We start from the raw sequence: 230,686 nt of genomic DNA, 5'->3' as shown, positions 1-230,686 counted from the left end.
CTTTATATTTGATATAAGTTCATTTTATAAATTAGCCAATATATTAGGAGATAATATGTATGGAGAAAACAGAGAAGATATAGCTTATATGTGGCAAAATTACTTTGATGATGAAGAAAATTTGATTGAAATGGAACTGACATTTTTTATTAAAGATGAATATGGAAAGTTTGAAAGATTTGAAGAAGTACATCAACAAAGGGCATATACTGAGGATGAAATAGTTGATATGCTTAAAAAATCTGGATTTAGGGATATAAAATATTATGGAGATTTTACATTTGAAAAACCTAATGAAGAAAGTCAAAGGATATTCTTTGTATGTAAAAAATAAAGCTTTTCTTGTTGTGTACAAAAAGAAGTGTTATTAATATAAAATGTTATTGATGAAGATATAAAATATTATTGGTAAAAATAAAAAAGGTAAAGTTTTCTGTATTAAAAATTAAAGTAATTTAAAGTAGTAATATAGAAAAAAATAATAATATAGAAAAATAGTATGATTAACAAAATGTGGAGGAATACAGATGAAAGATTATGTACTAAGAGCGACATCAGGAAATGGTCAAGTTAGAGCATTTGTTGCAACTACTAGAAATACAGTAGAAGAAGCTAGAAGATTACATGAAACTACAAAAGTAGCAACAGCAGCACTTGGTAGAACATTAACAGCAACATCTATAATGGGATTGATGATGAAAAATGACAGTGATAAATTGACTGTAATAATAAAAGGTGGTGGACCAATTGGAACTATCATCGCAACAGCAAATTCTAAGGGGATAGTAAAAGGCTATGTAGGAAATCCTCATGTAGAAGTTGAAGATTATCCAAATGGAAAGTTGAATGTTGCAGCAGCAGTGGGAACAGAAGGTGTTGTAAAAGTTATTAAAGACTTAGGTCTTAGAGAGCCATATAATGGAACTTATCCATTAGTAAGTGGAGAAATTGCAGAAGACTTTACTTATTACTTTGCAGTGTCAGAACAAACTCCATCAGTGGTAGCTTTAGGTGTTCTTACAAAAGAGGATGAAGTTGAGTTTGCTGGAGGCTTTATAGTTCAATTAATGCCAGATGCAGAAGAAGAAACTATCGCAAAATTAGAAGAAAATGTAGCTAAATTACCTTCAATAACTAATATGTTAAAGGAAGGAAACTTACCAGAAGATATATTAAATAGAGTTTTAGATGGTTTAGAGCCTAAAGTACTTGATACTTGTGAAGTTGGATTTGAGTGTGAGTGCTCAAAGGAAAGAGTGAAAACTGCTTTAGTGGCAATAGGGAAAAAATCTTTGGCTCAAATAATAGAAGAAGATAAACAGGCAGAAGTTGGATGTCAGTTCTGTAACGAGAAATATATGTATAGTGAAGAAGAGTTGATTGAAATTTTAAAGGAAATGTAGAATAAAATGAATGTGGAATATTAAAATAGTAGCATTAATAGTGAAATATTAAAATATCAGTATTAATATAGAAATTTAAATATAATTCATTAAAAATAAGAATTATATGTTAAAGATGTTAAGAAAGAAATCTAAGATATGTTGAGAAAGATAAACTTAATAAATTTTAAGAATTAAAGGGCTTTCTAATTGCAGTATTTGTAATATTGCGATTGGAGAGCTTTTTTAGTTTATTGTGCCTTGTGTCAAAGATTGTATAAAGCTACAAATTATTGTAAAATAATTTGTGTATTTTAACCTATTTACAACAAAAATTTACAAGATATTTGAATTGATAAAAAGGAGAAAATTTTAAGAATGGAAAACAAAAAAAAGCACATAGTCATAAGTATATTAATACTGTTTATGATATTTATAATGGCTATTAACCTTAATGGTAAACTTGAGACACCTATTCCACAGAGCAATAGCAGAAAATTTAAATCTAATGCTGTATTTTACCCACAGCATCAAGATGATGAAGTCTTATGGGGAGGAAGTGCTATTGTTAATGCAATAAAACAATGTGGAACTGATAATGTATATGTTGTGTTGGTATCAGATGGCTCTGGAGTGAACGTTTTTAGAGCTAATACTAAATTTAGAAATTTAACTAGGAAGCAAAAGGAAGAGCTTAGGAACAATGAATTTAAGTCAGCACTAAAAGAGCTTGGAGTAAAACAACAAAATATAATTATACTTGCTGATATAGATAAAAAAGAGGGGACACATTATAAGTTAATGGAAAAGACAATATTAGATTTTGAACATAAATTTAAGGGTGATGTCACTCATATAGCTCATCATTATAAGTACGATGACCATATAATGCATAGAAAAAATGGTGCAGTTTTAAAGAAGCTTAAACGTGAACGTAAGATAAAAGATGACTTGTATTTTATAAAACCAAAATATGTAAAGTACATACCAAGAAATGAAAGAGCTATTTATAAAGCAACTAATTTTAATGATTATAGTAAGGTCAAAAGTGCGTGTTATGAATATAAGGTTGTAAATTCAAAACGAAAAATGTATGGTATAGGGTATATCTCAGCACATAGCTATTTTGAAAACCTTTTAAATGACCCTGAACTTACGTCTGTGTTAAGTGAAGATTAAAGTAATTTAGATAAAGGTATCTTAAAAATATTATTTACTAATGATAAAAAAGTATTTGAGGATAATAAGAATATATTATGATTAGACAAGGTTTAGTATCTCAGTTATGATTTTAAAAATCATTTTGAGGTACTTTTTTTATGCTCTTAATAAGTTTATATAGACTTTTTATATGAAATTTTAAACCCTACAGTATACAACCAAGGGATAGGTCACGTGCTATAATTTGCTATAAAAACAATTTAGGAGGTTAAAGTATGGGTAATGAATTTATAGTTTTAAAAGGATGTAAGGAAAATAATCTAGATAATATTTCATTAAAAATAGCAAAAAGAAAAATAACTATATTTACAGGTGTATCTGGTTCTGGAAAATCATCTATTGTTTTTGAGACAATTGCAAAAGAATCACAACGTCAATTAAATGAGAGATTTAGTACTTTTGTAAGAAGTTTTTTACCTAAGTATGGAGAAGTTAAAGCTGATTGTATAGAAAATTTATCAACACCGATTATTATAGACCAAAGTAGACTTGGAGGTAATTCAAGGTCAACCTTAGGTACTATCACAGATGTAAATTCCTTTTTAAGGGCTTTATATTCTAGATTTGGAAGCAAGCATATAGGTAATGCTAACATGTTTTCCTTTAATGATGTTAATGGTATGTGTCCAGATTGTCATGGGCTTGGGAAAAAACTAATACCTAACATGAAGCATATTCTTGATATGAATAAATCGCTAAATGAGGGTGCTATTTTGCTTTCAGGTTTCGGAGTGGGTTCTTGGCACTGGAATATATTTGCCGAATCAGGATACTTTAATATTGATAAGAAAATATGTGATTATTCAGAGAAAGAGCTGAAAAAATTTTTATATGGTGAGCCAGAAAAGATTACAGTAGAAGAAACTGGAAAAATAAATATGACATATGAAGGCTTAATGGTTAAGTTTAATCGTCTATATCTAAGTAAAGAAGGAGAAATTTCTGAGACTACTAAGAAAAAATTGAGTAAACTCCTTATAGAAGACAAGTGTCCTGTTTGCAATGGAAGAAGACTTCATGAAAGCGTATATAAATCTTTAATTAATGGCTACAATATTGCAGACTTGACAAGTATGCAACTTGATGAATTAGTTAAGGTTATTAAAGATATAAATGAGCCAGAAGCACAACCTCTACTTAAAGGAATACTAGAAAAACTAAATAACATCATAGATATAGGTCTAGGGTACTTAACTTTAGATAGGGAAACATCATCACTATCAGGTGGAGAATCTCAGCGTGTAAAGATGGTAAAATATTTAAATAGTAACCTTGTAGATTTGATGTATATTTTTGATGAGCCAAGTATAGGTCTTCATCCAAGAGATGTTTATAAATTAAATAATCTTCTAAGAAAATTACGTGATAAAGGAAATACAATTATAGTTGTTGAGCATGACCCAGATGTTATTAAAATTGCAGACCACATTGTAGATGTAGGTCCAAAAGCTGGTAGGTATGGGGGTAAAGTTGTATATGAAGGAAGTTATGAAAAGTTGCTTTCAAGTGGGACATTGACAGGAAATGCCTTAAATAAAGCTCTTTCTATTAAGGAAAATGTAAGAGAACATAGAGGATATTTAGAGATTAAAGATTGTAATAAAAACAATTTAAAAAATATATCTATAAAGATACCTAAAGGTGTATTAACTTTAGTGACAGGAGTAGCAGGAGCTGGTAAGAGTACATTAATTAAACATGAATTTTTAAAGCAAAATACAGATGCTGTATTAATAGACCAAAGCCCTGTATCAGCTAATTCTAGGTCAAGCTTAGCAACATATAGTGGAATTATGAACGATATAAGAAACAGTTTTGCAAAAGTAAATGGTGTTAAAGCGTCTTTGTTTAGCTCAAACTCAGAAGGAGCTTGTGATAATTGTAAAGGCTCTGGAACAGTACAAACAAACCTTGCATTTATGGAAAGTATAAAAAGTACTTGCAATATTTGTGAAGGAAAAAAATTTAAAAAAGAAGTTTTAGAATATAGATTTCAAGGGCAAAATATAATAGAAATTCTTGAAATGTCAGTTTCAGATGCGATTGAATTTTTTAGTCTAAAACAGATTAAAAAGAAATTACAGTGCATTGAAAAAATGGGAATCGGATACCTTACTTTAGGGCAAACTCTGGATACATTATCTGGAGGAGAGTGTCAAAGATTAAAGCTTGCTAATGAATTAAATAAGGAAAGTTCAGTGTATATATTAGATGAGCCGACAACAGGTCTTCATATGGCTGACATTGAAAATTTTATAAGTATAATTGAAGAGATTGTAGATAATGGAAATACAGTTATCATAATTGAACATAATATAGATATAATTAAAAGAGCAGATTGGATTATTGATATGGGTCCTGAGGGAGGGACAAAAGGTGGGAAAGTAATCTTTGAAGGAACTCCAAAACAATTGTCTAACAATAAAATATCGCTAACAGCAAAATATATAGTATAATAAATAAAATACAATAAATATAGATGATATATGAGTAAATATAATGGGTATATAATATGATAGTTAAGTTTAACAATAATAAATAATATGATAAATATTCAAATTTAATTAAATATAGTGTCAGAAATCCGTTTAAATAGCAAGTTTTTAACGGTTCTGACATTTTTTATTATTTTCATGAAGATTGACAAGGTAGGATTTTCTATTAGTTACTTTTTAGTGTCTACTTGAAAGTTTTATATTATGACCTTAACATGTAATTTATGGAATAATTTACTTAGTGTAGTAAGATGCAATCTATAACTAAACTATAATTTTATAATTTGAATCTTATTAAGTAAAACTCATAAAAGGAGTGTAAGTAATGCTAAACGATATGCTAACGCTATTATCTGAAAGAAGTGATTTTTTTATAAAACTATCCATCGAACATTTGACAATTTCTATTATTTCTATAATAATTGCAATTGTTTTAGGTGGTATAATTGGTATCATTGTAAGTGAATTTCACAAGTCTTCTAAGCCCATCTTGGGGACTATCAATTTTCTATACACTATACCATCTATTTCTATGTTAGGTTTTTTGATACCATTATCTGGAATTGGAAATACTACAGCTGTTATTGCTCTTACTATATATGCATTATTACCTATGGTTAGAAATACATATACTGGAATTACTAACGTAGATAAAAATATACTTGAAGCAGCGAAAGGTATGGGAAGTACAGACTTTCAGATACTATATAAAATAAAACTTCCACTAGCCTTACCTGTTATTATGTCTGGGATTAGAAACATGGTTATTATGACAATTGCATTGACTGGTATCGCTTCATTTATAGGTGCTGGTGGTCTGGGGGTAGCTATATATAGAGGAATCACAACAAACAACACAGTAATGACAGTCACTGGAAGCATTCTTATTGCTCTATTGGCTTTGTTATTTGATTTTATTCTAGGATTAGTAGAAAGATTTTTACAAAGAAAAAGAAAAAAGAAAAATAGGAAAAAAGTATTTGCCATTCTAGGAAGTCTTATCCTCATAACAACTATCTTTACATCTTATTTTTTTAACTCTGCAAAGACTCAAACTATTCATATTGCTACAAAACCAATGACTGAACAATATATTCTTGGTGAAATGTTGGATATTTTAATTGAAAAAAATACAGATTTAAAAGTAGAAATTACACAAGGTGTAGGCGGAGGAACATCCAATATTCAGCCAGCTATGGAGAATGGAGAATTTGATATTTATCCAGAGTATACAGGGACAGGATGGAATATGGTACTGAAGAAAAATGAATTATACACTGAAAATATGTTTGAGAAATTACAATCTGAATATAAAACTAAACTTAAAATGCAGTGGACTGGGATGTATGGTTTTTCTAATAGTTATGCGTTGGCAGTCAGAAAAGAAATTGCAGATAAATATAAATTAAAGAATATCTCAGATTTGAGAGATATATCTTCTAAATTGACATTTGGTGCAGAGTATGATTTTTATGAAAGAGAAGATGGCTATACTCCACTATGCAATACCTATGACTTACACTTTAAAAACACAGTTGATTTAGATATTGGACTTAAATATCAGGCAATCAATGAGGGAAAAATTGATGTAATGCCTATATTTACAACTGATGGTCAGTATAGTGTTTCAGATGTTGTAGTTTTAAATGATGATAAAAGCTTTTATCCATCTTATCAATGTGGAAATGTTATTCGTTCAGAGGTGTTAGAGGAACATCCAGAGCTTTCAAAAGTATTCCAGATGGTTAAAAATATTTTAACTGATAAAGAGATGGCTAAATTGAATTACGATGTAGAAAATAATAATTTAGAGCCTAGAGAAGTTGCACATGAGTTTTTGAACAAAAAGGGACTTTTATAATTGGAGGAAATATAATGACACCTATTATACAATTTAAAAATATTGAAAAACAATATAATGATAAAACAATCATAAATAATCTAAATTTAGATATAGAAAAAGGAGAATTTTTAACTGTTATTGGGTCATCTGGAAGTGGAAAAACAACACTTCTAAAAATGATTAATGGTCTTATTTTGCCAGATGGAGGAGATATTTTAATTAATAAAACAGACATTAAAAATGAGGACTTAATTAAATTAAGAAGAAAAATAGGCTATTGTGTGCAGGGAAGTGTTCTTTTTCCTCATATGACTGTTGAAGAAAATATTTCATATGTGCCAAATCTCCTTAATCGAAAAAATAAGTTAGAGATAAAAAATGCTGTAGACAAATGGATGCAAATCGTGGGATTACCAAATGATATGAAAACAAGATACCCATCTGAATTATCAGGTGGTCAGCAACAGCGTGTAGGGATTGCACGTGCTTTAGCTTCTTCGCCAGAAATCTTATTGATGGATGAACCTTTTGGAGCTGTTGATGAAATTACACGAAAACAGTTACAAAAAGAGATAAAAGAAATTCATAAAAAAACAGGAATTACGATTATCTTTATTACACATGATATTTATGAGGCCTTGATTTTGGGTACAAAAACTTTAGTATTGAATCATGGAGTCATTCAACAATATGATACTCCTGAAAATATTTTAAATGCTCCTGCGAATCAATTTGTAGACCAATTACTGAATGTAAAAAAATCTATAACAAGTTATGATGACTTAAAAGAATAAAGTTAATCCAAAAATTAAATTATGATAATACTGAAAAGCTATTGACCTTGAGTTAACTTTAAGTCGTATACTAAAAATGTAAGAATAGTTAAGCAAGGCATAGGAGGTATTAAATATGGATAGAGAAAGAGATTTAGGTACAGGAGCAGTTTTCCCTATTGGGGAAGAGAACAAAGCATTTGCACAGTATTTTACAGGAGAATGTTATTTAAATATGCTTACTACTAAGGGTGTGGGAATTGGTAATGTGACTTTTGCTCCTTCTACAATCAATTCATGGCACATACATCATAAGGGTGGACAGATTTTACTTGTAACTGGAGGTAGAGGATATTATCAAGAGTTTGGAAAATCAGCTCAGGAATTGCATGCAGGTGATGTAGTTAATATACCACCAGATGTAAAACACTGGCATGGAGCTGCACCAGATAGTTGGTTTCAGCATCTAGCTGTAGAAGTACCAGCAGAGGGAGCCTTCAATGAATGGTTGGAGCCTGTATCTGATGAAGACTATGGTAAACTAAAATAGAATATTTATAAACTTATAAAAAATGAAGAGTGTATATTAGTTAAAATTACTAAATATACACTCTTTTTATTTTGAATTAATGAAAATTTAAGATAATAATAGTTTTTTAGAAAATAAAATTAGTATAATAAAATAGGAAACTCAATGATTTAATGTGTATAAAAAATATGGAGGAAATAAAATGGAAACTATAATGGTTGTAGAAGATGATATTATGCTTAATAATGGTATATGTTTTAACTTACAAAGTGATGGATTTCGAGTTGTACCAACATATAGTCTAAAAGAAGCTAAAGAGAAATTTGAGAAAGAAAAAATAGATTTAATGATATTAGATGTAAATCTTCCTGATGGAAATGGATTTGACTTGTGCAAAGAAATAAGAGCTAGTTCAAAAGTAGGTATTCTGTTTTTGACAGCATGTGATATGGAATCTGATATTGTAAATGGATTTAAGATAGGAGCAGATGATTACATAACAAAGCCATTTAGTATAAACATATTGATACAAAGAATAAAAGCACTGCTTAGAAGATGTAATGTTGAAATACAAGAAGAGGTCTTATTTGAGGGAGAATTTGAATTTAATTTTGATAATATGACTGTAACTAGAAATAGCGAAAATATAATCCTTTCACCTATAGAATATAGAATTCTAAAGAAATTGGTGCAACATAAAAATGAAATAGTTACAAGACAAGCATTGATAGATGCAATATGGGACAATGATAGTGAGTATATGGAAGAACATGCATTGACTGTAAATATAAATAGATTGAGAAAGAGAATAGACCAGAAAACATCAAAGCATAAGTACATAAGAACTATTTATGGAATAGGTTATATGTGGGTTGGTGAACAAGATGAAAAATAATAAAAGTTTAAATAAGAACTATTACAAGAACATTTCTATTATATATTTCATAGTGTCATGTTTATCCTTAATAATAATAAGAATGCAAACTAACAAAATTTTATATGTGCATCCTGACTTAGCTGAATTTATTGTAAATATTAATTGTATAATTTTAATTTTTATATTTACTATGTTTTTTATATCGTTATTTTTTGTATATAAAATAAGAAAAGACATAGTTGAATTTAGTAGTAATATCATATATAACATAGATGAATTTATATCGGGTAATAAAAATATGCACTTTGATTTAAATAAAGATACTTTAACTGCAAAAGTTCAAAATAAAATTAAATATATGATAGAGGTTATGGAAGTTAAAAACAGCAAGTATTCAGAGGAAAAAGAAAATATAAAAACTTTAATATCAGATATATCGCATCAAATAAAAATACCAATAGCTAATATATCTATGTATAATGAGACTCTAATACAAAAAGAGTTAGATAGAAAGAATCAAGTATTGTTTTTAGAAAACATGCAAAGTCAGGTAAATAAATTGGACTGGTTGGGAAAAGCACTTATAAAAATTTCTAGGTTAGAAACTGGTATTATATCTTTGAATACGACTAAAAGCAGAATAAGTGATACTATTGCAAGTGCATTAAGTGGAGTGTTTTTAAAATTAGAAGAAAAAAATATATTACTAGAAATTGATTTAGATGATAAAATTGAAGTTTGTCACGATAAAAAGTGGACTAGTGAAGCTTTATTTAATATTATAGAAAATGCAGTAAAGTATACCAATGAGGAAGGAAAGATAAGTATAAAGACTGATAAAATGGATATATTCACTAAAATTATCATAAGTGACAATGGAATGGGTATAGATGAGAGTGAAATAAACAATATATTTAAAAGGTTCTATAGAAGTAGAGAAGTTGGGAATATAGAAGGTATTGGAGTTGGATTGTACTTAGCAAGAGAAATTATAAATAAACAGAATGGATATATAAAAGTAGATTCTCAAAAAAATATTGGAACTACATTTAATATTTATATGAAAAATTAGACTTAGCATTTATTTAAAATTGATGTTTATAATATATAACTTGAAAATAAAATCAAAAATTCTTAGAAGTAGTGTATATAGTGTTTATTAGATAACATTATATGCACTATTTTTAGTTTCACTTCAATAAATATCACAAAATATCTCGAAATTGTTATAATTCATATCTAAAATATAACAGCACTGTGAGGATTGGATAGGGGCTTACATGATAATATCTAAGTAAGGAATCAATAAGCGTGAAAGTTTAATATACAATTAAAAAATATATAAAATAAAGTAAGAGGGAGATTTGATTATGAAAATACTGGAGACTAATAATTTAAAAAAATATTATGGAAAAGGTGAAAATATAGTAAAAGCTTTAGATGGAATAAATATAAGTATAAATAGAGGGGAGTTTGTAGCTATAGTTGGGACTTCAGGTAGTGGAAAAAGTACCTTGTTACATATGATAGGGGGACTTGATAGAGCAAGTGATGGAAAAGTAATTGTTGATAATAATGATATATTTGCTATGGATGATGAAGAACTTACAATATTTAGAAGACGTAATGTAGGCTTTATATTTCAAAATTATAATTTAGTTCCAATACTAAATGTTTATGAAAATATAGTATTACCTATAGAACTTGATGGATGTAAAATAGACACTAAATATATAGATGAGATAATAGAAGTTTTAGGATTAAGTCAAAAAGTGGATGACCTACCAAATAATCTATCAGGAGGACAGCAACAGAGAGTAGCTATTGCAAGAGCTTTAGCAACAAAACCATCAATAATACTAGCTGATGAACCAACAGGTAATTTAGATAGCAAAACAGAACAAGATGTGCTAGGACTTTTAAAAGTTACTAGTAATAAGTTTAGCCAAACTATAATTATGATAACTCATAATGAACAAATTGCTCAAATGGCTGATAGAATTATAAGGATTGAGGATGGAAAAGTTGTAAATAGAGGTGAGAACAATGTTACAGAATAACAATAAGGAAATTATAAAAAAGTTAAGTAATAGAAGTTTCAAAACAAATAAAATGAGAAATATAGTTTCAGTGCTTGCAATAGTATTGACAACAGTTTTGTTTACATCATTGTTTACAGTGGGATATAGTATGTTGGACGCTTTTAATAGTTACAAAGCTATGGAATATGGGACAAAGAACCATGTTCAATTTCAAGCTTTAAGTAATAGGCAAATTGAAATTATAAAAAAAGATAGTTCAGTAGACAAAAACAGTATTGGAATAGTAAAAAACATAGCAAGTTTAAAAAATCCAGAGTTTTCAACTCAGACAGTGAATTTAACCGTTTATGATAAAAAAAGTCTTGAAAATGCTGCAAATGTAGAGATGATTGAAGGGAGTTTACCAAAAAATAATGATGAAATAGTCATGCCTACAAAGATATTAGATATGTTAGATATACCTCATAAAATAGGTGCTGAAGTAAAATTAATAATTCCAAAAACTAAAGATGGGGTACTAACTAATGAAAAAGAAACGTTCAAATTTAAACTAGTTGGATATTTTGAATACAAAACAGCTACAGCAATACCTCTTCATGATGTATTTACGAGTGAAGCTTTCTATGATAATTACAAAAAAACAAATGAAGTAGCTCCTACAAGTGTATCCTTTAATTTTTTTAATGATAAAGATTTGCAGTCTAAATTTGATAAACTAACTGAGAAAATCCAACCTTATTCAGGAAAATCAACTATAAATCCTATATATTTAAGTAAACAAGCAACTACTTTCAAAGAAGTTGTTAAAAATGTATTACCAATAATATTAATTGTAATGCTTATACTTTTAAGTGGATATTTATTAATTTATAATATTTTTTATATTTCAGTTGTTAAAGATATAAAATATTATGGATTATTAAAAACAATAGGAACATCTCCATATCAATTAAAAAAATTGATTATTAAACAAGCTAATAGATTATGTATAATAGCTATACCAATAGGTTTATTATTGGGATTTTTAATAGGAATAGTGTTTGTTCCTCTAGTTGGTAAGTTTATGGATGGATTAAATAAAACTGCATTTGAATATTTTAATCCGTTAATATTTGTATTTGCCGTTGTATTTTCATATGTAACTGTTAGATTGTCATGCAAAAAACCTGCTAAGATTGTAAGTTCTGTATCTCCTATAGATGCTGTAAGATATAGTGATAAAAGTAATAAGATTAAACGTAAGTCTAAAAGAGGGAAAAGTGGTTCTAAAATTCATAAGATGGCATTTGCAAATGTGTTTAGAAATAGACGCAAAGCTATTTTAGTTTTAGTTTCTATGTCACTAAGTTGTATAATATTTTTGACTGTATCTGCAATTATAAGTAGCTCTAATCCAGAAAGAGCTGCTGAAGGTATGATGTTAGGGGATATAGAAATACGTCATGGACTTGCAGACACTGCTAAATCTGAAGATAACGAAGTTGCTCCAATTGACGAAAATCTTATAAAAGATATTAAGAATCTTGATGGAGTGAGTAATGTAAGTAAGGTGTACAAGGATTTAAGTTATATAGTTTATGAAGGAGATTTAAAAGATGAGATATTGACTCAAAAAGTAGATGAAGAATATAAAAAGCAATTTCTTCAGGGCAGAGACCCAAAAGAAATTGCAGAAAATAATGGTTTTTTAGCCTCAGATACAGTTGGATTATCTTCAGGTAGATTATTAAGTAAACTATCAAAAAACAATATTATATATTCTCAAAAGAATTCTAAAATACTGTCAGGTTCTATAGATGAGAAAAAATTTGATGAAGGTGGATATGTAGTAATTACTGGACATGAAGGAAGTAAAATAAAAGCAGGAGATAAAATTAAGTTTAGATATTTAAAAGGAGATACTATAGGGAAAGGATATATAGATAAAGAGTTTAAAGTCATGGCAGTTTTTGATGGTGCACAAAATTTTAATATGGGGATGTACATTAATGAAAATGACTTTAAAAATATGGTTATAAAGCCATATATAGAAAATCTGGTAATTGATATAAATGGTGATGTGAAGTCTGTTGAAAATAAAATAAATAATTTGAATAAGAAATACAATAATCCATATACAAAAGTTTATTCAAAAAATATCTATATAGAAGAGGCAAGAGAGAGTCAAAAGGTTATAAAGATTGTAGGTATGAGTGCGGTATTTATAATAGGATTGATTGGAGTGCTAAACTTTATAAATACTATGATAACAAATATAATGTCTCGTAAACAAGAGTTTGCAATGATTGAGGCAGTAGGAATGACAAGAAAACAGCTTCAAAGAATGATAATGCTTGAAGGTTTTTATTATGGGGTGATAATAACTATTGTAAATCTTACTTTTGGAAGTATCGCAACATTTTTAGGGTTTAATATTATGAAATTAAGATATTCTGTGTATGCTTATCCATTAGGGGCGCTTATAATAAGTATATTAATAGTATTTTTGATAACGTCTATAGTGCCTTTAATAGTTTATCATAATGTTTCTAAGGATAGTATTGTTGAAAGAATTAGGAAAGCTGAATAATAATTAAATATAATAGAAACTGAATAATGGTTAAATATAATTCAAGCTAAATAATAATTAAATGTAGCATAAAAAGATATTTTTTTATATGCACAATAGAAAGAGGATGTCTCAAAATGAGCTTTTTGGTTCATGAGGCACTCTTTTTTTGTATGAAATCAAATATATTTTCATTATTTAAACAATGAAAAAGAGACTTATCCCTATTTTGAGACAGCCCCTTTTTAGAAGTTGTTTTTAATATAGTATTTTAAGCTTTACATGATTTGTATAGATTTGTATGCATAATTTTAAAGACAAATAAAATACTTATATCTTATGTAAAATTTATTTTAATATTAATTTTTTATTTTCTTAATATATCACTTTTAGTCAGTCCATTTGATTTACCTTGAGGAGTCCAATGATAATTAGACATAGATTTAAATAGAAATCTAGGAAAGTTAGGTGATATAAAAATATTATCTTTACTAGAAGTGTTACTATCTATGTTGTTACTAAGTATATTCTTTGATAGTTCTCCTAATGAAGTTCCTAAGCTTTTTTTGGGACCTTTACCTAAAGGAGTAGATTGTAATGAACCTAGCATTTCTCCTCCACCAATTCCTATCCCTTGAACCCATGTAAAGTTAACCCTTTTACACCAATTTTCTATCATTTGAATTGCTAAATGAGTTTGTTTCCCTTCATAGAATCCACAGTTAACTATTGCATATACTGGAATAGATTTTTTATTTAGTTTCTTCGCACATTCTTCACATTCCTCTAAAAAACGAATTAAATGAGAAGGAATGCCATCTACATAAAGAGGAAATGCAATTATTAACCTATCACAAGTAAGTATGGCTTCAATAGCTTTAGGATATTTAGATACATTGTCTATTTTAAATGTGAGAATGTCATTATCCTTTTGTATAAGTTTTTCTACTTCAGATAAAAAGTATTGTGAATTATTTTCTTTTACTTTTGGGCTTCCATTTATCATTACTATATTCATAAAGATTCACCTCTTACATCTTGTGGATTTTTAAAAAATGAAACAGAATGTTCCTTCATATTGAGATTTACAGCATTTGCACGTACTAGATTAGTAGCAGTGTCTTTTTCAGTATCTGTAATACAATCCCCATAGAATAAAGCCTTTAAATTTATCTGTTTTTCATATCTATTTTTATGATGCATTTCATTATTCTTTATTACAAAGTATGGAAGGAGATAGCTTATACTTCTATCAAGTATATTCTTAATAAATGGGCTAAAGCCACCATAACAACATCTACTAATTATAATAAATTCATCAGAATCAGCTATCAATTTACCCATATTTCTGTAATAGTCTTTTATGACACATGTAGTAGGTGTTTTAATCCAACAACCAAAACAACCAATACACTTGTGGATTTCTTCAGTGTTTGAAAGTATTTTTATATTGTCATCAAGTTTAGGTAATAAATTATCTAAATCTTTTTCAGTTAAATCATGTATTAAAAGTCTCATAAGTTTTACCCCTTTATATTATGTAGGTTGACTTTTGTAATTCTATCCTACAATTTTTTTAATAAATCATTACACCAATTAATTACAAAACTATAATAGTCAACGCCATAAATCATTGTGAAATACATACATGTGTATTGGTCAATACAACAATTTTGTTCTACCTCAGTTTTTTGTGCATCTAATTTATTTAAAAGTAATTCAATTTCAGCTATCAACATTTTTAAGTTTGTTTCAATTATTTCTTTAGGTAAGTACTCATAAAAAAATATGTTAACAAGGTGGTTATGCTTTGTCTTAGAAAATTTAATTGGTTTTTCTAACCACTCGAGAAAGTATGATTTCCCTATATCAGTTATGGAATATAGTTTTTTTAATTTGCCCCCATCTATAACTTCGCGATAGTAGATATAATCTTTTTCTTCTAATCTTTTAAGCGCAGGATAAATACTACCAAAACTAGCATCAAAAAAGTATGAAGTACTTTGTGACATCTTTTGTTTTAAATCATATCCACTTAATTCTTTTTCCATCAGAAATCCTAAAATAATGTATTCTAACATAGTGCCTCCTAATATCGTTTATGTATATATTGTTTAGTTATATATCGTTTTGATATATTGATTATTACAAATAATGGGTAGACTGTCAATATGTTTTTCAATTAAGTTTTAAACAGAAATACAGATTATCGCTTAAACACTAGGTTTATTATCAATATCTTAAGTTTTAAGAGTTGAATTTACCACTTACATAAGAACTTTGATATGATAATATGATTAAAAGCATATAAATTATTTGAATAGTGCACAAAACCGCAGATTGTATATAATTCACTAATTAGTGAATTATATACAATCTGCGGTTTTTATTCGCTGAATTTATAGCCAACACCCCAAACAGCCAATATATTGTGGATTGTCTGAGTCAGCCTCTATTTTTTTCTTAGTTTTGTACAAATGACGACGTTAGATTATTAACCTTTTATGGTATTGTCATAGCTCCAGATGCTTTCGTATAGCTGTTTTTTTGCAAATTTAACTACTTCCATCCAGTTATAACCTTCTAGTCAATTTCAAATTTTCTAGTCAGTCAATGATAAAGATAAACTGAAATTTGGGAACTCCATGTTATGCCCATAATAGATTTACTTGCTAGATAACAAAAATAATTTTTTTGTAGTGCTGGCATTCACTTTTATCGTTGCTTTCACTGGAAAAAGAACATTTCCGCTATTGATATAGGTGCTAACATTCAAAAATCCCATACCTTCAAATGCCGCCTTTAATAATGGCATTGACACTTTGTTTTTACAACTAATGTTTATGCCACGAAAAAGAGCAATATATTTTTCTAACTTAAAGAACCTCCATCTATTATAAATAATCTTTGATTCAACTTTCAATTTGCATTTACATCCAACGCTTAAATACTACAATTTCAGCATCAGAATCATAAACGCTATACTCAGATACCATGAGATATTTTTCATCAGCAATAATTCCATAATATCTGTCACTGTCTTTTTTGCTAAGCTGATTTCCAAAGTAAATTTTATTATCGTCCCAAAACTTTACAAGCTGCCCTTTTGGCAAGGTATATTCAATGTTAATGAAAGAGCCTTTCAGTGCATTAAGTTCTGTGACTTCTTCCATATCTTGTATATTAAGTGCATTAAATGCTGCAATCAAATTCTTTTTGAATTTGTATAGAGCATCTTTACCTTCTTTCAAACATAATGCAACCAAGCACTCTGAACCAAAAGGATGACCTTTCGTTTCAGCACATCCATTACAAGTGTTACTCAATTCGCATTTCCTACAATCAACTCCGCAAATAGACTTAGTCATTTTTAATTTTCCTCCTTAAATTTTATTTTATCGAGTACGTCTTATCTACTTAGTTTGGATTTTACAGTGGATAGGCGTACATCTTTTTCACAGGTCTAATGTACTTAAAATACTGGTCTGGGTTATAATAAAAGTACATGATTCTTCCAGGGGTAATATCAGGACAGTAACCCTTACCAATGTAATCAAAAGTTGCCATAGCCATTTCAATCTTTTCTTCAACACTACAATTTTCCTGTTCATAATTAAATGGACCATGTTCAAAGATGATATACTCGGCTTCAGGAATATCAATCATAAGCATTTGTGGCGGAAGTTCCCCTTTATAATCAAAAGGAAGTCGTACGCCCCAACACTCTGTACGGAGAATACCCCAATCGCAGAGCCTGCCATCTGGACTGTTTATATAAGCCATAATCTGACCACTTCCACAGTTAGCTTCGCTTCCACCATCATCATCCAATTTACCCTTGATGCTGTCGAGCAAACCACAAATTGTTTCGTGGTCCTGTCCTGGAATAAGGTTTTGTTTTCTCCAAAAATCCCAATACCCGTTACTCTCATTGTTTTTAATGTACAAAAATTTATGTGCAGGTATGGTTGCAAAATAAATCTTGACACCATCTGTTGATTTAATCATTCCTATTTCTCCTAATCCTAAAAAGTAGCGGTCAAAAGGGGTTATTTTTGTACGAAGAACGACTGGCTTAGGATTTTTTCGATATTCACTTGGTGTTACACCATAAGTTCTTTTGAAAGCTCTGGTAAAAGCTTCATGTGATGAAAATCCATAATCAAAAGCAATGTCCAATAGACTCTTATCACTGTCCCTAACCTCTTTTAATGCAAAGGCTAATTTTCTATTCCGCAAGTAATCTCTAAACTGCATACCCGATATTTCTTTGAATTTTTTCGTTGTATAAAATTCAGAATATCCCAATTTGCGAGAAAGAAAGCGTAACGTTAAGACTTCGCCGTTGTAATTTTTAATACATTTGTCAATCTCGTCAATGATTATCTGAATTTGTTGTTGCCACTCATACATTTAACTATTCACCTCGTTTCAATTACCCTACATTCATTATAACGAAATAGAGAAGTTATGGCTTGATTTTACTTGTTGTCATTTAATTTTAATTCTGTGGATTTGCATCTTGTCTAATTTACTATATTATGTCACATTGACATGACAGCTTAAAAGGAATTAAGAATTAGGAACTATTGACAAAGTGTAAATTTAGCAGTAAAATAATTGCATGAGCAAATAGATTGTTGCGCTCGCAACAAAAATATAAATAACAATATTAAGGAGAGAACATGAGAGAGCTATTAAAATGGGTTTCCATTATAAATAGATATAACGCAAACTATATTGATAGGAAATTGGCTGATATTGGAATTAATAATAGCCAATATTTTTATGTATTACACATATGTAGTAATCCAGGTATTACACAGGATACTATATTTAAAAGAATTCTTGTAAATCCTAGTAATATAACAAGAGCTTTGGCAAACCTAGAAAAAGAAGGGTTTATCACTAGAGAACCAAGTGTTAAAGATAAAAGAACATGGCATCTGTATCCTACAGAAAAATCTTTGGCATGTTATGATGAAATAATAAAAATAACGAATGGATATGTAGAGGAATTGTTAAGTTCATTTAAAAAAGAAGAGCAAGAGTTGTTCATGTCAATGTTAAAAAAGACTGCTTTTATAGCTATTGATATGAATGAAGAAGCAAAATTGGAGGCGAAGGAAGATGGAAGAAAAATATAAAGAACCATTGGAGTATGAGAAAGTTTCAAAATTATTGACTAAGTATGCAATACCTAGCATTATAGCAATGTTAGTAAGTGCGTTATATAACATAGTTGACCAAATTTTTATCGGGCAAGGTGTTGGAGTGTTAGGTAATGCTGCTACAAATGTTAGCTTTCCACTAACAACAATATGTACTGCAATTGCTTTATTATTAGGTATTGGTGGAGCATCTAAGTGCTCATTAGAATTAGGTGCTAAAAATTCAGAAAAAGCTACAAAATCAGCGGGAAATTCTATTTGTCTAATGGCTATCTTTGGAATAAGTTTGTTTATAATAGTATCAATATTTTTAACACCACTATTGAAATTCTTTGGTTCCACATCAGAAATATTACCTTATGCACACACATACACAAAGATTACATCAATTGGATTGCCATTTCTTATAATGTCTACTGGAATGAGTAAGTTGATACTTGCTGATGGAAAACCAAAAGCTTCTATGTTTTGTATGTTGGTAGGAGCAGTTATTAACACAATTTTAAATCCACTATTCATATTTGTGCTTGATATGGGAATTGCTGGGTCTGCTTTAGCTACTGTTATTGGTCAACTTATATCTTTTGGCTTTAGTGTTTATTATGTAATGAATTTTCAACATATTAAACTACATAAGAAAAGTTTTAAATTAGAGAGTATAATTTATAAACATATATTTGCGCTAGGTTCAAGTTCATGTTTTAACCAATTAGCAATGACTGTAACACAAATAGTTATGAATAATACGTTGGCATATTACGGAGCTAGGTCAGTTTATGGAAGTGAAATTCCACTTGCTTGTGTTGGTATCATTATTAAAGTAAATATGATTTTTATATCTATAATTATTGGTATATCACAAGGTATGCAACCAATTATAGGATACAATTATGGAGCTGAAAAATATAATCGTGTAAAAGAAGCATATAAGTTAGCAGTAGGAAGTGCAACTGTTATATCTGTTATTGCATTCTTATGCTTCCAATTCTTCCCACGACAAATTACATCTATATTTGGTAATGGGAATGAAACTTACTTTATATTTGCAGAACATTATTTTAGAACCTTCTTGTTCTTAACATTTATAAATGGTGTTCAAATAGTATCATCAACTTTTTTTACATCAATTGGGAAATCAGTACTGGGACTTTTTACTTCTTTGACTCGTCAGATTCTGTTCTTAATTCCATTAATAGTGATTTTACCAATGTTTATGGGTATTGATGGAGTAATGTATGCGGGGCCAATAGCGGATGCCGCTGCTGCAATGGTATGTATATATTTTGCAGTTCATGAAATGAAATCATTGACTATAAAGCAAAATAAAGTAGTGAGTAATCATAAGGAGATTGTAGAGGTATAAGATAATCTTCAATAGTTCTAACAGCATAGTAATCAAATTATTTTTTATGGTAAGTAAATTGTTTTTATTGAATTTACTTACCATATTTTAATTATAAATAGTTATTTATCTCCATTCAGTTACATCATTTAACTTTAATCGAGGTCTTTTTGCTGGTTTTTCATCAGGATAACCTAACGATATTGCTGCAACCAATTGACTATCTGTATCTAACCACTCACATAATTCACGATATGCAAAGTACACATCACAAATCCAAAGACTACCTAAACCTAATTCTACAGCTGTAAGAGACATATTTTGAATTGCAGCTCCAATTGATTGTATGTTTGCCATCTCATAAAAACGTTCTTCAGCAGATAAGTTTTCTAAAGGTGACTTTCCCAACTTGTTTAAAATAAAAATTGTTATGGGAGCTTGTTTCATAATTTCAACAGTATAATTTGCTCCTGCAATATGTTGACGACTTTCTGGAAGAAGTCCATTGTTATCAATTTCATTTTGAATACCTTTGCTCATAGCTCTAAGCATAGATTCTTTTTCTTTTTCAGTGACAACAATAAATTTCCATGGTTGTCTATTTTTAGATGAAGGTGCATCTATTCCAGCTTCAATTATTTTTTTTATAGTTTCATGTGAAATACTTTGATTTTTATATTTTCTAATGCTACGTCTTTTCGATATAGAATTGCTTATCATTGTAGTAACCTCCATTTATTTTTGTTGATATTTCCAATTAAGGTTTTTATTTTAAAGATTATATTAGTTTTAAAAATATATTTAGATAAAATCTGTTTATATAAAATATATTTACGTTATGTTTACAAAAAACATATTCACATATAGAAGAATTGTTTTAATTATTTTATCATTAATTTAGAAAAAAGTCATTGTCTTTAGAAGTAGAGCATGAGAATTCTGGTAAAAATAATACTGAAAATTTAATGTAGTTTTATCAAGGTATTAGTACTTGTATATTTACAACCTAGTGCAGAAAGCCCGCTCTTTTAGGTGTGGATGGATAGCATAGATAGTGTATAAAAATATTGACATTAAGAGATTAACATACTATAATTATTTAAACATAAACATAAACATAAACATAAACATAAACACAAAAATAAATACTTATGAGGTGATGTAATGAGATTTGATATGGATAATCTGTTATATATACTAATTTATATGACATTATTAGTATCTATCCTTGGATGCATAATTTACTTTTGTAAAGACCTCTTATATCATAAAATTAAATATGTTTTAAGGAAAAACATATTTATAAATAGATTTACATATTCTGAAAAAAGATTGCCTAAGCATTATATTGTTTTTCAAAAATATGATATTTGGAGGTATTATAGTATATTTTAATTTGAAATGATTCTATTACAGTTCAAGAATTTAAGATAAAAGGAGAGAATAGAATGGATTTCATTTCAAATATACTACAAGAGGTATTAAATATATTATTTAGTTTTACAGGAGATTTTGGGATTGCAATAGTACTTATAACTTTAATAGTAAAGTTGATGCTAATGCCATTGTCATTAAAACAAAGATTTTCTATGAAAAAACAACAAGAATTGGCAGAAAAGATGGAACATATAAAAGAAAAATATAAGGATAATGCTAAAGAACTTGAAAAGCAACTACAGATGCACTCTGTGGAAAGTATGAAGAGTATGATTGGGTGTTCCACAATTTTACTACAAATGCCAGTAATATATGCACTGTATCATGTATGCTTAAATATGCCAAAGGGATTTACGACAGTTATAATTCCTTGGATTGCTAATTTAAATACAGCTGATAATTTATTTATACTACCTTGTATATACACATTAACTATGCTAGCTCCAAATTTAATAAATTATATACCATATTTTAAGGTGAGTTCTCAAAGAACATTTAACAAACAAACGATTATAATGACTACTATAACGAGTCTTATAATAACTGTTAGAACTCCAGTAGCCCTAGGTCTATATTTTATAACAAGTGCAATTTATGCATTAATTGAAGAGATTTGCTTTAGAATATATTTTAATCGAAAAAATAAACTAGTATTAAAATAATATAATAAGTATTTTAGAAATTCTTAGCCTGCCAACATGAATCAAAGTTGGCAGGCTATTTTTATAAATTGGTAGGTTATTTTTATAAACATATTATTTTCTAAAAAAATAGTTACAAAATAAATAAATTAATATAAACTAAAATAAAGTTAAAAAACTGAGGTGATAAAATAATAATGGCTAAAATATTAGTAGTAGAAGATGAAAAAAGAATGAAAGATATTATTGTAGAATATATGCAAAAAGGAGGATATACTTGCATAACTGCTGATGATGGAGTAGAAGCACTTACAATACTAAAGAATAATGATATAGATTTAATGATATTGGATATTATGATGCCATATTTAGATGGATTCTCAGTATGTAGAGTTTCACGTGAAATGACTAATATACCTATTATTATGTTGACAGCTAAAGGTGAAGAAGAAGATAAATTAAAAGGCTATGAGTATGGAGCTGATGATTATGTAACAAAGCCGTTTAGCCCAAAGTTGTTATTAGCAAAAGTGACAGCCTTACTTCGTAGATATACTGTTGACATTCCAAAAAGTTCATTAAGTGTAGGGAAGATATTTATTATATTGAAGTCAAGGCAAGTATATGTAGAAGATAAACTTATTGATTTAACATATAAGGAATTTGAATTATTACGTTTATTTGTGGAAAATCCCAATCAAGTTTTTTCCAGAGATAAACTATTGAATTGTATATGGGGATATGATTTTGAAGGAAATACACGAACTGTAGATACACACATAAAAACTCTGCGTAAAAAACTTGGTAATGAAGGTCATCATATAGTTACATTAATTCGTTCAGGATATAAGTTCGAGGTTAAATAATGGATAATCTAAGAATGTTTATAAATAAATTAAAGAATGTAAATATGTCAAGTTGGATTAAGAAAAATTTTGGATTATACTCGGTGAGAAAGAAAGTATTTTTTCTCTCTAAATTAGCAGGAGCGATTATTATATTGTTTTATCTTATTGTTGAAGAGCTTCCAATAAATAGTAAGATTGGATTTTGTATTTGGTTTATAATAATGATTATATTTATTTTAGGTATTGATTTTCTATTGGGAAGGTTTATTTCAGAACCGATTACCTCTATAAATAAATCTGCAAAGAGTATGTCACAACTAGATTTTTCTAATCCATGTACTGTTAATACGAATGATGAATTTGGAGAGCTTTCTAGGAGTCTAAATACAATGTCCACAAATTTACAACAGGCTTTAGTAGAACTAGAAGATGCAAATATCCAACTTGAAAAAGATGTAAATAAGGAAAGAATGTTATTAGAGCAAAGAAAGGAATTAGTGGACACAATTTCACATGAAATGAAAACACCACTTGGTATTATTCGTGCCTATACAGAGGCTCTTATGGATGAAGCTGATGAAGAAAAGAAGAAGCTTTATATGAATATCATTATAGAAGAAACTGGCAGAATGAACAATATGATTGTATCTTTATTGGATTTATCTGCTTTAGAAGCAGGAGTATCTAAACTTAATCCAGAGCGTTTTGATTTTATAGAATTTGTTGAAACTGTAGCAGGGCGTATATTAATTGATGTTCCAGATATTGATTTTTATTTTACTTATGAGTTGCCAGAAAATAAAGTTTTTGTTGTTGTAGATAAAATGAGAATGGAGCAAGTAGTAGAAAATTTAATTATCAATGCAAAGAAGCATGTCAAGTATAATGGCAATTTAGACTTATCTGTTACATGCTGTAATGGTTTACTTGTTTTTAAGATTTATAATGATGGGAAAACTATAGCGTTGGATGAGATTCCAAAGATTTGGTCTAAATTTTATAGTAGTACTGAATCTCAAAGAAAAGGGGGTTCTGGTTTAGGGCTTGCTATTGTTTCACAAATACTTACAATGCAAGGTTTAAAATATGGAGTTAAAAATTGTGATAAGGGGGTAGAGTTTTACTTTATGATTCCAATTGATGATAAGTGAGGAGTGGATTATAAATCATAAAAGATGAAAGATGAAAGATGAAAATGGTTTATAAAAATGACAACTAAAAAAGTTAATAAAAATGCTGATAAAAAGTACTTAATAAAAAGGGGCTGTCTCAAAATAAAGATAAGCCTCTTTTTTATTATTTCACTTCGATTTCACAAGATAGACACTTTGATTTCACTGGATAACAATAAAATAAGTTAAAGAAATAAATAAAACATAACAACTAGGTAAAACCACTAAGTAAAACAGGAGGGAGGGGTATTTGTGAAATGGTATACATGGTTAATCATTGTATTAATAGTTTTAGTTTCTATTCCATTTAAAGTTAAATTCATAAAATGGTGGGATAGACGACAAAAAGAAAAAAATGACAAGGAGGATTATGATGTATGATAAAAGTCAAAGAATTGACATTCTCTTATGGAAAAGATAAGCAGATATTACATGGGCTTAATTTTGCTGTAAAAGAAGGGGAGATATTTGGATTTCTTGGACCTAATGGTTCAGGAAAATCCACAACACAAAAAATTTTGAATGGAGTTTTAAAAGGGTATGGTGGTCAAGTATCGCTTTTTGGAAAAGAAGTTGAAGCATATACAGAATCTTTATATCAAAAAATTGGTGTCCTATTTGAGTTCCCCTATTTATATACAAATTTAAGTGCAATTGACAATCTTGAATATTTTTCATCATTTTATCCTAAGAGACAAAGAAGAGATATAGGTGAACTTTTAGATTTGTTAGAGTTTAAGAAAGAGTTTATAAACAAGCCTGTATCATCTTATTCAAAAGGAATGAAACAACGTATCAGTATGGCAAGGGCATTGATAAGTAATCCAAGATTGTTATTTTTAGACGAACCTACTAGTGGGCTTGACCCATCTGGAGCTGTATTGTTTCGTAAAATTATTGAAGAGGAACGAAAAAAAGGAACGACTATATTTTTAACTACTCATAATATGTTGGATGCTGATTTAATGTGTAATAGAGTTGCTTTCATTGCAGATGGTAAAATTATGGCAATAGATAGCCCTAAAAATTTAAAGGTGAAAAACAGTAATAATAAGGTTGAAGTTGAGTTTATATATCATGGGAAACGAGAGATTAAGAGTTTAAATATAGATGAATTAGAATCTGGTATAACTTTTGAATATGATGAAATAGTGAGTATGCATTCAAAAGAACCTACTTTAGAAGAAATTTTTATTAAATATACAGGAAGGATGTTATATTGATGTATTCTAAATTTTTTACCTTAATTAAAAAAGATTTTTGGATGATTATTTATGGCAAATTCTTTATATTGGCATTTTCATCTCTTATACTTTATTCATGCTATATTAATTTTGGTTATATAAAATTTATGGAGGAAGATTCATATCACAATAGTGTTTATATGTACAAAGCAAAAAGTGTAAGTGTGAATGAATCTTCACTAATTTATCCTGTTTCTTCTATTGATGATTTAAAATCAAAGTTATCTAAAGATACAAATGCAGTTGGGATTGATGCTAGTGAGAATAGACCAAAGGTAATTTTGCATGAAAGTCTTGAAAAAGTTGATAATTATAGGGCTGATTATGCATTGTACTTGTTACTATCAGAAAAAGATAATGATACAAAAATATTAGGAAAAGATGAAGTAATTCAAATAAATGATAAAGATACATCTGAGATGAAACTTCGAAAAGAAATGACTTGTGAGATTTTGTTCTTTGAAATTGTAGCAATTGGATTTTTAGGTATTGCTTCATTACTGTTTAAAGAAAAGCAAATGGGTGTAATGTATATCACAGGTATTTTGCCTGTAAAAAGAAGTCTTTTTATATTATCAAAAGTATCTATATTTTTGATATGTGACCTATGTTTTACAGTGCTTTTGTTAATAATTAATATTGGATTTTTTGAAGGAATAAAAATACTTCCTCAGATACTAGTTCAAACTGGAATTTTATCTATTATTATGTCTTTAATTGGATTTGGATGTTCAATGTTACTAAAGGATTTTAAACAATTTTCTCTTGCATATCTTTTAGTTGCTGTATTTATAACTACACCTGTGTTTTTATCTTCAAATACATCTTTTGAAATAAGTTGGATTAAATATCACCCTTTTTATCATGTTTACAATGAGTTAAAAAATGCTTTTTTTATAAGTTTCTCAAGTGAAATTAGTTATTTTATTGCATGTTCTTTGACAATAATAGTTCTTTTTTTACTTGTTAAATATGGTTTTGATAAAGAATTGATTAGGGAGGGATAGTGTTGATAGGATTACGTTATCAGTTGAAAAGTATAAGAAAAGATAAAATGTGCATAATTTCCTTCTTTTTACCAATTGTTATGGCTGTTTTAATAAATCTTGTTGGAACTATTGATATATCTTCAATAGGAGAGTTGCAATTTGGTACAATAAAAGACAACCTTTCTACACAAACAGAGCAATGGCTAAGTAGATATGGGTCAGTGAAACAATATCAAACTGAGAGCCATTTAATAAGTGAAGTTAAAAATATTAAAACAAATACAATAGGAGTTGTTAGTAATGGTAAGGGAATTCAAACCATAGTTTATGGAAATGAGATTAATGCTATAAAAAATGTAGCAAAGAGGTTACCTAGAATTTTTAGATTAAAAGGAAATTTAAAAAATACTGAGGTTACAATATTACCTAAAGACAATGTGCTAGAAGAATTTCAAAATATTTTTATTGCTATGATTCTAATTACAGCTATGTTTATGGGATGTACTTTTAATGCAATGAATATCATATCTGAAAAAGAAGATGGAATTTCATTTATCAATGAAATCTTACCACAAACTAGGAGTCAATATATTATTCAGAAAATATTTATAGGGTTTCTATGTGGATGTCTATCTTCAATTGTAACTGTATTTATATGTCTAAGGATTTCAATATTAGATATGGTAATGATGTTGTTACTTATCATATTTTCTACATTTATATCCTCACTAATAGGTTTATTTATTGGTAAATTATCAGAAGGTCTTATGATAGGGATTATTTATATTAAGTTAATAATGATTTTATTTATAGGAGCTCCATTACTAGTGTACCTTTTAGGGTTTGATATTAGAGGAATAGGAAATTTATGTTATATAATGCCATCAATAGCAACATTTAAAGGAATTATGGAAATTATTGATGGAAATATTAATGTTATAAAAGAGGCTGTAGTTTTAGCTGTACATTGTATTGCATGGTTTTTGCTGTATATGACTTTGGATAAAAGAAGAAGTCTATTTTTCAGTAGATAATTAAATACAATTGATTGATATACTTATATTATGTGTTTATTATATGATTAAGGTAAGTAAAGTAGATGATTTGATTATAAAGAGTTATGATAGATGAAAGTATCTTATTAAAATGATTTTTCATAATGATACTATTCAAAAATTTCACGATTTCAATAATTAAGGTTATTCAATAATTAAGAATATTATATAAAGGAGTAATGTATTATGAAAATGCCCAATAAGATTGAAAATATTATGTTTGCTCCCTGTGGGATGAACTGTAAAGTCTGTTATAAACATTGTTATTCAAAGAAACCTTGTCAGGGATGTTATGCAGGTGACTTGGGGAAACCAGAACATTGCAGAAAGTGTACTATAAAAGAGTGTACAAAGATAGAAAAAATTAAATACTGTTTTGAGTGTGAAAAATTTCCATGCAAATTGGTCAAAAATTTGGAAAAAAGTTACAATAAAAGATACGAAGAGAGCCTTATAAAAAATAGTATTTTAGCTAAAGAGTCTGGAATAACTACTTTGATGGAAGAGGAATCAAAAAAATGGACTTGTATTTATTGTGGTGGCATTATTTCTTTACATGACTCTGAATGTTCTGAGTGTCATGCTAAAAATGAATCAAAATAATAATAACCTTATTGGCATATAGCTTTTCTCCGTTTCATTTAATTCTTGATGAAAATGAAGATGTAAATGAAACGGAGGTCTATAAAATTTGAACTAGGTTAATTAAAACTATCGTAGTGATTAAAACTATCTTAGTGTATTATGTATAAAAATCAAAATAGAACAATTAAAATTTCTCTAGTATATTACTTAGCTTATTTAGTGTATTACTTAATTTTTTTTAGTATATTATTTAGTTTCTTTAGCATATTATTTAATTTCTTTTGATTTAAAGATGCCTTGCTTATAAAATTGTCCTGAATAAGGAATAGATAAAGCAAAAAATGCAATTATTACACCTGAAACAATAATCAAGAAATTAATAGATACTATATCAGCGAGTGGTCCAAAGAGTATCATCCCAAGAGGTATAAGACCAGTATATATAATAGTAGGTAAGCCCAATACACGACCTTGCATTTCTGGTACTACATGTTCTTGCAACATGGTCATAGCTGTTGCTTGAATAATTGGGATTGAAAAACTGGTAAAAAACATTAATATGAAAAATTGCCAAGCTTGTGTAACAGACCCCAAAATAATAGAAAAGATAGCATAAGATAACATTGCCAAGAAAAATGTCTTATTTCGATTTTTAAAGCCACCAAATATTCCTATAACTAATCCACCTAGAACCATACCTGAAAAGCCAATCATTTCAATAATAGATAGATAAATATACCCCTTATCAAATGTACGCTCAATCAATAATCCTATAAGAAAGCCTGATGGTACACAAAGAAAAATGAAAGCGCCATAAGTAAAAACTACTTTTCTAATAAATTTATCCGAAAAAGAGTATTTTATTCCAGATATCATGTCTGTTAAAAATGATACTTTTTCAGTTTGTTTTATTATATTATGTTTAGGTATTTTAATGAAGCAGAGTAATACAATAGCAATAATTGCAGTAATAATATCAATTAAAAGTACTTGAGATATTTTATTTCCTAGACCAAGAATTGCTGCGGATACAATAGGAACTATAAATTGTACTATAGATTGAATACTGCCATTTATACCATTAAAACGCATTAAGTGTTCCTCTGGCACAAGTTGAGGAATCAGTGCATTTACAGCAGGTGTCTGTACACCACTTCCTAAAGAACGAATAATAGATACAACAGCAATTGCGATTAATTCATTTTCTCCTTTAATTCCTGACATCATAAGCATAAGTAGTATTAGTGTAGAAGCAGCGATTATAGCATCAGATACAATGATGAGTATTTTTCGATTATAGTAATCTGCCCATACACCTGCAAAAAAAGATATTAGCATTTGTGGTATGAAGGAGCATACAGTTAAGATTGTTACCCATATGCCTGATGACGTTTGAAGTGTGATATACCATATCATTGCCATCTGTACAAGTGATGAACCAAATAGGGAAATATATTGGCTCACTAAAAAGGTAAGGATTTTTTGCTTCCATGTAAAATGAGTATTTTTGTTTTCCATTCTATTCCTCCTTTGATTTGTGTGTTTAATTTTTCTTGCTCTTAAGAATAACACACAAATCAAAGTATGGAGTTAGAGTGGAGGGTTAAGAAAATTGTTCTTTCATGCTTTGAAGATGAGATTTCATTGTTTTTGCGTTGTATTCCGCCTCTTTCAATGAGGTTATCAATTTGTCACATACTGAGATAATTTCATCATCGTCTTTTGGAGTGTCAATAACAGTTTTAATATTAGCATTGGGATTACAAGACAAAGCATTTAACATTCTTAAAATAGCTGAAAGAGAATAGTTTGCAGAGCGTAACGAATTAATAATTTTAAGGCGCTTTATATCTTCATCAGTATATACACGATAACCATTTTGCTTTCTTTTTACTTTTAACAACCCGTTCATTTCCCAATTTCTTAAAGTATCTATTGTAACCTTTAAGTATTCTGAGGTTTCTTTTCTAGTTAAAAATAACTTGTCTGTCTCTTGTGTGTTTCCATTTAAAATTTCTTTAACAATATTGATTGCTTCCTCAGCATTTGATTTTTCTATTTCTAATTGTTGTAAGTAGTGACTAACAAGAGAAATAGCTTTGTCAAAATCTTTATTTGCTGATGTTCTGACAATCTCAATTGCATTTTTTCTCAATCCTCTTTGTGTAACTTCAATTTTTAAGGCTGTACGAGCAAATTTAAATTGCTCTATATGAAAATCGTTAAAAATACGATAGCCATTAGGATTACGCTTAGGTTTAGGTATTAGTTCAAGTTCTTCATATAAACGTACTGTATTAGGATGTATACCAATTAAATCTGCTATTTCTGATGTTGTGTAGGTATTCATTTATATTCAACTCCTCTTGTGTGTATATAGCATCAACAATAATATCACTAAACGAAAGTCTGGTGTTATAGTGGAGGGTTGTTATAATCATTCCATATATAACTATTCTATTATAGAAGTAAGTATATGTTTTTTAATAAGCTGCCATCTATCACGAGGTTTAAAAACTATCTTAGATGGTATTGCTATAACCAAATCGTACTTTGGTATACAACAGATGGCATTTCCTCCAGCTCCCATTGCTGAATACCAAAGAACTCCATCTTCTTCACATAGCCACCATAGATAACCATACTCATTGGAATTCATTTTGGTTGATTCTTCAATCCATGATTTAGATATAATACGTTTATTATTCCAAATACCATCATTTAAATACAGAGAACCAAATCGTAACATATCTCTGGCACTCAATGTAAGTCCCCAGCCACCAGCAGTATTACCTTGTCTGTCTTTTGCCCAACCTTTAAGATTTTTTCCAAATAAATCTTCAAAATCAAAATTTTCTATATCATAATCGGGTATTTCTCTCATACCAATAGGTTTGAATAGATGTTCATTAGCAAACTCACGAGCACACTTTCCTGTAGTATTTGTAATAATAGCTGAAAGTAGGTGAACTCCAGCTGAAGAATATTTGAAAGTTCCAATGTTTTTGTTTTGACCAAGTTGATTTAGGGCATATTTTACCCAATCTCGTTGTTTAGAAAGTCTCTCTAATGATTCAGTTGTATTTTTAAAAGGGTATGGTGCAGTCATCGTAAGCAAGTGGCGTATAGTTACTGCTTTTTTGTATATATCAGCAGGGCTACAATTATATTCAGGAAAAAAATCAACAACTTTTTGCTCAACATCCTTTATATAACCCTTGTCTATTGCGATACCAATTAGGGCTGATATGATACTTTTTGTGACAGATGCAACATGAAAAGTATCGTCAGCATTATAACCATTATAATATTTTTCAAAGACGATACTTCCTCTTCTTGCTATGATTATTGCGTTTATATTGCTATATTGTGAGATTATTAAAGGCTCAAGCTGTGAAAGTTTTTTTGAATCCATTCCAACACTTGAAGGGTCTATATTTTCAAATTTCAAATCTAAGCAGTAGCCTTTATCCATTATAAATACCTCCCTGTTATAGACTTTGAGTTTTCTTTTAGTTGTTGAGGAGAACCCTCTGCAATGAGATATCCGCCTTTGTCTCCTCCTTCTGGACCAAGTTCAATAATCCAGTCACAAGTATTTAGAACTTCTATATCATGTTCAACAACAATTACAGAATTTCCATTTTCGATTAATTCATCCAACAATTGAATTAGTTTAGCAGTATCATACAGACTTAGACCAGTAGTGGGTTCATCCAACACATAGAGTATATTGCCTTTTCGTTTTTTACCAATCTCTTTTGTAAGCTTGATTCTTTGAGATTCTCCACCACTTAAAGTAGGGGTAGGTTGACCTAGCTTTATATAACCCATACCAATTTGTTCTAGTACTTTTAAGTGTGAAACAATATTTGGAGTATCTTCAAAAAAAACAACAGCTTCAGATACACTCATATTTAAGACATCATAGATATTTTTATTCTTATATTTAATGGATAGGGATTCATCATTAAATCTTTTTCCATGACATTCATTACATATACTGTCCATACTTAAATTATTTCCCAACCAGATTTTTTCATATCCACTACCACTACACTTAGGACAAGCACCTTTTGAATTGAATGAAAAATGCCCAGCAGTGAAATTTTGTTTTATTGATTCTGGTTGACCTGCAAATAAAACACGTATCTTATCCCATATCCCAATATAAGAGGCAGGAGTTGAGTTCATATTTCTACCAATAGGAGTTTGAGATATTTCTGAATATCCAGAGATATATTGTGTACCACTTAATTTATCAGCAATAGTTTCTACAATTGTATAATCATCCTCATTACTTACTTCATTTTCTTTAAGAGTGGTTTTATTATTACTTGCTTGATTGTTGAAGTAACTTCTAAGAAGAGGGAGTAATGTATCTGATATAAGGGAACTTTTTCCACTACCAGATTTTCCAGCTACTCCAACCATAGCACCTAAAGGTAATGATGCAGTAATGTTTTTAAGATTATTTGTACTTGCATTTTGAACAACTATACAATGCATTTTTTCAATGTCCGTAATATTTTTAGATGATGTTCTAGTAGGCATGGAGTATTTTCCTGAGATATATTGTCCAATAATTGATTCATTTGACTTAAGTAGACCTTCTAAATCTCCTTGATATATTAATTGTCCACCTTCAATACCAGCTTTTGGCCCTATATCAATAATATGTTCTGCCATATTAATTGTATTTTTGTCGTGTTCAACTACAATGACAGTGTTACCTAAATCTTTTAAATCTTTAATGGATTTTAGAATGTCGATTTTTTCGGATTCATGCAATCCCGCAGTTGGTTCGTCAAGTACGTAAATTAATGAATCCATCTCTGAATCAAGGTGAGAATTTAAAAATAGCCTTTGTATTTCTCCGCCACTTAAAGTTGACATCTCTCTGTACAAGGACAGATGACCTAGTCGTGCCCTTATTAGATTATTTGTCTTAATTAAAATATCAGCTATTAAATTTTTACCTAGAATAGTTAGTTTGTCTTGATTCAATAATGACTTTAGGAATTCATGAACTTCTAAAATGCTCATCTTTCCAAGTTCACCAATATGCTTTCCATTTAATAAAACTTGGCGTGCTTCTTCACCAATTTTAAAACCATGGCACTCAGAACAAGTAGTCATTCTATAAATACCATTTAAGTCTTCACCTCTTTGGTGACGACCATGAAGTACTTTTGCTAAAGAAGAACTTTGTTTTCCATTTTCATAGTGACCATATAGTACCTCGTTTTGTACTTCCTCAGGCAATTGTAAGAATGGTATATCTAAGTAATCTTTGAACTTCTTAGATAACACTCTCAAATATCCTGGTGTGATTTGGGCTCTATCCAAAACTTTTTTTAGGGTAGTGCGCTTATCCAAGATAAGTTTTTCAATATTAATCTCAAAGTATGCTCCACGTCCAGAACATTTCATACACATTCCATCTGAAGAGGTATATGAGAAATAACTTGGTCTTAAGCGTTCTTCTTTATTACCACAATTATTACAAATAAGATTGTTGTCTACAGGAGTGTTACACGCAGAACATATTACTTGTCCTTCTCCTGAATATAATAGTGTAAGCATACTAATAATATTGGTTCTAGTACCTACTGTTGAACGAGGATTACTCTGACGGATGATATTTTGTTTAACAGCTATAGTAGGAGCTAATCCTTGAATATTGTCAAATTTATTCTCATTATCAATGCCTGAAAGTATGCCTAAGGACTGTAAGTACTGTTTACGCCCCTCCTCAAATACAATATCGAACATAAGACTGGATTTACCTGAACCACTAACACCTGTTGCAACTACAAGCTTATTTTTGGGGATAGAGATATTTATATTTTTTAGGTTATGTATTTTTGCACCTTTGATTTTTATTTCTTTCATTAATTCACCTCATTTTATTAATTTTATCAAACTATAAAATTGGTATGTTTTAATCATTAATATAAGAAGAGGTTAAGCGAAATCATAGTATTAAAAAGGCTCTATAGGTAAATATATATCAACTATATGTTTATTTTGTGGGTGACTATTTGGGTCATTAAGATATACTTCAAAAGGAAAAGAATTACGTAGTTTATGTTCATCATTTGATAGCCATTCATTATACATAAAATCCCAAGCATCACTATATTCATCTTGAAAAATACTAAAATGTCCCACCAGATATTTCCCAGAAGGTATTGTAATATTGCCAAGGTCGCTATTTTCTTTGACAACAATATTATCTGGAATTGTCATACAAATACTAGTCCTCAAATGATGTTCTTGTGTAAATTGAGGATTATCATGATAAATAGCTAATATCTTTGTCTTTTCAAGTTCAATTAGATTCTGCTCATTTGCATAATCAAAGAGTTTTTCTACAATCTTTGGAAAGTGACTGGCCAAATTTCCATATGACCCAGTGTATCTAATATAAGCTGTATTTACATTATCAAGTTCTAAGATTTCAATTTCTCCCTTAACCTCTCTCTTATTTTTAGATTTAAGTTTTGATATGTGTCTATTATACTGAGAAATTTTATATGGTTCTTTGCAATTCTTGCTATAATTGTTTCTATATTTTATAGGGCTTATCTTATAATAATTTTTGAAGGCTCGCGAAAAAACTGCGGAATCAGTAAAACCGAAATAATGTGCAATATCAGTAACTGTCATATCAGTACGATGAATAAGAAAAGAAGTGGCTCCTTCTAGTTTTAACCTATTTACATACTGTGACAATGTTTCTTTTTCTATCGCTTTGAAAATTCTATGAAAATGAAACTTTGAAAAACCTGCTATATTAGAAAGCTCTTCAAGAGAAAGAGAATCATACAAATGCTCTTCTATGTAGTCTTGTACTTTGCAAATACGACGTAAGTATTCTTTTTTAATTTGGGAATCGGTCATAAGTATACCTCCTTATTGTAAAAATATATATTTTAAATACCCTTATTTATAGTAAATAAAGCGTTGAGTATGTGAAATTTAAAGTAAAAAAATGTTAAATAGATTTTTTATTAGGAGTTTTTCTTATATATAACAACAATTTATATTATAAGAGAATTTCTATCTTACTTTGTAACACTTAGTATAACATAGTGATATATTTTTAGATTGTATATTTGATTATACATTTATATAAAGTTAGAGACTATAACATGGACAAAAACTTAATATCTAGTAGGGTTGTAAACTTTGATACTAAGAACAATATATCAATTTTAAGAAAATGTTTACTAAATAATAAAATATTTATATTAAAAAAATTATTAAATTTATTGTTTAAATAAAAAAGTTAAATCTCATCTATTAACATAGAGCCTTTAAAACTTTAAAATGAAAAATATAGAAGAATGATTTTTAATAAAATATAATCATCTAATAAATTATTAAGAAATACAAAAATACTTACAAACAACTATTTATTTGAATTGGGGGAATAAGAATATGAACAATGGTTTTTATCAATTAAATTCAGCAGTATTATATTTTAACGAGCGAAGTGATGTAAACAAAATAAGGTTTAATCACTATATAATGAGAAAAGAAAACATACAAAGATTAAGGGGAACTTTACCAAGGGGACAGTTTATGATGACTGTAAGAAAGGCTGCATCTGACCTTGATTTATCAATATCTACAATAAGTAGGCTTGTAAATGAATTTATAGATTTAGGAATATTGAGACTAATAAGTCGAGGAGTGAAGGGAAATTGTTGCTCTGTATATAGTTATATATGCTCTGAAAGTAATGATACAGGTGTAATAAAGAAACGTAGAAGTTTTTTTGAAGATATATTAGAAAATATTAATGAAACAAATAATAGTATCCAAAAGGTATCAAAACATGAATATAAGTATGACAAAGATAAGACCAGTGATACCAATATGTATAGCTATGTAGATAAAGAGTATAGACAATGGGGTTATGACCCAGAACTTCATACTGTAGATGAAACAGAAGATGTAACAAAGAAAAAAGAATTATTAAAAAAAAATTTAAAAAAAGAGTTATTAAAAAAGAACTCCAAGAAAAATACTGATGTGGAAGAGGAATACTGTTATATAGAAAGTATTTATGAAAATATTATAAAAAAGTTAAATAAAGAGTCAGGGGAAAGTTTTAGGTTTGATTCAGAAACAGATAATAAACTTATAGCTGAAAGAAGAAAAGAAGGCCATAGCTTAGAAGATTTTTATAAAGTTATAGAATCAAGAGTGAAGAGCTGGAAGGAGACTCCTACACTAGTGGATATAAAACCAGAGACTCTGTTTGGTCATGAATTCAAGACTTACTTAAATGAAAAGTGATTATAGTGGATAAGAAATATAAGTTTAGAAGAGATATACTAGAATAGATATTATGAAAAATCTAAAATTCATATATAGTTTATGTTCAGATATATTATATGTATAGAAAATAGGGTTATTAGTGTTATTAATAATAAAAAATATTACTGGAATTTTTAAAATTCCAGTAATATCAAATTTAAATTACAGCAATATCAAATAAGAAAATTTTTATAAACTGTATCATTAGAGTCATACACTATATTGTATCAACTTCATATTCTAATATTTTTCCAGTGATTGCACTGATTGTTATATCATATTCATTATTTCCCTTTATTATTTCGCCTTCATATTCTTTATCATCTTTATCATATTCAAATTTTACTATTTTACCACCAGGTACTTTGTTTAGCATTATTGACTTAGCTTTTTCAATGCTAATTATAGAGTTATTGTTATTAGAATTAGAATCACTATTATTGTGATTATTATCAGAGTCATCATAATCATTATCATCATAATCATCGTCCATATCAATATCTATAATTCTTCCATCAAATGCATTTATCTCTATTTCATATGTTTTATTATCTTTTACAACTTTAGCTTCATATTCATTATCGCCAGCATCATATTTACAGTATATTAAATTACCATTAGGAATGGCATCTAGTATTATAGATTTAGCTTTATCTAAAGATATATTTTTGACACCTAAATTATTATTTATATCATCATCTTTTTCAATTTCTATTATTTTACCAGAGTAGGCGTCTATTTCTACTTCATATACAATATTATCCTTTATAACCTTACTGTCGTATTTATTATCATCTTGGTCGTAGTAACAAACTAAAACATTACTTTCTGGAACAGCTTGTTTTAATATTTCCTTAGCTTCAATTAAAGATATTTTTTTAGTTTTATTTCTTATATCGACATTTTTTAGCTTTAAGATATCCTCAAATGCTTTTTGGTTATCACCTCCGCCAACTTGTGTTACTTCTTTTATGTCTTTATTGTTAATAAAATCTTTTTGGCTGTTTACAAGAGTGCCATTAGATATTATTACAGGAGAATTTTCTTTGGCTGCCAATACTCCTATTGATAATGCGTCTACTAGTGCATTTTCCTTGTTCATACCATCTTTAGTAACAAACACATTTTTTATATTTTTGGTTTTGTAAAATTGTTCAATAATTTTGGCATTGGTATTGTTTCTATCTGAACCACTGATTCTTTCTTTATTCGGATATTTTTTTACTGTATTGTCTGATAAAATCTTATTTCCACCAACTATATAAGATTTTTTTATAGACCTATTGTTTAAGAAATTTATACTGCTATTATTGCTGTTTTCCTCTGATACTAGTATTATAGGCATATTATGTATTGCTGATGGAGAAGCTATGCTAACAGCATCAGATAACCCCTTTAATCCATTTACAACTGCTACATTTTCCACTTTTTTTATTTTATCTATTTCTTTAAGTAAATTTGTAGACATTTCATAGATATTATTTCCTACTATTTTATTTACCTTTATGTTGAGTGATTTTATTTCATTTTCTACTTTATTAGATATACTATTTCCACTGTCCACTATATATACATTATCTACGCCAAGTCTTTTAAGTTCAGTTTTAGTTGAACTTTCTATACTATTATCATTTACTAATAGTATAGGAGCATTTTTTAATTTAGCAAAAGGATTTGCACAAAGTGCACTTTGAATAGAGTTGCCATTGACTATAATTGCTACTTTTGATTGAACCCATCCTAATTTACTCACTTCTACAGCCGTTTCATATCTTGTTTTACCTATTAATCTTTCTTGCTTTGTTATGTTGTTTGCAAAGATTACTGAAGAGCTAGAAAAAAACATCATACCTGCCACTAATATAGCTAAGTTTTTCTTATTCATATTTTTTACCTCACAATCCTTATATTTTATTATTTAGTATGAACTAGTAAAATATAATCTTAAAATCAACAGATAAGATTATTCAATATAAAGCTTTTATTTTATTATTTAACATTGTATCATAAATCTTTGGGAAAATGTTTTCGACATTGAATATATGTAAATCAGGATGGATTATTTTTATCATTTGATAAATAGGTTTTTCCCCATTATTTCATGTGTTCTAAAACAGGGACAAAGCTTATTCCTAAATCTGTTAGGAAATATTCTACTTTAGGTGGAATTTCTTGATAAATTTTTATAGTATTTAATTAAAAAATAAAAAAACTATTGACTTGAAGTTAACTCTAAGTAGTAAAGTATAATTATAGAAAATTTATAAATATTTAAAAACATAAATTAAAGTAGAGAATACATAAAGGGGGAAGCAAGACAATGGAACAAAAAAAATTAGGGTTTGGGTTAATGCGTTTACCAATAAAAGACGAAAATGATGCTACAAGTATTGATATGGACTACTTAAATAATATGGTTGATACTTTTTTAGAGAGAGGATTCACATATTTTGATACAGCATATGTATACCATATGGGTAAAAGTGAAATAGCACTTAGAGAATCTCTAGTAAAGAGACATAAAAGAGAAAGTTTTACCGTAGCTACAAAACTACCACTAATGGCTTTAAAAACAAAAGAAGAGCAGGAGCCTATTTTTAATGAACAGTTAGAAAAATGTGGTGTAGATTATTTTGATTATTATCTTTTACATAACATTGGTGTATCACATTATGAAATAGCTAAAAAATTTGACAGTTTCAAGTTTATTGAAGAAAAGAAAAAAGAAGGAAAAATAAAAAATATTGGTTTTTCTTTTCATGATAGTGCAGAACTATTAGACAAAGTATTGAATGAGCATCCAGAAGTAGATTTTGTGCAGTTACAAATTAATTATTTAGATTGGGATAATGAAAGCATACAATCTAGAAAGTGTTATGAAGTAGCAAAGAAACACAATAAACCTGTTATAGTTATGGAACCAGTAAAAGGTGGTACACTAGCAAAAATACCAGAAAGAGCCGAAAAATTATTTAACGATTATAATCCAGATATGTCAGTGCCATCATGGGCAATTCGTTTTGCAGCAAGTAAAGATAATGTCATGATGGTTTTAAGTGGAATGTCAAATATGGAACAACTATTAGACAACACAGGGTATATGCAAAATTTTGAACCATTTGTACAGGAAGAATATGATGTTATAAATGAAGCAGTGGAAATTATAAATGAAGCAATCGCAGTTCCATGTACTGCTTGCCAGTATTGTGTAGAAGGATGTCCAAAAAATATCGCTATTCCAAACTATTTTGCTTTATACAATGCAGAAAAGCAAGCTCTTAATACTGGATTTTCAACACAAATGGTTTATTATAATAACTACACTAAAACTTATGGAAAAGCATCAGATTGTATTGGATGTAAACAGTGTGAAAAAAATTGTCCACAACATATTAAAATTGTAGAATCTCTAAAGAATGTAGCAGAAATATTTGAAAAATAATTGCTACTATAAAATAATTAATGATATATAAAGAACTTGAAGTTAATTAAGTATAAGTGAAATAATTAATGTTATATAGAAAAGTTGAAGTTTATGAAATATCAGTTAAACTGTTTAATCGGATTTTAAATTATACAGTATCAAGAAAGGATGAGGATTTGTATGACAATTTCAGAAGTAAGTAGAAAATACGAACTTTCAGCAGATACTTTACGATATTATGAACGAATTGGTTTAATACCACCTGTAAATAGAAATAAAAGTGGAATTAGGTCTTTTACAGAAAAAGATTGTGAGTGGGTTAATTTCATCAAATGTATGAGAAGTGCAGGACTTTCCATTGAGACATTGATTGAATATGTAACTATGTTTCAACAAGGGAACAAAACTATCAAAGCGAGAAAAGAACTTTTAATAGAACAACGAAATCAGCTTTCTAGAAGAATTGAAGATATGCAGAAAACTTTAGAACGATTAAATAGTAAAATTGATGGATACGAGGATAAAGTTATTGAAAAAGAAAAAACATTAAAAAATAATAGTGAGAGTCAAAGAACGGAGGTATTGTCTTATGAATAAAAGTGTACTTGTATTGTCTGCAAGCCCTAGAAAAGGTGGTAATTCTGATTTATTATGTGACCAATTTATGCAAGGGGCATTAGAATCTAAAAACCAAGTAGAGAAAATATTTTTAAAAGATAAGGATGTTAAATATTGTATAGGATGTGGAGTCTGTTACGAGAAAGGTGGAAACTGTTCACAAAAAGATGACATGGAAGAAATTCTTGAAAAAATGATTAAAGCAGATGTGATTGTTTTGGCAACTCCAGTTTATTTTTATACTATGAATGCACAGATGAAAACTATGATTGATAGAACTTGTTCGAGATACACTGAAATTTCTGGAAAAGAGTTTTATTTCATCGTTGCTGCAGCTGACAATAGTGAGCAGGCTATGGAAAGAACATTAGAAGGATTCAGAGGATTTACGTCATGTCTAAATGGTGCTAAGGAAAAAGGTATAGTGTATGGCATAGGAGCTTGGCATGTAGGTGACATCAAAGAAAGTGTAGCAATGAATCATGCCTATGAAATGGGCAAGTCAGTGTAGTGAAGAGAGATTTTTAAGAGTATCAGATTTACTAAATTTTATTGATAGAGTGAGTTCAGAATAATCTAGACAAAATAATCTTGATAAAATAAATAGTAGACTAAAATGTATTCTACCATTTAGAGGCTGTAAGTAGATTTGTGTAAAACAAATTTACCTACAGCTTTTTGTTGTATATAATTGGTAAACTAGATAATTAGTTTTTTCATCCATAGCATCAGTCTTCATATTTTATTATCATATCATAAATATAAATACTAATTTTATAAAGTGAATAAATTATAAAATAAATATAAAAAAATTATATATAAAATATAAACGTTTTATAAACAAATCAACTACTGATAAGGTGAATTTTAATGATAGTATAGGAGTTACAGGAAGTATATGATTATAGTTAAAATGCACTTATTCCTGTAAATACAAACAATTTAAATTTTAAAAGGAGGAATTAATCATGGCAATTGAAACTAAAACTCCAGACTGGGTTAATGTGCTGGAACTAAACAGTGAAATAGACATTACTGGAAAAAAAGATGTAAGTGATATGATACAAGAAATTGTTTCTGATGAATCATTAAAGGATTCCGTTATATATTTTCCAAATGGTGACTATTTATTTGAAAAAGGTATCAAAATTAGCCAACAAATAACACTTCAAGGAAATTCTTATTATGGGGGAGATGTTCCAGAATTAAGTGAAAGTGAAGAAGATAAAAAACCATTCATAGGAGCAACAAATTTTATAACTAGAGGCGTTTCTAATATGAGTATCATTACATTAGCAGAGAAAAATCAAACTGTAAAGAATATTAACTTTTACTATGATAATCGCGAAAAAAATAAATTACCTGAAGATGTATCTGCTATAACAGAAGGTGAAGGAGTACAAGCTCTATCACATTTTGAACATCTATATATATCTGGATTTTCAGGAACAGGAATTGAAGTTCCACTTTATGCAAATGGTAATGATATTACTGTTACTTCATGTGGTCTTGGTATAAAACTTGGAGAAAAATCAATGCTTTCTAGTAGTAAGATTTATGGATGTAAAAAGGGAATGGAAATTACAACTGGTGTCAGCTTAAACAATATAAGAATAGAAGACATTCAAGAAGTAGGTATTGATAATAAAGGGCTTGGTTTCAATCTTATTATGAATCTTGCAGTTGATAAATGTGGATACTGCGGATTTATGTTTGAAAAAATGTCTCATAGCCAGATAACTGCAAGATTTACTAACTGTAGCCAATATTATAAAAATGTTGACTATGATACTTATAAGAATCTTCCAGACAAAAAAGAAGAGGCTTATTCTATATTCTATGGAGACACTTTAGATAACTGCAATATTGTATTGGTAAATAATAATGTTGATACTCTAGAAAACGGTTTAGAGCGTAAAATACATGTAATTAAAGCAAATGATACTAAAAATGTAACTCTAGAATGTGATGCTGAGGCTGATAATTTTATACAATGTGCAAAAGGAAACTTATTATTAGAGAATGGTAGGAATACTTACAAGTTCTATGATGGTGAGATTTGTTCTGTAGGTGGAGTTCAAGTTTCTGATGTAAATCAGGGTGATTTACTTAAGATAGTTGACAATACACTTTATGTAGATGATGGTGGGAAAGATTTAGTAGTTCCTAAACTACAAAAAAACTCTGTTATATCTTCAATATTAAACTCTGAGGAAGAGATAAGCAAGTTGCATAGTGGGACATGGGAACAAATTGGTATAAAAACAGTTAATGAAGAACCTATGTATTATTATAAAAAAATAGAAGATTAGTTTTAAAATTAGGAGGTAGTGAATTATGGGAGAACCGATAATAATTAAAGAAACAGATGGCTGGATTAATGTTTTAGATTATGGAGTCTTTAATGATGAAACAAAAGATGTAAGTTCTAGGGTGCAAGAAATTATAAATGCTGCACCAGAAGACTCTATTATATATTTTCCAAGAGGGCAGTACTTATTTACAAATGGTATAGAGATTAACAAACGATTAACACTATGTGGAGATGCCTATTTTAGGTCAAATAATCCAACTAATGAGTATTTTTATTCAGGAACAACACAATTTTCTGGTAAATTTGATAAAGAAGATGAGGCAAATGGTACAATGGAAAGTTTTGCAATGATAACAGTAAAGGGAGTAAAACATTGTATTAAAAGTATTTCTTTTCAATCAGATAACTGTGATAATGCGAAGTCGCCTGATGCACCTCCTGCAAATGGTGAATCAGGATTTCATCATGAGATAGTATTTGCACACAAAGGCAAATATATATCAGCAATTGTATGTGAAAATGTATCAGAAGGGCCTGGTCATTATGAAAATGTGGACTTTGGTGGTTTTGGTGAAATTGCACTTAAGATGCCTAATAATTCCACAGTAAATGATATAACTGTTTTTTCATGTAATCGTGGAATTAGTACAGGAGAAAATTCAATAATTACTAATGGAAAGACTTGGGGATGTGATTATGGAATGGAAATTTCTACTGGAACATTTATAAATGGTATGAGAGTAGAAGAAGTTGGTAGGATTGCTATTAACAATATTGGTAAGGGCTTAAACTTTGTTACAAATGTTACAATTGACCAATGTGGATATTGCGGATTCAAGTTTGACTCAATGTCTAATACATACATATCAGGAAATATCTCAAGATGTGGGCAATTTTATTTTAATTTTAACTATGATGACTATTTGAAGTTAGACGAGAGAGTTAAGGAAGCTTATTCCTTGTTTTATGGGAATTCAATAGAGTCAAGTAATATAACAATCGCAAATGACAATGGAGACTATTGGGATGATAAAGGTAAGGATAGATTTGATGAAGGAAAAGGGGATTTAAGATTTAGGGAACATAAGATATACCTTATAGAAGCTTTTGAAACCAAGAATGTATTATTAAGATGCAATATAGATGCTACTGATATGGTTGTTAATTCAGAAAAAGGAAACCTAATATACAATAATAAAGAACAAACAGTTATATTTTATGATGGCGAACTTAGTAGTATTAATGGAGTTGGTATATCTGAAGAAGGTCATAATGACAAAATAAATATAAAAAATTATGAGATGTATATAAATGGTGATATTAAGATGCATAGCCCACAGGTAAATGATATTATATCCACAACAATTAGTAATATCGATTCAGTTTTCGGTCAATATAAAGTAAAATTGGAGAAAATTGGTCAAAAATTAGGTTTTGGAAAAACTATACACTATTACAAAGTGATAGATAAGTAAGCAAATATATTAGAGTTAAGCAAGTATTTTGATAATGGTCTAGTTATTAGTTTTAATAAATTTTATATAGTTAAATTGGTAACTATAAAAATTTATTTAATCCCAAAAGTACATAATCTTTTGGTATTGAGTAAATAAGAAAGGAATAAATAATATTATGGAAGAAATTAAAAATGAAATAACAATTAACATATTAGAAAAATATCCTAAGATTAAAAATGATGGTTCAGAAGATGTGGGGCCTTTCATACAAGAAGTTATTGATAAGCTACCACTTAAGTCTTGTATTTTATATTTTCCCAAAGGTAAATACTTATTTGAAACTGGTGTTACGATTGATAAAGAAATAACCTTACTGGGAGATTCTAATTCATCAACATCTGCTACAGAATTTATAACTCATGGAGTTCCTAATATGAGTATTATTACATTGACAAAAATGAAACAATGTATTAAAAATATAAGTTTTTACTCTGATAGCTGTGAGGTACTTGTTAATGATGAACCACCAACAAAAGGAAATCCACATTATCATTATGAAATCCACATTAAGGAAAATGAGAATAATGAAAAAATGGAGGATGTATCAGCTATTACATGTACTACTGAAACTACAGGCCTAGGTCATTATGAAAACCTTTATATAAATGGCTTCTCAGGTACAGGAATTCAAATTCCTTACTATTCAATTGTAAATGATATTACAGTTTCCTCTTGCGGGCTAGGTATTGATACAGGAAATGACATAATTATTTCAAATAGTAGAATATATGAATGCCAAAAGGGTATGGAAATTAAGGTAGGAGCTAGTTTGAATAATATTAAAATCGAGAAAATACAAGAAGTAGGCCTTAGAAGTAAGGGTGGCGGTAGTTATAAGATTAATAATATTACTATTGATCAATGTGGACATTGTGGTTTTGCATTTGGTACAATGATTAATACTTTTATATCTGGGATTATAAGAAGATGTGGTCAGTATTATTATAATACAGATTATGATACTTATTCAAATATGGAAAATAGGAAAGAAGATGCATATTCATTATTCTATGGAGAGAGTTTTAAGAATTGCCATGTTAATTTGCTTAGTGATAACAAAGATAATTGGGATGATGGATTAGAATATAAACATAAAGTTTATGTATTTAAAACTACTTATATGATAAAATCTACATTGAAATGTAACATAGATGCTTATGATTGTATAATAAAAGCAGAACATGGAGGCGGAAACTTAAGATTGCAAAATAACTTTAATGATTATATATTTATTGATTCATCTGTTCCAGAAATTATTAATGGTATTAACTTGAGAGGCTATCATAAAAATAAAAATGTGCTAATATTAGATAAGGGTAAACTGAGTTTAAAAACAGGACCTGATGATGAGAAAAGAAATATATTTAGAGCTCAAGAAGGTCTTATTGTTACATCACTAGATTCAGATATTTCTCATATAAAATCTACCTATGGAGGAGAATGGGTAGAACTTGGTTCTGAACTTATTGGAAAAGAAACTGTATATTATTATAAGGTTCATAAACCTTAAAAATCCTCTGAAACTCAAAAAAATAAGTATTAAATAATATAAAAAAATGAATCCTTGTAATAGGATTCATTTTTTATAAATAAAAGCTGAATATAATAATACAAAAACTAATATAGAAGCAGTACATGTAGGAGGAAATTTAAGATTACAAAATAACTTTAATGATTATATAGTAAAAGCAATACATAAAGGCTATAATTAGATTTACAGAAAAGTAAATTTATCTACAGCCTTTTGGTATACACAGTTTTTCAATATGCACAGAATTTTGATATACATACAAATCTATGCACATTTTTATCTTTTATTTGATATCTAAATTTATATGTGTTTTAGTAGTTGTTTTGGTTTTAATAGTTAGTAGCATATTAAACAGATTTCTGCATAATATCATTCTCTTTACTAATTAACTTTTTTAGATTTTTCCAATCTATTTCTTCCATATTAGCAAAATAATGTCCACTTCCTACACAAGTTATATAGGACTTGCCATCTAATTCAAATGAAGAACCACCAATACATTTTGGATTACATTTTTTACAAGTACGAGTTTTTGTAATACTATCTTTAATAGTTTTAGAACATTCCTCCACAGTATCTCTATATGTATTTAGATTATAAAGGTTTGCTTTAACTCTCCATTTTTTCTCATTACATTCAATAGTAAATAGACTACGATTTGGTTTTTTAGTTGAATATAATATACGATAAGAGCGAGCTCCTGTTCGTGGTTCAATCTTGCAATCGAGTGATTGACCAAGCTTATGAAAATCATAAGCAATATTATAATCTTTCCCACTTAGTACTTTTAGCATTTCTTCTGTTGTTTCTGCTGTTAATGGACTTTTGTTCATAATTAAAAACCCCCTATATAAATAAAAATTTTGCATATAAATAGTAGCTTTATATACAAATAAAAACTAATAATAGTATAGTCAATCAAGTTATCAAAATCAATAAAATAGCTGTAATCTTACATTATTAGGCATGAAATGAGAGGTATTGTTTTGTAGAGGTAAAGACTTAATAGTATGAAAATTCACTCAAACATGATACAATTCTATAAAAGATTTAAAAAATAAGAAGGGAGAAAGTTGCTGAAATAATTTTATACTTTACTTATATTTTATAAAATAAACGTATATCTTATAAAATAAATGGGGTCATTAAAAAATAGTTTTGTAAGTTTTCAGCAGCAGTAGTGGAATGATAATTTTTTGGTTACTATTATACTTGGCTATTATATTTTCAATAGGTTCTATGATAACAAAAGTAAATAAGGTCTGGATTAAAGTGTTGCTATTTGTAGCAGTAGGATTGTCAACCATAGTTCTTTCATACATGATAGCATAATAACTTAAAACTTTAGAACTATTTAAATAAAATTCGCAAATTCTCAAAACAAGAATTCTCAAGTTGGTAAAATTCCAGATATGAGAAAAAAATTAGTACTATAAAAAAACTATTTTCGGATTATTTTTTATGGAAAGGTTTCAATTTAGGTGTTTTAAGTGGTTCTATAAAGTTTTATGAATAAAAAGAAATTGGCATGCTAATTGCTTTAATAAATATTAACATGAACACAAATAAATATAATAATCTGAGTATTGATTATTTGAAACTTTGGACTTGATTTCTTGTCTAGAGGTTCATATTAATATTGGTGTTTAGGAAATTTTATTTTCCTGTAAATATAACTTAATAATAGGAGGTGAAATCATGTCAAAAGTAGTAATAGCTACAGAGAAAGCTCCAGGAGCAATTGGACCATATTCTCAAGCAATACAAGTTGGAAATATAGTTTCTACATCAGGTCAACTTCCAATAGACATGAAGACAGGCGAGTTAGTATCTGACCCAAAAGAAGCAACAAAAGCTTCTTTAGACAATGTAAAAGCAATACTAGAACAAGCTGGTACAACTATGGATAAAGTATTTAAAACTACAGTTTTCGTAAAAGATTTAAAAGATTTTAATGATATTAACGAAGTGTACGCTACATATTTTAAAGAAAATCCACCAGCAAGATCATGTGTACAAGTTGCTCAATTACCAAAAGATGCAGTTTTAGAAATTGAAGCAATGGCAGTATTATAATAATAAAACCAATGACAAAACTAATGAAAATTAAAAACTAATAAAAAAAGTCTACAATTAAAAAGTTTATATTAAAAAAGTCTATATAAAAATCTATCTAAATATTTAACTATTGAGCTTTTCTTATATAACATATATTTTTGTGCCAAAAATATATTTGTTATAGGAGGAAAGCTTTTTTTATTTTATTATTTGTGTATTATAATTAAAGTAATCCTAATATAAAACAATCTTTTTATAATTATTATTATGTATTTCAATGTAAATATATAAATAAGTAATGTTTTATATATATTTTAAAAATTAACTATATGTTAAAATATAGCTAAACTGATAATTTAGTAAATTAAATTCTAATGGGGGAAACTATGGTAAGTAAATTAAAAGAATTTCAACAGGAAATGATAAAATACACTGAAACAGTAGCTAGCGTGTTAGATGTAGATATTGAAATAGTTGATGATAGATTAATAAGAATTAGTGGCACAGGTCTGTATAAATCAAAAATAAATGAAAGCGTTGTTACTGAAGGTTTTCTTTATGATAAAGTTATACAGACAGGTCAGGAATTAGTCGTATTAGATATATGTGATAATCAGCTTTGTATAGAATGTTCCCATTACATGAAATGCCTAAATAAAGTAATAATAGCAGTTCCAATAAAATATAATAATCGTACTATAGGAGTAATTGGCGCTATTAGTACAGATAAAACTAAAAAAGTAGAAATAAGTGCAAAAATAGACAATTATTTGAAGTTTGTCAATCATATATGCGATTTAATTTCTATGAAGATAGAAGAACATGAAGTGTCAAAAAGTAGCAGTAGAAAAATGAACATGATGATAGAAATAATTGAAAATGTTGAAAAAGGTGTTGTTATATTAGATATAAATAGCAAAATATCTTATATAAACAATATTGCTTTGAAAAAATTAGATATTGGAAAAGATATAATAGAAAATACAGTAAAAATAGTATCTGTTGAATCTTCTTCAAATGGACATGAATTACTAGAAATTGATATTGATAACAAAATTTATAATATAAATGCCAAAATAATTCCTGTATATCCATATATAAATCAATATGACAAGATAATTATATTTGATAAGACATATATAAACCATAAAGGACATGGGAAAGTCAATAGTGGATGGGGAAATAGTGATATAGAGTCTATAATTGGGAACTCAGAATCAATGGTGAAAGTTAAAGAGAGAACTAAGAAATTAGCAAAGTCAAATTCAACAGTTCTTATAACTGGTGAAAGTGGTACAGGGAAAGAGCTAATTGCTAGAGCTATACATGCTGAAGGAAGTAGATGGAATAAGCCATTTATTGCTATAAACTGTGCTGCTATTCCAGAAAACCTTCTTGAAAGTGAGTTATTTGGCTATATAAAAGGTGCATTTAGTGGGGCTAGTAGTGGAGGTAAGGTTGGTAAGTTTGAACTTGCAAATGAAGGTGTCATATTTCTTGACGAAATGGGAGACCTATCTATGCCTTTACAAGCAAAGTTACTTAGAGTTTTGCAGGAAAGAAAATTTGCAAGAATTGGCTCAAATAAACTTATAGATTTAGATATAAGAGTAATTGCTGCAACGAATAAAAACTTACTTAAGTTGGTGAATGAAGGTAAGTTTAGAGATGATTTGTACTATAGGTTAAACGTAATTCCTATAAATTTGCCACCTCTTAGGGAAAGAAAAGATGATATTGAAACTATAATGATGAAATTTGTTTCCAAGTATTCTTTAGAATTAGATATAAAATTGAATCAAATAGAAAAAAATGTAATGAATATGTTGGTTAATTATAATTGGCCGGGAAATATAAGAGAATTAGAAAATGCAGTTGAATATATGATGAATTTAGTTGGAGAAGATGGAATAATCTATAAAGATATGCTTCCATTAGATATTTTGAACTATTATAATATTGAAGGAAATAGTTTTAAGAGTAATAATGAGGTAACAAAGTTTGAAGATGATATAGTCGGGGGAATAGTAGAAAACCAAGAAAAAATACTTTCAATTAAAGAATTGGAGTTAACTTACATACATAAGTTGTTAAATAAATATGGAAGAGATACAAAGACAAAAAAGAAAATAGCAAAAGATTTAGGGATAGGTTTAGCTACATTATACAGAAAACTAGAAGAGGAACAACAATAAATTAAACATAGAAAATAGTTTTAAATGTATGGTAATGTGATTTGTAGGTCAATAAAAATAAAGCCTCTATAATAGAAGTGTCACTAGAAGAGACTAATATAGTAATAATACTATATAAAAATAAAATTATAAGCTTGTAAGATATTGAGTAAGTATAAATAATAGAAAATAAAAGTTTGAGCTTATAAAGTACAAATATGTAAAACATAAAAATAACAGTATTATAGAAAGCTAAAATAAAAACATAAAATATAGAAGGTTATAACAATATAAATATAGAAGGTTATAACAATATAAATATAGAAGGTTATAACAATATAAATATAGAAGGTAAAAATAGTAATATACAAGACAAAATAACAGGCATATAGAAAAGTAAAAGCATAATAAAGGAAAATAAACACAAAGAAACGGTTTCTCGAAATGATAATTCTCGTATTGATAAAAATTTCCCAATATGAGAATTTTTTCTTTTATAAATCTTATTTTTCACACTCAGATTTTACAACATTTAAATAAATTTGAAAAAAGTATGTAATTCCAACATAAAAAAAATATTTTTAGAATAAATAATATTGGCACAGTAATTGCTTTATATAAAGACACAAAGATAAAAAATTAATAATGACATCGAAAAATTTGAAAGGGGAATATAAAATAAATGAGAGAAATAAAATGGAAATTAAATAACTTACCTAAAGCAGAGGAAAAAGAAAAAGGAATTGAATTTTTAAAGGACGAAGAAATTGCAAAAGCTAAAGCATTTCATGAGAGTTTTCCACAATATGAAAAAACTCCTTTAGTTAAATTAGATAACTTAGCAAAATTATTAGGAGTTAGCGGAATATATGTTAAAGATGAATCTTATAGATTTGGATTAAATGCATTTAAAGTTTTGGGTGGTTCTTACTCTATGGGTAAATACTTAGCTCAAAGATTAAATAAAGATATATCAGAGTTAGGATATGAAAAATTAACTTCAAAAGAAATAAAAGACCAATTAGGAGAAATAACTTTCTTTACAGCTACAGATGGAAATCATGGTAGAGGAGTTGCTTGGACAGCTAATAAATTAGGTCAAAAATCTGTTGTATTAATGCCAAAAGGTTCTTCTGAATTTAGATTAAATAAAATCAAGGGAGAAGGTGCAGATGCTAGTATAACAGACTTAAATTATGATGATGCAGTAAGATTAGCTAATGATTATGCAGAAGCTGATGACTATGGAGTAATGGTTCAAGATACAGCATGGGATGGATATGAAGAAATACCAGCATGGATAATGCAAGGATATGGAACTATGGCTAAAGAAGCTATAGAACAATTAAAAGAATATGGAGTAGATAGACCAACGCATGTATTTGTGCAAGCAGGAGTTGGTTCGCTTGCTGGTGCAGTTCAAGGATATGTTGCTTCAATATATGACGAATGCCCAATAACAGTAGTAGTAGAAGCTGATGAGGCAGATTGTTACTATAAATCAGCAGAAGCAGGAGATGGAAAACCAAGATTTGTAGGTGGAGATATGCCAACTATAATGGCAGGTCTTGCTTGTGGAGAACCAAATACTATAGGATTTGAAGTATTAAAAAATTATTCATCAGCATTCGTTTCAGCACCAGACTGGGTTTCTGCTAAAGGTATGAGAGTTTTAGGAAATCCTCTAAGAGGAGATGAAAAAGTAATCTCTGGAGAATCTGGAGCAGTTACAACTGGAGCATTAGTTTCAATACTTGAAAGTGAAGATTTAAAAGATTTAAGAGAGGCTTTGAAATTAGATGAAAACTCTAAAGTATTATTAATAAGTACAGAAGGAGACACTGACCCAGACAAATATAAAGATATAGTTTGGAATGGAGAATACCAAAGTAAATAAAAAATTTAAAATAAAAAATAAATAAAAGTTTAATAAGTGAAATATTAATAAGTAAATAAGTAAAATAACAATAAATAAAGTGAAACATCAATAAATTAAAAATTATATGGGGGAATATCAAAATGTTAAATGAAATAAGAAAAAAACAATTAACTGAAGTATGCCAAGATTTAATAAGAAATGCTAGTTATTCAGGCCAAGAAGAAAATGTAGTAAAGGCAATTGAAGAAAATTTTGCTATGCTAGGTTTTGACAGCTGGTCAAGAGATAGATATGGAAATATAATAGGATGCATAAAAGGAAACAAACCAGGGAAAAAAATATTATTTGATGGGCATATAGATACAGTTCCAGTTCCAGATGCAAGTAAGTGGAGTGTTCCTCCTTTTGAAGCAAGAATAGTAGATGGAAAAATATATGGTAGAGGAACTTCTGATATGAAGGGTCAAGTAAGTGCTATGATGGCGGCTGTTTCATACTTTGCAGAAGATACTAATAAAGACTTCGAAGGTGAATTATATGTAGCAGGAGTTGTTCATGAAGAAATATTTGAAGGAGTTTCAGCTAGAGAAATAAGTAAAGCTGTTAAACCTGATTATGTTGTAATCGGAGAATCTTCAGAACTAAACTTAAAGATTGGTCAAAGAGGTAGAGGAGAAATAGTTGTAGAAACTTTTGGTAAACCAGCTCACTCTGCTAACCCAGAAAAAGGTGTAAATGCAGTTTATAAAATGGCTAATGTAATTCAAAGAATACAACAATTAGTACCTCCAACTCATCCAGTTTTAGGTGATGGAATATTAGTTTTAACAGATATAAAATCTTCTCCATATCCAGGTGCATCAGTGGTGCCAGATTATTGTAAAGCTACTTTTGATAGAAGATTATTAGTTGGAGAAACAAGAGAAGGAGTACTAGCTCCAATACAAGCCTTATTAGATGAAATGATGAAAGAAGACTCAGAATTAAATGCAAAAGTTTCTTATGCATCTGAAAAAGCTGACTGTTATACAGGAAATACTATAGAAAGTGAAAGATTCTTCCCAGGTTGGTTATATGATGAAGATGATGAATTTGTTCAAGCAGCATACAAAGGATTAAAAGAAGCTGGAATAGATTCAGAAATAACTCAATATTCATTCTGTACAAATGGAAGCCATTATGCAGGTGAGGCTGGGATAAGAACTATAGGATTTGGTCCTTCTAAAGAAAATCTTGCTCATACAATAGATGAACATATAGAGTTAGACCAATTATTCAAAGGTGCAGAAGGATATTATGGAATATTAAAATCAGTTTATAAAAAATAATTAGGAGATGGTTTTGTGAGAACTTTAATAAAACATGGGCTTATAGTAGATGGAAATAAAACACCAGCATATGAAGGGGATATTTTAATAGAAAACGAAAAAATATTAAAAATATCACAGGATTTAAACGAAGAAGCTGACAAAGTTATAGATGCAAAAGGTAGAGTTATATGTCCAGGTTTCATAGATACTCATAGCCATTCAGACCTAGTGATTTTGGTTAATCCATATAATGAGGTAAAGATTAGACAGGGAATTACAACAGAAGTGTTGGGCCAAGATGGAATATCTATGGCCCCTCTACCTCAAGAGCATATATCTTCTTGGAGAAAAAATTTAGCAGGCCTAGATGGTGAAAGTGATGAAATTGATTGGAAATATGAAACAACAGAAAACTATTTAAAAATGATGGATGAAAATGGAGTAGGGTTAAATGAAACCTATTTAGTACCTCATGGAAATGTAAGAATGGAAGCAATGGGGCTTGAAGATAGACCTGCCACTAAAGAGGAAATTCAAAAGATGTGTGAAATCACAGAAAGAGAATTAAAGGCAGGAGCTATAGGATTATCAACTGGACTTATATATATACCTTGTGCGTATTCATTGACAGAAGAAATTATAGAGATGTGTAAAGTAGTAGCAAAATACGATGGAGTATTTGTGGTTCATCAAAGAAGTGAAGCAGATACAATTTTAACATCAATGGAAGAAATTATAGAAATTGGAAAGCAATCAGGAGTAAAAGTTCACTTCTCACACTTTAAGGTTTGTGGTAAATCAAATTGGAAGTATATACCTCAAGTTATAGAACTTTTAGAAAAAGCAGAAAAAGAAGGTATAAGAGTATCATTTGACCAATATCCTTATGCAGCTGGAAGTACAATGCTTGGAGTAGTTTTACCTCCATGGGCACATTCAGGAGGAACTGATAAATTAATAGAAAGATTAAGTGATGAAAACGAAAGAGCAAAAATGAAAAAAGATATAGCAAATGGAATCGAAGGTTGGGATAACTTTATAGAATTTGCTGGAATAGACCAAATCTTTGTAACAAGTGTAAAGACAGAAAAAAATCAAGATACAATTGGTAAGAGCCTACTAGAAATTGGAAAGATGAGAGGTAAAGACCCGTTAGATGCAACGTTTGATTTATTGAAAGAAGAAGAAAATGCAGTTGGAATGGTAGATTTCTATGGATTAGAAGAACATATAATAGGTTTTATGAAAAGAGACGAGCAAAATGTATGTACAGATGGTCTTTTAGCAGGTAAGCCACATCCAAGAGCATATGGTTCTTTCCCTAAAATACTAGGAAGATATGTTAGAGAATTAAATGTACTAACAGTTGAAGAAGCTGTTTATAAAATGACTAAAAAAGCAGCAGTAAGCTTTAGTATAAAAGATAGAGGTGAACTAAAAGAAGGATATTTTGCAGACTTAGTTATATTTGACAAGGATACTGTTAGTGGATGTGATGATTTTATCAATTCCATGCAATATCCGACAGGTATAGATTATGTAATTATAAATGGAAATTGTGTTGTTGAAGAAGGAAAATACAATAAAATTAAAGCAGGAAAAGTACTTAAAAATTAAATCTTAGCTTTAAGGAGGAATAAATTTATGATTTTAGTGGGGAATGGGAGGCTAATAAGCCAAGATTCTTTAAATCCCTATATGGAAGATGGATGTGTTGTAATAAATGACAATCTGATTGAAGATATAGGTACTACTGAGGAAATGAAAGCGAAATATCCAGGACATGAATTTATAGATGCAGGCAAGAAGATAATCATGCCTGGTCTAATAAATTCACATATGCATATATACAGTTCATTTGCTAGAGGTATGGCAGTTCCAGGAAAACCATCTGAAAATTTTTTAGAAATATTAAACAATTTATGGTGGAGACTTGATAAACAACTTACACTAGAAGATACAAAATACAGTGCATATGCAACTTATATAGAATGTATAAAAAATGGTGTCACAACAGTTTATGACCATCATGCAAGTCCAAATGCAATTGAAGGTAGTTTATTTACAATATCAGATGTTGCAAAAGATTTGGGAATAAGAACATGCCTTTGTTATGAGGTATCTGATAGAGATGGTGGAGATACAATACAACAAGGTATCAATGAAAATGTAAATTTCATAAAATATGCTCAAAAAGATGATACAGACATGATAAAGGGAATGTTTGGTCTTCATGCTGCATTTACATTGTCTGATGATACATTAAATAAGTGTGCCTCAGAAATGGCTGGTATTGATACAGGTTATCATGTACATGTTGCTGAAGGATTAGCAGACTTACAATATAATGTAGATAAATATGGAAAAAGAGTTTTAGAAAGATTTAATGATTTTGGTGTTCTAAAAGAAAAGACTATAGCAGTTCATTGTATATATATAAGTACAGATGAAATCAATCTTTTAAATAAAACAAATACATTTGTAGTTCATAATCCAGAATCTAATATGGGAAATGCAGTTGGATGTTCTCCTGCAATAGAATTACTAAAAAGAGGTGTTACAGTAGGTCTAGGAACTGACGGATACACTAGTGATATGTTTGAATCGTTAAAGGTTGCTAATATAATTCATAAACACCACTTAAGTGACCCAAGAGTTGGATTTGGAGAATCACAAACAATGTTATTTGATAACAATAAAAAAATAGCAAAGGCTTATTATAAAAATGACCTAGGCATACTTAAAAAAGGTGCTTATGCGGATGTCATAGTAGTTGATTATACACCACATACTCCATTGACAGAAAACACAATAGGGGGACACATCATATTTGGAATGAGTGGAAGAAGCGTGGATACAACTATTATAAATGGAAAAGTACTTATGAAAGACAGAAAATTGGTAAACATTGATGAAGAAAGTATTCTAGCTAAGAGTAGAGAACTAAGTCAGAACCTATGGAATAGAATCTAAATAATTGATAATGACATACAAGTAAGAGACAAGAATATAAGTGTTAAAAATAAAACTTAGACAAAAGTAGAATTTAAATGAAGTATATAGATAAAAAATATATGGAATAGAATATTAAACTAAATATAGAAGGGAGACCCAACATGTCTCAAAATGAAAGCCCTAAAATAGCTCCAGTAGATGAAAGGTTACCTGTATCCAAATCCTGGGTATTTTCACTACAGCACGTTTTAGCAATGTGTGCAGGAGCGGTAGCAGTTCCTATGATGATAGGAAGTGCTGCACGACTAGATCATGCTAGTATTGTTTTTTTAATAAATGCTTGCTTGTTTATGGCAGGTATAGGAACACTCATACAAAGTGTTGGTATAGGAAATATTGTAGGCGCTAAAATACCAGTAATTGAAGGAACTAGTTTTGCCGCTGTGGCAGGTATGACAGCAATAGCCTCATCATATAGTGATTCTCAAGTTGCAATACAGACAGTATTTGGCTCTGTAATAGTAGCTGGACTATTTTGTATATTACTTGCTCCAGTATTTGAAAAACTAATAAGATTCTTCCCTAGTGTAGTTACTGGAACAGTTGTTATGGTAATAGGTATTTCACTATTCCCAGTTGGGATAAAGTGGATAACTGACAACAAATTGGAAGCGGTTGAACCAAACTCATTAGCATTAGCTTTAGCAGTATTGGCGATAACTTTACTTTCATTTAAGTTCTTAAAAGGAATTTGGAATAGTACAGCGATATTGGTAGGTATAGTACTTGGTACATTACTTTCTATGGCAGTTGGAATGGCTGATTTTAGTGCAGTAAGTGGAGTTGGTTGGCTTAACTTAAATGTACCTTTAAAATTTGGAATGCCTAGATTTGAACCATCTGCAATATTATCATTATGCTTAATTATGTTAGTACTTATGACAGAATCAGTTGGTAATATGATAGCTATTCACGAAATGGTAGACAAAGAGGTAACTGGTAAAAATATTAAAAGAGGTCTATTTGGAGATGGAATATCTACAGCTTTATCTGGAATATTCAATTCATTTCCAATAACTCCGTTTGGTCAAAATACAGGAATTGTTGGACTTACAGGTATAAAATCAAGATTTATTGCAGTTTATGCAGGGGTAATATTGCTAGTACTTGGTTTCTTACCAAAGTTTGCAGCAATAATAGGAGCAATACCTAAGCCTGTTCTTGGTGGAGTAGGATTTGCAATGTTTGGAATGGTAATGGTTGGAGGAGTAAAAACTCTAAGTAAAGTAAAATTTGATGGAACTAAAAATGGAGTGATAGTAGCAGTTAGTGTTGGGTTATCTATGATACCACTGACAAATCCTGATTTCTATCATAATTTTCCAACTTGGGTGCAAACGATATTCCACAGTGGAATAACAACAGGAAGTTTATCAGCAGTACTTTTGAATATCTTCTTCAATGAATTAGGTTCAAAAAAGGAAAAAGCTCCTAAGACTGAAGAAGCAAAATAGGAAGAAATAAATGAAAAGCAACATATATAAAAGAGTATCTAAGCTAAATATTAAAAAATATATTTAATTAAGGGAGAGATAATAATATGGCTAATTTAAAAGTTAATTTATATGGAATGGAATTCTTAAATCCAGTTATGACAGCGGCAGGTCCTGGAGCAAAAGATGGTGATCTCTGTCAAGAGGCAGCAAAAGGTGGAGCAGGAGCTATATGTACAAAAACTATATCTGTATTACCAGCAGATGTACCAAGACCATGTATGGCAAAAACTAACAGTGGTTTCTTAAATACAGAATTATGGTCAGAGCTTCCAAAAGAACAATGGATAGAAGAAGAATACAAAAAAGTAAAAGCAGCAGGTCTTCCAGTAATAGTAAGTATGGGATATTCAGCAGAACAAATAGCTGAGGTTGCACCTTTAGTAAAACCTTACGCAGATGCAGTTGAATTATCAACTCATTATGTAGGCACAGATGTTGCTCCAATAGTAAATGCTTTAAAAGCTGCAAAAGCTGTTTTAGATGTACCAGTATTTATGAAAATGAGTCCTCATACTGATATTCAAACTATTGCAAAAGCTGTTGAAGAAGCAGGAGCAGATGGACTTGTAATGATAAACTCATTTGGACCATGTATGGCAATAGATGTAAACACAGGATACCCTATAATGGGAAGTAAAGCAGGATATGGATGGTTATCAGGAGCTCCTATAAGACCATTAGCAATAAGATGTATATATGAAGCTTCTCAAGTTGTAAATATACCAATTATAGGTGTTGGTGGAATAACTTGTGGAAAAGATGTAGCTGAAATGATGATGGCAGGAGCAAGTGCTGTTCAAGTATGTACAGAAGCAATCCTTAAAGGACCTTCTATATATGGAAAAATTGCTAAAGAATTAAATGATTTCTTAGATGAAAATGGATATGCTGATGTTAATGAAATCAAAGGATTAACTCATAAGAAAATGGCAGCTAGAGGATTTAGAACTCATGCAGTGGCTCCAGTTGTAGATGGTAATAAGTGTATCAAATGTAAACAATGTGTAACAAGCTGTGTATATGAAGCTTTAGAAGTGACAGATAAATTAAATATAGATGTGGATAAGTGCTTTGGTTGTGGATTATGTGTAACTAGATGTCCAAAAGGTGCTTTAAGTATTTGCTACAATCAAGTAGAAGCTGTTAATGAATAATAATTATATAGAATTTTAGTAATTAACTTAGAGTAATAAATATATTAAGATAATAAAATATATTAGATAAGCAAGTTTATACATTAATAATACAACGTGAAGTTAATAATCTTATGACGTTGATTTAACTAAACATTAGTTTAATTAAATATCATTTTAATTAAATATTAATTTAATTAAATAATGGTTTAATCTAAATATAAATTTACTGTGTATAAGTGCTCTAATCAAATTACTTTAAGTTAATTTCTTCAGATAAAATAAATTGATACGTTATAAGTAAGGTGGAGTCTATATGGGAATTGTTTTAAAAGGTGGGAAAGTAGTAACAAGTGAAAAAACTTACTGTGCAGATGTAAGAATAGAAAATGAGAAAATAGTTGATATAGGTGTTGATATATCAAAAGAAAATGATGAAGTAGTTGATGTTAGTGATTCTTATATTATACCAGGAGGTATAGATACACACACTCACTTTGATTTAGATACAGGAACTACTAAGACAGCAGATAATTTTGAAACAGGAACAAAAGCTGCAATAGCTGGAGGTACTACTACTATCTTAGATTTTGCTACACAATCTAGAGGTTGTTCTTTAAAAGAAGGATTAGATGAATGGCATGAAAAAGCTAGAGATAAATCTTATTCAGACTATGGTTTTCACATGGCTATAACAGATTGGAATGCTTCAGTTTGTAATGAAATGGAAGACATAGTGAAAGAGGGAGTATCTTCATTTAAATTGTATATGGCATATAAAGGAAGCCTTCAAGTTGATGATGGTGTCATCTTTGAAGCTTTGAGAAAAGCAGAAGAGGTAGGAGGGATTATTGGATTCCATTGTGAAAATGGGGATATAATATGTGAACTTGTGGATAAAGCAAAAGCAGAAAATAATCTATCTCCAAAATATCATCAATTAACTAGACCAGCTATATTAGAAGCAGAAGCAACTTCAAGACTGATGAAGATAGCAGAAGTGGCAAATTCTAAGGTGTACGTTGTTCACCTAAGTTGTAAAGAATCTTTGGAAGAAATTCTAAAAGCTAAACAAAGAGGAGTAGATGTGATAGTTGAAACTTGTCCTCAATACCTTCTATTAAGTGATGAATTATATGATTTAGAAGGATTTGAAAGTGCTAAATATGTAATGTCACCACCTTTAAGGGATAAAGAAAATAATGAAATTTTATGGAATGCTATTTTAAATAATCAAATAGATACTATAGGTACAGACCACTGTTCTTTTAATTATAGGGGGCAAAAGGAACTTGGAATAAACGATTTCAGTAAAATTCCTAATGGTTCGCCAGGGGTGGAACATAGGATGAGTCTTTTATACACATATGGAGTCTGTAAAAATAAAATATCTATCAACAAGATGGTAGAAGTAACATCGACTAATGCCGCCAAACTGTTTGGAATGTATCCTGAAAAAGGAACTATAGAAATAGGTAGTGATGCAGATATATTAGTTTTAAATCCAAATAAAAAATCTAAAATAGAAGCAAAAAAACAATTACAAAATGTAGATTATACGCCTTATGAAGGTTATGAAGTAAATTGTCAAATAGAACATGTTTATTTAAGAGGAAAAGAAGTTGTTAGAGAGGGAGAATTAATTTGTAATACTCCAAGTGGGAGATATATAAAAAGGCGTCTAACAGAGGGGGCTAGAGAATGGTAGAATTTATATTAAATGGAGAGAAAGTTGTTGCAAAAGAAGGCAAAAAACTTTTAGACTTCCTTAGAGAAGATATGAATATAACTTCAGTTAAAAATGGATGTTCAGAAGGTGCTTGCGGAACTTGTATGGTCATAATAGATGGTAAAGCAACTAAAGCATGTGTATTTAAAACTGATAAATTAGCTGGGAAAAATATAACAACTATAGAAGGATTATCAGAAAGAGAAAGAGATGTTTTTGCATATTCTTTTGCCAGCCAAGGAGCTGTTCAATGTGGATTTTGCATCCCAGGTATGGTAATTAGTTCAAAAGCGCTTATAGACGTTAATAATAATCCTACTGAAGATGACATAAAAAAAGCTTTAAAAGGTAATATATGTAGATGTACAGGTTATGTAAAAATAATTAAAGCTGTGAGTTTGGCAGCAAAGATATTTAGAGAAGATATAGATGTGCCAAAAGTAAACTGCAAAGGTCTAGTTGGTGAAAGTCTTCATAGAGTTGATGCAGTAGGCAAAACACTTGGATACTCTGAATATGTAGATGATATAAGATTAGAAGGTATGATTTATGGTTCAGCAGTTAGAGCTAAATATCCAAGAGCATTAGTTAAAAAGATAGATATAGAAGAAGCAAAAGCTTACCCAGGAGTTGTTGCAGTTCTTACAGCTAAAGATATTCCAGGAACTATAAAAGTAGGTCACTTAAAGAAAGATTGGGATACTTTAATTCCAGAAGGTGAAATAACTAGATACTTAGGAGATGGAATAGTTTTAGTAGCAGCAGAAACTAGAGAAGCATTAGAAGAAGCGAAAAAACTAGTTAAGATAGATTATGAAGAATTGACACCTTTAAGTACTACAGCAGAGGCTCTTAAAGAAGATGCTCCAAATATACATGAAACAGGTAATGTACTTGTTAAGGAACATTTAGTAAGAGGAAATGCTGAAGAAAAAATAAGGAACTCAAAATACGTTGTAACTAAAAAATACACTACACCTGCAACAGAACATGCATTTTTAGAACCTGAATGTGCAGTAGCAGGTCCTTATGAAGAAGATGGAGTAATAATTTACTCAACAGACCAAGGTGTGTTTGCTACTCAACATGAATGTGCAGATATGTTAGGATTACCACATGAAAAAGTAAGAGTGATAAATAAGATGGTAGGAGGCGGATTTGGTGGAAAAGAAGATATGAGTGTTCAACACCATGCAGCCTTACTTGCATACCACACAAAGAGATTTGTAAAAGTACAGCTTACTAGAAAAGAAAGTATAATTGTTCATCCAAAAAGACATGCTACAGAAATGGAATTTACAACAGCATGTGATGAAAATGGATATCTAACAGGTATGAAAGCAACTATAATATCTGATACAGGTGCTTATGCATCTCTTGGAGGACCAGTATTGCAAAGATTATGTACTCATGCAGCAGGACCATACAATTATCAGGATATTGATATAACTGGAACAGCAGTATATACTAATAATCCTCCTGGAGGAGCATTTAGAGGTTTTGGAGTTACACAAAGCTGTTTTGCTACAGAATGTAATCTAAATTTACTTGCTGAAATGGCTGGAATATCACCTTGGGAAATAAGATATAAAAATGCAATAAGACCTGGTCAAGTTTTACCAAATGGTCAATTTGCAGATGAAGGAACAGCAATGGCAGAAACATTAGAAGCTGTAAAAGAAGAGTATGAAAAACACCCACGTGCAGGTATAGCTTGTGCAATGAAAAATAGTGGTGTAGGAGTTGGGATACCTGATGTGGGAAGATGTAGACTGGTAATAAAAGATGGTAAAGTTCATATAAGAACAAGTGCCTCTTGTATAGGTCAAGGTCTTGGTACGGTTATGACTCAAGTAGTTTGTGAAACTGCAAATTTACTACCTGAAAACATAGTGCATGAAGTTCCAGATACTCACTTGACACCAGATTCTGGTAATACTACAGCTTCAAGACAGACAGTATTTACAGGGGAGGCTACTAAGGTTGCAGCAATTAAATTAAAAGAAGCTTTAGCAACTGGAAAAGCATTATCTGATTTAGAGGGAGAAGAATTTTACGGAGAATATGCAAGTGTTACAGACAAAATGGGTTCTGATAAAGAAAATCCAGTAAGCCATGTAGCTTATGGATATGCAACACAAGTTGTAATGCTAGATGAAAATGGAAAATTAGAAAAAGTAGTAGCAGCACATGATGTAGGAAGAGCTATAAACCCAATCAGTTTAGAGGGACAAATAGAAGGTGGAGTTGTTATGGGTCTTGGATATGCCTTAACAGAGGATTACCCAGTAGTCAACTCTGTACCTACAGCTAAATTTGGTACATTAGGCTTATTTAAATCTACAGATATACCAGAAATACAAGCCGTAATAGTTGAAAAAAACAAAGATTTATTGGCATATGGTGCAAAAGGAGTAGGAGAGATTTGTACAGTTCCCACTGCACCAGCAGTGCAAAATGCCTATTATGTATTTGATAAAGAGTTTAGAACTGAACTACCACTTCAAAATACGCCATATAGTAAAAAAAAATAACAAAAAAATAAATATTAAATAAAAAAAATCAATTAAATTGTAAATAAAAAAAACCCTTTTGCATAAGGTATATTTTAAATGATAGAATATACATATACAGGAGGGTTTTTCTTTTATAAAATAAGTTTAATAAAATTGAGAGGTGAGCAAAATGAATTTTAATAATAGTCTAGAGTTAACTCAGTCTCAGAAGCTAATCATGACTACACAACTTAAGCAATCATTATCAATATTAAATATGAGTAAGTTGGAGTTAGAAGAAGAGATTAAAAGGGAAGCAGAGAATAACCCATTAGTCGAAGTTGAGAAAAGTGGGGAGATAAATTGGGAAGAATATATAAAAGATATGGAAAAATCAAGACGTTTAGATAGAACAGAAATAAGTTATAACCCTGACAATGAAGTTAATCTAGAAAATTTAGTTAAATATTCGTCAAATTTATATGAGGATTTGAAGTTTCAGATAAGCTTATATAAGCTAACAGATAAACAAATGGAAGTCTGTGAGTATATAATTGATAGCTTAGATGAGGACGGATATTTGAGAACTGAGGAAAAAGTAATTGTTGATACTTTAAAGATAGATGAAGAACTTTTTGAAAAATGCTTGATTAGTGTTCAGCAGTTGGAACCTAGTGGAGTAGGTGCAAGAAGTCTTTCAGAATGTCTGATGATTCAAATGGCAAGCTTAGGAATATATAATGAAATTTTAGAGGAAATCGTTACAAAAGACTTAAATTTAATTGCAAATAATAAATATAAAGAGATAAGCAAGAAGTACAATATGTCACTACAAAAATGCGTTGAACTAATAAATATAATTAAAACATTAGACCCTAAGCCAGGAAGAACCTGTTCAGTAGAAAAAAGTGTATATATACAACCAGATGTAACAGTTGAAAAAATTGATGATGAATTTATTGTGTATTTAAATGAAAAAGACTCCTATCAAATAAAAATAAACAGTTATTATAAAGACATACTAAAAAATTCACAGTCTGACGAAAGTGCAAAAGAATTTATAAAAGAAAGACTAAATTCGGCAACAGGGCTTATGAAAAATATAGAAAGTAGAAAGACTACAGTACTTAAAATTGCAGAAGAAATAGTAAAAGCTCAAGATGAGTTTTTGAGAAAAGGAACAAAATATATAAAGCCCTTAAAAATGAAAGACATAGCAGAAAAATTAGATTTTCATGAATCTACTATAAGTAGAGGTGTAAATGGGAAATATATGCTGACACCTTTTGGAGTATATGAATTTAGGTACTTTTTCAGTAGTGCTATTGAAACTGAAAATCATGAAATGGCATCTAGTACAAGCATAAAAAAAATTATAAAGGAAACAATAAAAGACGAAAATAAAAAGAAACCTTTAAGTGATGACCATATATCTAAGCTATTAAAAGAAAAAGGAATCAATGTTGCAAGAAGAACAGTTGCCAAGTATCGTGAAGAATTAGGAATTTTGTCTTCAAGTAAGAGAAAAGAATATTAGTGAAAAGAGAAAGAAGTATCAGTAAAATGAGGGGAAATGCTAATTAAAATACAAATGAGCATTATACAAATGAATTTAAGTATTGGAAAGAAAAGTATTAGAAAGAAAATTAAATATTAGGAAAAATCAGGAATTAGAACGATAACTAGAGTCAAAAAAATACAGAGATAAATAAACTGTTATTGTTAATTTTAAGAGCACAAAAATAAAAACATAAAGTATAAAAACAAAGACATATAGAATCTATCAGAGTAGAACATACAAGATTGAGTCAAAAATATTAGAATAAAAACCAAAAAATATATGGAAAAAATATTATATAAAAAATAAAAAATACTGTACTTTGAAAATGGTGGAGAAATTGCTATAAAACAAAAAAATAAAAAAGTTTTTGAAAAACTATTGAAATCTATACGCAAATCCTATAAAATAAAATTATCTTGTGGGACTTAAATAAACACTAGGGACAAAAAAAGTCCCTAAAGGAAAGCAATAAGGAGTATGTTATGAAGAACTTATTAGAAATTCAAAAGAAACTAATTCCACAGGCAATTGAACTTATGGAAAGAAGATACTCTATTTTAAGACAAATATCTTTAAGTGAACCAATAGGTAGAAGAACTTTATCAAATGTATTAGAAATTAGTGAAAGAATAATTAGGTCAGAAACAGAGTTTTTAAAAGAACAAGGACTTATAGATGTTGCTGTATCTGGAATGACTATCACTAAAGAAGGTTCTGATTTATTAGATAAACTTAAAGACATCATGAGTGACATCATGGGGTTGTCTAAGTTACAAGATAGGGTCAGAGAAAAGCTTGGAATAAAAAAGGTAATACTAGTTCCTGGAAGCTGTGATGAAAATGGAAGCTTATTAAAAGATGTAACTAGATATGGATGCGAGTATTTCTTAGGTATTTTAAAAGATGGAGATATAGTTTCAATAACAGGGGGAAGCACTATGTTAGAGTTTTCAAATGTTATTAAAACTGATAAGAGATATCCAAACTCTACAATAGTGCCAGCTAGAGGAAGTATGGGAACTGATGTAGAGATGCAGTCTAATAGTATAGTTGCTTCAGTAAGTAAGAAATTACACTCTAATTGCAAACTTTTACATATACCAGATGAATTGGACGAGAGTGCAATGAAAACTCTTAGCCAAGTGCCAGAGATTAAGACAACTTTGGAGTATATTAAAAGAACAGACATTTTAGTTTTCAGCATAGGTAGAGCAGATGTCATGGCAAAGAGAAGAAAACTTCCAGAAGATAAAGTTAACGAGATATTATCTAAAAATGCAGTTGGAGAAGCATTTGGATATTATTTCAACAAAGATGGAGAAATAGTTTATAAATTAAATACTGTTGGAATTGATTTAGAGACAGTTAAAGAAGTAAAAGAAACTATTGCAATCTTTGCAGGAACAGAAAAAGTAGAAGCCTTATTAGCCATATCAAATATGCATAAAAACATGGTTCTTGTAACAGATGAAGAAAGTGCTTATAAGATATTGTCATTATTATAAAAGTCGAAAACTAGCACAGAGCTAGACAACATACATTTACTTTATAGGAGGTAGCGAAAATGGTTAAAGTAGCTATAAATGGATTTGGAAGAATAGGAAGATTAGCATTAAGAAAAATGATGGAGCAACAAGATAAGTTTGAAGTTGTTGCAATAAACGACTTAACAGATGCTAAAATGTTAGCTCATTTATTTAAATATGATACAGCTCAAGGAAGATTTAACGGTGAAATAGAAGTTAAAGAAGGTGCTTTTATAGTAAACGGAAAAGAAATAAAAGTAACAGCAGAAAGAAATCCTGCTGACCTACCATGGGCTGAATTAGGAGTAGATATAGTATTAGAATGTACAGGATTCTTTACTTCTAAAGATAAAGCAGAAGCTCATATACAAGCAGGAGCTAAAAAAGTTGTTATATCTGCACCAGCAACTGGAGATTTAAAAACAATAGTATTCAACACAAACAGTGACATATTAGATGGTTCTGAAACAGTTATATCAGGAGCTTCTTGTACAACTAACTGTTTAGCTCCAATGGCTAAAGTATTAAATGATAAATATGGTATAGAAAAAGGATTAATGACTACTATACATGCATATACTAATGACCAAAATACTTTAGATGGTCCTCATCCAAAAGGTGATTTAAGAAGAGCTAGAGCTGCTGCTGGAAACATAGTTCCAAACACTACAGGAGCTGCAAAAGCAATCGGTTTAGTAATACCTGCATTAAAAGGAAAATTAGATGGAGCAGCACAAAGAGTACCAGTTGTAACTGGTTCAATAACTGAATTAGTTTGTACATTAGGAAAAAATGTTACAGTTGAAGAAATAAATGCAGCTATGAAAGAAGCTTCAAACGAATCTTTCGGATACACTGAAGAAATGTTAGTATCTTCTGATATAATCGGAATAAGCTACGGTTCATTATTTGACGCTACTCAAACAAAAGTTATGGAAGTAGATGGAAAACAATTAGTTAAAGTTGTTTCTTGGTATGATAATGAAATGTCTTATACTTCTCAATTAATAAGAACTTTAGGATACTTTGCACAATTAGCAAAATAGTCAGCTTTTAGAAAATAGAAAAGTAGATTGACAAAGTCCGAGTTTGTAGTTTAACACTACGGACTCTGGACTTTTTTTAAGAAAAAATATATAAAATACACCTAAATAATGTTACATACTATATATAAAAATATGATAATATGATATATTTAATAGGGTAAAAGTATGTACTATATTATACTTGGCAATAAAAAATTACTTTATTAAAAGGAGAGATATTTATGTCAATGCTAAACAAAAAAACTATAGAAGATATTGATGTGTGCGGGAAAAAAGTATTAGTGAGATGTGACTTTAATGTACCATTACAAGATGGTGTAATTACTGATGAAAATAGATTAAACGGAGCTTTACCAACAATTCAATATTTAATTTCTAAAGGAGCAAAAGTTATATTATGTTCTCATTTAGGAAAACCAAAGGGAGAAGCTAAACCAGAATTATCTTTAGCACCAGTTGCAAAGAGATTATCTGAAATGTTAGGTAAAGAAGTTGTATTTGCAGCAGATGATAATGTTGTAGGAGAAAATGCAAAAAAAGCTACTGAAAAAATGGAAAACGGAGATGTAGTGTTATTAGAAAATACTAGATATAGAAAAGAAGAAACTAAAAATGAAGAAAACTACTCTAAAGAATTAGCTTCACTTGCTGAAATATTTGTAAATGATGCATTTGGAACTGCTCATAGAGCGCATTGTTCAACAGTTGGAGCAGGAGAATTTTTACAAGAGAGAGTTTGCGGATACTTAATTCAAAAAGAATTAAAATTCTTAGGAGAAGCTGTTGCCAATCCTGTAAGACCATTTACAGCTATACTTGGGGGAGCTAAAGTTTCTGATAAATTAGCTGTTATAAATGAACTATTAGAAAAAGTTGATAATCTAATAATAGGTGGAGGAATGGCTTATACATTCTTAAAAGCTCAAGGTTATGAAGTAGGAACATCTTTACTTGAAATAGATAAAGTAGAATATGCAAAAGAAATGATGGAAAAAGCTAAGGCAAAAGGCGTTAACTTATTATTGCCAGTAGATGTTGTTATGGCAGACCACTTTGCACCAGATGCAACTCCAATAGTAACAGAAGATGCTAATGTAAAAGAAGATTATATGGGACTAGATATGGGACCTAAGACTATAGCAAACTTTGTAAAAGCCATAAAAGAATCAAAAACTGTAGTATGGAACGGACCAATGGGAGTATTTGAATTTGAAAACTTTGCAAATGGAACACTATCAGTAGCTAAAGCCATGGCAGAATTAACTGACGCAACTACTGTAATTGGTGGTGGTGATAGTGCAGCAGCAGTTAATCAATTAGGATTTGGTGATAAGATGACTCACGTATCAACAGGTGGAGGAGCATCACTAGAATTTTTAGAAGGTAAAGAATTACCAGGTATTGCAGCATTAGATAATAAATAAACTACTATATAGAGGAGATTGTAAAATGAGAAAACCTATAATTGCAGGAAATTGGAAAATGCATAAAACAATAAAAGAAGCTTTAGAATTTGTAAATGAAGTTAAAGGAAAAGTTAATGCTGATAAGGCAGAAGCTGTTATATGTGCACCATTTACTTTATTGAAGGATTTAAAAGAAGCTACTAAGGGTACAAATATAAAGATAGGTGCTCAAAACATGCACTTTGAAGAAAAAGGAGCATTTACAGGAGAAGTTTCACCTCTTATGTTAAAAGAAATAGATATGGACTATGTTATAATAGGACATTCAGAAAGAAGACAGTATTTCAATGAAACTGATGAAACTGTAAACAAAAAAGTTTTAAAAGCTTTAGAAGTAGAAATAGACCCAATACTATGTGTTGGTGAAACTTTAGAGCAAAGAGAAGCTGGAAAAACTAAAGATGTTTGTAAAGTTCAAGTTGAAAAAGCTTTAGAAAATGTTCTTAAAGATGATTTAGCAAAAGTAGTTGTTGCATATGAGCCAATTTGGGCTATTGGAACTGGTAAAACTGCAACTGCTGAAGATGCTAATGATGTTATATCTTATATAAGAGAAGTTATAAAAGGATTATATGGAGAATTAGCTAATGAAGTTAGAATACAATACGGTGGAAGTGTTAAACCTTCAAATGTAGCTGAAATAATGGGTCAAAGTGATATAGATGGAGCTTTAGTAGGTGGAGCTAGTTTAGCTGCTAATGACTATTTAGACCTTGTTAATTTCTAAGGAGTGAAATGATGAAAAAACCAGTTGCTTTAATTATTATGGACGGATTTGGATATAATAAGGAAGTTAAGGGAAATGCAATTGCTGAGTCCAAAACTCCTAATTTAGACAGAATAATGAAAGAATATCCAAACACATTAATAAATGCTAGTGGTCTTGATGTTGGTCTACCTGATGGTCAAATGGGAAATTCAGAAGTTGGCCATACTAATATAGGTGCAGGTAGAATTGTATATCAAGATTTAACTAGAATAACAAAATCTATAAAAGATGGTGATTTTTTTAATAATAAAGTTTTATGTGAAGCTATGGACAATGCAAAAGAACATTCTCTTCATGTAATGGGTCTTTTGTCTGATGGTGGAGTACATTCACATATAGACCATCTTAAAGCTATAATCAAAATGGCAAAAGATAAAGGTGTAGAAAAAGTATATGTTCATGCATTTACTGATGGTAGAGATACGGACCCTCAAAGCGCATTGGAATATGCTAAGGAAGTACAAGCTAGTATGAATGAAATTGGAGTAGGTGAATTTGCTACAGTTTCTGGTAGATACTATGCAATGGATAGAGATAAGAGATGGGAAAGAGTAGAGCTTGCATACAATGCCATGGCTAGAGGTATTGGCGAAAAAGCAACTTCTATTGAAGAAGCTATTCAAAACTCTTATGATAATGGAAAAAATGATGAATTTATAATGCCAACAGTTATTGTTAAAGATGATAAAGCAGTTGGAAGTATAAAAGAAAATGATTCAATTATATTCTTCAATTTCAGACCAGATAGAGCAAGACAAATAACAAGAGCTTTAGTAAGTGAAGAGTTTGATGGATTTAAAAGAGAAGAAATTAAAAACTTCTTTGTATGTTTAACAGAGTACGATATAACTATAAAAGAAGTGCATATAGCATTTGGACCACAATCTTTAACTAATACTCTGGGTGAATATCTTGCGAAAAATGGAAAAACTCAATTAAGAGCTGCTGAAACTGAAAAATATGCGCATGTTACTTTCTTCTTCAATGGTGGAGTAGAAGAGCCAAACAAAGGTGAAGAGAGATTATTAATACCTTCTCCAAAGGTTGCAACTTACGACTTACAACCAGAGATGTCTGCATATGAATTAACAGACAAAGCTTTAGAAAAACTAGGAGAAGATAAGTTTGACTTTATAGTTTTAAACTTTGCAAACCCTGACATGGTAGGTCATACAGGAAATATTGAAGCAGCTATAAAGGCTGTTGAGACTGTAGATACTTGTGTAGGAAAATTAGTAGATAAAATAATAGAGCTAGGTGGAAGTGCAATAATAACTGCTGACCACGGAAATGCTGAATACATGTTAGACCCACAAACAGGAAAGACTGTAACAGCCCACTCTATTAATCCAGTACCATTTGTGGTTGTTGGACAAGAATTTGAAGGTGCAAAATTATTAGACGCAGGAAGATTATCTGATATAGCGCCAACTGTTTTAGATATGATGAAGTTAGAAAAACCAGAAGAAATGACTGGTCATTCACTTATTTCAAAATAGTTAAGCTTAATAAGTATTATCTATTAATCTAGTGCCATTTGAAATTTTTGCTAAAGAATTTGAATATGCAAAATTAGGTGCTAGAAATTTAATCAATAAGTTTATAAATTGAATTAATAAGTAGAATAGTAACTTATAATAAGGTAAACTTAAAAGTATTTCAGTCTAAGTGCATTTTATAAAGTTTAAATAAAATGATGTAAAAAATAATAATTAATATATATTATAAAATCAAAAATTATTAGAATCATTAGTTGTACATTTTGTGTTTCATGTTTTAAGTTTATCTGTATATTTATGTATTGAAGATTGATTTTGGCTAATAGATAAGTTAAAAATTATAAAAAATAAAATAAAAATAGAAACTTTTACAAATTTACCCATCAAATAAATTTGTATCTAATTTTCAAAAATAACTTTCTGTACTATAATATAATAAGTTGATTAAAACTAGTAGACGGATGTTTACAGTAAATGAAAATTTAACTAATAGAAAAATCGAAGGGAGATATACAAATGTCAGTTATTGAATTAGTATATGCTAGAGAAGTATTAGACTCAAGAGGAAATCCAACTGTAGAAGTTGAAGTAGTATTAGAAGATGGAGCAATGGGAAGAGCAATAGTTCCATCAGGTGCATCTACAGGAGCTTTTGAAGCTGTTGAATTAAGAGATGGAGACAAAGGAAGATACTTAGGAAAAGGTGTAGAAACAGCTGTTGCTAACGTAAATGAAATAATAGCACCAGAAATCGAAGGAATGGATGCATTTGACCAACCAGCTATAGATGCAATGATGATAGAATTAGATGGAACTCCAAACAAAGGTAAATTAGGAGCTAATGCTATATTAGGTGTTTCAATGGCAGTAGCTAGAGCAGCTGCTGATGAAATAGGTTTACCATTATTCCAATACTTAGGTGGAGTAAATGCTAAGCAATTACCTGTTCCAATGATGAACATATTAAATGGTGGAGAACATGCTGATAATAACGTTGATGTTCAAGAGTTCATGATATTACCAGTAGGAGCTTGTTGCTTTAAAGAAGGTTTAAGAATGGGAGCAGAAGTATTCCATTCATTAAAGAAAGTTTTAGGAGAAAAAGGATTAGCTTGTGGTGTAGGTGACGAAGGTGGATTCGCTCCAAACTTAGGTTCAAACAGAGAAGCTTTAGAATTAATAGTTGAAGCTATAACAAAAGCTGGATATAAGCCAGGAGAAGATGTTATGTTAGGACTTGATGTTGCTGCTACAGAAATGTACAACAAAGAAACTAAAAAATACGTTTTAGCTGGAGAAGGAAAAGAATTAACTGCTGCTGAAATGGTTGCTTTATATGAAGATTGGTCAAACAACTTCCCAATAATAACTATAGAAGATGGTTTAGATGAAGAAGATTGGGATGGATGGAAATTATTAACTGAAAAATTAGGAAACAAATTACAATTAGTTGGAGATGACTTATTTGTTACTAATACAGAAAGATTAGAAAAAGGAATTGAAAATGGAGTAGCTAACTCTATATTAGTTAAAGTTAACCAAATAGGTACAATAACTGAAACTCTAGATGCAATAGAAATGGCTAAGAGAGCAGGGTACACTGCTGTTATATCTCATAGATCAGGAGAAACTGAAGATTCTACTATAGCAGATTTAGCTGTTGCAGTAAATGCTGGACAAATAAAAACTGGTGCTCCATCAAGAACTGATAGAGTTGCTAAATACAACCAATTATTAAGAATAGAAGAAATGGTTGGAGAGCAAGCTAGATACTGTGGATTAAAATCTTTCTATAACTTAAAAAAATAGTTTTTAAGGATTAAAAAGATAGTATAAAAGATTTTAAGTTTATCTTATAAGAGATAAATGGGATAAGTGTTAATTGATTTTTCAAAGCACTTATCCCTTTTTATATGTAAGCCATTTTTATTAGGAAAATAAATAAAAGCTTTGAAATAATTGCTATAATTAAAAACTATAGATATATTTTGATGGCTTTTGATATCAGTTTTGTTTGTGATTTATAACATAATAGTCTTGAAATGACTATATTATTGTGATACACTAAAGAGTAATGAAATTTAAGTAATAGAAAGATAGGAGGGGCAAGAATGGGCAACATTTTAATGGGTGTGCAAGTAGTACTAGGGATTTTACTAGTAATTAGCATAATGCCTCAAGATTCTAAGAATGCTTTACCTTCAGAGTTTGGTGGAGAAGGAAGTCAAGCTTACTTTAAACCAAAAGGAAAACAAGCATTTCTTGCTAGAGTTACAAAGATAACAGCAGTATTATTTTTTATAAATGCATTGGCACTACTTATAGTTAAGAAGTAGTGGTATTGTTGAATAACTGGCCATTATTTAATTAGTGCATTTTGGTTACATTTAAAAATTAAATTTAGTTTTTAATAAAAGTACGTCAACATAAAAAAGTACGTAAAATAAAAGCTGGACTAATGATTTTATATTATTGGTCCAGTTTTTATTTTATGAATTGAGTCAGATATTTATAAAATAAATTTTTGATATATCTATTTTTGTTATATAGTTTTTAATATCTAGCTTTTGATATATCTAATTTTTAATCATTCTAGTATGCACAATCAACTTGATAATTTGCAAAATAGATACCATACTAAGCATCATTATTAAAAAAAAGTAGGAACTGTTAGTATATTGTGTATTTGTTAATATAAACTTTAATAAAAGAGTGTTGATTATTATTGTTAAAAGACCCATTAATTTACCAAATAAATTATAGTTCTTTTTTAAAATAGTGTTTTGAATTAGCAGTATAATTGCAATTATAGTAAAAACGATAAGAATAGCTATTAGAGCTATTTTAAGTGATTCAATAGGATAATCTCTTTCAAAGTTTCTGTTAGTGTATGTTACCCACCTATGCATTCCCATTCTTGTATTTGCATATTTTTCAAAAACATTACATCCTATTAGAAAAGCAATTTGAAATAGTATTGTAATACTATAGAGTGTTTTCTTCATTAGTATTTCTCCTTATTATATTAGATTATACTATAGGATATTACTAAATAAGATTATTCTGTTTTAAGATAAATATTATTATAAATACTGTGATTATGGAAAATGCAGAGGTAAATACTACAATTTGTCCAGCAAGTTCACTATCAGAATTCATCTGTTGGGCCATTGTAAATGAAGAAATAGCAGTTGGAGCAGATAACATTATCATAAGTGAAGCTAATTCTACATTTCTAAATCCAAGAAAAATGCCAATTGGTAAAAATATAGCAGGTATAAGAATAAGTTTTCCGCACACCCCCAGTATAATTGGTCTTATATGTCCTTTTATAGCAGAAAAGCTGAAAGACCCACCTAGAATTATAAGTGATAGGGGAGTAGCAATTTTGGAAATATCACCAATGGTTTTATGTAAAAATTCAGGGATTTTAATATTTAAAATAAGCATTATCAATCCTATTACAGAAGCTATTATGAGAGGATTTGTTAAAACACCTTTAATCATGTGCTTTATATTTATTTTACCACCTCTAAAAATCTCAAGTATTATGACTGATAATACATTGAACATAGGAACAATAACTGCAATTAATAAAGATGTAACCCCAATATTTTTATCACCAAATAGTGAGATTGTTACAGGTATACCAAATATAACAAAATTACTGCGAAAGATACCTTGTATTAATGCACCTCTTGTTTTATTATCTTTTTCAATCTTAGGTATAATAAAAACTAAGAGTAAAAAGATTGAAAAAATACTTATAATAGCTACAGCCATAAGTTTGAGGTTAAGAGAACCATTTAAATCCGTATTGTATATATTAAAAAATAATAGTAATGGCAGGAAAGATTTGAAACAAACATTATTCATTTTATTTAAAGTATGTTCATCAAATAAACTTAATTTTTTCAGAACATACCCAAGTGACATTGTGAGAAACAAAGGAAGAACTACATTTATAGATAGAATTAAATTTTCCAAAGTTTATTCTCCATAACTTGACAATTCAATTAAATTTCCATCAGGGTCTCTTAAGTAAATAGACTTCATTTCACCAAGGGCTCCTGTGCGTTCTACAATTCCTTGCTCAATTTTAATCTCATTTTGTTCTAAGTTTGTTTTTGTCATGTCAATATTAGTATTTATCTCAAAACACAAATCAGCACTACCTGTTTGTACGTTTTTGCTGTGAGGTGAAAGTTCATGACCTTTTAAATGGACATTTATTTTGAAATCTCCAGAGTAAAGTTCATATCTTTCATTTGCCATCTTTAATGTAAAACCAAGCTTTTTATAAAAATTTATGCAGTTTTCTATATTATTAGTAGTAATGACCACATGGTCTATTTTTTTTATCATAATAACTCCTCGAAATTTTATATAGATTTATTAAATGTGTTTATATCTTCTTTTAATAAGGCATAAAATAATAATTAGTTAAATATAAGAAATAACCTGAAATTAATTGATTTAATAGTTAAATAAAATATAAAAAATAATTCGAATCCATTGAATCAACAATTAATTAAAATAGAAAAATAATTTAATAGCAATTAAGCTAATCATTAATTAAGTGTAACAAATTAATGATTAGCTATAGTAAATCTAATTAATTAGAATAACTCCCTTTAAGTGTAAATCTATCTAAAATATGCCCATCCATGGCTTCAAAAAACTCATTCATATAAAATCCCTTTTCAAGATTAAGAGTAGTATCAAGGGCAAACACATGTATTTCATAAACATGTGGTCTATCTGGAGGAGCCATACCACCATAAACACTAGCTTCTAATCTACCAATATCACCTAATTTACTATGCCAACTAGTAGTCCCTTGAATAAAATCAGTAGCTGTTATGCTTTCATTTTCCTTTAATTCATCTTTTGTTATATTTGCAGCTAGCCAATGTATCCATGCAAATCCACATACAGGAACTGAATCTTTGTCCTCTAAAAATACAGCAAAGGACACTGTATGCTCTGGAGCATCTTCAAATTTTAGAGGTAATGAATATGTAGGCATACCACCTTTATTAAATTGATTTCCTCTTTTTCCATATTTATCTTCTATAACACCGTTTACTATACCTGTACTAGTTACTTTCATAATAATTTGCCTCCTAAATATATAATAAATTAATAAAAATTTTCTGTAAGTTTATTATATACCAGTTGTAAATAATGGTAAATTACTTACTTTACCATTCTCTAGCATGAAATTAATTCCTATATCTTGCATTATAGCCAAAGCATCTAACATCTGCTTTCCACGAATAGGTGTAAGTGAATATTCAACTTTAAGTGGATATCCTTCATAGGTTTTTTTATCAACCAGCCCAAATTCAATCAATTCTTTAAGTTGTTCAAGCAACATTTTTTGGTTGATTCCATTAATCTCTTTTTCTAGTTTTGATAGAGAAGTTGGACCTATACGTAATCTCCATAATATAATAGACTTCCATTTACCTTTTATCATATCATGTGTTAGTTCTAATGGACATGTATATTTTTCACAAAGCTTCAAGTATAGTCACCTCCAATTTATTTTGCAAAAATACGTTTTGAAGCAAGTTTATATACAAGTTCAACTTTTTTATTTGAAACATCCCATGAGTTTAATTCGTTTTTTACTAAATCTGGATGTTTTTTACTTATGTCTCTGAGAGCATTTCCAACAGATTTTCTTAAGTATTCACTGTCCTCATCTTTTAAACTAGAAAGCAATGATATAGCTACAGTGGGGTTGGTCTTAAAATAGTCTCGGATAGTCCAAACTCTAAGCCCTTCTGTTACAGCTCTCTTTATATTTGGGTTGTCAGAACTTAACCACTCTTTTATCACAGGAAGTGATTTATCATATCCAACTTCACTACAATAATAATCAAATGATTTAGCTAATATTTCTTGTACTCTCCAGTTTTCATCTTTACTCACATTGTTTTTTAAAAATAATAAGGCTTCAGAAATATGTATTGATATAAAGCCTAATATAAACACTGCTAATTCTCTTACTTGATAGTATTCTGATCTATATAAGTAAATTGATAGATAATAACACTTCTTTGAGTCATTATTTTTTACAATTTTTTTAGCAATATTTTCGATTTCTTTAAAACCATTTTCTATGGTAATAATTTTTGCAATTACTTCTTCCAAGTTTATCTCCTCCAATAAGTAGATTAGTTTAAATTTAATATATTATTTATAATAAAAAAATTTATTTAATTTATATAAAATAAAGACTTGTCAAAAAACGTTTGCAAGCCTTTAATATTAGAATAAATAAAAAACAATAAAAAATCAACCTAATTTAACATATAAATTTACTTTTATTATAAGTTTTATATTATAAAAAGTTATATTTAAAAAATTAATTGAGTTATATAAATTTAACTTAATTTGAGTATACTAATAGAATAAATTATTATATAGTAATACTTAGATGGAATGAATATTTTACCAATTCTATATGATGGTGTATAATTAGGTGATAAAGTAGCTGTAATAATGATATTTTAAGTAAATTACAATTGTGCTTATGATAACTTAAACTATTATTAGAGAATTATCATAACTTTTTTAAAGATTTATTAAGATAATTTCAATTAAATATAAAAAACATATAATAATTGATTTAACTTGAAACAATAATAAAAGAATATAAAAAACGGTGTGTGAAGATATATGAAAGGTAATATAGAAGATATACAAAGGGTAATATAATAGAAAACTAAAAAAATAATATAACAAGAAAGTAAAATAGGAGGAAAAAATGATACCAGGACTTAAAGAGAGTTTGTTAGGATTAATAAACGAAAGTGCATATAATCCTCTAAAAAAGGAAGAATTAGCAGAAATTTTTGATATACATTCATCAGAAATGCCAATGTTCTATAATTTTTTAGAAGAATTAGAGGAAGATGGATATATATGTTTTACTAAGAAAAATAAAATAGTATCATCAAATCAAATGGGATATTTTGTTGGTAAATTTACATCACATAAAAAAGGCTTTGGATTTGTAGAATCTGATGTTGAATACACACAAGATTTATTTATCTCAAGTGACAATATAAATGGAGCTATGCATAATGATAGAGTTATGGCAGAGATAGTTGTACCTGCAACTGAAGAAAAAAGAGCAGAAGGAAGAATCGTAAAAATTATAAAGAGAGAAATAACTAAAATAGTAGGTACTTTTCAATCAAGTAAAACTTTTGGATTTGTAACACCAGACAATAAGAAATTTACTAAGGATGTATATATACCTAAAAGATATTTTAGTGGTGCAGTAGATAATGATAAGGTAGTTTGTGAAATTACAGTATGGCCACAAGAAGATAGAAAACCAGAAGGAAAGATTATAGAAATACTGGGTCAAAAAGGTGAAAGAGGAGTAGAAATAGACTCTATAATAAGAGAACATGGTCTTCCAGAAGAATTTCCTAAGAAGGTATTGCAAGAAGCAGAAGCTGTTGCTGTTGAAATTCCAGAAGAAGAGGTAAAAAGAAGAAGAGATTTAAGGGATTTAAATATATTTACTATAGACGGAGATGACGCAAAAGATTTAGATGATGCTATATCAATAGAGGTATTATCTAATGGAAACTTTAAATTAGGGGTTCATATAGCTGATGTTACACATTATGTAAGAGAAAAAAATAAATTAGATAAAGAAGCTTTAAAAAGGGCTACATCTGTGTATTTAGTAGATAAAGTAATTCCAATGTTGCCAAAGACTCTTTCTAATGGAGTATGTAGTTTAAATCCATTTGAAGACAAATTAACTCTTTCTATATTTATGGAAATAGACCATAAGGGAAATGTAGTTAAGCATGAAATATGTGAATCTATAATAAATTCAAAGGCTAGAATGACTTATACAGAAGTATCCGATATATTAGAAAAAGATGATGAAAAGCTTAAAAAGACTTTTGAACATGTTGTAGATGATTTTAAAAATTCTGAAATTTTGGCTAGAATTCTTATGTCAAGAAGAGAAAAAAGAGGGGCTATAGACTTTAACTTCCCAGAAGCAAAGATAATTCTAAATGGAAATGGAGAAGTTGCAGATATAAAACCATATGAAAGAAGAATTTCTAATAAAATAATAGAAGAGTTTATGCTTATAAGTAATGAAACAATTGCTGAACATTTTTATTGGATGGGTATACCATTTGTGTATAGAATACATGAAACACCATCTTTAGAAAAAATGGAAGAATTGAGTAAATTTATATCTACATTTGGATATACAATAAAAGGTGATAAAGAAGAAGTACATCCAAAGGCATTACAAGGAATAATAGAGAAGATAAAAGGCAAAACAGAAGAGGGAGCAATCAGTACCATAATGCTTCGTTCTTTAAAACAGGCTAAGTATTCACCAGAATGTAGTGGACACTTTGGGTTAGCTGCTAAATTCTATTGTCACTTTACTTCACCAATAAGAAGATATCCTGACCTTCAAATTCATAGAATAATAAAAGAGTCTTTAAATAATAAGATAAATGGAAAGAGACAAGAGCAACTTACTACTATAGTAGATTATGCATCTGTTCAATCATCTGAAAAAGAGAGAAAAGCAGAATTGGCTGAAAGAGATGTACATGACTTCTATAAGGCTCTTTATATGAAGGATAAAGTTGGTCAAGAGTTTGAAGGTGTTGTATCTAGTGTAACTTCATTTGGAATATTTGTTGAGCTAGATAATACTATAGAAGGATTGATAAGACTTGCAAATATGAATGATGACTATTATATCTATGATGAAAGTTCTTATAGTGTGTTAGGTGAGAGAACCAAGAAGTCATATAAAATAGGTGACCTTGTTAAGATAAAAGTTGAAGGTGTAAATGTAGACTTTAAAGAAATTGACTTTGAGATAGTTGAAAAGATTGAAGAATAAACAAAATATAAAGAATAAGGTTTAATATTTGAAAATAAGAGTAAACAGGAAAAAATTAATATCTTAAAATAAGAAAATACAGAAATATTTAAAAGTAGACATGAACATTTGTAGTGTTTATGGTATGACTAAATGTAGAATATTTGATAAAAAGTAGATGTTTAGACCATATTTAGCATTTAGCAAAAAATATATATTAAAAAAATAGATTTTTATAGGAAATAAGTGTATCATTTAGAACTTGAGATACACTTATTTTTTATTTTATATAATTTTGACACGACAACACATGTATTTTACTAAAAAGATAGAACTAGTTTATGCAATATTAGTGCATGTGTGTGCGTAATAAAATTCTTTGGTTCCACATCAGAAATATTACCTCATGTATACTTTGATTTTTAAGATGTAATGACATTTTTTTTAGTGAATTTTCTTGTCAATACCTTTTGTTATGAGTTAAAATTATAAAAATACTACTTAGGAGGGAAGTAATTATGGGCATGATAGGAAGTTACTTTAGAATAAGTGAAGAAAATATTTTGAAATTACAACAATCAACAGATAACTTAGAGGATTTTATGTTTGAAGATGTACAGGAAGATAGCAGTATTAATATTGATAAAGCATGGCATGCAATTCAGTTTACTCTAACTGGTTGTCCTTTTGGTGGAGATAATGCTAATATTTTTAGTAAATTAGTGTTGAGTGGAAACACATTTATGGAAATTGAAGGAGAATTTTATCCTATGTTAATTACAGCTAATGATGTAAAAAAACTATCAGAGGCAATGAACAATTTGGAAGAAGAAGAATTTAGAAAAAAATTTAGTGTCAGTGAAATGCTAGAAAATGAAATTTATCCTGTTATGGATGATGAAGATGAGGATGAATTTTTTGAATATGTATGGGCTAATTTAATTGAACTTAAAAAATTTATGCAAGTAGCTTCTAATGAGGGACAAGCTGTAATATTTTGTATAATGTAATGATTATTATAAAGCTATTTATCATAAGATTGTAAGTTTTATAAAGTTGTTTACTATAAAGTTGTAAATTTTAATAAAGTTAGATATGAGTAAATGATGCCTTTATAAACGTACATATTGAAACAGCAGTAGAATGTAATCCAATTATAGTAATTTTAAAAGAACTTTTTAAATAGTAATATTATCTTTAGACACTTCAATTATTTTTAAATCACTATAGTACAGAAGTCATTAGTATATAAGCGTATTTATTTTATTTATTAAGAGAAATTAGAATCTTTAGAAAAAATTTAGAAATTTCTAAATAATATCTTAAGTTTTAGAATTTATTATGGAAATATAATAAAAAATTAATAAAAATAAAATACTATAAAATGATTTATGGGGGTGTACTTATATATGGAAATGAAAATATCAGTGTCTAATCTCAGTAAGAGGTTTGGTTCAAAATTGGCTCTTGAAAATGTAAACATTGAAATTGATAGTGGAATGTTTGGACTTTTGGGAAGAAATGGAGCAGGAAAAACAACATTTATGCGAATTCTAGCTACTTTATTGTCAAAAACTGATGGCTCAATAGATATTTGTGGAATTCCTATAGAAAAAACGAAAGAAATTAGAGATATGGTTGGTTACCTTCCTCAAGATTTTTCAATGTATCCAAATATGACAGTGTATGAAGCAATGGATTATCTAGCTGTTTTATCAAATATACCATCAGGAAAAAGAAGAAAAATTATCAATAAGTTATTAAGTAAAGTAAATTTAACTAATCATCAAAGAGTAAAAGTAAAATCTTTGTCTGGAGGTATGAATAGAAGACTTGGAATTGCCCAAGCGCTGATTCACAATCCTAAAGTTTTAATCGTAGATGAACCAACAGCAGGACTTGACCCAGAAGAGCGTATACGATTTAGAAATTTATTATGTGAGATTGCCAATGATAGAATAGTTATATTATCAACACATATTGTAGGAGACATAGAAGCAACATGTGAAAATATAGCTATATTAGATAATGGAAAAGTTATATATAATGGAACAACTGAGGCATTAACAAAACTTGCTTATGGAAAAGTATATAGTGTTGAAGTAGATAAAAAGGACATAGAAAATATAAAAAATAGATTTGTAGTTATAGGTATGTTGACTCAAGGTGGAAAAGCTACACTTAGAATCATATCAGAAGAAAAACCTTTTGAAACAGCAGTAGAATGTAATCCAACTATCGAAGATGGCTATATGCTTATGATGGGAGGAAATAAGATATGAATCTATTTATAAAAGAGTGTAAAAACATATTAAAAAGCACAGTCTATTATGTTTTTATTGTAGTATTAGTAGTTTTCTATATTTCACAACTTGGAAGCTCAGTTTCAGAAGATGTAAGCAAAAATATTCCTAATGAAGGGAATCCATTAGTTGCTCCTCAAAGAGTAGAAAACATTGATGAATACTACTTAAAACACAATCAATATCCATATGGTCAAAAAGAATCTTTGAAGTCTGATAAAGTAATTCCAAGTGCCACTATAAGTTTAATTAGAGAATATCAAGAAAATTCATATACAACATATCCAATGGGAATTATTAAGCATATAAAATTAAATGAAAGTAAGACCCAAACTATAGAGAAGTATATTGAGGAGATAACTGGTAACAGTATTGACAAAGTAAACTCAATTTGGGAAAGTGGAGAAAATATAGAAATAAATTCTTCTAAATTATCATTTGAAAAATTTGAAGAAATAATGCAAAGCATAGATGAAATTTTAGGTGGTGGGTCTGCGTATGCCATTGATAAATTACAAAGATTTGGTATAGTTCCAATTACTTATGAAGAAGCTATGCAAAATTATAACTATACAATACAAAAAGATAAAGTAACTAATGGTTATGCAAGAATTTTTTGTGACTATATTGGTATAATTTTAAGTATATTTCCAGTATTTGTAGCAGTTTTTATGTCAATGAAAGATAGACGTTCAAGAATGAGCGAAATTGTCTATTCAAAACAAGCATCAACATCTAAAATAATTTTATCAAGATATTTTGCTCTTGTATTTATGATGATGTTGCCAGTTTTAATTTTAGGTATAAAAGAATTACTTCCTTTAATTTCATTTGCTAAAGATGAAGGAATTTCTGTTGATAATTTAGCATTTATAAAATATACACTGTGGTGGTTATTGCCAACTCTTATGATAGTTACAGCTGTAGGAGTGAGTCTGACTGTTTTAACAGACACACCAGTAGCAATTATTGTTCAATTAATTTGGTGGTTTTACAGTATAAACTCTATAGGTCTTGAAGGAGATTATCCATCAATGGGACTAATGATAAGACATAATAATGTACTAAATGGAACTATTATAGCAGAAAACTTTAATACTATTATGAGTAATAGACTTTTAATAGGATTAGGAGCATTAATAATTGTCTTGATAACTACATTTTTATATGAACAAAAAAGAAGGGGGAATCTTAATGTTGGTTCAAGGTTTTCAAAATTATTTAGTTTTAATAAAAGAAAACTTCAAATTAAGCACTCTAATTAATCTAATATGTTCAATTGGTATGTTATGTTTGATTCCATTTATACAAGGGGTAGCAAATTTAGATAGTGTTTCAGCAGCTATATGTCTTGAAAACTATGTTATAATAGTAGGAATAATAATGATAGTTCCTATATTTTACTTAGAACAATCAAAGGAAATTGATGAGATAGTATCATCAAAATCAGTATCTCAAGTAGTTATACAATTAATAAGAATAATAATGTCAATTATAAGTATGCTTGTGTTAATTGCTGGATTTGTACTGATGTTAAAACATCTTGGAGGCAATTTTCCTATATTTAAATATATTGTGGGGAGTTTTGCATCAGCTATGTTTATAGGAAGTTTAGGTATGTTATTTTCTAATTTATTTAACAATACTATTATAGGATATATGTTATCCATAGGATATTTAATTTTAAATATGATGACTAAAGATAAGTATGTTGGAAATTTCTTTATAATGTCTATGAGTCGAGGTAGCTTTGATGAAAAGTATTGGTTGATATGTGGAAGTATTGTGCTTATAGTTGTATCTCTTTTGATAAAGCCAATAAAGAGAAAGATTGGTTAGTTAGATTAAAATTGTTTATTGTAGGTAAATTAAATAGAGTAATAATAGGCATTTTTAGGTTAATAATCAGAACTATAATAAAAGTTATTAGATTTATAATATATGCTATCAATAATTTTATTTAATTGGATTTATTGATAATTGAATGATTTAACGCAGATAAGATTTGAATTAGAGCATTAGGTAAAACGAATATATCTTTAAATATGAATTTATATTTATAAAAGAGGCTATTAGTAGATTTGAGGCTGTAAGTAGATTTGTGTGTAGAAACAAATTTACCTACAGCTTTTTTATATTTACACTGATGTCTCTATATTATAAAATATATCTATTTACTAAATTTTATCTAAAGATGTCAAAAGTATATTTTATATTAACTTTACATGAATAGTTTTATAAAATTTTCATAAAATTTCTATTTTTGCTTAGAAACCTTATTATTCATATTATCATTAGTAGGCATGGCTCCAAAGCTTAGTTTTTCGTACATTACTTGAGTAGGAGCTAACCAAACTGTACCATTTCCAGTAAATGTATTTAAGAAACCTTCACCATTTAAAGCAGAACCAATTAAAGATTTATCTGACTTTGTAACAGAAAAATTAACTCCAGATGTTCTGGCTATTGCAAAGTTACCATCTACTTTTAATTCTTCTCCATTGCTCAATTCATATTCTACAATTTCACTTTGAGGCACAACACATTCTAGAACAACTACACCAGTACCACTTAACTCTATTTGGAAGAAACCTTCACCACCAAGTAAAGCAGAAGAGAAGTTCTTTTGCGTAAATGCCTTTACTTCTATAGTGTCAGAGCAACAATAGAATAGACCTTTATCGACGATTATAGAATCATTATCAAGGCTCATAAATAAATAATGTCTAAAAGAAGGCTCTAAGTAAACTTCGCCAGTACCCTTATATGTAGGTTTCATCATTGACTCATTAGTAAGTGCTCCTGATATTCCTTTTTTGAAAAGACCTCCAACACCACCAATTTTAGTTTCAGAAGATATCTTTCCTTTATAATAGTACAGTGCACCAGCTTCTGTTTTTATTGATGAATTATTTAATTTTATCTTAATTTGTCTAGCCTTCAAGCCAGCTTCTCTAGCAAAATATAATCCCATTGCCATCATTGGGCTAGAAGCACCTTCAAGTTTTTCAAATTCTAATATTTCAAATTCACTTCTACCATCTGATGTATTTTCTAAAATTTTTACTTTTTTGCTTAAATCCATACAAATTTCTCCCTACTATATTAAAATTTATCTCTAAAATATTATAAGATATAACTATATATTACATTTTTTTTGAAAAATTAGCTACTTTATCATCAAAGTTTTACATAGATATTAAGAAATTTTAAGAATATTTATAATTGAAGTATATTGTTTGAGTATGCATTTTGAGTAGTATTTATAATTTGTGGGTATTATATTTTATGAGAGTGTTAAAATTATTTAAAAGTGAAAAGTGAAAAGTGAAAAGTGAAAAGTGAAAAGTGAAAAGTGAAAAGTGAAAAGTGAAAAGTGAAAAGTGAAAAGTGAAAAGTGAAAAGTGAAAAGTGAAAAGTGAAAAGTGAAAAATAGGTATTGGAGTATTAAAGTTTTTGTTTTTGTTTTGAGCTTGATAGATTATTTTTAGTAATTTATTTTGACTTTGCATTAAATATAGTCGATGTAATTTCCTACAATATATTGTTACATTACTTAATATATCTTACTTAATTAATTTAATGTATGAGTTGTCATATTGACTAAAGTACTTGAATATGTTATCATACAGGGTAGTCAAAAGATTTATAGATATAAAATAATTAGTAATTTTTTAGTATATATTAAAGAAATTTCTAGCAAAGAAGGTGAGATTTATATGGCTGGTAAAAAAATATTAGCAACAAACAAAAGAGCAAGACATGAATATTTTATAGAGGAAACATATGAGTGTGGAATTGAATTAAAAGGAACAGAAGTAAAATCAATAAGACAGGGTAAAGTCAACCTAAGTGATGGATTTGCATCTGTAGATAACAGTGAAGTATTTTTAAAACAAGTTCATATAAGTCCATATGAGCAAGGAAATATATTTAATGTTGACCCTCTAAGAGTGAGAAAGTTATTGCTTCACAAGCATGAGATAAGAAAACTTATTGGAGCAACTACTATAAAGGGGTATTCACTTATACCACTTAGTTTATATTTAAAAAATGGTAAAGTTAAAGTAGAGATTGCTTTAGCAAAAGGTAAGAAGTTATATGACAAGCGTCAAGATATGGCTAAGAAAGATGCCCAAAGACGTATAGAAAGAGAAATGACAGGGAAATATTAAACTAGTTAAAATTGTATTTTTTAGAATAAAATTCTTTATTATCTAGAACATAACATTGATTTTTGTTCTTAAAAGTATTATATTATATATACATTAAAAATTTAATAAAAATGGTGATAAAGTTTGCAAAAAGTCTAATGGACTATAAACTACTCAAGGGGGCGTAAAGGTTTCGACGTGGGTTTGGAACTTGAGGCTGCGTGTCGTGTTACTCTGGGTCACGTAAAAACTGGGGAACTTTAAAATAAACGCAGACGATAATTTCGCGATAGCAGCCTAGTTGCTGCTCGTCCCTCTTAGCCCTCCTGCCGGCTAAGACTGGACGTCATTATGCAGGGAACTACTTTGAGGGTGTCTCGACTTAGGGTAGATTAATTGGGACTGGCTAAGCATAGAGCCTGCCACTTGGCGTTATGTAAGGTGAGATATTAGTAAAGTTGGCTACACATGTAGATGCAGCGAGGAAAAGATTTGCGGACAGGGGTTCGACTCCCCTCGTCTCCACCAATTTTTAAAAAAGAATGATGAAATACTTGGAAATACTAGTCTTTATTGACTAGTATTTTTTATTTTGGTGATGAAATCCACCAACTGTACCCCAACCACAGAAAAAGAGGTTTTTTTGAGGGTATATTTGAAGGAATTATATTAGGATTATATAGTTTTCAATATTGAATATCACAATATATTATTTCTAATAATGCTCTAGGAGAAAATGTATTAATTAAAATTGTACTTAAAGTTAGAGAGATAAATATGGTCAAAAGTAAAAAAAATACAATTCTACTAATAGTATGAGATGTAGTATAAACAATATATACAAGAGATCTTGTATTATTTTAATTAAACTCTATAAAAAATAGAGTTGTTTTTTTATCTGAATTCTAATACAATAATAGGTAGAGATATAAAATTCACTCTACTTATCGACTTAAAATCAGCAATTGCAAGATGTGTATGTGATTTGTGCATGTGAAATAGATACTCTACAAAATATTGGTATAGGAGAGGACTATAAAATATGGAAGCAAAGCTAATTAATAAGAATTTACATATATTTATAAAATATAATGAAGAGACAGGGCAACCTGGAAAATTAACTATGCCAGAACACTTAAAGGTATGTTTAGAAAAAGGACAGGTGGCTTGGGGACATTTTACAAAGACAAAGCCATCTAGGAATAAAAAAGGATTATGGGATCAAAGAGTAAAGTATTTGGATGAACAATTAGAAAATAATGAAACTACACTTGTGTTTTTTTATTGTAGAAAATCAACTGAGTTATATGTTGCTGACTTAGTAAGTTATTATGATAGAGAAGAACCTGACAAAAATGAAGAATTAAAAGAATTGATTCCAAAATATTATCACGATAGAATTGGGGCTATAAATGAAAAAAAAGATATAGGAACTATGAGGAGTTATGCATTTGTAAGAGTTACAAATTTAAGAAAAATAGAATTTGAGGACACTAAATATATATATAATTTTAAGGGAGAAAATGAGGAGTTAGGGATTGAAAATGTATTAGAATCTAAAGGAATGGCTTCATTACTGTATGTTAATTTAGAACAAGAATTTTATGATATATTGGCTAATGATATTCAAAATATAGTGAGAACATCAATAGTTAAAGAAGAAATTTCATTTAAAGAAGGGGTTTTACTAGAGAAGACAGAGACACCAAAACCTAAGTTGATAGAAGAAAAAGAATCAGATTTACAAAAGAGTAGCATTATAGAAAAAAGAAAGAGAAAAGGTAGAAAGTATTCAATAGAGAAAGACATAAAGAATAAAGGATTAGGATATGCAGGAGAAAGATTAGTTTTAAAGCTAGAAAAAGAGCGAGTTAAAAAAGAAATTGGTAAAGACTATGTAGAAAAAATAGAACATACATCAGAAATAGATGATGAAAAGGGATATGACATATTATCTTTTGAGAAATTAAATGATGGAACAATAGTAGAAAAGTATATTGAAGTAAAAACTACTGAAGGAGGAGTGTCATCTCAATTTTTTATATCAGCAGGAGAAGTGAAATTTTCAAAAGAGAATAAAGAACAATATTATTTATATAGAGTTTATAACTATGATAAAAAGACTGGAGATGGAAAGTATTTTGTTCAAAAAGGAAGCATAGAAGAATATTTTACATTAGTTCCTAAGAATTTTGCAGTCTGTTTTGAAAGTAAAAAATAAATTTATGGAGAAAACAATGATAACTAAAGAAACTTTAAATAGGATATATAGTTTTAGAGAGAGTAGAGATTGGAGTAAATTTCATACACCAAAAGACTTGTCAGTAGCCATTAGTATAGAATCAGCTGAATTATTACAATATTTCTTATGGAATAATAAAAATAGCGATGATATAAAATCGGATTTTAAAATATTAGAAGGAATACATGAAGAGATAGCTGATATTCTTATATATTTAATATATTTAGCAAAAGAATTAGATTTAGATATGGATACAATTTTATGTGATAAAGTAGAAAAAAATAGTGATAAGTATCCAGTTAGTAAGTGCAAAGGCTCTTGTAAAAAATATACTGAATTATAGTTTATTTTTGTTTATGAAGTTTTATTAGGAACATAAAATATTACGTAGTTGATACAAAAAGAAAAAAATTATATGATATCCATTTCTATAGTAATATGTAAACAAATATAAATATATACTGAGATAAAAAATATAATGATTTAGCTGATGGGGCATCAAAAATAATGTTATACTCTATGTTTGTAATAGCTATTTTCCTTTTAGAGAATCATACAAGAGGTTTGGATTTGGATAGAGGTATAATTCTTTTAGTAGTTTTATATATACAATCATTATCTAAATTAATTTTGTATATATATTTTGCTAAAAGGAGGATATGTAACTATATGACAATATTGATTAAGACAAAAACTAAAGAATATAGAGAAAAACTACTTGTTGACACAAAATGAACCTACTAAATCAGTTAGGGTAAGACGTGAGACTATTATGCACTTAGAAAATGGAAAATATAATTCTTCTTTGAAGTTAGGAATGGATATTATTAAAATATTTGATATTACAGTAGAAGATTTATTGAATAAGAATAGTAAATATACAGTTAATTAATAAATAGTAGACAAAAATTTAAAGTTTAGATGCAAGGAGGAGGTATAGTTTTATGGAAGCTAATAAGACATTGTTACAATCACTATATAAAAAAATCATATTAGAATTTTCCAAACAGACAGGTAAAAGCTTGGAAGAAAGTATGGATTATTTATATACTTCTGAAACATATAAACTTATAAGTGAGGGTGTATCAGATATGCACTGTAAGAGTCATATATATTTGGCTCAGGAATTGATGCTGGAAAATGGATTAATGTACCATATAGGTCATCCAAGATAAATAATTAAAACTAGATACGAAATAAGGATACAAGATAATATAAAATTAATTTGTATCCTTATTTTGATTTTGTAATTAACTATATGAAATCACAATATTTATATGTATTTGATTTTTACAATGAAAATATTTTATCCAACTTTTCTACAGCTTCAACCTTCTTATCTTCCATAACTTGAGTATATATATTTAAAGTTATTGATATATCATAATGACCCATTAAAACTTGTACAGTTTTAGGAAGGACATCATTCTCAAAAAGTCTAGTTGCATAAGTTTTTCTAAGACCATGAAACTTTATAGGCTCTATATTTAAGCTATTTAATATGGACTTTAAATTCCTTAAAGGTCTTTTATCATCTATAGGGATACCTAATTCATTGCAAAATACATAATTATCATTTCTATATAATTCTCCAGCCTTTAATATATCTGTATTTTGATTTACTTTATGTTCTTTCAATTTATTTAAGACATCCTTTGGAATAGGCACAGTTCTGTAAGAATTTGATGTCTTTGGCTCTTGTTCTAATACTTTAAGCTCTCTATTTCCATTTTTATCTATAAGATATGTTCTTTGAAGAGTTCTTTTAACTGTTAAATTAGAACTCTTAAAATCAATATCAAACCATTTAAGTCCTAATAATTCTCCTAATCTAAGTCCAGTACCAAGAGCAAGTAAAAATAATACCTCTAATTTATGACCCTCTATAGCTTTTATAAAACTCTTTTGTTGTTCAAGAGTCAATATTTCAAGCTTATTTTCCTTTTTTTTAACTGGTATATTTACCATAGTACAATAGTTACGTTGTATAAGACATTGTTTTTCAGCTTCTGATAAGCAGGTTTTCAGTTTAGTGTTTATTTGTCTTATAGTAGGTATACTTTTATTGGAATCAAGCAATCTATTGTAATATTTTTGTATGTGGGATACTCTTAAGTCCTTTAACTTAACATTGCCTAAATCAGTATCTTTAATATAATTACGATAGATGCTTTCATATCTTTCAAATGACTTTGGTTTTAAATCTTTTATTCTATATTCAAACAACCAATTGTAAAACCAATGCTCTAAAGTTATTTTATCATCTGAAATATCAGAACTTAAATAATATTGTTTTTTATAAGCATCAAGTTTATCTTTAACTTCCTTTTGAGTTTTACCATAAAATTCTTTTCTTATTGGTTTTCCATCTTCATTATAACCAATCATTATACGAGAACGCCAACCATCTTTATATTTTCCGATAGAGCCTTCTCCATTAGCTCTTTTAGTTGCCATTTTTAAACAACTCCTTATATGATTTATAGTTATATCCATCGAAGAATGTAATACATTTCTCTAATAAGAATTTTATAACTTCATCAGCTTCTAGTGTTTCATAGAAGTTTAGCATTAATGTGTTGTATTCTTGTTTATGTTTGGCTGGTATTGATAGAACTCCTATATCATTACTTATAAGTATTAGGTTTGAGGTAAGTCGAGCAGTTCTTTTGTTACCATCATAGAAGAATTGACAATAGGACAACCATAAATTTATTATTATAGCCTTTTCTAAGGGGTTAGTTATTTTATTTATGATACTTATGTCACTTATAAATAAATTATTTAATAGAGTGGCTTCTATGCACTCATATTGAGTAGTACCAGCTATACCTATGTTACCGTTTCTAAAATCTCCAACAATTAGAGCTTCATCTTTTGCAACTATTTTATGTATAGAGCAAATTGTATCTTTATTTAAAGATAAGTTTTCTTTGTTACTTAATTTTATTATATAATCCCATGATGATTTTATATTTAGTATTTGATTTTGGTCACTTAATTTATGTCCACCTACTGTTATACCATCAAGTAATGTTTGTACTTCTGGGAATGTGAAGGGGTTATTTTCTAGGTTACCCATATCATATACAAATTCACTTATCATTCTTCTAATGTATGTTAAAGTATACTTTTTATCTCCATGAGGTAGATTCGTAGGGAATTTATGTGTGTATTTTGGTATATATGATTTATTCATGATTGTAGCTCCTTTCATAGTTTTTTACCATTGTTTTAGATACTATTGATATATTTTTATATTTTATTTAGTAGTTTTTTTATTTCTTTAAGTGTATTTTCAAGCTTTTTATTTTTTTCCTTTAATTCATTATTTTCTTGTAATAATTTAAAGTAATCATTATTTTTAATAGTCATATTTTCTTTTTGAGATATTAACTTTTTTAGTCGAATGTTACTCCCATTATCTGTTGCCTCACTAAAGTAATCATAGATTGCTTCTATATTTTCTTCTGATAGACCAATATCTAATAATTCGTCAATTGATTGTTTTGTAAGAACATCATTTTTAATAATTTCTTTTATGTCATCAGGATGTAATGAAAAATCTAATTCAGTATTAGATATACAATCTGAAAGTATCCAATTATAAACTTGATTTTCATTTAGTTCTAATTTTTCACCAAGTTTACAATATTGGTCTTTATCAGACCAAGCACCTAGCAATAAACTTGAGGTAATCCTAATATCATCATCTTCCATAAGATTTGAAATAGCATTTAAAAATTCATCAAAAGAATAGTATTCTTCTGGGAATAAAGACTGTAAAAAGTATAAAACATCTTCATTAGTCATTACTTCATTTTCAATATCAAAATAAAAGATGGTCTTTTCAATTTTCAAAGCTTTAGCGAGTTTTGATAAGGTATCTATACTAGGTATTCTTTTATCATTTTCATAATTTATTAGAGCATTTCTTGAGATGCCACTAATTTCAGCAAGTTGAATCTGTGTTAGTTCTTTTTGTTTTCTTATCTTTTTTAAGTTTTTTCCAATTTGCAATATTATCACCTCGTATAAAGTATATCCCAAAAGTACACAAATGAGAACAGAAAAATAATATATTCTTATTGACAGCACACATATGTCGACATTATAATTAAAATGTAAAGTTTACGAATGTAAACTAGAAAAAAGGAGGAAAAAGTATGGGAATCAATTTAAAAATATTTAGGATTAAAAAAGGTTTAAAGCAACAAGAACTGGCAGATAGAGTTGGTATATCAAGATATTATTTGTCAAACTTGGAAACAGGTAAGGCTAATAATCCAAGCAATGATTTGATGATTAAACTATCTAGAGCTTTAGATACAACAGTAGAAGAATTATTTTTTAGTAAGGAGGAGTAAAATATGAAAGAGAATAATAATTTAGAAGTTTTAAAGACATTACAAGCTACTTTAAACATTATTGTAAAGAATGAAGAAGAAGCACAAGAAAAAAAGCAAGGATATAAAATTATTGAAAATGCGAAAAGAAATAAAGCTGAACTTATAACATGTAAAGAAGCATCTAAGCTTTATCCTATAGGAGAATCAAAATTTAGGCAGTTATGTCACTCTAAAAATAAAGGTTTCCCTTGTATATGGATAAATAATCGAGTATACATAATAAAAAACAAATTGGATGATTGGTTTATTGAAAATGCAAATGGTATCAAGTTATAGTCTTAAAGTAGGTGTTTGCAATTGAGCAATAAAGGGTGGATAAAGCTTTACAGGGAGTTGTTGGATAAATCAATTTGGAAAGATATTAAACCAGAAAGAAAAGTAATATTAATAACTCTATTACTTATGGCTAGTCATAAAGAAAATCATGTTTTTATAGATAATAAAAAGATAAAAATAAAGTCTGGACAATTTATTTCTTCATATAGCAAAATAGCTGAAAGATGTGGTAAAGGAGTTAGTTATCAAATGGTTAGAAGTTGTTTGTTGTTTTTTAAAAATGCTGGTTTTCTAACATACGAAACAACAAACAAATATATAGTCATAACTATTGAAAACTGGGAGCTTTACCAAGAGAACATAGAAAATCAACAACCTAATCAACAGACGATTAACAATCAATCAACAACAATCAAGAATATAAAGAATGAAAATAATATTATATATAGTGAAATCATAAGTAAATTTAATTCAACTTGTATCGAACTTTCAAAGGTCAAGAAACTAACAGATACAAGAAAGAGGAGAATAAATTCAAGAATAAGAGAATATGATAAAGAAACTGTATTAGAGGTTATAAATATAGTTAGTAAGACAAGTTTTCTAAATGGAAACAATAATACAGGATGGAAAGCAAACTTTGATTGGATAATGAATCCAAGTAATTTTACTAAGATACTAGAAGGAAATTATCATAGCAAGGAAACTGACCTAAATAAAGATGAAAAGGTATATAATCCAGATGACTCACAATTAAAGTGGTAAGGAGGTTATATTATAAACAATTCAAACAACTTAATTAAAAATACAGAAGCAGAGCAATCTATATTAGGAAGCATTTTATTAGACTCAACAATAGTAGAAGAGTTAGAGCAAATGTTAAATGAAGACATGTTTTATCATGAGGAACATAAATACATATTTAATGCTATAAAAGAAATAAACAAGAGAAATGAAGTAATAGATATAATAACTCTTACAGAAGAATTAAAGAGAAAAGGTAATTTGAATAATATTGGAGGTATAAGCTATATCACTAGTTTGTCAACAATAGTTCCAACAGTATCAAATTTCACGAGTTATGTCAGTATAGTTATTGAAAAATATAAAAATAGAAATATAATTGATAAATTCAATAAATTCAGTCTTGGCGAAATAGATGATAATACTCTTATATATCAGTTAGAAAATGATATAAATAAAGCTAATCAAAAACTAATAAAAAAGGATTCAAGTATAACAGCAATATCAGAGAGAGCTTTCGAATATATAAATGATGAAATAAATGAAGGTATTAAGACTGGAATAAAGTTCTTAGATGAGACTATAGGAGGTTTATATGGGGGTGAACTAACTACGATAGCAGCTAAAAGTGGAAGGGGGAAGACAGCATTAGCTTTACAAATACTTAGAAATGTAATATTTCAAGGCAAGAAAGTACTTTTTATAAGTGGAGAAATGAGCGATATACAGATTTTGTTTAGAAATATAGCCTCACTAACTGGAATATCAGTTGTAAAAATGAAAAACAGAAATCTAAATGATGATGAAATAGTCAAATATATACAAGCTTTAAGCATAATAAATCAAGAAAATAACCTTTATATAAATGACTCTGTAAATACAGTATCAGGGATAAAGAGAGAAATAAAGAATATTAAGCCTAGCTTAGTCATAATTGATTATTTGCAAATTTTGGATTATGAAGGCAAAGAAGTAGGAGAAGCTAAATTTGCTGACTTATCAAGGCAAATAAAAAAGATTACTTTAGATTTTAATATACCAGTTATTCAGCTTGCTCAATTAAATGATGAATTGAAGGATGAAAGACCTAAAGGGGACAGAGTAATGAGAAGCTCAAAGCAGATATATATGGATTCTAATTCAGTTATATATATTCATAGACCTACAGAAAAAGAGGCTCTTAATTATTGTAAGACAATGGGAATTGAGGATATAAGAGAGCTGAGACGAAGAGAAAAAGGTTTTGGTGCTAATTTAAGCGAAATTATTGTTGCTAAAAATAGAGATGGTGAATCAGGATTTAGACCATATTGGTATATAGGAAATTTGTTTTCTTTTGAAGAATGTAAGAAGATACAAGAGATATAAAAAAGAAGCATGATTTATTAAGTAATAGATAAATTATGTTTCAAGAAGTATTGAAGGATAAAGAGAAGTATTAATTAGATGTAATGAAGATTTAAAATATATTGAGTTTAGATTTAAACACTTATTAGAAAAAGGTAGTTGCCATATAAATATAACAACTACCTTTATAAATTAGGTACTTAATGTACACTAACCTAGCAACTTAAGTATATATTAAGTACCTGATGAAAGTCAAGGAGGTACTAAAATGTATGATGAAATTATAGAAATATATTTTGATTATTGGATAAATGAACATATGTATAGCGATATTTTAGAAAAAGACAAATATTATACTGAATGTTGGAAAGAAATTAGAGAGATTAATAAATTATTAGAAAAGAGCTTATCAGGAGAAAATGAAATACATAAATTAATGGAATTAAATGATTTATTTAATTCTCTGATGGAATTTGAAAGAGAACTTAGTTATAAACTTGGATTTAAGGCAGGAGCTAATTTTATAATTGGATTATTGGATTAAGCTGAGATCTATTCTTAGTAATCATAAAAAGCTAAATTTTAACTTACATAAGTTGGAATTTAGTTTTTTATTATATATTGGTAATTTGAAATATGATTCTATAGATTTAAAATATATATTGATACATTAAAACTAGAATTGAGCATTTAATTTGTTATTAGAGGTAGATAACATTTAAATATAAAAGTATTTATCTTTAATGTAGTAAGAAAAGCTAGAATATATAGCTGAATTAGCAATAAAATGGTATAATTTGTATGAGAATTAAGAAGATTGTATTAAAATAATAGAATAGTGTAGTGAGGTGAACTTGTTGAATAATATAATGGAAATGATTGCTGAAGAAACTGGTGGAAAAAGTTTTAGAACTTTTAAATATAGTTTTGATAGCATTAGAGTTCCATCACTTGATTATGATGACAACAAAGAAATTATTTGGAAAGATATTGGAGAAACAGAAAAACATAAAAGCCCTAAGGATTTATCAGAATTAGCTAAAAGTATTAGTAAGTATAAACCTCTATTTACATATTTTTTAGATGGGTCAAGAAGAGTATTTAAGGTTGATGATATATCTTATCAAAATCAAGTTTTTCCTGTTATTGCTGGTCAAATTGGAATTGGATGCTGTAAAAGAGAATCTAAAGAGATAAAACCATTTAAATTTGAACGCTGTTCAGTAATATGCCTTCCTAAAATTGCTAACAAAGGTGGGTGGAATCCTCAACTTTTTTTTAGTAATTTATTACAAAAAATAAATTCTAATATGTCATTAAAAAAAAATAATATAGAATTTACAGATATATTGACATATAAATACTTACGAAATGAAGGAGAAAATTTAGAAAATAAAGGTATTGCAGTAATACAAGATCTTATGATAGATAAGGAAAAAGAAATGACAGCTTTTCTTGCAAGTAAAAATCTGTTAGATCAAAATAATTACTTACTTAAAGACGGTTCATTAGAATATCGTGTAATGTCAACAGGTAATTTTAGGGAATTAAGAAAAATACGTAATAATTATAGATGGGTTGTTGGAGTATCTAAATCTTTTAACCCTGAAAAATGCTTAGATATTAAAGGAAAAAACAATTCAAATTACATAGCAAATCTAAAATTATATAATAGAACTCCTGTTAGTAAGTACACTTCAAAAATGTTTGGAGATGTAAGCTTTGCTATTTGGTATGTTCGTATAAGAGAAAAAAGATATACTAGTAATGCATTTGACGGAGTTTTAAAGTTAGAAAGAATATTAGTAACAGATGAAGAAATTGAACATGGATTAGATTCAGAGGAGGTTGATTTTATTACAGCTAATATTATCAATGAGAGAAACCCAGTCTGTTATGGAAAAGATTTTAGATGGGCAAATCACTTATATCCAGTTTTTTTAACTGAAAGTTATGTAAAAAGCAAGTATATTAGTAATACATTATTTTTAAATATATTTTAAATAGAATAGGGGTATATGTATGGGAGAAGTAATAGGGAAAGTAATTGCAACAGAGAAAAATCCATCTACCATTGATGAATTTTTTTTCTGGACATCACCAAAATTAATTTTAAATCCATTTGATGTAGTGAAAATAAGTCATATAAATGGGAGTTTTTCTTATGGGGTAATAGAAGAAATCTCTCATATTACAGATTCAGCTAATTTTTTATCAAGTTATATATCTAATGATTTTGGGGATGTTAATTCAGTTGAAAATACACATAGAATAGGTATGAATTACATTAAAGCACAAGTAATAGGAAATACAAAGAATATTTATATTCCTCTATTGAATAATGAAAAAGTATATATGGCAAATGCTAACGAAATTTCTGAGGCATTAGGGTTGTCTAATATTAAAAATCCAATGATATGTGGATATCTTGAGATGTACAAAAGTTCAGAAGAAGATAAGAAAGTGATGCTTCCTGTAAATATAGATTCAAGATTTCTAATTGGTCCAGAAGGTGCGCATTTAAATATATCTGGGATATCAGGTTTAGCAACTAAAACTTCATATGCTATGTTTTTATTGAAATCAATACAAGATTACTATATAAAAAATGATGAAGATAATGATAGTGTAGCTTTTGTATTGTTCAATGTTAAGGGAAAAGATTTACTTTCAATAGATGAAAAAAATGATTTTGAAAGTATAGAAGAGAGAGACGAATCCTATAAATTATATGATATGTTAGGATTATCAAAAGATCCATTTAAAAATGTTAAATATTATTATCCATATTCTGAACAAAATATATGGAATACATATATGGATAAAAAAACATTATATGACCAACAAAAACTAAATAAAGCCTTTATGTATAAATATATATATGAAGAAGATAAGGATAATTTAGACTTAATGTTTTCTAGTTTAGATGATCCTACTCAATCTATGGACTCAATTTTAAATTATATAATTACTAACCAAGGTGGTTTTGGAAAGTTTACTTTATGGGATGATTTTTTAGAAGAAATACAAGATAGATGCCAAGCTGGCGTTAAATCTTATGATAAAGAGATTACTGTAGCAAGTTGGAGAAAATTTAATCGTATAATAAGAAAATCAATATATAAAAATGCTATATTTAATGATAGAGTTGATTATGATAATAATGAAGTTCGTATAAATAAGTCATTAAAGAATATTAAAAAAAATGAAATACATGTTATAGATATAGCGAAATTAAATGAAGACATGCAAAGTTTTGTATTCGGAGATGCTATCAGAACAATTTACAATTTAAAATTAGGGGAATATGGAAGTGATGATGAATGTAATATTCCATCCAAAATAGTAATATTCATTGACGAATTAAACAAGTATGCATCTACAGATTCTCCTAAAAATTCGCCAATACTTAGACAAATATTGGATATAGCAGAAAGAGGTAGATCTTTAGGTATTATATTATTTTCTGCAGAACAATTTAAAAGTGCTATACATAGTAGAGTTACAGGCAATTGTTCTACACATGTCTATGGAAGAACAAATGCTATTGAAATAGCTAAGAGTGATTATAAATTTATTTCACCAGTGTATAAGAATATGATGACAAGGTTAAAACAAGGTGAGTATATTATTCAAAATCCTATTTTTAGGTCGTTATTAAATATAAAGTTTCCAAAACCATTATATAAGCAGTATAAATAAGGTAGGTGTTTTTAATTGATTATATTAGGGAAAAATATTATAGAAAATCTTACAGTAGGTATGTATGAAGATTGTAGAGTTATTTACAGAGAATATATACAGAATTCAGCAGATCAGATAGATAAGGCTGTTCAAACTGGTTTAATCAAACAAGAAGAGGCTTATATAGATATAGATATAGATAAAAAGACAAGAAATATAAAAATATATGATAATGCTACTGGAATTCAAAAGAAGTATTTTAAAAAAAGATTATCTGATATTGCAAATTCTGAAAAAGATAGAGATACAGATAAAGGGTTTAGGGGTATAGGAAGATTAGGCGGAATCGCATACTGTGATAAACTAAAATTTTCATCTTCATATTATGGTGAAAATTTAAAATCAGTAATGATCTGGGATGCAAAAAAATGTAAAGAAATCTTAAGTGATAAAAATTGTAGATGTACAGCAGAAGAATTATTGGCTAATATTATAAGTTATGAAGAAGATGTTTGTGGCGAAGAAAGTCATTTTTTTGAAGTAGAATTAATTAATGTTAATAATGAAAATAAAGAGTTAATGGATATTAAAGAAGTGGAAAAGTATTTATCTTCAATAGCACCAGTTCCATATCATAATTTTATTTATAAAGAAAAAATTTATGAATTTATAAATAATGAAAATATGAGTATTTATGAATATAAAATTTGTATAAATGGAAAGCAGATATTTAAAAACTATAGAAATAAACTTTATGAAGATACTAAAAAAGGAGAAAAATCATATGATGAAATATATGATTTAGAATTTAAAAAGATCATGAATAGTGATAATGAGTTAATTGCTTGGATGTGGTTTGGGGTATCTGGTTTTATAAAGTCAATTCCTGTATGTAATCAAATGCGAGGAATTAGATTAAGGAAAGAGAATATTCAAATTGGAAATGAAAGAACCTTAATACATTTCTTTAAAGAAACAAGAGGAAATTATTATTTTATTGGTGAAATTCATGTTGTTAGCAAAGATCTTATACCAAATGCTAGAAGAGACTACTTTAATGAAAATGAAACTGAGAGAGAGTTAGAAGATGGTCTAAAAGATATATTTGAAGAATTACATACATTATATCATCATGCAAATAAAATTAAAAATGCATTTAAAAAAAAATCTGAATATGAGAAGGTAGAAAATGAATATAATAAAAAAATAAAAGAAGGAGGATTTATTGATTCAGAAGAAAAAAAATTATCTGAAAAAGACTTAGAAGAAAAACTTAAAGAGGCAGAAGAAGCTAAAAAAATCCTTAAAGGAGTGAGTGACAAAGCTTCTGATAAAGGCGTTGTAAATAAAGTATTTTCTATATTAGAAAAAGGATATTTACATAGTGAAAATCAAGAAAAAATAATTGAAATAAAAAATGAAAAAGCTAAAAAAAGTGAAAAAACTAAAAGTAATAAAAAATTTATGACACAAAGATTATCTAATTTAAATAGAAAGGAACAAAAACTTGTAAGTAAAATATATAGTGTAATTAAAGCTGTATTGCCAAGAGATACAGCGAACACATTAATAGAGAAAATACAAGAAGAGCTGAGCTAATGAATAGAAATATTTTATTAATAGAACCAAATTATAAAAATAAATATCCTCCAATTGGAGTAATGAAAATATCAACATATTATAAAATGTTAGGAGACAAGGTTACTTTTTTCAAGGGGGATCTAAAGGACTTAGTTATAAATGATATCTATGATGACTTATTAAAACAATTGTATGCAAATTGTAATGAGGTTTTTTGGGAAGAATATAAAAATGATATTATTTACTATCTTAAAAAGGGAATAAAAGATGTTCTAGAGAAAATTCCCAAAGTAGATGATAATCCAATTATTAGAGATCTATTAGTATATTATAGAAAGTTTTATAGAACTAAAGAATATCTTAATCCTAATTATAGAAAATATGATAGGGTAGGAATAACAACTTTATTTACTTTTTATTGGGATATAACTATTGAAACTATAAATTTTGCAAAATGCTTATGTAAACACCAAAAGGATGTTATGATTGGAGGTGTTATGGCATCCATCTTACCAAATGAAATAGAAAAAGAGACAGGTATAAAGCCTTTTGTTGGAGCATTAAATAAGTCTGGAATACTAGATGATAATGATATAATAATTGATAACCTGCCATTAGATTATTCAATATTGGATGAGATAGATTATAGATATCCAGCAAATAATTCTTATTTTGGGTATATGACAAGAGGTTGCATAAATAAATGTAGTTTTTGTGCAGTTCCTAAATTAGAACCAGAATACAAAGATTTTATAAGTATAAAAGAGCAAATAAAGATTACAAATGAAAAATTTGGAGAGAAAAAAGATCTACTATTATTAGATAATAATGTATTAGCTTCCAATAACTTTAATAAAATTATTGAAGAGATAAAAGAAGCAGGGTTTACAAAAGATAACCTTTTTCATCAACCAAATGAATTTGAGGTAGCAATTAGAAATCTAAGAGAAGGATATAATGATAGAGCATACATAAAAAAGATTATAGGTTTATATAAGTTGTTGCTGGATAAATATTTCAATGAAGAAACAAAACACATATTTTCTATTTTGGAAACAAAAAAGTTATTAAACATAGAAACTGCTAAAAAAGAAAATATTTTATCATGTTATGAAGATGTAAAAGGATTATTTGAAAAATACTATAAGAGAAGACCCAAAAAAAGAATTGTAGATTTTAATCAAGGAATTGATGCTCGTTTGATTAATGACGAAAATATGTCTAAATTATCAGAAATACCTATTAAACCACTAAGGATAGCTTTTGATGACTGGAAATTACACGATATCTATGAAAATGCAGTTAAAACAGCAGTTAAATATGGCATAAAAAATTTGTCTAATTATCTTTTATATAATTATAAAGATAAACCAATAGATTTATATAGGAGATTAAAACTAAATGTTGATTTATGTGATGAATTAGATGCTAATATATATTCTTTTCCCATGAAATATCATCCTATAGAAGACCCAAAATACTTTAAAAATAGAAACTTTATAGGTTTACATTGGAATAGAAAGTTTATAAGGGCTATACAAGCAATATTAAATTCTACAAAAGGAAAAGTGGGAAGTGGAACATCTTTTTTTAATGAAGCATTTGGAGAATCTGAAAATGCTTTTTATAAACTACTATATATGCCAGAAACATTTATAATATATCGTCAATTTTTTAAAGACTGTGGTTTGACCAACAAATGGTGGCAGGATTTCAAATCCTTAAATGAAGAAAAAATTATTTTTACTAAAAGGATAATAGAAAAAAATGAATTTCAAGATATAGAGCTATTAACAAATGATAAAGAAATTTTGAATATTCTGAAATATTATACGATAACAAGAGACCAAGCCGAAGGTATTATGAAGAATAGGTTTTATAACAATTAGTTATAAAACCTATTTTTATACTAATATTTAAATACTAAGTAGAAAATTATACCCCAATAATACCCCAACTACAAAAATAAACAATAAAAAACAATCAAAAAGATTGCTCTAACATCATAACTAAATAGCTATATACCTACATTTACAAAAACCAACAAAACAATCAAATAACCACTTATAGACTCCCCTCGTCTCCACCATTAAAAGCCACAAAAATATTAGCAATTTGCTAATATTTTTTTTGTGAAGATTATTTTAATAACATATATAATTAACTTATAAAACATATATGAAGGGGTAAAACTATATGGCTAAAATTGACAACATGATGTCTATATTATGGATATTAAACTCAGATAAAAAAATTACTGCAAAACAAATATCTGAAAAACTAGAAATAAATATAAGGACTGTCTACAGATACATTGATGCATTATCTGCTAGTGGAGTACCTATAATTTCAGATACAGGTCATAATGGTGGGTATAGCCTTTTAAATAACTTCATTAAAGCACCTCTTTTTTTTGATACAGAAGAGCAAACTGCTCTACTTCATGCAGCTATATTTGCTAAAGAAGAGGGATGTTTCTTAGATGACACATTAGATAAAGCAACATCAAAGTTAAAAATGTATTCAAATCAAAAACAAGAAGAAATTTTAACAAAACATTTAATAGGTTTTGAAGTAATAAAACCCACAGGAAAAATATCTATAGAATCTGTACTTAAAAAGTTGAAAAATAGTATAGTAAATGAATTATCTATAGAAATCAACTATCGTACAGGTCGTGAAGAAAAATCAAAATGTAGGATTATAAATCCATATGGAATTGTTCGTTGGAATAATAATTGGTACATAGTAGCATTTTGTCAAATGAGAAATGAGATTCGTAGTTTTAGGGTAGATAGAATTAGTAGTATCATAGAAACATCAAATACTTTTAGTAGACCAAAGGAATTCTCTGCAAGTGAATTTTTTATAAAAGGGATTATAGATGAAACAAAAGATGAAGATAATCTTACAACATTAGTTATAGAAGGAAGGATGAATGCATTGGACAACTTATGTCAGCATTGGCTTCTAGGATATTATTTGAAAGAAAGGACTCCAAATAAAGTAATATTTAAACTTCAAGAAGATATAATATTTACCTATATACCAAATATACTTATACCTTATAGAAAATCGATACAAATAATTGAACCATTAAGTCTTAGGCATAAAATGGTTGAAAATTTACTCGAATTAATTAATCATTATCAAATTTAATAACTTGACTGACAGAGTATGTCAGTTAAGTTATTTTACAATAAGGTATATTAATTAATCATATAAGGAGAAAAAAATGAAAAATAGAAAAGCATATATGTATGTATTTGATACTATGTCAGATTGGGAAGTTGGATATTTAACTGCTGAATTAAATACAGGAAGATATTTTAAAAAAGGATTAAAACCATTAAAAGTACTTACAGTAGGAATTGATAAAAATCCTATTATAACAATGGGTGGATTGAAAGTGTTACCAGATATGACAATAGAAGAGTGCAATATTGAAAGTAATGATGTATTAATTTTACCAGGAGGAGGTACTTGGACATCGCAAATTCATGAAGAAATATTAGAAAAAACTAAAGAAGCTTTCACACAAGGGTCTATAGTTGCAGCTATTTGTGGTGCTACTTTAGGGTTAGCTAAAAAAGGATTACTAGATTTTAGAAATCATACAAGTAATGATTTAGAATTTCTTAAAATGATGATACCAAGTTATTCTGGAGAAAAATATTATAAAATGGAATCTGCAGTTAGCGATGAAAATTTAATTACTGCTTCAGGGATTGCACCATTAGAATTTACGATACAAGTTTTAAAAGTTTTAGATGTTTTTAAAGAAGAAGCATTAAGTTCTTGGTTAAACCTTTATAAAACTCATGATTCTAAATATTTTTTCGAACTAATGAATTGTAATAAAGAAGTTTAAGGTTTGTTTTTAAATGTAATGTAGTATAATATAGTTATAGATAAAATAAAAAGAAACTATAATCTAGTGGGTAGAGTAGTGGTTTCTAGTATAGATTACTTTTTAGTGAACTTGAATTTAATTTTAAATTCAAATTCTAAACCACTTTTTCTACGACCAATAGATAAGTGGTTTTTTATTTTATCATATATGTAATTAGTACTTATAGCAATACAAATAGAAACGATAGCTCCTATAATAAAATTTATAATTAGTTTTATACAGAGTACACCTAGTTCCTACATACTATAGGAACTAGGACTATATGAAACCACCACTCATAGATTGTAGTTTCTTTTGTTGTGTTATATCATAGAATAGTAAAGTGATGTATATTTTTAATAAAAACTTAGCGTTGTATATGAAATGAATTAATCGTGGGTATTATTCCTGCGATTCGTCTCCACCAATTTGTAAAAAAGAATAATGAAATACTTGGAAATACTAGTCAATATTGACTAGTATTTTTTATTTTGGTGATGAAATCTACCAACCGTATCTCAACCACAGAAAAATGTTTTTTGAGGGAATATGGGGGTGCATTTAGGTTGTATAATTATATATTTCAATATTACATGTTCATTAGGAAAATAGTTAGCAAATGATATGATTGATAGAATAGATATAGTAAACTAATCTAGCACTGTATTGTAATGTTTATTAAAGAATATGTTTTTATAGTAGAAGAGTTTTTTTAATAGACAGTTCCATAAAAATGAGTGAAGAAGTAGTTTTATAATATTATTTGTAACTATTTGATGTTTATTATGAAATTTTTTATAAGTTATATTTATCAAGATATTACTAAATATTTACAATATTCTATTGCAATTTATTTGGAAAAGTTATATATTTATAACATAAGGTGTTATAAATATATAACTTTTAAGGAGTGATTTTATATGTATAAATCAGAAACTGGTGTAAGATCAAAGCTCATCTTGGAATTACTTGTAATAACTTATTTTTTTATAGCTGTATTAGCGACTAAGTATATTTTTAAAGGTCCAAGTACCGCTTCTCTTCCAGGGTTGAGTTGGTTAATAGTCTTTGGATGTTATTCAATTTATAATAAAAAATATAATGATTTAGTTGATGAATCATCTAAATTTATACTATCAAAGGTTAATCAGATTGCAATAAAAATAATGATATATTCTATAGTTATAATAGCTATTTTTTTTGCAACACCTTATACAAGGAATATAAATATATCAAACTTGGATACTGGTATAATTCTTATTGCTGTTTTATTTATACAATCTTTATCTAAATTAATTTTGTATATATATTTTGATAAAAGGGGGATATGTAACTAAGTGGCAATATTGATGAAAACAAAAATTAAAGAATATAGAGAAAAGCTCCTTATGACACAAAATGAACTTGCCAAATCAGTTGGGGTAAGACGTGAGACTATTGTGCACTTAGAAAATGGAAAATATAATCCTTCTTTAAAGTTAGCGATGGATATTGCTAAAGTATTTAATACTACAGTAGAAAATTTGTTTGAATTTATTGAAGAAGAATAGTGGATAGATTGTAAATATTTATAAGATGATTAATGAAATATAGTTATTTAATTATTAAGTTTGTTAAAAATATTTATATATAATATAATGTGTGATTAAGGTTAGATTATAATTGTTTTAAGATAAGAAGAGTATTATAAATTATAAAAATTAGTGAATATACAGTTAAATAATAAATAATAAATAAAAATTTAAAGTTTAGATGCGAGGAGAAGGTATAGTTTTATAGAAGCTAATAAGACATTGTTGCAATCACTATATAAAAAAATTATGTTACAATTTTCCAAAAATACAGGTAAAAGTTTGGATTATTTATATACTTCTGAAACATATAAACTTATAAGTGAGGGTGTATCAGATATGCATTGTAAGGGTCATATATACTTAACTCAAGAATTAATGCTAGAAAATGGATTAATGTATCATAAGGGCTATCCAAGGTAAATAGTTAAAAAAGTAGATAGAGTCTGGAAATATTTATGTGTATTCTTTAAATGAAAATTTATTTTTTAAGTGATAATTAGATATTTATTGATAAGGCTATGGTTGTAAAAATCATAGCCTTACTTTCATATTTTTTCTATTTTTCGAAAAATTATTATCTATTTAAGAAAATTTCTTGATTTTTTTGAAATATTTCTTTATTAACTTAGAGTTAAATTTCTTTTTTAAAAATAAATACTTAAATGGGTTAAAATCTGAGTCCAATTTCTAATTATCTGAGTCCATTTTTCAAAAATATCCATATTTGCTAAGTATAATGATTTGTGTAAAGAATCATCTGAAGGAAAAATATACTTTGATTTAGTAACCTTTCTTAATAATCTATTGTAACTTTCTATTGAATTTGTAGTATATATCAATGTTCTCATCTCTTGAGGATATTTAAAATATGTTGCTAGTTCATTCCAATTATTTTGCCAACCTCTTAATGCTTTGTATATTGATTACCCCATTTTTTCTCTAAGAACGATAGATCACTTAACGCTACTTCTTCTGTAATTGCAGCATATACTTTCTTTAAATATTTTGCAAATTCTTTTCTATTTTTGTATGATATATAATTTAAAGTGTTTCTAATTTGATGCACAACACATCTTTGTATTTCAGTATCAGAAAATACTGCTTTAATTGTATCAGAAAATCCAATTACAGAAGCTATTAATATAACCTTAACTCCTCTATTTCTAACATATGTAAATACATTTAGCTAATACTTTCAACCTTTATTTTCTCCAATCCATATCCCTAAGACCTCCTTTATACATTCTAAGTTAATACCTATAGTTATATATGTTGCTTTGTTTATTATTCTACCTTCACTTCTAACTTTATAATGTATAGTATCCATAAATACAATTGGATAAATTATACCAAGTGGTCTATTTTGCTATTCATGAGCTAAAGGTATAACTCTATCAGTAATTTTAGCTATTAGTGAATGGGATATATCAATTCCGTAAATATTTTTAAGATGACTTGATATATTTCAAGTAGACATGCCTTTTGAGTACATTCCAATCACTTGGTTCTCTATTCCTGATATATCATTTTCGTAGTTTCTAATTACCTTTGGTTCAAAATCTCCATTTCGGGCCCTTGGAATATTTAAAGTTATTTCTCCAAAATCTGATTTAACATTTTTATTTTTATATCAATTTCTAGAGTTTTTAGTGTTTCTATTATTATATCTATCATAACCTAAATGCTCATCAAACTCTATTTCTAACATCTGGTGAATTGTACTTGCAAATAAATTTTTCAACATATCTTGAACATCTGTAGTTATTTTAACATCATATTCTTCAATAAGTTTTTTTCACTTTGTTAAAGATAAAAAGTGTGAACTTTTCTTTATATAGTGATATTTGATGTTCTAATCATCACTACTTTTTGGAAAAATACACACTTTATATTAAAGCCACTAGAAATAATAGAAGAATATAAATTTACTTATAGAGTTATCCTAGATATTTTTATTTAGTTGATTAAAGTAATATCAAACATAATATATTTACCAGTTAATAATACACCAATATTAAAATCTCCACTTTCGATATTTACTGATTTTAACTTTCCATCTTCATTAGATGCAAGTTCATTTATTTGATTATTTAAATCAGAGTAATCTATATTATTTTTAACTATAATATTTGATAAACTATGAAATAAAGTATCTTCTACTTTGAATTTATTACCTTTAAATGTATCTTTATCAGTATTTATTGCTAAAGTAACTCTCCAAGATCCTTCATTAGCTTTAGAAATATATTCTGCAATTAAAATATCACCAATTGTAGTGTTTGAATTATTCATATGTGTCTTATAAATATCTCCAGGTTTTTTTTCTATACCTTCATCAAATTCTCTATCCTTAATCTCTATACCATTTTCTTTAAATAGTTTTTCTACTTGAGGTAAGACTTCTTTATTTAATTTATCCATCTTTTCTAAAGTAAAATTAGATACACTTTGAGTATCAGATGGTACTTGAGTTATTTTATTACTCTTATTGTTATTATTTGCTGATTCACATCCTATAGTTAAAGATGTTGTTGCTACTAATAAAAGTGCTACTATGTGACTTTTTGTTATTTTCATACTTTTTCTCCTTATATATAATCGTTTTATTTGATAATAAGAAGTTTATAATATATTAAAATGAAACTCAATGCTATAGCTAAAGAGTAAACATACAATTAACATATGAGGTATAGTTTGTAGCGTATTAATTTATGGATGATACTAAAGGAAGAATTTCCATAATAAAACAAAGAGATTAGCTTGTGATAAATCAAATATACAAGAACTACGTTTATGTAAACATAAGATTAACATTAAGATGTTACACTCATACCAGAGTTAAGGATTAGCTCTAAAGCCTAACATTTATCAAAGTAAATATTAAGATGTTATATTGGTGATGAGAAATACAAATATAAGATAAATTATGGAAAATATTAAAGTGTAATTATATATTTACAGTACTTTACAATACTTAAGGAGGAATATCATGAAAAAACCAAAAAAACTTATAGTTATAGCAGCTATTACAATAACTCTAGCAGGATCGGGGGCATACATAGGGCTTAATAAAAATACAGAGGCAAAACAACAACAGCAAATGAATTTAACAATGAACACTATATCAGTAGAAAAAGGAAATATAAAATCAGTTGTATCAGCTGGAGGAAAAGTTTCATTAATTGATGCAGAAGGAAACAATCCAAATGCCATTAAAATAATTGTATCAGTGAATCAATATGATGTATCTCAGTTAGAAGTAAATCAAATAGTTGAGATAAATGCAAAGGCATTTCCAGATGAAACTATAAAAGGAACAATAACTGAAATATCTAACAAAGCAGAAGAGGGAGAGAGTCCGACATACAATGTAACTGTGGCAGTTTCTAACCTGATACTTGAAGTTGGAGAGAGTAAATACGAAGAAATAAGTGTAAGAAAAGGACCATCTAAAGAATATGGAAAAGTAGCTAAAATAGAAAAAGGAGATAAATTCAACATATTAGAAAGAAAAGGAAGCTGGATGAGAGTTAGATTAGAAGATAACACACAAGGGTGGATACAAAAACATGGAGTTAAGTTAGAAGGAATAGATAAAAAAGATGTAAAGGTAAAAATAGCTAGCAATGATACAAGTCTTAGAAAGAATAATGCATCTAATAGTAAGAGTCTTGGTAAATTATTACAAGGTGAAGAAGTAGCAATACTAGATAAAAAAGAGAATTGGTATAAAGTTGAAACTAGTGACAAAACTATTGGATGGATTTTAGAAAATAATTTAACTATACAAAGTCTTAAAGATGGTATGTCTGTAACAGGTACAATCATAATAAACGAAAAAAATGATGTAATAAAGATTCCTGTAATGGCGGTTCAAAAAGATGAAAAAGGATACTTTGTTACTCTTGCAAGTACAAGTGAAAAAAAATACATTGAAACAGGAATTACAGATTCAGAATATATAGAAGTTACAAAAGGACTTTCAGAAAATGAAAGTATAAGTATACAGTCATTTAAAGGCTCTGTTGAAAATTCAGGGGCAGAATTAAGTTCAACAATGGAAAAATCAATAGAATAGAAAGGTGATAATATATGAATGATTATGTAATACAAGCTAAGGACTTAGTGAAATCATATAGCATAGGCGATGAAAAAATAACTATATTAAAAAAGGTTTCATTAGATATTAAAAAAGGCGAATTTGTATCTATAATAGGTCCATCAGGTTCAGGTAAATCAACTTTTATGAATATTATTGGTTGTTTAGATTTAGCTGATAATGGTGAATACATACTGGACGGAAAAAGTATAACATCACTAAGTGAAGATGAGTTAAGTGCTGTAAGAAATAAGACAATAGGATTTATATTCCAAAGTTTTAACTTATTAAATAAATTATCAGCTTTAGAAAATATAGAACTTCCTCTTATATACCAAGGTAAAACGCCTAAAGAAAGAAGAGAAATAGCTATAGAATGTCTGAAAAAGGTTGGACTACAAGATAAATTAAATAATAGGCCGAATCAATTATCTGGAGGGCAACAACAAAGAGTAGCAATAGCAAGAGCTCTAGCTACAAATCCACAAATACTTCTAGCTGATGAGCCAACAGGAGCATTAGATAGTAAAACAAGTAAAGAAATACTTGAGATATTAGAAGGTCTAAACCAAGAAGGTAAAACTATAATTATGATAACTCATGACATGGATATAGCAAGAAATGCTAAAAGATTGATAAGAATTAAAGATGGTGAAATTTTTGAATAGGGGGTGGCGTATATGAATATTTTCCAAATAGTTAAGATGGCATTAGGAGAAATCAAAGCTAATAAACTACGCTCATTTCTTACTATATTAGGTATATCAATTGGTACAGCCAGTGTAATTCTATTCGTTACAATATCTATAGGTAGTAAACAAAGTATGTATAAAAGTTTTGAATCAAAGCCACTAGATTTAATAACTACAAGTGTATATGGAGATAAAAAAATAACTGAATTTGATATAAAAGTATTGAAAAGTAGTTCGAATGTAAAAGAAATATCTCCAGAAATAAGTGATTCAGCAACTGTGAGTTATGATAAAAAAGATAGTAAAAAAAGTATAGTTGGAACGGATGAAAACTATGCAAAACTAAACAACACTAAAATCAAGAGTGGTAGATTTATTATGCCAATTGACAATGATAAATCAACTAAAGTTATAGTATTAGGGAGTAAAGTTGCCAGTGAATTATTCCCCAAAGGAGATGCACTTGGAAAAACAATAAATATTAAGTCTATACCATACAAAGTTATAGGTGTATTAAGTAAGATTGATGAAGCTTATAATAGCCCAGAAGATGATACTATATATATGCCTTATAAAACAGCACAAATTGTTTTAGGAGTAAGTGATATATCTAAATTAAATGTACAATCTGCTTCAAATGATAGTGTTACAAATACAATGGATGAAATAAAAGCTCACTTTACTAAAAAAGGTATGGCACCAAACGATTCTTATGTATCAAGTAATAAAGAAATGATAGATTCAATGAAATCAATGGATGCCATTATGAACCTAATGGTAGGAGCAATAGCAAGTGTATCTTTATTCGTAGCAGGTATAGGTATAATGAACATGATGTTAGTATCTGTAAATGAGAGGACTAAAGAAATAGGTATAAGAAAAGCGTTAGGGTCTCCTAGAAACTTTATACTAGTACAGTTCTTAGTAGAATCTCTTACAATAAGCTTAATAGGTGGAATATTAGGTTCTTCAATAGGTATACTTGGATCATTTCCAATACTAGGAACAATGGAGGCTGAGCCTTATATAGCATGGAATGTAGTATTTGCTGCAGTTGGATTTGCAGTATTTATGGGAGTAGTGTTTGGAATATCTCCTGCAAATAAAGCATCTAAGTTACAACCAATAGTAGCACTTAAATCAGAATAAAATTACACATCAAATAATTTGTTAGATAATTAATATACTGTTTAGCAAATTTAATAAATATTAGTTTTATGAAAAAGGTAATAAAATAAAAAATATATAAAATAAAAGGAGAGAAAAAATGAAATTTAATAAGAAATTTACAGCAATAGTAATAGTATCAATGGTGGCTCTTAGCGTAATTGGATGTGAAGGTAAGAAGGAAATAAATAATACACCAAAAGAGACAGAGCAACAGAACAATTTACCAAAACTAGGCGAGGAACAAATAGAAAAAGGTCTTGAAGATGGAACAATAGGACGTGATCAATAAAAAATATATATGATTACATCAAATACTTTAGAATAATATGAAACATAAAAATAAACCTAGTGGTTAATAACAAGATACTGGGTTTATTTTTATTTTATATAATTAATATTTAATAAAATTCAGTGATATGCTTATCTTTAATATACAAAATGTGTATACTTATAAATAACTTAACATTACTTATTATATAATAAGTAGATGGATGTTTTATAATCCCAATTAATGAGCTTAAAACATATAAATATATCGTCAACTCGTTGCTAAAGCAACAGATACAGCCGTTATCTACATGAAATAGTGCGTCTACACATGGTTTAAGTGAAGCAAATTTTTTATTTATGAAGTGGCAAAAGATTAATATATAGTTATAAGTTATGAAATTTCTGCTTTATACGCTAATGAAATATAGGAATTAGTAAATAGTGGAATTATGTTTATAAAAAATAACTAAATTAAAGTATCCTAAGTAAATATGATGATAACCGAAAATGCTTATACCAATTGGATATGAGTATTTTGTGCTTTAATATAAAATAAGCAACTATATAAAAATCTATTAAGAATTAGAATATAGCTATTATAGATTTATTTTCTACAATTAACAATATAGCATGAGATATAAATCGAAGAGCCTAAACAATAAACTTATAAGGTAGAGGAATTAATAGTATGTTCAACTAAACTGAGAAAAAACAATATATTTTATTAGGATTGGTATTTTTAATATCGTTTATATTAATATCTGTAAGGATAGTAGTATTTAAAACATTTACACAGATTATGAATTTTTCGGATTTTTATTAATTTCAATAGAGTTTTTGGTAGTACTAAGTATAGATTACTTTATATTTATATTGATTCAAAAAAATATTAAATTAGACTCATAAATCTTTTTATTATTGATATAGATTCTAATTCAAATGAAAAAGTTAGTAGTTGAATTTATGAATAAGATAAATGACCTTTCTATGATAAAAATTATGATGAGAGTAACAAAAAAGATTATAGTCTATATATATAAATATAAAATACATTGAAAGAAAACGTTGACAAAATATATCTAATGTTTTATCATAATAATTGGAATTAGGTAGTAATTGTTTAAGTACAAGCTAAGCTTATTCATTAATAATAGCAGTATCCTAGGAAGGATTGTGCCCATTATTATGGATAAGCTTTTTTTATGCTCAAAAGGAGGATAATCATGATAATTAATAAGATATTAAATAATAATGTTGTAATTACATTAGATGGCAATGATGAAGAAATTATTGTCATGGGCAGAGGCATTGGATATCAAAAATCAAAAGGCGATTTAATAGATAAAACTAAAGTAAATAAAGTATTTAGAATATCAAATAAAGAAATATCAAATAAGTTGCAGGAATTACTTAATAATATTCCTATGGAGCACATGAAATTATCAAGTGAAATTATAGAGTATGCACAAATAAAGTTAAACAAGAAGTTAAATGAAAGTATTTATATATCATTAAGTGACCATACATATTCTGCAATTCAAAGAATGAAAGAAGGAATAAACGTAAAGAATGCAATACTTTGGGAAACTAAAAAGTTCTATAAAGAAGAGTTTGAAATTGGAATGAAAGCGCTAGATATTATTGAAAGCAGAACAGGTGTAAAATTACCTGAAGATGAAGCTGGATTTATAGCTTTTCATATAGTAAATGCTCAGTTAAGTGAAGGTCATACTTTGGCATCTGATATTACAAAGTTAATACAAGAAGTACTTAGTATAGTTAGATATCATTTTAGGATAGAATTTCATGAGGAATCAGTATTTTATTATAGATTTATAATGCATCTGAAATTTTTTGCACAGAGATTACTTTCAAATAGTGTACATGAAGGTGAGACAGATAAAGACTTATTAATTATTATTAGGTCTAAATATAATAAAGAGTTTGAATGTGTAGTTAAAATTAACAATTTTATTAAAAAACAATATAACTACATATTAACAGATGATGAACTTATATATTTAACAATACATTTAGCTAAAGTAGTTAAAGATTCAAATATGTAAGTTGATAATTTTTCAGCAGTATATAGGCAGTATATAGTAAGGGTTATTGAAAGGAGTGATACTAACAAAACTATACCTATGGTTGGATGGTAACATTGAGTTGGCCAAACCTTCAAATTTCAAAAAATTAATTTAAAAGAAATATGGAGGAAAAAATGGGAAAATACAAACAATTAGCACAAGACATAGTAAAAAATGTTGGTGGAAAAGAAAATATTAGTGGATTAGTACACTGTATTACAAGACTACGTTTTACATTAAAAGATGAAAGTATAGCAAATGACGATGTGTTGAAAAATATGGAAGGTATTGTTACTGTAATGAAAAGTGGAGGGCAATATCAAGTAGTTATAGGAAATCATGTTGAAGCTGTCTATAAAGATGTAGTTGAAATAATTGGCTTAGATGACTCAAGTGCAAATTCGGAAACGAAAAAGTCAGGTAGTATGTTGGATAAATGTATAGATATAATATCAGGAATTTTTCAGCCAGTACTAGGAATAATGGCAGCCTGTGGTATGTTAAAAGGATTTAATGCTTTATTTGTAGCAATGGGATTATATAGTAATGTGTCTGGTGGATATATGGTAATAAATGCAGCAGGAGATGCATTATTTACATTCCTTCCTTTATTTTTAGGATATACTTCAGCTAAAAAATTTGGTCTAAAACCAATGTTGGGATTAGCACTAGGAGCTGCAATGTGTTATCCTGCCATACAAGGTAGCAGTATATCGGCAGGTACAGATGCAATGTATACTTTATTTAAAGGAACAATGTTTGCATCACCAGTATATATTGATTTCTTTGGATTACCAATAATATCAATGGATTACACTGGAACAGTTGTACCAATTATATTTATAGTGTATTTTGCATCTAAGTGTGAAAAATTATTTAACAAGATTGTTCCAGACTTAGTTAAGTTTTTCTTTGTACCAATGCTTACATTATTGGTAGCAATACCTGTTGCACTTATAGTTATAGGTCCTATAGCAACATTTGGCTCTACACTTATTTCGCAAATTGTAATTTCGATAAGAGATTTTAGTCCACTATTAGCAGGTGCTATAGTAGGGTTCACTTGGCAAATTCTTGTTATTTTTGGTATGCACTGGGGATTCATTCCTGTATATATAAACAATGTTATGACTTTAGGATACGATAATGTTATGATGCCATTCTTTGCTTGTACATTTGCAAGTTCAGCAGTTGTATTAGCGATATTCTTTAAGACTAAAGATAAGAAATTAAAAGAGATGGCAATACCAAACTTTATATCTGGTATATTTGGAGTTACAGAACCAGCAATTTATGGAATATTATTACCTTTAAAGAAACCATTTATAATAAGTTGTATTGCTAGTGGTATTGGAGGAGCTTTCTATGGATTCTTTAATCTTAGAAAGTTTATAACTGGAGGGATGGGAATATTCGAACTTCCAGCAATGATTGAACCAGATGGGGGAATGGGTAACTTAATAGTAGCTCTTTCTGGTATAGCTATATCAATGGTTGTAGCTTTTGTATTAACTATGGTGTTATATAAAGACAAGAAAGAAGAAGCAAAAGATAAGGGAAAAGAGGAAATAAAAGAAGAAACAAAAGAAGTTAAGTCTACTAAATTAGAAAAAGAAATAGTAGTAAGCCCTATAAAAGGTGAAGTATTAAATTTAAGTGATATAGAGGATGCGGCATTTGCATCTGGTGTACTAGGTCAAGGTGTAGCAATAATACCTAGTGATGGAAAGGTAGTTGCGCCAGTAGATGGAGTGGTTACAACTTTATTCCCAAGTTTACATGCTATAGGAATTCTCTCAGATGAAGGTGTTGAAGTGCTTATTCATATTGGATTAAATACTATTCAGTTAGAAGGAAGAGGTTTTGAGGCATGTATAAAGCAAGGTGATAGGATTACAAAAGGTCAAACTATATTAAACTTTGATATTGATGTAATAAAGAAATCAGGATATAGTGTTGTAACTCCAGTTGTTATTACAAATTCATCACAATTTTTAGATGTGGTAGAAACAAAAAGTAAAAATGCTGAATTAGAAGATAATCTGATTACAGTTATATTTTAGGAAGAGATTAAAGTATTAATAAAAGACTAAAGCATTAGCATAAGTTAATGCTTTAGTTGTAATTTTAGGAGGCTTAACTATGAGTTTTAAAAAAGATTTTTTATGGGGAGGAGCTACTGCAGCTAATCAATGTGAAGGTGGATATAATGAAGATGAAAGAGGTCTAGCAAATGTAGATGTATGTCCAACAGGAAAAGATAGAACAGCAGTTATTACAGGAAAATTAAAAATGTTTGATTTTGATGATGAGCATTATTATCCAGCTCAAACTGGTATTGATATGTACCATAATTATAAAGAAGATATAAAGTTATTTGGTGAAATGGGATTTAAAGTATATAGAATGAGTATTGCATGGAGTAGAATATTCCCAAAAGGTGACGAAGAAACACCAAATGAAAAGGGGCTTCAGTTTTATGAAAATATATTTAAAGAATGTAAAAAATATGAAATAGAGCCACTAGTTACTATTACACATTTTGATTGTCCAATGCATTTGATTGAAAAGTATGGTGCATGGCGTAATCGTAAAATGATAGGCTTTTATGAGAAACTATGTAATGTTATCTTTAGAAGATATAAAGGATTAGTGAAGTATTGGTTAACTTTTAATGAAATAAATATGATTTTACATGCTCCATTTATGGGTGCTGGTATTTGTTTTGAGGAAGGAGAAGATGTTGAAAAGATAAAATATCAGGCTGCTCACCATGAACTTGTAGCTAGTGCAGTTGCAACTAAAATAGCACATGAAGTTGATGCAAATAACTTAGTTGGATGTATGTTTGCGGCTGGAAGTGTATATCCTTATAGTTGCAATCCTAATGATGTATGGGAAGCTACGAAGTTAGATAGAGAAAATTATTTCTTTGTAGACGTGCAATCTAGAGGAAAATATCCTAATTATGCATTAAAATATATGGAACAAAAGGGTATTACACCAGAAATGGAGATTGGTGATATTGAATTATTGAATAAATATACAGTAGATTTTATTTCATTCTCATATTACAACAGCCGTTGTGTTAGAACTGATGAAAACTCAGATGATGTAGCTGAAGGAAATATATTTACATCTGCTAAAAATCCATATCTTTCATACAGCCAATGGGGATGGCCAATTGACCCGCTAGGTCTAAGAATTACATTAAATCATGTATATGATAGATATGAAAAGCCATTATTTATTGTAGAAAATGGATTAGGTGCAAAAGATATAGCTGATGAAAATGGCTATGTAGAAGATGATTACAGAATTGATTATTTAAGAGAACATATAAAAGCTATGTACGATGCAGTTTCTATAGATGGTGTAGATTTATTAGGTTATACTACATGGGGGCCTATTGATTTAGTAAGTGCTGGTACAGGTGAAATGGAAAAGCGTTATGGATTTATATATGTAGACAGAGATAATATTGGTAATGGAAGTTTGAGAAGAACGAAAAAGAAAAGTTTTGAATGGTATAAGAAAGTAATTGCTTCAAATGGTGAAGATTTAGATTAGGGAAGAAGAATATAAAACTAATGATATGTATGATTTTTTCTATTTTACCTACCATCAAAATTTAAGATATTAATTAAAAAAGAAATAATAAAAAATAATATATAAAAATCCAAAAAGGGAGTTGAACTTAAAGTTTGATTAGAAAAAATCAATTTTGAGACAACTTCTTTTTAATGTTTTTGATACTAATATAGCATGCACTATGGTACGAGTATCTTTAAAATTAAATAGCTCACCAAACATAGTTTTATTTCTCAAATGATGACCATATACTATTACACTTTTACCATTTTAAAAATTATTTCTATAATCCATGAAGATACTACCTGTTGTAGAGTTTAAATGAATACTTATAAAACAATCGCAATTACTGGAGTCTCCTTTTGAGCTTATTGAGTATAGAGAATGGAATTTATCATCTAATGGAATAGTTCTTTTTAAAAGATTCTTTGCAATTAACCATGATATAGACTTCTAAAAATTATTTAGTGAAAAGGAACTCAGAATGTATAATAAAAGTTCCTTTTTCAAAAGGAAAACTATTGTCATTTTCGAACTTTTATTATCCTGATATTATTTAAATATAACAACAACAAAATAAATCACAAACAAATCAAAACTAAAATTTAAAATATCAGGAGGTACAATATGTTAATAAATATGAAGGAAATGTTAAAAGTAGCACAAGAAAATCAATTTGCAGTACCAGCATTTAATATAGGGAGTGGGCAAATACTTAAAGCAGTAGTACAGAGTGCTAATGAAAAAAATGCACCAGTAATACTTGCAATACACCCAAATGAGTTAAGTTTCCTAGAAGATAGCTTTGTAGCTAGTTGTATAGAAGAAGCACATAAGAGTAAGGTACCTATGGTAATACACTTAGACCATGGAGCAAATAAAAGTCAAATATTAAGAGCGATAAGATGTGGATTTACATCAGTAATGATTGATGGCTCACATTTACCATATGAAGAAAATGTAGCGATATCTAGAGAAATAGTGGAAATAGCAAAAGGATTAAATGTATCTGTAGAAGGAGAACTTGGGACAATAGGGACAACTGGAACATCAGGAGAAGGTGGTTCTGATGAAATAATATATACAAATCCACAATTAGCTAGGGATTTTGTTGAAAAAACAGGTGTAGACACATTAGCCATTGCAATTGGTACAGCACATGGTATATATCCAAAAGGGTTTAAACCAGAGCTTAAATTAGATTTATTAAAAGAAATAAAAGAAGTAGTAGATATACCTTTAGTTCTTCATGGAGGATCATCAAATCCAGATGAAGAAATATCACAAGCAGTTAAACTAGGAGTTTGTAAAGTAAATATTTCAAGTGATGTTAAATCAGCGTATTATAAGAAGTGCAGAGAAGTATTAGAACAAAATCCAAGTTTATATGAACCAGATGCTATATATCCACAATGTATAGAAGCTGCAAGGGAAGTTATAGAATTTAAAATGAATTTATTCAATGACATAGATAAATTAAAATGCTTTTCACCAAAAGAAGAATCAGTGATTGGATAACAAATTAAAGGGAGGGGCGAATTTATGGTAGACAAAATATTACGTAGTGATTGTATTGTATTAGATAAACAATTACAAACTAAAAAAGATGTAATTGACTATATGGCAAATCATTTGTATCATGGAAATTATATAAATGATAAAGAAAAGTTTATAATTGATATTAATAAACGTGAAAAAGAATCACCAACTAACATGGGAAATTTAATAGCTATCCCTCATGCTAAGTCAAGTACAGTAAAGCGACCTGTAATGATGTATTTAAGAACAGATAAGGACATCACGGATAATGATGGTCAAAAACTTAGGTCATTTTTTATGATAGCAGTTCCAGAGTCAGGTTTAGACGAGCATCTTAAGATTATATCTAAACTAGCTACATATTTAATGGATGAAAATCTTATTAAGAACCTACTAAGTGCAGAAACTCCATATGAAATATTAGATATATTTAATTATAAAGCTGTAGAATCAGGAGATTCAAGTAATAATCAAAATAAAGGTCTTATAGTTGGAATAACAGGATGTCCAACAGGGATAGCTCATACTTTTATGGCAAAAAAAGCGTTAGAAGAAGCAGGTCAAGAACTTGGGTATGAAGTTAAAATAGAAACACATGGAGCCATAGGTGTAGAAAATAAGTTAACTAAAGAAGATATAAAAAGAGCTGAATACGTAATAATAGCTTGTGATAGAGAAGTTCAAACAAGTAGATTTATAGGAAAGAAAGTATTACAAAAGAAAGTAGCAGATGCTAAGAATGTTTCATTAGCCAAAAATTTAATTATAAATGCTGAAAATGGAATGGCTAAAGAAATTAAGCCAGGTGGAAAAACTTTAGAAGATTCAAAAGAAATACTTCAAGGGTCAGAGAAAAAAGGTATTTATAAGCACTTAATGAATGGTGTATCTGAAATGATTCCATTTGTAGTAATAGGTGGGATTGGTATAGCTATAGCATTTATGTTTGGTATATTTGCATCAGACCCAACTCATGAAACATACAATCCTATAGCTGGATTCTTTGGACAACTTGGAGGCGATTCAGCATTTAAGTTATTCATACCAATACTTGCTGGTTTTATAGCTAAATCAATTGCAGGAAGACAAGGTTTTGCTCCTGCTATGATAGCTGGTTTTATGGCAGTTATTGGAGGTTCAGGATTCCTAGGAGGTATGGTAGCAGGATTTGCAACTGGATATATAGCTTTAGGAGTAATGAAGATAACAGAAAACTTACCAGATGTATTAAAAGGGGTAAATGCTGTACTGATATGTCCACTGCTGATTGCATTCACAAGTGGAGCTATAATGTTCTTCGTAGTTAATACACCAGCATCATGGTTAAATGAAGCTTTACAGTCCTGGTTACAAAGTATGTCTGGAACTAATAAAGTATTACTAGGTGCAATATTAGCAGGAATGATGGCATCAGATATGGGAGGACCTATTAATAAAACAGCTTCTGCATTTGGATTAGCTATGTTTTCTAGTAATGTATTTGAACCATCAGCAGCATTAATGGTGGGTGGAATGGTACCTCCATTAGCAATAGCATTAGCCATGTTAATATTTAAAAATAAGTTTACTAAAGAAGAAAGAAAGTCAGCACTACCAACTGCTATAATGGGAGCATCTTTTATAACGGAAGGAGCAATACCCTTTGCAGCTGCAGATCCGTTAAGAATGATTCCGGCAAACATAATTGGTTCTTGTATAGGTGGGGCAATATGTATGAGTTTAGATATAACCTTGATGGCACCACATGGAGGAATATTTGTAATACCATTTGCATGTAGTGCACCAGTTGCGTATATAGCTTGTATATTAGCTGGTACAGTAATAACAACTTTAATTATAGGAATAACAAAGCCTACTATAAAGAGTGGAAGTGGTGAAGTTGAAGTACTTGGTGCTTAAATTATAAATAAGAGTTAAAATAAGGATATTGGAAGTAGTTAGCAACCTCTCAATATCCTTATTTTTTATTTTAAAATTATATCCTATATTATATCGATTTTGTAAAGTGTATCATAAATTCTTTTATGATACAGAAGTATTTTAGTATTTTTACATAGTTATTAAATATGCTAAAATAGTAATTAATAGAAATATCAAAAAATGGGTAGGGGGCATAAGTATGCTTGCATCAAGGCAAATTGAATTTCTTAAATTGATATTAAATGAAAATGAATATAGACCTATAAAATACTTTAAAGATAAATTAAATGTATCAGATAAAACATTACAAAAAGATTTGAAGATGATTGAGATATACTTAGAAACTTTCGGTATAAAAATTGATATAAAAAGGGGTTGCGGAATATTAATAGAAGCATCAGCAAAGAAAGATATAGACCTAATTAATAGTTTAAATATACAACCAAAGGGAAATAAGTCTTTATCAGTAGAGCAAAGAAGAATGGAAATTTTAAAATATCTATTATTAAATTCAAATAATATAACTTCAATAAATCAGTTATCGGATAAATATTATGTAAGTAAAACTTCTATAGTAAATGATTTTAAATATATAGAGGAATGGATAAAAGAATATAATTTAAAACTTAATAAAACCTTAGAGGGAACTAAAATTATAGGTAAAGAAGTAGATATAAGGAAATCGATTGCTAAGATGGTAGATGATTTATTAGATGAAAATTATGAACAGCACGATATATCTGAGTTAACCAGATTAGATTCTGCTACATTTAGTGCATTGATAAATTTATTTGATATTGATTCTATCATATTTGTAGAAACTATAATTACAGAATTAGAAGATAATTTAGGATATGTTATAAGTCAGCCCTACTATATAAATTTAATTACACATATACTTATATGCTTAAAGAGAGTTGAAGAAGGTAATCAAATAGATTTTCAGGAAGAAAAGGAAGTCTCTATATGTAATTTGGATGAGTTAGTATATCAAAAGGTCACTACACTTATAGGTAAAATAGAAAATAGATACAGAGTAAAAATAACTAAAGATGAAATTAAATATATATATATATATTTAGTATCATCTGGATTTAGTAGCGAAAGCAATAAGCGTTGCAATGATGAATCAGATATATTAAGTGATAGTGAAAAAATATCATCTATAATGATAGAGAATATGTCACAGTTTTTAAATATAAATCTTAAAGATGATGAACTACTGCAAAAAAGTCTGACATCTCATGTAAGACACATGTTAAACAGATTAAGATATGATATCCAAATAAAAAACCCATTATTAGAAGAGATACAAGAGCGATTTTCTGAGGTATTGGGGTTATGCATGATGACTATAAATATTATGACAGAGCATTATAATCTGAAGAATATTAGTATAGATGAAGTTTCGTATATTGCTACATATTTTCAAGCAGCTATAGAAAGAAATATGAGTAGTAAAAGAGTAATAGTAGTTTGTAATACAGGATATGGAACATCTCAGCTTCTTGCTGCTAGATTAAAAAGAGAATTTCCTGAATGGACTATAGTTGATATAATTCCCATGCATCAGTTGAATAAGCGAAATTTGGATGATGTAGATTTTGTAATATCTACTGTAAATTTAGATTTGAAAGAGAAATCACATATAGTTGTATCAGTACTATTAATGGAAAGTGATATTAATAATATAAAAAATGCTTTACTTAATAAACCTAGAAAAAGTATGGACTTAGATACAAACTTATTAGGAGTATATTTAAAAGATAATATATATTTTAATTTTGATGTAAGCCAGATGAGAAGTTTAATAGGTATGAATTTAAGCAGTAAATATGAATCTATTGCATTAGGAAAAGATTTAAATATATATATATGCAATCAAAGTAAAGTAAATAAGGGAATAATGAATGTCAATAATATTAATAGAACGATTGACCTTTACTTAGAAACTAGTAATCATAGCTTTTTAAAACATATTCTGATTGAAGTATCAAATCTATATAGGCAAAAGAACTATATAAATTATATAATAGATTGCGAAAGAGAAGAGGATATTAAAATATTATTTGATAACAATGTACTGGAGAAAATAAATGGAAATTAGAGAAATATTAAGCGAGGAAAGTGTTATTTTAGACTTAAAATCAACTACAAAAGAAGGTATAATACAAGAATTAGTAGATAAATTATATGATAAAGGAAGTATAACTTCAAAAAGTAAGTTTATAAAGGCACTAAATCATAGAGAGAAAATGGGCTCTACAAGTATAGGTTATCAAATGGCTATGCCACATGGAAAAACAAAGTATGTAAAGAAAGCATCTGTGGTAATAGGTAAATCTAGAGAAGGTGTAGATTGGCCAAGTATAGATGGCTTGCCTGTAAAATTAGTAATTATGTTTGCTATGCCACAATCTGAAGGTAAAGAAGATATAATGTTAATATCTAAAATAGCTTATATTTTAGGTGGTAAAGATATAAGTGAAAGGCTTTTAAGTGCACATACCAAAAAAGAAATAGTAGGTGTATTTTATGAAGCATAGATATTGTATAAACTATAAATTTGAATTTATTTTGGAATGAAAAATGTGTTATCATCTTTACCGATTCTAAACATGTGCCAAATTATTGATATGAGTTATTAGGATTAAACAAAGGAAAGTTATTAGTTGATAATAATGTAGCAGGATTCATGGAGAGATTTGCTAAAAAGGAAGAGAGAGTTTATTTTATAGTAAGAGATAAAAAAGACGAGCTTAAATTTCAAGCTTGTCTTTTTTATTATACAAAACCTATAATACTTTAAAATCTATGAAAAACTTGTGTAATAGAGGTATTAAAAATTTAATGGTAATCAAATTCTTTACCAATGAATATAAAAAACATCTTCGTGTTATAATAGTTTAAACTAATGAACGAAAGGTAGATGAATGTATATGAAATATCAACATATAATTGAAGTTAATAAAGACCTTTGTATTGGATGTGGACTTTGTAAAAATGATTGTCCAGTAAATAATATAATTATAGAAAATAAAAAATCAGTAATTAAAAAGCAAGATTGTCTAATGTGTGGACACTGTGCAGCAATCTGTCCCAAAGAAGCTATTACACTTACAGGGTTTGATGAACCACCAATAGAACTTACAAATAAGCCAAACTTAGACTCAGATGAATTACTAATGGCAATTAAATCTAGAAGAAGTATCCGGAAATTTAAAGATAAAGAAGTTTCTTCAGAAATTGTAAAGCAAATTATTGAAGCAGGTAGATACACACCTAGTGCTAAAAATTCACAAGATGTATCATATATTGTTTTAGACAATAAAAAAGCAATATATGAAAAGGAAGCAGTGAGATTTTTTAGAAAAATAAAACCTATTGCAAATATTGCTGTTAAATATTCAAAGGAAGTTGAGGTTGATGATAACTTTTTCTTCAAGCATGCTCCTATTGCAATAATGATAGTAACAAAAGATAAGATTAGTGGTTCACTTGCAGCATCTAATATGGCACTAATGGCAGAATCTTATGGTCTGGGGGTTTTATTTAGTGGATATTTTTCAGATGTAGCAAATAATTCACCAAAGTTAAAAAAACTTTTAGGTCTAAAACACAGGAATCATGTACTTATGACACTAGTGATTGGATATCCAGATGTTAAATATAGACGTACTGCACAAAAAGAACCAGCAAGTGTTAGATACTTATAAGGTATGGAGGAGTTTATGGAAAAGGAATGTCAGCAAAGAATACAAGAAATAACATCTAAATTTAAAGAATGTCGTAAAGCTATTTCTGCTATGGGAGATGAAACTAGACAGTTGATTTTAATAACACTCCTAGAAAGTGACTTCAATGGTATACGAGTAGGAGAAATTACAGAAAAAACACATCTTTCTCGTCCTGCTGTATCTCATCATCTTAAAATATTGAAAGAAGCAGAAATTGTTAATGTACGTAGAGAAGGAACTAGAAATTATTATTATCTTGATTCAAAAAAATCACAATGGAAATCACTAACAGAGCTAATAAATCTTATATTTGTTGGAATACAACATATTGGTGAAGATGATGTAAGAAAAGGTGAGTAAAGTAAATTGATTTAGCAAAAAGGGGTTGTCGCATGAATAAATTAAATTTGTTCTGTGATAGCTCTTTTTTATGTATAAAAATATATACATGAATGTTAAGATTAGTTGATAGAATTTAAGTAATAAATCTAATACTATAAACATAGGAGGTATGAAAAATATGATTAATACGAATTTGAAAAGACTAAGAAAAATTCACCAGTACACACAAGAAGAATTAGCTGAAAAACTTAATGTTTCTAGACAATCAGTAGCAAAATGGGAAAATGGAGAATCTACTCCTGATATAGATAGTTGTATTAAACTTGCAAAATTGTATAATGTCAGATTAGATGATTTAGTTAATCATTCGGAAGAAAAATCAGGGATTATAGTACCACCTACAGGAAAATTTTTCTTTGGAGCTGTCGTAGTTGGTGAACGTGGTCAGATTGTTATTCCAAAAGAAGCAAGGGATGTATTTAATATAAACTCAGGGGACAAATTATTGATACTAGGAGATGAAGAAAGAGGATTAGGAATTGTTCATCAACGTGATTTGATAAATTTTATAGGTCATATGGGGGTAATAAGTAAAGAAGAGTAATTTAAAAAATTATAAAAGGATGGATAAAATATGGGCAAAATAGTATTTTTCAGTATTCCTGCATATGGTCACACCAATCCTACCGTTGAAGTAGTTCGTGAATTGGTAGATAGAAGGAATGAGGTATTGTACTATTCTTTTAATGAATTTAAAGATAAAATTGAAGGTGCTGGAGCAAAATTTATTTGTTGTGATAAATATCTTCCAGAATTACGTCCTGGAGATGAGAAAAAAATTGGTAAAGATTTTTCTGGGTTAATTGAGATGATAGTAGATACTACCATATCTTTAGATGAAAAAGTTTGTAGAGAACTTAAAGAATTTAATCCAGATTGTATTGTATCAGATTCACTAAGTTTTTGGGGAAAATTATTTGCACAAAAACTTAATATTCCATATATATGTTCTACAACAACTTTCGCGATTAATAAACATACAGCGAAGATGATGAAACAAAGCTTTATAGAAATTATATGTATGGTTTTTGGTATGAGACGTATTAATAAAAAAATCAAGCTTTTACGAAGAAAAGGATATGAGGTAAAAAACTTTATTTCTATAGTTTCTAATGATGATGATACGAATACTATTGTATATACATCAAAAGAATTTCAACCAATGGTAGAAACTTTTTCTAGTAAATATTCATTTGTAGGGCCATCAGTATCAAAGGTAATTATTGGACCCAAAGAGAGAAAGAAAAAGCTAATATATATTTCACTTGGTACAATTAATAATAAAAATATTAACTTTTATAAAAACTGTATAAATGCATTTGAAGATTATGAGGTTGATGTAATTATGTCTGTTGGTAGTGATACTGATATTAAAAGTTTAGGACATATACCAAATAATTTTGAAGTTAAAAATAGTGTCAAACAGACTACTGTACTTCAAGAAACTAATGTGTTTATTACTCATTGTGGGATGAATAGTGTTAATGAAAGTTTATATTATGGAGTACCTATGGTATTATTTCCACAACATTCGGAGCAGAGAATGGTAGCTAATAGAGTTACTTATTTGGGCGCAGGGCTCATGTTAAAAGAAAATAAATCAAAAGATATTAAAGATGCAGTATTTCAAGTTATGAATGATAATGAATACAAAGAAAATGCAACTAAACTATCAAAAAGTTTTTATAATGCAGGAGGTTCAAAAAAAGCAGCAGATGTGATATTACAGTTTATATGTGATAGTAGAGCAATTAAAATATAGTAAATTGGTTAAAATGGACAATACATACCACTTAATCAAAATACTGACAGTGGGGTCACTTAACCTACCAGTTGGGGCATATATATTGATACTAAATATGAGAGATGTTATATTTTAATAAAAAAATATAACATCTCTTTTTTAGTATATTATATCAAGTTTTTAACATTAGAACTGAAAAAAATTTAGATTGAAGTAGGGAGGATTAATATGAAAAAGTATAAAGTTATTTTAGGAGTATTAATTATAAGTATTATAAGTGTAACAGGGTTTGTTGTGTATAAAAACTACATTAAACCATGGAAGGAGGCTGAAATATATATTAACAAGTATATGGTAAAGCAAGATATTTCAAAAGATAATATAAAGAGTATTACAAGAGAAAAAGCAAAGAAAGCAAGCTACAAAGGAATACTATATAGAGTATATTACAAAGATGACCCTCAATATGAATATCAATATTTTTATAGTGATGATTATTATGCTCTATATGTAAATAAAGTAATGTTACAAATTTATGATATGGAAAATAATAATAAACTTTTAAAAAGCAATGAAGAATTAAAAGGTGTAAAGCATCCACCAATTTATCTTAAAGGCATGTTGGATAAATAGATCATGATAAAATAGGAGTATTTTTATTGAAAAATAGATACATAACATTATATTCAATCTTAAAAAAGTATATTGTATAAAAAGTAATATATAGTAGGAATCTTCTAGAATAACTTCTGAATGATAATCATTTAAGTATAAAGTACATGGTGATATAAGAAGATTAAGAATAATTATAAAACTATAAACTTGTAATTTATTGTCAGAATATATTGACAAAAGTAAAGTTTGAAATTATAATTTATATCAAGAATAGTTTGACAAAATAAAAACTAGTGACCTTATTTTAGTAAATTTATTTTTTTTTACTAATTTAAGAATAATTTAGGACTACTATAGACATATAGTTTATCATTTATTTAATATGACAAATAATTGTTATTGCTAGGAATACGATTTCTAAAGTCGCTAGATATAGTCTAACTTAAAGAGGGGAGGCATTAGCAAATACAAGTTTGCACCTAAAGAAGACTTAAAAGAAATAGTTAAAATAAGGTATCTCTTAACAATATTAATGGATATGTTATTAATTTATATTAGGTATTTTAGGAATAATTTGAGACGTATAAAATATCATCAAAAAATATCAAATTGTGCTATATGTAGTTGAGAATAACTACAGAATACACACTTTATAATTATTGTTTTATTGATAAAAATTATTATATTTAGGAGGAAACAACAATGGAAAATTTTTGGAATCCGCTTACTTGCTTTACTGTATGTGTAATGATTTATGCTTTTAGTGAGTTTTTATCTAAGAAAACAAAAGGTGCAATTTCAACATTGCTATTTGTATGTATTATATTTTTATTAGGCTTTTGGACAAATATTCTTCCAAAAGACGTTACAGGAGCATCAGGGATATTAGCTGCAATGAGTAACTTTGGTATAGCATTGTTAATAACCAACTTGGGAACGCTTATAAACCTTGAGGATTTATGCCATGAATGGAAAACAGTTGTAATTGCATTAGTAGGTATTGTAGGCATAGCGGTTGGTTGTTTCACAGTTGGTAGTATGTTATTTGGTAGAGAGTATGCTTTAATAGCAGCACCTCCAATAGCAGGTTCTACTGTTGCTGGTATTATTGTAACAACGGTTGCAGAAGCAGCAAATAGACCTGAACTTGCAGCATTTGTAATCCTAGTATTGTCATTTCAAAAATTCTTTGGTATTCCTATAACAACATATTGCATAAATAAAGAATTAAAATTTAAAAGAGATAGGGGAGATTTCTTAAAGGATGTATCAAAGAGTAATTTTAAGCTTCCAAGTATGAGAATTTTTAAAGAAGAATCAAATAAGAAATCCTCCAATCTAGTATATCTTGCAAAACTTTCATTTGTTGCTATGATTGGGAACTTTGTAGGATTAGCTACTCTAATACCAGGATTTACTCCAGCAAATTATTATTTAAATCCAAATATAGCATGCTTGTTAGTAGGTTTAATTTTTACACGAATAGGATTTTTAGAAAAGGGAATTTTAGATAAATCTCAATCTAATGGAATTATAATGTTTGGATGTATGTTAATGTTACCTGGAGGACTTGCTAAGGTAACTCCAACAGCATTATTTGCAATGATTGTTCCAACTATAGGAATTCTAGTTGTAGGAGCTGTATTCATAATACTATTTACTGCAATTGTAGGAAAGTTATTAGGATACTCTCCAAGAATGTCAGCAGCAATTGGTGTAACTTGTATGCTTGCTTATCCAGCAACACAGATAATTTCTAATGAAGGTATTGATGCTATGGAAGGAACTGTAGAAGAGAAGCAAAGGGCAACAGATTATTTATTACCAAAAATGATTATAGGGGGATTTGTTACTGTAACTATTGCTTCAGTGGCATTTGCTAGTATAATAGGTCCACTTATATTTGGTTAATGTAAAATAGATTTATGGGAGGTAAAGTTAATGATAGGAAATATTTCTATAAATGAGATAGATGAAAAAAGACTCAAACTTGATGATTTAAGTAAGAAAATATGGAAAAATCCAGAGAAAGCATTTAAAGAATTCAAAGCATGTGAAAATACAGCAAATTTTCTAAGAAGTGAAGGATTTGATGTAGAAATAGGAGTAGGAGGCTTAACTACAGCTATTAAGGCTAGTTTTGGCTCAGGAAAACCAGTTATAGGTTTTATGGGAGAGTTTGATGCGCTACCTGGTTTAAACCAAAAAGTTTCAACAAAGCAAGAAGCATTTGAATTGGGAGGTTATGGTCATGGATGTGGACATAACTTATTATGTACTGCACATGTAGGAGCAGTAGTAGGACTTAAAAGAGAAATGATAGAAAACCATTTAAGTGGAACTATAGTATTTTATGCATGTCCAGGAGAAGAACAATTAACAGGTAAAGGGTTTATGGCTAGAGGTGGTGCATTTAAAGGATTAGACTTAGCTATAAATTTCCATCCAAATAAAATTAGTGAAGCTACAGTTGGCATATCAACAGCTGTTAACTCTGTAAAATTTCATTTTAAAGGAAAAACTGCACATGCTGGTTCAGACCCTCAAAATGGAAGAAGTGCTTTAGATGCTGTGGAACTTACTAATGTAGGAGCTAATTATTTGAGAGAACATGTTACTTCTGATGTAAGAATTCATTATACCATTACAGATGGAGGAGTAGCACCTAACATAGTTCCTGATAAAGCATCAGTATGGTATTATACAAGAGCTTTAAGTAGGGAAGCTGTAGAAAATACATATGAAAGACTTATAAAAGTAGCAAAAGGAGCTGCAATGATGACTGAGACTGAGGTTGAAGTAGAGTTTTTAGGAGGATGTTATAATACTCTAAATAATCATGTCTTAGCAAATCTTGTGTCAGAATGTATGGATAATATTAAACAAGAGCCTTGGACTCAAGATGAATTGGATTTTGCAGCTGAATTAGATAGACAAAGCCCACAACAATATAAGGCTATGATAAATAAATATAATTTACCAGAAGGAACTCATCTATATTATGGTGGAGGAAATGTTACGAACTTTAATAGCTATGGTTCTACTGATATTGGAGATGTAATGCATATAGTTCCTACAGCCTACTTTTTTACAGGATGTACAAACCTAGGGGCACCTGGGCATAGTTGGCAGTTTACATCTTGTGCAGGAAGTTCTATTGGAGAAAAAGGTATGATATATGCGGCAAAAATTATGGCTATGTTTGGAGCTAAGATACTGAATAATCCAGAAATAGCTAAAAAGGCAAAAGAAGAATTCGATAAATCTATGAATGGAAAAACATATAAGTGTCCTATTCCAGATGATATTCCAACTCCTTAAATGAGATATAAAGTTTAAAATATAAGAGTACAATTTTTATGCCAGCATTTTTTCATTATCAAAAGAACACGAAATTTTACTGTTTATTTGCTCATTGCGAAGTGAAATGGCTAGAAAATAATTTTAATAGGGAATAACATAAATTATTAATAAATATCACAAAAGGTATATCTTAAAAAACAAATATGGGATATACCTTTTAGAAAATCATATAACTTTATTTACTATTCAATGATAAAATATTTTTATGTACTCTAGATTTTAATGTTTGTTTTCTGATATAAATAATTTGTATACCCTCTCAGGTCTACCTTTTGTTGAGTTTTGTTTTTCGTATAATATAGTAGCATTTCCAGACTTTAGTAGACTACTTAAAAATCTATTGGCAGTTCTTACTGTTACATTTAAACAAGAAGATAATTCCTTAGGAGTAACTTCATCTCTTTGAAGAATTTCAGTAACAGATATAATCTTTTGAATAGTAAGAGTAGACAATTTGGAATTTTTAGCAATTGTATTTATGTGTGGAGTTACTTTATTTGAAACAGTAAGTAATTTATCACATAGTAAAGGCCCTATTGTCTCATAACTTTCATTAACTAAGAAACTGTAGTTTAAAGGATTTATTTTAGATTCCTTATTAGCATTTATAGCATTAGACATAGCTTGTTTTATATTATTACCAATTCCATACCCAACACATACTTTAAGGTTTATACTATTTTCAATAGATTCTTTTATATAACATGTAGTGAAATTTTTAGTTAATGATTTAATGGTCTCACATTTAGTAAAAATCTTAAAAGAGCTACTATCTTTTTCAATTATAAAATCAGTTAATTTATCTTTTTTTAGATTGTTTAATATTTTATAAATTTGGTCTATAGTATAATCATAATGGTTCATATCTTTAACTGTTATATATATTACACCAGGTTGGTTTACCTTCATTCTATGCAGATGAATGTCCTTTATTAATTCATTAAAAGTACTTTTCAATAAATTTATGTCAGGATATATGAAGTGAAAATTTACTCCTGCATCTTGTAACATAGGAACAATACTACTAAAACGAGTAGTAGAAAAATCAATTTTCCCTTCATTCCATAACTTAATATGTTTTTTTTCAATATTTTTTTCAAGCTCTGCTATATCAGATAAACTCATCTTAGAGGCATTTTCATTAATACTACACATTAAATCTCCAAATGTACCATTTGATAAATAATATGATATGTCTTTTGGATTATCTGCCCAGTCCATTAGGTCAAAGTATGCTCTAGAAAAATCTAATGTATTGTATTTAAAAATAAGTTTTAGAAACATATCGTAATAACTTTGTAAATCAGTACCAAAATCAACTAAAGGTTTTTTTATAGTACCAACTTTTTTTGTAATAGCTTCCTTAGGTATAGGTCCACTGACTGCGAATCCATCAAACTTATCTTCGATTTCTAGATATAAATCTCCAACATGAGAAAAATCTTTATAAATATATATTTCAATTTCTGCATTAATATTTAATTTTTTTATAGAATTAGCTACAAATTCTTTTAAAAATTCAGTTGTTATGATTGCTATTTTCATAGATTACTTCCTTTTCAATTATTATAGTTATTTATATAACTTTTACTTTTTCTATTCATGGCAAAACTATATTTCTTTGTACTATTATATATAATAATATCATGCTCAAATATTTATTGTCTAACTAATTATAATCTATACAAGATGAAGGATAAATTACAAGTACTTTCTGAATCAATGATGATTCCTATTATATTACTTGTTCTAGCAGGGATATTTATAGAATTAGGGTTAGCTTTTGCAAATATGGAAAATGTTTCTGATTTAAGGCTTGTGGATTAATACATGAAGACTTATTTATAAATATATTCATTAAAGTAATAAATGATTTAGGATTTATTGTAATGAGATACTTACCAATATTCTTTATAGTTACTTATGTAATATTCACATGTGCAATTAAGAAGTTTGATATAAAGACACCAGGAAGAAGCTCAGAAGAAGTTAAGCTTTACAGTAAGAAAGAGTATAGATAAAGACAAGATGTAGATAATTTTAAAGCAGTAAATAATTGTGCAGTAGAAGATACAGTAGAAGACAAAGATACAGAACTTGTACATTCTATAATAGAAGGTTTAGCAGGAAGTGACAATATAAAAAGTATTACGAACTGTGCAACTAGGTCTAGAGTAGAGCTAAACCCAATAGATGGATTCTATGAGGATGGTTTTTGGGTAAATGAGCTAGGTGCAAGTGGAGTTGTTAGGAAGAAAAATTCAGTTCAAGTTATATTTGGGCCAAGAGTTATTACAATAGCATCTAAAATTAAAGTTGTGTTAGGTGTAGATTGATGAGTATAAAGCCATGTAAATTAGATTAGTTTGCATGGCTTTTTTAGTTGCAAGAGTATTATAGTTATTTTGAATCTATGGAAAACTTGTGCATAATAGCCACATCTACTAAATAAACTTATGATTTCAAAATAGAAAGGTTAAATTAAAAAATAATGAAGTGTAATACAATTAAACATGGTAAAACATAATGAAACATAACTAAAAATACAGAAAAATATAAAAAAATATAGCTAAATATAATAAAACATAATATAATTACTTTGAAGGGGGTGACAAAATGTGGGAGTTTTATAATAATTTAATAGATAAAATACCAGAAAACATAAGAGTAAAAGATTTTATTATAGGCTCAGAGTTTGCTATGGTAATAACAGATTATGGAGCAGGTATTAGTCATTTATTATCTGATAAAAGATTTCCTTTTGAAAACGATATAAAAATAAATATGTCTTTAAAAGATTTATGCAAGTCAATTAAATCTTGGAATTTTATAGAAGCTAGTTTAGGATTAGCAGCAATAAATTCTTATTATAATCAGAATATTTGCAATAAAACATTAAGCCTAGAGAAAATTAATCATCATTTCATTTCCATGATTGATGATTCATCAAAAAAAATAGCAGTAGTAGAGGGAAATCTTCAAAATAAAAATAAAATTAAATTTAGATATGATGTAGATTTTTTCAATAGAAAAATAGTAGAAGAGGATTACAACATATCAGCATATGGATATTTAGTAGAAAACTATGATAGTACATATTTAGGTGGAGACTTAATTATTAATAAACATTTAATAAAAATAGCAAATGATTCACTTAATAAAGAAAGCATAATTTGTGATATATCGACACCTATATCTTCAGATTTCAAAAAATTAGGCATAAAAAATATAGGTGGATTTGTTGTAGATGATATAGATAAATGTTTTAATTTAGTAAAAATAAGTGCACCTTATGAGGATATTGAAAAGACAGGTAACATAATGAAAATAGTAGAGACAAAAGGGGATTAAATAAGTGAATAAGAGTGCAAAAAGTAATAAGTTAATTATGTTTTGTTTAGTTATAATATTGATTACATTGATATTAGTATCATTAGCACTTGGAAAATATCCAGTAGAACCACATCAAGTATTTGGAATTTTAGTTTCGAAAATATGTAATATAGATAAGTTTTGGACAGATAGCATGGAAACTATATTTTTAAATGTTAGATTACCAAGAATAGTACTTGCATGTTTAGTAGGTGGGGCATTGGCAGCTGCAGGAGCATCATATCAATATATTTTTTTAAATCCTATGGCATCACCAGATATACTAGGGGCATCATCAGGAGCAGCATTTGGAGCTGCTTTAGCATTATTTCTTTATAAAAGTGGTAGAGAGGTTACAGTTAGTGCATTCATCTTTAGTTTAATTACTGTAATTTTAGTCTATTTGATAAGTGAAAGAACAAAGGGAAGTAAAGTGTTAGGCTTAATTTTATCTGGTATTATGGTAAGTTCATTATTTTCTTCAGGTACATCTTTTATAAAACTTGTAGCAGACCCTAATGACCAGTTACCTGCAATTACATATTGGTTAATGGGAAGTTTATCAGGAGCTAAAATATCTGACATAAAATTTGCAATTATTCCTATGTTAATAGGTATAGTACCTCTAATACTTATTAGCTGGCAAATAAACATATTGACTGTAGGAGAAGATGAGGCAAGAACGATGGGGATAAATACAAAGCGTATAAGATTTATTACTATTATATGTGCTACACTTTTAACTTCTGCAAGTGTTGCTGTAAGTGGAATGATAGGTTGGGTTGGTCTTGTAATACCACATTTATCTAGAAGATTAGTTGGAAATAATTTTGTTTATTTATTGCCAACATCAGCTATGTTTGGAGCATCGTTTTTGTTGTTAGTTGATAATGTATCTAGAAATTTATGGACTAGTGAGATACCTATAGGTATATTAACATCGTTTATTGGTGTACCATTTTTCATATATCTGATTACGAAAAGAGGGGATTAATATGATTTTAGAAGTTAAAGATCTCAGTTATTTTTATAAAAATCAAAATGTACTTAATCAAATATCCTTTAATGTTGAAGGTAGTCAGTTACTATGTATATTAGGACCTAATGGTGCAGGGAAAAGTACTATGTTTAAGTGTATACTTCAGTTATTAAAAGGATATAAAGGTGAAATATTATTGGATGGAAAAAACTTGAAGGATTACAAAATTAAGAATCTAGCAAGAAAAATAGCTTATATCCCTCAGTCTCATAATCCTGTATTTAGTTATTCTGTTGTTGAAATGGTATTGATGGGAACAACATCACAAATTTCACCTATGTCTAAACCTACTAAAAAACAAATGGAAATAGTTGAAGAATCTTTAGACAAAATAGGAATTTCCTATTTAAAAGATAGGAATTTTATAAATTTAAGTGGAGGAGAAAGACAATTAGTACTTATTGCAAGAGCTTTAGCTCAAAATGCAAAGATACTTATTATGGACGAGCCAACCTCTGATTTAGATTATGGTAATCAAATTAGAGTATTAAATACAGTAAAAGAATTAACAAGGGATGGATATATAATAATTCAGTCAACACATAATCCAGACCAAGCCTTTTTGTATGCAGACAAGGTTTTAGCTTTATACAATCATGAAATATTAGCTTTTGGTGTGCCTAAGTACATAATTAATTCTGGTCTAATTAAAAAATTATATAACATAGATGTAGAATTAAACAGCTTATATGATGATAAAATTAGAGTCTGCATACCAAAAAGTGTAACTATATAATTTACTTAAGGGGGATAAAATGAAAAAGAAATTATTATCATTGTTATTGGTATTAACTTTAGCAATAACATCTTTAGTTGGATGTACATCGTCAAATGGTGATGCTAAAGAAAAAAAAGAGGATAAAAATGCATCTAAAACAATAATGTTTACTGATTCAGTAGGTAGAAAAGTTGAGATTCCAGCAAATATTGAAAAAATAGCACCTTCAGGAAGTTTAGCACAAATTGTACTATTTTCAGTAGCACCAGATAAGCTAGTTGGACTATCAGGAGATTGGACAGATGATTCAAAAGACTATGTGGATAAAAAGTATACTAGTCTTCCTGTTTTTGGTCAATTTTATGGTAAGGGAGATTTAAATATGGAAGCCCTTGCAGCAGCAGAACCACAAGTAATTATCGATATAGGTGAGAAGAAAGGTAGCATGAAAGAAGATTTAGATTCTATACAAGAACAAACAGGTATACCAACTATATTTATAGAAGCTACAACTGCTAATATGTCAGAATGTTACACTAAGCTAGGAGAAATCTTAAATGTAGAAGATAATGCAAAAGTATTAGCTGATTACTGTAAAACTACTTATGATACAACTGTAGAAACGATGAAGAAAATAGGTGATAAGAATAAAGTAAACCTTGCTTATTGCGTAGGAGACACAGGAACAAATGTAATTGCGGAAGGGTCTTTCCACTCTGAGATTATTAATATACTTGCAAATAATGTTGCAAAGCTCAATGACCCATCAAGTAAAGGCAATGGAAATGAAGTATCGTTAGAACAATTATATTTATGGAATCCAGATGTAATAGTGTTTGCACCACAGAGTATATATAGTAAAGTAGGAAGTCAAGCTGAATGGCAAAAAATAAGTGCTATATCTAGTGGTAAATACTATGAAGCACCAAGTACGCCATATAATTGGATGGGATTCCCTCCATCTGTAAATAGATATATGGGTATGATTTGGCTATCTGAAATACTTTATCCAGAGAATTTTAATTATGATTTAAAAGAAAAAACAAAAGAATTTTATAAGTTATTTTATCATGTTGATTTAAGTGATGAACAATATAGCAAATTAACTAAAAACGCTATTAAATAGTATATAGATATAAAGTTACTAAATAATGTTTAGACATAAAGTTATTAAATAATATATAGACATAAATTAAAAGAAAGTAGGATTTTACCTACTTTCTTTCGTAAAAAGGGGAATTGATATGAAACTAATTACAGTAGCAGGGCCACCATCATCTGGAAAAACATCTGTTATTCTTCATCTAATTAAAGCTATGGAGGCAGAAGAAAATAAGGTTGGAGTAGTAAAGTTTGACTGCCTTACATCTTTTGACCAGATTAGATATGAAGAGAATAATATACCTGTTCAAATTGGACTATCTGGTAAAATTTGTCCAGACCATTTTTTTATAAGTAATATTGAAGATGCACTTTATTGGTCTAAAAAATTAAACTTAGATATTTTAATTACTGAAAGTGCAGGGCTTTGTAATCGTTGCTCACCCTATATAAAAACTATACCAGCAGTTTGTGTAATAGATAATTTATCAGGGATAAATACACCTAGAAAAATAGGACCAATGCTAAAATATGCTGATATTGTTGTAATTACAAAAGGAGACATAGTATCACAAGCAGAAAGGGAGGTATTTTCCTTTAATGTACGTCAAGTAAACTCAAAAGCTAAGATAATATTTATAAATGGAATCACAGGACAAGGAGTATTTTTACTTAAGAAATATTTAAGTGATATAAAAGAAATAACCACGCTTAGGGAAAAACAATTACGTTTTACAACACCAGCATCAGTGTGTTCTTACTGTACTGGAGAGACTAGAATTGGAGAATCTTATCAAATGGGAATGATAAAGAAAATGGAGTTTGACTATGAAATATGATAATTATGAAAATTTACTAAACATGTCTATAAAAGAGATAAAAGAAAACTACTCTATGGCCTTTGATTTTTTCTTAAATTACAATCTAAGTAATGTAGATGATTCAATTACTTTTAATAATCTAATAGAATCTTTAGATGAGGAATTTTATATAACTTTTGGGATAGAAAAAGAAGAATTATACATTAAATTGGTGGAGTTTTTAAAAGAATTTGGCCAAGATGAAAAGAGTTTAAATATAGAAAGCATTACTATTAATGGTGGGTACAATAAGCTAAAAGAAAAAGAAGCTATCTCATTGAAAATAAAGGCTGGAGAAATTATAAGTATTGTTGGACCTACAGGTTCAGGAAAAAGTAGACTGTTAGAGGATATTGAATGTTTAGCCCAGAGAGACACTCCTACTAACAGACAAATATTAATAAATGAAAGTATTCCAAGTGATGAAACTCGTTTTGTTATGGATGGAAAGCTAGTAGCTCAACTTTCACAAAATATGAATTTTGTAATGGATTTAACAGTAGAAGAATTTTTACAAATGCACTCTAAAAGTCGTTTTTGTAAAAATCAAGATGACATAGTAAAAAAATGCTTTTATTGTGCTAATAAACTAGCTGGAGAAAAATTTGAATTAACCACAAAGATAACCCAATTATCAGGAGGTCAATCAAGAGCTCTTATGATATCGGATACTGCATATATGAGTTCTTCACCAATAGTTTTAATTGATGAAATTGAAAATGCAGGTATAGATAGAAAGGAAGCTCTAAGACTATTATCTAAAAAGGAAAAAATAATTTTGATTTCAACACATGACCCTATATTAGCTTTAAACGCTAATAAAAGAATAGTTATTAAAAATGGTGGAATTTCAAAGGTAATATCTACAACAGATGAAGAAATAGAAAGTATTAAATACATAGAAAGCCTAGATAATATTTTACTAGATATTAGGCACAAGGTTAGAAAAGGTGAAGTCTTAAATAGAAAAGAAATAGAAAGTATTGTACAGGAGGAGGTAAATGACTTTGTGGGAACTTTATGATGATTTAATAGAAGGAATTCCTAAAGAGATAATAGTTGAAGATATAGCTGTTGGGCAACATAATATTTTAGTAAGAAGTAGTGTAGGTAGTGGTATAGGTTTTGTATATAGTGAAGATGGGCGTCCTCCAGAGTTTGTAAAATCTTTTAAAGGAAAATCTTTATATGAAATAGCTGGATGTATTAAGTCTTGGAATATCACAGAATCAGGAATTGGCTTGGCTGCAATAAATTCTTATTATAATTCTGTAAAAGTTTCAAAAGAAAATAATATAAAGTTAAATGAAAACAATTTTATAGAAGATAGAATTAATGACCCTTTTATTTCATACCAGAATATGATAAGGGGAAAAAAGGTAGCGGTTATAGGTCATTTTCACTATTTAGAACAACTATTTGCACCTGTTTGTGATTTATCAATAATAGAAAGTGAAGATATATATGGTGATTATCCAGAGACTTCAGCACCATATATCTTACCTGAACAGGACTTTGTAGTTATATCTTGTTACACATTAAGTACAAAAAATTTTCCTTGGTATTTAGAATTAAGCAAAAATGCTTATGTGGTATTGGTAGGTCCAGCAACTCCAATGGCACCTGTATTATTTAAGTATGGAGTAAATGATTTATCAGGATTTGTAATTAAAGAACATGATAAAGTAATGAGCATAATAAGTGGAAATGAGAGAAATAGTATGTTTTACAGTACAGGTCAGAAAGTAAATTTAAAAGACAGTGGGGAAATTTAAATATGAGAATGAATTGGAATGATACTACAATAAAATCTTTTGTTGATGCAAGTGAATATACTGGTTTTCACAAGATATTAGCTAAAGAAATAATTCCGTACATCAAAGATAGCCAAACTTTTTGTGATGTAGGTTGTGGATTAGGTTTAATAGATATGTATTTAAGCAAAGAACTGAAAGATATAACTTGTATTGATATAAACCAAAATGCTATAAATTATTTAGAAAAATCAATAAAAGACAATAATATAAGCAATATTAGATGTATGGTAAAAGATTTTAAAGATATAAATACAAAATTTGATACTATACTAATTTCTTTTTTTTCATATGAGAATATAGAATTTTTTACTGGGCATTGTGATAGATTAATTGCAATTGTTAATGATAAGTCCAAAACTCATATTCCAGTATCTAAGAAAAGAATGGATGTGGTGGAAAGACATAGTTCAAAAAATTTAAAAGTATTATTAGATGAAAAGAAACTTAGATATGAATTAATACCATTAAGTCTTGAATTTGGACAGACATTTACTTGTGAAGATGACATAGTTAGGTATGCTAAGTCTTATGATGAAGGCGGAGAGTATGAAACTATATACAATCATATTATGAAAAATATAGTTAAAGGAGATAAAGTAGCTTATTACCTTCCATATGAAAAAAATATATCTGTTTTTATAATAGACTTTAATAGATAGATAATTGTAAATTTTAATTTTGCATATAGTGCTATATTTTGATTTAAGTTGACAATTTATATAAGATTGCATACAATTAAACTAAGAATTGAATAAACGTATTTAAAGAGTAGGGAAGTTGGTGAAAATCCAACACGAACCCATCACTGTAAGCATGGATAAATTCTGCATAGCCAACAGATGTTATTTAGAAAGGCTGAGAAAATGAAATGTAAGTCAGATACCTACATTAAATATTAGTAAATAAATTTAGGGGGGAGCAACTAGATTTATTGTCTTGTATATGGAATTTAGAATTTAAAGTATACATATTAAAATGGGATGTTATAGCATTATTTGCTATAACTTTTTTTATGCTCATATTTCTAAATAAGGGGGAAATGTATTATGAGGAAGATTTCAAAAGGGAAGCTGAGTAGTATAATTTTAGCAATTATGCTGATGTTATCATTGATAACAGGGTGTAGTAAACCAGAGGAAAATAATGATGTTAGTAAGATGAATAATGAAAAGGAAGTAGTTTTAGCAGCAGCTAGAGATTTGGCACCAGGTGAACAAGATGCTTATTACACAAGTTCTATACTCTATGTTTGGGAACCGTTAATAGGGTTGGGTGATGATGGAAAACCAAAGGCAGAACTTGCAGAAAAATGGTCAAATTCAGGTGATTATAAAGAATGGACATTTACAATAAAGAAGGGTGTAAAATTCCATGATGGTGTAGATTTGAATGCAGATTCAGTAGTAAAAAATTTTGAACGTTATATGAATATGAAAACGAAATCTTCACCTTTTTATTCGTTTGATATAGAAAAGACATATCCTAATTTACAAAGTGTGGATAAAGTTTCTGACTATGAAGTTAAACTTACTTTCAGTAAACCAATATCAACTTTAATATACAACATGGCTAGATTTGGAAGTGCTATGTATAGTCCAGAGTGTTTTGATGTAAAAACTGGAGACTTTACTAAGTATGCACAAGGAACTGGTCCATTTAAGATAAAAGAACGAGAAAAAGAACAATTTGTTTTGTTAGAGAGAAATCAAGACTATTATGGAGATAAAAGTAAAGTTAAAAATGTAAGAGTAAATGTAATTAAAGATGCACAAACTCGTTACACAGCACTTAAATCAGAGGAAATTATGGGTGTTATGGATTTAGGGGCTATTACTCCAGAGTTAGCTAGTGAGCTAATAAAGGATGAAAACTTTGAGATTAAAACATCTCCATCAACAATAACTCAATTTGTATCTACAAACGGTACTAGGGCACCATTTAATAATGTTAAGATAAAAGAAGCACTAAGCTTGTTGGTGGATAGAGAAACTATAGTAAATAAATTTTATGGAGGATATGGAACTCCGACTATGAATATATTGAACCAAGGTTCACCTTTTGCTAAGGAAATTAAACCTGTTTATGATGCAGAAAAAGCAAAAAAAATTATAAAGAATGAGTTAAAAGGGGAAACAAAAGAGTTAGAGTTTATAATACCATCTTATGGTGTAGACCGTTATCCATACAAAACTGTAGCAGAGTATATACAATCTGTATTAAGTGAAGTTGGATTAAACTCTAAAATAACTATACTTGATGGTGCTGCTTTTAAGGAAGCACAAAAAACAGGAAATTATGACATAGCACTTCACACTCAAGGGCTTCCAAATGCAGAACCATTTTCTATATTTGATAGTTATATGAGAAGCACAGGGTCAAGTAATATAGCTTATTCATTGGGCTATAAAAATGAAAGAGCAGATGAATTAATAGGTCAATTAGAAAAAACAATGGATTTAGATAAAAGAAGTAAAATATATGATGAGCTTCAAGATATATCAGCAGAACACCCATCAGCTATACCATTATTTGAAGATGTTAACTTAATTGCCTATAATAAAAAAATAACTGGATACAAACCTACATTATATGGGACTACATTAGCAAATATGGAGTGGAGTAAGTAGTGAAAACACCATTTAAATATTTAATTAGAAGGATATTGATGACTATCCCTATTTTGATAGGAATAACTTTTCTAGGATTTATATTAGGGGTTATAGCACCTGGTGACCCAGCAGTTGAATATTTAAGCATGGATGGTATTTCTGCTCCTACAGATGAAGAAATAGAAAGAGTTAGAGAAGAGTTAGGGTTAAATGATAATATTATAGTTCAGTATATTAATTGGACTAAAAAAGCTATGACTGGAGATTTAGGACTTTCCTATATCAAAAAGACATCTATTACAGAAGAGATATTAAGAAGGTTACCAATAACCTTCTCTTTATCTTTAATGGCTATGTTTTTTGTTATAGTGTTATCTATACCATTAGCTATAATCATGGCTTTAAAAAAGGATTCAGCGATAGATAAGATTGGCACTTTTGTATCTTTACTTATGATATCTATTCCAGGGTTTTGGTTAGCTATTATTATGTTAAGTATATTTTGTGAGAATCTTAGATGGCTACCTACGAGTGGGTATGGTACGATTAAACATTTAATAATGCCTGGATTTGTTTTAGCAGCTGGGACTATAGGAACTGTAGCAAGGTTAAATAGAGCAACTTTAATAGAAAGTATAGGACAAAACTATATAACAGTGGCAAAAGCTAAGGGTCTGTCAAATAAAATAGTTATTTTTAAGTATGCTTTTTTAAATTCATTAATGCCCATTGTAACAGTTCTGGGAAACTATTTTGGTGCTATTTTAGGAGGCTCCACAGTGGTTGAGGTTATTTTTAGTATTCCAGGTATGGGAAGTTATGTAATACAAGGAATAATGAGTAGAGATTATCCAGTGGTACAAGGATATGTGCTATTTACAGGAATTATATTTATAGTGTTTAATTTAATTGTAGACATATGTTACCTATTTCTTAATCCTAAAATGAGGGTGGGAGGTAAATGAGATGAATAAATTTAAAGAAATGTTATTTATACATAAACTAGCTTTTTTAGTGCTAATAATTATGATACTTGTTGCAATATTTGCACCAGAGTTAGCTCCATATGACCCTAATAAAGTACAAATGGATGATAGATTAATGGGAATTTCTAGAGAACATATACTTGGTACAGATACTCTAGGCAGAGACATTCTAAGTAGGATATTATATGGAGCCAGAGTATCAATATCTTTAGCTTTTTTAGCAACCTTATTAACAATGCTATTTGGTAGTTTTGTGGGTATAATAGCAGGATATTGTGGTGGGATAGTAGATACGATAATACAGTCAATTGTAAATATATTTCAAGGTCTTCCAAGTCTTAGCTTTATGATTGCTCTTGCTGGAGTTCTTGGGCCAGGTATAAAAAGTTTATTAATTGCAATAGTATTCACTTCTTGGGCTGGTTTTTCAAGAATAGTTAGAGGAGAGGTATTAAAGGTAAAAGAAGAAAAATATGTTGAAGGTGCAAGAGCACTAGGGGCTAGTCATATTTATATAATTTTGCACTATATAATTCCAAATATATTTGCTCCTTTTATAGTACTATTTGCAATAAGGGTAGGAAAAAGTGTACTTTCTATGGCATCGTTAAGTTTTTTAGGTCTAGGAATACAACCCCCACAAGCAGATTGGGGTGTTATGATAAATGATGCTAAGACTCATTTTAGAAGCTATCCAAATCTATTATTAGCACCTGGGTTTAGTATATTATTATTGTGTTGCAGTATAAATTTAATTGGAGATGCACTAAGGGATATGTTTGATGAAAAAAGCAACACTTTAAGCCAATATCTTTAGAAGGAATAAAAACTATGAATAGAGATATAAGTATAAAAGATTTAAAAATTCATTTTAATACTAAGGAAGGAAAAGTAAGAGCTGTAGATGGAATATCTAGAACCTTTCAAAGTGGTAAAATTACAGGAATTATTGGAGAAACTGGAAGTGGAAAATCGGTACTAGGACTAGGGATTTTGAACCTTGTATCTAATAACTCAACTGTTTCAGGCAGTGTCTTATATGAAGAAAAAGATTTACTAAAAATTAAAGAAAATGAAATTAGAGAAATCAGAGGGAAAAAAATAGCGTTAATACCCCAAAATCCATCAAGTTCTTTTAATCCAATATTGAAAATAGGAAGTCATATGAATGAACTTTTTTATTATCATGGAAAAGAAAAAAAGAATTCTTGTAAGAGTAAAAGTTTGGAGATATTAAAAAAATTTTTTTTCTCAAATAGTGAGTTGGTTTATAATTCGTATGGATTTCAGTTAAGTGGAGGTATGAGTCAAAGAGCGTTAGCAGCTATAGGGACAGCACTAAAACCTAACTGGGTAATTGCAGATGAACCAACTAAAGGGTTAGATGCAATAATAAGAAAGCAAGTATATGAAGTATTTTATGATTTAAGAAGTAATATGGGTGTTAGCATGATACTTATAACTCATGATTTAATGCTAGCTAAAAAGCTTTGTGATGAAGTTGTAGTTATGTATGCAGGTAAAATCATAGAAGAGGGTACAAAAAATAGTATCTTTAATAATCCACTACATCCTTATACGAGAGGTTTAATTGATTCACAGCCAAATAAAAAATTAATACCCATTGAAGGGATAGTGCCAAGTCTAACAAACTTACCAAAAGGATGTAGATTTTCTCCGAGATGCAAGGTTGCAAAAAAAACATGTATTGATTATGAACCAAGACTATTTGATGTTAATGGTTCAAAAGTGAGGTGTTTTCTTTATGATAAGAGTTTGCAACCTTTATAAGGAGTTTAAAAGCGGAATAATCAATAAAAAGATAGTTAAGGCGGTAGATGATGTATCTTTTGAAATCAAAGAGGGAAAAACCTTAGGTCTTGTAGGAGAAAGTGGATGCGGAAAATCAACTTTATCAAGGCTTATTTTAAGACTTATTAAATGTGACAGAGGTAAAATTTATTTTAATGGTAGAGATATCAGTAATTATGATTTTTCTCAAATGAGGGATTTAAGAAAAGAGATGCAGATAATATTTCAACATCCAGATTCTGCCCTAAGCCCTAAAAAAACTATATATGGCAGCCTTGTGGAACCATTAAAAATTCATAAACTCTACGAAAAGAATAAAGCAAGAGAATACATAATGGAATATTTAAGTTTTGTTGGGCTTAGTGAGGAAATTTTAAATAGATATCCACATCAAGTAAGTGGAGGACAAATACAAAGAGTTGCTTTAGCTAGAGTGCTTTTATTAAATCCTAAATTTATGATATTAGATGAGCCTACATCAATGCTAGATGTATCTGTGCAAGCTCAAGTTATACAGGTTTTGAAGAAAGCTCAAAAACAGTTTAATATAACCTATTTATTTATATCTCATGATATAGACTTAGTAAAAGAAGTTAGTGATGAGGTTGCAGTCATGTTAAATGGCAAGATAGTTGAAATTATAGATGCTAAGGAATTGTATAAAAGTGCAAAGCATGCTTATACCAAAGAGCTTGTTGAGAATTTCACTAATTTTTAAAATATAGTAATCAATTGTTTAATCAATCATTACATTAGTAAGAGTAGTTTTTTGAGTATAGAAAATTACAAATCTCGCCCTAATATTTTTAGAAAGGAAGAGTAATTATGTACTATAAAGATATAGATTTTGAGAAAAAATGGCATGAGTATGTTGAAAGTAAAGAAGGATATGCAAGAGAAAGAGCTTTTGATGATGAAGCGGAAAGAAAGTTTTTTAAAAAATTATCTCATAAATATGATGATAAGCCAACGCTTTATGATTATTCAAAAGAAGTATTTAATTTTGTAGATAAGTTAATAGATGAAGGAAAAAATCTTATAGAAATTGGTGCAGGTACCGGAAAATTTACTATTCCACTTTCTAAGAAATGTAAAGGTATAATTGCTAATGATTTTTCAATAGATATGCTTAATGTGCTTGAAGGAAAGGCTATGGAACATAATATAACTAATATAGATACAATACAAGGAAAATGGGAAGAGATTAATGTTGGGCATAGTGATTATATTTTATCTGTGAATTCTCTTTATCGAATTTGGGATATTAAAGATGCTTTGAGTAAGATGGATAAGCTAGCTAAAGAAAAAGTGATTATAGTGAGAACTATTCAAAAACCACTATTTAATGATTTGTATATGGATTTAGGTGATAAAGATAGAACTTGTCCAGATTATATATACATTCCAAATATACTACATTCTTTAAATATATGTGCAGATATAAAGTTTATTGATGTAGAAAATGAAATTGAATTCGATAGTGTAGAGGATATACTTTTTAAAATGGAAACAGAATTAAATAAAAAGATTAACTTTAGCGATATGTTGGATAAGTATATAGATAAGATAATAGAAAAAAGAGAAAACAAATATATTTTTAAACATAAAACTAAAGTTGTAATTATATACTGGAATAGTATAAGCTAGATTTGTTAATATTATCGAAGCATAGAAACTCTTCTGAAAATATTTACAATCTCGACATATTATGCTACAATTATTTAGAATAAATAAAATTTAATAAGAATTACCTCATCTAATAAAAAGATTGAGGTAGAGGTCGCATTTACTAAGATTAATATTGAAGAGGTCGGAAGCCAATGAAGCAATATAAAAGGAGTAAGTGCCGAAGTGCTAGTGTCCAAATCTAGTGCTGGGGCTGTATTTAATAAGTACAGTACTGTCATCAAAATTATCCCGAATTTTGATGGAGAGCTATCTTAACTAAGATAAAGGGAAGATGTAGGTATATTGTATTTAGCGCATTCAGCTCAACATGTATCCATGTTGAGCTTTTTTACATCTATATAAAATAGGATAGAAAAGGGAAGCAATAATAAAATATTTTAATTTTAAAAGTGGGGGAGATTAAAAATGAGCAGTTTAAAAAAGAAAAAGTTTACTATGCCACAGACACTTACTATAATATTTTTACTAATAGTAGTAATGGCAGTTCTTACTTGGATAGTACCAAGTGGAAATTTTGAAAGGGTAGATATAGATGGAAGGTCGGTTGTTGTAGCTGGAACTTATGAAAAAGCAGCATCAAATCCACAAGGAATTACTGATGTATTTACAGCACCTATAAATGGATTTATAGATGCAGCTGAAGTAGTTGGATTTGTTTTGATAGTTGGAGGAGCTTTTGGAATAGTTAACAAAACAGGAGCTATAGAAGCTGTTATAGCTCATACTGTAAATAAAATGAAGAGATTCCAATTCTTAATAATACCTATATCAATGATTCTATTTGGATTAGGTGGAACAACATTTGGAATGAGTGAAGAAACACTACCTTTTTATATGATATTTATTCCACTCATGACCAGTATGGGATATGATTCATTAACAGCAGTGGCTACAGTATTTATAGGAGCAACAGCTGGATTTGGAGCAGCTACTACTAATCCTTTCTCTGTAGGAATAGCACAAGCATTGTCACAAATAACACCAGGTTCTGGGATAGAGTTGAGAGTTGTTATGTTTATAATATATATGGCTATATCTATAGGATTTGTTATGATGTATGCCAATAAAGTTAAAAAAGACCCTAAGAAGTCTTTAGTACATGGTATATCATTGAATCAAGAATCAATGGCTAATACTGATACAAACATAAAAGAATTTACAAAAAGAGAAGCTATGGTAATAGCAATTTTCACAATAGGTATGGCAATTATGATATATGGAGTTTTAAAGCTAGGATGGTACATAACTGAAATTGCAATGATATTTACAGCTATAGGTATAATATCAGGAATAGCATCAGGGCTTAAACAAGATGACATAGTTAATTCATTTATAAGTGGAGCAGGAGATTTAATGACAGCAGGGCTATGTATAGCATTTGCACGTGGAATAGTAATAATAGCAGAAAATGGATTTATAATAGATACAATTTTAAATTCTGCCGCAAATTTATTAAATGGACTTCCAAAGACTATATTTATAAATTTAACTTTCTTAATAGAAGGTTTAATAGCATTTTTTATACCATCTGCATCAGGACTTGCATCACTTACAATACCTGTACTTGCTCCACTTGGAGATTTAGTAGATGTATCTAGACAAATGATAGTTACAGCTTATCAATTTGGTATAGGTGTAACTAACTTAATAACACCTACATCAGGTGTTTTAATGGGAGCACTAGCAGTAGCTAATATTCCTTGGTCAAAGTGGGTTAGATTTGTAATGCCTTTAATGGTAGTATTAACAATTACTGTAATGGTGTTTTTAACAATAGGATTATTTGTTGGATTCTAATAGGAGGTATATTATGATTGAAAGTATAAAGAAAAGAGCTTATGAGATAGAGAATGAACTGGGAAAAGAAATTGAAGAAGTATGTGATTTTATATTTAACAATCCAGAACTAGGAGAAGAAGAATATATATCATCAAAGTACTTGGTAGATAAAATGAAGGAATATGGATTTGATACAACTTATCCATATTGTAATATGGATACTGCTTTTAGAGCAGAACTAGGGGATAATGATGGTCCAACTATAGCATTTTTAGCTGAGTATGACGCATTGCCTGGATATGGAGAAAATAAAGAACCAGGTCATGCTTGTGGACATAACTGGATTGCTGCATCTACATTAGGAGCTTGTATAGTGCTAAGTAAGTTAAAAGAAAATTTAAAAGGAAAAATTGTACTAATAGGAACACCAGCTGAAGAAACAACAGGAGGAAAGTGTGATTTAGTTAAGGCAGGAGCTTTTGATGATATTGATGTAAGTTATCAGATGCATATAGAAGCTTTTAATAACATAAACTGCAAGGCTTTGGCAATAGATTCAATAGAGTTTAGTTTTGAAGGGGTATCAGCACATGCAGCTAGCCATCCTCATATGGGTGTTAATGCATTAGATGCAGTACAACTTACTTTTGCAGGAATAAATGCACTAAGACAGCATGTAAAATCAGATGTTAGAATACATGGGATAGTTTCAAATGGAGGAGAAGCTCCAAACATAGTTCCAGAAAAAGCTGCCTGTGAATTTTTCGTAAGAGCTGCTGAAAGAAGTTATTTAGATGAAGTAACTAAAAAGGTTATAAACTGTGCAAAAGGTGCAGAGTTAATGACAGGAGCTAAACTTTCTTATAGATACTTTGAAAATTCTTTTGACAATATAATAAATAATAAGGTGCTTCAGAATATAACAAAGAATAATCTAATTGAGGCAGGTATAACAGATATATTAGAAGGAAAAGAAGGTCCAGTAGGTTCTACAGACATAGGAAACGTAAGCCAAGTTTGTCCTACTATGTATACGGAAATAGCTCTAGACATAAATCCAATGGTATATGTTCATGAAAAAGAGTTTTTAAATTATGCAAATTCTGAGGAAGCTTATGATAAACTTCACAAAGCAGTAAAGGCAATGGTAGGATGTGCATTAGAAATTTACCTAGAAGATGGGCTACTTGATGAGATTAAGAAAAATCATTTGAATTAACTTAAATTGAAAATAAGATAAAGAGGTATTACCAAAAAAGTGGTAATACCTTTTTTATTAAGATGTTTGTATTAAAATATAAACTAGAATTAATATATTAAAAATAGACTTAATATAATTTTATTTATAATATATCATTATACTTTCATAAGGTTTTATTTCCATATCATTTTCAATTACATTTCTAGTATAATTGGTTTCAAGTATTGTGTAGTTTGATTTATTCAAATAAGTTTCAGGTAATTTATACAATATGTTATCATGAGTAAAATTACTTATAATAAGAAGGCTTTGATTTTCATATTCTCTTTCATAAACAAATAAATTTTTATGATTTTCATCTAATAACCTATAAGTGCCTTCTGTAAAAATATCATATTGCTTACGATATCTTATTAATCTTTGATAAGTGTAAAATATTGAACGAGAATCCTTAAGCTCATTTTCTAGACTAATATGGTCATTATTAACTTTTAACCATGGTTTATGATTAGAAAATCCTTTATAAATTGTATTATCCCATTGCATAGGAGTACGGGCATTATCTCTAGATTTTTGTTGAAGTATAATCAGAGCCTCTTTTTCATCAATACCAGATTTAATCATGTCATAGTATGCATTCTTACTTTCGGCATCATCATAATCACCTATTTTAGTGAAATAAGCATTTGTCATTCCTATCTCTTCACCTTGATATATGTAAGTAGTACCTTGCAAACCAAATAGTGTTATAGCTAACATTTTAGCACTTTCTTGGCGGAAGAATCTATCATTTCCAAATCTTGATAAAGCTCTAGGTTGGTCATGATTAGAGTAGAATAGGGCATTCCAACCTTTTCCTTCATACATTTTATATTGAAAGTCAGATTGTGCTTTTTTTAATTTATCTAAGGAGAATGTTTCATTAGTCCACTTTGCTCCATCTTTATAGTCTGTTTTCATATGATGGAAGCTAAAAACCATAGATAATTCTTCTCGATTTTCTTTAGTATAATTAATACACTCTTCAGGAGTAGTAGATGACATTTCACCTACAGTAACTATGTTTTTAGGTTTGAAAACTTTTTGATTCATACTATGTAAATATTCATGTATACAAGGGCCATCAGCATAGTGAGTTCTCCCATCTCCTTTTGGACCTGTTATAGGGTCATCAGGCAGTCCAGGTGTTTTAGATAACAAGTTAACTACATCTAAACGAAAGCCATCAATACCTTTATCAGCCCAGAATTCTAATATTTTATAACATTCTTCACGGACTTTCTCATTTTCCCAATTTAAATCAGCTTGAGTTTCCTCAAATAAATGTAAGTAGTATTGATTTGTAGTCTCATCGTACTTCCAAGCAGTTCCACTAAATCTAGATATCCAGTTATTAGGTACAGAACCATCAGGTTTAGCATCCTTCCAAAAGTAATAGTCACGGTATGGATTGTCTTTACTTTTTTTAGATTCTTTGAACCACTTATGTTCAGTAGATGTATGGTTTAAAACCATATCCATCATTATTTTTATGTCTCTCTTATGAGCTTCTTTTAATAGCTTTTCAAAGTCACTTATTGTGCCATATTGTGGGTCTATATTATAATAATCTTCTATATCATATCCATTATCTCTTTGAGGAGAAACATACATAGGAGTCAACCATAATAAATCAACGCCTAAAGAAGAAAGATAATCTAATTTTTCTATAATACCGTTTATGTCACCTATACCATCATTGTTGCTATCTTTGAAACTTTTTGGATATATTTGATAAACAGTTGCTTTTTTCCACCAGTTTTTCATACTTAATACCTCCTGTAATTTATAAGTTAATTATAATATGTTTAAACAAATTGTCAAGTAATAAAGTAGAATAGTAGCTAAAATATAAAAAAATAATATATTTGTATAAACATATAATTATATACTAAATAGTGAGGTTAGTGGAGTATAGAGTAGTTAAACGTAAAAAAGAACTATGTTTAATTAAACATAATTCTTTTAATATCTTTGAGTGACATCCATGAAGACGAATGTTTCAGGTGTGTGTTTTGATTCTGTATATTCAAAAAGCTTTCCATCATCAGTATATACACTATTTCTAATAACACCCACACAATTATAATCATTTAGAGGGAGTGTCTTTAACTCAAGTTCAGTAGCTTTTTCAATTTTAAATATCTTTCTGGATGAAACGATTTTTGTACCTAGACACTCTTCTATATATCTGTAAATAGAGCCTTGTGCTATAGAAACATCAAGGTCTTTAACTACACTACATAAAAAGTAATTAATGTCTAGTATTTTAGGTATATTATCAATATATCGTAGCCTATGAAGGTGATATACTTCACTACCAACTTTGAAACCTGTCTTTTTGGATAACTTCTCATCAATTAAGATTTTATCGAAGTGAAGAACGCTAGTGGCTGTATTGACCTTTTTATCTTCTACAATGGATTCTACTCCCTTGAAATTATGCATATTTAGAAAAAAATCATTAGAATAACTATTTTCTAATACTACAACGCCTTTGCCTTTTATACTTTGAACATATCCTTCTGCATTTAATTGAGAAATTGCTCTGCGTACAGTATTTCTACTGCATGAAAACCTTTCAATAAGTTGAAGTTCAGTAGGTAACATCATATTACTTGTATATTTACCATTAAGTATCTCTTCTTTTAAGACTTCATATATCTCTGAAAATTTATTTTTAGCCATATACCCCTCCTTAAATTTTTTTAGTAATATTGGTGAACTGATATGAACAAATTATATCAAATGTGTTTAGACATGTATAGTGAAAATGAAATAATATAGGCCACAAGAAGGAAAAAAATAAAGACTTATATGGAGTATTTTAAATATATGATTAAACATGTTTTACAGATAAAAAATATTAGTTAAAAAAATAGTCTAGTCATAGCAATATACCTAAAAGAGTTTGGATATAAAGTTAAGCAGCAAAAATAAAATAAATAAAAAACATTGACAATTTGTTTAAACAAATATAATATTTAAAATATCAAAAGTAAATAAATCGTTTTCATGACGATTATTAAATTGAAAGGGGATTGGATATGAAGAGGTTCTTAAACAAAATGATGCAACAGTTGTCACTTTTAGGAAAGACAATGTTGGTGCCGATTGCTGTAATGCCAGCAGCAGGAATATTAGGATTACTATTTGGGACAAATATGCTTAATGTTCCAGCTATATCTAATATATCTAATATAGTATTTTCAAATGTAGACTACTTATTTTTATTAGGGGCAGCAAGTGCTTACTCGAAGTCTAAAGATAAGACAAGTGTAATGGTTGCAGCGGTAGTTGCATATATGATATTTAAGTCAAACTTAGAGTTATTAAATGAGACATTAAATGCAGGTGTATTTGGTGGGATAATTGTTGGAGCTTTTATAGCATGGACTTATAATAGAACATATAAAGTCAAAGTTCCTGCATTTTTAAGCTTCTTTGCAGGAGAAAAATGTGTAATTACATTGGCACCAATAGTGGCTTTGGTTTTATCATATGTATTTAGTTTATTATGGATATACCCACAGGCAGCAATGAATCAATTTGGTTTTTGGTTAGGTGGAGCTGGTGCGATAGGAATATTCTTATTTTTATTCTGTAACCGTGCATTAATACCAACTGGATTACATCAAGTTTTAAATGCGTACATATTATTTGAAATGGGTGAGTATACAACATCAACAGGAGAAGTTATAAGAGGTGAGATTCCTAGATTTATGGCAGGGGACCCAAATGCAGGATTCTTCTGGACAGGATTTTATATAATTATGATGTTTTCAATACCTGCTATTTCTTATGCTATATATAAAACAGCACAGGATAAAAATAAGCAAGAAGTAAAAGGGGCAATGACAGCTGGAGCATTGACTTCTTTTATGGCGACAGTAACTGAACCTATAGAATTTTCATTTTTATTTGCATCACCTAAATTGTATATAATACATTCTTTTTATTCTGGTTTAGGCGGAGTTATATTATATTTACTAGGGGCTCGTTTAGGTTCATTTAATGGAGCAAGTATAATTGACTATGTTCTGAGTTTCAGTTATGGAGATAAGTCATGGCTAGTTATACCTGTAGGAATTGTATTCTTTGCATTATATTATGCAACATTTAAATACATAATAATAAAAGACAATGTACAAACACCAGGACGTGAAGTTGAGATAGAGGTAGGTGATAAAGTTAGTGAAGAAGAAAAAAATTTAAAACTTTCTCATGGAAATTTTTCATATATGTCTAAGCAGATAATTAAAAATTGTGGCGGTTATGAAAACATAGTGACATTAAATAACTGTATGACAAGATTGCGTTTAGAAGTTAAAGATGCAACACTTTTGAATGATGATAATATAAAAAAAACAGGGGTAAAAGGAATAATTAAATTGAGTAATACATCAGTTCAAATAATAATAGGAACTGATGTTGTTAAAGTAAAAGATGAAATGGAAATGCAACTTGATGAATTAAGAAAGCAGGCAGAAGCATAAAATGAAGAAATTAGTAGTTAGAGCAGATGATATAGGTTATTCAGAAGGTATTACACTTGGAATAATATCTTCTTATAAAAATGGTATTGTTACAAGTGCAGGAATAATGGTGAATATGCCATTTTCAAGACAGGCTATAGAAATGGTAAAGAATGATGATATATGTTTTGGTTTACATGTTAACATAGTAATAGGAAAACCTTGTTGTAAAGATAATACTAAGATAAAGAGTTTGTTAGATAATGATGGAAAATTTGTTTCTAGTAAAATAAGAAGAGAGCAATTATTAAGGGAGAAAGTGGTTTTTAATTATGATGAAGTATATGAAGAAGTTTGCGCTCAAATTGAAACCTATAAAGAGTATATGAATAGATTGCCTGAATATATTGATATACATGGAATAGAAGAAGGTGTCTCAATATCAGCAATGTGTAAAGCTGCAAAAGAATATGGTATACCAAGTTGCCCTTATTATTTAGATTCAAATATTAGTATGCCTAGTAAATATACTCAGAATGATTTTTACAAGTTAGATAAATCTTTTGTTAAGTTATTTGAAGAAAAATATATAAATTTAGATAGAGATATAACACTAATGGTTACTCATCCAGGATTTATAGATTATAATCTTATAAAATCTTCTTCTCTTGTCCAAGAACGAGTATATGAACATGCAATGCTATGTGATAAAGATGTCAGAGATTGGTTAAAGAAAAATAATATTGAGTTAGTGGATTTTAGGAAGCTCATAAAGGCAGACAATAAAATCTAAAAACTGTGTTACCTAAGGAATAATAATAATTAAATCTGGAAGCTATGTTATTTAAAACAGGTTGATGACTAAACCTAAAAAATAGATTATCTAAGATATTGATTAAAAATTAATACTTGAAATAAAATGTGTATTTTCTTAAAGAATAAGGATAATAAATATAATGTATTTATCATTTTTACTGGAAGTGCACATTTTTTATGTATAATAAAAGATATAATAAGCATGAAAACATTATGTTATATAAGGATAAGGAGTGGATAAAAATGAAAGTATTAATTTCTATAGATTCCTTGAAAGGAAGTTTATCTTCAATCGAGGCAGCAAATGCAATAAAAAAAGGAATATTAAAAGTAAAAAAAGATTCAAAGATAAAGATATTGCCACTTGCAGATGGTGGGGAAGGGACAGTAGATGCTTTAGTTCAAGGAATGAATGGTAAAAAAGAAACTATAGAAGTCACTGGACCAATAATTACAAAAGTAAATGCGACATATGGATTATTAAAAAGTACAAATACAGTGATAATAGAAATGGCTCAAGCATCAGGACTAACATTAGTTCCAACTGAACTTAGAAATCCTTTAAATACAACAACTTACGGTGTTGGAGAAATAATAAAGGAAGCGATAAACAAAGGCTATAGAAACTTTATAGTTGGAATAGGAGGAAGTGCTACTAATGATGCTGGGGTAGGTATGCTTCAAGCTTTAGGGTTTGAGTTTTATGATAAAAACAACGAATTAGTAGGATTAGGTGGAAAAGTTTTAAATGAAATAAGAAATATAAAAGTAGATAATAGATTAAAAGAATTAGATGAGTGCAATTTCAAGATAGCTTGTGATGTAAACAACCCATTGTTTGGAAAAAATGGAGCAGCGTACATATATGGACCTCAAAAAGGTGCAACACCAGAAATAGTTGAACAATTAGATAATGGACTTAGAAATTTTTCCAAGGTAGCTAAAAGTAACCTAAATAAAGATGTATCTAATGTAGAAGGTGTAGGAGCAGCAGGTGGATTAGGATTTGCATTTTTAGCATTCTTAAATTCAAAATTAGAATCAGGAGTAAAAATAATATTAGATGAAATCAAATTAGAAGATGAGATAAAATATGTAGACCTTGTTATAACTGGAGAGGGCAGATTAGACAATCAAACTGCTATGGGTAAGGCACCAATAGGAGTTGCAAAGATGGCTAAAAAATATGGGGTAAAGGTAATAGGTTTGGCAGGAGCAACGACAGAAGATGCAGTTAAGTGTAATGAAGAAGGGATAGATGCTTATTTTTCTATAGTAAATAGGGCTATGACAATTGAAGAAGCAATGGATAAAGAAACTGCAAGTAATAATATGACTGCTACAACAATACAAATATTTAATCTTATAACTAGTATACAGCAGTCAAACAATAAGTCATATTAAAAATAAGATATATTTAGTAAAAAAGAGAGCTGTCACATATAAATTTAGATTTTTTTAGGAGTGTGACAGCTTATTTATTTTGCATTAATAATTTTAATAATATGTTTTGTGAATAAATTAATGACTTTAGATATTTTGAATAAGATAAGCTATTCTATTCATAAAACTACTATAACTATCTGCTTTAGTAAGTTCCTTTACATTACTCCACTCAGATAGTATCTCAATGAAACTTTCAAATATGTAATTAAATCTTTCTTTTTCTTTTTCGTTTATAGGTATCATGGCTATAATTTGAACTTTTTCCTCTCCCCATTTAACCGGTTTATCGTTTACAATTAAACAGACTCCAGTTTTTAAAGCATTCATTTTCATACTATGAGGAATTGCTACGTTGTTATTAAACGCAGTTGAGGACATATTTTCTCTTATAAGAACATCATCTATATAGTTGGTTTCAACATATTTATTTTCATATAGTACATTTCCCATAAATCTTATATAATCTTTAGCACTATCTAAATATATGTTTTTCATAAATAAAGACTCACTGAAGTACATTTCTAAATGATTTTGTACAGTAAGTATATTTTTTCTCTCCTTAATTTGAATAAATTTACTTTGAATATTGTCATAATCTTTTCTGTTTGGATAAGGATTTATATAGACAAAAGGTAGAGCACATCTATCACTAATTGGTAAGGTAGTAATAACCATATCTACTTTGCTATCAAAGTCTAGATTATGAGTGTCTGAAAAAATCTGAATAACTTCTATAGATTCATTAAATCTCTTTTCAAGGTCTCTCACTATTTTGAGTTGTAAGTCATAGTAATTTGGAGTAATTAATGCACAGAGAACTTTATCCTCTAGTAGTTTTTGCCTATCAAAAAATGAGCCTACATGAAGAGATATATATGATATCTCATCTTCATCTATTTTTATATCTTCTAAAATTTGAATTTGATTACAAATATAAACAGAAATATCATATATTAGGGGATAGGAATCTTTTAACTTTTGAGGTATTTGATTTCTCAAAACTTGATTATTATTAGCCCTACTTACTAAGTTTTTTACATGAAGAGTGAATCTTACAACGAATTCATCATCAGATAAATCTATAAAATATAAATCATATACATTTTTAATTATTTTTTTAGTTAAATCAACAAAATGTTCATTTATATAATTAGATAATGATTTAGTATCCATTTGATGGTAGTTTAAGACTGTGGTTTTATTTGTTAATTGAAATACTAAGTAGTATAGTTCTGCACTAGTTAAAGCTATATCGTATTCAGACTCTAAAAAGTTCGATATATCTTTTGCTATATTTATATCTATATTATTGTCTATGTAGTTTACTACTTCACCTGACTCTATATAGTTATTCTTTTTTATTCTATCTATGGTTATCATTAGATGAAGAAGTATGTTATTTATAGCATATTCATTTATAAATAAATTGTACTTTTTTAATATATGTATTACATTTTCCTTTAGTTTAGTTAGATTATATTCCTGATATATTTTTTGAACATCAAATAAACTTAAAAAGTCACTTCCTGTCTCTTTAAATATTATAGAACTCATTAATTTTCGTTTTGAAGACTCATCTCCAACTAGTTTTAGTAAAAATCTTGATTGTTTTATCTTTAAATTATAATTTTCTATAAATTTATTAGCTTTGACTATATCACCTTCAATGGTTGCTGAGCTAACAAATAATTCTTCACTTAAATCAAATATATTAATTCCATTGCTGTTAATGATAAGTTCTTTTAAAATTAAATTTAACCTATTAGCAGGTGATGCATTTTTTGAACTATCAATTTTAGTTTGACAACTATTATTAAGATTTACTTTATATCCTTTTTTAGAGGACAATATAATTTCACCAGTAGAATTAATTTCATTTACATATTTTCTAATTGAACGTGTTGATACGTTAAGATAATTAGCTATTGTAGATGAATCTATCCAATCATGTTGCGTTTTTATGAAATTTAAAAATAACTCTTTTTTAGATGTTTTCATCAATATCCCCTCGCATAGTTTTTAAAATAAAATCTGTATGATATGATATATTGTATAATTGAATGTACGTATTGTAAAGTACATTATACTATATATTAACATGTCTAGTTAAGAGTAAATGATTTCCTATTGTTAGGAAATATATTTATGTTAAAGGAAGCTATTTAGGAAGTACAATATAAATATAATCAAATAAAAATCAAAAAAATTCATTAAGAAGTAAGTTGGAAGTAAATTAATGAATGAAGATATTGGAGGTATTATTATGAAAAATATAAGAGTGTTATTAGCATGTGGTTCAGGAGCGAGTACAGGGTTTATGGCAACTAGCATGAGAAAGAGTGCAAAGAAAAATGGGATAGAAGCAGATATAAAAGCTAGAAGTGAGTCAGAAATAGATAAATATTTACCAGAGATAGATTGTTTATTATTAGGGCCACATCTAGACTATATGAAAGATGAGATTCAAAAAAGAGCAGATGAGTATAATGTTCCAGTAGCATGTATATCTAAAGTTGCATATGGGAGATTAGATGGTGCAAAAGCTTTAGAAGAAGCACTAGAGCTAATATCAAATAAATAAAATATTTATAGGGAGATTATTTATGAATAAATTTATAGATTTTTTAAGCGAGAAGTTCACACCTGCTGTAAATAAGATAACTAAAAATGTGTGGATACAATCAGTTCAATCAACCATAATGAAGGTTTTACCAATGGTATTTGTAGGTTCTTTGGTAACTATAGTTTCTGTTTTGAAAAATTACATAAGTTTTTTACCTGATTTAAGTCCAATAAATCAATATACATTTGGACTTTTAGGATTATTTATAGCATTTTTATTACCTATGGAAATAATGAAGAATAAGAAATTTGAAAATATGAGTGTCGTTGCAGGTCTTGCTGGTGCAGGATTAATGTTAATGATGATTCGTCCAGAGATTACAGAACAAGGAGCTATATTTAACTTTAATAGATTCGGAGGAGAGGGGATGCTTGTGGCGCTGGTTGCAGGTTTATTCTCTGGATTAATAATGTCTTTATTTGGTTCTTTTTCATTTTTCGGTGAAGATTCAGCACTTCCTGATTTTGTAAGTAAATGGTTTGATAGTATGTTACCTATAGCAGTAATAATGTCTATAGGTTGGGTATTAATTTATGGACTCAATTTTGATATGTTTGAAATAATAGTTAAAATCTTCAAGCCAGTATCAGATATAGCACAAACATTACCTGGTTTTGTACTATTAAACTTCTTAGTAGTATTTTTATATTCTTTAGGTATAAGTGGTTGGGTGTTATCTCCAATAACTTATGCAATTCAGCTTAGTGCAATTGCAGCTAATGCAGCAGCTGTAGCATCCGGTGGTGTGGCAACCAACATATATACTTATGAAGTTATTCAAACAGGTTGGATAACTTTAGGAGGATGGGGAGCAACATTACCACTAGTTTTAATGATGTGTTTATCCAAGGCTGGAAGAATCAAAGCAATAGGAAGAGCATGTGTTGTTCCATCAATAATGAATATAAATGAGCCAGTAATGTTTGGAGCTCCAGTAGCATGGAATCCATTCTTAATGCTACCTATGTGGATAGGAACAATAATAATATCAATAACTACTTACTTATCAATGAGTCTGGGGTTTGTTACAATCCCAAGTAAAGTATTTAATTTATGGTATCTTCCTTTTGGAATATCTACTTTTATGATAAATGAAGATGTTAGAGGATTAATTGTTCTAGCAATAAATATAATATTACTATTTATGATATGGTATCCATTCTTTAAAGCATATGAAAAAGAAGAATTAAAGTTGGAGAGTCAGGAAGCTTAAATTTAGATATTGAAAGGAAATTATAAATATGACAATTGAAGAACAGATAATAGATGAAGAGTTAATAGAAGTAGCAATGCAAATAATACTTCGTGCAGGAGAAGCTAGAACCGAAATTAAGCAAGCTCTTAGTGATTTGGAAAAGTTTGACTACAAAAACGCTGATATAAGATTATCTAAAGCAAAAGAGTTTATGACAGAAGCACATAGAGCTCAGACCAATATTATACAAGGAGAAGCTGGAGGAGAAAAAAGAGAGCATTCATTATTATTTGCACATGCTCAGGATACTCTTATGACAATATTTAGTGAATTAAATATAGCTATGTCTTTAGTAGGAATAGTAAAGTCTATAGACGATAAGGTAAATAGTATAAATAATATATAAAATAAGGAGTGATTAATTTGAGTAAGTTTCCTAAAGGTTTTTTATGGGGTGGAGCTGTAGCAGCTAACCAACTAGAGGGTGCTTGGAACGAAGGTGGTAAAGGGTGGTGTTTAGCTGATGTACATATATATGATAAAGATAGAGATATATCTGAACATTACGAGTCTGATATGACTATAGACAAAATAAAGTTCGCTATGGAAGATAAGGAAGGTTATTATCCTAAGCGTAGTGGAATAGACTTTTATCATACATATAAAGAAGATTTAAAACTTTTAAAGGAATTAGGATTAAAATGTTTTAGATTCTCTATAAACTGGTCTAGAATATTTCCAAATGGAGATGACTTAGAGCCTAACGAAGAGGGGTTAAAGTTTTATGATAATCTTATAAATGAAGTAATTAATAATGGTATGGAGCCTATTGTAACACTACTTCATTATGAAACTCCTTTAAATTTGACATTAAAGTATAAAGGCTGGACTAATAGAAAAGTAGTAGATTTCTTTGTTAGATATGCAGAATTAATGTTAAGTAGATATAAAGATAAGGTTAAATACTGGATAGCTATCAATCAAATAAACTTAATGTATCATGAATCATTTAACTCAGTTGCATTTTGTGTAGACCAAGTAGATAACATAGAACAAGCTAAATATCAAGCTATACATCATCAGTTTATGGCTACAGCTCTAACTAAGAAGCTTGGAAAAGAAATAAATTCAGATATGATGATAGGTATGATGATGGCAGATTGTACATCTTATCCAGAAGATTGTGACCCTGAAAATGTAGTATTTGCTTTAAAAAGAAATAGAATACAGTATTTCTTTACTGATGTAAGTTTTAGAGGAGAGTATCCAACTTATATTAAGAGATTTTTTACAGAAAATAATATAAATATAGTTATGGAAGAAGGGGATGAAGAAGTATTAAAAGAAAATACCATGGACTTCCTAGCTCTATCATATTATTATTCTACAACAGTGTCAGCAAGTAAAAATACTATGAATCCAATTGATAATATAAAAAATCCATACTTAAAAGCAAATCCTTGGGGATGGGCAATTGACCCAAAAGGGTTATATAATACTTTGTCTCAATACTATGATAGATATCAAAAACCAATAATGATAGCTGAAAATGGATTTGGGATGCATGATAAATTTGAAGATGGAAAAATTCATGATAGCTACAGAATAGATTATTTAGGAAAGCATATAGAGCAAATAGGTGAAGCTATAGCTGATGGAACTGAAATATTAGCTTATTGCATGTGGTCACCAATAGATATAATAAGTTGTTCGTCTCAAGAAATGGAAAAAAGATATGGGTTTATATATGTAGATATAGATAACAATGGAAATGGAAGTAGAAAACGTTATAAAAAAGATAGTTTTGAGTGGTATCAAAATGTAATAAAGAGCAATGGAGAAGAACTAAAATAAAAAGCAAATAGTTTACAAATATGAATAATCCCTCCTATAAAACTATATTATTAATATAGTTTTATAGGAGGGATTATAATTATAAATAAGGTGGTTTTATTAATTATGAATATCAAAAGTTTTATAAAAAAGTTTATGTCTATATTTTTAATTATAAATATGTTAGGGTGTGGAATATCTCTTATACTTCAGTCAGGTCTTGGCAGTGATGCAATTACACTTTTAAACGAAGGTATACACTTAAAGCTAGGTGTAAATTATACAGTAGCAGGGTTAATATATAATGGAATTTTACTATTGCTAGCATTGTTACTGAATAAAAAAGGATTGGGATTAGGAAGTTGTGTTTATGTACTATTAGCAGGGGCATTTATAGATTTATATACATACTTGTTATTGAATTTTAATATAGAGAGTTTAGATATTATCATTAGAAACATAAGTTTTCTCATGGGTCATATACTTATGTGTGGTGGATTTGCAATGCTTATAAAGTTTGATATAGGAATGAGTCCCTTAGATGCAATATTAATCCATATTGAAAATAATTTTAACTATTCATATAAAGTCTTGAAAACTATAACAGATATATTATTTTTAATTTTAGGTGTATTTTTGGGTGGAAATTTAGGATTTGGAACTTTATTTTCGATACTATGCACAGGAACTACAATTTCAATTTTTAGTAAATTAATTTCTACTAGTAAAAAAGTATACTTTTCAAATATATAAATTGATATTTGAATGAGTAGGATATATGTATATGAATTGTATTTAATAATTTAAGCTACTTGAAGGCTGAAAGAATTGTAATTACTCAATCTTAGTGATTGATTAATTACTTTTTTATTGCAAAATAACCTAGTAATAACAGAATAAATTAAAGTACAGAGCTATAATATTCTAAATTTATATTTATAGACATTGACTAAATCATAATTGTGTATAAAAATAAGTAGTTAAGAGGTAATATATTATAATATGCGATAAATTTAGACAAACAAAAGTATATACAAGGAGAGCGAAAATATGATAATTGAGTTAAACAAAAGAAATTCTGAAAATCTAACGAAAACGGAAATGGAAATAATTAAATTTATAAATCAAAATGAGTCAATATTATCAGAATTGTCCATAGTAGAGATTGCTCATGAAACATATTCGTCTCCAGCAACTGTTTCAAGAGCAATTAGAAAATGTGGCCTAAATGGATTTAATGAACTTAGATACAGGTTGACAGTAAAAGATGAAAATAATGATATACACAATATGGGGGATATAATAAACAAGTCTTTTATAGAAGCACAACGAGTTATAGAACAAATATCCTTAACTACACTAATTAATATAATAAAAACTATAAATGAATCTAGTAAGATATACGTCTTAGCAAGAGGTCTTACTGAATATGTAGCAAAAGAGTTTAGCCTTAAGTTACAATTACTTGATTTTAATGTGTTTTTTATAAATGACCCTAATATAATGAAAATAAAATCTAAATCAATGAAAGAAGATGAACTTATAATCATATTTTCGTTGAATGGAAACACTAAAGAACTTGTAGAATCAGCACAAAATGCCAATTTAAGTGGAGCCAAAGTTATAACATGTTGTTGTAGTGAAAATGCAAAACTTATAAACTATTCCGATTTATATATTGTAGGATATAAACATTATCATATCTCAATCTCTGAGTATGAAGTGTCATCTAGGTTACCATTGTACATTATATCTAGGATAATTATAGATTATATGGTCAAATATAATAATTCTGAAAATTAAATTGAAAAAGTCTATGAAAATCTATTTTCTTTTTATGAAAAGATTTTCATAGACTTTTTTATTATAATGAAAACATACACAGCAGAAGCAAGGGGGAAGACAATGATATATACATTAACCACGAATCCAGCAATAGATATGAACATATCTACTAACGGTATAAAAAGTAAATTAGTAAATCGTACATCAAATGCTACATATTCTCCTAATGGAAAAGGTTTAAATGTGACGTTTGTACTAGGTCATTATGGTATAGAGTCAAAGATATTAGGTTTTTTTGGAGGATTCTCAGGAAAATATATAGTTGAAGAAAGTGAAAAGAAAGGGTTTGATGTACTACCTACCTGGGTAGAAGATACAACTCGTATAAATATATTTTTAAATGATGGAAATGATGAGTTTAAATTTGTAAACTCTGGGTCATATGTAAATGCAAAGCAAAAGCTAGAAATGATAGAGAAGATAGAGTCATTAGAAGATATAAATTACTTGTCAATAAGTGGAAGTTTACCACCTGGTATTGATGATAATTACTATGAAGATATATTTGAGATTTGTAAAAATAAAAATATAAAAACAATACTTGATATAAGTTCACCGAAATTAAAGGAGTTATTAGAATATAATCCATACTTGATAAAACCAAATGATGAAGAAATTAAAGATATATTTGGAATTATTGTAAGAGATGAAGAGGATATTAAGGATGTGCTTAAGTTACTACATTTGAAAGGAGCTCAAAATATATTACTAACCTTAGGAGAAAAAGGTTCTTATTTTTACAATGGAGAAGCAATTTATTATGCTAGTGCTCAACCAATTACAGTTGTTAGCTCTGCATGTGCTGGTGATTCTGCATTAGCTGCTTTTTTAAGTATATGGTTGGAAAATCCAGAAGATATTGAAGAAGCATTGAAAAGGTCTGCTGCAACGGGTGCAAGTGTGGCTGAAAGTAATGGTATCGGTAGTTTGGCGAATGTAGAAGATTACATAAAAAATATAAAAGTCAGAAAGGTGGTATAAAAATGGGGAGAAAGATAATCCTTGGGGTAACAGGTTGTCCAACTGGAATTGCACATACATTTATGGCAGAAGAAGCATTAAAAAAATCAGCTAAAGAATTAGGATGTGATATAAAAGTTGAAACAAATGGAGCCATAGGAGTAGAGAATAAATTAACAGCAAAAGATATCGAAATGGCAGATGCAATAATAGTTGCTTGTGATAAAAATGTTGATATGGATAGATTTAATGGAAAACCAGTAATAGAGGTGCCTGTAAAAGAAGGTATACACAAAGCTAGTGAGCTTATACAAAAGTGTATTGATGGTAAAGTAGCAGTTAGAAAGGGAAATACATCAAGTAGCAAATTTACAGAAGAAGGGAATTTGTCGTTTGGTCAAAAACTATATAAAGACTTAATGAATGGAGTATCTCATATGCTACCTTTAGTAGTAGCAGGCGGAGTTCTAACTGCTATATCATTTTTGTGGGGGATTTACTCATTTGACCCAAATTCAGAACAGTATAATCAGATAGCAGCTACATTAAAATCTGTTGGTGGATATTCTATGAATTTGATGGTTCCTGTATTAGCGGCGTTTATAGCTCAATCTGTATCAGGTAGACCTGGTATGTTGGCAGGGCTTGTTGGAGGAATGATATCGTTTGACACAGGTTCAGGGTTCTTAGGTGGAATTATATCGGGATTTTTGGCAGGTTATGCAGTTAAATTATTTGTGTACTTATTGAGAAAATTACCAAGACAGTTAGAAGGACTTAAATCTATTTTTATAATTCCTATAGTCAGTGTGGGTGTTGTTGGTATATCTATGTTGTTACTTGGGGGACCATGTTCAGCTCTTAACAATGCTATGATGAATTTCCTTTCAGGGTTACAGAACTCAAGTCCCATAATCTTAGGATTAGTAATAGGATGTATGTCAGCATTTGATATGGGAGGTCCAGTAAATAAAGCAGCATATGTGACTGGAACTATGCTTCTAGGTCAAGGAAACTACTTATTTATGGCAGGTGTATCTGCAGCTTGTATAACACCACCATTAGTAATAGCTATAGCATCTACTTTATTTAAAAATAGATTTACAGAAGAAGACAGAGCAGCAGGATTAATTAATTATATACTAGGTAGTACTCATATAACAGAAGGAGCGATACCTTTCGCGGCAAAGAACCCACTAAAAGTCTTGCCAGTACTTATGATTGCATCATCAATATCAGCGATTTTAACTTACATAATGAAAATAGAAGTACCAGCTCCACATGGAGGATTTTTAGTCTTAGGACTAGTAAATAAGCCACTTTTATGGGTAGGATGTATACTTGCAGGTTCATTAGTAGGAGCGATACTTTATATGATGGTTACACCTAAGGTATTAAATAACAATAATACTACAGAAAATACAGATGAAATTAAAAATGAAATTAAAAATGAAATTAAAAATGAAATTAAAAATGAAATTAAAAATGAAATTACAAAATCGGAAAACGTATCTAATAACATCTCTTTGTATAACGAAGAAACAGTAGTTTTAGATGTTAAAGGAAAAAATAAAACAGATGTAATTGATGAAATGGTTGAAATACTTGATAAATCAGGTGTTCTTTTAGATAAAAATAAATTTAAAAAAGAAATTCATAAGAGAGAAGAAATATCATCTACAGGTTTTGGTATGGGCATAGCGATACCACACGCAAAAACAGATGCAGTAAAAGTACCGCGAGTAGCAGTAGGTGTATCAAAAGAAGGGTTTGATTTTGAATCAGAGGATGGAAGCCCAGTACATCTTATATTTATGATAGCAGCTACAGACAATGGTGATAATTTACATTTAAAGACATTGTCTCAACTATCTGCAAAACTAATGGACGAAGAATTTTTAAATGAGTTAATAAATAGTAAGACAAGCATAGAAATAGTATCAAAATTAAATAATGAAGAAATTAAATCATTATAAATATATAGGAGGATGAATTATGGCATTAGTGACAACTAAACAAATATTATTAGATGCACAAGAAGGGCATTATGCAGTAGGAGCATTTAATGTTGAAAATATGGAGATGGTTATGGCAGTAATAGAAGCTGCTGAAGAACTTAAATCACCTGTAATACTACAGACAACACCTTCAACAATAAAGTATGCAGGATTGGATTATTATTTAGCAAATGTAAAGGTTGCATCAGAAAAGGCAAGTATTCCTGTGGCTATGCACTTAGACCATGGTTCAAGTTTTGGACTAGCAATGCAGGCACTTAGAGTTGGATATACTTCTATTATGATTGATGGTTCTCATGAAAGTTACGAAGATAATATATCAATATCTAAAGCTGTTGTAGATGCATGTACACCTTCAGATATACCTGTTGAAGCTGAATTAGGTAAAGTTGGAGGTAAGGAAGACGATTTAGATGGTGGTGATGGTGGAGCATATACAGACCCACTACAAGCAAAAGAATTTGTAGAGAGAACAGGGGTATCATCTTTAGCAGTAGCAATAGGCACAGCACATGGGTTATATAAAGGAGAGCCAAAGCTTGATTTAGATAGATTATCTGAGATTAGAGAGGTTGTATCAGTTCCATTGGTGTTACATGGTGGGTCTGGAATACCAGATGAAATGATTAAGGAGTCTATAAAAAGAGGAATTTGTAAGGTTAATTATGCAACAGAGTTAAGGATTGCTTATAGTAATGGGGTTAAGGATGTGCTTAATTCTGACCCAGAGGTAATTGACCCTAAGAAATATGGTAAAAAAGGTCTAGATTCAGTTAAAGAATTTGTTAAGAGTAGGATGGAAGTTTGTGGATGTGTAGGAAAAGCAGTAGGGGCAGTAGAGTACTGTTAATAAAATCTAATTATGAATAAAAATAAAGTAAGAGGTCTATAATAAACCTCTTACTTTATTTTATATATTTAAGAGGATAAGTGAGCAATTTGGAGGGATATGTATGGTAATTAGAAATAAATAAAAATACAACCACTTAATACAGATTTAGAATCTAAATTTATATTAAGAGATTGTATTTAATTAAATTAATACAAATATTACATAATTGAATCATTAATATTAAAATTAATGAAAAATGAAGTAGAAAATATTGTTATACAAATATATGTATATAAATTTATCATAATATTTAATAAATTAGATATGATATACAACTTATTAAGAAGAACTAGATGTACTTCTATTATATTGAGATATAAAACCTTTAGGCATTTTACTTATGAAATACACAACCATAATACAAGATAAAGGCTTGTCTACTATATTGCTAAGGATTCTTGGAAAGAATGCAGCAGTAAATATCTTCTGACCAGACTGAACTAAAAAACCGACCAATAAATCAGCACCACTTCCACTTAAACCACCAAACAATAAAAAATAAAAGTTAATGAAAATAAATTTATAATAATAATAATAGATATTCCATTATCAAGATTTTAAATACTATAAATAATATGGAGTCTCTAAAATAAACTTTAAGTATATAGAGCTTAAGTATATATGAAGTATTTATTATTTGTATGGTTTTTAATTTATTAGAATTATAGGGAAGACATATATTATAAATTTGAATATTAAGATTTTTTTGAGGGATAGTAGACAAACTATTCCTTATTTTTATAACTAAGAATAAGTGTTATATATGACAGCGAGGATAACAAGGGATTTGTTTATTTGTGAGTATTAGGTTATACAAAAGCTGTTATCTATAACTAAATTGGAAAATTATATCAAATTTTGGAAAACGATTGACAAAGAGAGCCAAATAAAGTATATTATTAGTAAGTTAGTTTAATGTACAAATAAATTGTATGCAAAGCTTAATATATAAAATTAAGATATTAGACTGAGTTATTTAATTTTAAAGTACATCAAAATGGAAGATTAAATTATCGATTTAGGAGGATGGCTGTGGTAAGAATATTTGAAGATTATATTGAAAAAAGATTTGACAATGAACTACTGCGAATAGAAGCATGGGGAAAAAATTCTTTACGTATTAGGTCATTTGTCGACCAAAATTTTATTGATGAAAATTATGCTCTTAATGAAAAACCTAAGTTGAATAAAGAAGATATTAAAATCGACAAGAGTGAAGATGGTAGTGTAAGTATTAAAAATGGAAAAGTAAAGGCTATCTTAGACCATAGAGATAGAATTACTTTTTATAATGATAAAAACGAAATATTGTTAAAGGAATTTATTAGATTAAGAGCTGTAAAACACGATGATGGTGGAGAAGACGTAGGAACCATTGAAATTACCAAAGACTTTAACTCCACACTTAAATTGAAATCAAGAGAATATAGACCAAGTTGTAATGGAGAATTTGAAGTAACTACTAGATTTGAGTCTAAACCTTGTGAAAAGGTTTTTGGGATGGGACAATACCAACATGAATTTCTAGATTTAAAGAATACCATTTTGGAGTTAGCCCAAAGAAATTCTCAAATATCAGTTCCTTATTATATTTCTAGCTTAGGTTATGGATTTTTATGGAATAATCCAGGGATTGGAAGAGTATCTTTTGCAAAGAACATAACAGAGTGGAAGATGTTTTCTACAAACTTTATAGATTATTGGATTACTTGTGGAGAAAGCCCAAAAGAGTTAAGTAAAAATTACTCTCAAGTTACAGGAACTGTACCTATGATGCCTGAAAACCTATTAGGGCTATGGCAAAGTAAATTAAGATATAGAACTTCAGAGGAAGTTTTGGATGTTGTGAAAGAATACTCAAAAAGAGGCATTAAACTTTCGTCAATTGCAATCGACTATTTTCATTGGCCTAAGCAAGGTGAATATAAATTTGACTTAGATTATTGGAAGAATCCTAAGGAGTTAATTGAAAAACTGAAAGAAGAGTATTCAGTAGAACCAATAGTATCTGTATGGCCTACAGTTCAAAGTGATGCAGAAAACTACAATGATTATTTAGAAAATGGATATTTAGTCAATGTTAATCGTGGTGTCAGAATGACAATGCAAATTCAAGGAAATACAGTATTTGTAGACATGACAAATAGAGATGCAAGGGACTATGTTTGGGATAGAATAGATAAAAATTATAAGCAACTGGGAATTGATTATTATTGGTTAGATGTAGCTGAACCTGGATATTCTGTTTATGATTTTGATAATTATAGATACAAAAAAGGAAATGTTTTAAGCTGTGGTAACATTTATCCTATTGATTATTTAAAAATGATTTATCATGGTTTACATGATGATACAGAGTCAGTTGTAACTCTTGTAAGAGGAGCTTGGGCAGGAGCTCAAAAGTATGGAGCTTTAGTATGGTCTGGTGATATTGATTCTAGTTTTGAGGCTTTTAATAATCAAGTAAATACAGGGTTAAATATGGGACTAGCAGGTATACCATGGTGGACGACAGATATTGGAGGTTTCCATGGAGGAAATCCTAACGACCCAGAATTTAGAGAACTTATGGTGAGATGGTTCCAATATGCTACTTTTTCACCAATTTTAAGAATGCATGGAGATAGATTGCCTCATAGCAAACCATTATCAAATAAAGGTGGAGGTTCAATGGTAACTGGAGCTCCTAATGAGATATGGTCTTATGGTGAAGACGTTGAAGTAATTCTTACAAAGTTCATCAAAATTAGAGAAAGTATAAAAACTTATTTATCAAAATTGATGAAAGAAGCTCATGAAGAAGGAACACCAATTATGAGAACTTTATTTTATGAATTTCCTGAAGATGATAAAACTTGGGAGATTGATAATACATATATGCTTGGAGATGAAATTTTGGTTGCTCCAATAATGAATTATAAAGATAGAAGTAGAAAAGTATATTTGCCAAAAGGATATACATGGGAGAATATCTTTAGTGGGGTTAGTTATGAAGGTGGAAAAACTTATGAAATTGAATGCCCACTTGAAGAAATTCCTATTTTCTTAAAGCAAAATTCTAAGCATAATTTTGAAGAACTAAAAAATATTTTGAGAGAGGTGAAATCATAATGGAGCCACAATTATGGCAATTATTATTAATCGTACTGTATGGATTTTTTATAAACTATGAAAAAAATTCAACAATGTTTGGTACATATCAACCAGTAACAGCAGGTTTTATTACTGGTCTTATCCTAGGTGATATAAACACAGGTTTATATATTGGAGGTACACTACAACTATTATCATTAGGTATTAGTAACTTTGGTGGAGCATCAATACCTGATTATCAAACAGCAAGTATAGTAGCTACATTTATAACTATTACAACTAAGCAAGAAGCATCTGTAGGAATTTCTATAGGTATCCCAGTTGCTTTATTGATGGTACAGTTAGATGTTCTTAGAAATACTATTGGTATATGGCTAGTTCATAAAGCAGAAGATGGAGCTAGAAAAGGAAATTATAAAAATATAACATATATGCAAATGTTAGGCGTATTATTAACAGCAGCTACAACAGGTATTCCAGTAGCTCTATCTGTAATATTTGGACCTTCTTTAATTAACACAATTTTAAAATATACACCTGAATGGTTAACAGGTGGTTTAACAGTAGCTGGAGGATTACTTCCAGCGGTAGGAATAGGATTATTACTTAGATACCTTCCTGCTAAGGAGTATTTTAGTTATTTAGTAATTGGTTTTGTTTTAGCAGTATATATGAAAGTACCATTGTTAGGTGTAGCTTTAATTGGAGGAGCGATTGCACTTATAATTTACAAAAAGAATGTAGAAAATCAAGCACAACATTATACTGTGGCAGGAGGTATGGATGAAGATGAGTGATAACGTATCAGTAAATAAATCAAATGAAAAAGTTAAAAAAAGTGTTCTATGGCGTTGGTTTTTCACTAGTTCTGTCTCTTCAAATTATGAGAAGATGCAAGCTTTAGCATATTGTTATGCAGTACTACCATTTCTAAAAGTAGTATACAAAGATAATCCAGAAAAACTTAAAAATGCTGTATTAAATCATTTACAATTTTTTAATACTAACCCATGGGTTGCACCTTATATTTTGGGTATTAATGTAGCTATGGAGGAATTATCAAGTGAAGACACTGAAGAGGCTGTTACCTCAATTAAAACAGGTTTGATGGGACCAGTAGCAGGTTTAGGAGATAGTTTATTTGTTGTTATTCCATGGACAATTTTTGGAGCAATAGCAGCTAATATGGCGATAGATGGAAGTCCATTTGGAATCCTGCTATGGATTGCAGTGAGTGTAGCGTTAAAATTATTAAGTATACCACTATTTAATGCTGGGTATACATCAGGTACTAAGCTAATATCTTCAATTGAAAAAAGTTTGAAGATTTTAACTGAAAGTACATCTATTTTAGGTTTAATGGTGGTAGGTGCATTGATACCATCTGTAGTAAAAGCTAATGTTGCTTTGAACTTTCAACAAGGCGACTTTACAATGAAAGGTCAAGAAATATTAGACCAAATTATGCCTGGATTAGTTCCTGCAATTTTAGTTTTAGTTGTGTATTGGGCTCTTAAAAAGAACATAAAGCCTATATACTTAATTTTAGGTGTAATGGTTGTTTCAATAATTTTATATGCATTAGGTATTTTAAAATAAGGAAAGGGTGATATTTAGATATGGAAATGAAAGGCATTAAAAATATTCGTATAGATGACCGTTTAATCCATGGTCAAGTTGCAACTATGTGGAGTAATAAATTAGGTGTTACAAGATTAATGGTAGTAAATGATGCAGTAGCTAATAATTCTGTTCAAAAACAAGTTCTAAGAATGGCTACACCTGCGGGAATAGCATCATCTATAATTACAGAAGAAACTGCCATAAAAAATATTACTGCTGGGAAGTATGAAGGACAAAATGTATTATTAATTGTCAAGTCTCCTGTTGACCTTATTCCATTTGTGGAGGCAGGATTAAAAATACATAATATAAATGTAGGAAATATGTCAAGTAGAAAAGATACAACAGTATTAAAACCTAATATCAGTGTTACAGAAGAAGAGAAGGAAGCATTTAGAAAACTCCTAGATGAAGGAATTGAAATTACAACTATAATGACACCTGATGACAAAAAAACTTATCTTGTAGATATTTTATAAAATTAGAGAGGTGTATTAAAGTGAATAGTATTATTTTGATGAGTCATGGAAATATGGCTGAAGAAGTTTTGAATTCTGCAAAAATGATAATAGGGGATACTATAAATTATCCTACTGTAAATATGAAACAGGATGATGGAATTGAAGGAACAATAAAAAAACTAAAAAAAGCTTTAGAAGTATATAAAGAAAGTTCAGAAATAACTATAATGGTGGATTTAATTGGTGGAACGCCATGTAATGCTGCTTTATTAGAGGCCAGTATTGATAGTAGAATTAAAATCATTTCAGGGTTAAATTTAGGTATGGTTATTGAATCAGCTTTTTCAGATGAAAAAGAATTAGCAGTAAAGTTAGAGAAGATAGGTAAAGACAATATTTCTATAGTTGAACCTACAATGAGTTTATTATCTGATGATGAATAGAAACTTTATATTAATATCTAATTAATGTACAACTTCTGAGAAAGAGAATATAAATAATCTTGTGTAAACTCCAGAATAAATTTAATTTTAGAATTTATACTTTAAAGGGGTTATGGCTGTGTAGTCATAACCCTTATTTAAGATTATTACCATCTTTATAAAAATAGCATCTATATAAAGCTATTCTTAATTTTTTTGACTTTAATAATGACTGTAACTAATATTTCATTAAGATGAATATTTAATCGATTTAATACTTTAGGTCAGGTTCTAAAACTTTGAATTCACTTATTATAATACTGGAAGTTATTAAATAAAGTGATTTATGAAGTGATTCATCTGTTGTAAATGTCGATTTAGATGTAGTTACCTTTTTCAGTGTTCCATTACAATTATAGTATAAGTAATGGGTTTGAATTCGTTTAGGTATTAAAAAATGTAACTAGCTTTTTAAGCTAGTTTTTAGATTACTCATTATAGTGTAGTTATTTTATCATTTATTTCGTTCATCAAAGTTAAATTTTGTATATTTAAAAAGCTCTTGATATTTACAGCAGAACCACCATATAGAGATGCCTCAGACCCTAATGATGAAATTTCTATATTTATACCTTTGTTAAAAGAACTAACTAACATATCTTTTGTAATCTGTAATATCTCAGGTATATCTCTAATTATTTGGCTATTTAAATAGATTATCTCAGGAGCATAGGTTGCAATAGCATTATTTATAGCTATTGATAAGTAACTGCAAAAATCCTTAATAACTTTTTTAGCATTTTGATTATTTGCATAGTATAGCTGTTTTACCATATTAGAATCCATCTTAGGGATATTTTCTAAAGAAGAAAGTTGCTCAAATACTTTTTTCTCTGAACAATATTGTTCTAAACATCCAAGGTTTCCACAAGGACAGGGTTTACCATTAGGCATGATAATAGTATGGCCAATTTCGCCGCTCATACCATTTCTACCATTATATAATTTATTGTTTATTATAATGCCTGAACCAAATCCACTGTGAATACTAAGACTAAGTAGTGAACTATGTATCGTTGAGAAAGTACTCTCGGCTAAAGCTGTTAAATTTGCCTCATTTTCTATATGAATAGGGAAGTCGTATTTTTCACCAAGGATACTATATAAATCAATCTCATTAAGATTATAATATGGAGTAAACAGTATTTTATTTTCACAAGTAATTCCATGTATAGCCAGAGTGAATCCTATTACATTATAAGGAGTATCTATTTTGGATATATTATAACTATTTATCACTTCATCTATTAGTTGTATGACATTATCTTTATTTATCTGTATATCTGTCAAATTCTTTGACTTTATAATAGTTCCATCTAAATAAGATAGAGAAGAGAATATATAGTCATATCCAATATCCATACTTAAAGAAATCCCTGCACATTTATTAAATACTAAAAGTATGGGTTTTCTTCCACCGCTATGAGTGCTATTTCCAATTCCTATTTCATGGACTAGAGATTCATCAATAAGTTTTTTGGTAATAGCAGATATAGTTGCTTTGTTTAATCCTATGGTAGAGGCGATACTCGCTCTAGAAATAGGACCATTTTTTATAATTTGTTCAAGTACCAATCTTTCATTCATTTCTCGAATAGTGTATTTATCAGTAACCAATTTGATATTCCTCCTTAAAATAATATTGTAATACTTTTTAGTTAAAAATAAAAGGTTATTTTGCATTGACAAAGATAATTAAATATTTTATTATTAGTTCATAAGTTAGTTTAATATACTAACAAAAATAAAGCAAGTAAAATATATCTAAACATAAAAAAATTGGAATAGGAAAACGATAATTATAAGTACTATCTCAAGGAGGGATTAAATTGGAGTATGTATTAGGTGTAGATATTGGTACATCAGGTACGAAAACTGTCTTATTTGATAAACTAGGAAATACTATAGAAAGCTGTACATATGAATATCCTCTTATACAAGAGAAATCAGGTTGGGCAGAACAGGATGCTAATGACTGGTGGAAAGCTGTAGTAGAATCTATAAGACATGTAATTCAAAGTTCAAATATAAGTAGTGAATATATAAAAGGAATTGGATTATCAGGACAGATGCATGGTCTAGTTATGCTAGATAAAGAAGGTAATACATTAAGAAACTCTATAATATGGTGTGACCAACGTACAATAAAAGAATGTGAAGAGATAACTGACTTAGTGGGAAAAGAAAGATTAATTGAAATAACTGCTAATCCAGCACTTACAGGCTTTACAGCATCAAAAATATTATGGGTTAGAAATAACGAACCTGATATTTACAAAAATACTAATAAAATACTTCTTCCAAAAGACTATATAAGATACAAGTTGACAGGAAAGTATGCTACAGAAGTATCAGATGCAAGTGGTATGCAGTTACTTGATATAAGTAAAAGAAATTGGAGTGATGAAGTACTTGAAAAGTTAAATATCGATAAAAACCTTTTAGGTAAAGTTTATGAATCTCAAGAAATAACAGGATATGTGACTAAAGAGGTAGCAGACTTAACAGGGCTTAAAGAAGGAACAATAGTTGTAGGAGGAGCTGGAGACCAAGCAGCAGGAGCTATAGGAAATGGAATAGTTGAAGAAGGGGTAGTTTCATCTACTATTGGCACATCAGGGGTGGTATTTGCATATACAAAAGAACCTAAAGTTGATAAAGAAGGTAGAGTTCATACTTTCTGTCACGCAGTACCAAATACATGGCATGTTATGGGTGTTACTCAAGGGGCAGGATTATCATTAAAATGGTTTAAGGATAATTTCTGTCAAAGAGAAATAGAAATTTCAAAATCTTTAGAGAAAGATGTATATGAAATTATAAATGGGCAAGTAAGTCAGGTATCATCAGGATGTAATGGATTACTTTACTTACCATATATGATGGGAGAGAGGACTCCTCATCTTGACCCTTATGCTAGAGGAGTGTTCTTTGGATTATCTCCAATGCACTCTAAAAAAGAAATGGCAAGAGCAATTATGGAGGGTGTTTCATACAGTTTAAAAGATTGTATGGATATAATACAAAGCCTTAATATAGACATTAATGAAGTAAGAGCCTCTGGAGGAGGAGGTAAAAGTAAAGTCTGGAGACAGATGCAGGCAGATATGTTTAATCAAGATGTATATACTATAAACTCAAGTGAAGGTCCAGCATTGGGAGTTGCAATTCTTGCACTAGTAGGGTCAGGAATATATGAAAATATACAACAAGCTTGCAATGTCATAATAAAAACTTCAACTAAGTTAGAACCAATAAATGAAAATGTGGACATGTACAAGAGATATCACAAATTGTATAAAAAATTATACAAGTCTTTAAAAGATGATTTTAAGATGTTAGATGAAGCAGTTAATTTTAAAGATAAATAATTAAAACAGGTTTAAACTAATAAAAAATATTACATACATCATATGTGTAAAACATTGGGAGGATATAAAATGAGTGAAATATTTAAAGGAATAGGACAAGTAAAATTTGAAGGAATAAATTCTGAAAATGAGTTAGCATTTAGATACTACAATCCTGAACAAGTAGTAGGAGATAAGACTATGAAAGAGCACTTAAGGTTTGCAATGAGTTACTGGCATACTTTATGTGGAGAAAGTAATGACCCATTTGGAGTAGGTACAGTAGATAGACCTTGGAATAACATGACAAATCCAATGGAAATAGCAAAGTTTAAAGTTGATGCAGGATTTGAATTTATGACTAAGATGGGAATTGAGTATTTCTGTTTCCATGATAGAGATATAGCTCCAGAAGGAAAAGATTTAGCTGAAACAAATAAAATATTAGATGAAATAGTTGAGTACATAAAACTTAAAATGAAAGAGACAGGTATAAAATTGTTATGGGGAACTGCTAATATGTTTGGTAATCCAAGATTTGTTCATGGGGCATCTACAACTTGTAATGCTGATGTTTACGCTTATGCAGCGGCTCAAGTGAAAAAGGCTATGGAAGTTACTAAGCATTTAGGTGGAGAAAACTTTGTATTCTGGGGTGGAAGAGAAGGTTATGAAACTTTACTTAATACTAATACAGAACTTGAAATGGATAACTTTGCAAGATTTCTAAAAATGGCTGTAGATTATGCTAAAGAAATTGGATTTACTGGACAATTCTTAATAGAACCTAAGCCAAAGGAGCCTACTAAACATCAATATGACTTTGATACTGCTACAGTTTTAGGATTCTTAAGAAAGTACAATTTAGATAAATACTTCAAAATGAATATAGAAGCAAACCATGCAACACTTGCAGGTCATACTTTCCAACATGAGTTAAATATAGCTAGAATAAACAATGTTTTAGGAAGTGTTGATGCAAATCAAGGAGATTTATTATTAGGATGGGATACAGACCAATTCCCAACAAATATATATGATGCAACACTTGCAATGTATGAAGTGTTAAAGCAAGGTGGAATAGCACCAGGTGGATTTAACTTTGACTCTAAAGTAAGAAGAGCATCTTTTGAAGTAGAAGATTTATTTTTAGCTTATATTGCAGGAATGGATACATTTGCAAAAGGATTATTAATAGCTCATAAATTATTAGAGGATGAAGTATTTGAAAACTTTACTAAAGGTAGATATGTAAGCTTTAGTGAAGGTATAGGTAAAGACATAGTAGAAGGTAAGGTTGGATTTAAGGAATTAGAAACTTATGCACTACAAATGTCAACTATAAAGAATAAGTCTGGGAGACAAGAAATGTTAGAAAACATACTTAATAGGTATATATATGAAGTTGATACAATTTGCAACAAGTAGTTGTATAGTTATGAATCTTAACTGATTAAATAAAAACTAGGGAGTATTCTCTAGCTTTTATTTTAAAGTGGAAGACTAAAGATGCAAAGTAAGAGAGTAAAGATACTAAAAAATTAATTTAAATTACAACAAAGTGCCTATATTTGAATAATAAATCCAAAATAGGCACTTTAAAATTATTGTAACCAGAATGGCATATCTACAAATGGAGTAAATTCATCAAATAAGTCCAAATAATCTTGGGATTTTTGTGGTTCATTACATTTTGCTAGACCATTTTCAATAGCTTCAATAATATTAACTTCTTTTGTTATTAGCTTTGCCCATATTTCTTTGGACGCATCAATTGAAACATCAGCTTCTATATCACTATCTTGACCATGTATTTCAATAATTCCTCTACGTAACTCTAAATTAAACACTTCATTAGTATCAGTTACACATGCTAGTAGTGTCATATGAACAGCAGAACTTTTAGGACCATTTAGCTTAACTTTGAAAGATTCAAACATAGCTTTGGATGTTAGACCTATAAATGAATTTGAAAAAGGAGGGAATCCTGCATTGGCTCCACCTTGTTTTACTATCTGTTCAAAAGTTCCATCTAATGCCATTGCACTAGTTAGATACCAATTACGCCAAGTGGCATTCTCTGTTTGATATCCAAGCATACGAACAGCAGATGCCTTAAGGCTTCTAGCTTCCATATCGTTACTATTTATACGGATAGGATAGTTTAATATTTCTGCAGCCCATTCATAATCTTTGTCATCGATAGCCTTTTTAGCTTCAGTTAATATTACTTCACGACCACCCATAATTTTTATATATTTTTTAGCTGCATCTTTAGGATAAATAGGATTTAATTTACTTGCTTCACCATTAAACCAGCCTATATATTGGTCATAAACACCTTTAATGCCTTGTTTAAAAGTTCCATAAAATTCACCTAAACGTTCTCTTTGAAATAGATGCGGGGGAAGTTGTCCTAATTCATTTATTGCATAATCAGGAGTATATCCCATATTTATAAGTCTAACTGTTTGGTCATGAGTATACTGTATAGCATCTCTATAGTCTGTTAGAAGAGAAGTACATTCATCTTTACCATGTAGTGGTCTCATATGAGTTCCAACTAAATAATGTGGTTGATAATTACGAATTTTATCAATTCCTGCATACCATTTCTTAGCATCACGAACAGTACCTCTAACAGTATATATGTTAGGAAATATTTCGCCTTGAACAGCATCTCCAACAAACATTATCTTTTCTTTAGGTAAAAATACACATACAGCATCTTCAGTTTCAGCCTCACAGTGAAATAACTCTAAATCAACACCTGATATAGTAATTTTCAATCCATTTTCAACAGATACAAATGTGTTTGGTGTAATAAATTTATTAGAACCTTTAGATAAAACAGGTCCACAACCTAAGTTAACATAGCCATGTTCTCCTTTGGGAAGTATAGAACCATACATCCAAACAGCTCTTCCCATTCTAATATCTAGTAGTTCCCCACTAGCTTGAGAGAAATGTTTTATAAATGTTTCATCGACAATAACTAAAACTTCTTTATTTTGGCTTTGTTCTTGACTTACACAGACACTCATACCGCCCCAATGGTCACCATGATTATGAGAAACTATGACTGCTTTGACTGGTTTATCAGTGATTTTACGAAAGCCCTTCATTATTTCTTCCATCATTTCTATAGTTTCAGCTGGGTCTATGATTATAATGCCATCAGTTCCTTCAATCATAACTGGATAAGATAATCCAAATCCAACAGCACTATATACATTTTCACCTGTTTTATAAATTTTTTGTTCCATTGTTTTAGAATGTTCTGTCAATCTAGGATTAACAAACTTCGATTTTTCAGTATAAGCGAAATTACTCATAGACATAACTCCTTTTAAATATTAAAAATTTTATTAGTTTACTCTAGTAACAACAGGAGGTAACCATTTACCACAAATAGCATCTATCAAGTGTTAGGTACTTCTATTATTACAGGTTCTTTACGTAAGTCAAGCCAAGCTGTTGAGTATGTAGTATCATTGTTTGGTGCTGGTATAAACGATGTTTGTGGTGATGCTACAGTGGCAGTATGAGCAAATTCATTAAAATTTGTTAATTTAGTTTGGGGATTCATAATCTGTGTATATAGCAATTCATACATACCTACTATTGGATATCCATATATATAAGTATTTTTAACTATTTTAAGTAAATCATTCTTATTCATTGAGAATTCCTCCTTTAAAATAACCTTACTATGTTCCATGAACATGTTATTATTACAAACAAAATAACAGCATTATAAGCAATGATTAATTTTGCCTTACTTATTTTTTTATTAATAGCAGTACCTAACAACCCACCTAAAACTGCAGCAAGCATTATGCATAATAACATTGATATATCAAGACCTAAAGGTATAGAGTTTGAAATTAATAGAGTTATTATTTTTGAAGCTTGAGAGAATAGTATCAGTATTATTGAGTTAACAGATGCGTTCTTTAAATCCATCGAGAAAAACAACGTCAGAGCTGTTATGTTTATAGGACCACCACCTATTCCTAAAAAAGATGAAATCATTCCTAAAGTATATCCAAGTAAAATTATAAATATACGATTCTTTATATGGAATTGTTTTTTATTAGGTAGATTTATGTATATTAATATAGATATTAATAAAGTAAAAAGAAGTCCATTCTGAATTATTTTTACAAGTTTATCTTTGTTAATAAATTCAACTATAAATTCAAATATTTCAGTACCAATTAAACCTCCTAAAATTGCTCCACTTCCAAGCAATATAGTTGTTGGTTTTTCAAATTTAGTTTTATATCTAATATGTTTAATAACAGCTGAACAAGACATAGTAAATACGGCACAAGTTGATAAAAAACTTATAACTGAAGCATCTAGTGTAGTTACTGCATCTAACACTGGTTTTATAATAACTCCTCCACCAAGTCCAGAAATTGCTCCTACAATAGATGCAATAAATCCTACGATGAAAAATATCATATGTGTTTCTCCTATCCTAAAGTTTTATGCTAATTTTATTAATAGTAAGTATGCCCTAAAACAGTAAAATAATTTATTTTTAATAAGGGTTAAATTTGAAATAATTCATATATTTTTACAAATACTATTATCTATAATGAAATATAAAACTATGTAATATTAATAGTAGAAAATAAAAAAGGATTATATAAAAAATAGGATATAAAAACTTAATATTATCATTAGTAATAAATTAAACTTAAAAATAGTAATGGTTGTATAAAAAATAATTGACTTGTTAAAAGAAAATATAGAAAATTCTATATCAAATAAGATTACAGTATGTATGGTTGCAGTTAAAAATTAATTATAATATTTATGATAGTTTTGTAAAATAATATATGCACTTAGATATAAAAGAAAATTATTTAAATAGTAATTTTACTTTAGAGTAGCCATATTCAAGTATATTTATATATTTAGAGGCTTTTTATAGAATCATAAGAAGACGAATTTTAAGTATATTTGTGTAAATATAAATTATAATAAGATATAAGTATTAGTGTAGAATAGTTATAATAATATAGGCTATTAAAATATAAACTTGGAGAGTTGATGAAAATTGTATGAAAAAGAAAATATTGTTTTTAGGAATTATTTGTATATCTATAATTTTACTAAGTAATTATACTTATTCCCAAAAGAAGCAACTATCTGAGGAAGAAAAGATAGATGACTTTAAATATGTATATAATGTTATAAAAACAGGGTATCCTTACTTGGATGTAAATAAGAGACTTAATCATATTGACTGGTTAGAAAATAAGGACAAATATATAAAAAGAATTAAAAAGACTGAAAGTGATGAAGAGTTTATAGAAGAAGTATCCTCTATATTATCAGAATTAAACAATAAACATACTGAATTAATAGATAACAAAAACAGATATGAACTTTTTAAAAAATCATACTCTAATAATAATTGGTATGACTTTATTAATGACAAAAAAGTTGTAGATAGATATAATTCTATAAATACTAAAATAAAAATACCAAATGATATTTTTGTAAAAAAAGAACTGATTTTAGAAGATATAATTAAAGGTAAGGTTGGATACATGTATTTACCATCAATGTCACCACAAAATGGGTCAATGGATAAGGATTTAAAAATGATAGGAGATTATGTTAATACTTTAGAAAAATATCAAACTCTAATTATTGATATAAGAGGAAATTCAGGCGGAAGTGATAGGTATTGGAAAGGAATTGTATCTAAACTTATAAAAAATGATATAAAAATAGAGGGTTATAGACTCTATAGAAATAATAATAAAATAGTTAAAAAATACACCAATGCAAGAAATATAAAGTTAGAGCCTATAGAAAACCTACCAGTAGGTGTAAAGAAAAATGCACCAAAGGAAACTTTAAAAAATTTTAGTGATTTTGAAAAAACTTCTTATACCATAAATACTAATAATGATTTGGAATTTAAAGGTAATATATACTTACTTGTAGATGAAAAAGTATATTCATCATCAGAGTCGTTTTCTATGTTTTGTAAAGAGACTAAGTTTGCAACTTTAGTAGGAGAAACTACTGGAGGTGATGGTGGAGGAATAGACCCTGTGTTGTTTGAGTTAAAAAATAGTGGTTTAATAGTTAGAATGTCAAGTTGTATGTATTTAAACAAAGACGGAATATGCGATGAAGAATTTAAAACTATTCCTGAGTTTAAAGTAAAAGACTGTAAAAGAACAACAAATTTTAAAGATGATAACAGTATAAAAAAGGTATTAAAGCTTGAAAATATCAATTATTAAATAACAATTAAATGTTGCTGGATATTATTTTAGAGATTTATCTTTAGCATTAAAAATTATAGAAAAATTGTAAAAAAGTAACTCAAAATGATTTTAAATGATTTTGAGTTACTTTTTTATGTAAGTTTTGAAGTTTTTTATAAGATTTATTTGTCTTTTTAGAATTTGATTGGAACCTCTATACAAAGATTATAATAATTTCAATAGAGTATTAAAAAGCAATAAAATATAATAAATAGCAATAAAATACAAAATAAATTTGACTTTTTTATATTCTTAAACTAATATATTATTATTATCAAATGAAAGGTAAGTGTAGTTATGGAGGAAAAGTTTTATACAATAGACCAAGTTGCGAATATTTTAGAAATGCATCATAAAACAATAAGAAAGTTTATAAAAGATGGGAAATTAAAAGCTAATAAAGTCGGTAAGCAGTGGAGAGTATCACAAGAGGATTTAAATAGTTTTATGGATGTAAAGAGTGAAAATGAAGATAAGGGTATAGAATTTAGGTTAAATGCATCTGAAAACTTAGCGAGCATCCCAAAAGTTAATGTATCTATAGTAGTTGAGATAAATAATATATCTAATAATGAATATTCACGTTTATCAAATTTGCTTTTGGCACTTACAAATAATCCAACTTCAATATCAAGTGGTTCTACCATTAATTTGAAGTATGCCGAAAATGAAAATAGGCTTAGGGTTATGTTATGGGGAGATATAAAGTTTATTGAGGAAATGTTAAGCTCTATATCTTTATTAATAGAAAATATTTAAAGTAGAAATGAGGAACTAAAATGAATTACGATATAAGAGAACAAAAGGATAAAAAATATATTTTTGTAGATAGCAAATTTAGTAATGAAGAAGAAATCATGGATATTATATCACTGTGTATGGAACATGGTACAGATTATTTGATGTTTAGTAAGAATTCACTTACAGATGATTTTTTTAATTTAAAGACAGGTTTGGCAGGTATTACAATACAAAAATTTATAAATTATAGGATACAAGCTGCTGCAATTGTTGATGATAAAAATAGGATAAATAAAAGATTTTCAGAACTAATGTTAGAGTTAAATAAATCAAATAATTTTAGACTATTTGATAATTTTGAGGATGCTAAAAATTATATTTTAAATCTAAAATGACGGAGATTAATAAAATAAATAATATAAGTAAGGCATTTAGAAGTATTGAATATAAAAATAAAATACATATATATGATGATTATTTAATAAGTAAATGATATTTTCAGAATTAAGAAATTAATATAAATACAAACTTAAGAAACATATTTATTAATAACCTTTCTATGTTACAAAAGTGTAATACTGGTAGATAAAATGTAATATTTACATAAGGATTTAACCGTACAAAACCTTTAAAATGAATATATACTAAGAAATGAACAAATGGAGGTTATTAATTATGAAAGAAATATTAAAAATAAAGAATATATCAAAAGACTATGGAATAAAAGGATTTAAAACAAATGTATTAAAAAGTATATCTCTCACAGTTAACGAAGGTGATTTTATAGCAATAATGGGTCCATCAGGTGCAGGAAAAACAACATTACTTAATCTAATGTCTACACTTGACAAACAAACCTCAGGAGAAATAATACTCGATGGAATTAACATATCTAAAGTAAAAAATAATGAACTATCAAAATTAAGAAGAGAGAAGATAGGATTTATATTTCAAGACTATAACTTATTAGATAATATGACACTCATGAATAATATAGCACTTCCTCTGGCATTAGGAAAAAAGAAAAGTAAAGAAATTGAAGGTAAGGTATTTTCGATAGCCAAAAAATTTGGATTAGAAAATCATTTAGATAAATATCCATATCAATTATCAGGAGGTCAAAAACAAAGAGGTGCAGCAGCGAGGTCACTAATTACAAATCCAGCAGTAGTATTTGCTGATGAGCCAACAGGTGCTTTAGATTCTAAATCAGCTTATGAACTTTTAAACTCATTAGAAAGAATAAATAAAGAGAATAATGCTACTATTATAATGATTACACATGACCCTCTAACAGCAAGTTATTCAAATGAAGTATATATGATAAATGATGGAACTATAAAGTGTAAATTAAACAAAGGAAGTAGTAGAAAAGAATTTTATGGAAAAATTATGGATATGTTGGCCTCTATGGGAGGTGAAATGTAAGTGAGTGTACTTGGAATTGCTTATAATAATTTTAAAAGTAATATAAGAACTTATCTGGCATTTTTTATATCTATGGTCTTTTCAGTAGTTGTACTGACTAATTTTGAATTACTAAGATATGGTGATGCCATAAATGTATTGCAAGGGGAAAATCAGAAATTCACATTATCAGTGTTAATATCTGTAATAATAATATTGTCAGTATTTTTATTTTTCTTTATATGGTATGCGACAAATATATTCTTTAAAAATAGGTCAAAAGAAATAGGTATACTATCTTTTATGGGATTGGATTTATATACTATAGGAAAAATATATTTTGTAGAAAATATGCTTATAGGAATAAGCTCTTGTATCACAGGAATACTTATAGGGATAATAACATCTAGATTTTTCCAGGTAGTAATAATAAAATTATCAGGATTTGATATAAATGTATTCAATGGGTTTAGTATCAAAGCTATAATGTATGCCAGTTTGATATTTATTTCTATATTTATGATAATGACTATAAAAGGTTTTGTAACAATATGTAGAAGTAGTGTAATAAACCTAATTAACACATCTAAGAAGCAAGACAAAATACCAAAAGTAGGAATAGGATTATACATATTAGCCATAATATCAATTTTAGTATTAGGATATGGTTATTATCTTTCTATGGATATACGCTCTGGAAACATAGCTAGTGTAATACCAGTTATAGTGATAATAATAATAGGTACTTATGGTTTATTTAAATCAGTTATGCCTGTTGTATTTCATATGATAATGAAAAATAAAAAGGTATTATTCAATGGAAATAATATAATTGCTATAAACAATATAAATTATAGATTAAATAAAAACTATAAAACTTACTCTATAATAGCTATAATTATAACGACTACAATATCAACCCTTGGTGCATCAGTTGCCATAAAACATATACAACAAAATGCTCAAGAACAGAGGAATGTATATACTGTTAGTATAGTTTCAACAGATAAAAATGAAGTAGATAGAACACAAATAGAAGATATAATAAAAGATACTAATAGTATAAGATATTCAGTAAATCCAGAACTAATAGCTTTAGAAAATCCAGATAGCAAAGATGATTATGATAAATTAAATATAATAATGAAATACAGTGATTTTTACAATATTCTCAAAGTAAATGGAAATGAGAAGGAATTAAAAGAGTATGGCGAAAAATTAGTTGAAGGAAATAATGTAATGCAGTTAAAAAGTCCTCAAACGATATTAACATTAGCTAAAAAAGAAACTAGTGTGAACATTGATGGACAAGTATATAATATTACAAAAGGGGAAATAAAAGTACCAGTATTGGGAACAGGGATTAATGACAGTATTATAGTAGTAAATGATAACATCTACTCTAAGTTAAAAGACAAAGGAGAACAAATATATTTTTATGGAGCGAAAGTATCTGAGGAAGAAAATAGCCAAAAGATGTTCGATAATATTGAAAAAAATTTAAGTATGAAAAGTGGCTATATGAGAAATGGATATAAAGCTCAAAACGAAAGTCAATGGATGAAATTTGCATATGTAGTGCTTGTATTTTTATTTTTAGTATTTACGCTTGTGGCTGGAAGCATAATATACATGAAAATATATAGTGATGCTTATGAAGATAGAGATAAATATAAAACTTTATTGAAGATAGGAACTACAGAAAAAGAAATAAATAAAGCTGTCTTTAAAGAAGTAGCTATATTTTACACTTTACCAATGTTAAGTGCAACAATATCAAGTTACTTTGCATTAAGACTAGCAGGCAGTTTACTAATGGCTGATTTATTTAGTATATATATATTAAGCTTAGTAATATGCTTAATAATCTTCATAATATATGGAGCAGTATCTATTAATAAGTTTAAGAAGGTAATATACGAAAATTAATCAACAAATTTATTAAAACAAAGAGACTCTTACAATAAGAGTCTCTTATTAATTAGGTTTAAGCCGTTTGACTAATAAATGTATACAAAATATAATATGATAGAGATAATTTATATTATAATAAAATATTAAAATAATGGAGATTGCATAAATGTATAAAATTTTATTAATAGAAGATGATATTGATTTATCAAAAGAAATTGCTTTGGCGTTAGAACGATGGGGATTTAAAGTAGAAGTAATTGATAATTTTGAACTGATTTTAGAAGAATTTATAGATAAAAAACCAGATGTAGTACTTTTGGATGTTAATTTACCACTGTATAATGGATTTTACTGGTGCGAGAAAATAAGGGGTGTTTCAAATGTTCCAATCATATTCCTTTCATCAAGAGATTCTGATATGGATTTAATAATGGGAATAAATAATGGAGGAGATGATTATATTACAAAACCATTTTCTATAGATATCTTAGTTACCAAAATAAATGGGATAATAAGAAGAGCTTATAATTATAGCGACTCTAATAGTATTTTATACTACAAAGATTTAATGTTTGATGTAGGAAAAGGAATTATAAAACACAAGTACAAGGAAAAAGATATAGAATTGACTAAAAACGAAATAAAAATTTTAAACTTATTATTAAAAAATAAAAATAAAGTTGTATCAAGAGAAAGTCTTATGATGACTTTATGGGATAATGATGAATTTGTTACAGATAATGCTCTTACTGTAAATATAAATAGATTGAGAAGTAAGGTTAAAGAGTTAGGTGTTGATGATTTTATAAAAACTAAAAAGGGAATAGGATATATAATATAATGATAGTAAAATATTTAAAAGACAGATTCAAGTATATTGTGCTTTTTTTTATTATCATTAGTATAATAAATATTTACTTATTTGCTATAAATATATTTGAGAATCAATATGCAGAGTTAATATACTTAGATTTTCTAGCTTTACTCATAATAATAGTATTTTTTATTGTAGATTATATAAACTTTAAAAATAGCTATAAAGATTTATGTAAGTGTCTAGAAAATAATGATGATATAGACAACTACTTGATTAGTGGACAATCCTTTGAAGCAAATATCATGAGAGATATTATTGGAAATTTGAAATCAAAGAATAATGATGATACAAAAAATTACAAACAATCTCTAAAAGAATTAGATGAATACATAGCTAAATGGGTTCATGAAATAAAGATTCCAATATCATCTTTGAGTATAATTACAGATAGATTAAATAATATAGAAGATAGTATAGATATTAAGAATCAAATTGCAAAAATAAACTTTTTAGTAAATTCTATTTTATATAGTAGTAGAAGTAATAGTATGTTTGAGGACATATTTATGAATAAAGTTAATTTAGAAAAATTAATAAAATCCTCTATAAAGAATAACTCGTTTTTACTCATAAAAAACAATATTGAAGTTAGTTTAAACAACTTAAATTATACTGTTTACACTGATTCTAAATGTATAGCCTATATTTTAGACCAAATTATTAATAATGCTATAAAATACTCAAAAGAAGTTGGTAAAATTGAATTTAATGCAAAGCCATTAGAAAACGGAGTATTGTTATCTATAAAGGATTATGGTATAGGTATAAATGAAGAGGATATATGTAGAGTTTTTAATAGAGGATTTACAGGAACAAATGGAAGAAATAGATTGTATAAATCTACTGGAATGGGATTATACTTTGCAAAAAAGATGATAGATAACTTAGGTCATAAGATTGATGTATACTCAGAAAATGGTGTTTATACAATTTTTAATATTCATTTTTATAATATATCTGATTATTTAAATCTAAATAATTAAATTAATAGATTGAATGTATCCACTTTAAATCTAAAAAATATAGTAGTATTTTTACTGTAGAATATAATTTGAAATAGTATTACGAATCAAAAAGCAGGGAGATTATCTACCTGCTTTTTGATTCGTAATACTATTTATAAAAATTATTATCTCTGAGAACTTGAGCACGTATACGGTTAATTAAAAACTGTTTTAATTTAGTTAAGCAGAAAAATAAAATAGCTCTATTTTCAAATTCTGTTCTATCAACAGGTAGAGGTTGATTTTGCATACTAAGCATTAACCTGCCCAATTCTTCAAGAAGAAGATTTCCTGTTTCGGCTTCAAATTCAGTATAACCTATCTTATGTATGAAAGCAGATAGAATATGAGCTTGTGGTGGAGTAGAGTCTAGTTGAGATATATAACTATACAAGTCTTCTAAGATATCCCGTTGGCTTTTTATAATATCCATATGTTCTAAGAAAAATTTAGTATCACTTAATAAAGTATTATTAATATTATCATAAGTTTCAGAAATACTACTATCAATAAGTGAATTTAAGGTATATAAATCTCTACTGAACCTATTTTCTTTTTTAGGATTTACAATAATATTGGCAATATCTATAAGCACAATACTCACTTCTTCTTGTAACTTTTTTTGGACTTCATAGATTTTATGTATATTTGTTGGAATATACATATTTATTATGACACCTATTCCAGTACCTATTGCAAATATTCCAGCTTCATTTAAAATCCATTTAATAGATGTTTCTCCTTGTAGGAAGTAATGGGATGCAATTACTACACACATGGCAATAACATCTTGAATTTTTAATAAAAAACAAAGTGGTATAATTATGAATATAAATATTGAAAATGAAGTCAAATTATATCCTAAAATATTAAAACATAAATAGGAAAAAATAGTACATAAAAGAAAACCATAAACCTTTCCAATAGAACCCTTAAGCGTTTCTTTTTTAGTGTCTTTTACTGTAAGTAGTACTATAACTCCAGCTACCATAGAGTATTCTAATTTTAACAGCCAAGCAATAGATATAGCAAGAGAGCATCCAAGAGATAATTTTATTACTTTAAGTGAATTAATATTATTCAAATATAAACCTCCTGTAAACAACTATAATAAAGATAATTTTAACATAAAACTAATAGGGTTTGAAATGTAATTAATTATACTTAATTATTTTATTGCCCTATTTAGCTAAATACAATCAGTATATTTTTATTTTATGAAAGTTTTTGTATATATTATTTGCCAGTGTAAAATCTCCTACATTTGCTTGAGTTAAAAATATTAACAAAAATGATGTAATAATTGTTGCTTTTGATGATTTGCTAATAATACCAATAAATAGCGCTATAAAGCTCATACTGACAAGTACAACTGACTTTAAAATATTATTATGTTGATTATAAGTATAGTATGTTCATAAGAATATTAGAAATGCAAGAAAACTGGTATACATCATGATGATATTTTTTTTATTTCATATCATAATAACAAATAAAAATAGTTGTAGCAAATGAAAATAGTCAAAAATGTATATACTATTATTAATAAAAAATAAAATTATATAATTAATATGATTTTATAATTGGTTTGGTATGGTGATTTTTAACTTTTATGTTATACTATTTATAAAAGTAAGTATAAAGATAAAAATACATAATTAAATATGTATAAGAAGTTTTAAATAGCCTTATTAATGAACTTAATTATTGTTCATAATGACAAATTGGAGGAGATAAACATGAAAATCACTGAAGGATACATGCCTTTTGAAGGTTTTAAAACCTATTACCGTATAGTGGGAGAAGCTACAGAAGGAAAGAAACCATTAGTACTACTTCACGGAGGTCCAGGTTCTACACATAACTATTTTGAAGTATTGGACAAGATAGCTGAAAGTGGAAGACAAGTTATAATGTATGACCAAATTGGTTGTGGTAATTCATTTGTAGAAGGGCATCCTGAGTTATTTAATGCAGACACTTGGATAAAAGAACTTATAGAACTAAGAAAACATCTAGGGCTTGATGAAATACATCTATTAGGTCAGTCTTGGGGAGGTATGCAGGCTATTTGGTACGCTATTGAATATAAACCAAAGGGTATCAAGTCGTACATTCTTTCATCTACTCTTTCTTCTGCAAAACTTTGGGAAAAAGAACAAAAAAGAAGAATATCATATATGAGTGAAGCTGACCAAAAAGCGTTACTTGATGCAGTAAATACTGGAGATTACTCTAGTAAAGAATATAATGATGCATTAGAAAAGTTTATGGAGATGTATTGTGCTGGGGAAGTAACTGAAGATTCTCCTGAATGTTTAAGAAGACCTAAAAAGTCTGGTTCTGAAGCATATATTGTAGGATGGGGATATAATGAATTTTCTCCTACAGGTACTCTTTCTGGATATGAGTTTACAGATAGATTACATGAAATAAAGGAACCTTGTTTAGTAACTAGTGGAGCGATAGATTTGTGTTCACCATATATTGCAAAGACTATGTATGATAGGATACCTAATAGTAAATGGGAACTATTTGAATATTCAAGACATATGCCATTTGTTGAAGAAAATGATAAATATATAGAAGTTCTAACTAAATGGTTAAATGAAAATGATTAAGCTTATATAAATTTATAAAAGAGATTAAACTGATTGTTTAATCTCTTTTTTTATTATTTTATTATAAATTAGAGTATTTTTTATATGTGATAAATTTTGAATAAGAATAATATGAACAATTGTAAAAAGTTTAAAAGTATTTAAAGAGAAAAAAAGTCTTAAAACCTCAATAAATCATACAAATTATTAAAAAACTACTATAATTAACATATAATAATAGAATTTAAAAACACTTAGTTTTATGAGATTTTAGAAATTTTTTTTAAAATTGGTATAATTATTCTGTTTAAACTTGCTTAAAAAGTATATTTATTATAATAAGAAACAATTATATAAATAGGAATAGATTATTATATTAATATATAAATAAAAATAACTATAGAAGGAAAGGCATATTATGGAAAAGTCAAAAGTTATTGAAATGATAAAAAATAATCCTAATATTATAGCAACTATAAATAATCCAACTGATGAGATGAAACTATTAGCTATCAAAGAAAATGGACTTGTACTAGAATATATAAATAATCCAACTAGAGAGATGCAAGAATTAGCAATTGATAACAATATTAGAGCAATTAAATTTATAAATGACCCAACAGAAGATATGATGATAAAAGCAGTAAATGATGGATGGAGTATATTAGACTATATAAAAAATCCAACTGATAAAGTGATTAAATTAGCTATAAATCAAGCAGGGTGGGCTATTAAATATTCTAAAAATCCAAGTGAAGAGTTACAATTATTAGCAGTAAGAAAAAATTATGATTCGATAAAGTTTATAAAACAACCTTATGAAAGTGTACAAGAAGAAGCAGTAAAAATAAGTTATGATGCATTAAGATATATAGATTTTCCTAGTTATAATACAGAACTTATAGCTATTAAGAATAATGAGGCAGCTATTAACTTTATAACTAATTTAGATAAGAATAAAATATTAGAATTCCTAAAAGTAAATATTTTAGTGATTAAGTATATTGTAAAGAAAATATCTAAAGAGGAATTAGAAGGAGTATTAAAAGAAGTACTATCAAAAGAAGATGTTGAAGAAAAGTATATTAGAGATTTTTTAAATTGTAATATTATAGATAGAAACAGTGACTATATAGCAATAGACAAGATGATGTTTATTTACAAATATGGGAGTAAAACAGCAAAAAAAATAGCTGTAGACGAAAAGTTGAAAATTATGTAGGAGAGAGAAAAAATGAATTTTATAGATACATTAAAAAGCGTTGACTTAATATTATCCACTGGAGAAGTACCTCTAATAGTTGGTGAAAGTGGGATAGGAAAAACAGCTCTAGCAAAAAAACTTGCTAAAGAAAATAATTGGAGTTTGATTGTAATTGATGGAAATCTACTTAAAGAGGGTGAAATAGGAGGTCTTCCAACTATAGAATCTTATGTAGGAATTAATTCTAATGGATATAAGACAGAAAAGAAAACTACAGTATATGCTGTTCATAATAAATTAAGAGAAATTGATGAAGAAATATCTAAAGGAAAAACAGTTCTTTTATTTATAGATGAGATAAATCGTTGTGAGCATACTGTACAACAAGAACTTATGAATCTAATTTTAAATAGAGAGATTAATGGATATAAGTTACATGATGATGTAAAGATTTTAGCAGCAATGAATCCATCAAGTAAATATGGTTCAGATTTCGATTATCAAGTTGTAGATATGGATTCAGCTCAGGAAAATAGATTTGTTTGGTTAAATATGGAGAGTGACCATACACAATGGTTGAAATGGGCAATAGATGAAGGAATTGAAAAAAAGATTATAGAGTTTATTTCAACTTTCCCAGAATATCTGCATAAAACAAATGAAGATGATGTAAGAGCAACTCCGAGAAGTTATGAGAGAGTTTCTAAAATTTATAAAGTTTATAAGGACAAAAAGAAAGAAATTCCTAGAACAGTATTTCTAAATGTTATAAAGGGGAATGTAGGTAGGGTTATAGCAGAAGAGTTTATAAGTTTTATTGAATCAGATTCTAGTCCATTGATATCTTATGAAGATGTTTTTTTAGGTGATACTATTGATGAACATCTTGTAGAAAGAGTAAAAAATGAAAGTCATACAAGACTTTATTTATCAGCGATAAATATTCTAAAAAACTTAGAATTAAATATTAAAAATGATGAGTATGAATCAAAATATTATATTGATAGATTTATTGAGTTCTTAAAAATATATCCTATAGATTTAATGATAGGAATTATGAAGGATATTAGAAATAGCTATATTGAAGTGTATAAAAAAGCTATAGAAAATGAAGAGTTTGTAAAATCTTACTTTGAGTCATATCGTTTAATAAGGGGATAATATATGGAAAATTATTTTGATAAGCAGGCAAAAGAACTCTATATTAAAGCTAGTGAAATTATAAATACTCATTCTATGTTAAAGGCAAATCGTGCTAATGAGAAATTTGAGGTAGATATACCAAAAGATTTTAAAGATGAATTTTTTAGTCTTGTAGATAAAGTTAGCTTAAGCCTTATGGAAGAAAAAGATAATTTTTATGGCTATTTTTTGTTTCAGATGTCAAGAGAGATAAGATTTGATATAAGTAGTCCTACAGGTGTGAATTTTAAAAGAGCTAAATATGTCATATACTTTAATCCAATAATTTTTTTAACTCTCAGTATAGAACAGATGGAAAGTACAATAAAGCATGAAATCTATCATATAGTATCTATGCATTTGGTAAGAGCAAAAGAATTAAAAGGAAAGTATAGTACATTAGCCATTAATATGGCAATGGATGTAGTAGTAAATAAATATTTGAATAATTTACCACCATATGCTACTACTTTAGAATGGGTAAATCTAAAATACTCTCTAAAGCTAGAGCCATATGAACCTTTTGAGTATTATGTAGAAAAGATTCAAACTGAATTAGATTTGTTAGAAGAAGATGAAGATGGTGAAGAAGATGATAGCGACAAGTATGGAACTATAGAAACTGATTATAGACCAGAAAAAACTCATGATATATGGGAAGAATCCGATGATATAGATGAAAGAGCTCTTAGAGAATTTACAGAGAAATTTATTGATAGTTCTCAAAAAGGTAAAATTCCAACACACTTAGAAAACATGATAGCAGCCCTTAAAAATAGTAAAGGCGAATTACCATGGAATTTATATCTTAGTAGGTTAATGGGAACTGTTGAAAACAATAAAAAGAAGACTATAACAAGGAGAAATAGAAGACAGCCTAATCGATTAGATTTAAGAGGAGAACTTAGAAGTCATAAAGCAGAAATAGCCGTTGCTATTGATATAAGTGGAAGTATTAGTGATGAAGAATTTAAACAAGCAATTAAAGAAGTTCTTAATATAGTTAAAAATTATAATCATGAAATTACTATTATAGAGTGTGACAGTGAAATTAGACGTGTATATAAAGCAAAAACTATAAAAGATATAAAAGATAGAGTTAAAATAGGTGGAGGCACAAAATTTACTCCAGTTTTCGAATATGCTAATAATAAAAAGATTAACTTATTAGTTTACTTTACTGATGGTAAGGGTGAAAATAAGCTACAAGTAATACCTAGAGGTTATAAAGTTTTATGGGTTATCTCTGGAAATGGAGATAAACTTTCACTGAGAGAGCATTATGGAGCAGTTAAAAAACTTAGTAAAGTTGAAACAAAAGATGATATATTAGAGATAAACGATATTAGAAATGATGGATACTCAATGAATAGTCAAGCACCAATTTTATAAATATTATAATGGGTATGATTGTTATGATTTGTTCGATTGTTATGGTTTACTTACTATCCAAATTAATGAAAAATACATTGATTAATAGTCAATGTATTTTTTATTATTTAAACAATAAAAGTTTTACTTAGCTTAAACTCTCAAAATATGGTACAATTAGTATATAGTAGATAGTTTTGATGATGTAAATTCAGTTGTCAAAACTATTTTTTGTTAAGGATGGTGAGGTTTTGTGTTTAAGATTGATGATTATATAATGTACGGAATGACAGGTGTTTGTAAAGTTTTGGACATAACAAACGAAAAAATTACAAATGGTGTACAAAAAGAATATTATGTATTAAGTCCCCTTTATTCTAATAATACAATAATAAAAATACCTGTTGATAATAAGAAAGTTCCAATGAGAAAGATACTTTCTGAAGTTACTGTGGCTTCGCTAATAAATGATATACCTAATATGGATACATCATGGATAGATAATGAAAAAATGAGAAGTGAGCAATTTAAAGTGATGCTTAGAAGTGGTAAGTGTGAAGAGTTACTTAAATTAATAAGAAGTATATACTGTAATAAAGAACATATAAAATCTCTTGGTAAAAAATCACATCAAGCAGACGATAATATGATGAAAGAAGCAGAAAGATTATTAAACGAAGAGTTTGCAACTGTTTTGAATATTTCTCCTGATGAAGTTACTTCATATATATCAAGTCATATACCGCAATAAAGTATTTTTTATATTATCTCCTACTTAAAAAGTATAGCATAGTTAAAACTATAAAGAAAAAGAAAATAATATTTAAATATAATTTTACAATAAGTATTTATGAATATTTTATTGCTATTTTTAATTATTTCAGAATATTATTTATTCGCATTGTTTTACTAAAAATTGAATATATAATATTATAGGAATTGTTAAAATGATGTTTATAATATACAATTCTTAAAAAATTAAATTATTATTGAAAATACTTTTTAATCAAGGGGATGATTGAATGGTAAGTTTAATAAGCATGTTGAAAATCTGAAGTAAAATTAATAATATTATAAGAGTATTATCATTTAAAATATATGACAATATAAAATATATTCTAGTGTTAATTGATAAGGTGACTACTATATTAAATAGAAGTCATCTTATTTAATTTTACCTACATCGTAAAAATTTATATTTTATTAAAGTAAAATAGGCTCATTTAAGTTACACATAGTTTTAATTTCTATGTAAAAAATCTTATTTTTAGCTTCATATAAACAAACTTTTAACTTAAATTTATCCAGATTATTATTTTTATATTATTGCTAGAATTAAGTATATTACGAAGATGTTTTTAAATATTAACATTAAATTATTTGGAATTATACTAATATAAACATAAGCTATATTTATTATAAATACTACAATTTAGCTATTTATTTAAGAAATAATTATTTTTTATAAATGAAAACATAGATTAGATAAATGCTTCTAGCTTAGAAGAGTACATTATAAATATAATCGACAAAATAAGACTAAATATATCTTTATAATTTGAATTGATATATTTGCTGTATATTTATAGTGTAACTTGAAAAATTATAGATATACAAAATTTAGAGTATTTCTAAAATAGTAATATATAATAATTACTATAGTTTGTTTTTAATCAAACTTTTTTATTTTAATTAAGTAAATATTAAGTTAACAGATAAAAAATGATGGATTTTAAGGAATTTAAATTTATTAAAAAAGTATTTACTACTTTTGTTGTATTTATTTAACAATTTCATTGATTGTGTATTTAGAATAATTATGATTAGGTGTAAATTTAGAATTTATAAGTTTAAGAAATAAAGTTATATCTTAAAGGTGAAGTATCTCTACTATTCTAAAAATTAATGAAATTTATTAAATTAATCAAAAAAATAACAATCATTTAAAAGTTAAAAATAGTTAATTAAAATTGATTAGAATATCCTTTTTTTTAATTTTATCATTGATAATATTTCTTAAATAATAAATGTTATTTGGTGGAGTATAGTCTAAATAATATAAGTTGCATATCAAAAACTTATCCAATAAATAATATGAATACATAGAACAACAAAATTTCATATCTAAAAAACTATTTTGAGACTTAGTTTAACTTATATTTCCAGACAAAAAAATTATATAATATACTTGACAAGTATAATTTGATTTATTCTAATTATTTACTGTCGATTATTCGATTTTTTTCTTATTTTTTTGTTGCATATAAGTATGTGTTTATGGTACGATTTACATGGTGAAATAAATAAAGGGAGGTGAAAAATAAATATTCGTGAAAAAGTTTTCAAATTGAGGTATTTTATGGCTAATAAATTATAATAGTATCACCTCAATTAATAATGTCAAAGCGAATATCTAGGTAATCACTTTAAAACAACAGTTTTTATATTTAGGTTCACAGAATTCATGTGTATGTTTAACAAGAAATAAATTTAATCTGTGAAGAGATAGTAGTTTATTTATTTAAGTTGACAAGTAATTGAATGAAGTATTTAGAAATTTTTCAAAAAAATAAAGACAGTATTTATTTGTATAAATACATGTTGCTTTATTCAAAACTCCTTTAAAAAGGCAATAGTAAGGTGATTACACCGTTTGCCATAAAAGGAGGAATTTAGTTTGTAAAATACTATCAAGTAAAAAAATAAGAATTGCATATAGTAAAGAGTTTCACATTTAATTAGTAGTAGTTAAATTAGAAAAAATTACTAGAGTGATGAATTTAGAAGTTAGATATAAAATTATCCATTGTGTTATGGCAATATTGTATTTAAGCTAAATAATAATTAATGAACTAATAATTTATAGTTTGGTTTTTTGTGGTGTCAATTTATAAAGATAACAGGTTATAAATATACCTGAAAATAATGAATTTATATAATTTAAATTTATAGCTATATTATTTTGAATTTATTGACAATAAAGATGTTAATCTTTATTCCATGAAAACATCTAGATTCTACAAATAAAAACGCAATTATCTTAATAATTATTACGAATTGTTTTACAAAACAATATCACCATATCTTTCATTGAAAGAAAGAGTCTGGATAAAACGTAGAAAATATAAAAATACAATTAAGAAAGGATTTAAACTTATGAGCACAACAGTAAATAAAAAGGGTAAATTCCCTATAGGATTTTATATCTGTGCAACAACTTTCTCGTTTGAAAGAGCAGCATATTATTCTGCAAAGTTTTTAATTTATATATTCCTTACAACAGCAATTGTTAAAGGTGGTCTTGGAATAGATAAAGGACAAGCAGCTATAATGCAAGCTAACCTTGTTGCATTCACATATCTTGCGCCAATAATTGGAGGATATATATCAGATAGATGGATAGGAGCTAGGTATACTATACCTATAGGTATGCTTATCATGGGGATAGGATACTATCTTGGTTCTATTGCAACTACAGCTTCTATGGTAAATGCAATGATAATTCTAGTTTCAATTGGTACTGCATTCTTTAAAGGAAATGTATCAGCAGTAAATGGACAACTTTTTGATAATCAAGAAGAACTTGATACAGCATTCTCAGTACAATATTCTTTTGTTAATATAGGTTCTTTCATCGGAACAACAGCAGTAGGTATACTTTATGCCAATACATTTATGAAAAATGGAGTATATGGTTTCTCTCAATGTTTCTTCATAGCAGCTGTTCTTTGTGTAATTGGTGCAATATGGTTCACATATGGATGGAGATTCCTTGGAAATGCAGGAAAAAGACCTTTTAAAGAAGGTGTGGTAGCTGAGAAAGTTGAAGAAAAAGATAATGCTCCTCTTACAAGTATGGATAAGAAGAGAATTTGGGCTATTATACTTATTTCATTCTTCTCTGTAATTTTCTGGTTATTCTGGTACCTAACTTATCTTGCAGTTTATGATTATGGTGCAGCGTTTGTAAACATGACTATTGGAGGATTTGACATTCCTTTAGCTTGGTTTGACTCATTAAATGCACTTGTATGTATTGTACTAGGACCAGTTCTTGGAGCATTATGGTTTAAACTTGCCAGTAGACCACAAGGTGATATAAGTTTATTTAAGAAGACAGGTCTTGGATTAATATTCTTAGGTCTTGCATTCTTAATGCTTGTTGGAGCAGAGCTTACAAGAGGTGTTGGAGCTCCTGAAACTGTTAAAGCTAGTATAATATGGATAATTATGTTTGGTATACTTCTAAGTTTTGGAGAAATGTTATTCTCACCACTTGGGAACTCTTTCGTAAGTAAGTATGCTCCTAAAAAACTTCTAGGTGTTCTTATGGGAGTTTGGACATTTGCTACTTTTATAGCTGGTCAAGGATATGGATATATATATGCATTTACTCTTAAATTTGATATGATTAAAGTATATACTATAATTCCAGTGATACTATTTGTTGCAGCTATATTATTATTCTTATTTGACAAGACATTAAGTAAACTTGTTGAGGAAGATAACTAATCAATAAATAACTATTATACTAATGAGATTAATTTAGTATGGTTATATTGTATTAGATTGATATAAAGCTAATTGGTAATAATCATAAAGTGTTACTTTTTAACACGATATATGGTGAAATAAGTTTATTAAATAAAATATATAAATAAAAATACTAGTCAATTAAGACTAGTATTTTTATTTATTGTTAAATCAGATAAAAAATTAATACACAATTTCTCCACTTAAAATAGTATAGGCACTTCCTCCAATTTTTACAGAAGTGATATCATTGTTTTCTTTAGATATATTTACATATACCTTTCCAGGTCTATTTATAAAGTTTCCTTCTTCACCAATAAAGTCAGTTTTATCTAAAATATTGTGTTGTACTATATAAGATGATACACAAGCATTGCCAGTTCCACATACAGGGTCTTCTGTGACTCCAACATATGGAGCTATAGATCTTAAATGATAGTCACAATTTTTATCTATAGTTTCTATACAAAATGGAGTTATTCCAATTAGATTATTATCAGCACTAAATTCTTTTATTTTATTTAAGTCTGGAGAAATATTTTCTAAATCATCTAGAGACTTTAATCCAAAAACAAGCCACCAAATTCCTGTATTTACTTTCATAATTGGATATTCAAGAAGTCTATCTTCTTTTACACCTATCATTTGTGCAATCTCTTTTTTATAGCTATTTAGATTTTCGAATTTAGGAGGATTTTGTTCCATCATAAATATGTTTTCATTATCTATTTTCTTAAGTTCTACAGATAGTACACCAGCTTTTGTCTCTTGATAAAAGATATTCTTATTAGTATTAAGTTTTCTTTCTTCTAAAAGAGCATGGAATGTTCCTATTGTAGCATGACCACACAAGTCAACTTCTAAGTCAGGTGTGAAAAATTGAACCTTGAAATCTGCTACATCAGATTCTGAAACAAATGCAGTTTCTGATAAATTCATTTCCTTTGCTATATTCTGTTTGATTTCATCAGAAATATTGGACGCATCTGTGACTACACCAGCAGGATTTCCTCCAAAAGGTATTGTTGTAAATGCATCAACTTGTTTGATTTTAACTTTATTCATCTTTAAGACCCCCTTTTATTTTTTGTGAAATATAAATTTCATGTTGTATGTATTGATTTCCAATATATAAAATATTAGAATTTTTTGTCCAAATTGAAATAGCTTCATTACCTTCAGATAAATTTCCTGTTAATATTTCAGAATCATCTACAATTAAAAGAATACCTTTATAAAGTTTTTTGTTTTTAAGTGTAGTTTCATTACCTCCATGGATATGAATATTGCTTAGACCTTCTATCTTTTTATCTTCCAAAAGTAGTATTTCAACATTAACATTTTTTTTAGAAGCAGTTAAAAGCTCATCTTTTAGGTCAAGAATTTCTTCATGAGAACAAGAAATTATAATTTCTTGTTTGGCGTTATTTATCATTTCGATTGCTTTTTTTAATATATTTTTAGAGCTTTTTATGTTTAAAACATATTCTATACTTTTTCCTTTATTTAATACCTGTAAGTTGTTTTCTAGTTTGTCCATAGAATTATTGAATTCTTCTTTTTTACTTTTTAGTAATTCATTAGGGTTTATAGGTACATATTTTATAGGATCAGTTTCAATATTGATAATTATATTATTGTTAAGTAATTTTGTTATATTTTCGTAGACTTTTGATTGTGGTACACCTGATAATTTACTTATTTCATAACCAGTTAGAGGGTTTTCCTTTAGTAATGATATGTAGATTTGTGATTCATATTTGGTAAATCCTATGTTTTGTAGTTCGTTAACTATAGTATCCATATATAAACTCCTTTAACAAAAGTATAATAACTACCTTAGTAGGTACTAATATTATTTTATAATGTATATATATAATTGTCAATCATACAAAGCAAAAAATTAAGTTATAAATTAGAAAAGTTTTTTAGTGTATTTTTGAAATGAAGCTCAAATTTAGTTAACATATATATAAAGTTTACAGATTTCTATAATTACTACATAAGTAACTATTGAATTTGCATAAATAAGTTTAATTAATGTTTGATTATGATGATAATCTTAAGAGTGTTAAAAATAGATGGTTACAAAAAAGTGACTAATTGAACTAGTACATAAGTCGTAGTATATTAATATCAAGAAAACAATAAAATAATAAAGGAGATATATATTATGGCAAAAATAATAAATAACAATGAATTTATAAATGAAGTAAATAACAAAGAAGGATTAGTAGTGGTGGATTTCTTTGCTACATGGTGTGGACCTTGTAAAATGTTATCACCAGTATACGAGGCTTTAGGAAACGAAATGTCTGAAAAAGCAAATTTCTTAAAAGTAGATATAGACCAAAGTATGGAATTAGCCCAAAAGTTTGAAGTTTCTACAGTACCAACTGTAATAATATTCAAAGATGGTAAACCTATAGATAGATTAATAGGGTTTATACCTAAAGATAATTTGAAAAATAAAATTGAATCATATATATAACTAATTTCAATTATTTATAAGATTTATTTATGTAGTTACAAATAAGTGCCTAATTGTCAGTGATATTGGCTATTGATATTATATTTATATAAAAGAAAAAAGAAAGGTTACTAGAAAATAGGTGAGATTATGAGATATGACATTGCAATAATAGGAAGCGGACCAGCAGGACAAGGTCAAACTGCTGTATCTAGTGCAATTTCACATTTAGATAAACAGAAAATAAAAAAATCTGTACTTGTTGATACTTATTAAGTAAAAGTAAATAGTAGTACTAGTGGTTATAACTATAAGTTTATATTTATAATATAGTTAATAAATTTTTACATATATTTGAAATTATTATAAGTATTTATTGTTGTTTTATACAATATTAAAAGAAGTATTTAAAGTTAATAAAATAGAAATTACAGATATTATTTATTTAATACACTCCTAACACCAAAAGAAGTTATTTCAAAATAAAGATTTGACTACAGAAAAAAGTGGACTTTATCAGATGAGTCCACTTTTTTTGTAAAGTGTTGAATAGTCTATATGTAAATAAAAAAGGGTATCTCATTTATAATTTAAGAATATTGTAAGACATCCCCTTTTTAAGTGTGCAATAAAATTGTCTTTTTAGCTATTACTTATCTATTACTAAAAAGGAATAAAAAAATTTTATTTAAAAGCCAAATTTTTAATAGCATATAAATAATTCTCTTTCGTATTTTTAAATTTAATAAACTTAAGTTTTAGTTATGAGCTTGTTTAATATAGGTTATGTTCTTGTAAAGAATTTTGTTAATTAATTCTTATTAATCTATATTTTGGAATTATTAAATATGATGAACAAGTTAATAGTTATATTGGTAGAGATATTAAATAGAATATTAATTAAGCATAAATTTGACAAGTATGAATATTTGAATAATAATAAGGTTAGATTTTATATAAGAATTAAATAATTATAATATAATTAACATTCAATAAACATTAATTATATATAATGATTAAGTTGATATTTTATTTAGGAGATGATTATATGAGAGTATTAATAATAGAAGATAATAAAGAGCTTTCTTATAATATGAAGATAGGGCTGGAAAATGAAGGATTAGTAGTAGATATAGCAAATTGCGGATTAGATGGAGAAGAGAAAGCATTTATAAATGACTATGATGCTATATTATTAGATTTAAATTTACCAGATAGAGATGGAATAGAGATATTAGAATTTTTTAGAAGTAATAATCTAAATACTCCTATAATAATTGTAACAGCAAGAGATGGAGTAAATGAATTGGCAAAAGGTCTTGATTTGGGAGCTGATGATTATATAGTAAAGCCATTTCAAATTATAGAATTGAGAGCTAGGATACAAGCAGTTATAAGAAGATTTTATGGTAGGACAAATTCAAATATAGAGGCAGGTCCTCTTACAATAAGTCCATCATCTAGAAAAGTGTATGTGTATAACAAAGAAGTAAACTTAGGAACTAAAGAATTTGATATAGCAGAATATATTGCAAGTAGATATCCAGATATTGTATCAAGTATAGATATATCAGAACATGTTTATGATGAATACTTTGACCCATTATCATCTGTATTAAGGGTGCATATAGCTAGATTAAAAAAGAAATTAAGAGAAGTTGCAGGAAAAGAGATAATAATAACTACTAGAGGGATAGGATATTCTATATGCAAGGATTAAAAGATAAAAAAACTATAGTTTTAATTTTATATTCTGTTATAGTCTTTATAATTTTTACAGTAGGTTTGAAATATATTATAAATATATCTAATACAAGTAAAGAATTAATAGCTAATGATTCAAATTCATATTATGGAACGAATATAGATAATACTTATAACACTATGGAAGATAAGACTTTAGATAAAAGATTAAGTTTTGATTATAATATTGTACTTAATAGTAACTTTAATATAATTATAATGTTATTTTTTGCCTTTACAGTAACCTCTAACTTTATCCTTTTATCAATATTGAATAGACTAGAGTTTAAAGAAAGAATGGAGATATTAAATAATATAAATAATATAGAAGATGAAGACGAAGTGTTGAGTATAGACCCTATTATGTCTAAAGTATATAAAGATTTAAAAGATAAATTTGATTCTCATATTGAAGATTATAAAAGATTAAATTCATATTTATCTCATGAACAAAAAAATGCCATAGCAATACTTAGAACAAGCTTAGAATTAAGCGGAAATGAAGAACTATTGAATACTCTCAATAAAGTTGCAAATAATGTAGAAGATGTACTTGCAATAAGTGATACAAAAAATAATGAAGATATGTATGAAGTTGACATAGCTTTAATATGTGCACAAGTATGTGACCACTATTCTAAAGTATATGCTAATTTAAGTTTTGATTTTGATGAAGATGAAAATATGAGTATCTATGGGAAAGAAAAGTGGATTTATAGAGGTGTATCCAATCTTTTAGACAATGCAATAAAATATGGTGAAGGTAAAGATATATGTGTAAATGTGAAAAATCAAAAAGGTAGTGTTATTGTATCAGTAAGAGATAATGGCATTGGAATGAGCAAACAGAGTATGAAAAAAATATTTTACGATAGATATAGAATAAATGAATTAAATAAAGATGGATATGGTATAGGTCTTAGTTTAGTAAAACATGTATGTAACTTATGTAATGGATTTATATGGGTAGAAAGTGAAGAAGGTAAAGGGTCAATTTTTTATTTAGTATTTAAAGAATATAAAGAATAAATTAAGATAGATATAATAACTCTAAGACACTATTGAATTGGTAAGAGGAGATGTGAAGTGTATATTTTAAATAATGCAATCAAAAACTTACTTAGAAATAAATTGCGTAATTCATTTAGTACAGTTGTTATATTATTGATGGTCTTAGCAATATTAATTTCCTCAATAATAAATTCAAACGTTAATGTGATAAAGGCGAATTATGAGAAAAAATTTGAATCAGAAGTTCAAATTAAGCTTGATGCTAAAAAGATTGTTCAAAGTGATTCAGGAGAATCTCTAATAAAATATAGTAACTTGAGTGTAAATGATTATTTAAACTTTGCAAAGTCAAAATATGTAAAAGAAGTATCTTTTATTGGAAATATCACAGCATACTTTGATGATAATAAAAAATATAATTCTAATGATGACAGACAAATATTATATGATGATATGAGGGCTGAAAATTGCGGGATTATGGGATATACAGAAAAGAATGAAAGTCTTAAGCACTATAATCTGGAAAAGGTAAAAGGGCGATTATTTCAAAAAGATAATGAATGTATGGTAAGCGAAGAATTTATTGATATTAATAAGTTGAAAATTGGAGACACGATATCTCTATTAAGTGATTATAGTACTAATACAAAACTGAATTTAAAAATAGTAGGAACATATAAGAAAAAAGATAATAAGAATGTTAACGATATAGAAATAGCTCAAGATGAAAGTATATATGATAATATATTAACTACGTATAATACTTTAGTAGAATTTGAAAAGAAGATTGAATCAGAAAATTCAATAATTTATACAAATGCTAGGTTTTTATTGATAGACTCTAATAGTAGAAAAGATTTTGAGAAAGAGGTAAGAGATAAAGGTCTAAGTGACATTTATAAAGTTACTATAGATGAGTTTGCGTACAGTAAATTAATAACTCCAATGCAACATTTGTCTAATATAGCTTTTACAGTTACGCTTGGAATATTAATATTAGGTTCGATATTATTGATGATAAATTCTATAATATCAATAAAAAAAATAAAGTATTACATTAGTGTGTTAATATTAACTGGAATGCCTAAATTTAAGATAGTTCAGAGTTTCATATGTGAAAGTATTATGATAACTTTAGTATGCCTTATACTTGGAGGAGGAATTGTAAGTATATCAGCTTCAAAACTATCAAATTATGTTTTTGAATATCAAAATCAATATAATGTAATACATAATGTTGATTTACTGAATAATAGAGAATATAAAAATATAGATATAAATAGTGATGATATCAAACAAGAAATAAAAAGTTTAAGAGATAAATTGATTCCAAATCTGATATTTAAGATAATTATTGTAGCGATAATATTGATATTATTAACTAGCATAGTGGCCATATATAGTACAATTGTATATAAACCAATACAGATAATTTATGATAGAAATTAGGTGATGTAGATTGGTAATACTAGAACTGATAGATGTTAATTACAAGTATGAGGGAAGTAATAAATATGTATTAAAAGATGTAAGTGCCAAATTTGAAACTGGAAAAATGTATGTTGTTATAGGAAAGCATCAGGCAGGAAAGAGTACTTTGTTATCTATAATATCAGGTCTTGATGATTACACTGATGGAAGTATTATTTATAAGGGTAAGGATTTAAGAAATATAAATAAGGATATGTATAGAAATAAAGATATAGGAGTCATATTTAAAGATTATAACTTATTAAATAATGAAACTATTTTGGAGAATATGTTTTTACCAATGAGAATTAGTGAAAATAAGAAAAAGAATAAGAGGGAAATAGCATGTAAAATTCTACAAAAGGTAGGAATTGATAGAGAAAAAGTACTGGATAGAGTAGAAAACTTATCTTATTATGATAAACAAAAAGTGTGTATTGCTAAGTCATTATCTAATAATCCTGACTTAATAGTATGTGATGATATTATAGAAAGCACGGATGATAAAAGTGAAGAAAGTCTAATAAATGTGTTTTACAATTTGGCACATAAAGATAATAAATGTGTGATAATAGCAACAAGTTCAGAGGAAGTTGCTTTATTTGCGGATGAGATATGGGGAATAAATAATGGAAAATTAATGTTTATAAAAAGTAAAGAAAAGAATATGGATTAAACTTTAAAGAAGTTGTTTCAGTTTAGATTGAAATTATATGAAAAATATTTAAATTACACGAAAATGAGCTACAGTTGGGGGGAACTGTAGCTCATTCTATTTTGGGGGAGATAGGTTGAACTTATTGGTTATCCGTATCATATTTTTAGTATAGTCACTTATTTTAGATTATATACATTTTTTTATAAATTTTACATAAAATGTTAAATGTTATAATTGCTTAGATATTATTAGAAGTGATAAAGTTATAATTAGAGAAAATTAATGAAAAAATGTATTATAAATAATTGGAAAATATTATATAAGGTATTAAAATATTAATGTATTTACAGCAATTTAGGAAAAAATACGAAATCTATTCATAAATACAAAATAAAAATATAATTTAAAAAATATTTGATAAAAATTTCATATAAAGAATATTTTATATTAATCTCATTTTAGGTATATCTATTAAAAAAAAACTTATAATACAATATAATTTAAATTTCAATAAATACTTAATAAATGCGCATTTAGATACTTGAAAATACTGGAAAATATATGGTGTAATAAAAAATCTTGAATAACTTTAAAGAATTGAATATATATAATAAATATTTAAATATATTTAAATAAAAAAATACAAAAAACGACAATTATATAGTGTGCAATTAAAATATTTTGCAATTGTAGTATTATAGGGGAAAATGCAAAATATATGCGAAAGTGAAATTTTAAATATTGACATTAAATTAAATATAATATACTATGTAAGTGTGATGAAACATTTTTTTCAGAGGGGATTTATAGTGAATATAAAAAAAGTATTTAATAACAATGTAGTAGTAAGCTCCCTAGAAGATGGCACAGAAATAATTGTAACTGGTGCTGGAGTTGGATTCAAGAAAAAAGTAGGAGATTTGATAGATGAAAGTTTGATTTCTAAGAAATATTTTGTTCAAGATAATCAAAAAGACAAATACAATCAAATACTTAATAAAACCTCAATTGAATATTTTAAAATTTCAGAAGAAATTATAGAAAGAGCTAATGAAGTTTTAAATACTCAAGTAAATGATTCAATAATATTGGCTTTAACTAGTCACATAGAATTCGCTGTCCAAAGAGAAAAACAGGGTATAAAATTACCAAACCTGATACTTAATGAAACAAAACAACTTTATAGAGAAGAATTTGAATTTGGATTATGGGCAATTGATGAAATTGAAAAAAAGATAGGTATAAAGTTGCCTGAAGATGAAGCAGGGTATATTGCTATTCATATAATCAATGGATTAGAAAATTCTCAAAAAGATGAAGGTATTAATATACTAGAGTTTTCAAAACAAGTTGTTCAGATAATAGAAGAAGTACATGGATTTAAATTAGATGTAAACTCACTGAATTACTCTAGGCTTATAACTCACTTAAAGTTTTTCGTTCAAAGAATTTTAAGAGAAGAAACTTACAAAGATAGTGATGTTGAAGATATGTATAAACTAGTAAATAAAAACTATAATAAACCTAAAGTATGTACTGAAGAAATTGCAGCATTGGTATTAGACAGATTTGAATATAAAATTAGTAAAGAAGAAGAATTATATCTAATGATTCATATAAATAAAATAACAAACAGTGGTTGTTAGGATTGTAACTGATAAAGCAGGCAAAACCTAAGTCATTGAACTTAATTTTAGTTAAGTTTTTTGATTTAGGCTTTTTTATTGAATACAGACAGTGACTTTTAGGATTGTAACTGGTTAAGCAGGCAAAACCTAAATCATTGAACTTAATTATTAGATTAAGTTTTTTGATTTAGGTTTTTTTATTAAATAAACACAATGGCTTTTAGGATTGTAACTGATTGAGCAGGCAAAACCTAAATCATTGAACTTAGTTATTAGATTAAGTTTTTTGATTTAGGCTTTTTTATTAAATACAAACAGTGACTTTTAGGGTTGTAACTGGTTGAGCAGGCAAAACCTAAATCATTGAACTTAGTTATTGGATTAAGTTTTTTGATTTAGGTTTTTCTATAAATTAGATTATGTTTTTTATATAAAAATAGGAGGGTGAAAATATGAAAAAAAATAAGTTAGGTCTATGGAATTTCTTCCAAATGTTAGGAAAAACGTTTATGTTCCCAATAGCATTACTTAGTGTTTCTGGTATGATGCTAGGTCTTGGGGCTGGTTTTACAGATCCTAAGATGATTGCAATGGTTCCATTTCTAGGAAATGAATATGTTAATATGATTTTAAATTTCATGTTAACAATAGGATTATTTGCATTTAATAACTTGGGAGCATTATTTGCAATGGCAATTCCATTAGGATTATTAAAAAAAGAAAAAGAGTTTGGTGCATTTTCAGGTTTAGTAGGATTTATAGCAATGCATATAGGTACAAATTTTTATTTAACAAGAGCTGATTTATTAGTAGCAGCAGACCAAATGTCAACTAATGGTCAAGCCATGATTATGGGTATACAAACATATAACACAAGTGTTTTAGGTGGTATTATAGCAGGTTTAATTGTTTATGCAATGTATGATAAAGTTAGTAATTTGAAAATACCAGAATCACTAGGATTCTATAGTGGACCAAGATTAGTTCCAATTGTTAGTTTAATAGTTATGAGTATTGTGGGATTATTAATACCTATTGTTTGGCCACCATTTTTCAATGCGTTCCAAAGTTTAGGAAGATGGATTTCTTCAGCAGGGCCATTAGGATATTTTTCATATGCAGTAGCTGAAAGGGTTACAATACCATTTGGATTAAATCACCTTGTAACATCTGTATTCCGTTTTACACCAATAGGTGGAACTGCTGTTATTGATGGAGAAACATACTTTGGAACATTGAATATGTTTATGGCATATGTGGAGAATAATCAGATTATACCTCTTGATTTAGCTGGTAAAATGGAGCAAGGTAAATTAATGATTCAATATGGTTTAGCTGGAGCTGCATTAGCTATATATCGTACAGCAAAACCAGAAAATAGAAAAGCACTTAAAGGGCTTTTAATATCAGGAGTGTTGACAGTTATTATAGGTGGAATAAGTGAACCAATAGAGTTTTTATTCTTATTTATCTCACCAGCATTATTTGCTTTCCATACATTTATGAATGGTTTAGCAAACATGGTACTTCCATACTTAGGTGTATTGATGGGATTCACAGGAGATTTAATAGCATTTATAAGTTTTGGAGTCTTGAGAGGAACAGCTACAGGATGGCCAATAGCAGTATTAGTAGCAGCTTTATACTTTGCAATATATTACTTTGTATTTAAATGGGCAATTCTTAAATTTAATATAAAAACTCCAGGACGTGAAGATAAAGAAATAAAAGTTTCTGAAGGAAATGGTTCAGATTTTAAAAATCTATCTACATACAAAGGTCAGCAAATGATAGCAGCGCTAGGAGGGAAATCTAACATACTATCATTAGATAATTGTGTAACTAGATTACGTTTAAAATTACAAGATGTATCACTAATAAATGAAGATGCAATTAAAGAAGCTGGTGGTATAGCAGTTGTTAAATTAGATGAACACACAATTCAAGTAATTATAGGTACTCAAGTGTATTCTTTAAGAAAGCAAATGGATAAGGCGATGGAAGGTCATTTGGAGGAATGTAATGATTAACTTTGATAAAAAAGTAAACCGATTGGGTACATATTGTACCCAATGGGATTATGTAGAAGATAGATTTGGAAAAAAAGGATTACTTCCTTTTACAATATCAGATATGGATTTGGAATTTCCAAATGAGATAACAGAAGTATTGAAAGAAAGATTAAATCATAGAGTATTAGGATATAGCAGATGGAAGCATGATGATTTTAAAGATTCTATCAGAAATTGGTACTCTAAGAGATTTAATTGCAGTATTGATAGCAATTGGATATATTACAGTCCAAGTGTAATGTATTCAATTAGTAAACTCATTGAAATTTTTAGTGATGAAGGAGATGGAGTATTACTAAACACTCCTGCATACAATGCTTTTTATGAAGTAATAGGAAATAACAATCGCAATATTATAAAATCTCCTCTTACAAATAAGAATGGATTTTACTCTATTGATTTTGATGATTTTGAGAAAAAATGTAAAGATTCTAAGATATTTATTTTATGCAATCCTCATAACCCAACAGGTAGGGTGTGGAGTGAATTAGAGCTTATTAAGATGGTAAGGATTTGTAAGGAAAATAATGTAAAAATAATATCAGATGATATACATATGGATATTGTATATGATAGTAAAATGACACCTGTTTTAAATGTGGCAGACAATTATTTGGAGTCTATATTTATTTGTACATCAGCATCTAAGTCTTTTAATATACCAGCATTGACTGGGTCATATGTAATTATACCTAATGAAGAGATAAGAACTAAGTTTGAAAATATAACTAGATATCGTGATTTTGTAAATTCACCAGCTATACTAGCTATTTTGGGAACAATGACTTGTTATAATGACTGTGAATATTGGCTAGATGAGTTACTGAAATACATTAAAGAGAATCTTCAATATACAATTAACTATATAGAAGATAATTTAAAGCCATTAAAATTGGTTATGCCAGAAGGGTGTTACTTTGCTTGGATTGATTTCTCGGAACTTAAAATAAGTAGTGAAAAATTCCAAAATCTATTAATAGATATTGGTGAAGTTGCTATTATGGGAGGCAAGGTATATGGAGAAGAAAGTGAGTTTTATTTGAGGTTAAATGTGGCATGTTCAAGAGAAAAACTTGAAGATGGTTTAAATAGAATTAAAAAAACTATAGATTATATTGCAAAAAATATTTAATATAGAAGGGGAGATGATTATGAACTATTTAAAAACAATGGTTGATGTTATGACTACTGAAATGAATGCTATAAAGTGTTTAATAGATGAAGCAGGTATTGAATATGAAAATATAGTTAATGAAATTGCAAATTGTAAAGGTAAAGTGATTTTTATGGGTGTAGGTAAATCTGCACATATAGGTAAAAAATTGGCAGCTACATTTGCAAGTACTGGTACACCAAGTTTTTTTGTACATGCAACAGAGGCAGTACATGGAGATTTAGGAATGATTGAAAGTCGAGATATTACAATTTTAATCTCAAATAGTGGTAATTCTATGGAAGTTGTAAATTGTATAAAATATGTTAAGGCAATAGGTTCTAAAACAATTGCTTTTACCTCAAATAGAAATTCAGTATTGGCAAAGGAGTGCGATTATGCTTTAATATATCCTGCAAAGGGTGAAGCTGACCACTTAAATTTAGCACCAACAACATCATCTACGATTACTTTGGTTTTAGGAGATTCTATTGCATGTGCATTATCTAAAAACAGTAATTTTGACTCAGCTGATTTTTATAAATATCATCCAGGAGGAAGTTTAGGTGAAAAACTAAAGGCAGCTAATAATGGTTAAAAGTAAAAAGGAGAGTATATTTTATGTTTAAAATGTTTAAGAAAAAATCAATAAAATCACCAATATCAGGAAAGGTAATAGAGTTATCTAAAATACCAGATGCTGTATTTTCTCAAAAACTTATGGGCGAAGGTGTAGCTATAGATTCTACAGGTGATATTGTTTATGCTCCATATAATGGTAAGGTGGCAGTTTTAGCAGAAACTAAACATGCACTTGTTATAGAATTAGAAAATGGAATGGAACTTCTTATTCATGTTGGTTTAGATACTGTAAACTTAAAAGGTGAAGGATTTGAAGCATTAGTAAGTGTAGGAGACCAAGTAAAAGAGGGGACACCAATGTTAAAAATTGACCGTTCATTAATTGAATCAAATGGTATCTCACTTATTACTCCAGTTACAATAACTAATCATTCGGAGTACAATATGAATACATATAATGTAGGTAATAATGTAGAGGGTGGAAAAGATACTGTAATTGAGTTTAAATAAAAAGTATAAAATAAAAGATTACTGTCTATAAACTTATGTTGTACAATGTAAATTTAATATAAATATGTTAGATAAAAAGGGACTTACTTGATTTTAAATTGAGTAGTTCCTTTTATTTTATGTAATTAGTTTTACACTTTTTTATGTAATTAGTTTTATACTCTTCTCTTTGTATATAAGAATAGCTAATTATAAATAATAATTGTTCAAATAGAGATTTAAATATATTGTTTTGAGATACATTATAATTTAAACGTTGTATAATATATGAACTTCATAAACTTAAAATAGAAATGTTGACAATAATAATAAACTTTAGTAATATATGTTTATTGAAATAATAAACCATATACTGGAGGTGAATAATATGAAGATTGAAAATCTTTCTATTAAAGATATCAAAAAAGGTTATGTATTCAATGCAGATTTAAATTGTTATAGTTGCATTATTTGTGGAAAAACGTATGAAGTAGGAGAAATATACAGAGTTGGTGATAGATTTTTTGAAGCATCAAGAGCTATTGAATTGCATACAGAATTAAAACATGGTAACTATTTGGAACAATTGGTCAATAATGATTCAAAGTACAATACATTAACAGATAATCAAAAACAATTATTTAAATTATTTATTAGTGATTTATCAGATAAAGAAATTGCAAAAGAGCTTGGTGTATCTACTTCTACAATACGTCATCAAAAATTTATGTTTAGAGAAAAAGCAAAACAAGCTAAGCTATACTTGGCTTTATATGAATCTGTATTTGAAGATAAATCTAATAGAGATAGTATTATAATACCAATCCACGAACATGCCAAAATGGTAGATGAGAGATATGTAGTAACTGAAGAAGAAAGAAAACACATTTTAGAAACATCATTTGAAAGTATGAACCCTCTAAAATTAAAAGCTTTTTCATCAAAAGAAAAGAAAAAAGTTGTTATTTTATCTAAAATTTTAGAACAATTTGACCAAGGAAAGCAATATTCAGAAAAAGAAGTTAATCAAATTTTAGAGTCTATATATTATGATTTTGCAACGATTAGAAGATATTTAATTGAATATGGTTTTATGAGTAGAAATAAAGAATGTACAAAGTATTGGTTAACATAATAAAAAGCCAGAACCTATCAGTATATAAAGCTATTTCTTGCTTGATTAGCTGTGAAAGGAGTTAAAAATGAATGATGAGTTGAAATCTATTTTGTACAATGAAGGTGTAGACATTATTCGTTTTGTTGATATATCTGAATTTCCAATGAATCAAACACTAGGCTTTTCTAAGGCGATTTTATTTTGTATAGGATTATCAAAGAAGTTTATTAAAGATATATATAATAATTTACCTACAGACAGAGATGAGTTTTTGGAAAAAGAGGAAAAGGTGGAAAAACTAGCTGATTGGATTTCTGAATATCTTCAAAAAAAAGGTTATAGTGCTTATGCTCAATCAGAAAAAAATAATATAGAACACAGATACATTGAAAGAGGATATATTGACCCTAAGATGCAATCAGGTATTAGCCCTTTACCACATAAGACAATAGCGAATATTAGTGGTATTGGATTCATGGGGAAAAATAATTTATTTATCACTGAGGAATTTGGATGTGCTTTTAGCATGTGTACAGTACTTACGGATGCACCAATTTCTGTTGAAAAGCATCCTTTGATTGCTTCAAAATGTGGTGATTGCAGTGTTTGTGTAGAAAAATGCCCTGCAAAAGCTATACATGGAAATGCTTGGACTTTTCAAGGGGGAAGAGAGTCTATAATCGATATTTCTAAATGTTTTTGTGTTTTAAAATGTATGGTAAATTGCCAATGGTCATTGAAATATGCAAATCAAAAACTATAATCTAGATATGAGATAGATATTTTTATTGTATTTTAGCTTTCTTAAAAAAATAAGCTTATAGGGTGCTTGATAATTGCACCCTTTTTAATATTATTAAATATAATAATTTAGACTGATGTTAATGATAGTCTGAATTAGAATTAATATTATCATGTTTTTTATCAAAGTCAAGAATAAAGTAAAAATAAAATAATATGTCCTTCTTTATTTTTCTAAAAATGTATTGTATTATTGATTCAGTGGTAAATACGATGAAATTAAGTTGGATAACAATAATTATTCAGTATTTACATTACATTATAAGTTGGTTATGTGTATCAAACATAGAAGAAAAGTAACATATGATTTTGTGTGAAATGAACTAAAAAATATATTTATTCATATTACACCGAATTATGGAGTGGAGGAGAAAGATTATGAAAAAAGATACATCTCATGTAATTAAGCGGGCCGAGCGATTTCAGGTCATTTTGATTGGAGAAGGGCTTCTTGTAGGCGCTATAGCTGGTTTGATTGTACTTTTATATAGGATACTTTTGGGGCAGGCTGGTATCTGGCTTAACCAAATATTAAATTTTGCAAAAGGTTCAACTGTGAAAACAGCAGTTTGGTTTGCAGTGCTTGCACTGCTTGCGTGGATTGTATCAAGGCTAGTAAATTGGGAGCCAATGATTTCAGGTAGTGGTATTCCTCAGCTAGAAGGAGAGATGACAGGGAAAATCAAGCAAGTATGGTGGCGTGTGTTGCCAGCCAAATTTGTTGGAGGATTCTTATCGCTTATGGGTGGTCTTGCCTTGGGAAGAGAAGGACCTTCTATACAGCTTGGTGCTATGGCAGGAAAGGGTATTTCCAGAGCTCTTGATAGAGGAAAGACAGAGGAAAAGTTCTTGCTTACTTGTGGGGCAAGTGCAGGATTATCAGCAGCCTTTCATGCACCACTGGCAGGCGTCATGTTTTCACTGGAAGAAATACATAAAAACTTTTCAGTGTCTGTTTTGATTTCTGTGATGACAGCATCTCTAACAGCGGACTATATATCAGCTAATTTTCTAGGAATGGAATCAGTGTTCCAGTTTGATATTGGAAATGTGTTACCACAGAGTTATTATTGGTTGATACTGATTTTAGGTGTTGTGCTTGGCGTTATGGGGGCATTTTATAATTGGTTTACCTTATTTGTTCAGTCTTTATATAAAAAGATTCCCCAAATAGGTACATTTGGAAAAATATTGATTCCATTTTTTATGGCTGGTATTTTGGGTCTTTTGATGCCTGAGGTGCTTGGAAGTGGGCATAATCTGGTGGAAGCACTAACAAGCCATGAATATTTGTTGGGAATGGTAGTTTTGATTTTTGTCATCCGTTTTGTATTTTCGGCTGTTAGTTTTGGGTCTGGTGCGCCAGGAGGAATCTTCTTCCCGCTACTTGTTTTAGGAGCCTTTATTGGGGGAATGTTCGGAATGGTAGGTGTACAGTTTTTTGGAATGAACTTAGACTATGTCAATAATTTTATACTTCTGGCTATGGCAGGGTATTTTACTGCCATTGTACGTGCGCCTTTGACTGGAATTATATTGATTTTTGAAATGACAGGTTCTGTCAGCCAGATGCTTTCCCTATCCGTTATTTCAATTGTGGCGTATATTGTGGCTACACTTCTGAAATCTAAGCCGATTTATGAAAGTCTTCTGGAGAGATTACTTGAGAAAAATGGAGAACCTGTTCATAGAGAGAGGGGAGAGAAAATACTAGATCAGTTTTCCATTATGTTTGGTTCTCCTGTTGCTAACAAAGCAATTCAGGATATTCAATGGCCAGAAAATTGTCTTTTGGTAGCCATTCAAAGAGGAGGAGAAGAAATTATTCCAAAAGGAAAAACAATTCTTAAGGCAAGTGATATAATTGTTACCATGACAGATGAGAGAGACAGTAGTGTTGTGTATGATAAAATGGAAAAACTTTGCAAAGAAAATACATCATATATTGTCTAGGGATAATAAGCTATAAAAAAGATGTTTTCTGTGTGAATGAAAACTAGTAAATAATGTGTGTGTAGAATGTGGTCTGGACAATTCTAAGAGTGATATCAGCTATACTTTTAGATGGAGGTTAAATTATGATAGTAAGTGTAAGTAGAAGAACTGATATACCTGCTTTTTATAGTAAGTGGTTTTTTAACAGACTTAAAGAGGGTTTTGTGTATGTTGTTAATCCGATGAATCCAAAACAAGTCAGTAAGATAGAGTTAAATCCACATACTGTTGATTGCTTTATATTTTGGACAAAAGATGCAACTCCAATGATATGTGATTTGAACAAATTAAAAGACTACAAATATTATTTTCACTATACTATAACTCCATATGGTAAAGATGTAGAAACACGAATTTTAGATAAAAAGAAGATAATAGAGTCATTTAAAGAATTGTCTAGAAGCATAGGAAAAGAAAGAGTAATTTTGAGATATGACCCAATTTTTCTAAATGAAAAGTATAACTTAGATTATCATATAAAAGCATTTGAGAGATTATGTAGTCAACTTAATGGATTTACAGAAAAATGTATAATAAGTTTTATAGATTTATACAAGAAAACAAAAGTTAATACAAAGTCATTACATATAAAACCTATACAAATTAAAGAAATAGAAATATTGTCGAAGGAACTTTTTAGAATATCTAATAAGTATAATATAACACTTGAAATATGTTGTGATGAATATAATTTAAGTAAGTTTGGCATTGGAAAAAGTAAATGTATTGATGATAAGTTAATATCAAAGATTATAGGTAGTGAAGTGAAAGTCAAAAAGGATGATACACAAAGGGATATTTGTGGATGTGTTAAGAGTATTGATATAGGGCAGTACAATACTTGTAGACATTATTGTTTATATTGTTATGCTAATTTTAATTATACACGAGTAGAAGAAAATTGTAGACTATATAATGAAGAAAATAGAGTACTTGTAGGTGCTATAAGAGAAGATGCAAAAATAACTGTTAGAAATATGAAGACTATTAAAATAGATAAAAACAATAATAATCAGATTAGTATATTTGATTAAAAGTAAATATAAAATGGTTACTATTTTAATATGTTGAAAAAATATATAAAAAAGTAAATGTAAAATAAACACTATTTTAATGTGTTAAAAAAATATAAAATTGTAATAATAGAACAAGTATAAATAGATGTTTTCTATAAGATAATAATTACTATAAAATGTATGGGGTTATGACAATGCTCTAGAGAGAAGCAATTCAGTAATTGTACTGTTTAGCTTCTCTCTTTTAATATTTATTACTATTTATGGTCTTATTAAGATTCATTCATAAGTGATAAATTAGTGGCAATATAGACTCTTAATTATAGCTAAATCAGTGATAAACACAGTATTTTAGAGGATAATCAATTTTTCATTTTAATTTATATAAATAAATATCTATTTTATTGTGCTTAACATAAAAACACCAAACATGATTAATATTATTCCAAGAAAAATAGCAAGCCACTCTCTTTTATTTTTCTTTTCTTTAAAGAAGATAATTCCTCCTAAAGTAGCTACTATAACACAACTCTGAGAAATAGAAAAACTTATCGTAACTCCCAAAGTATTGGTTGTAATAAACATACCTAAATTTGCTATTGACCACAATACTCCAGTAATTAGATTAAATAAAACATTTTCCTTATGTAAAGTCTCTCTAGAAAAATACTTAACAATAATTGATGCAGTTATTAACATTCCAACAGATTGAGGCAATATAATTCTATATCCTTCAATTGAAAATATTTGATTAGCTACAACATATAATGCTAAAAACAAGGATGATAATAATGTAACTCCAATACATTTCAACATATTGCTATTAGTAGATTTTTTTGTTTGATAATTTGTGAGAAGTATACCTATTATTATACATAAGATTGATAAGGTGCCAATCAAAAACATTTTAGAACTAGTCCATTCATTAAATAAGATTACAGCTAGTAAAGTTGTAAAAGTTAATTGTGAACCATTTGAAATTGGCATTACTTTAGATACACTAGCAATTTGAATTGCTTTAAACTGCATTAACTGACCTAAACTCCAAAATATCCCAGAAATCATACTCACGCAAAATGAAAAAAATGTAATCTCAGGATGCATAACTAAAGTTATTATAGTGGAAAATATAAACGCACTTATAGAGGTACCTAAAAGTTGTTCGTAGGGAGAACTTTTTTTGAGGTTTGCAGCTATGGGCATTAATCCCCACCCTATTACAGGAAGTAATGCAATAATTATTGTCAGCATTAAATTATTTCCTTTCATATTAAATTTAGACAGTTTTTAATTTATCATCTAAAATTAAAGTATTCAATACATAAAAATTACCGTATTTAATCAGGAAATATTAGTAGTTTTGTAGAAAAACATTTTCCATTAAAATAAAAACAAAGGGAAGGAGTAAGTTTGAAAATGTTAACTGATATGATTCAAAATCGTGAAATTAGAATAATAAAGTTTTTATTAAAAGAAGGTCATACAACTGTTAAAGCAATAGCAGATGATTTAGATGTTTCAGAAAAAACAGTTTCAAAATCTCTCAAAGAAGTAGAAATAGTACTTAAAAAGATAGGTCTTTCTTTAGTGAGAAAACCTAAAATAGGTGTTTATATTGAAGGAGATTTAAGAAAAATACTTCCTTACCTAGATAATAAAGGAAGTCAAATTCCTACAACAAGAGAGGAGAGAGTTATATATATATACTCAATTTTGTTAAAAAGTAATGATTATATTACTATACAACAACTTTCTGAAGAATTATATATAAGTCGAGGAACAATTGAAAGAGATTTAGCTGAGGTTGAAAAATTACTAAAAAGTGAAGGAGTTTCTATATATAAGAAACCTAGTAAAGGAATTAAATTGAATATAAGTGAAAGAGACAAAAGACAGCTTACTGCTAAGTTTATACATAAATTTTGGAGTAGAAATTGGTATATTAAGCAAGAACAAGAAAGTTTTTATCAAGCTTTTGAGAAGATACAAGCAGATGTGAATGGTATCTTTTTTGAGGATGATTTATCTATCATTATTGAGATTCTTAGAACTTTTAGTGAGGAAAGAAAATTTGAGTTTTCTGATTATGAATTTCAATCACTGGTTATTCATTTAGCTATAGCAGTAGAAAGAATTAGAAAAGGTGAATATATAGAAGAAAATTTATATACTAATAAGATAGAAAATAATCAAATGCCAAATACAAATTATCTAGCAAAGCAACTAGAAGAAAAATTTTCAATATTATTGCCAAATTCTGAAATTGGATATATAAATCTGCACTTAGTAGCTGCTGACCAGCATAGAAACACTACTGAACTAAAAAGTAATTCAAGTAAACCTTATGAAGCGAATACAAACAATATCTCAAATCTTCGAGAAATTATCAAAAATACATTGTATAAGACAGCCTATGATAAAGATTTAATTGATGGATTAACTACACATATACATTCGTCGATAAATAGATTGACATATGGTCTTAGTATCAAAAACCCATATGTAAACACAATTAAGCAAAACTTTTCTCTATCATTTGAACAAGCTTTAAACTTGAAAAAAGTAATTGAATTTATATATGATATTCGAATAAATGATGACGAATGTGCTTATATAGCACTACATTTTGAAGCTTTTAGAGAAAGAATGAAAGAACTACCACAAAGCATTAGGGTAATTCTAGTATGTAGTACAGGGTTGGGTTCTTCTAGGTTATTATCTGCAAGGTTAAAAAAATACTTCCCTATGGTAAAGATTGAAAAGATACTTTCTGTCCAAGAATTAGTATCTAGTAAAATTGATGCAGATTTAGTAATCAGTACTATTTATTTAGAATTAGAAACTATTCCAACTATAGTAGTTAGCCCTATTTTAAATGAAAATGATATAAGAACTTTAGAGAAAAACATACAAAATGTTCCAAGAACTACTTCTGGAAAATCTAAATCTTTTAAAAAGTTAATATTTGAGGAAAATATTTTGTTAAATATTGAGGCATCAGATTATGAAGATGTAATTAGATGTATAACAGATAACTTAATAAAAAGAGGTTATGCGAAAGAAGGTATAGCTGAAAGTGCGATTGAAAGAGAAAATTTATCTTACACATCTTTTCAATATATAGCTACACCTCATGCTAATCCTAGTTATATTAAAAAATCTAATATATCTGTTGCAACTTTAAAAAATCCTATTATATGGGGAAATGAAAATGTAGAAGTTGTTTTCTTTATTTCATTAGAAAATGACAAAAATTTGGAGCTTGATGAAATATATGAAGTTTTTTATGACTTCATTGACAATAAAAAAAATATAAATAACATATTAAGTGCAACTTCACCAAAAGAAGTGTACGATTTGCTAATGGAGGAGAATATATAGTGAAAATATCAGATGTATTGAAGGAAGAGCAGATTGTTTTTAATCTTGATGCAACTACCAAGGAAGAAACAATAAAAAAATTAAGTAGTATATTTGTTGAAAATGGGATTGTGGATAATGAAGAAGAATATGTTAAGTCTGTTTTAGAAAGAGAAGAACATGCAACTACAGGTATTGGGAATGGTATTGCTATTCCTCATGGGAAAAGTGATGCTGTTAAGAAATCTTCTATAATATTTGCAAAATCTAAAAATAAAATTGAATGGGAAGCCTTAGATGAAAAACCAGTAGATAACATTTTCTTGTTGGCTATAAGTAACATTGATAAAGACAGTAACCACCTTGTCTTATTGTCTAAATTGGCAACTAAGTTAATGGATGATGACAATGTGGATGCATTAAAATTAGCTGATTCAGCACAAGAAGTAATTAAAATATTTAATGAGGGAGAAATGTAGAGATGAAAAGAAAAATTATAGCAGTAACAGCATGTGCAACAGGGGTTGCACATACATATATGGCAGCACAAGCATTAAAGAAGGCTTCAAAAAAAATGGGTCATCTTATAAAAGTTGAAACACAAGGAGCAACTGGAATTGACAATGAATTAACTGAAAAAGATGCGCAAATTGCAGAAGTAGTAATATTTGCTGTAGATACTAAAGTTAGAAATGCTGAACGTTTTGAAGGCAAAGAAATATTAGAAGTACCAGTTAATGCACCTATAAAAGATGCAGAAAAGGTAATCAATGATGCACTAAAGTTAATTGACACTAAATAAATGGAGGGAAATATAATGTTAAAAAAGATAGTCTCTGAGTTAAAAAAGCATGTTTTAACAGGAATCTCATATATGATTCCATTAGTAATTGCAGGTGCTATGATAATGGCAATATCTCGTGTAGGGGGTTCTTTATATAATATACCAGATATATGGGACGTTAAATATGCAGAAAGTGCTAGTAGTATTGTTAGATTATTACATGATTTAGATGGTTTTGGAGGCACTGCTTTAGGATTAATGTTTCCTGTAATTGCAGCCTTTATAGGATTTTCTATAGCTGATAAATTAGCTATAGTACCAGGACTTGTTGGAGGTATGATTGCTAAGGATATTGGAGCAGGTTTTTTAGGAGCTTTAGCAGTTGGTTTAATCGCAGGATATACATGTTTATTTATTAAAAATAATGTTAAATTACCAAAGTCAGCAGCTTCAATAGTACCAATATTTATAGTACCAGTATTTGGAACATTAATAACTGTTATATTAATTAATTATGTCATAGGCATTCCTTTTGCAACATTAAATACTGGCTTAGAAAATTGGTTAAATGGATTATCAGGTACAAATCAAATATTGATGGCAGCTATTATTGGAGCAATGATGGCAGTTGACCTAGGTGGGCCAGTTAATAAAGCAGCTTTGACAACATCACTTGCATTATTAACAAGTGGGATTTACGCACCTAATACAGCAGCAATGGTAGGAATTGTTATACCACCACTAGGCTTAGGTCTTGCTACTATATTAGCAAAACAAAAATATAATAAGCAGCTGCGTGAAGCTGGTAAATCATCTCTTATAATGGGGTTGATTGGAGTTAGTGAAGGAGCAATTCCTTTTGCAGTAGAATCTCCATTAAAAGTAATACCATCATGTGTAATTGGTACAGCAATTGCCTCAGCTATGGCAGTTGGATTAGGTTCAGTGAATGCAACTCCAATTAGTGGATTTTATGGATGGTTTACAGTAGAAAACTGGCCAATGTATGTATTATCAATTGCAGTAGGAACAGTAATTGTAGCAGGTTTAGTTATAATATTACGTGGAAATCCAGTTATCGAAGATGATGAATTTGAAGATGATGAATTTGATGAAGCAGAATGGGAATCTTAAAATTCAATAAAAATTTAAGAAAAGTAATAATTTAGGTTTAATATAAATTTTATAGTTAGTATAAGTTTTGAGTATTGTTGAGTCTTGATTACAGCCTAAAAATATTAAAATGAAGAAATAGAGGAGCATAAATGATAAAAGCACATATTGTTAATCATACACACTGGGACAGAGAGTGGTATTTTACTTCTGGAGATGCATTAGTACTTAGTGAGCAATTATTTACAGATATAATTGATGAGTTAGAGCGTAATCCAGATGTAAGTTTTGTACTTGATGGACAACTTTCTATTTTGGATGATTATACACAAGTACATAAAGAAAAAATAGAAAGTATTAAAAAATTAATAGAAGAAAAAAGATTATATATCGGACCATGGTTTACACAAACAGATGCATTCTTCGCTAGAGGGGAATCTATTTTAAGAAATTTAATGATTGGAATATTTGAAAGTAAAAAGTATGGTGAGTACATGAAAATCGGGTATTTACCAGATACCTTTGGTTTTAATGCACAGATGCCTATTTTATTAAGACATGTAGGGATTGATAATATTTTCTTTTGGAGGGGTATCCACTTAGGAAAGCAAGTTCAATCACCGTATTTTAAATGGAAAAGTTTAAATGGAGAAAAGTATATATATGCTGTAAATATGCCACATGGATATGGAACTGGTATGCTTTTAGAACCTTCACCAAAGTATGTCAATGGACGATTAGACCCCGCTATTGATTTTATTAAATCATATAGTGATGTAGAAGAGGTATTAATACCTTCAGGAAATGACCAATTAAATATAATAGGTGATTTTAAAAATAAAGTTGAAGAGATTAATAATATTGGAAAGTATTCTTATATAACAAGTTCATATCAAGACTTTTTGAAATATGTAAAATCTATAGAATCATTAGAAAGCTACAGAGGTGAATTTAGAGAACCAGTGCTTGCAAGAATACATAAATCAATTGGTTCTAGTAGAATGGATATAAAATTAGCATGTGATAAACTTGAAAATAAATTAATTAAGAGAATAGAGCCATTACTAGTAATTGCTAAAAAGAGTGGAATAGAAATAAGCAATCAATTATTAATAAACACATGGAAAAAGCTTTTAGAGGGGCAAGCTCATGACAGTTTGGCTGGTTGTGTAACTGATACTGTAACAGATGATATTCTTCACCGTATAAGAGAAGCTAATGAAATCTGTGATAGTATTGAAAATACTATTGTAAAGAAAATTTCAGAAGGGCTTAAGTTATCTCAAAATGATGTATTAGTGTTTAATTCAGAAGCTAAAAGATTTAATGGATATAAAGAAATACAAGTAGTGAGTAATAGTAAAAATATTTGTTTTAAAGAAAATTTAGATGCTACTATAATTGAAGAAACTTACATACAACCAAGAGAAAATGTATTGGAAGAGACACCTGCTGGTAATATATTTATTGAAGAACCAGGTTATTATATACTAAAAGTAAGAATAAATATACAACTTCCTGCACTTGGTTATAAAGTTATTAGTTTTGAAACAAGTAATAAAGAGATGTTGTCACTTAGTGAGTCTAATAATACCTTTATATCTAACGATAAATACAAGGTAATATATAAAGATGGAAGCTTGGATTTACAACTTAAAGATGGAACTTATATATCAAACTTTTTAACTTTAAAAGATAGCGGAAATGCAGGAGATACTTATGATTTCTCACCATTACAAGATGATGACGAGATAGAACTTTTGTTTAATAGTGTTTCGACAAAAAGAACATTAGGATATGAAAAGATAGTAGTTGAAGGTACAACTTTACTACCACTTACATTGGAAGATAGAAAAGATAAAAATCTCAATGGAAAATTAAATGTAAGAGCTAGCATTATTTTATCAAAAGATAATCCATTGATAGAGGTAAAACTTCATGTCAACAATACAATATGTAATCATAGATTACGTGTTCATGTAAAAACGGATATAAATGATAATAAAAATATAGCATCATTACCATTTGGATATATAACAAGAGAAAATGGGGTTTTAAGTAATTGGGAAAATACTTATAGTGAAATGCCTATAGATTTGGAACCTTTGGAAAGTAATATTACACTTACTAATGATAAGAGAAGTTGTACTGTCTTTACTAGAGGAATAAAGGAGTATCAACATGTCAATGATGAAATAGCGTTGACTTTACTTGCTACTACAGATGAATTAGGAAAACCTGATTTATTATATAGACCAGGACGTGCTTCTGGAGACACCACTAAAAAGGGACATATCAGAATTAAAACTGAAAAGGCACAAATACTTAGAGAAGTAGAGTTTTCATTTGCAATATATATGAGTTCTAAATCTTTTGATGAATCAGAAGTTGCAAGTTTAACTCATAACTATTTGCAAGAATCTATAAATTATCAATTACAGGATTATAACTTCTTTTTATATCGTATAGATAATAAGATTCAAAGGTCAATTGTTGAAAAATCTGTGAACAGAGAGTTAGAGATAATATCTTTACCAGAAAATTATCTTGTATCAGCATGTTATCTTTCTTACTATGATAAAGAGAAGTTTGTAATAAGGTTAGAAAATCCAACAAGTGAGAAGTTGATATTAGATGAGCAAATATTTAAAGATAGAAACGGGAAAGTTATAAATGCAATAGAAGAATTAGAGGAACAACAAATATATGAAATAGCACCTTTTGAAGTTATTTCAATATTATTAGATTTATAAGTGTAAAAGCAAGTTTATCATTTAATAATCTGGCAGATAAATATCTGTCAGATTTTTTAATTTGTATAATTTTGGGTAGATATCAAGGTATGGGTTTGATGTTGTATATAGAAATTATTAAAACAGGATAAAGAACTTAGATAAAGAATTATTATATAAGAGCTAAATTTATTTAATATAGTTAACTTTAATTTTATGTAGTTATAAATATTTTATGTAGTTATAAATATGTAGTTACAAAAAAGTACCCAATTGTGATGCATTTATAAAACTGATATAGTAATTATATGAAACCTCAGAAATATTTTAAAACTAAAATATATATTAACAACCTTAAACTAGTAAATCTCAACACATTTGTAACATTTATAAATTAAATAAAAGCATGTCTTAATAATTAATAAAAAGAAAGAGGAGATAAAATGTACAATATAGATGATATGATATATGACTGTCCAGTAGAGGCATTATCAAGCATATTAGGTAAAAAATGGGTAGCTATAATAATATGGGAGTTACAAAAAGATAAAAAAAGATTTGGAGAATTACAAAGAGCCATTCCAGAATGTAGTAAGAAAATGTTGACTCAACAATTAGATTTTTTAATTGAGCAAGGAATTATAATCAACAATAAAAAATCAATTAATAATATTGTAGAATCAACATATTTTTTAAGTGAGTCAGGGGTACTATTACTTCCTGTTATGGAAAAGATGATTATGTGGAGCAATAATAATTTAAATTGCGATAAGTAAGTTTTTAAATTACTTTTGAATTTACAGTGACTTAATTAGGCTATCGTGAGAATAAAAGTAAAAGCAATAAAAGGACACAATTTTTTATTGTAATAATGTAAATAGAATGAGGAGGAGCTTTAATTTGCAAAATATAAATTTATTTGTGGTATTTATAGAAGGGATATTATCGTTTTTTTCGCCATGTATATTACCAATACTACCTATTTATCTAAGTATACTGTCAAATAGTAGTGTGGAAAATTTAAAAGAAGGAAAAACGAATTTTATAAAAAGTTCTCTATTTAAAAATACTATCTTATTTACTCTAGGAATTTCAACAACCTTTTTTATATTAGGTTCATCAGTAAGAGTATTGAGTATGTTTTTTAATGAGAATAAAGACTTAATAATGTTTATAGGTGGGATTATAATTATTATCATGGGATTGTTTTATATGGGAATAATTAAGTCTTCAATACTAAATAGAGAAAAAAGATTAAATGTAAAGTTTAAAGAAATGAGAGCAATAACAGCATATTTACTTGGATTTACATTTAGTTTTGGGTGGACACCTTGTATTGGGCCAATATTAGCATCTGTATTAGTAATGGTTTCTAGTTCAACTAATCATTTGAATGCAAATCTTTTAATAGTAGTATATACCATTGGATTTATTTTGCCATTTATAATTACAGCTATGTTCTATAGTAAGTTGTTTAAGACTATAGATAAAATAAAATCTAATATGGAAATTATTAAAAAGATAGGTGGAGCTATACTTATAATATCAGGAATATTAATGATGATAAATGGGTTTGAAAGTGTGAGCAAGCATTTTAATGTTCCACAAAAAAATAAAGTTGAAAATAATCAAAGTGTGAATCAAGAAGATAATAAACAAGGAAATTCTAATGGCAATACACAAGAAGAGTCTGGTAACAGAGATAATAAAAAAGAATCTAATAATGAAAATAGTGATAACGGCTCTAATGATGAAGAGAGAATAAAATCTATTGATTTTACTTTAACTGACCAATATGGTAAAACACATAAATTAAGTGATTATGAAGGTAAGGTTGTGTTTTTAAATTTCTGGGCTACATGGTGTCCTCCATGTAAAGAGGAAATGCCTCATATAGAGCAGTTGTACAAGGATTATAAGAAAAATAATGAAGATGTAGTAATTTTAGGTGTAGCATCACCTAATTTAGGTAGAGAAGGTTCAAGAGAACATGTAATTAACTTTTTAAAAGATGAAGGCTATACTTTTCCCGTTGCACTTGATGAAGATGGAGAATTAGCATATCAATATGGAATTAATGCTTTTCCAACTACATTTATAATTGATAAAGAAGGATATGTAACACAGTACATTCCAGGAGCAATGAATAAAGAGACTATGATGTCTTTCATTGAAAATCAAAAAAATAAAAAGTATTAATATAGAAGGTTACAAAAAAGTATCTAATTGTACCACCTAGAAAATCTTGTTATAGTAAGAGTATAAATAACGAAGGAAAGGGTTGAAATTTATATGAAAAAAACATTTGATGCAATAATAATAGGATTTGGAAAAGGTGGAAAGACATTAGCAGGAGATTTAGCTAATAGAGGATTAAAGGTAGCTTTAGTAGAAAAGTCAAATAAAATGTATGGAGGAACATGTATAAATGTAGCATGTATCCCAACTAAAAGCTTAGAAAATTCAGCAAATAATGTAAAAAATATAAACTCTTGGAATGATGCACAAATCGAATATGCAAAAGCTATAGAAAAAAAAGAAACTTTGGTTACAAAGCTTAGAGAAGCTAACTATAATAAATTAAATTCAAATGATAATGTAACTATATTTACAGGAATGGCGACTTTTATTGATGAAAATACAGTAGAAGTAAAAACTGAAAATGAAGTTTATGAATTAGTATCAGAGAAGATATTTATCAATACTGGCTCAAAATCATTTATACCTAATATAGAAGGTATTGAAAACAATAAGATAGTATATAATAGTGAATCTCTTATGAATTTAAGAACCTTACCTAAAAAAATGACAATTATAGGTGCTGGGTTTATAGGTTTAGAATTTGCAGGCATCTATAGTTCCTTTGGAACAGAAGTTACAATATTAAATTCAAATAATGGGATTTTACCAAATGAAGATATTGAAGATTCAGAAGAAATAATAAAATTACTTGAAAAGAGAAATGTAAAAATTATAAATAATGCAAAGGTAAAAGAGATTAAGGAAGTTTCTAATTTAGCTACAGTAGAATATGATATAAATAGTGAATTAAAGGAAATAACAAGTGATATAATACTTGTTGCTACAGGTAGAAAAGCAAATACTGAAGGTTTAGGACTTGAAAATGCAGGCATAGAGTTAAATGAAAGAGGATTTATTAAAGTATCAGATAACCTTAAGACTAATAAAAAACACATATGGGCTATAGGAGATATAAATGGAGGTCCTCAATTTACTTATATATCACTAGATGACTATCGTATAATAATCAATCAATTATTTGGAAATAAGACTAGAACGACTAGTAATAGAAAAAATATACCAAATGCTATATTCATAAGTCCAGCATTTTCAAGAGTTGGTCTTAATGTTAAACAAGCAAAGGAAAAAGGATATGATGTATTAGTAGCAAAGATGCCAGTTGAGGCAATTCCAAGGGCTAAACAAATTGGAAAGACAGATGGATTTATAAAAATCGTAATAGATAAAAATTCCAATAAGATACTTGGTGCTAGCATGATATGTGAAGATTCTAGTGAGATTATACATTTAATTCAGTTAGCCGTAGATTTAGAAGTAGAATATACATATTTAAGAGACCGTGTTTATGCACATCCAACTATGACAGAGGCTCTTAATGATGTTTTATCTCCTAATATGATAAAGGAAGTATAGAATAAGTGTAATATATAAATAAAGCCTAAAATTATCATTATAAATAAATTTTAAAGAAAGGATACTATGAGAATTTACTAATAGTATCCTTTCTTTACATTATAAAGTATAAATATAGTAAAAAAGTAATTATTTTGT

General features: G+C 28.3%; 200 protein-coding genes, 1 other RNA gene, 3 pseudogenes and 2 riboswitches (1 of these 206 cut by a window edge). Of the genes and pseudogenes, 164 read left to right on the top strand and 40 right to left on the bottom strand.

Features of this window, described 5'->3' with window-relative positions; genetic code table 11:
* The 11 genes from IC175_RS06080 to IC175_RS06030 all read left to right on the top strand — a co-directional run.
* On the top strand, positions 1–334 hold the end of the coding sequence (locus IC175_RS06080) for a class I SAM-dependent methyltransferase (protein WP_227851284.1). The gene continues 413 nt to the left of window position 1, outside the view; 334 of the gene's 747 nt are visible here — the last part of the coding sequence; the start codon falls outside the window, past its left edge; its stop codon occupies positions 332–334.
* A gap of 193 nt (positions 335–527) precedes the next feature.
* On the top strand, positions 528–1,403 hold the full coding sequence (gene hslO, locus IC175_RS06075; protein ID WP_227433730.1) for an Hsp33 family molecular chaperone HslO: 876 nt from the start codon (positions 528–530) through the stop codon (positions 1,401–1,403).
* 357 nt (positions 1,404–1,760) lie between these two features.
* The gene (locus tag IC175_RS06070) at positions 1,761–2,561 is read left to right on the top strand and encodes a PIG-L family deacetylase (protein ID WP_227824468.1); all 801 of its coding nucleotides are present in this window, start codon (positions 1,761–1,763) and stop codon (positions 2,559–2,561) included.
* A gap of 257 nt (positions 2,562–2,818) precedes the next feature.
* A complete protein-coding gene (locus IC175_RS06065) occupies positions 2,819–5,059 on the top strand; it encodes an excinuclease ABC subunit UvrA (RefSeq protein WP_227851283.1) in 2,241 nt (746 codons plus the stop codon).
* Positions 5,060–5,423: 364 nt separating this feature from the next.
* Positions 5,424–6,959 carry a glycine betaine ABC transporter substrate-binding protein gene (locus IC175_RS06060; RefSeq protein ID WP_227433733.1) on the top strand — a complete coding sequence of 512 codons (1,536 nt, stop codon included), beginning with the start codon at positions 5,424–5,426 and terminating at the stop codon, positions 6,957–6,959.
* 14 nt (positions 6,960–6,973) lie between these two features.
* Positions 6,974–7,735 carry an ABC transporter ATP-binding protein gene (locus IC175_RS06055; RefSeq protein ID WP_227481883.1) on the top strand — a complete coding sequence of 254 codons (762 nt, stop codon included), beginning with the start codon at positions 6,974–6,976 and terminating at the stop codon, positions 7,733–7,735.
* Positions 7,736–7,850: 115 nt separating this feature from the next.
* Positions 7,851–8,264: a cupin domain-containing protein gene (locus IC175_RS06050; protein WP_227846211.1), complete on the top strand. Its 414-nt coding sequence runs from the start codon at positions 7,851–7,853 to the stop codon at positions 8,262–8,264.
* Between the two features lie 181 nt (positions 8,265–8,445).
* A complete protein-coding gene (locus IC175_RS06045; RefSeq protein ID WP_227824465.1) occupies positions 8,446–9,138 on the top strand; it encodes a response regulator transcription factor in 693 nt (230 codons plus the stop codon).
* Positions 9,128–10,192 carry a sensor histidine kinase gene (locus IC175_RS06040; RefSeq protein ID WP_227835090.1) on the top strand — a complete coding sequence of 355 codons (1,065 nt, stop codon included), beginning with the start codon at positions 9,128–9,130 and terminating at the stop codon, positions 10,190–10,192. The genes IC175_RS06045 and IC175_RS06040 overlap by 11 nt, the downstream gene beginning before the upstream one ends.
* A 298-nt stretch (positions 10,193–10,490) precedes the next feature.
* On the top strand, positions 10,491–11,180 hold the full coding sequence (locus IC175_RS06035) for an ABC transporter ATP-binding protein (protein ID WP_227433738.1): 690 nt from the start codon (positions 10,491–10,493) through the stop codon (positions 11,178–11,180).
* Entirely contained in the window at positions 11,167–13,731 is a 2,565-nt protein-coding gene (locus IC175_RS06030; protein ID WP_227824463.1) for an ABC transporter permease, read from the top strand. Before IC175_RS06035 ends, IC175_RS06030 begins: the two co-directional genes overlap by 14 nt.
* A gap of 346 nt (positions 13,732–14,077) precedes the next feature.
* On the opposite strand, the gene IC175_RS06025 is transcribed toward IC175_RS06030, so the two are convergent.
* From IC175_RS06025 to IC175_RS06000, 6 genes are all read right to left on the bottom strand, one after another.
* Positions 14,078–14,728: an NAD(P)H-dependent oxidoreductase gene (locus IC175_RS06025; RefSeq protein ID WP_227433740.1), complete on the bottom strand. Its 651-nt coding sequence runs from the start codon at positions 14,726–14,728 to the stop codon at positions 14,078–14,080.
* Positions 14,725–15,228, bottom strand: a complete 504-nt coding sequence (locus tag IC175_RS06020) for a flavodoxin family protein (protein WP_227824461.1) — start codon at positions 15,226–15,228, stop codon at positions 14,725–14,727. The genes IC175_RS06025 and IC175_RS06020 overlap by 4 nt, the downstream gene beginning before the upstream one ends.
* A gap of 47 nt (positions 15,229–15,275) precedes the next feature.
* Positions 15,276–15,791, bottom strand: a complete 516-nt coding sequence (locus tag IC175_RS06015) for a helix-turn-helix transcriptional regulator (protein WP_227433742.1) — start codon at positions 15,789–15,791, stop codon at positions 15,276–15,278.
* A 584-nt stretch (positions 15,792–16,375) separates the two neighbouring features.
* Positions 16,376–16,633 carry a DUF1697 domain-containing protein gene (locus IC175_RS06010; RefSeq protein ID WP_227433743.1) on the bottom strand — a complete coding sequence of 86 codons (258 nt, stop codon included), beginning with the start codon at positions 16,631–16,633 and terminating at the stop codon, positions 16,376–16,378.
* A 7-nt stretch (positions 16,634–16,640) separates the two neighbouring features.
* Positions 16,641–17,078 (bottom strand): DUF3795 domain-containing protein, encoded by a 438-nt coding sequence (locus IC175_RS06005; protein ID WP_227433744.1) that lies wholly within the window; start codon positions 17,076–17,078, stop codon positions 16,641–16,643.
* Positions 17,079–17,139: 61 nt separating this feature from the next.
* Positions 17,140–18,123: a helix-turn-helix transcriptional regulator gene (locus IC175_RS06000; RefSeq protein ID WP_227433745.1), complete on the bottom strand. Its 984-nt coding sequence runs from the start codon at positions 18,121–18,123 to the stop codon at positions 17,140–17,142.
* 272 nt (positions 18,124–18,395) lie between these two features.
* Here IC175_RS06000 and IC175_RS05995 point away from each other — a divergent pair, with 272 nt between their 5' ends.
* Positions 18,396–18,857, top strand: a complete 462-nt coding sequence (locus IC175_RS05995) for a MarR family winged helix-turn-helix transcriptional regulator (RefSeq protein ID WP_227433746.1) — start codon at positions 18,396–18,398, stop codon at positions 18,855–18,857.
* Complete coding sequence (locus IC175_RS05990) at positions 18,841–20,244, top strand: MATE family efflux transporter (RefSeq protein ID WP_227481893.1); 1,404 nt, start codon at positions 18,841–18,843, stop codon at positions 20,242–20,244. The genes IC175_RS05995 and IC175_RS05990 overlap by 17 nt, the downstream gene beginning before the upstream one ends.
* Positions 20,245–20,349: 105 nt before the next feature.
* Here the strand turns inward: IC175_RS05990 and IC175_RS05985 are convergent, their stop codons facing one another.
* On the bottom strand, positions 20,350–20,943 hold the full coding sequence (locus IC175_RS05985; RefSeq protein ID WP_227851282.1) for a nitroreductase family protein: 594 nt from the start codon (positions 20,941–20,943) through the stop codon (positions 20,350–20,352).
* Between the two features lie 728 nt (positions 20,944–21,671).
* Between IC175_RS05985 and IC175_RS05980 the strand changes: the two genes are divergently transcribed.
* From IC175_RS05980 to IC175_RS05950, 8 genes are all read left to right on the top strand, one after another.
* Positions 21,672–22,322, top strand: a complete 651-nt coding sequence (locus IC175_RS05980) for a membrane protein insertase YidC (RefSeq protein ID WP_227851281.1) — start codon at positions 21,672–21,674, stop codon at positions 22,320–22,322.
* A gap of 176 nt (positions 22,323–22,498) precedes the next feature.
* The gene (locus IC175_RS05975; RefSeq protein ID WP_227851280.1) at positions 22,499–23,167 is read left to right on the top strand and encodes a response regulator transcription factor; all 669 of its coding nucleotides are present in this window, start codon (positions 22,499–22,501) and stop codon (positions 23,165–23,167) included.
* Positions 23,167–24,300 carry a sensor histidine kinase gene (locus IC175_RS05970; protein ID WP_227851279.1) on the top strand — a complete coding sequence of 378 codons (1,134 nt, stop codon included), beginning with the start codon at positions 23,167–23,169 and terminating at the stop codon, positions 24,298–24,300. Before IC175_RS05975 ends, IC175_RS05970 begins: the two co-directional genes overlap by 1 nt.
* 273 nt (positions 24,301–24,573) lie before the next feature.
* Positions 24,574–24,702: a hypothetical protein gene (locus tag IC175_RS19400; RefSeq protein WP_255615811.1), complete on the top strand. Its 129-nt coding sequence runs from the start codon at positions 24,574–24,576 to the stop codon at positions 24,700–24,702.
* Positions 24,699–25,544, top strand: coding sequence for an ATP-binding cassette domain-containing protein (locus tag IC175_RS05965; protein ID WP_227824457.1), 846 nt, complete (start codon positions 24,699–24,701; stop codon positions 25,542–25,544). The genes IC175_RS19400 and IC175_RS05965 overlap by 4 nt, the downstream gene beginning before the upstream one ends.
* Positions 25,544–26,572 (top strand): ABC transporter permease, encoded by a 1,029-nt coding sequence (locus IC175_RS05960; RefSeq protein WP_227851278.1) that lies wholly within the window; start codon positions 25,544–25,546, stop codon positions 26,570–26,572. Before IC175_RS05965 ends, IC175_RS05960 begins: the two co-directional genes overlap by 1 nt.
* 2 nt (positions 26,573–26,574) lie before the next feature.
* Positions 26,575–27,588, top strand: a complete 1,014-nt coding sequence (locus tag IC175_RS05955; protein ID WP_227851277.1) for an ABC transporter permease — start codon at positions 26,575–26,577, stop codon at positions 27,586–27,588.
* Positions 27,589–27,795: 207 nt separating this feature from the next.
* A complete protein-coding gene (locus IC175_RS05950) occupies positions 27,796–28,212 on the top strand; it encodes a DUF3795 domain-containing protein (RefSeq protein WP_227824454.1) in 417 nt (138 codons plus the stop codon).
* 249 nt (positions 28,213–28,461) lie between these two features.
* On the opposite strand, the gene IC175_RS05945 is transcribed toward IC175_RS05950, so the two are convergent.
* The 5 genes from IC175_RS05945 to IC175_RS05925 form a co-directional block, all read right to left on the bottom strand.
* Positions 28,462–29,712 (bottom strand): MFS transporter, encoded by a 1,251-nt coding sequence (locus IC175_RS05945; RefSeq protein ID WP_227851276.1) that lies wholly within the window; start codon positions 29,710–29,712, stop codon positions 28,462–28,464.
* A gap of 85 nt (positions 29,713–29,797) precedes the next feature.
* Entirely contained in the window at positions 29,798–30,544 is a 747-nt protein-coding gene (locus tag IC175_RS05940) for a MerR family transcriptional regulator (RefSeq protein WP_227433751.1), read from the bottom strand.
* A 102-nt stretch (positions 30,545–30,646) separates the two neighbouring features.
* The gene (locus IC175_RS05935; RefSeq protein WP_227835106.1) at positions 30,647–31,669 is read right to left on the bottom strand and encodes a serine hydrolase domain-containing protein; all 1,023 of its coding nucleotides are present in this window, start codon (positions 31,667–31,669) and stop codon (positions 30,647–30,649) included.
* Complete coding sequence (locus tag IC175_RS05930; protein WP_227851275.1) at positions 31,669–34,089, bottom strand: excinuclease ABC subunit UvrA; 2,421 nt, start codon at positions 34,087–34,089, stop codon at positions 31,669–31,671. The genes IC175_RS05935 and IC175_RS05930 overlap by 1 nt, the downstream gene beginning before the upstream one ends.
* Before the next feature lie 90 nt (positions 34,090–34,179).
* Positions 34,180–35,100, bottom strand: coding sequence for an AraC family transcriptional regulator (locus IC175_RS05925; protein WP_227433754.1), 921 nt, complete (start codon positions 35,098–35,100; stop codon positions 34,180–34,182).
* Between the two features lie 540 nt (positions 35,101–35,640).
* Between IC175_RS05925 and IC175_RS05920 the strand changes: the two genes are divergently transcribed.
* Positions 35,641–36,504, top strand: a complete 864-nt coding sequence (locus IC175_RS05920) for a conserved phage C-terminal domain-containing protein (protein WP_227835108.1) — start codon at positions 35,641–35,643, stop codon at positions 36,502–36,504.
* A gap of 238 nt (positions 36,505–36,742) precedes the next feature.
* Here the strand turns inward: IC175_RS05920 and IC175_RS05915 are convergent, their stop codons facing one another.
* Together IC175_RS05915 and IC175_RS05910 are read right to left on the bottom strand one after the other, a co-directional pair.
* On the bottom strand, positions 36,743–38,410 hold the full coding sequence (locus IC175_RS05915) for a cell wall-binding repeat-containing protein (protein ID WP_227851274.1): 1,668 nt from the start codon (positions 38,408–38,410) through the stop codon (positions 36,743–36,745).
* A gap of 209 nt (positions 38,411–38,619) precedes the next feature.
* A complete protein-coding gene (locus tag IC175_RS05910; protein WP_413927154.1) occupies positions 38,620–38,706 on the bottom strand; it encodes a winged helix-turn-helix transcriptional regulator in 87 nt (28 codons plus the stop codon).
* 139 nt (positions 38,707–38,845) lie between these two features.
* Here IC175_RS05910 and IC175_RS05905 point away from each other — a divergent pair, with 139 nt between their 5' ends.
* The 6 genes from IC175_RS05905 (at position 38,846) to IC175_RS05880 (ending at position 45,908) form a co-directional block, all read left to right on the top strand.
* On the top strand, positions 38,846–39,967 hold the full coding sequence (locus tag IC175_RS05905) for an aldo/keto reductase (protein WP_227433757.1): 1,122 nt from the start codon (positions 38,846–38,848) through the stop codon (positions 39,965–39,967).
* 162 nt (positions 39,968–40,129) lie between these two features.
* Positions 40,130–40,546 carry a MerR family transcriptional regulator gene (locus IC175_RS05900; protein WP_227433758.1) on the top strand — a complete coding sequence of 139 codons (417 nt, stop codon included), beginning with the start codon at positions 40,130–40,132 and terminating at the stop codon, positions 40,544–40,546.
* Positions 40,539–41,078 (top strand): flavodoxin family protein, encoded by a 540-nt coding sequence (locus IC175_RS05895; RefSeq protein WP_227433759.1) that lies wholly within the window; start codon positions 40,539–40,541, stop codon positions 41,076–41,078. Before IC175_RS05900 ends, IC175_RS05895 begins: the two co-directional genes overlap by 8 nt.
* A 457-nt stretch (positions 41,079–41,535) precedes the next feature.
* Entirely contained in the window at positions 41,536–42,879 is a 1,344-nt protein-coding gene (locus tag IC175_RS05890; RefSeq protein WP_227851273.1) for a glycoside hydrolase family 55 protein, read from the top strand.
* Positions 42,880–42,904: 25 nt separating this feature from the next.
* Positions 42,905–44,356, top strand: a complete 1,452-nt coding sequence (locus IC175_RS05885; RefSeq protein ID WP_227851272.1) for a glycoside hydrolase family 55 protein — start codon at positions 42,905–42,907, stop codon at positions 44,354–44,356.
* 157 nt (positions 44,357–44,513) lie between these two features.
* Entirely contained in the window at positions 44,514–45,908 is a 1,395-nt protein-coding gene (locus tag IC175_RS05880) for a glycoside hydrolase family 55 protein (protein WP_227846197.1), read from the top strand.
* 368 nt (positions 45,909–46,276) lie between these two features.
* Here the strand turns inward: IC175_RS05880 and IC175_RS05875 are convergent, their stop codons facing one another.
* Positions 46,277–46,762 (bottom strand): hypothetical protein, encoded by a 486-nt coding sequence (locus tag IC175_RS05875; protein ID WP_227851271.1) that lies wholly within the window; start codon positions 46,760–46,762, stop codon positions 46,277–46,279.
* A gap of 352 nt (positions 46,763–47,114) precedes the next feature.
* Between IC175_RS05875 and IC175_RS05870 the strand changes: the two genes are divergently transcribed.
* The 19 genes from IC175_RS05870 (at position 47,115) to secG (ending at position 73,421) form a co-directional block, all read left to right on the top strand.
* Positions 47,115–47,261 carry a hypothetical protein gene (locus IC175_RS05870; RefSeq protein ID WP_054274210.1) on the top strand — a complete coding sequence of 49 codons (147 nt, stop codon included), beginning with the start codon at positions 47,115–47,117 and terminating at the stop codon, positions 47,259–47,261.
* Positions 47,262–47,627: 366 nt separating this feature from the next.
* Entirely contained in the window at positions 47,628–48,005 is a 378-nt protein-coding gene (locus IC175_RS05865) for a RidA family protein (protein WP_227433761.1), read from the top strand.
* A gap of 368 nt (positions 48,006–48,373) precedes the next feature.
* Positions 48,374–50,182: a sigma 54-interacting transcriptional regulator gene (locus tag IC175_RS05860; protein WP_227835115.1), complete on the top strand. Its 1,809-nt coding sequence runs from the start codon at positions 48,374–48,376 to the stop codon at positions 50,180–50,182.
* A 661-nt stretch (positions 50,183–50,843) separates the two neighbouring features.
* Complete coding sequence (gene dpaL, locus IC175_RS05855) at positions 50,844–52,058, top strand: diaminopropionate ammonia-lyase (RefSeq protein WP_227851270.1); 1,215 nt, start codon at positions 50,844–50,846, stop codon at positions 52,056–52,058.
* Between the two features lie 122 nt (positions 52,059–52,180).
* A complete protein-coding gene (locus tag IC175_RS05850) occupies positions 52,181–53,368 on the top strand; it encodes a YgeY family selenium metabolism-linked hydrolase (protein WP_227851269.1) in 1,188 nt (395 codons plus the stop codon).
* A gap of 15 nt (positions 53,369–53,383) precedes the next feature.
* Positions 53,384–54,967, top strand: a complete 1,584-nt coding sequence (locus IC175_RS05845) for an N-acyl-D-amino-acid deacylase family protein (protein WP_227481904.1) — start codon at positions 53,384–53,386, stop codon at positions 54,965–54,967.
* A gap of 27 nt (positions 54,968–54,994) precedes the next feature.
* Complete coding sequence (gene ssnA, locus IC175_RS05840; protein ID WP_227851268.1) at positions 54,995–56,323, top strand: putative aminohydrolase SsnA; 1,329 nt, start codon at positions 54,995–54,997, stop codon at positions 56,321–56,323.
* A gap of 143 nt (positions 56,324–56,466) precedes the next feature.
* Positions 56,467–57,819, top strand: a complete 1,353-nt coding sequence (locus tag IC175_RS05835) for a nucleobase:cation symporter-2 family protein (RefSeq protein WP_227824441.1) — start codon at positions 56,467–56,469, stop codon at positions 57,817–57,819.
* Between the two features lie 86 nt (positions 57,820–57,905).
* Positions 57,906–59,015, top strand: coding sequence for a 4Fe-4S binding protein (locus tag IC175_RS05830; RefSeq protein ID WP_227851267.1), 1,110 nt, complete (start codon positions 57,906–57,908; stop codon positions 59,013–59,015).
* A gap of 295 nt (positions 59,016–59,310) precedes the next feature.
* Positions 59,311–60,702: a dihydropyrimidinase gene (gene hydA, locus IC175_RS05825; RefSeq protein WP_227851266.1), complete on the top strand. Its 1,392-nt coding sequence runs from the start codon at positions 59,311–59,313 to the stop codon at positions 60,700–60,702.
* A complete protein-coding gene (gene xdh, locus IC175_RS05820; RefSeq protein ID WP_227831559.1) occupies positions 60,696–63,257 on the top strand; it encodes a selenium-dependent xanthine dehydrogenase in 2,562 nt (853 codons plus the stop codon). The genes hydA and xdh overlap by 7 nt, the downstream gene beginning before the upstream one ends.
* A gap of 151 nt (positions 63,258–63,408) precedes the next feature.
* Complete coding sequence (gene rpoN, locus IC175_RS05815) at positions 63,409–64,755, top strand: RNA polymerase factor sigma-54 (protein ID WP_227433771.1); 1,347 nt, start codon at positions 63,409–63,411, stop codon at positions 64,753–64,755.
* Positions 64,756–65,261: 506 nt separating this feature from the next.
* Positions 65,262–66,284, top strand: a complete 1,023-nt coding sequence (locus tag IC175_RS05810; RefSeq protein WP_227433772.1) for a sugar-binding transcriptional regulator — start codon at positions 65,262–65,264, stop codon at positions 66,282–66,284.
* Positions 66,285–66,343: 59 nt separating this feature from the next.
* Positions 66,344–67,351 (top strand): type I glyceraldehyde-3-phosphate dehydrogenase, encoded by a 1,008-nt coding sequence (gene gap, locus IC175_RS05805; protein WP_227433773.1) that lies wholly within the window; start codon positions 66,344–66,346, stop codon positions 67,349–67,351.
* A 221-nt stretch (positions 67,352–67,572) separates the two neighbouring features.
* Complete coding sequence (locus IC175_RS05800) at positions 67,573–68,775, top strand: phosphoglycerate kinase (RefSeq protein WP_227481909.1); 1,203 nt, start codon at positions 67,573–67,575, stop codon at positions 68,773–68,775.
* A 25-nt stretch (positions 68,776–68,800) separates the two neighbouring features.
* On the top strand, positions 68,801–69,544 hold the full coding sequence (tpiA, locus tag IC175_RS05795) for a triose-phosphate isomerase (RefSeq protein ID WP_227433775.1): 744 nt from the start codon (positions 68,801–68,803) through the stop codon (positions 69,542–69,544).
* Between the two features lie 11 nt (positions 69,545–69,555).
* A complete protein-coding gene (gene gpmI, locus IC175_RS05790) occupies positions 69,556–71,085 on the top strand; it encodes a 2,3-bisphosphoglycerate-independent phosphoglycerate mutase (RefSeq protein WP_413926637.1) in 1,530 nt (509 codons plus the stop codon).
* Between the two features lie 516 nt (positions 71,086–71,601).
* Positions 71,602–72,894 carry a phosphopyruvate hydratase gene (gene eno, locus IC175_RS05785; protein WP_227433777.1) on the top strand — a complete coding sequence of 431 codons (1,293 nt, stop codon included), beginning with the start codon at positions 71,602–71,604 and terminating at the stop codon, positions 72,892–72,894.
* Positions 72,895–73,196: 302 nt separating this feature from the next.
* On the top strand, positions 73,197–73,421 hold the full coding sequence (gene secG / locus IC175_RS05780) for a preprotein translocase subunit SecG (protein WP_227433778.1): 225 nt from the start codon (positions 73,197–73,199) through the stop codon (positions 73,419–73,421).
* A 240-nt stretch (positions 73,422–73,661) separates the two neighbouring features.
* On the opposite strand, the gene IC175_RS05775 is transcribed toward secG, so the two are convergent.
* The 6 genes from IC175_RS05775 to IC175_RS05750 form a co-directional block, all read right to left on the bottom strand.
* Entirely contained in the window at positions 73,662–74,090 is a 429-nt protein-coding gene (locus tag IC175_RS05775) for a hypothetical protein (RefSeq protein ID WP_227851265.1), read from the bottom strand.
* Positions 74,091–74,133: 43 nt separating this feature from the next.
* Positions 74,134–75,021 (bottom strand): AEC family transporter, encoded by an 888-nt coding sequence (locus tag IC175_RS05770; protein WP_413927143.1) that lies wholly within the window; start codon positions 75,019–75,021, stop codon positions 74,134–74,136.
* Positions 75,022–75,075: 54 nt separating this feature from the next.
* Positions 75,076–75,450 (bottom strand): VOC family protein, encoded by a 375-nt coding sequence (locus IC175_RS05765; protein WP_227851264.1) that lies wholly within the window; start codon positions 75,448–75,450, stop codon positions 75,076–75,078.
* A gap of 250 nt (positions 75,451–75,700) precedes the next feature.
* On the bottom strand, positions 75,701–76,198 hold the full coding sequence (locus IC175_RS05760; RefSeq protein ID WP_227481913.1) for a YbhB/YbcL family Raf kinase inhibitor-like protein: 498 nt from the start codon (positions 76,196–76,198) through the stop codon (positions 75,701–75,703).
* A 54-nt stretch (positions 76,199–76,252) separates the two neighbouring features.
* Positions 76,253–76,615 (bottom strand): winged helix-turn-helix transcriptional regulator, encoded by a 363-nt coding sequence (locus IC175_RS05755; protein WP_227835119.1) that lies wholly within the window; start codon positions 76,613–76,615, stop codon positions 76,253–76,255.
* 17 nt (positions 76,616–76,632) lie between these two features.
* A complete protein-coding gene (locus tag IC175_RS05750) occupies positions 76,633–77,247 on the bottom strand; it encodes a DNA alkylation repair protein (protein WP_227851263.1) in 615 nt (204 codons plus the stop codon).
* Positions 77,248–77,863: 616 nt separating this feature from the next.
* On the opposite strand from IC175_RS05750, the gene rnr reads away from it, so the two are divergent.
* From rnr to IC175_RS05725, 5 genes are all read left to right on the top strand, one after another.
* A complete protein-coding gene (rnr, locus tag IC175_RS05745; protein WP_227433786.1) occupies positions 77,864–79,999 on the top strand; it encodes a ribonuclease R in 2,136 nt (711 codons plus the stop codon).
* 497 nt (positions 80,000–80,496) lie between these two features.
* The gene (locus IC175_RS05740; RefSeq protein WP_227433787.1) at positions 80,497–80,988 is read left to right on the top strand and encodes a YfbM family protein; all 492 of its coding nucleotides are present in this window, start codon (positions 80,497–80,499) and stop codon (positions 80,986–80,988) included.
* A 399-nt stretch (positions 80,989–81,387) separates the two neighbouring features.
* Complete coding sequence (locus IC175_RS05735; protein WP_227851262.1) at positions 81,388–82,260, top strand: ABC transporter ATP-binding protein; 873 nt, start codon at positions 81,388–81,390, stop codon at positions 82,258–82,260.
* On the top strand, positions 82,257–83,546 hold the full coding sequence (locus tag IC175_RS05730) for an ABC transporter permease (protein WP_227851261.1): 1,290 nt from the start codon (positions 82,257–82,259) through the stop codon (positions 83,544–83,546). The genes IC175_RS05735 and IC175_RS05730 overlap by 4 nt, the downstream gene beginning before the upstream one ends.
* Positions 83,476–84,120, top strand: coding sequence for an ABC transporter permease (locus IC175_RS05725; RefSeq protein WP_227851260.1), 645 nt, complete (start codon positions 83,476–83,478; stop codon positions 84,118–84,120). Before IC175_RS05730 ends, IC175_RS05725 begins: the two co-directional genes overlap by 71 nt.
* Positions 84,121–84,538: 418 nt before the next feature.
* Here the strand turns inward: IC175_RS05725 and IC175_RS05720 are convergent, their stop codons facing one another.
* Entirely contained in the window at positions 84,539–85,366 is an 828-nt protein-coding gene (locus tag IC175_RS05720; protein WP_227433791.1) for an AIM24 family protein, read from the bottom strand.
* A gap of 634 nt (positions 85,367–86,000) precedes the next feature.
* On the opposite strand from IC175_RS05720, the gene smpB reads away from it, so the two are divergent.
* The 6 genes and pseudogenes from smpB to IC175_RS05690 all read left to right on the top strand — a co-directional run bounded on the left by smpB (position 86,001) and on the right by IC175_RS05690 (position 89,852).
* Positions 86,001–86,456, top strand: a complete 456-nt coding sequence (smpB, locus tag IC175_RS05715; protein ID WP_054275121.1) for an SsrA-binding protein SmpB — start codon at positions 86,001–86,003, stop codon at positions 86,454–86,456.
* Positions 86,457–86,613: 157 nt separating this feature from the next.
* Positions 86,614–86,963, top strand: a transfer-messenger RNA (tmRNA) gene (gene ssrA / locus IC175_RS05710).
* Positions 86,964–87,477: 514 nt separating this feature from the next.
* Positions 87,478–88,656 carry a DUF3883 domain-containing protein gene (locus IC175_RS05705; protein ID WP_227851259.1) on the top strand — a complete coding sequence of 393 codons (1,179 nt, stop codon included), beginning with the start codon at positions 87,478–87,480 and terminating at the stop codon, positions 88,654–88,656.
* Positions 88,657–88,672: 16 nt separating this feature from the next.
* On the top strand, positions 88,673–89,020 hold the full coding sequence (locus IC175_RS05700) for a nucleotide pyrophosphohydrolase (RefSeq protein WP_227851258.1): 348 nt from the start codon (positions 88,673–88,675) through the stop codon (positions 89,018–89,020).
* Between the two features lie 326 nt (positions 89,021–89,346).
* Positions 89,347–89,569 (top strand): annotated as a pseudogene (locus IC175_RS05695) (helix-turn-helix transcriptional regulator).
* Positions 89,570–89,621: 52 nt separating this feature from the next.
* The gene (locus IC175_RS05690) at positions 89,622–89,852 is read left to right on the top strand and encodes a hypothetical protein (protein WP_227851257.1); all 231 of its coding nucleotides are present in this window, start codon (positions 89,622–89,624) and stop codon (positions 89,850–89,852) included.
* A gap of 115 nt (positions 89,853–89,967) precedes the next feature.
* Here the strand turns inward: IC175_RS05690 and IC175_RS05685 are convergent, their stop codons facing one another.
* Genes IC175_RS05685 through IC175_RS05675 form a run of 3 tightly spaced genes read right to left on the bottom strand, consistent with a single transcriptional unit; the run spans position 89,968 to position 92,706 of the window.
* Positions 89,968–91,134, bottom strand: coding sequence for a site-specific integrase (locus tag IC175_RS05685; RefSeq protein ID WP_227851256.1), 1,167 nt, complete (start codon positions 91,132–91,134; stop codon positions 89,968–89,970).
* Positions 91,124–91,876, bottom strand: a complete 753-nt coding sequence (locus tag IC175_RS05680; protein ID WP_009891548.1) for a Fic family protein — start codon at positions 91,874–91,876, stop codon at positions 91,124–91,126. The genes IC175_RS05685 and IC175_RS05680 overlap by 11 nt, the downstream gene beginning before the upstream one ends.
* 56 nt (positions 91,877–91,932) lie before the next feature.
* Positions 91,933–92,706, bottom strand: a complete 774-nt coding sequence (locus tag IC175_RS05675; protein WP_227851255.1) for a helix-turn-helix transcriptional regulator — start codon at positions 92,704–92,706, stop codon at positions 91,933–91,935.
* 137 nt (positions 92,707–92,843) lie between these two features.
* Here IC175_RS05675 and IC175_RS05670 point away from each other — a divergent pair, with 137 nt between their 5' ends.
* From IC175_RS05670 to IC175_RS05610, 13 genes are all read left to right on the top strand, one after another.
* Positions 92,844–93,044: a helix-turn-helix transcriptional regulator gene (locus tag IC175_RS05670; protein WP_009891540.1), complete on the top strand. Its 201-nt coding sequence runs from the start codon at positions 92,844–92,846 to the stop codon at positions 93,042–93,044.
* A 3-nt stretch (positions 93,045–93,047) separates the two neighbouring features.
* Positions 93,048–93,362 carry a hypothetical protein gene (locus IC175_RS05665; RefSeq protein WP_003433761.1) on the top strand — a complete coding sequence of 105 codons (315 nt, stop codon included), beginning with the start codon at positions 93,048–93,050 and terminating at the stop codon, positions 93,360–93,362.
* A gap of 21 nt (positions 93,363–93,383) precedes the next feature.
* The gene (locus IC175_RS05660) at positions 93,384–94,127 is read left to right on the top strand and encodes a hypothetical protein (protein ID WP_194150553.1); all 744 of its coding nucleotides are present in this window, start codon (positions 93,384–93,386) and stop codon (positions 94,125–94,127) included.
* Between the two features lie 9 nt (positions 94,128–94,136).
* The gene (locus IC175_RS05655; protein ID WP_413927236.1) at positions 94,137–95,474 is read left to right on the top strand and encodes a replicative DNA helicase; all 1,338 of its coding nucleotides are present in this window, start codon (positions 94,137–94,139) and stop codon (positions 95,472–95,474) included.
* A 247-nt stretch (positions 95,475–95,721) separates the two neighbouring features.
* A complete protein-coding gene (locus tag IC175_RS05650) occupies positions 95,722–95,997 on the top strand; it encodes a DUF6809 family protein (RefSeq protein WP_227851254.1) in 276 nt (91 codons plus the stop codon).
* Between the two features lie 313 nt (positions 95,998–96,310).
* Complete coding sequence (locus IC175_RS05645) at positions 96,311–97,456, top strand: hypothetical protein (protein WP_227851253.1); 1,146 nt, start codon at positions 96,311–96,313, stop codon at positions 97,454–97,456.
* Positions 97,457–97,475: 19 nt separating this feature from the next.
* On the top strand, positions 97,476–99,155 hold the full coding sequence (locus tag IC175_RS05640) for an ATP-binding protein (RefSeq protein ID WP_227851252.1): 1,680 nt from the start codon (positions 97,476–97,478) through the stop codon (positions 99,153–99,155).
* Between the two features lie 15 nt (positions 99,156–99,170).
* Positions 99,171–100,736: an ATP-binding protein gene (locus IC175_RS05635; protein WP_227851251.1), complete on the top strand. Its 1,566-nt coding sequence runs from the start codon at positions 99,171–99,173 to the stop codon at positions 100,734–100,736.
* The gene (locus IC175_RS05630; RefSeq protein WP_227851250.1) at positions 100,736–102,607 is read left to right on the top strand and encodes a hypothetical protein; all 1,872 of its coding nucleotides are present in this window, start codon (positions 100,736–100,738) and stop codon (positions 102,605–102,607) included. The genes IC175_RS05635 and IC175_RS05630 overlap by 1 nt, the downstream gene beginning before the upstream one ends.
* A gap of 307 nt (positions 102,608–102,914) precedes the next feature.
* Positions 102,915–103,877 carry a helix-turn-helix transcriptional regulator gene (locus IC175_RS05625; protein ID WP_227851249.1) on the top strand — a complete coding sequence of 321 codons (963 nt, stop codon included), beginning with the start codon at positions 102,915–102,917 and terminating at the stop codon, positions 103,875–103,877.
* A gap of 76 nt (positions 103,878–103,953) precedes the next feature.
* Entirely contained in the window at positions 103,954–104,589 is a 636-nt protein-coding gene (locus tag IC175_RS05620) for a type 1 glutamine amidotransferase family protein (protein WP_227851248.1), read from the top strand.
* A 941-nt stretch (positions 104,590–105,530) separates the two neighbouring features.
* Positions 105,531–105,947: a hypothetical protein gene (locus tag IC175_RS05615; protein WP_227830974.1), complete on the top strand. Its 417-nt coding sequence runs from the start codon at positions 105,531–105,533 to the stop codon at positions 105,945–105,947.
* Positions 105,948–106,160: a helix-turn-helix transcriptional regulator gene (locus IC175_RS05610; RefSeq protein WP_176702544.1), complete on the top strand. Its 213-nt coding sequence runs from the start codon at positions 105,948–105,950 to the stop codon at positions 106,158–106,160.
* A gap of 668 nt (positions 106,161–106,828) precedes the next feature.
* On the opposite strand, the pseudogene IC175_RS05600 reads toward IC175_RS05610, so the two are convergent.
* Positions 106,829–107,970 (bottom strand): annotated as a pseudogene (locus tag IC175_RS05600) (IS256 family transposase).
* 170 nt (positions 107,971–108,140) lie between these two features.
* Positions 108,141–108,761: a hypothetical protein gene (locus IC175_RS05595; protein ID WP_227433815.1), complete on the bottom strand. Its 621-nt coding sequence runs from the start codon at positions 108,759–108,761 to the stop codon at positions 108,141–108,143.
* A gap of 412 nt (positions 108,762–109,173) precedes the next feature.
* On the opposite strand from IC175_RS05595, the gene IC175_RS05590 reads away from it, so the two are divergent.
* The 19 genes and pseudogenes from IC175_RS05590 to IC175_RS05505 all read left to right on the top strand — a co-directional run bounded on the left by IC175_RS05590 (position 109,174) and on the right by IC175_RS05505 (position 131,371).
* Positions 109,174–110,262: an SH3 domain-containing protein gene (locus IC175_RS05590; RefSeq protein WP_227851247.1), complete on the top strand. Its 1,089-nt coding sequence runs from the start codon at positions 109,174–109,176 to the stop codon at positions 110,260–110,262.
* 14 nt (positions 110,263–110,276) lie between these two features.
* Entirely contained in the window at positions 110,277–110,951 is a 675-nt protein-coding gene (locus tag IC175_RS05585; RefSeq protein ID WP_227835600.1) for an ABC transporter ATP-binding protein, read from the top strand.
* Between the two features lie 12 nt (positions 110,952–110,963).
* Complete coding sequence (locus IC175_RS05580; RefSeq protein WP_227835601.1) at positions 110,964–112,124, top strand: ABC transporter permease; 1,161 nt, start codon at positions 110,964–110,966, stop codon at positions 112,122–112,124.
* A 118-nt stretch (positions 112,125–112,242) separates the two neighbouring features.
* Positions 112,243–112,434 (top strand): hypothetical protein, encoded by a 192-nt coding sequence (locus IC175_RS05575; RefSeq protein WP_227433819.1) that lies wholly within the window; start codon positions 112,243–112,245, stop codon positions 112,432–112,434.
* A 1,204-nt stretch (positions 112,435–113,638) separates the two neighbouring features.
* The gene (licT, locus tag IC175_RS05570; RefSeq protein WP_227433820.1) at positions 113,639–114,481 is read left to right on the top strand and encodes a BglG family transcription antiterminator LicT; all 843 of its coding nucleotides are present in this window, start codon (positions 113,639–113,641) and stop codon (positions 114,479–114,481) included.
* Positions 114,482–114,636: 155 nt separating this feature from the next.
* Positions 114,637–116,565, top strand: coding sequence for a beta-glucoside-specific PTS transporter subunit IIABC (locus tag IC175_RS05565; RefSeq protein WP_227835603.1), 1,929 nt, complete (start codon positions 114,637–114,639; stop codon positions 116,563–116,565).
* Positions 116,566–116,644: 79 nt separating this feature from the next.
* Complete coding sequence (locus IC175_RS05560; protein WP_227433822.1) at positions 116,645–118,072, top strand: 6-phospho-beta-glucosidase; 1,428 nt, start codon at positions 116,645–116,647, stop codon at positions 118,070–118,072.
* A gap of 648 nt (positions 118,073–118,720) precedes the next feature.
* On the top strand, positions 118,721–119,611 hold the full coding sequence (locus IC175_RS05555) for a ketose-bisphosphate aldolase (protein WP_227851246.1): 891 nt from the start codon (positions 118,721–118,723) through the stop codon (positions 119,609–119,611).
* Positions 119,612–119,635: 24 nt separating this feature from the next.
* Positions 119,636–121,531, top strand: a complete 1,896-nt coding sequence (locus IC175_RS05550) for a fructose-specific PTS transporter subunit EIIC (RefSeq protein WP_227824413.1) — start codon at positions 119,636–119,638, stop codon at positions 121,529–121,531.
* Between the two features lie 220 nt (positions 121,532–121,751).
* Positions 121,752–123,659, top strand: a complete 1,908-nt coding sequence (locus IC175_RS05545) for a BglG family transcription antiterminator (RefSeq protein WP_227433825.1) — start codon at positions 121,752–121,754, stop codon at positions 123,657–123,659.
* Positions 123,649–124,098, top strand: a complete 450-nt coding sequence (locus IC175_RS05540; protein WP_227835142.1) for a PTS sugar transporter subunit IIA — start codon at positions 123,649–123,651, stop codon at positions 124,096–124,098. Before IC175_RS05545 ends, IC175_RS05540 begins: the two co-directional genes overlap by 11 nt.
* A gap of 393 nt (positions 124,099–124,491) precedes the next feature.
* On the top strand, positions 124,492–125,268 hold the full coding sequence (locus IC175_RS05535; protein WP_227433827.1) for a nitroreductase family protein: 777 nt from the start codon (positions 124,492–124,494) through the stop codon (positions 125,266–125,268).
* 15 nt (positions 125,269–125,283) lie between these two features.
* Complete coding sequence (locus IC175_RS05530) at positions 125,284–125,649, top strand: ArsR/SmtB family transcription factor (RefSeq protein WP_227433828.1); 366 nt, start codon at positions 125,284–125,286, stop codon at positions 125,647–125,649.
* 151 nt (positions 125,650–125,800) lie between these two features.
* A pseudogene (locus IC175_RS19605) lies at positions 125,801–125,992 on the top strand (helix-turn-helix transcriptional regulator); the annotation flags it as partial.
* Between the two features lie 27 nt (positions 125,993–126,019).
* Positions 126,020–126,235 carry an AbrB/MazE/SpoVT family DNA-binding domain-containing protein gene (locus IC175_RS19600; protein ID WP_413926638.1) on the top strand — a complete coding sequence of 72 codons (216 nt, stop codon included), beginning with the start codon at positions 126,020–126,022 and terminating at the stop codon, positions 126,233–126,235.
* Between the two features lie 30 nt (positions 126,236–126,265).
* Positions 126,266–127,453 (top strand): macrolide family glycosyltransferase, encoded by a 1,188-nt coding sequence (locus tag IC175_RS05520; RefSeq protein ID WP_227851245.1) that lies wholly within the window; start codon positions 126,266–126,268, stop codon positions 127,451–127,453.
* 210 nt (positions 127,454–127,663) lie between these two features.
* Positions 127,664–128,068: a DUF3139 domain-containing protein gene (locus tag IC175_RS05515; RefSeq protein WP_227433831.1), complete on the top strand. Its 405-nt coding sequence runs from the start codon at positions 127,664–127,666 to the stop codon at positions 128,066–128,068.
* A 684-nt stretch (positions 128,069–128,752) separates the two neighbouring features.
* The gene (locus tag IC175_RS05510; protein WP_227433832.1) at positions 128,753–129,961 is read left to right on the top strand and encodes a hypothetical protein; all 1,209 of its coding nucleotides are present in this window, start codon (positions 128,753–128,755) and stop codon (positions 129,959–129,961) included.
* A 30-nt stretch (positions 129,962–129,991) separates the two neighbouring features.
* A complete protein-coding gene (locus IC175_RS05505; RefSeq protein ID WP_227433833.1) occupies positions 129,992–131,371 on the top strand; it encodes a M20 family metallopeptidase in 1,380 nt (459 codons plus the stop codon).
* A gap of 261 nt (positions 131,372–131,632) precedes the next feature.
* Here IC175_RS05505 and IC175_RS05500 read toward each other — a convergent pair whose 3' ends face one another.
* On the bottom strand, positions 131,633–132,958 hold the full coding sequence (locus IC175_RS05500; RefSeq protein WP_227830955.1) for a hypothetical protein: 1,326 nt from the start codon (positions 132,956–132,958) through the stop codon (positions 131,633–131,635).
* Between the two features lie 144 nt (positions 132,959–133,102).
* On the opposite strand from IC175_RS05500, the gene IC175_RS05495 reads away from it, so the two are divergent.
* The 19 genes from IC175_RS05495 to IC175_RS05410 all read left to right on the top strand — a co-directional run bounded on the left by IC175_RS05495 (position 133,103) and on the right by IC175_RS05410 (position 150,414).
* Complete coding sequence (locus tag IC175_RS05495) at positions 133,103–133,240, top strand: hypothetical protein (protein WP_227481944.1); 138 nt, start codon at positions 133,103–133,105, stop codon at positions 133,238–133,240.
* A gap of 62 nt (positions 133,241–133,302) precedes the next feature.
* The gene (locus IC175_RS19395; RefSeq protein ID WP_255613126.1) at positions 133,303–133,434 is read left to right on the top strand and encodes a hypothetical protein; all 132 of its coding nucleotides are present in this window, start codon (positions 133,303–133,305) and stop codon (positions 133,432–133,434) included.
* A gap of 87 nt (positions 133,435–133,521) precedes the next feature.
* Positions 133,522–133,749, top strand: coding sequence for a PTS transporter subunit EIIB (locus tag IC175_RS19595; RefSeq protein ID WP_227824610.1), 228 nt, complete (start codon positions 133,522–133,524; stop codon positions 133,747–133,749).
* Positions 133,750–134,029: 280 nt separating this feature from the next.
* On the top strand, positions 134,030–134,764 hold the full coding sequence (locus IC175_RS05485) for an enolase N-terminal-like fold-containing protein (RefSeq protein WP_227481945.1): 735 nt from the start codon (positions 134,030–134,032) through the stop codon (positions 134,762–134,764).
* A gap of 4 nt (positions 134,765–134,768) precedes the next feature.
* Positions 134,769–135,779, top strand: coding sequence for a FecCD family ABC transporter permease (locus IC175_RS05480; protein ID WP_413926936.1), 1,011 nt, complete (start codon positions 134,769–134,771; stop codon positions 135,777–135,779).
* Position 135,780: 1 nt separating this feature from the next.
* Positions 135,781–136,560: an ABC transporter ATP-binding protein gene (locus IC175_RS05475; protein ID WP_227433848.1), complete on the top strand. Its 780-nt coding sequence runs from the start codon at positions 135,781–135,783 to the stop codon at positions 136,558–136,560.
* A gap of 19 nt (positions 136,561–136,579) precedes the next feature.
* Positions 136,580–137,668, top strand: a complete 1,089-nt coding sequence (locus IC175_RS05470; protein ID WP_227851243.1) for an ABC transporter substrate-binding protein — start codon at positions 136,580–136,582, stop codon at positions 137,666–137,668.
* Between the two features lie 118 nt (positions 137,669–137,786).
* Positions 137,787–138,482, top strand: a complete 696-nt coding sequence (locus IC175_RS05465; protein WP_227433850.1) for a GTP-binding protein — start codon at positions 137,787–137,789, stop codon at positions 138,480–138,482.
* Positions 138,472–139,527: an ATP-binding cassette domain-containing protein gene (locus IC175_RS05460; RefSeq protein ID WP_227481947.1), complete on the top strand. Its 1,056-nt coding sequence runs from the start codon at positions 138,472–138,474 to the stop codon at positions 139,525–139,527. Before IC175_RS05465 ends, IC175_RS05460 begins: the two co-directional genes overlap by 11 nt.
* Positions 139,505–140,278: a Rossmann-like domain-containing protein gene (locus IC175_RS05455; protein ID WP_227851242.1), complete on the top strand. Its 774-nt coding sequence runs from the start codon at positions 139,505–139,507 to the stop codon at positions 140,276–140,278. Before IC175_RS05460 ends, IC175_RS05455 begins: the two co-directional genes overlap by 23 nt.
* Positions 140,279–140,280: 2 nt before the next feature.
* A complete protein-coding gene (locus IC175_RS05450) occupies positions 140,281–140,979 on the top strand; it encodes a methyltransferase (protein WP_227433853.1) in 699 nt (232 codons plus the stop codon).
* Positions 140,980–141,067: 88 nt separating this feature from the next.
* Positions 141,068–141,205, top strand: a riboswitch (cobalamin riboswitch).
* Between the two features lie 161 nt (positions 141,206–141,366).
* Positions 141,367–142,947 (top strand): ABC transporter substrate-binding protein, encoded by a 1,581-nt coding sequence (locus IC175_RS05445; protein WP_227481949.1) that lies wholly within the window; start codon positions 141,367–141,369, stop codon positions 142,945–142,947.
* The gene (locus tag IC175_RS19590) at positions 142,947–143,894 is read left to right on the top strand and encodes an ABC transporter permease (RefSeq protein WP_227824403.1); all 948 of its coding nucleotides are present in this window, start codon (positions 142,947–142,949) and stop codon (positions 143,892–143,894) included. Before IC175_RS05445 ends, IC175_RS19590 begins: the two co-directional genes overlap by 1 nt.
* 1 nt (position 143,895) lies before the next feature.
* The gene (locus IC175_RS05435; RefSeq protein WP_227835156.1) at positions 143,896–144,732 is read left to right on the top strand and encodes an ABC transporter permease; all 837 of its coding nucleotides are present in this window, start codon (positions 143,896–143,898) and stop codon (positions 144,730–144,732) included.
* Between the two features lie 14 nt (positions 144,733–144,746).
* Positions 144,747–145,706, top strand: coding sequence for an ABC transporter ATP-binding protein (locus tag IC175_RS05430; RefSeq protein ID WP_227851241.1), 960 nt, complete (start codon positions 144,747–144,749; stop codon positions 145,704–145,706).
* On the top strand, positions 145,681–146,445 hold the full coding sequence (locus tag IC175_RS05425) for an ATP-binding cassette domain-containing protein (RefSeq protein WP_227835619.1): 765 nt from the start codon (positions 145,681–145,683) through the stop codon (positions 146,443–146,445). Before IC175_RS05430 ends, IC175_RS05425 begins: the two co-directional genes overlap by 26 nt.
* Before the next feature lie 107 nt (positions 146,446–146,552).
* Positions 146,553–147,374: a class I SAM-dependent methyltransferase gene (locus IC175_RS05420; RefSeq protein WP_227851240.1), complete on the top strand. Its 822-nt coding sequence runs from the start codon at positions 146,553–146,555 to the stop codon at positions 147,372–147,374.
* Positions 147,375–147,493: 119 nt separating this feature from the next.
* Positions 147,494–147,673, top strand: a riboswitch (Lysine riboswitch).
* Between the two features lie 148 nt (positions 147,674–147,821).
* On the top strand, positions 147,822–149,213 hold the full coding sequence (locus IC175_RS05415) for a YfcC family protein (RefSeq protein ID WP_227433860.1): 1,392 nt from the start codon (positions 147,822–147,824) through the stop codon (positions 149,211–149,213).
* A 13-nt stretch (positions 149,214–149,226) separates the two neighbouring features.
* A complete protein-coding gene (locus IC175_RS05410; RefSeq protein WP_227851239.1) occupies positions 149,227–150,414 on the top strand; it encodes a M20 family metallopeptidase in 1,188 nt (395 codons plus the stop codon).
* Positions 150,415–150,534: 120 nt separating this feature from the next.
* Here the strand turns inward: IC175_RS05410 and IC175_RS05405 are convergent, their stop codons facing one another.
* Positions 150,535–152,202 carry an alpha,alpha-phosphotrehalase gene (locus tag IC175_RS05405; RefSeq protein WP_227851238.1) on the bottom strand — a complete coding sequence of 556 codons (1,668 nt, stop codon included), beginning with the start codon at positions 152,200–152,202 and terminating at the stop codon, positions 150,535–150,537.
* A gap of 198 nt (positions 152,203–152,400) precedes the next feature.
* Positions 152,401–153,123: a GntR family transcriptional regulator gene (locus tag IC175_RS05400; protein WP_227851237.1), complete on the bottom strand. Its 723-nt coding sequence runs from the start codon at positions 153,121–153,123 to the stop codon at positions 152,401–152,403.
* Positions 153,124–153,482: 359 nt separating this feature from the next.
* On the opposite strand from IC175_RS05400, the gene IC175_RS05395 reads away from it, so the two are divergent.
* The 3 genes from IC175_RS05395 to IC175_RS05385 all read left to right on the top strand — a co-directional run bounded on the left by IC175_RS05395 (position 153,483) and on the right by IC175_RS05385 (position 157,130).
* Positions 153,483–154,931, top strand: a complete 1,449-nt coding sequence (locus tag IC175_RS05395; RefSeq protein ID WP_227851236.1) for a PTS transporter subunit EIIC — start codon at positions 153,483–153,485, stop codon at positions 154,929–154,931.
* A gap of 1 nt (position 154,932) precedes the next feature.
* Positions 154,933–155,703: a ChbG/HpnK family deacetylase gene (locus IC175_RS05390; RefSeq protein ID WP_227851235.1), complete on the top strand. Its 771-nt coding sequence runs from the start codon at positions 154,933–154,935 to the stop codon at positions 155,701–155,703.
* Positions 155,704–155,969: 266 nt separating this feature from the next.
* The gene (locus IC175_RS05385; protein ID WP_227851234.1) at positions 155,970–157,130 is read left to right on the top strand and encodes a glycerate kinase; all 1,161 of its coding nucleotides are present in this window, start codon (positions 155,970–155,972) and stop codon (positions 157,128–157,130) included.
* 126 nt (positions 157,131–157,256) lie between these two features.
* Here IC175_RS05385 and IC175_RS05380 read toward each other — a convergent pair whose 3' ends face one another.
* Entirely contained in the window at positions 157,257–159,170 is a 1,914-nt protein-coding gene (locus IC175_RS05380) for a PTS sugar transporter subunit IIA (RefSeq protein WP_227851233.1), read from the bottom strand.
* Positions 159,171–159,435: 265 nt separating this feature from the next.
* Here IC175_RS05380 and IC175_RS05375 point away from each other — a divergent pair, with 265 nt between their 5' ends.
* The 9 genes from IC175_RS05375 to gatY all read left to right on the top strand — a co-directional run bounded on the left by IC175_RS05375 (position 159,436) and on the right by gatY (position 168,496).
* A complete protein-coding gene (locus IC175_RS05375) occupies positions 159,436–159,753 on the top strand; it encodes a PTS sugar transporter subunit IIB (RefSeq protein WP_227851232.1) in 318 nt (105 codons plus the stop codon).
* Between the two features lie 22 nt (positions 159,754–159,775).
* Positions 159,776–161,008, top strand: a complete 1,233-nt coding sequence (locus IC175_RS05370) for a PTS transporter subunit EIIC (RefSeq protein WP_227851231.1) — start codon at positions 159,776–159,778, stop codon at positions 161,006–161,008.
* A gap of 28 nt (positions 161,009–161,036) precedes the next feature.
* Positions 161,037–161,396: a PTS lactose/cellobiose transporter subunit IIA gene (locus IC175_RS05365; protein ID WP_227851230.1), complete on the top strand. Its 360-nt coding sequence runs from the start codon at positions 161,037–161,039 to the stop codon at positions 161,394–161,396.
* A 17-nt stretch (positions 161,397–161,413) separates the two neighbouring features.
* Complete coding sequence (locus tag IC175_RS05360; protein ID WP_227851229.1) at positions 161,414–162,844, top strand: glycoside hydrolase family 1 protein; 1,431 nt, start codon at positions 161,414–161,416, stop codon at positions 162,842–162,844.
* A 105-nt stretch (positions 162,845–162,949) separates the two neighbouring features.
* On the top strand, positions 162,950–163,576 hold the full coding sequence (locus IC175_RS05355; RefSeq protein WP_227851228.1) for a hypothetical protein: 627 nt from the start codon (positions 162,950–162,952) through the stop codon (positions 163,574–163,576).
* A gap of 297 nt (positions 163,577–163,873) precedes the next feature.
* Positions 163,874–164,626: a MurR/RpiR family transcriptional regulator gene (locus IC175_RS05350; protein WP_227851227.1), complete on the top strand. Its 753-nt coding sequence runs from the start codon at positions 163,874–163,876 to the stop codon at positions 164,624–164,626.
* 102 nt (positions 164,627–164,728) lie between these two features.
* The gene (locus IC175_RS05345) at positions 164,729–165,649 is read left to right on the top strand and encodes a 1-phosphofructokinase (RefSeq protein ID WP_227851226.1); all 921 of its coding nucleotides are present in this window, start codon (positions 164,729–164,731) and stop codon (positions 165,647–165,649) included.
* 2 nt (positions 165,650–165,651) lie between these two features.
* Positions 165,652–167,604: a PTS fructose transporter subunit IIABC gene (locus tag IC175_RS05340; RefSeq protein ID WP_227851225.1), complete on the top strand. Its 1,953-nt coding sequence runs from the start codon at positions 165,652–165,654 to the stop codon at positions 167,602–167,604.
* Between the two features lie 19 nt (positions 167,605–167,623).
* Positions 167,624–168,496: a tagatose-bisphosphate aldolase subunit GatY gene (gatY, locus tag IC175_RS05335; RefSeq protein WP_227851224.1), complete on the top strand. Its 873-nt coding sequence runs from the start codon at positions 167,624–167,626 to the stop codon at positions 168,494–168,496.
* A 321-nt stretch (positions 168,497–168,817) separates the two neighbouring features.
* Here gatY and IC175_RS05330 read toward each other — a convergent pair whose 3' ends face one another.
* The gene (locus IC175_RS05330; protein WP_227845992.1) at positions 168,818–169,030 is read right to left on the bottom strand and encodes a hypothetical protein; all 213 of its coding nucleotides are present in this window, start codon (positions 169,028–169,030) and stop codon (positions 168,818–168,820) included.
* A gap of 534 nt (positions 169,031–169,564) precedes the next feature.
* Here IC175_RS05330 and IC175_RS05325 point away from each other — a divergent pair.
* From IC175_RS05325 to IC175_RS05305, 5 genes are read left to right on the top strand one after another with little or no spacing between them, the layout of a single operon-like run.
* Positions 169,565–171,649, top strand: coding sequence for a TIM-barrel domain-containing protein (locus tag IC175_RS05325; RefSeq protein ID WP_255615809.1), 2,085 nt, complete (start codon positions 169,565–169,567; stop codon positions 171,647–171,649).
* Complete coding sequence (locus IC175_RS05320; protein ID WP_227481965.1) at positions 171,649–172,428, top strand: PTS mannose/fructose/sorbose/N-acetylgalactosamine transporter subunit IIC; 780 nt, start codon at positions 171,649–171,651, stop codon at positions 172,426–172,428. Before IC175_RS05325 ends, IC175_RS05320 begins: the two co-directional genes overlap by 1 nt.
* Complete coding sequence (locus tag IC175_RS05315) at positions 172,415–173,230, top strand: PTS system mannose/fructose/sorbose family transporter subunit IID (protein ID WP_227835629.1); 816 nt, start codon at positions 172,415–172,417, stop codon at positions 173,228–173,230. Before IC175_RS05320 ends, IC175_RS05315 begins: the two co-directional genes overlap by 14 nt.
* 20 nt (positions 173,231–173,250) lie before the next feature.
* Positions 173,251–173,733, top strand: a complete 483-nt coding sequence (locus IC175_RS05310; RefSeq protein WP_227481967.1) for a PTS sugar transporter subunit IIB — start codon at positions 173,251–173,253, stop codon at positions 173,731–173,733.
* Positions 173,734–173,753: 20 nt separating this feature from the next.
* Positions 173,754–174,158, top strand: a complete 405-nt coding sequence (locus IC175_RS05305; RefSeq protein WP_227851222.1) for a PTS sugar transporter subunit IIA — start codon at positions 173,754–173,756, stop codon at positions 174,156–174,158.
* 474 nt (positions 174,159–174,632) lie between these two features.
* On the opposite strand, the gene IC175_RS05300 is transcribed toward IC175_RS05305, so the two are convergent.
* Positions 174,633–175,814, bottom strand: coding sequence for an ROK family transcriptional regulator (locus tag IC175_RS05300; RefSeq protein ID WP_227851221.1), 1,182 nt, complete (start codon positions 175,812–175,814; stop codon positions 174,633–174,635).
* A 206-nt stretch (positions 175,815–176,020) separates the two neighbouring features.
* Here IC175_RS05300 and xylB point away from each other — a divergent pair, with 206 nt between their 5' ends.
* Both xylB and xylA read left to right on the top strand, forming a co-directional pair.
* Entirely contained in the window at positions 176,021–177,568 is a 1,548-nt protein-coding gene (xylB, locus tag IC175_RS05295; RefSeq protein WP_413927235.1) for a xylulokinase, read from the top strand.
* Positions 177,569–177,637: 69 nt separating this feature from the next.
* The gene (xylA, locus tag IC175_RS05290; protein ID WP_227835631.1) at positions 177,638–178,975 is read left to right on the top strand and encodes a xylose isomerase; all 1,338 of its coding nucleotides are present in this window, start codon (positions 177,638–177,640) and stop codon (positions 178,973–178,975) included.
* Positions 178,976–179,151: 176 nt separating this feature from the next.
* On the opposite strand, the gene IC175_RS05285 is transcribed toward xylA, so the two are convergent.
* The 3 genes from IC175_RS05285 to IC175_RS05275 all read right to left on the bottom strand — a co-directional run bounded on the left by IC175_RS05285 (position 179,152) and on the right by IC175_RS05275 (position 182,017).
* Positions 179,152–180,882 carry an alkyl sulfatase dimerization domain-containing protein gene (locus IC175_RS05285; protein WP_227851219.1) on the bottom strand — a complete coding sequence of 577 codons (1,731 nt, stop codon included), beginning with the start codon at positions 180,880–180,882 and terminating at the stop codon, positions 179,152–179,154.
* Between the two features lie 86 nt (positions 180,883–180,968).
* The gene (locus tag IC175_RS05280; RefSeq protein WP_227433877.1) at positions 180,969–181,229 is read right to left on the bottom strand and encodes a DUF1254 domain-containing protein; all 261 of its coding nucleotides are present in this window, start codon (positions 181,227–181,229) and stop codon (positions 180,969–180,971) included.
* Between the two features lie 14 nt (positions 181,230–181,243).
* Entirely contained in the window at positions 181,244–182,017 is a 774-nt protein-coding gene (locus IC175_RS05275; protein ID WP_227851218.1) for a sulfite exporter TauE/SafE family protein, read from the bottom strand.
* A 605-nt stretch (positions 182,018–182,622) separates the two neighbouring features.
* On the opposite strand from IC175_RS05275, the gene IC175_RS05270 reads away from it, so the two are divergent.
* The 7 genes from IC175_RS05270 (at position 182,623) to IC175_RS05240 (ending at position 189,768) form a co-directional block, all read left to right on the top strand.
* Positions 182,623–183,822, top strand: coding sequence for a S41 family peptidase (locus IC175_RS05270; protein ID WP_227851217.1), 1,200 nt, complete (start codon positions 182,623–182,625; stop codon positions 183,820–183,822).
* Positions 183,823–184,143: 321 nt separating this feature from the next.
* On the top strand, positions 184,144–184,605 hold the full coding sequence (locus IC175_RS05265) for a helix-turn-helix domain-containing protein (RefSeq protein ID WP_227851216.1): 462 nt from the start codon (positions 184,144–184,146) through the stop codon (positions 184,603–184,605).
* A 20-nt stretch (positions 184,606–184,625) separates the two neighbouring features.
* The gene (locus IC175_RS05260; protein ID WP_227481976.1) at positions 184,626–184,982 is read left to right on the top strand and encodes a DUF4180 domain-containing protein; all 357 of its coding nucleotides are present in this window, start codon (positions 184,626–184,628) and stop codon (positions 184,980–184,982) included.
* A gap of 280 nt (positions 184,983–185,262) precedes the next feature.
* A complete protein-coding gene (locus IC175_RS05255; RefSeq protein WP_227433882.1) occupies positions 185,263–186,015 on the top strand; it encodes an ABC transporter ATP-binding protein in 753 nt (250 codons plus the stop codon).
* Complete coding sequence (locus IC175_RS05250) at positions 186,016–187,923, top strand: FtsX-like permease family protein (protein ID WP_227851215.1); 1,908 nt, start codon at positions 186,016–186,018, stop codon at positions 187,921–187,923.
* A 151-nt stretch (positions 187,924–188,074) separates the two neighbouring features.
* Positions 188,075–188,749: a response regulator transcription factor gene (locus IC175_RS05245; RefSeq protein ID WP_227433884.1), complete on the top strand. Its 675-nt coding sequence runs from the start codon at positions 188,075–188,077 to the stop codon at positions 188,747–188,749.
* Positions 188,749–189,768, top strand: coding sequence for a sensor histidine kinase (locus IC175_RS05240; RefSeq protein ID WP_227835637.1), 1,020 nt, complete (start codon positions 188,749–188,751; stop codon positions 189,766–189,768). Before IC175_RS05245 ends, IC175_RS05240 begins: the two co-directional genes overlap by 1 nt.
* A 130-nt stretch (positions 189,769–189,898) precedes the next feature.
* Here IC175_RS05240 and IC175_RS05235 read toward each other — a convergent pair whose 3' ends face one another.
* The gene (locus IC175_RS05235) at positions 189,899–190,873 is read right to left on the bottom strand and encodes an aromatic acid exporter family protein (protein WP_227481978.1); all 975 of its coding nucleotides are present in this window, start codon (positions 190,871–190,873) and stop codon (positions 189,899–189,901) included.
* Between the two features lie 655 nt (positions 190,874–191,528).
* On the opposite strand from IC175_RS05235, the gene pepI reads away from it, so the two are divergent.
* From pepI to IC175_RS05205, 6 genes are all read left to right on the top strand, one after another.
* Positions 191,529–192,410 (top strand): proline iminopeptidase, encoded by an 882-nt coding sequence (gene pepI / locus IC175_RS05230; RefSeq protein ID WP_227433887.1) that lies wholly within the window; start codon positions 191,529–191,531, stop codon positions 192,408–192,410.
* A 397-nt stretch (positions 192,411–192,807) separates the two neighbouring features.
* Positions 192,808–193,611 (top strand): hypothetical protein, encoded by an 804-nt coding sequence (locus IC175_RS05225; protein WP_227851214.1) that lies wholly within the window; start codon positions 192,808–192,810, stop codon positions 193,609–193,611.
* Positions 193,612–193,623: 12 nt separating this feature from the next.
* Complete coding sequence (locus IC175_RS05220; RefSeq protein WP_227851213.1) at positions 193,624–194,754, top strand: ATP-binding protein; 1,131 nt, start codon at positions 193,624–193,626, stop codon at positions 194,752–194,754.
* Positions 194,755–194,757: 3 nt separating this feature from the next.
* Positions 194,758–196,167 (top strand): VWA-like domain-containing protein, encoded by a 1,410-nt coding sequence (locus IC175_RS05215; protein WP_227851212.1) that lies wholly within the window; start codon positions 194,758–194,760, stop codon positions 196,165–196,167.
* A gap of 232 nt (positions 196,168–196,399) precedes the next feature.
* A complete protein-coding gene (locus IC175_RS05210) occupies positions 196,400–196,897 on the top strand; it encodes a CarD family transcriptional regulator (RefSeq protein WP_227433891.1) in 498 nt (165 codons plus the stop codon).
* Positions 196,898–199,302: 2,405 nt separating this feature from the next.
* Positions 199,303–200,658: a peptide MFS transporter gene (locus IC175_RS05205; protein ID WP_227433892.1), complete on the top strand. Its 1,356-nt coding sequence runs from the start codon at positions 199,303–199,305 to the stop codon at positions 200,656–200,658.
* 204 nt (positions 200,659–200,862) lie between these two features.
* On the opposite strand, the gene IC175_RS05200 is transcribed toward IC175_RS05205, so the two are convergent.
* Entirely contained in the window at positions 200,863–201,744 is an 882-nt protein-coding gene (locus IC175_RS05200) for a PhzF family phenazine biosynthesis protein (protein ID WP_227851211.1), read from the bottom strand.
* Entirely contained in the window at positions 201,737–202,483 is a 747-nt protein-coding gene (locus IC175_RS05195; RefSeq protein WP_227481983.1) for a TrmB family transcriptional regulator, read from the bottom strand. The genes IC175_RS05200 and IC175_RS05195 overlap by 8 nt, the downstream gene beginning before the upstream one ends.
* Positions 202,484–202,852: 369 nt before the next feature.
* Here IC175_RS05195 and trxA point away from each other — a divergent pair, with 369 nt between their 5' ends.
* From trxA to IC175_RS05125, 15 genes are all read left to right on the top strand, one after another.
* Positions 202,853–203,170, top strand: coding sequence for a thioredoxin (trxA, locus tag IC175_RS05190; RefSeq protein WP_227433895.1), 318 nt, complete (start codon positions 202,853–202,855; stop codon positions 203,168–203,170).
* Between the two features lie 129 nt (positions 203,171–203,299).
* Positions 203,300–203,425 (top strand): hypothetical protein, encoded by a 126-nt coding sequence (locus IC175_RS19380; protein ID WP_255606358.1) that lies wholly within the window; start codon positions 203,300–203,302, stop codon positions 203,423–203,425.
* A gap of 772 nt (positions 203,426–204,197) precedes the next feature.
* Positions 204,198–204,869 carry a response regulator transcription factor gene (locus IC175_RS05185; protein ID WP_227433896.1) on the top strand — a complete coding sequence of 224 codons (672 nt, stop codon included), beginning with the start codon at positions 204,198–204,200 and terminating at the stop codon, positions 204,867–204,869.
* On the top strand, positions 204,857–205,921 hold the full coding sequence (locus tag IC175_RS05180; protein ID WP_227835174.1) for a sensor histidine kinase: 1,065 nt from the start codon (positions 204,857–204,859) through the stop codon (positions 205,919–205,921). The genes IC175_RS05185 and IC175_RS05180 overlap by 13 nt, the downstream gene beginning before the upstream one ends.
* 57 nt (positions 205,922–205,978) lie before the next feature.
* Positions 205,979–207,352, top strand: coding sequence for an FtsX-like permease family protein (locus IC175_RS05175; protein WP_227851210.1), 1,374 nt, complete (start codon positions 205,979–205,981; stop codon positions 207,350–207,352).
* A gap of 10 nt (positions 207,353–207,362) precedes the next feature.
* Entirely contained in the window at positions 207,363–208,049 is a 687-nt protein-coding gene (locus tag IC175_RS05170; RefSeq protein ID WP_227845997.1) for an ATP-binding cassette domain-containing protein, read from the top strand.
* Positions 208,050–208,840: 791 nt separating this feature from the next.
* Positions 208,841–209,677 carry a PRD domain-containing protein gene (locus IC175_RS05165; protein WP_227851209.1) on the top strand — a complete coding sequence of 279 codons (837 nt, stop codon included), beginning with the start codon at positions 208,841–208,843 and terminating at the stop codon, positions 209,675–209,677.
* A 434-nt stretch (positions 209,678–210,111) separates the two neighbouring features.
* On the top strand, positions 210,112–211,689 hold the full coding sequence (locus IC175_RS05160; RefSeq protein ID WP_227830917.1) for a PTS transporter subunit EIIC: 1,578 nt from the start codon (positions 210,112–210,114) through the stop codon (positions 211,687–211,689).
* The gene (locus tag IC175_RS05155) at positions 211,682–212,863 is read left to right on the top strand and encodes a MalY/PatB family protein (RefSeq protein ID WP_227835177.1); all 1,182 of its coding nucleotides are present in this window, start codon (positions 211,682–211,684) and stop codon (positions 212,861–212,863) included. The genes IC175_RS05160 and IC175_RS05155 overlap by 8 nt, the downstream gene beginning before the upstream one ends.
* A gap of 19 nt (positions 212,864–212,882) precedes the next feature.
* Positions 212,883–213,482 (top strand): KpsF/GutQ family sugar-phosphate isomerase, encoded by a 600-nt coding sequence (locus IC175_RS05150; protein ID WP_227481991.1) that lies wholly within the window; start codon positions 212,883–212,885, stop codon positions 213,480–213,482.
* Between the two features lie 23 nt (positions 213,483–213,505).
* A complete protein-coding gene (locus tag IC175_RS05145; protein WP_227481992.1) occupies positions 213,506–213,976 on the top strand; it encodes a PTS glucose transporter subunit IIA in 471 nt (156 codons plus the stop codon).
* 367 nt (positions 213,977–214,343) lie between these two features.
* The gene (locus IC175_RS05140; RefSeq protein ID WP_227835178.1) at positions 214,344–215,090 is read left to right on the top strand and encodes a DUF2087 domain-containing protein; all 747 of its coding nucleotides are present in this window, start codon (positions 214,344–214,346) and stop codon (positions 215,088–215,090) included.
* 67 nt (positions 215,091–215,157) lie between these two features.
* A complete protein-coding gene (locus IC175_RS05135; protein WP_227481994.1) occupies positions 215,158–215,835 on the top strand; it encodes an epoxyqueuosine reductase in 678 nt (225 codons plus the stop codon).
* 416 nt (positions 215,836–216,251) lie between these two features.
* Complete coding sequence (locus tag IC175_RS05130; RefSeq protein ID WP_227851208.1) at positions 216,252–217,826, top strand: ClC family H(+)/Cl(-) exchange transporter; 1,575 nt, start codon at positions 216,252–216,254, stop codon at positions 217,824–217,826.
* Between the two features lie 125 nt (positions 217,827–217,951).
* A complete protein-coding gene (locus IC175_RS05125; protein WP_227851207.1) occupies positions 217,952–218,902 on the top strand; it encodes a DUF1848 domain-containing protein in 951 nt (316 codons plus the stop codon).
* 378 nt (positions 218,903–219,280) lie between these two features.
* On the opposite strand, the gene IC175_RS05120 is transcribed toward IC175_RS05125, so the two are convergent.
* Positions 219,281–220,135: a GRP family sugar transporter gene (locus IC175_RS05120; RefSeq protein ID WP_227433909.1), complete on the bottom strand. Its 855-nt coding sequence runs from the start codon at positions 220,133–220,135 to the stop codon at positions 219,281–219,283.
* Between the two features lie 165 nt (positions 220,136–220,300).
* On the opposite strand from IC175_RS05120, the gene IC175_RS05115 reads away from it, so the two are divergent.
* The 8 genes from IC175_RS05115 to IC175_RS05080 all read left to right on the top strand — a co-directional run bounded on the left by IC175_RS05115 (position 220,301) and on the right by IC175_RS05080 (position 230,548).
* Positions 220,301–222,265 carry a BglG family transcription antiterminator gene (locus IC175_RS05115; protein WP_227433994.1) on the top strand — a complete coding sequence of 655 codons (1,965 nt, stop codon included), beginning with the start codon at positions 220,301–220,303 and terminating at the stop codon, positions 222,263–222,265.
* A complete protein-coding gene (locus IC175_RS05110) occupies positions 222,265–222,723 on the top strand; it encodes a PTS sugar transporter subunit IIA (protein ID WP_227851206.1) in 459 nt (152 codons plus the stop codon). Before IC175_RS05115 ends, IC175_RS05110 begins: the two co-directional genes overlap by 1 nt.
* 2 nt (positions 222,724–222,725) lie before the next feature.
* Entirely contained in the window at positions 222,726–223,046 is a 321-nt protein-coding gene (locus tag IC175_RS05105) for a PTS fructose transporter subunit IIB (protein WP_227433911.1), read from the top strand.
* Positions 223,047–223,061: 15 nt separating this feature from the next.
* The gene (locus IC175_RS05100) at positions 223,062–224,162 is read left to right on the top strand and encodes a PTS fructose transporter subunit IIC (protein ID WP_227433912.1); all 1,101 of its coding nucleotides are present in this window, start codon (positions 223,062–223,064) and stop codon (positions 224,160–224,162) included.
* Positions 224,163–224,293: 131 nt separating this feature from the next.
* Positions 224,294–226,894, top strand: a complete 2,601-nt coding sequence (locus IC175_RS05095) for an alpha-mannosidase (RefSeq protein WP_227851205.1) — start codon at positions 224,294–224,296, stop codon at positions 226,892–226,894.
* 422 nt (positions 226,895–227,316) lie between these two features.
* Positions 227,317–227,649: a winged helix-turn-helix transcriptional regulator gene (locus IC175_RS05090; protein WP_227433914.1), complete on the top strand. Its 333-nt coding sequence runs from the start codon at positions 227,317–227,319 to the stop codon at positions 227,647–227,649.
* A 124-nt stretch (positions 227,650–227,773) separates the two neighbouring features.
* The gene (locus tag IC175_RS05085) at positions 227,774–229,072 is read left to right on the top strand and encodes a cytochrome c biogenesis protein/redoxin (RefSeq protein WP_227433915.1); all 1,299 of its coding nucleotides are present in this window, start codon (positions 227,774–227,776) and stop codon (positions 229,070–229,072) included.
* Positions 229,073–229,165: 93 nt separating this feature from the next.
* On the top strand, positions 229,166–230,548 hold the full coding sequence (locus tag IC175_RS05080) for an FAD-dependent oxidoreductase (protein WP_227851204.1): 1,383 nt from the start codon (positions 229,166–229,168) through the stop codon (positions 230,546–230,548).
* Positions 230,549–230,686 lie beyond the last annotated feature (138 nt).

The organism is Clostridioides sp. ES-S-0123-01 (assembly GCF_020658415.1).
GTDB lineage: Bacteria > Bacillota > Clostridia > Peptostreptococcales > Peptostreptococcaceae > Clostridioides.
Note: the sequence above shows the minus strand (reverse complement) of the source record. Positions and strands in the feature narration are given on the sequence as shown.

Coding starts and splice junctions, on each gene's coding strand:
- IC175_RS05420 (WP_227851240.1), top strand. CDS start 146,553: ATGTACTATAAAGATATAGATTTTGAGAAAAAATGGCATGAGTATGTT.
- IC175_RS05835 (WP_227824441.1), top strand. CDS start 56,467: ATGTCTCAAAATGAAAGCCCTAAAATAGCTCCAGTAGATGAAAGGTTA.
- secG (WP_227433778.1), top strand. CDS start 73,197: ATGGGCAACATTTTAATGGGTGTGCAAGTAGTACTAGGGATTTTACTA.
- IC175_RS05105 (WP_227433911.1), top strand. CDS start 222,726: ATGAAAAGAAAAATTATAGCAGTAACAGCATGTGCAACAGGGGTTGCA.
- IC175_RS05565 (WP_227835603.1), top strand. CDS start 114,637: ATGGGAAAATACAAACAATTAGCACAAGACATAGTAAAAAATGTTGGT.
- IC175_RS06015 (WP_227433742.1), bottom strand. CDS start 15,791: ATGTTAGAATACATTATTTTAGGATTTCTGATGGAAAAAGAATTAAGT.
- IC175_RS05220 (WP_227851213.1), top strand. CDS start 193,624: ATGAATTTTATAGATACATTAAAAAGCGTTGACTTAATATTATCCACT.
- IC175_RS05465 (WP_227433850.1), top strand. CDS start 137,787: ATGAAACTAATTACAGTAGCAGGGCCACCATCATCTGGAAAAACATCT.
- IC175_RS05810 (WP_227433772.1), top strand. CDS start 65,262: ATGAAGAACTTATTAGAAATTCAAAAGAAACTAATTCCACAGGCAATT.
- IC175_RS05885 (WP_227851272.1), top strand. CDS start 42,905: ATGGGAGAACCGATAATAATTAAAGAAACAGATGGCTGGATTAATGTT.
- IC175_RS19380 (WP_255606358.1), top strand. CDS start 203,300: ATGAGATATGACATTGCAATAATAGGAAGCGGACCAGCAGGACAAGGT.
- tpiA (WP_227433775.1), top strand. CDS start 68,801: ATGAGAAAACCTATAATTGCAGGAAATTGGAAAATGCATAAAACAATA.
- IC175_RS05370 (WP_227851231.1), top strand. CDS start 159,776: ATGAATAAATTTATAGATTTTTTAAGCGAGAAGTTCACACCTGCTGTA.
- IC175_RS05735 (WP_227851262.1), top strand. CDS start 81,388: ATGGAAATGAAAATATCAGTGTCTAATCTCAGTAAGAGGTTTGGTTCA.
- IC175_RS05560 (WP_227433822.1), top strand. CDS start 116,645: ATGAGTTTTAAAAAAGATTTTTTATGGGGAGGAGCTACTGCAGCTAAT.
- IC175_RS05765 (WP_227851264.1), bottom strand. CDS start 75,450: ATGATAAAAAAAATAGACCATGTGGTCATTACTACTAATAATATAGAA.
- IC175_RS05500 (WP_227830955.1), bottom strand. CDS start 132,958: ATGAAAATAGCAATCATAACAACTGAATTTTTAAAAGAATTTGTAGCT.
- IC175_RS05435 (WP_227835156.1), top strand. CDS start 143,896: ATGAATAAATTTAAAGAAATGTTATTTATACATAAACTAGCTTTTTTA.
- IC175_RS05185 (WP_227433896.1), top strand. CDS start 204,198: ATGAGAGTATTAATAATAGAAGATAATAAAGAGCTTTCTTATAATATG.
- IC175_RS05160 (WP_227830917.1), top strand. CDS start 210,112: ATGAAAAAAAATAAGTTAGGTCTATGGAATTTCTTCCAAATGTTAGGA.
- IC175_RS05800 (WP_227481909.1), top strand. CDS start 67,573: ATGTCAATGCTAAACAAAAAAACTATAGAAGATATTGATGTGTGCGGG.
- IC175_RS05690 (WP_227851257.1), top strand. CDS start 89,622: ATGGAAGCTAATAAGACATTGTTACAATCACTATATAAAAAAATCATA.
- IC175_RS05930 (WP_227851275.1), bottom strand. CDS start 34,089: ATGAAAGAAATAAAAATCAAAGGTGCAAAAATACATAACCTAAAAAAT.
- IC175_RS05140 (WP_227835178.1), top strand. CDS start 214,344: ATGAAGATTGAAAATCTTTCTATTAAAGATATCAAAAAAGGTTATGTA.
- IC175_RS06060 (WP_227433733.1), top strand. CDS start 5,424: ATGCTAAACGATATGCTAACGCTATTATCTGAAAGAAGTGATTTTTTT.
- eno (WP_227433777.1), top strand. CDS start 71,602: ATGTCAGTTATTGAATTAGTATATGCTAGAGAAGTATTAGACTCAAGA.
- IC175_RS05135 (WP_227481994.1), top strand. CDS start 215,158: ATGAATGATGAGTTGAAATCTATTTTGTACAATGAAGGTGTAGACATT.
- IC175_RS05275 (WP_227851218.1), bottom strand. CDS start 182,017: ATGATATTTTTCATCGTAGGATTTATTGCATCTATTGTAGGAGCAATT.
- IC175_RS05150 (WP_227481991.1), top strand. CDS start 212,883: ATGAACTATTTAAAAACAATGGTTGATGTTATGACTACTGAAATGAAT.
- IC175_RS05125 (WP_227851207.1), top strand. CDS start 217,952: ATGATAGTAAGTGTAAGTAGAAGAACTGATATACCTGCTTTTTATAGT.
- IC175_RS05965 (WP_227824457.1), top strand. CDS start 24,699: ATGATAAAAGTCAAAGAATTGACATTCTCTTATGGAAAAGATAAGCAG.
- IC175_RS06040 (WP_227835090.1), top strand. CDS start 9,128: ATGAAAAATAATAAAAGTTTAAATAAGAACTATTACAAGAACATTTCT.
- IC175_RS05225 (WP_227851214.1), top strand. CDS start 192,808: ATGGAAAAGTCAAAAGTTATTGAAATGATAAAAAATAATCCTAATATT.
- IC175_RS05865 (WP_227433761.1), top strand. CDS start 47,628: ATGTCAAAAGTAGTAATAGCTACAGAGAAAGCTCCAGGAGCAATTGGA.
- IC175_RS06050 (WP_227846211.1), top strand. CDS start 7,851: ATGGATAGAGAAAGAGATTTAGGTACAGGAGCAGTTTTCCCTATTGGG.
- IC175_RS05340 (WP_227851225.1), top strand. CDS start 165,652: ATGGGGAGAAAGATAATCCTTGGGGTAACAGGTTGTCCAACTGGAATT.
- IC175_RS05640 (WP_227851252.1), top strand. CDS start 97,476: ATGGGAGAAGTAATAGGGAAAGTAATTGCAACAGAGAAAAATCCATCT.
- IC175_RS06070 (WP_227824468.1), top strand. CDS start 1,761: ATGGAAAACAAAAAAAAGCACATAGTCATAAGTATATTAATACTGTTT.
- rpoN (WP_227433771.1), top strand. CDS start 63,409: ATGAATTTTAATAATAGTCTAGAGTTAACTCAGTCTCAGAAGCTAATC.
- IC175_RS05740 (WP_227433787.1), top strand. CDS start 80,497: ATGGGCATGATAGGAAGTTACTTTAGAATAAGTGAAGAAAATATTTTG.
- IC175_RS05385 (WP_227851234.1), top strand. CDS start 155,970: ATGAAAGTATTAATTTCTATAGATTCCTTGAAAGGAAGTTTATCTTCA.
- IC175_RS05975 (WP_227851280.1), top strand. CDS start 22,499: ATGGCTAAAATATTAGTAGTAGAAGATGAAAAAAGAATGAAAGATATT.
- IC175_RS05430 (WP_227851241.1), top strand. CDS start 144,747: ATGAATAGAGATATAAGTATAAAAGATTTAAAAATTCATTTTAATACT.
- IC175_RS05205 (WP_227433892.1), top strand. CDS start 199,303: ATGAGCACAACAGTAAATAAAAAGGGTAAATTCCCTATAGGATTTTAT.
- IC175_RS05425 (WP_227835619.1), top strand. CDS start 145,681: ATGATAAGAGTTTGCAACCTTTATAAGGAGTTTAAAAGCGGAATAATC.
- IC175_RS05080 (WP_227851204.1), top strand. CDS start 229,166: ATGAAAAAAACATTTGATGCAATAATAATAGGATTTGGAAAAGGTGGA.
- IC175_RS05390 (WP_227851235.1), top strand. CDS start 154,933: ATGAAGAAATTAGTAGTTAGAGCAGATGATATAGGTTATTCAGAAGGT.
- IC175_RS05530 (WP_227433828.1), top strand. CDS start 125,284: ATGGAAAAGGAATGTCAGCAAAGAATACAAGAAATAACATCTAAATTT.
- IC175_RS05375 (WP_227851232.1), top strand. CDS start 159,436: ATGAAAAATATAAGAGTGTTATTAGCATGTGGTTCAGGAGCGAGTACA.
- IC175_RS05995 (WP_227433746.1), top strand. CDS start 18,396: ATGAGAGAGCTATTAAAATGGGTTTCCATTATAAATAGATATAACGCA.
- IC175_RS05310 (WP_227481967.1), top strand. CDS start 173,251: ATGGAAATGAAAGGCATTAAAAATATTCGTATAGATGACCGTTTAATC.
- trxA (WP_227433895.1), top strand. CDS start 202,853: ATGGCAAAAATAATAAATAACAATGAATTTATAAATGAAGTAAATAAC.
- IC175_RS06030 (WP_227824463.1), top strand. CDS start 11,167: ATGTTACAGAATAACAATAAGGAAATTATAAAAAAGTTAAGTAATAGA.
- IC175_RS05935 (WP_227835106.1), bottom strand. CDS start 31,669: ATGGATAAAGGCTACTGCTTAGATTTGAAATTTGAAAATATAGACCCT.
- IC175_RS05945 (WP_227851276.1), bottom strand. CDS start 29,712: ATGGAAAACAAAAATACTCATTTTACATGGAAGCAAAAAATCCTTACC.
- IC175_RS05315 (WP_227835629.1), top strand. CDS start 172,415: ATGAAGATGAGTGATAACGTATCAGTAAATAAATCAAATGAAAAAGTT.
- IC175_RS05665 (WP_003433761.1), top strand. CDS start 93,048: ATGAAAGAGAATAATAATTTAGAAGTTTTAAAGACATTACAAGCTACT.
- IC175_RS06035 (WP_227433738.1), top strand. CDS start 10,491: ATGAAAATACTGGAGACTAATAATTTAAAAAAATATTATGGAAAAGGT.
- IC175_RS05985 (WP_227851282.1), bottom strand. CDS start 20,943: ATGATAAGCAATTCTATATCGAAAAGACGTAGCATTAGAAAATATAAA.
- IC175_RS05415 (WP_227433860.1), top strand. CDS start 147,822: ATGAGCAGTTTAAAAAAGAAAAAGTTTACTATGCCACAGACACTTACT.
- licT (WP_227433820.1), top strand. CDS start 113,639: ATGATAATTAATAAGATATTAAATAATAATGTTGTAATTACATTAGAT.
- IC175_RS05405 (WP_227851238.1), bottom strand. CDS start 152,202: ATGAAAAACTGGTGGAAAAAAGCAACTGTTTATCAAATATATCCAAAA.
- IC175_RS05990 (WP_227481893.1), top strand. CDS start 18,841: ATGGAAGAAAAATATAAAGAACCATTGGAGTATGAGAAAGTTTCAAAA.
- ssnA (WP_227851268.1), top strand. CDS start 54,995: ATGATTTTAGTGGGGAATGGGAGGCTAATAAGCCAAGATTCTTTAAAT.
- IC175_RS05830 (WP_227851267.1), top strand. CDS start 57,906: ATGGCTAATTTAAAAGTTAATTTATATGGAATGGAATTCTTAAATCCA.
- IC175_RS05285 (WP_227851219.1), bottom strand. CDS start 180,882: ATGAGTAATTTCGCTTATACTGAAAAATCGAAGTTTGTTAATCCTAGA.
- IC175_RS05475 (WP_227433848.1), top strand. CDS start 135,781: ATGATTTTAGAAGTTAAAGATCTCAGTTATTTTTATAAAAATCAAAAT.
- IC175_RS05920 (WP_227835108.1), top strand. CDS start 35,641: ATGAACAATGGTTTTTATCAATTAAATTCAGCAGTATTATATTTTAAC.
- IC175_RS05680 (WP_009891548.1), bottom strand. CDS start 91,876: ATGAATAAATCATATATACCAAAATACACACATAAATTCCCTACGAAT.
- IC175_RS05505 (WP_227433833.1), top strand. CDS start 129,992: ATGATAGGAAATATTTCTATAAATGAGATAGATGAAAAAAGACTCAAA.
- IC175_RS05200 (WP_227851211.1), bottom strand. CDS start 201,744: ATGAATAAAGTTAAAATCAAACAAGTTGATGCATTTACAACAATACCT.
- IC175_RS05915 (WP_227851274.1), bottom strand. CDS start 38,410: ATGAATAAGAAAAACTTAGCTATATTAGTGGCAGGTATGATGTTTTTT.
- IC175_RS05535 (WP_227433827.1), top strand. CDS start 124,492: ATGAAATATCAACATATAATTGAAGTTAATAAAGACCTTTGTATTGGA.
- IC175_RS05950 (WP_227824454.1), top strand. CDS start 27,796: ATGAAAATGCCCAATAAGATTGAAAATATTATGTTTGCTCCCTGTGGG.
- IC175_RS05670 (WP_009891540.1), top strand. CDS start 92,844: ATGGGAATCAATTTAAAAATATTTAGGATTAAAAAAGGTTTAAAGCAA.
- IC175_RS05540 (WP_227835142.1), top strand. CDS start 123,649: ATGGAAATTAGAGAAATATTAAGCGAGGAAAGTGTTATTTTAGACTTA.
- IC175_RS05510 (WP_227433832.1), top strand. CDS start 128,753: ATGGAAAATTTTTGGAATCCGCTTACTTGCTTTACTGTATGTGTAATG.
- IC175_RS05455 (WP_227851242.1), top strand. CDS start 139,505: ATGACTTTGTGGGAACTTTATGATGATTTAATAGAAGGAATTCCTAAA.
- IC175_RS05380 (WP_227851233.1), bottom strand. CDS start 159,170: ATGAAAACATCTAAAAAAGAGTTATTTTTAAATTTCATAAAAACGCAA.
- IC175_RS05450 (WP_227433853.1), top strand. CDS start 140,281: ATGAGAATGAATTGGAATGATACTACAATAAAATCTTTTGTTGATGCA.
- hydA (WP_227851266.1), top strand. CDS start 59,311: ATGGGAATTGTTTTAAAAGGTGGGAAAGTAGTAACAAGTGAAAAAACT.
- IC175_RS05925 (WP_227433754.1), bottom strand. CDS start 35,100: ATGACCGATTCCCAAATTAAAAAAGAATACTTACGTCGTATTTGCAAA.
- IC175_RS05195 (WP_227481983.1), bottom strand. CDS start 202,483: ATGGATACTATAGTTAACGAACTACAAAACATAGGATTTACCAAATAT.
- IC175_RS05350 (WP_227851227.1), top strand. CDS start 163,874: ATGATAATTGAGTTAAACAAAAGAAATTCTGAAAATCTAACGAAAACG.
- xdh (WP_227831559.1), top strand. CDS start 60,696: ATGGTAGAATTTATATTAAATGGAGAGAAAGTTGTTGCAAAAGAAGGC.
- dpaL (WP_227851270.1), top strand. CDS start 50,844: ATGAGAGAAATAAAATGGAAATTAAATAACTTACCTAAAGCAGAGGAA.
- IC175_RS05630 (WP_227851250.1), top strand. CDS start 100,736: ATGAATAGAAATATTTTATTAATAGAACCAAATTATAAAAATAAATAT.
- IC175_RS05860 (WP_227835115.1), top strand. CDS start 48,374: ATGGTAAGTAAATTAAAAGAATTTCAACAGGAAATGATAAAATACACT.
- IC175_RS05650 (WP_227851254.1), top strand. CDS start 95,722: ATGTATGATGAAATTATAGAAATATATTTTGATTATTGGATAAATGAA.
- IC175_RS05940 (WP_227433751.1), bottom strand. CDS start 30,544: ATGAATACCTACACAACATCAGAAATAGCAGATTTAATTGGTATACAT.
- IC175_RS05575 (WP_227433819.1), top strand. CDS start 112,243: ATGAAATTTAATAAGAAATTTACAGCAATAGTAATAGTATCAATGGTG.
- xylA (WP_227835631.1), top strand. CDS start 177,638: ATGAGTGAAATATTTAAAGGAATAGGACAAGTAAAATTTGAAGGAATA.
- IC175_RS05585 (WP_227835600.1), top strand. CDS start 110,277: ATGAATGATTATGTAATACAAGCTAAGGACTTAGTGAAATCATATAGC.
- IC175_RS05115 (WP_227433994.1), top strand. CDS start 220,301: ATGTTAACTGATATGATTCAAAATCGTGAAATTAGAATAATAAAGTTT.
- IC175_RS06065 (WP_227851283.1), top strand. CDS start 2,819: ATGGGTAATGAATTTATAGTTTTAAAAGGATGTAAGGAAAATAATCTA.
- IC175_RS05900 (WP_227433758.1), top strand. CDS start 40,130: ATGACAATTTCAGAAGTAAGTAGAAAATACGAACTTTCAGCAGATACT.
- IC175_RS05730 (WP_227851261.1), top strand. CDS start 82,257: ATGAATCTATTTATAAAAGAGTGTAAAAACATATTAAAAAGCACAGTC.
- IC175_RS05355 (WP_227851228.1), top strand. CDS start 162,950: ATGAATATCAAAAGTTTTATAAAAAAGTTTATGTCTATATTTTTAATT.
- IC175_RS05555 (WP_227851246.1), top strand. CDS start 118,721: ATGTTAATAAATATGAAGGAAATGTTAAAAGTAGCACAAGAAAATCAA.
- IC175_RS05625 (WP_227851249.1), top strand. CDS start 102,915: ATGGCTAAAATTGACAACATGATGTCTATATTATGGATATTAAACTCA.
- IC175_RS05880 (WP_227846197.1), top strand. CDS start 44,514: ATGGAAGAAATTAAAAATGAAATAACAATTAACATATTAGAAAAATAT.
- gpmI (WP_413926637.1), top strand. CDS start 69,556: ATGAAAAAACCAGTTGCTTTAATTATTATGGACGGATTTGGATATAAT.
- IC175_RS05615 (WP_227830974.1), top strand. CDS start 105,531: ATGTATAAATCAGAAACTGGTGTAAGATCAAAGCTCATCTTGGAATTA.
- IC175_RS05725 (WP_227851260.1), top strand. CDS start 83,476: ATGTTGGTTCAAGGTTTTCAAAATTATTTAGTTTTAATAAAAGAAAAC.
- IC175_RS05270 (WP_227851217.1), top strand. CDS start 182,623: ATGAAAAAGAAAATATTGTTTTTAGGAATTATTTGTATATCTATAATT.
- IC175_RS19395 (WP_255613126.1), top strand. CDS start 133,303: ATGAGATACTTACCAATATTCTTTATAGTTACTTATGTAATATTCACA.
- IC175_RS05875 (WP_227851271.1), bottom strand. CDS start 46,762: ATGAACAAAAGTCCATTAACAGCAGAAACAACAGAAGAAATGCTAAAA.
- IC175_RS05280 (WP_227433877.1), bottom strand. CDS start 181,229: ATGAATAAGAATGATTTACTTAAAATAGTTAAAAATACTTATATATAT.
- IC175_RS05970 (WP_227851279.1), top strand. CDS start 23,167: ATGGATAATCTAAGAATGTTTATAAATAAATTAAAGAATGTAAATATG.
- IC175_RS05240 (WP_227835637.1), top strand. CDS start 188,749: ATGATAGTAAAATATTTAAAAGACAGATTCAAGTATATTGTGCTTTTT.
- IC175_RS05130 (WP_227851208.1), top strand. CDS start 216,252: ATGAAAAAAGATACATCTCATGTAATTAAGCGGGCCGAGCGATTTCAG.
- smpB (WP_054275121.1), top strand. CDS start 86,001: ATGGCTGGTAAAAAAATATTAGCAACAAACAAAAGAGCAAGACATGAA.
- IC175_RS05325 (WP_255615809.1), top strand. CDS start 169,565: ATGGCTGTGGTAAGAATATTTGAAGATTATATTGAAAAAAGATTTGAC.
- hslO (WP_227433730.1), top strand. CDS start 528: ATGAAAGATTATGTACTAAGAGCGACATCAGGAAATGGTCAAGTTAGA.
- IC175_RS05090 (WP_227433914.1), top strand. CDS start 227,317: ATGTACAATATAGATGATATGATATATGACTGTCCAGTAGAGGCATTA.
- IC175_RS05260 (WP_227481976.1), top strand. CDS start 184,626: ATGAATTACGATATAAGAGAACAAAAGGATAAAAAATATATTTTTGTA.
- IC175_RS05345 (WP_227851226.1), top strand. CDS start 164,729: ATGATATATACATTAACCACGAATCCAGCAATAGATATGAACATATCT.
- IC175_RS05520 (WP_227851245.1), top strand. CDS start 126,266: ATGGGCAAAATAGTATTTTTCAGTATTCCTGCATATGGTCACACCAAT.
- gap (WP_227433773.1), top strand. CDS start 66,344: ATGGTTAAAGTAGCTATAAATGGATTTGGAAGAATAGGAAGATTAGCA.
- IC175_RS05320 (WP_227481965.1), top strand. CDS start 171,649: ATGGAGCCACAATTATGGCAATTATTATTAATCGTACTGTATGGATTT.
- IC175_RS05770 (WP_413927143.1), bottom strand. CDS start 75,021: ATGTCACTTGGGTATGTTCTGAAAAAATTAAGTTTATTTGATGAACAT.
- IC175_RS05545 (WP_227433825.1), top strand. CDS start 121,752: ATGCTTGCATCAAGGCAAATTGAATTTCTTAAATTGATATTAAATGAA.
- IC175_RS05365 (WP_227851230.1), top strand. CDS start 161,037: ATGACAATTGAAGAACAGATAATAGATGAAGAGTTAATAGAAGTAGCA.
- IC175_RS06020 (WP_227824461.1), bottom strand. CDS start 15,228: ATGAGACTTTTAATACATGATTTAACTGAAAAAGATTTAGATAATTTA.
- IC175_RS05760 (WP_227481913.1), bottom strand. CDS start 76,198: ATGAAAGTAACTAGTACAGGTATAGTAAACGGTGTTATAGAAGATAAA.
- IC175_RS05265 (WP_227851216.1), top strand. CDS start 184,144: ATGGAGGAAAAGTTTTATACAATAGACCAAGTTGCGAATATTTTAGAA.
- IC175_RS06000 (WP_227433745.1), bottom strand. CDS start 18,123: ATGTATGAGTGGCAACAACAAATTCAGATAATCATTGACGAGATTGAC.
- IC175_RS05095 (WP_227851205.1), top strand. CDS start 224,294: ATGATAAAAGCACATATTGTTAATCATACACACTGGGACAGAGAGTGG.
- IC175_RS05145 (WP_227481992.1), top strand. CDS start 213,506: ATGTTTAAAATGTTTAAGAAAAAATCAATAAAATCACCAATATCAGGA.
- IC175_RS05580 (WP_227835601.1), top strand. CDS start 110,964: ATGAATATTTTCCAAATAGTTAAGATGGCATTAGGAGAAATCAAAGCT.
- IC175_RS05890 (WP_227851273.1), top strand. CDS start 41,536: ATGGCAATTGAAACTAAAACTCCAGACTGGGTTAATGTGCTGGAACTA.
- IC175_RS05215 (WP_227851212.1), top strand. CDS start 194,758: ATGGAAAATTATTTTGATAAGCAGGCAAAAGAACTCTATATTAAAGCT.
- IC175_RS05515 (WP_227433831.1), top strand. CDS start 127,664: ATGAAAAAGTATAAAGTTATTTTAGGAGTATTAATTATAAGTATTATA.
- IC175_RS05685 (WP_227851256.1), bottom strand. CDS start 91,134: ATGGCAACTAAAAGAGCTAATGGAGAAGGCTCTATCGGAAAATATAAA.
- rnr (WP_227433786.1), top strand. CDS start 77,864: ATGATACCAGGACTTAAAGAGAGTTTGTTAGGATTAATAAACGAAAGT.
- IC175_RS05850 (WP_227851269.1), top strand. CDS start 52,181: ATGTTAAATGAAATAAGAAAAAAACAATTAACTGAAGTATGCCAAGAT.
- IC175_RS05445 (WP_227481949.1), top strand. CDS start 141,367: ATGAGGAAGATTTCAAAAGGGAAGCTGAGTAGTATAATTTTAGCAATT.
- IC175_RS05775 (WP_227851265.1), bottom strand. CDS start 74,090: ATGAAGAAAACACTCTATAGTATTACAATACTATTTCAAATTGCTTTT.
- IC175_RS05895 (WP_227433759.1), top strand. CDS start 40,539: ATGAATAAAAGTGTACTTGTATTGTCTGCAAGCCCTAGAAAAGGTGGT.
- IC175_RS05620 (WP_227851248.1), top strand. CDS start 103,954: ATGAAAAATAGAAAAGCATATATGTATGTATTTGATACTATGTCAGAT.
- IC175_RS05870 (WP_054274210.1), top strand. CDS start 47,115: ATGATAATTTTTTGGTTACTATTATACTTGGCTATTATATTTTCAATA.
- IC175_RS05395 (WP_227851236.1), top strand. CDS start 153,483: ATGAAGAGGTTCTTAAACAAAATGATGCAACAGTTGTCACTTTTAGGA.
- IC175_RS05590 (WP_227851247.1), top strand. CDS start 109,174: ATGAAAAAACCAAAAAAACTTATAGTTATAGCAGCTATTACAATAACT.
- IC175_RS05720 (WP_227433791.1), bottom strand. CDS start 85,366: ATGGATTTAAGCAAAAAAGTAAAAATTTTAGAAAATACATCAGATGGT.
- IC175_RS05705 (WP_227851259.1), top strand. CDS start 87,478: ATGGAAGCAAAGCTAATTAATAAGAATTTACATATATTTATAAAATAT.
- IC175_RS06045 (WP_227824465.1), top strand. CDS start 8,446: ATGGAAACTATAATGGTTGTAGAAGATGATATTATGCTTAATAATGGT.
- IC175_RS05980 (WP_227851281.1), top strand. CDS start 21,672: ATGGATTTCATTTCAAATATACTACAAGAGGTATTAAATATATTATTT.
- IC175_RS05460 (WP_227481947.1), top strand. CDS start 138,472: ATGAAATATGATAATTATGAAAATTTACTAAACATGTCTATAAAAGAG.
- IC175_RS05410 (WP_227851239.1), top strand. CDS start 149,227: ATGATTGAAAGTATAAAGAAAAGAGCTTATGAGATAGAGAATGAACTG.
- IC175_RS05155 (WP_227835177.1), top strand. CDS start 211,682: ATGATTAACTTTGATAAAAAAGTAAACCGATTGGGTACATATTGTACC.
- IC175_RS05595 (WP_227433815.1), bottom strand. CDS start 108,761: ATGAAAATAACAAAAAGTCACATAGTAGCACTTTTATTAGTAGCAACA.
- IC175_RS05700 (WP_227851258.1), top strand. CDS start 88,673: ATGATAACTAAAGAAACTTTAAATAGGATATATAGTTTTAGAGAGAGT.
- IC175_RS05100 (WP_227433912.1), top strand. CDS start 223,062: ATGTTAAAAAAGATAGTCTCTGAGTTAAAAAAGCATGTTTTAACAGGA.
- IC175_RS05245 (WP_227433884.1), top strand. CDS start 188,075: ATGTATAAAATTTTATTAATAGAAGATGATATTGATTTATCAAAAGAA.
- IC175_RS05470 (WP_227851243.1), top strand. CDS start 136,580: ATGAAAAAGAAATTATTATCATTGTTATTGGTATTAACTTTAGCAATA.
- IC175_RS05905 (WP_227433757.1), top strand. CDS start 38,846: ATGGAACAAAAAAAATTAGGGTTTGGGTTAATGCGTTTACCAATAAAA.
- IC175_RS05485 (WP_227481945.1), top strand. CDS start 134,030: ATGTGGGAGTTTTATAATAATTTAATAGATAAAATACCAGAAAACATA.
- IC175_RS05180 (WP_227835174.1), top strand. CDS start 204,857: ATGCAAGGATTAAAAGATAAAAAAACTATAGTTTTAATTTTATATTCT.
- IC175_RS05255 (WP_227433882.1), top strand. CDS start 185,263: ATGAAAGAAATATTAAAAATAAAGAATATATCAAAAGACTATGGAATA.
- IC175_RS05960 (WP_227851278.1), top strand. CDS start 25,544: ATGTATTCTAAATTTTTTACCTTAATTAAAAAAGATTTTTGGATGATT.
- IC175_RS05495 (WP_227481944.1), top strand. CDS start 133,103: ATGAAGGATAAATTACAAGTACTTTCTGAATCAATGATGATTCCTATT.
- IC175_RS06025 (WP_227433740.1), bottom strand. CDS start 14,728: ATGAATATAGTAATGATAAATGGAAGCCCAAAAGTAAAAGAAAATAAT.
- IC175_RS06055 (WP_227481883.1), top strand. CDS start 6,974: ATGACACCTATTATACAATTTAAAAATATTGAAAAACAATATAATGAT.
- pepI (WP_227433887.1), top strand. CDS start 191,529: ATGAAAATCACTGAAGGATACATGCCTTTTGAAGGTTTTAAAACCTAT.
- gatY (WP_227851224.1), top strand. CDS start 167,624: ATGGCATTAGTGACAACTAAACAAATATTATTAGATGCACAAGAAGGG.
- IC175_RS06005 (WP_227433744.1), bottom strand. CDS start 17,078: ATGACTAAGTCTATTTGCGGAGTTGATTGTAGGAAATGCGAATTGAGT.
- IC175_RS05120 (WP_227433909.1), bottom strand. CDS start 220,135: ATGCTGACAATAATTATTGCATTACTTCCTGTAATAGGGTGGGGATTA.
- IC175_RS05400 (WP_227851237.1), bottom strand. CDS start 153,123: ATGGCTAAAAATAAATTTTCAGAGATATATGAAGTCTTAAAAGAAGAG.
- IC175_RS05550 (WP_227824413.1), top strand. CDS start 119,636: ATGGTAGACAAAATATTACGTAGTGATTGTATTGTATTAGATAAACAA.